At 70.6% G+C, this 214268-nt stretch carries 181 protein-coding genes and 1 pseudogene (1 of these 182 cut by a window edge); 81 read left to right on the top strand and 101 right to left on the bottom strand.

Features of this window, described 5'->3' with window-relative positions:
• Nucleotides 1-627: GntR family transcriptional regulator (locus ACYSUO_RS07210; protein WP_461775163.1), on the top strand; the 627-nt coding region annotated here is incomplete at its 5' end.
• A gap of 60 nt (nucleotides 628-687) precedes the next feature.
• Here the strand turns inward: ACYSUO_RS07210 and ACYSUO_RS07205 are convergent.
• Nucleotides 688-1512, bottom strand: coding sequence for a carbon-nitrogen hydrolase family protein (locus ACYSUO_RS07205; protein ID WP_461775162.1), 825 nt, complete (start codon nucleotides 1510-1512; stop codon nucleotides 688-690).
• A gap of 36 nt (nucleotides 1513-1548) precedes the next feature.
• A complete protein-coding gene (locus tag ACYSUO_RS07200; protein ID WP_461775161.1) occupies nucleotides 1549-2898 on the bottom strand; it encodes an MFS transporter in 1350 nt (449 codons plus the stop codon).
• A gap of 166 nt (nucleotides 2899-3064) precedes the next feature.
• Between ACYSUO_RS07200 and ACYSUO_RS07195 the strand changes: the two genes are divergently transcribed.
• Nucleotides 3065-3751 (top strand): DUF2848 domain-containing protein, encoded by a 687-nt coding sequence (locus ACYSUO_RS07195; protein WP_461775160.1) that lies wholly within the window; start codon nucleotides 3065-3067, stop codon nucleotides 3749-3751.
• Between the two features lie 76 nt (nucleotides 3752-3827).
• Here ACYSUO_RS07195 and ACYSUO_RS07190 read toward each other — a convergent pair whose 3' ends face one another.
• Nucleotides 3828-4916: a glycoside hydrolase family 76 protein gene (locus ACYSUO_RS07190; RefSeq protein ID WP_461775159.1), complete on the bottom strand. Its 1089-nt coding sequence runs from the start codon at nucleotides 4914-4916 to the stop codon at nucleotides 3828-3830.
• A 386-nt stretch (nucleotides 4917-5302) separates the two neighbouring features.
• Between ACYSUO_RS07190 and ACYSUO_RS07185 the strand changes: the two genes are divergently transcribed.
• From ACYSUO_RS07185 to ACYSUO_RS07175, 3 genes are all read left to right on the top strand, one after another.
• Nucleotides 5303-6826: a catalase gene (locus ACYSUO_RS07185; protein ID WP_461775158.1), complete on the top strand. Its 1524-nt coding sequence runs from the start codon at nucleotides 5303-5305 to the stop codon at nucleotides 6824-6826.
• Nucleotides 6827-7023: 197 nt separating this feature from the next.
• A complete protein-coding gene (locus ACYSUO_RS07180; RefSeq protein WP_461775157.1) occupies nucleotides 7024-7665 on the top strand; it encodes a carbonic anhydrase in 642 nt (213 codons plus the stop codon).
• 68 nt (nucleotides 7666-7733) lie between these two features.
• Entirely contained in the window at nucleotides 7734-8711 is a 978-nt protein-coding gene (locus ACYSUO_RS07175; RefSeq protein WP_461775178.1) for an L-threonylcarbamoyladenylate synthase, read from the top strand.
• 35 nt (nucleotides 8712-8746) lie between these two features.
• Here the strand turns inward: ACYSUO_RS07175 and gap are convergent, their stop codons facing one another.
• Both gap and ACYSUO_RS07165 read right to left on the bottom strand, forming a co-directional pair.
• On the bottom strand, nucleotides 8747-9745 hold the full coding sequence (gap, locus tag ACYSUO_RS07170; RefSeq protein WP_461775156.1) for a type I glyceraldehyde-3-phosphate dehydrogenase: 999 nt from the start codon (nucleotides 9743-9745) through the stop codon (nucleotides 8747-8749).
• Nucleotides 9746-9863: 118 nt separating this feature from the next.
• Complete coding sequence (locus ACYSUO_RS07165; protein WP_461775177.1) at nucleotides 9864-10820, bottom strand: GlxA family transcriptional regulator; 957 nt, start codon at nucleotides 10818-10820, stop codon at nucleotides 9864-9866.
• A 320-nt stretch (nucleotides 10821-11140) separates the two neighbouring features.
• On the opposite strand from ACYSUO_RS07165, the gene ACYSUO_RS07160 reads away from it, so the two are divergent.
• Nucleotides 11141-11491, top strand: coding sequence for an STAS domain-containing protein (locus tag ACYSUO_RS07160; protein WP_461775155.1), 351 nt, complete (start codon nucleotides 11141-11143; stop codon nucleotides 11489-11491).
• 14 nt (nucleotides 11492-11505) lie between these two features.
• Here the strand turns inward: ACYSUO_RS07160 and ACYSUO_RS07155 are convergent, their stop codons facing one another.
• Entirely contained in the window at nucleotides 11506-12375 is an 870-nt protein-coding gene (locus ACYSUO_RS07155) for a pentapeptide repeat-containing protein (protein WP_461775154.1), read from the bottom strand.
• Nucleotides 12376-12478: 103 nt separating this feature from the next.
• Nucleotides 12479-13063, bottom strand: a complete 585-nt coding sequence (locus ACYSUO_RS07150; protein ID WP_461775153.1) for a dihydrofolate reductase family protein — start codon at nucleotides 13061-13063, stop codon at nucleotides 12479-12481.
• Nucleotides 13064-13353: 290 nt separating this feature from the next.
• On the opposite strand from ACYSUO_RS07150, the gene ACYSUO_RS07145 reads away from it, so the two are divergent.
• Complete coding sequence (locus ACYSUO_RS07145) at nucleotides 13354-14526, top strand: cytochrome P450 (RefSeq protein WP_461775152.1); 1173 nt, start codon at nucleotides 13354-13356, stop codon at nucleotides 14524-14526.
• A gap of 59 nt (nucleotides 14527-14585) precedes the next feature.
• Here the strand turns inward: ACYSUO_RS07145 and ACYSUO_RS07140 are convergent, their stop codons facing one another.
• From ACYSUO_RS07140 to rpmF, 5 genes are all read right to left on the bottom strand, one after another.
• Nucleotides 14586-15167, bottom strand: coding sequence for a hypothetical protein (locus ACYSUO_RS07140; protein ID WP_461775151.1), 582 nt, complete (start codon nucleotides 15165-15167; stop codon nucleotides 14586-14588).
• A 147-nt stretch (nucleotides 15168-15314) separates the two neighbouring features.
• Nucleotides 15315-16415 carry a serine hydrolase domain-containing protein gene (locus ACYSUO_RS07135; RefSeq protein ID WP_461775150.1) on the bottom strand — a complete coding sequence of 367 codons (1101 nt, stop codon included), beginning with the start codon at nucleotides 16413-16415 and terminating at the stop codon, nucleotides 15315-15317.
• 151 nt (nucleotides 16416-16566) lie between these two features.
• On the bottom strand, nucleotides 16567-17241 hold the full coding sequence (locus ACYSUO_RS07130; protein ID WP_461775149.1) for a PepSY domain-containing protein: 675 nt from the start codon (nucleotides 17239-17241) through the stop codon (nucleotides 16567-16569).
• A gap of 276 nt (nucleotides 17242-17517) precedes the next feature.
• A complete protein-coding gene (locus ACYSUO_RS07125; RefSeq protein ID WP_461775148.1) occupies nucleotides 17518-17955 on the bottom strand; it encodes a VOC family protein in 438 nt (145 codons plus the stop codon).
• An 89-nt stretch (nucleotides 17956-18044) separates the two neighbouring features.
• Complete coding sequence (gene rpmF / locus ACYSUO_RS07120; protein WP_389269350.1) at nucleotides 18045-18215, bottom strand: 50S ribosomal protein L32; 171 nt, start codon at nucleotides 18213-18215, stop codon at nucleotides 18045-18047.
• Nucleotides 18216-18434: 219 nt separating this feature from the next.
• Here rpmF and ACYSUO_RS07115 point away from each other — a divergent pair.
• Nucleotides 18435-18974 (top strand): annotated as a pseudogene (locus ACYSUO_RS07115) (TerD family protein); the annotation flags it as partial.
• 41 nt (nucleotides 18975-19015) lie between these two features.
• Here the strand turns inward: ACYSUO_RS07115 and ACYSUO_RS07110 are convergent.
• The 3 genes from ACYSUO_RS07110 to ACYSUO_RS07100 form a co-directional block, all read right to left on the bottom strand.
• Nucleotides 19016-20608: a flavin-containing monooxygenase gene (locus ACYSUO_RS07110; RefSeq protein ID WP_461775147.1), complete on the bottom strand. Its 1593-nt coding sequence runs from the start codon at nucleotides 20606-20608 to the stop codon at nucleotides 19016-19018.
• A gap of 3 nt (nucleotides 20609-20611) precedes the next feature.
• Complete coding sequence (locus ACYSUO_RS07105) at nucleotides 20612-21556, bottom strand: alpha/beta hydrolase (RefSeq protein ID WP_461775146.1); 945 nt, start codon at nucleotides 21554-21556, stop codon at nucleotides 20612-20614.
• A gap of 70 nt (nucleotides 21557-21626) precedes the next feature.
• Nucleotides 21627-22835, bottom strand: a complete 1209-nt coding sequence (locus tag ACYSUO_RS07100; RefSeq protein WP_461775145.1) for a cytochrome P450 — start codon at nucleotides 22833-22835, stop codon at nucleotides 21627-21629.
• Here ACYSUO_RS07100 and ACYSUO_RS07095 point away from each other — a divergent pair.
• Together ACYSUO_RS07095 and ACYSUO_RS07090 are read left to right on the top strand one after the other, a co-directional pair.
• Nucleotides 22817-23245 carry a dihydrofolate reductase family protein gene (locus tag ACYSUO_RS07095; RefSeq protein ID WP_461775144.1) on the top strand — a complete coding sequence of 143 codons (429 nt, stop codon included), beginning with the start codon at nucleotides 22817-22819 and terminating at the stop codon, nucleotides 23243-23245. The two genes, ACYSUO_RS07100 and ACYSUO_RS07095, sit on opposite strands and share 19 nt — an antisense overlap.
• A 118-nt stretch (nucleotides 23246-23363) precedes the next feature.
• Nucleotides 23364-24680, top strand: a complete 1317-nt coding sequence (locus tag ACYSUO_RS07090) for a glycoside hydrolase family 125 protein (RefSeq protein WP_461775143.1) — start codon at nucleotides 23364-23366, stop codon at nucleotides 24678-24680.
• A 3-nt stretch (nucleotides 24681-24683) separates the two neighbouring features.
• On the opposite strand, the gene ACYSUO_RS07085 is transcribed toward ACYSUO_RS07090, so the two are convergent.
• Nucleotides 24684-25343, bottom strand: a complete 660-nt coding sequence (locus tag ACYSUO_RS07085; protein WP_461775176.1) for an SDR family oxidoreductase — start codon at nucleotides 25341-25343, stop codon at nucleotides 24684-24686.
• 20 nt (nucleotides 25344-25363) lie between these two features.
• On the opposite strand from ACYSUO_RS07085, the gene ACYSUO_RS07080 reads away from it, so the two are divergent.
• A complete protein-coding gene (locus ACYSUO_RS07080) occupies nucleotides 25364-25687 on the top strand; it encodes a MerR family transcriptional regulator (protein WP_461775142.1) in 324 nt (107 codons plus the stop codon).
• A 29-nt stretch (nucleotides 25688-25716) separates the two neighbouring features.
• On the opposite strand, the gene ACYSUO_RS07075 is transcribed toward ACYSUO_RS07080, so the two are convergent.
• Nucleotides 25717-26358: a TetR family transcriptional regulator gene (locus ACYSUO_RS07075; protein WP_461775175.1), complete on the bottom strand. Its 642-nt coding sequence runs from the start codon at nucleotides 26356-26358 to the stop codon at nucleotides 25717-25719.
• Nucleotides 26359-26535: 177 nt separating this feature from the next.
• On the opposite strand from ACYSUO_RS07075, the gene ACYSUO_RS07070 reads away from it, so the two are divergent.
• The 3 genes from ACYSUO_RS07070 (at nucleotide 26536) to ACYSUO_RS07060 (ending at nucleotide 33675) form a co-directional block, all read left to right on the top strand.
• Nucleotides 26536-28134, top strand: coding sequence for a GMC family oxidoreductase N-terminal domain-containing protein (locus ACYSUO_RS07070; RefSeq protein ID WP_461775141.1), 1599 nt, complete (start codon nucleotides 26536-26538; stop codon nucleotides 28132-28134).
• 205 nt (nucleotides 28135-28339) lie between these two features.
• On the top strand, nucleotides 28340-32230 hold the full coding sequence (locus tag ACYSUO_RS07065) for a Pls/PosA family non-ribosomal peptide synthetase (RefSeq protein WP_461775140.1): 3891 nt from the start codon (nucleotides 28340-28342) through the stop codon (nucleotides 32228-32230).
• 83 nt (nucleotides 32231-32313) lie between these two features.
• Nucleotides 32314-33675 (top strand): M1 family metallopeptidase, encoded by a 1362-nt coding sequence (locus tag ACYSUO_RS07060; RefSeq protein WP_461775139.1) that lies wholly within the window; start codon nucleotides 32314-32316, stop codon nucleotides 33673-33675.
• Nucleotides 33676-33678: 3 nt separating this feature from the next.
• Here the strand turns inward: ACYSUO_RS07060 and ACYSUO_RS07055 are convergent, their stop codons facing one another.
• Complete coding sequence (locus tag ACYSUO_RS07055; protein ID WP_461775138.1) at nucleotides 33679-36054, bottom strand: beta-L-arabinofuranosidase domain-containing protein; 2376 nt, start codon at nucleotides 36052-36054, stop codon at nucleotides 33679-33681.
• Between the two features lie 440 nt (nucleotides 36055-36494).
• Between ACYSUO_RS07055 and ACYSUO_RS07050 the strand changes: the two genes are divergently transcribed.
• From ACYSUO_RS07050 to ACYSUO_RS07030, 5 genes are all read left to right on the top strand, one after another.
• Nucleotides 36495-38147, top strand: coding sequence for a glycine/sarcosine N-methyltransferase (locus ACYSUO_RS07050; protein ID WP_461775137.1), 1653 nt, complete (start codon nucleotides 36495-36497; stop codon nucleotides 38145-38147).
• Between the two features lie 202 nt (nucleotides 38148-38349).
• The gene (locus ACYSUO_RS07045) at nucleotides 38350-38991 is read left to right on the top strand and encodes a DUF4232 domain-containing protein (RefSeq protein WP_461775136.1); all 642 of its coding nucleotides are present in this window, start codon (nucleotides 38350-38352) and stop codon (nucleotides 38989-38991) included.
• Between the two features lie 33 nt (nucleotides 38992-39024).
• Nucleotides 39025-39411 (top strand): AAA family ATPase, encoded by a 387-nt coding sequence (locus tag ACYSUO_RS07040; protein ID WP_461775135.1) that lies wholly within the window; start codon nucleotides 39025-39027, stop codon nucleotides 39409-39411.
• A 100-nt stretch (nucleotides 39412-39511) separates the two neighbouring features.
• Nucleotides 39512-40039 (top strand): NUDIX hydrolase family protein, encoded by a 528-nt coding sequence (locus ACYSUO_RS07035; RefSeq protein ID WP_426906700.1) that lies wholly within the window; start codon nucleotides 39512-39514, stop codon nucleotides 40037-40039.
• Nucleotides 40040-40162: 123 nt separating this feature from the next.
• Nucleotides 40163-41509, top strand: a complete 1347-nt coding sequence (locus ACYSUO_RS07030; RefSeq protein WP_461775134.1) for a serine hydrolase domain-containing protein — start codon at nucleotides 40163-40165, stop codon at nucleotides 41507-41509.
• A gap of 25 nt (nucleotides 41510-41534) precedes the next feature.
• On the opposite strand, the gene ACYSUO_RS07025 is transcribed toward ACYSUO_RS07030, so the two are convergent.
• Nucleotides 41535-42170 carry a DUF1345 domain-containing protein gene (locus ACYSUO_RS07025; RefSeq protein WP_461775133.1) on the bottom strand — a complete coding sequence of 212 codons (636 nt, stop codon included), beginning with the start codon at nucleotides 42168-42170 and terminating at the stop codon, nucleotides 41535-41537.
• A 165-nt stretch (nucleotides 42171-42335) separates the two neighbouring features.
• On the opposite strand from ACYSUO_RS07025, the gene ACYSUO_RS07020 reads away from it, so the two are divergent.
• Nucleotides 42336-44834, top strand: coding sequence for an ATP-dependent Clp protease ATP-binding subunit (locus ACYSUO_RS07020; protein WP_461775132.1), 2499 nt, complete (start codon nucleotides 42336-42338; stop codon nucleotides 44832-44834).
• Nucleotides 44831-47152: an FdhF/YdeP family oxidoreductase gene (locus ACYSUO_RS07015; RefSeq protein WP_461775131.1), complete on the top strand. Its 2322-nt coding sequence runs from the start codon at nucleotides 44831-44833 to the stop codon at nucleotides 47150-47152. The genes ACYSUO_RS07020 and ACYSUO_RS07015 overlap by 4 nt, the downstream gene beginning before the upstream one ends.
• A 24-nt stretch (nucleotides 47153-47176) precedes the next feature.
• Here ACYSUO_RS07015 and ACYSUO_RS07010 read toward each other — a convergent pair whose 3' ends face one another.
• From ACYSUO_RS07010 to ACYSUO_RS06980, 7 genes are all read right to left on the bottom strand, one after another.
• Nucleotides 47177-48415 carry a cytochrome P450 family protein gene (locus ACYSUO_RS07010; RefSeq protein ID WP_461775130.1) on the bottom strand — a complete coding sequence of 413 codons (1239 nt, stop codon included), beginning with the start codon at nucleotides 48413-48415 and terminating at the stop codon, nucleotides 47177-47179.
• Complete coding sequence (locus ACYSUO_RS07005; RefSeq protein WP_461775129.1) at nucleotides 48412-49656, bottom strand: cytochrome P450 family protein; 1245 nt, start codon at nucleotides 49654-49656, stop codon at nucleotides 48412-48414. The genes ACYSUO_RS07010 and ACYSUO_RS07005 overlap by 4 nt, the downstream gene beginning before the upstream one ends.
• Nucleotides 49653-50315, bottom strand: coding sequence for a GTP-binding protein (locus ACYSUO_RS07000; protein ID WP_461775128.1), 663 nt, complete (start codon nucleotides 50313-50315; stop codon nucleotides 49653-49655). Before ACYSUO_RS07000 ends, ACYSUO_RS07005 begins: the two co-directional genes overlap by 4 nt.
• Nucleotides 50290-50649 (bottom strand): DUF742 domain-containing protein, encoded by a 360-nt coding sequence (locus ACYSUO_RS06995; protein ID WP_461775127.1) that lies wholly within the window; start codon nucleotides 50647-50649, stop codon nucleotides 50290-50292. The genes ACYSUO_RS07000 and ACYSUO_RS06995 overlap by 26 nt, the downstream gene beginning before the upstream one ends.
• On the bottom strand, nucleotides 50646-51080 hold the full coding sequence (locus ACYSUO_RS06990) for a roadblock/LC7 domain-containing protein (protein WP_461775126.1): 435 nt from the start codon (nucleotides 51078-51080) through the stop codon (nucleotides 50646-50648). The genes ACYSUO_RS06995 and ACYSUO_RS06990 overlap by 4 nt, the downstream gene beginning before the upstream one ends.
• On the bottom strand, nucleotides 51073-52596 hold the full coding sequence (locus ACYSUO_RS06985) for an ATP-binding protein (RefSeq protein ID WP_461775125.1): 1524 nt from the start codon (nucleotides 52594-52596) through the stop codon (nucleotides 51073-51075). The genes ACYSUO_RS06990 and ACYSUO_RS06985 overlap by 8 nt, the downstream gene beginning before the upstream one ends.
• Nucleotides 52597-52799: 203 nt before the next feature.
• Nucleotides 52800-53861 carry a glycosyltransferase family 2 protein gene (locus ACYSUO_RS06980; protein ID WP_461775124.1) on the bottom strand — a complete coding sequence of 354 codons (1062 nt, stop codon included), beginning with the start codon at nucleotides 53859-53861 and terminating at the stop codon, nucleotides 52800-52802.
• A 333-nt stretch (nucleotides 53862-54194) separates the two neighbouring features.
• On the opposite strand from ACYSUO_RS06980, the gene ACYSUO_RS06975 reads away from it, so the two are divergent.
• The gene (locus ACYSUO_RS06975) at nucleotides 54195-56375 is read left to right on the top strand and encodes a TerD family protein (RefSeq protein ID WP_461775123.1); all 2181 of its coding nucleotides are present in this window, start codon (nucleotides 54195-54197) and stop codon (nucleotides 56373-56375) included.
• A gap of 134 nt (nucleotides 56376-56509) precedes the next feature.
• On the opposite strand, the gene ACYSUO_RS06970 is transcribed toward ACYSUO_RS06975, so the two are convergent.
• The 6 genes from ACYSUO_RS06970 to ACYSUO_RS06945 all read right to left on the bottom strand — a co-directional run bounded on the left by ACYSUO_RS06970 (nucleotide 56510) and on the right by ACYSUO_RS06945 (nucleotide 63805).
• Nucleotides 56510-57676, bottom strand: coding sequence for a peptidase C39 family protein (locus ACYSUO_RS06970; protein ID WP_461775122.1), 1167 nt, complete (start codon nucleotides 57674-57676; stop codon nucleotides 56510-56512).
• The gene (locus tag ACYSUO_RS06965) at nucleotides 57673-59796 is read right to left on the bottom strand and encodes an iron ABC transporter permease (RefSeq protein WP_461775121.1); all 2124 of its coding nucleotides are present in this window, start codon (nucleotides 59794-59796) and stop codon (nucleotides 57673-57675) included. The genes ACYSUO_RS06970 and ACYSUO_RS06965 overlap by 4 nt, the downstream gene beginning before the upstream one ends.
• Nucleotides 59797-59846: 50 nt before the next feature.
• On the bottom strand, nucleotides 59847-60917 hold the full coding sequence (locus tag ACYSUO_RS06960; protein WP_461775120.1) for an ABC transporter substrate-binding protein: 1071 nt from the start codon (nucleotides 60915-60917) through the stop codon (nucleotides 59847-59849).
• Nucleotides 60918-60996: 79 nt separating this feature from the next.
• Nucleotides 60997-61863 carry an ABC transporter ATP-binding protein gene (locus ACYSUO_RS06955; protein ID WP_461775119.1) on the bottom strand — a complete coding sequence of 289 codons (867 nt, stop codon included), beginning with the start codon at nucleotides 61861-61863 and terminating at the stop codon, nucleotides 60997-60999.
• A 166-nt stretch (nucleotides 61864-62029) separates the two neighbouring features.
• Nucleotides 62030-62923 carry a helix-turn-helix domain-containing protein gene (locus tag ACYSUO_RS06950; protein WP_461775118.1) on the bottom strand — a complete coding sequence of 298 codons (894 nt, stop codon included), beginning with the start codon at nucleotides 62921-62923 and terminating at the stop codon, nucleotides 62030-62032.
• Nucleotides 62924-62959: 36 nt separating this feature from the next.
• Nucleotides 62960-63805, bottom strand: coding sequence for a prephenate dehydratase (locus ACYSUO_RS06945; RefSeq protein ID WP_461775117.1), 846 nt, complete (start codon nucleotides 63803-63805; stop codon nucleotides 62960-62962).
• Nucleotides 63806-64005: 200 nt separating this feature from the next.
• Between ACYSUO_RS06945 and ACYSUO_RS06940 the strand changes: the two genes are divergently transcribed.
• The 4 genes from ACYSUO_RS06940 to ACYSUO_RS06925 all read left to right on the top strand — a co-directional run bounded on the left by ACYSUO_RS06940 (nucleotide 64006) and on the right by ACYSUO_RS06925 (nucleotide 68262).
• A complete protein-coding gene (locus ACYSUO_RS06940) occupies nucleotides 64006-65037 on the top strand; it encodes a LacI family DNA-binding transcriptional regulator (RefSeq protein WP_461775116.1) in 1032 nt (343 codons plus the stop codon).
• 136 nt (nucleotides 65038-65173) lie between these two features.
• Nucleotides 65174-65992 carry an MBL fold metallo-hydrolase gene (locus tag ACYSUO_RS06935; protein WP_461775115.1) on the top strand — a complete coding sequence of 273 codons (819 nt, stop codon included), beginning with the start codon at nucleotides 65174-65176 and terminating at the stop codon, nucleotides 65990-65992.
• A gap of 138 nt (nucleotides 65993-66130) precedes the next feature.
• On the top strand, nucleotides 66131-67228 hold the full coding sequence (locus ACYSUO_RS06930; protein ID WP_461775114.1) for a DegT/DnrJ/EryC1/StrS family aminotransferase: 1098 nt from the start codon (nucleotides 66131-66133) through the stop codon (nucleotides 67226-67228).
• Nucleotides 67225-68262, top strand: coding sequence for a Gfo/Idh/MocA family oxidoreductase (locus ACYSUO_RS06925; protein ID WP_461775113.1), 1038 nt, complete (start codon nucleotides 67225-67227; stop codon nucleotides 68260-68262). The genes ACYSUO_RS06930 and ACYSUO_RS06925 overlap by 4 nt, the downstream gene beginning before the upstream one ends.
• A gap of 8 nt (nucleotides 68263-68270) precedes the next feature.
• Here ACYSUO_RS06925 and ACYSUO_RS06920 read toward each other — a convergent pair whose 3' ends face one another.
• Nucleotides 68271-68663 (bottom strand): GtrA family protein, encoded by a 393-nt coding sequence (locus ACYSUO_RS06920; RefSeq protein WP_461775112.1) that lies wholly within the window; start codon nucleotides 68661-68663, stop codon nucleotides 68271-68273.
• 98 nt (nucleotides 68664-68761) lie between these two features.
• Between ACYSUO_RS06920 and ACYSUO_RS06915 the strand changes: the two genes are divergently transcribed.
• On the top strand, nucleotides 68762-69793 hold the full coding sequence (locus ACYSUO_RS06915; RefSeq protein WP_461775111.1) for a glycosyltransferase family 2 protein: 1032 nt from the start codon (nucleotides 68762-68764) through the stop codon (nucleotides 69791-69793).
• Between the two features lies 1 nt (nucleotide 69794).
• Here the strand turns inward: ACYSUO_RS06915 and ACYSUO_RS06910 are convergent, their stop codons facing one another.
• The 15 genes from ACYSUO_RS06910 to ACYSUO_RS06840 all read right to left on the bottom strand — a co-directional run bounded on the left by ACYSUO_RS06910 (nucleotide 69795) and on the right by ACYSUO_RS06840 (nucleotide 88658).
• Nucleotides 69795-70418, bottom strand: coding sequence for an acyltransferase (locus tag ACYSUO_RS06910; protein ID WP_461775110.1), 624 nt, complete (start codon nucleotides 70416-70418; stop codon nucleotides 69795-69797).
• A gap of 55 nt (nucleotides 70419-70473) precedes the next feature.
• Nucleotides 70474-70899, bottom strand: coding sequence for a hypothetical protein (locus tag ACYSUO_RS06905; RefSeq protein WP_461775109.1), 426 nt, complete (start codon nucleotides 70897-70899; stop codon nucleotides 70474-70476).
• A gap of 45 nt (nucleotides 70900-70944) precedes the next feature.
• Complete coding sequence (locus ACYSUO_RS06900) at nucleotides 70945-72963, bottom strand: N,N-dimethylformamidase beta subunit family domain-containing protein (protein WP_461775174.1); 2019 nt, start codon at nucleotides 72961-72963, stop codon at nucleotides 70945-70947.
• A 41-nt stretch (nucleotides 72964-73004) separates the two neighbouring features.
• Nucleotides 73005-74522, bottom strand: a complete 1518-nt coding sequence (locus ACYSUO_RS06895) for a hypothetical protein (RefSeq protein WP_461775108.1) — start codon at nucleotides 74520-74522, stop codon at nucleotides 73005-73007.
• A gap of 2 nt (nucleotides 74523-74524) precedes the next feature.
• Nucleotides 74525-76108 (bottom strand): hypothetical protein, encoded by a 1584-nt coding sequence (locus ACYSUO_RS06890; protein WP_461775107.1) that lies wholly within the window; start codon nucleotides 76106-76108, stop codon nucleotides 74525-74527.
• A 13-nt stretch (nucleotides 76109-76121) separates the two neighbouring features.
• Nucleotides 76122-78362 (bottom strand): bifunctional glycosyltransferase/CDP-glycerol:glycerophosphate glycerophosphotransferase, encoded by a 2241-nt coding sequence (locus ACYSUO_RS06885; RefSeq protein WP_461775106.1) that lies wholly within the window; start codon nucleotides 78360-78362, stop codon nucleotides 76122-76124.
• 57 nt (nucleotides 78363-78419) lie between these two features.
• The gene (locus ACYSUO_RS06880; RefSeq protein WP_461775105.1) at nucleotides 78420-80648 is read right to left on the bottom strand and encodes a bifunctional glycosyltransferase/CDP-glycerol:glycerophosphate glycerophosphotransferase; all 2229 of its coding nucleotides are present in this window, start codon (nucleotides 80646-80648) and stop codon (nucleotides 78420-78422) included.
• A 430-nt stretch (nucleotides 80649-81078) separates the two neighbouring features.
• Complete coding sequence (locus ACYSUO_RS06875) at nucleotides 81079-82365, bottom strand: MFS transporter (RefSeq protein ID WP_461775104.1); 1287 nt, start codon at nucleotides 82363-82365, stop codon at nucleotides 81079-81081.
• Complete coding sequence (locus ACYSUO_RS06870) at nucleotides 82362-82901, bottom strand: ArsR/SmtB family transcription factor (protein WP_461775103.1); 540 nt, start codon at nucleotides 82899-82901, stop codon at nucleotides 82362-82364. Before ACYSUO_RS06870 ends, ACYSUO_RS06875 begins: the two co-directional genes overlap by 4 nt.
• 110 nt (nucleotides 82902-83011) lie before the next feature.
• Complete coding sequence (locus tag ACYSUO_RS06865; protein ID WP_461775102.1) at nucleotides 83012-83671, bottom strand: response regulator; 660 nt, start codon at nucleotides 83669-83671, stop codon at nucleotides 83012-83014.
• A complete protein-coding gene (locus tag ACYSUO_RS06860; protein ID WP_461775101.1) occupies nucleotides 83668-84846 on the bottom strand; it encodes a sensor histidine kinase in 1179 nt (392 codons plus the stop codon). Before ACYSUO_RS06860 ends, ACYSUO_RS06865 begins: the two co-directional genes overlap by 4 nt.
• 134 nt (nucleotides 84847-84980) lie before the next feature.
• Nucleotides 84981-85928, bottom strand: coding sequence for an alpha/beta fold hydrolase (locus ACYSUO_RS06855; RefSeq protein WP_461775100.1), 948 nt, complete (start codon nucleotides 85926-85928; stop codon nucleotides 84981-84983).
• A 194-nt stretch (nucleotides 85929-86122) separates the two neighbouring features.
• Nucleotides 86123-87154, bottom strand: coding sequence for an NADPH:quinone reductase (locus ACYSUO_RS06850; RefSeq protein WP_461775099.1), 1032 nt, complete (start codon nucleotides 87152-87154; stop codon nucleotides 86123-86125).
• 62 nt (nucleotides 87155-87216) lie between these two features.
• Nucleotides 87217-87555, bottom strand: coding sequence for a GNAT family N-acetyltransferase (locus ACYSUO_RS06845; protein ID WP_461775098.1), 339 nt, complete (start codon nucleotides 87553-87555; stop codon nucleotides 87217-87219).
• A gap of 113 nt (nucleotides 87556-87668) precedes the next feature.
• Nucleotides 87669-88658 carry a pirin family protein gene (locus ACYSUO_RS06840; protein WP_461775097.1) on the bottom strand — a complete coding sequence of 330 codons (990 nt, stop codon included), beginning with the start codon at nucleotides 88656-88658 and terminating at the stop codon, nucleotides 87669-87671.
• Nucleotides 88659-88805: 147 nt separating this feature from the next.
• Between ACYSUO_RS06840 and ACYSUO_RS06835 the strand changes: the two genes are divergently transcribed.
• A complete protein-coding gene (locus tag ACYSUO_RS06835; RefSeq protein ID WP_461775096.1) occupies nucleotides 88806-89336 on the top strand; it encodes a carboxymuconolactone decarboxylase family protein in 531 nt (176 codons plus the stop codon).
• Nucleotides 89333-89740: a GNAT family N-acetyltransferase gene (locus ACYSUO_RS06830; RefSeq protein WP_461775095.1), complete on the top strand. Its 408-nt coding sequence runs from the start codon at nucleotides 89333-89335 to the stop codon at nucleotides 89738-89740. The genes ACYSUO_RS06835 and ACYSUO_RS06830 overlap by 4 nt, the downstream gene beginning before the upstream one ends.
• 19 nt (nucleotides 89741-89759) lie before the next feature.
• Here ACYSUO_RS06830 and ACYSUO_RS06825 read toward each other — a convergent pair whose 3' ends face one another.
• Genes ACYSUO_RS06825 through ACYSUO_RS06815 form a run of 3 tightly spaced genes read right to left on the bottom strand, consistent with a single transcriptional unit; the run spans nucleotide 89760 to nucleotide 93989 of the window.
• Nucleotides 89760-90920 (bottom strand): pentapeptide repeat-containing protein, encoded by a 1161-nt coding sequence (locus ACYSUO_RS06825; protein ID WP_461775173.1) that lies wholly within the window; start codon nucleotides 90918-90920, stop codon nucleotides 89760-89762.
• A 50-nt stretch (nucleotides 90921-90970) separates the two neighbouring features.
• Nucleotides 90971-91567: a hypothetical protein gene (locus tag ACYSUO_RS06820; protein ID WP_461775094.1), complete on the bottom strand. Its 597-nt coding sequence runs from the start codon at nucleotides 91565-91567 to the stop codon at nucleotides 90971-90973.
• Nucleotides 91554-93989 (bottom strand): DUF3289 family protein, encoded by a 2436-nt coding sequence (locus ACYSUO_RS06815; RefSeq protein WP_461775093.1) that lies wholly within the window; start codon nucleotides 93987-93989, stop codon nucleotides 91554-91556. Before ACYSUO_RS06815 ends, ACYSUO_RS06820 begins: the two co-directional genes overlap by 14 nt.
• Nucleotides 93990-94173: 184 nt before the next feature.
• Between ACYSUO_RS06815 and ACYSUO_RS06810 the strand changes: the two genes are divergently transcribed.
• Entirely contained in the window at nucleotides 94174-94767 is a 594-nt protein-coding gene (locus ACYSUO_RS06810; protein WP_461775092.1) for a hypothetical protein, read from the top strand.
• A gap of 59 nt (nucleotides 94768-94826) precedes the next feature.
• Here the strand turns inward: ACYSUO_RS06810 and ACYSUO_RS06805 are convergent, their stop codons facing one another.
• From ACYSUO_RS06805 to ACYSUO_RS06745, 13 genes are all read right to left on the bottom strand, one after another.
• Nucleotides 94827-95027, bottom strand: coding sequence for a ferredoxin (locus ACYSUO_RS06805; protein ID WP_461775091.1), 201 nt, complete (start codon nucleotides 95025-95027; stop codon nucleotides 94827-94829).
• A 35-nt stretch (nucleotides 95028-95062) separates the two neighbouring features.
• Nucleotides 95063-96322: a cytochrome P450 gene (locus ACYSUO_RS06800; RefSeq protein ID WP_461775090.1), complete on the bottom strand. Its 1260-nt coding sequence runs from the start codon at nucleotides 96320-96322 to the stop codon at nucleotides 95063-95065.
• 187 nt (nucleotides 96323-96509) lie between these two features.
• The gene (locus tag ACYSUO_RS06795) at nucleotides 96510-97373 is read right to left on the bottom strand and encodes an AfsR/SARP family transcriptional regulator (RefSeq protein ID WP_461775089.1); all 864 of its coding nucleotides are present in this window, start codon (nucleotides 97371-97373) and stop codon (nucleotides 96510-96512) included.
• Between the two features lie 179 nt (nucleotides 97374-97552).
• Nucleotides 97553-98254, bottom strand: coding sequence for an HAD family hydrolase (locus ACYSUO_RS06790; RefSeq protein WP_461775088.1), 702 nt, complete (start codon nucleotides 98252-98254; stop codon nucleotides 97553-97555).
• Nucleotides 98251-98748, bottom strand: coding sequence for a cupin domain-containing protein (locus ACYSUO_RS06785; protein ID WP_461775087.1), 498 nt, complete (start codon nucleotides 98746-98748; stop codon nucleotides 98251-98253). Before ACYSUO_RS06785 ends, ACYSUO_RS06790 begins: the two co-directional genes overlap by 4 nt.
• 45 nt (nucleotides 98749-98793) lie before the next feature.
• Nucleotides 98794-100434: a 3-hydroxyacyl-CoA dehydrogenase NAD-binding domain-containing protein gene (locus ACYSUO_RS06780; protein WP_461775086.1), complete on the bottom strand. Its 1641-nt coding sequence runs from the start codon at nucleotides 100432-100434 to the stop codon at nucleotides 98794-98796.
• A gap of 12 nt (nucleotides 100435-100446) precedes the next feature.
• Entirely contained in the window at nucleotides 100447-101424 is a 978-nt protein-coding gene (locus tag ACYSUO_RS06775) for an aldo/keto reductase (RefSeq protein WP_461775085.1), read from the bottom strand.
• 106 nt (nucleotides 101425-101530) lie between these two features.
• Nucleotides 101531-102751 (bottom strand): beta-ketoacyl-[acyl-carrier-protein] synthase family protein, encoded by a 1221-nt coding sequence (locus ACYSUO_RS06770; RefSeq protein WP_461775084.1) that lies wholly within the window; start codon nucleotides 102749-102751, stop codon nucleotides 101531-101533.
• Entirely contained in the window at nucleotides 102748-103008 is a 261-nt protein-coding gene (locus ACYSUO_RS06765; RefSeq protein WP_461775083.1) for an acyl carrier protein, read from the bottom strand. Before ACYSUO_RS06765 ends, ACYSUO_RS06770 begins: the two co-directional genes overlap by 4 nt.
• Entirely contained in the window at nucleotides 103005-104132 is a 1128-nt protein-coding gene (locus tag ACYSUO_RS06760; protein WP_461775082.1) for a beta-ketoacyl-ACP synthase III, read from the bottom strand. Before ACYSUO_RS06760 ends, ACYSUO_RS06765 begins: the two co-directional genes overlap by 4 nt.
• On the bottom strand, nucleotides 104129-105850 hold the full coding sequence (locus ACYSUO_RS06755; protein WP_461775081.1) for an FAD-dependent oxidoreductase: 1722 nt from the start codon (nucleotides 105848-105850) through the stop codon (nucleotides 104129-104131). The genes ACYSUO_RS06760 and ACYSUO_RS06755 overlap by 4 nt, the downstream gene beginning before the upstream one ends.
• 11 nt (nucleotides 105851-105861) lie before the next feature.
• Complete coding sequence (locus tag ACYSUO_RS06750; protein ID WP_461775080.1) at nucleotides 105862-106938, bottom strand: beta-ketoacyl-[acyl-carrier-protein] synthase family protein; 1077 nt, start codon at nucleotides 106936-106938, stop codon at nucleotides 105862-105864.
• Nucleotides 106935-107984, bottom strand: a complete 1050-nt coding sequence (locus tag ACYSUO_RS06745; protein WP_461775079.1) for an AfsA-related hotdog domain-containing protein — start codon at nucleotides 107982-107984, stop codon at nucleotides 106935-106937. Before ACYSUO_RS06745 ends, ACYSUO_RS06750 begins: the two co-directional genes overlap by 4 nt.
• Before the next feature lie 384 nt (nucleotides 107985-108368).
• On the opposite strand from ACYSUO_RS06745, the gene ACYSUO_RS06740 reads away from it, so the two are divergent.
• The 7 genes from ACYSUO_RS06740 to ACYSUO_RS06710 all read left to right on the top strand — a co-directional run bounded on the left by ACYSUO_RS06740 (nucleotide 108369) and on the right by ACYSUO_RS06710 (nucleotide 116024).
• The gene (locus ACYSUO_RS06740; RefSeq protein ID WP_461775078.1) at nucleotides 108369-109310 is read left to right on the top strand and encodes an ACP S-malonyltransferase; all 942 of its coding nucleotides are present in this window, start codon (nucleotides 108369-108371) and stop codon (nucleotides 109308-109310) included.
• Between the two features lie 75 nt (nucleotides 109311-109385).
• Nucleotides 109386-110150 (top strand): SDR family oxidoreductase, encoded by a 765-nt coding sequence (locus tag ACYSUO_RS06735; RefSeq protein WP_461775077.1) that lies wholly within the window; start codon nucleotides 109386-109388, stop codon nucleotides 110148-110150.
• 29 nt (nucleotides 110151-110179) lie between these two features.
• A complete protein-coding gene (locus ACYSUO_RS06730; RefSeq protein ID WP_461775076.1) occupies nucleotides 110180-110632 on the top strand; it encodes an SRPBCC family protein in 453 nt (150 codons plus the stop codon).
• A gap of 2 nt (nucleotides 110633-110634) precedes the next feature.
• Nucleotides 110635-112194 (top strand): MFS transporter, encoded by a 1560-nt coding sequence (locus ACYSUO_RS06725; protein WP_461775075.1) that lies wholly within the window; start codon nucleotides 110635-110637, stop codon nucleotides 112192-112194.
• Nucleotides 112187-113677: an MFS transporter gene (locus ACYSUO_RS06720; protein WP_461775074.1), complete on the top strand. Its 1491-nt coding sequence runs from the start codon at nucleotides 112187-112189 to the stop codon at nucleotides 113675-113677. Before ACYSUO_RS06725 ends, ACYSUO_RS06720 begins: the two co-directional genes overlap by 8 nt.
• A gap of 296 nt (nucleotides 113678-113973) precedes the next feature.
• Nucleotides 113974-114954, top strand: coding sequence for a quinone oxidoreductase family protein (locus ACYSUO_RS06715; protein ID WP_461775073.1), 981 nt, complete (start codon nucleotides 113974-113976; stop codon nucleotides 114952-114954).
• Between the two features lie 44 nt (nucleotides 114955-114998).
• Complete coding sequence (locus ACYSUO_RS06710; protein ID WP_461775072.1) at nucleotides 114999-116024, top strand: aldo/keto reductase; 1026 nt, start codon at nucleotides 114999-115001, stop codon at nucleotides 116022-116024.
• A gap of 102 nt (nucleotides 116025-116126) precedes the next feature.
• On the opposite strand, the gene ACYSUO_RS06705 is transcribed toward ACYSUO_RS06710, so the two are convergent.
• The gene (locus ACYSUO_RS06705) at nucleotides 116127-116831 is read right to left on the bottom strand and encodes an HAD family hydrolase (RefSeq protein WP_461775071.1); all 705 of its coding nucleotides are present in this window, start codon (nucleotides 116829-116831) and stop codon (nucleotides 116127-116129) included.
• Entirely contained in the window at nucleotides 116828-117481 is a 654-nt protein-coding gene (locus tag ACYSUO_RS06700; protein WP_461775070.1) for a ScbR family autoregulator-binding transcription factor, read from the bottom strand. The genes ACYSUO_RS06705 and ACYSUO_RS06700 overlap by 4 nt, the downstream gene beginning before the upstream one ends.
• Nucleotides 117482-117601: 120 nt before the next feature.
• Between ACYSUO_RS06700 and ACYSUO_RS06695 the strand changes: the two genes are divergently transcribed.
• A complete protein-coding gene (locus tag ACYSUO_RS06695) occupies nucleotides 117602-118558 on the top strand; it encodes a ScbA/BarX family gamma-butyrolactone biosynthesis protein (RefSeq protein ID WP_461775069.1) in 957 nt (318 codons plus the stop codon).
• 104 nt (nucleotides 118559-118662) lie between these two features.
• On the opposite strand, the gene ACYSUO_RS06690 is transcribed toward ACYSUO_RS06695, so the two are convergent.
• Entirely contained in the window at nucleotides 118663-119430 is a 768-nt protein-coding gene (locus ACYSUO_RS06690; protein WP_461775068.1) for an SDR family NAD(P)-dependent oxidoreductase, read from the bottom strand.
• Between the two features lie 167 nt (nucleotides 119431-119597).
• Between ACYSUO_RS06690 and ACYSUO_RS06685 the strand changes: the two genes are divergently transcribed.
• Nucleotides 119598-121112, top strand: coding sequence for an amidohydrolase family protein (locus ACYSUO_RS06685; RefSeq protein WP_461775067.1), 1515 nt, complete (start codon nucleotides 119598-119600; stop codon nucleotides 121110-121112).
• A gap of 71 nt (nucleotides 121113-121183) precedes the next feature.
• A complete protein-coding gene (locus tag ACYSUO_RS06680; protein WP_461775066.1) occupies nucleotides 121184-121414 on the top strand; it encodes a DUF7489 domain-containing protein in 231 nt (76 codons plus the stop codon).
• Between the two features lie 38 nt (nucleotides 121415-121452).
• On the opposite strand, the gene ACYSUO_RS06675 is transcribed toward ACYSUO_RS06680, so the two are convergent.
• Nucleotides 121453-121956: a hypothetical protein gene (locus ACYSUO_RS06675; RefSeq protein ID WP_461775065.1), complete on the bottom strand. Its 504-nt coding sequence runs from the start codon at nucleotides 121954-121956 to the stop codon at nucleotides 121453-121455.
• A 230-nt stretch (nucleotides 121957-122186) separates the two neighbouring features.
• On the opposite strand from ACYSUO_RS06675, the gene ACYSUO_RS06670 reads away from it, so the two are divergent.
• From ACYSUO_RS06670 to ACYSUO_RS06640, 7 genes are all read left to right on the top strand, one after another.
• On the top strand, nucleotides 122187-122618 hold the full coding sequence (locus ACYSUO_RS06670; RefSeq protein WP_461775064.1) for a hypothetical protein: 432 nt from the start codon (nucleotides 122187-122189) through the stop codon (nucleotides 122616-122618).
• Nucleotides 122619-122769: 151 nt separating this feature from the next.
• The gene (locus ACYSUO_RS06665) at nucleotides 122770-123240 is read left to right on the top strand and encodes a hypothetical protein (protein WP_461775063.1); all 471 of its coding nucleotides are present in this window, start codon (nucleotides 122770-122772) and stop codon (nucleotides 123238-123240) included.
• A 57-nt stretch (nucleotides 123241-123297) separates the two neighbouring features.
• Nucleotides 123298-123609: a hypothetical protein gene (locus ACYSUO_RS06660; RefSeq protein ID WP_461775062.1), complete on the top strand. Its 312-nt coding sequence runs from the start codon at nucleotides 123298-123300 to the stop codon at nucleotides 123607-123609.
• A 143-nt stretch (nucleotides 123610-123752) separates the two neighbouring features.
• Nucleotides 123753-130817 carry a toxin glutamine deamidase domain-containing protein gene (locus ACYSUO_RS06655; protein ID WP_461775061.1) on the top strand — a complete coding sequence of 2355 codons (7065 nt, stop codon included), beginning with the start codon at nucleotides 123753-123755 and terminating at the stop codon, nucleotides 130815-130817.
• The gene (locus ACYSUO_RS06650) at nucleotides 130814-131089 is read left to right on the top strand and encodes a DUF6406 domain-containing protein (RefSeq protein WP_461775060.1); all 276 of its coding nucleotides are present in this window, start codon (nucleotides 130814-130816) and stop codon (nucleotides 131087-131089) included. The genes ACYSUO_RS06655 and ACYSUO_RS06650 overlap by 4 nt, the downstream gene beginning before the upstream one ends.
• A gap of 122 nt (nucleotides 131090-131211) precedes the next feature.
• Nucleotides 131212-133401 carry an SUKH-4 family immunity protein gene (locus ACYSUO_RS06645; RefSeq protein WP_461775059.1) on the top strand — a complete coding sequence of 730 codons (2190 nt, stop codon included), beginning with the start codon at nucleotides 131212-131214 and terminating at the stop codon, nucleotides 133399-133401.
• A 280-nt stretch (nucleotides 133402-133681) separates the two neighbouring features.
• A complete protein-coding gene (locus ACYSUO_RS06640) occupies nucleotides 133682-134473 on the top strand; it encodes a hypothetical protein (protein WP_461775058.1) in 792 nt (263 codons plus the stop codon).
• A gap of 305 nt (nucleotides 134474-134778) precedes the next feature.
• On the opposite strand, the gene ACYSUO_RS06635 is transcribed toward ACYSUO_RS06640, so the two are convergent.
• Nucleotides 134779-135327 (bottom strand): hypothetical protein, encoded by a 549-nt coding sequence (locus ACYSUO_RS06635; RefSeq protein ID WP_461775057.1) that lies wholly within the window; start codon nucleotides 135325-135327, stop codon nucleotides 134779-134781.
• A 217-nt stretch (nucleotides 135328-135544) separates the two neighbouring features.
• Between ACYSUO_RS06635 and ACYSUO_RS06630 the strand changes: the two genes are divergently transcribed.
• Nucleotides 135545-137575 (top strand): SUKH-4 family immunity protein, encoded by a 2031-nt coding sequence (locus ACYSUO_RS06630; RefSeq protein ID WP_461775056.1) that lies wholly within the window; start codon nucleotides 135545-135547, stop codon nucleotides 137573-137575.
• On the top strand, nucleotides 137482-137778 hold the full coding sequence (locus tag ACYSUO_RS06625) for a hypothetical protein (protein WP_461775055.1): 297 nt from the start codon (nucleotides 137482-137484) through the stop codon (nucleotides 137776-137778). Before ACYSUO_RS06630 ends, ACYSUO_RS06625 begins: the two co-directional genes overlap by 94 nt.
• Nucleotides 137779-137840: 62 nt before the next feature.
• Here the strand turns inward: ACYSUO_RS06625 and ACYSUO_RS06620 are convergent, their stop codons facing one another.
• From ACYSUO_RS06620 to ACYSUO_RS06595, 6 genes are all read right to left on the bottom strand, one after another.
• The gene (locus tag ACYSUO_RS06620) at nucleotides 137841-139976 is read right to left on the bottom strand and encodes a hypothetical protein (RefSeq protein WP_461775054.1); all 2136 of its coding nucleotides are present in this window, start codon (nucleotides 139974-139976) and stop codon (nucleotides 137841-137843) included.
• A gap of 54 nt (nucleotides 139977-140030) precedes the next feature.
• Entirely contained in the window at nucleotides 140031-140303 is a 273-nt protein-coding gene (locus tag ACYSUO_RS06615) for a DUF6406 domain-containing protein (protein WP_461775053.1), read from the bottom strand.
• Between the two features lie 28 nt (nucleotides 140304-140331).
• The gene (locus tag ACYSUO_RS06610; protein WP_461775052.1) at nucleotides 140332-141678 is read right to left on the bottom strand and encodes an SUKH-4 family immunity protein; all 1347 of its coding nucleotides are present in this window, start codon (nucleotides 141676-141678) and stop codon (nucleotides 140332-140334) included.
• 30 nt (nucleotides 141679-141708) lie between these two features.
• Entirely contained in the window at nucleotides 141709-143811 is a 2103-nt protein-coding gene (locus ACYSUO_RS06605; protein ID WP_461775051.1) for a serine/threonine-protein kinase, read from the bottom strand.
• Between the two features lie 150 nt (nucleotides 143812-143961).
• A complete protein-coding gene (locus tag ACYSUO_RS06600) occupies nucleotides 143962-144990 on the bottom strand; it encodes a zinc-binding dehydrogenase (protein WP_461775050.1) in 1029 nt (342 codons plus the stop codon).
• A 51-nt stretch (nucleotides 144991-145041) separates the two neighbouring features.
• Complete coding sequence (locus ACYSUO_RS06595; protein ID WP_461775049.1) at nucleotides 145042-146019, bottom strand: aldo/keto reductase; 978 nt, start codon at nucleotides 146017-146019, stop codon at nucleotides 145042-145044.
• A 212-nt stretch (nucleotides 146020-146231) separates the two neighbouring features.
• On the opposite strand from ACYSUO_RS06595, the gene ACYSUO_RS06590 reads away from it, so the two are divergent.
• Nucleotides 146232-147125 (top strand): helix-turn-helix transcriptional regulator, encoded by an 894-nt coding sequence (locus tag ACYSUO_RS06590; protein WP_461775048.1) that lies wholly within the window; start codon nucleotides 146232-146234, stop codon nucleotides 147123-147125.
• Between the two features lie 76 nt (nucleotides 147126-147201).
• Nucleotides 147202-148155 carry a MerR family transcriptional regulator gene (locus ACYSUO_RS06585; protein ID WP_461775047.1) on the top strand — a complete coding sequence of 318 codons (954 nt, stop codon included), beginning with the start codon at nucleotides 147202-147204 and terminating at the stop codon, nucleotides 148153-148155.
• A 34-nt stretch (nucleotides 148156-148189) separates the two neighbouring features.
• On the opposite strand, the gene ACYSUO_RS06580 is transcribed toward ACYSUO_RS06585, so the two are convergent.
• From ACYSUO_RS06580 to ACYSUO_RS06560, 5 genes are all read right to left on the bottom strand, one after another.
• Nucleotides 148190-150664: a glycoside hydrolase family 3 protein gene (locus tag ACYSUO_RS06580; RefSeq protein ID WP_461775046.1), complete on the bottom strand. Its 2475-nt coding sequence runs from the start codon at nucleotides 150662-150664 to the stop codon at nucleotides 148190-148192.
• Nucleotides 150665-150705: 41 nt separating this feature from the next.
• Nucleotides 150706-153300 (bottom strand): family 78 glycoside hydrolase catalytic domain, encoded by a 2595-nt coding sequence (locus ACYSUO_RS06575; protein WP_461775045.1) that lies wholly within the window; start codon nucleotides 153298-153300, stop codon nucleotides 150706-150708.
• 48 nt (nucleotides 153301-153348) lie between these two features.
• Nucleotides 153349-154185 (bottom strand): carbohydrate ABC transporter permease, encoded by an 837-nt coding sequence (locus ACYSUO_RS06570; RefSeq protein WP_266723681.1) that lies wholly within the window; start codon nucleotides 154183-154185, stop codon nucleotides 153349-153351.
• Between the two features lie 3 nt (nucleotides 154186-154188).
• The gene (locus ACYSUO_RS06565) at nucleotides 154189-155073 is read right to left on the bottom strand and encodes a carbohydrate ABC transporter permease (RefSeq protein ID WP_461775044.1); all 885 of its coding nucleotides are present in this window, start codon (nucleotides 155071-155073) and stop codon (nucleotides 154189-154191) included.
• A gap of 78 nt (nucleotides 155074-155151) precedes the next feature.
• Nucleotides 155152-156468 carry an ABC transporter substrate-binding protein gene (locus tag ACYSUO_RS06560; RefSeq protein WP_461775043.1) on the bottom strand — a complete coding sequence of 439 codons (1317 nt, stop codon included), beginning with the start codon at nucleotides 156466-156468 and terminating at the stop codon, nucleotides 155152-155154.
• A gap of 263 nt (nucleotides 156469-156731) precedes the next feature.
• Here ACYSUO_RS06560 and ACYSUO_RS06555 point away from each other — a divergent pair, with 263 nt between their 5' ends.
• Nucleotides 156732-157781: a LacI family DNA-binding transcriptional regulator gene (locus ACYSUO_RS06555; RefSeq protein WP_461775042.1), complete on the top strand. Its 1050-nt coding sequence runs from the start codon at nucleotides 156732-156734 to the stop codon at nucleotides 157779-157781.
• A gap of 21 nt (nucleotides 157782-157802) precedes the next feature.
• Here ACYSUO_RS06555 and ACYSUO_RS06550 read toward each other — a convergent pair whose 3' ends face one another.
• The 4 genes from ACYSUO_RS06550 to ACYSUO_RS06535 all read right to left on the bottom strand — a co-directional run bounded on the left by ACYSUO_RS06550 (nucleotide 157803) and on the right by ACYSUO_RS06535 (nucleotide 162001).
• Nucleotides 157803-159026, bottom strand: a complete 1224-nt coding sequence (locus ACYSUO_RS06550) for a cytochrome P450 (RefSeq protein ID WP_461775041.1) — start codon at nucleotides 159024-159026, stop codon at nucleotides 157803-157805.
• A 131-nt stretch (nucleotides 159027-159157) separates the two neighbouring features.
• Nucleotides 159158-160141 carry a PDR/VanB family oxidoreductase gene (locus ACYSUO_RS06545; protein ID WP_461775040.1) on the bottom strand — a complete coding sequence of 328 codons (984 nt, stop codon included), beginning with the start codon at nucleotides 160139-160141 and terminating at the stop codon, nucleotides 159158-159160.
• A 122-nt stretch (nucleotides 160142-160263) separates the two neighbouring features.
• Nucleotides 160264-161037 carry an IclR family transcriptional regulator gene (locus ACYSUO_RS06540; RefSeq protein ID WP_404267047.1) on the bottom strand — a complete coding sequence of 258 codons (774 nt, stop codon included), beginning with the start codon at nucleotides 161035-161037 and terminating at the stop codon, nucleotides 160264-160266.
• 25 nt (nucleotides 161038-161062) lie between these two features.
• The gene (locus ACYSUO_RS06535) at nucleotides 161063-162001 is read right to left on the bottom strand and encodes a LysR family transcriptional regulator (protein ID WP_461775039.1); all 939 of its coding nucleotides are present in this window, start codon (nucleotides 161999-162001) and stop codon (nucleotides 161063-161065) included.
• A gap of 148 nt (nucleotides 162002-162149) precedes the next feature.
• Here ACYSUO_RS06535 and ACYSUO_RS06530 point away from each other — a divergent pair, with 148 nt between their 5' ends.
• The 7 genes from ACYSUO_RS06530 (at nucleotide 162150) to ACYSUO_RS06500 (ending at nucleotide 169102) form a co-directional block, all read left to right on the top strand.
• The gene (locus ACYSUO_RS06530; RefSeq protein ID WP_461775038.1) at nucleotides 162150-163151 is read left to right on the top strand and encodes a fumarylacetoacetate hydrolase family protein; all 1002 of its coding nucleotides are present in this window, start codon (nucleotides 162150-162152) and stop codon (nucleotides 163149-163151) included.
• On the top strand, nucleotides 163148-164131 hold the full coding sequence (locus tag ACYSUO_RS06525; RefSeq protein ID WP_461775037.1) for a cyclase family protein: 984 nt from the start codon (nucleotides 163148-163150) through the stop codon (nucleotides 164129-164131). The genes ACYSUO_RS06530 and ACYSUO_RS06525 overlap by 4 nt, the downstream gene beginning before the upstream one ends.
• A gap of 23 nt (nucleotides 164132-164154) precedes the next feature.
• Nucleotides 164155-165297, top strand: a complete 1143-nt coding sequence (locus tag ACYSUO_RS06520; protein ID WP_461775036.1) for an FAD-dependent oxidoreductase — start codon at nucleotides 164155-164157, stop codon at nucleotides 165295-165297.
• Nucleotides 165298-165302: 5 nt separating this feature from the next.
• Complete coding sequence (locus ACYSUO_RS06515; protein WP_461775172.1) at nucleotides 165303-166313, top strand: amidohydrolase family protein; 1011 nt, start codon at nucleotides 165303-165305, stop codon at nucleotides 166311-166313.
• 4 nt (nucleotides 166314-166317) lie between these two features.
• On the top strand, nucleotides 166318-167256 hold the full coding sequence (locus ACYSUO_RS06510; protein ID WP_461775035.1) for a VOC family protein: 939 nt from the start codon (nucleotides 166318-166320) through the stop codon (nucleotides 167254-167256).
• Nucleotides 167257-167339: 83 nt separating this feature from the next.
• Nucleotides 167340-168311 carry a fumarylacetoacetate hydrolase family protein gene (locus ACYSUO_RS06505; protein WP_461775034.1) on the top strand — a complete coding sequence of 324 codons (972 nt, stop codon included), beginning with the start codon at nucleotides 167340-167342 and terminating at the stop codon, nucleotides 168309-168311.
• Nucleotides 168308-169102, top strand: a complete 795-nt coding sequence (locus ACYSUO_RS06500; RefSeq protein ID WP_461775033.1) for an SDR family NAD(P)-dependent oxidoreductase — start codon at nucleotides 168308-168310, stop codon at nucleotides 169100-169102. Before ACYSUO_RS06505 ends, ACYSUO_RS06500 begins: the two co-directional genes overlap by 4 nt.
• On the opposite strand, the gene ACYSUO_RS06495 is transcribed toward ACYSUO_RS06500, so the two are convergent.
• A complete protein-coding gene (locus ACYSUO_RS06495) occupies nucleotides 169054-170505 on the bottom strand; it encodes a sugar porter family MFS transporter (RefSeq protein WP_461775032.1) in 1452 nt (483 codons plus the stop codon). The two genes, ACYSUO_RS06500 and ACYSUO_RS06495, sit on opposite strands and share 49 nt — an antisense overlap.
• Nucleotides 170498-171349 (bottom strand): phytanoyl-CoA dioxygenase family protein, encoded by an 852-nt coding sequence (locus ACYSUO_RS06490; protein WP_461775031.1) that lies wholly within the window; start codon nucleotides 171347-171349, stop codon nucleotides 170498-170500. Before ACYSUO_RS06490 ends, ACYSUO_RS06495 begins: the two co-directional genes overlap by 8 nt.
• A 112-nt stretch (nucleotides 171350-171461) precedes the next feature.
• On the opposite strand from ACYSUO_RS06490, the gene ACYSUO_RS06485 reads away from it, so the two are divergent.
• Nucleotides 171462-172466, top strand: a complete 1005-nt coding sequence (locus ACYSUO_RS06485) for a LacI family DNA-binding transcriptional regulator (protein ID WP_461775030.1) — start codon at nucleotides 171462-171464, stop codon at nucleotides 172464-172466.
• Nucleotides 172467-172482: 16 nt separating this feature from the next.
• Here the strand turns inward: ACYSUO_RS06485 and ACYSUO_RS06480 are convergent, their stop codons facing one another.
• The 3 genes from ACYSUO_RS06480 to ACYSUO_RS06470 all read right to left on the bottom strand — a co-directional run bounded on the left by ACYSUO_RS06480 (nucleotide 172483) and on the right by ACYSUO_RS06470 (nucleotide 176883).
• A complete protein-coding gene (locus tag ACYSUO_RS06480) occupies nucleotides 172483-173739 on the bottom strand; it encodes a family 1 glycosylhydrolase (protein WP_461775029.1) in 1257 nt (418 codons plus the stop codon).
• Nucleotides 173740-173753: 14 nt separating this feature from the next.
• Nucleotides 173754-176036 (bottom strand): family 78 glycoside hydrolase catalytic domain, encoded by a 2283-nt coding sequence (locus ACYSUO_RS06475; protein ID WP_461775028.1) that lies wholly within the window; start codon nucleotides 176034-176036, stop codon nucleotides 173754-173756.
• 223 nt (nucleotides 176037-176259) lie between these two features.
• On the bottom strand, nucleotides 176260-176883 hold the full coding sequence (locus ACYSUO_RS06470; protein ID WP_461775027.1) for a TetR/AcrR family transcriptional regulator: 624 nt from the start codon (nucleotides 176881-176883) through the stop codon (nucleotides 176260-176262).
• Nucleotides 176884-177131: 248 nt separating this feature from the next.
• Between ACYSUO_RS06470 and ACYSUO_RS06465 the strand changes: the two genes are divergently transcribed.
• From ACYSUO_RS06465 to ACYSUO_RS06455, 3 genes are all read left to right on the top strand, one after another.
• Nucleotides 177132-178613 carry an MFS transporter gene (locus ACYSUO_RS06465; RefSeq protein WP_461775026.1) on the top strand — a complete coding sequence of 494 codons (1482 nt, stop codon included), beginning with the start codon at nucleotides 177132-177134 and terminating at the stop codon, nucleotides 178611-178613.
• Nucleotides 178614-178757: 144 nt separating this feature from the next.
• Complete coding sequence (locus ACYSUO_RS06460; protein WP_461775025.1) at nucleotides 178758-179351, top strand: TetR/AcrR family transcriptional regulator; 594 nt, start codon at nucleotides 178758-178760, stop codon at nucleotides 179349-179351.
• A gap of 59 nt (nucleotides 179352-179410) precedes the next feature.
• Nucleotides 179411-180100, top strand: coding sequence for an enoyl-CoA hydratase-related protein (locus ACYSUO_RS06455; protein ID WP_461775024.1), 690 nt, complete (start codon nucleotides 179411-179413; stop codon nucleotides 180098-180100).
• A 7-nt stretch (nucleotides 180101-180107) separates the two neighbouring features.
• On the opposite strand, the gene ACYSUO_RS06450 is transcribed toward ACYSUO_RS06455, so the two are convergent.
• Entirely contained in the window at nucleotides 180108-181523 is a 1416-nt protein-coding gene (locus ACYSUO_RS06450) for a carotenoid oxygenase family protein (RefSeq protein WP_461775023.1), read from the bottom strand.
• A 298-nt stretch (nucleotides 181524-181821) separates the two neighbouring features.
• Here ACYSUO_RS06450 and ACYSUO_RS06445 point away from each other — a divergent pair, with 298 nt between their 5' ends.
• On the top strand, nucleotides 181822-183357 hold the full coding sequence (locus ACYSUO_RS06445; protein ID WP_461775022.1) for a carboxylesterase/lipase family protein: 1536 nt from the start codon (nucleotides 181822-181824) through the stop codon (nucleotides 183355-183357).
• Between the two features lie 60 nt (nucleotides 183358-183417).
• Here the strand turns inward: ACYSUO_RS06445 and ACYSUO_RS06440 are convergent, their stop codons facing one another.
• From ACYSUO_RS06440 to ACYSUO_RS06420, 5 genes are all read right to left on the bottom strand, one after another.
• Nucleotides 183418-184389, bottom strand: coding sequence for a quinone oxidoreductase family protein (locus ACYSUO_RS06440; RefSeq protein WP_461775021.1), 972 nt, complete (start codon nucleotides 184387-184389; stop codon nucleotides 183418-183420).
• Nucleotides 184390-184447: 58 nt separating this feature from the next.
• Nucleotides 184448-185272, bottom strand: a complete 825-nt coding sequence (locus tag ACYSUO_RS06435) for an ABC transporter permease (protein WP_461775020.1) — start codon at nucleotides 185270-185272, stop codon at nucleotides 184448-184450.
• Nucleotides 185269-186111: an ABC transporter ATP-binding protein gene (locus ACYSUO_RS06430; RefSeq protein ID WP_461775019.1), complete on the bottom strand. Its 843-nt coding sequence runs from the start codon at nucleotides 186109-186111 to the stop codon at nucleotides 185269-185271. Before ACYSUO_RS06430 ends, ACYSUO_RS06435 begins: the two co-directional genes overlap by 4 nt.
• The gene (locus ACYSUO_RS06425; protein ID WP_461775018.1) at nucleotides 186108-187115 is read right to left on the bottom strand and encodes an ABC transporter substrate-binding protein; all 1008 of its coding nucleotides are present in this window, start codon (nucleotides 187113-187115) and stop codon (nucleotides 186108-186110) included. The genes ACYSUO_RS06430 and ACYSUO_RS06425 overlap by 4 nt, the downstream gene beginning before the upstream one ends.
• Before the next feature lie 143 nt (nucleotides 187116-187258).
• Nucleotides 187259-188245 (bottom strand): ABC transporter substrate-binding protein, encoded by a 987-nt coding sequence (locus ACYSUO_RS06420; protein ID WP_461775017.1) that lies wholly within the window; start codon nucleotides 188243-188245, stop codon nucleotides 187259-187261.
• A 167-nt stretch (nucleotides 188246-188412) separates the two neighbouring features.
• On the opposite strand from ACYSUO_RS06420, the gene ACYSUO_RS06415 reads away from it, so the two are divergent.
• The 5 genes from ACYSUO_RS06415 (at nucleotide 188413) to ACYSUO_RS06395 (ending at nucleotide 194824) form a co-directional block, all read left to right on the top strand.
• Nucleotides 188413-189765, top strand: coding sequence for an MFS transporter (locus ACYSUO_RS06415; protein ID WP_461775016.1), 1353 nt, complete (start codon nucleotides 188413-188415; stop codon nucleotides 189763-189765).
• Nucleotides 189766-189853: 88 nt separating this feature from the next.
• Nucleotides 189854-190696, top strand: coding sequence for an IclR family transcriptional regulator (locus ACYSUO_RS06410; RefSeq protein WP_461775015.1), 843 nt, complete (start codon nucleotides 189854-189856; stop codon nucleotides 190694-190696).
• Nucleotides 190697-190811: 115 nt separating this feature from the next.
• Nucleotides 190812-193136 carry a CaiB/BaiF CoA-transferase family protein gene (locus tag ACYSUO_RS06405; protein ID WP_461775014.1) on the top strand — a complete coding sequence of 775 codons (2325 nt, stop codon included), beginning with the start codon at nucleotides 190812-190814 and terminating at the stop codon, nucleotides 193134-193136.
• On the top strand, nucleotides 193133-193966 hold the full coding sequence (locus ACYSUO_RS06400; protein ID WP_461775013.1) for an enoyl-CoA hydratase/isomerase family protein: 834 nt from the start codon (nucleotides 193133-193135) through the stop codon (nucleotides 193964-193966). Before ACYSUO_RS06405 ends, ACYSUO_RS06400 begins: the two co-directional genes overlap by 4 nt.
• A 78-nt stretch (nucleotides 193967-194044) precedes the next feature.
• The gene (locus ACYSUO_RS06395) at nucleotides 194045-194824 is read left to right on the top strand and encodes an SDR family NAD(P)-dependent oxidoreductase (RefSeq protein WP_461775012.1); all 780 of its coding nucleotides are present in this window, start codon (nucleotides 194045-194047) and stop codon (nucleotides 194822-194824) included.
• A 42-nt stretch (nucleotides 194825-194866) separates the two neighbouring features.
• Here the strand turns inward: ACYSUO_RS06395 and ACYSUO_RS06390 are convergent, their stop codons facing one another.
• Nucleotides 194867-195598, bottom strand: coding sequence for an SDR family NAD(P)-dependent oxidoreductase (locus ACYSUO_RS06390; protein WP_461775011.1), 732 nt, complete (start codon nucleotides 195596-195598; stop codon nucleotides 194867-194869).
• 89 nt (nucleotides 195599-195687) lie between these two features.
• On the opposite strand from ACYSUO_RS06390, the gene ACYSUO_RS06385 reads away from it, so the two are divergent.
• The 4 genes from ACYSUO_RS06385 (at nucleotide 195688) to ACYSUO_RS06370 (ending at nucleotide 199110) form a co-directional block, all read left to right on the top strand.
• On the top strand, nucleotides 195688-196284 hold the full coding sequence (locus tag ACYSUO_RS06385) for a TetR/AcrR family transcriptional regulator (RefSeq protein ID WP_461775010.1): 597 nt from the start codon (nucleotides 195688-195690) through the stop codon (nucleotides 196282-196284).
• 143 nt (nucleotides 196285-196427) lie between these two features.
• On the top strand, nucleotides 196428-197276 hold the full coding sequence (locus ACYSUO_RS06380) for an alpha/beta fold hydrolase (protein WP_461775009.1): 849 nt from the start codon (nucleotides 196428-196430) through the stop codon (nucleotides 197274-197276).
• A 32-nt stretch (nucleotides 197277-197308) separates the two neighbouring features.
• Nucleotides 197309-198163: an alpha/beta fold hydrolase gene (locus tag ACYSUO_RS06375; protein WP_461775008.1), complete on the top strand. Its 855-nt coding sequence runs from the start codon at nucleotides 197309-197311 to the stop codon at nucleotides 198161-198163.
• Nucleotides 198163-199110 carry a quinone oxidoreductase family protein gene (locus tag ACYSUO_RS06370; RefSeq protein ID WP_461775007.1) on the top strand — a complete coding sequence of 316 codons (948 nt, stop codon included), beginning with the start codon at nucleotides 198163-198165 and terminating at the stop codon, nucleotides 199108-199110. Before ACYSUO_RS06375 ends, ACYSUO_RS06370 begins: the two co-directional genes overlap by 1 nt.
• 108 nt (nucleotides 199111-199218) lie before the next feature.
• On the opposite strand, the gene ACYSUO_RS06365 is transcribed toward ACYSUO_RS06370, so the two are convergent.
• Entirely contained in the window at nucleotides 199219-200148 is a 930-nt protein-coding gene (locus ACYSUO_RS06365; RefSeq protein ID WP_461775006.1) for a calcium-binding protein, read from the bottom strand.
• Between the two features lie 185 nt (nucleotides 200149-200333).
• On the bottom strand, nucleotides 200334-201842 hold the full coding sequence (locus tag ACYSUO_RS06360; RefSeq protein ID WP_461775005.1) for an AMP-binding protein: 1509 nt from the start codon (nucleotides 201840-201842) through the stop codon (nucleotides 200334-200336).
• 161 nt (nucleotides 201843-202003) lie between these two features.
• Here ACYSUO_RS06360 and ACYSUO_RS06355 point away from each other — a divergent pair, with 161 nt between their 5' ends.
• The 7 genes from ACYSUO_RS06355 (at nucleotide 202004) to ACYSUO_RS06325 (ending at nucleotide 208913) form a co-directional block, all read left to right on the top strand.
• The gene (locus ACYSUO_RS06355; RefSeq protein WP_461775004.1) at nucleotides 202004-203272 is read left to right on the top strand and encodes an aromatic ring-hydroxylating oxygenase subunit alpha; all 1269 of its coding nucleotides are present in this window, start codon (nucleotides 202004-202006) and stop codon (nucleotides 203270-203272) included.
• 115 nt (nucleotides 203273-203387) lie between these two features.
• Nucleotides 203388-204743 carry a M20 family metallopeptidase gene (locus tag ACYSUO_RS06350; RefSeq protein WP_461775003.1) on the top strand — a complete coding sequence of 452 codons (1356 nt, stop codon included), beginning with the start codon at nucleotides 203388-203390 and terminating at the stop codon, nucleotides 204741-204743.
• The gene (locus tag ACYSUO_RS06345) at nucleotides 204740-205714 is read left to right on the top strand and encodes a DODA-type extradiol aromatic ring-opening family dioxygenase (RefSeq protein ID WP_461775002.1); all 975 of its coding nucleotides are present in this window, start codon (nucleotides 204740-204742) and stop codon (nucleotides 205712-205714) included. The genes ACYSUO_RS06350 and ACYSUO_RS06345 overlap by 4 nt, the downstream gene beginning before the upstream one ends.
• A complete protein-coding gene (locus ACYSUO_RS06340) occupies nucleotides 205711-206598 on the top strand; it encodes an IclR family transcriptional regulator (RefSeq protein ID WP_461775001.1) in 888 nt (295 codons plus the stop codon). Before ACYSUO_RS06345 ends, ACYSUO_RS06340 begins: the two co-directional genes overlap by 4 nt.
• A gap of 137 nt (nucleotides 206599-206735) precedes the next feature.
• The gene (locus ACYSUO_RS06335; protein ID WP_461775000.1) at nucleotides 206736-207725 is read left to right on the top strand and encodes an NAD(P)/FAD-dependent oxidoreductase; all 990 of its coding nucleotides are present in this window, start codon (nucleotides 206736-206738) and stop codon (nucleotides 207723-207725) included.
• Nucleotides 207726-207732: 7 nt separating this feature from the next.
• Complete coding sequence (fdxA, locus tag ACYSUO_RS06330) at nucleotides 207733-208053, top strand: ferredoxin (protein WP_328630973.1); 321 nt, start codon at nucleotides 207733-207735, stop codon at nucleotides 208051-208053.
• A gap of 17 nt (nucleotides 208054-208070) precedes the next feature.
• The gene (locus ACYSUO_RS06325; RefSeq protein ID WP_461774999.1) at nucleotides 208071-208913 is read left to right on the top strand and encodes an alpha/beta fold hydrolase; all 843 of its coding nucleotides are present in this window, start codon (nucleotides 208071-208073) and stop codon (nucleotides 208911-208913) included.
• Between the two features lie 71 nt (nucleotides 208914-208984).
• Here ACYSUO_RS06325 and ACYSUO_RS06320 read toward each other — a convergent pair whose 3' ends face one another.
• A complete protein-coding gene (locus ACYSUO_RS06320) occupies nucleotides 208985-210418 on the bottom strand; it encodes an endo-1,4-beta-xylanase (RefSeq protein WP_461774998.1) in 1434 nt (477 codons plus the stop codon).
• Between the two features lie 332 nt (nucleotides 210419-210750).
• On the opposite strand from ACYSUO_RS06320, the gene ACYSUO_RS06315 reads away from it, so the two are divergent.
• Nucleotides 210751-212217 (top strand): non-reducing end alpha-L-arabinofuranosidase family hydrolase, encoded by a 1467-nt coding sequence (locus tag ACYSUO_RS06315; RefSeq protein ID WP_461774997.1) that lies wholly within the window; start codon nucleotides 210751-210753, stop codon nucleotides 212215-212217.
• Between the two features lie 17 nt (nucleotides 212218-212234).
• Here the strand turns inward: ACYSUO_RS06315 and ACYSUO_RS06310 are convergent, their stop codons facing one another.
• Entirely contained in the window at nucleotides 212235-213803 is a 1569-nt protein-coding gene (locus ACYSUO_RS06310; RefSeq protein WP_461775171.1) for an AbgT family transporter, read from the bottom strand.
• 8 nt (nucleotides 213804-213811) lie between these two features.
• Nucleotides 213812-214268 carry the 3' end of a metal-dependent hydrolase family protein gene (locus ACYSUO_RS06305; RefSeq protein WP_461774996.1) on the bottom strand. 851 nt of this gene lie beyond the right edge of the window, so 457 of the gene's 1308 nt are visible here — the last part of the coding sequence; its start codon lies beyond the right edge, outside the window; its stop codon occupies nucleotides 213812-213814.

Below are 214268 nucleotides of genomic sequence, written 5' to 3'. Positions count from 1 at the left end.
GCGACGTCCGGTCGGGAGAAGGCGTACGCCTACCTCAAGGGGACGGTGCTCACCGACCCGGAGATGCAGGGCGAGTTCCTCTCCGAGCAGGAGATCGCCGACCGCATCGGCGTCTCCCGCACCCCCATCCGCGAGGCCCTGCTGCTGCTCGCCGCCGAGGATCTGGTCGAGATGGTGCCCCGGCGCGGCGCGCGCGTCTCCCGGCTGACCGGGCGGCAGATCACCGAGCTGATGGAACTGCGCGGCATGGTGGAACGGTACGCGGCGGAGCAGGTCATCAAGGCGGACCGGGTGCCGCTGGAGGAACTGGGCGAACTCCTTGAGCGGCAGCGCGGGTTGAGCGGACCCGACGACGCCAAGGAGTTCATCGCCATCGACCACCGCTTCCACGCGACGATCGTCCAGGCCGTGGGCAACGGCCTGCTGGACCGCCACTACGACGGGCTGCGCAGCCGCCAAGTGCGCGCGGGCGTCGTGGCGTTGTACAACCAGAGCGGACGGCAGAAGTCGGTCATCGACGAGCACAAGACGATCCTGGACGCGCTCGCCGCGGGCGACGCGGACGCGGTGGGCGCGGCGATCGACAGCCACTTGGAGTCGACGCTGAAGGTACTGCTGGCCGGGTGATCCGGGCCGACCCGGGGAGTTCTGGGCCGACCCGGGTGTCCCTGGGCCGGCCCGGCCATGTCACTTCGGGTAGGTGATCACCGCGTCGTCGCGCCCGAGCCTGCGGTTGGCCAGCACGGAGGTCTTCTCGCGCACCCGGTCGACCTCGGCGACGTCCAACTCCGCGACGATCAGGCCCGGTTCGGCGCCCAGGCTGTCCCGCACGGTGCCGTCCGGGCCGACCAGCATGCTGTGCCCGATGCCCGTCGGGGCCGTGCCCTTGACGTCGATGCCGCTCGCCGCCGGGTCCGCCTGGTCCACGGCGGCGACCCAGACCGTGGCGTCCAACGCCCGGGCCCGTACGAGGAGTTCCCACTGCTCGCGCTTGCCGGGGCCCGCGCCCCAGGAAGCGGGGAGCAGCGTGCCGACGGCGCCCGCGTCGGCGTGGGCCCGGAAGAGTTCGGGGAAGCGCACGTCGTAGCAGGTCGCGAGGCCGAGGCGGACGCCGTCGACATCGATGGTGACCACCCGCGTACCGGGCGCGACGTTGCGGGACTCCGCGAAGCCGAAGGCGTCGTAGAGGTGGATCTTGTCGTAGGTCTCCTCGACGCCCGGGCCCGTCGCGAGCAGGGTGTTGGTCACCCGCCCGTCGTCGGCCGGGGTGAACATCCCGGCGACGACGACGATGCCGGCCGCCTCGGCGATGGCCCGCAGCCGGTTCGCCCACGGGCCGTCGAGCGGCTCGGCGAGCGGGGCGAGGGGCGTGCCGAAGCAGGCCATCGCCGCTTCGGGGAGGACGACGACGCGGGCGCCCGCGTCGGCCGCGCGCCGCGCCTGCTCCTCGATGAGGTCGAGGTTCTTGGCCGGATCGGGCCCGGTGGTGAGCTGGCTCAGGGCGATCAGCATGAGGTGTCCCTCCTGGTGTGGCGGTAGGTGTGCGGTTCAGGCGGTCGCCTGCGCGACCAGCTCCGTGTCCTCGTCCGTGGCCGCCTCCGCGTCGCGGCCCAGCAGCAGTCCTGTGACGGTCACGGCCGCGGTGACGGCAACGTAGATCGCGAGCGGCACCCAGCTGTTGAACGAGCCGAGCAGCGCCGTGAACAGCAGTGGAGCGATCGCGCCGCCGATCAGACCGGCCAGCGTATACGCGAGCGAGGAGCCCGTGGAGCGCAGCCGCGGCGAGAACTGTTCGGCGACGAACGCGGCCTGCGGGCCGTACATCAGCGAGTGCAGGATCAGCGCGACGATCACACCGAGGACCAGCAGGCCCCACGAGCCGCCGTCGACCATGCCGAAGAAGACGAACGGCCACACACCGGCGCCGACGGCCGAACAGCCGTAAAGCAGGCGCCTGTTGACGCGGTCGGAGAGCGCGCCCGCGAGCGGGATCAGGACGATCTGCAGCGAGGAGCCGATGAGTACGGCGGTCAGCGCGGACCCCCGCGACATGTCCAGCTCGTCGGTGGCGTACGTCAGCACGAACACGGTGAACAGGGCGTACAGCACGTCCGGGGCGACGCGGGCGAGGATCGCCGCGATCAGGGCGCGCGGCTGCCGGGTGAGCACCTCGCGCACCGGCGCCTCGGGGCGGGTCTGCTCGGCCTCCATCGCCTTGAAGACCGGGGTCTCCTCCAGCTTCGCGCGGATCCACAGGCCGAATCCGACCAGGACGCCGGAGACCAGGAAGGCGACGCGCCAGCCCCAGGAGAGGAACTGGTCCTCGGTCAGCAGGGCGCCGAGCGCCGCCAGGACGCCGTTGGCGAGGAGGTTGCCCGCGGGCGGCCCGACCTGCGCGGCCGAGGCGAAGAAGCCGCGCTTCTTCGGGTCGCCGAACTCGCTGGAGAGCAGCACGGCGCCGCCCCACTCGCCGCCGACGCCCACGCCCTGCGCGAACCGCAGCACGACCAGCGCGATGGGGGCGGCGGCGCCGATGCTGCTGTGGGTGGGCAGCAGGCCGATCAGGAACGTGGCCGCGCCGATCAGTACGAGCGTCGCGATCAGCACCTTCTTGCGGCCGATCACATCGCCGAGTCGCCCGAAGACGATGCCGCCGAGCGGGCGCGAGACGTAGCCGACGGCGTACGTGGAGAAGGCCAGCAGGGTGCCGGTGAGCGGGTCCTCGGAGGGGAAGAACAGGTCGCCGAAGACGAGGGCCGACGCGGCGGAGTAGACCGCGAAGTCGTACCACTCCAGGGCGGTGCCGGTGAGGCTCGCGAAGAAGGCCCGGACGAGACCGGAGCGGTTCGGGGTGACGACCGGTGCGGCGGGCGCGCCGCGTGGGGAGTCTTGCAGCATTTCGGTCCTCGGTTCGGGGAGCTTCGACGGTCTGAGGGGGGACGTCGACGTTCGGGGGGACATCGACCTTCCGGCATACTTCTTGTATACAGGTCGTATGCGCAAGCCCCGAACGGGAAGTTAACCGCTTCGCAACCCTCCTACCTGCTCACCCCTGGAGATTTCCATGACGCTGCTCACGTTCGAACTGCCCGACGGCTCCACCCGCGACGTGGATGTCGTCCAGGTCCTCAACGCCGGATACGCCGGGCGCAGCCAGGACGATGTCGCCGCGCACGTCGCCGAGCTCGCCGAGCTCGGTGTGCCCGCGCCGACCACCACCCCGGCCCTGTACCCGATCTCCCCCTACCTCGCGCAGCAGACCGAGCGGGTCGCGGTGCAGCACGGGCGGACCTCGGGCGAGGCGGAGTGGGCGCTCGTCGTGGCGCGGGACGGCGAGCTGCTGCTCACGGCCGCGTGCGACCACACGGACCGCGAGCTCGAGGTGCACGGCGTGGCCTGGAGCAAGAACGCGAGCCCGGACGTCCTGGCCCGCCGCGCCTGGCGCCTCTCGGACGTCGAGGGCCGCCTGGACGACCTGACGCTGCGCGCCTGGGTCACGGTGCAGGGCGAGGAGTCCCTGATCCAGGACGGCTCCCTCGCGGAGCTGCTCACGCCGTCGTACTGGGCCGACGTGCTGCGCGAGCGCGGTGAGCTGCTCCCCGGCACGGTGCTTATCTCCGGCACCATCCCGATGGCGGAGGGCGTGGACCAGTTCGGCGAGGCCTGGCGGGTGGAGCTGTCCGACCCGTCGACCGGTGACACCATCACGCTGGCCTACGCGGTGACGCCGCTGCCGGTGCCGATCGGCTGAGCGGGCCGCGGAGAACGGGCGTGGGGTGCGACGCCCACGGCGTGCGCACCCGACGACAGAAACAGAAAGAACTCGGTCAGTAGATCGCCGCCGTCAGCGCGTCGAGCGCGCTGTGCTGGCGGGCCGCGTCGGCCTTGTCGAAGGGGCCGTTCCAGTGGAAACCGTAGAAGTCGCCGCTGCGGTCGAGGGTGTTGAGGGCGTCGGCCTGGCGGTCGATGAAGCCGGAGTACGGGTGGTCGGGAAGGGTGCGGTTCAGCGCACCGAGGCCGCGCATGAAGGCGCCCTTGAAGGACGGTCCGTCGGCGCCGCCGTCCGTGTCGTCGTCGTTCGGCTCGGAGAGGATCCCGTCGGGCGCGAGCAGCGGCGAGGCGGCGACCGCGTCCGCGATCTTGCGGCCCTTCGCGAGGACGGCGCTGGAGCCGGTGGCCTTGTGGAGCTCGACGAGGCCGCCCAGGATGACGCCCTGGTTGTACGTCCACGTGGTCGACTCGCCCGTGTTGACGCACGCGTCGTTGAGGCCGTCGTTGATGAGGTTGTCCTTGTTGATGAGCTTCTTCGACTGGAACCAGCCCCAGACGCTCTGCGCCCGCCCCAGGTACGTCGAGTCACCGTCGAGGCGGTTGTGGATGCCCGCGGAGAGGGTGATGAACAGTTCGTTGGTGATGCTGTTCTTGTACTTGTGCTCGTAGTTCCACCACACCCCACCGCCGCAGGTGTTGTCGTGGTGCTTCCACATGTGGTCGGCGTCGGCGATGGCGGTGTCCAGGTAGCGCTTCTCGCCGGTGAGGTCGTACGCCCGCAGCCAGGCCAGGCCCCACCAGCCGGTGTCGTCGAGGTACTCGTTGCGGAACCGGCCGTCCTTGGCGTCGACGTTCTTCTCGTAGATCCGGTCGGCGATCTTCTTGATGTCGTGGCCGCCCGTGTCGCCGGGGGCCTGCCAGAAGTCGAGGAGCGCCTGCAGGTCGTTCGCGTTGTTCCACCAGCCGGTGCTCTCGAAGGCGCCGGTGTCCTCGTTCCACCAGGTCATCAGGCCGTCCACGGCATCCACCGCGTCCTGGTGCCGGTCGGCGCGCGGGGCTGCGCCGGCGGGGCCCGCGGCCAGCAGGCTCAGGCCGAGGGTGGCGGCGGTCAGGAGGAGGGAGAGCCGTCTTGTACGGGTGCGCATCATGCGGTCCCTTCGGAGAGGCGGAGCCGACCGGCGTGCGCGGCCACCACCTCCCCGTATACGTTTGACATCGTTGTCAGAACGCGCCCGGATGGCGCCGCGCCCTGAGAACGAAACCAGGTGCCTTTTTCACCGTCAACCCTCGTGCACCACACGGAACTTGTGGGCAGGTGCAGGGCGCCCACGACGCGTGAGCGGCCGACGTGGGCCACCCGAGGCGGCGCTCTACGAATGGCCGTGTCCGTACGGAGGCCGCAGCATGGTCATGTCGTCGGTTTGCCCGGTGTGCCCTTCGAGAGGCGGCTCCGCCTGAAACGTCCTCCGAGGCCCGCACCCGCAGGGCACCGAGGGCGTTTAGGACCTCCGTCGAAAGGCACGCGTAGCCCATGAGTGACGACACAGCCAAAGCGACGACCACGGATGCCGGCGTTCCGGTCGAAAGCGATGAGCACTCGCTCACGGTCGGCGCCGGCGGACCGATCCTGCTGCAGGACTCGTATCTGATCGAGCAGATGGCGCAGTTCAACCGGGAACGGATCCCGGAGCGGCAGCCCCACGCCAAGGGCAGCGGCGCCTTCGGCCACTTCCAGGTCACCGCCGACGTCAGCCCCTACACGAAGGCCGCGGTGTTCCAGCCCGGTACCCGGACCGAGCTGGTGACCCGGTTCTCCACGGTCGCCGGCGAGCGCGGAAGCCCGGACACGTGGCGCGACCCCCGCGGTTTCGCGGTGAAGTTCTACACCACCGAGGGCAACTACGACATGGTGGGGAACAACACCCCGGTGTTCTTCGTGAAGGACCCGATGAAGTTTCAGCACTTCATCCGGTCCCAGAAGCGCCGCGCGGACAACAACCTCCGCGACCACGACATGCAGTGGGACTTCTGGACCCTCTCGCCCGAGTCCGCGCACCAGGTCACCTGGCTGATGGGCGACCGTGGCATCCCGCGCACCTGGCGCCACATGAACGGCTACACGTCCCACACCTACATGTGGATCAACGCCCAGGGCGAGCGGTTCTGGGTGAAGTACCACTTCAAGACCGACCAGGGCGTCGAGTGCTTCACCCAGCACGAGGCCGACCAGATGGCCGCGGCCGACACGGACTACCACACCCGTGATCTCTTCGAGCACATCCGCGACGGGGAGTACCCCAGCTGGACGCTGTACGTGCAGATCATGCCGTACGACGACGCGCCCACATACCGCTTCAACCCCTTCGACCTGACCAAGGTCTGGCCGCACGCCGACTACCCGCTGGTCGAGGTCGGCAAGATGACGCTCGACCGCAATCCGACGGACAACCACGCGGAGATCGAGCAGGCGGCCTTCCAGCCGAACAACCTGGTCCCGGGCATCGGCCCGAGCCCCGACCGGATGCTGCTGGCGAGGCTCTTCTCCTACGCCGACGCGCACCGTCACCGCATCGGCGGCAACTACCAGCAGCTGCCGGTCAACGCTCCCGTCGCGCCCGTACACACGTACTCCAAGGACGGGGCCATGGCGTACCGCAAGACCACGGACCCGGTCTACGCGCCGAACTCCAAGGGCGGCCCGGCGGCCGACACGGACCGCTACGGCACACCGCCCAGCTGGTACGCGGACGGCGACATCACCCGCGCCGCCTACGTCGACCACGCCGAGGACGACGACTGGGGCCAGCCGGGCACCATGGTGCGCGAGGTCCTCGACGACGCCGCGCGCGACCGCCTCGTGGACAACGTCGTCGGCCACCTGCTCAACGACGTGAGTGAGCCGGTGCTGCACCGTGCGTTCGAGTACTGGTCCAACATCGACCGGACCATCGGCGAACGCATCAAGCAAGGCGTGCAGGCGAAGGCCGGCGAGAAGGACCCCAAGGCGGCGGAGCAGGCCAACCCGGCGCGCAGCAGCATGCAGGACAAGGCCTGAGCGACCGAGGTCCTGACGCCCTGACGTACACCCCGGGCATGCGGGCGGTTCACGGCCACCACGACTACTGACGTGTGGCCGGAGTCCAGCCCTCATGCCCGGGGTGACGTGCGCGACGAGGACGAGGGCGGCTTCCTCCGTCGGGGTTCGATGGACCTGGCTGCGCGGTTGCGGGGAGCGCGTCGTAGCCTGCCGTCGTGACCGAGACGCTGAATCCCACTCCCGACGAAGCCTTCGCGATGCTGCTGGACGGCAACCGACGCTTCGTGACCGGCACCCCCGGACATCCCAACCAGGACGCCGCGCGCCGTACCGAGACCGCCCCCGGGCAGAACCCCTTCGCGGTGCTGTTCGGCTGCTCCGACTCCCGCCTCGCCGCCGAGATCATCTTCGACCAGGGGCTCGGGGACATGTTCGTGGTCCGCACGGCCGGCCACGTCGTCGGTTCGGAGGTGCTGGGCAGCATCGAGTACGGGGTGAGTGTGCTGGGCTGCCCGCTGGTCGTGGTCCTCGGCCATGACTCGTGCGGGGCGATCGCCGCCGCCAAGGACGCCGCCGACGGCGGCAGGGCACCCGCCGGTTTCGTGCGGGACGTCGTCGAGCGCGTGACGCCGAGCGTGCTCGCGGCCCGCGCCGCAGGCCGCGGCGCGGACGAGGAGATCCTGCACGAGCACATCCGGCACACCGTCGACCTGCTGCTCGACCGTTCCCGTGTGCTGTCCGAGCAGGTGGCCGCAGGCCGCCTCGCCGTGGTGGGCCTGTCCTACCGACTGGCCGACGGCACCGCGCAGCTGGTCGCCTCCCACGGCCTGAGCGAAACCGCCGACGCCGCACTCTGACCCCGCCCCATCGAAAGAAGCGCACCACAGTGAAGGACAACGCGCGGGTGCCGGCACCCGCCCGTGACATCGAGATCGACGCCGACACCGCCAAGGCGGTCGGCGTGCTGCGCGCCGGCGGGCTCGTCGCCGTCCCGACGGAGACGGTCTACGGCCTGGGCGCCGACGCCGAGAACCCGGCCGCCGTCGCCCGCATCTTCGAGACCAAGGGCCGCCCGCCCAACCACCCGCTGATCGTCCACATCGGCGGCGCCGAGCACCTGGACGACTGGGCCGAGGACGTGCCCGAGGCGGCTCGCCTGCTCGCGGAGCGCTTCTGGCCGGGGCCGCTCACGCTGGTCCTGCGGCGCAGTGGCCGGGTGCCTCACGAAACCACCGGCGGGCTGGAGACGGTGGGGCTGCGCGTGCCCGACCACCCTGTCGCACTGGAGCTGCTCAAGGCCTTCGGTGGCGGCATCGCGGCTCCGTCAGCCAACCGCTTCGGCTCGGTCAGCCCCACCACGGCCGACCACGTCCGCACCGAGCTCGGTGCCGGTGTCGACTTCGTGCTCGACGGCGGCCCCTGCGAGGTCGGCGTCGAGTCGACCATCGTCGACGCCACGAGCGAGTCGCTGAGCATTCTGCGGCCGGGCGGTGTGACGCGCGAGGCCCTCGAACGGGCGCTGGGGCGTCCCCTCGACGTCCCCGACACCAGCGAGGTGCGTGTGCCGGGCCAGCACCCGTCGCACTACGCGCCGAACGCGCGCGTCGTCCTCGTAGCCCCGGAGGAGCTCCTCGCCGAGACCAACCGCGCGCACGAACTCGGCCACCGGGTGGGCGTGTTCCTGCCGTCGGCCCTCGCGGACGCTCCGGAGCCGGTGAAGGCGCACGCCGTGGCCGCCGTCCCCGCGTCGCTGGACGCCTATGCGCGCGGCCTCTACGGCTACCTGCGCGAACTCGACGAGCAGGGCTGCGACCTCATCCTCGCGTCGCTGCCGGCGCAGGAGGGCCTCGGCCTCGCGATCGCCAACCGTCTGCGCCGGGCGGCCGGGCCCCGGCCCGCGTAACCAGCGGGCGGGGGCCCGAGGGCCCTTCTGACGGATCAGCGGGTGGCGAGGAGCTCCAGCGTGTCGATCACCCGGTTCGAGAAGCCCCATTCGTTGTCGTACCAGGCGACCACCTTGATGTGCCGGCCGTCGACGCGGGTGAGGGCCGAGTCGAAGATCGACGAGGCGGGGTTGCCCACGATGTCGGAGGACACGAGGGCGTCCTCCGAGTACTCGAGGACCCCGGCGAGCGGGCCGTCTGCCGCGGCGCGGTAGGCGGCCAGCACGTCGTCGCGCGTCACGTCGCGGGCGACGGTCGTGTTGAGTTCGACGATCGAGCCCACCGGTACGGGGACGCGGATCGAGTCACCCGACAGCCTGCCGTCGAGGTTCGGGAGGACCAGGCCGATCGCCTTGGCGGCGCCGGTCGTGGTCGGCACGATGTTGACCCCGGCGGCGCGGGCGCGGCGGGCGTCGCGGTGCGGGCCGTCCTGGAGGTTCTGCTCCTGCGTGTAGGCGTGCACCGTCGTCATGAACCCGTGCTCGATACCGGCGAGTTCGTCGAGAACCTTGGCCAGTGGCGCGAGCGCGTTGGTGGTGCACGAAGCGTTCGAGACGATGGTGTGCACGGCCGGGTCGTACGTGTCGGTGTTGACCCCGTACGCGAGGGTGACGTCGGCGCCGTCGGACGGGGCGCTGACGAGTACCTTCTTCGCGCCCGCGTCGAGGTGGGCGCGGGCGGCCTTGGCCGAGGTGAAGCGGCCGGTGGCCTCCAGGACGAGGTCGACGCCGAGTTCGGCCCACGGCAGCTGCGCCGGTTCGCGCTCGGCCGTCACCGTGATCCGCCGGCCGTCGACGACGAGGGTGTTCCCGTCGACGGTGACCGGACGCCCGAGCCGTCCCGCCGTGCTGTCGAAGGCGAGCAGCCGGGCGAGCGTGGCGGGCTCCGTCAGGTCGTTGACGGCGACGACCTCGAGGTCGCTGTCGCGCTCCAGCAGGGCGCGCAGCACATTGCGGCCGATGCGGCCGAATCCGTTGATGGCGATGCGAGTCATGAATGGTGTCCCTTCCGTTCCCCACCAGGCTCGCGCGGGGCTCGCGGCGCGGACAGTGGCGCGATCGCCAGGGTTCAAAAGGATCCCGCCACGCGGCGTCGAGCGGCCCCGGGACGCGTCAGCCGCCCGGCGTGAAGGTCCGCCGGTACTCGCTCGGTGTGGTGCCGAGGATGCGCTGGAAGTGCAGCCGCAGGTTCGCGCCGGTGCCGAGCCCGACGTCGGCGGCGATCTGTTCGACGCTGCGCTGCGAGCGCTCGAGCAGTTCGCGGGCCAGGTCGATACGGGCGCGCATCACCCACTGCATCGGGGTGTATCCGGTCTCGTCGACGAAGCGCCGGGAGAAGGTGCGCGGTGACACCCCGGCCTGCCGCGCCAGTGTGTCGAGGGTGAGCGGCTCGCCGAGCCGGTGCAGCGCCCATTCCCGGGTGGCGGCGAACCGCTCCCCGAGCGGCTCGGGAACGCTGCGCGGCACGTACTGGGCCTGGCCGCCGCTGCGGTAGGGCGCGGCGACCAGGCGGCGGGCGGCGTGGTTGGACGCGGCGACTCCGAGGTCGCCGCGCAGGATGTGCAGGCACAGGTCGATGCCGGAGGCGGCGCCGGCCGAGGTGAGCACCGGGCCCTCGTCGACGAACAGCACGTTCTCGTCGACCTGGATGAGCGGATACCTGGCCGCGAGGGCGCGCGTGTAGTGCCAGTGCGTCGTGGCGCGCCTGCCGTCGAGCAGTCCCGTGGCGGCGAGCGCGAAGGCGCCGGTCGAGATGGCGGCGAGCCGGGCGCCCCGCTCGTGGGCGGCGAGCAGCGCGTCGACGACGGCCCGCGGCGGGTCCTCCCGGTCCGGGAACCGGTAGCCGGGGACGAAGACGATGTCGGCCCAGGCGAGGGCTTCGAGCCCGTGCGCCACGGAGTACGCGAGACCGTCGCCGCCGGTCACGAGCCCGGGCTCGGCCCCGCACACCCGCACCTCGTACGGCATGCTCGCGCGGGTCGTGAACACCTGCGCGGGGATGCCGACATCGAGCGGTTTGGCTCCCTCGAGCACGAGGACGGCGACATGGTGGGGGCGAGAGGCTGACACATCTGACACAGGAGGAGGTTACGCGGGGGTCGACCGCGTACCACCTGAATGCAGGGGCAATTTCACGTGCACGGCATTTCCGGGCGCAGGCCGTCCGGCTGTCATACGCTTTCCCGCACTCGGCCCGGACGCGGCGCCATATGCCACCGTCCGCTCAGGACCGTCTGTTCGCGCCAATAGGCCCGTCCACCATATGCCGTAGGCATGTCCAACAAGCAACCTTGGCCGCCTTCCGCCGGTTCTGATGCCAGGACCGTGCGCTCGGTGCTTCCATGGAACACTCAACGCACCTCAAGCGGGTAGGCCGAGGAGCAACAACCATGAGCACGCCGACCTCACCCCTCTTCGACATCAACGTCGTCGACGCCGGAGATCTTGTCCTGCTCCGCGCGCGCGGGGAACTCGACCTGAATACCGCGCCCGGCCTCGACCGGGTGCTGATCCCGTTGCATCCACGCCGCTGCGAACTCGACTTCGCCGACGTGCCGTTCACCGACTCGACCGGGATCAACCTCCTCGTGCGCCATCAACAGCTGGCCGCGGACGCGGGAGGCAGCCTGCGCCTGATCGCCGTGAGCGGCCCCGTCCGCCGGGTCCTCGACATCTCCGGCACCGCCTGCCTCCTCCTCGCCTCCCCCGAACCACCCCCACAGGAGGCCACCGACTCCTGATCCGGACGACCGAACTACGGTTTCGCCACGGTCGAGTTGCCCGGGGTGGCGCGGCGTACGAATTCGTCGGCTTCCGCCGAGGTGATCTCGACGTGCTCGTCGTCGTTGTGGCCGAGTTCGTGGCGCCGCAGGTACTCCGTCGCCTCCCAGCGCAGGTTCCGGGTGAAGGCCTCGTCGCGCACGACGGCCTCGGCCCGACGGCGGCGTACGACACCTGCCGGGTTGCTGCGCGAAAACCCGTTCCCGACGCGCGCGTAGTACGTCGTCGTGTCCGCAGGGGAGTTCAGCACCTCCACCGTCGCTCCCCGCCCCGCCAGCCACAACTCAAGGGCGAGGCCCGCCAGTTCATGTCGTCCGTCCTGGTCCGCGACGCATGCGGGCCCGTAGATGCTGCCGTGCAGGCCCTCGAGCCGGGTGCGCTCGTCGAGGACCACGCGGAAACTCGTCCGGGACAGGCCGGCCCCTCGCAGGTCGGCACCCTCCAGCAGAGTGCCGCCCAGCAGCGAGGCGCCGTCCAGGCGCGCGCCCGCAAAGCACGCCCGTCGGGCGTCGACCGCGTACAGGTCCGCGGAACCCAGATCGGCCTGCGTCAGGTCCGCATCGCGCAGCACCGTCTCGGTCAGCTCAGCCTTGACCAGACTGGCGCCGGTCAGCACCGCTCCGCTGAAGTCCGACCACCCGAGGTTCGCCCGATACAGGTCTGCTTCCTTCAGTACGACGCCCCGAGCCGTCGCCGGGCAGAACAGCGCGCTGCCGAGGTCGGCGCCGGAAAGGTCTGCTCCCGTCAGGTCCAGGTACGTTGCGTCCAGGGCGACGTCCTGTTCGGCGGCCTCCCACTGGGCAAGGACCGCGGCGGCCTCGGCGTCGGCCGGCGCTGCACGCATGTGCCGCCCGGCGTGGCCAGGTGGCTCGGAAGGGGCCCGTTCAGCATCCGTCACTCCCTGACTGTACAAACGGGCCCCGCCGGTGGGAGCGCCGAGCGGGGCCTCACGCGGTCTCCTCGGAGCGGCGCACCCTGTAGCGCAGGTGCGTGACGTCCCGGTCGTCGAGGCGGCGGGCGAAGTCGAGTTCGATGTGGTCGGCACCGAGGTGGTCGAACAGGCGTCGGCCGTCCCCGAGGAGGACCGGGACCAGGTGGATCTCCATCTCGTCGATGTGGCCGGCCCGCAGGAGCGCCTGGGCCGCGCCCGCCCCGTGGACCATGACCGGCCGGTCCCCGGCGGCCGCGCGCGCCTGCCGGGCGCAGTCCTCGACGTCGGTGACGAATCGCGCGTGGCCGGGCGGCACGTCCCCGTCGTCCACGTGATGGGTGAGGACGAAGATCGGCACCCCGTCGTGGTGGTCGCCCTTCCAGCGTCCGGCGAGTTCGAAGGTACGACGGCCGGAGATCACCGCGCCGGTCGCCAGGGCCTCGCGGTAGACCTGTCCGCTGGGGCCGTCGGATTCCCTGTCGTCGAGCCAGTTGAAGAGGCGTCCGCCGTCGCGGCCGAGCTCCTGGCCCGGTCGATCGTCCGGACCGGCGATGAAGCCGTCGAGCGACATCGACATGTACAGCCGAATCGGGTTGCGCATGACCGCCTCCCTCTCTCTCCTAGATGGCACGGAAGGGCTCCGTTGTCACAGTGGAAGACCCCAGGCAGCGGGCAAACTCATCGACCTGGCGAGGCGTACGTCGAGGTCGGTTCATCCCGGCTCCGGCCAGAAACACCCCTGTGGTCGGGACTGTCACAGAAATGTCTTGTGTTCATGACATACGCCGAAGGGTCGCGGGCCGCATGCCACGATCGCTCGGACCTTCCGTACCCGACGACGAACCGGGCCCACGCCGAACGCCGTTCGGGCCCTCGTCCCAAGGAGCGTGTATGTCCGCGATACCGGTCAGCGACGTCGATCTCTACACGCCCGGTGCGCGGGCCGACCCGTACTCGATCTACAAGGAGTTACGAGCGCTCGGACCGGTGGTGCACCTGTCGCGCTACGACCTCTACGCCCTCCCCCGCTACCAGGACGTGCGCGCGGCGCTCATGGACTGGCGGACGTTCTCCTCGGCCCGCGGGGTGTTCGTCGATCCGGACATGAACGCGCAGCTCGAGGGGATCACGCTGTGCAGCGATCCGCCAGAACACACCGCGATGCGTGCGGTGTTGGGCCGTCCGCTGCGCCAGGACCGGATGCGCAACGTCACCCCCACCATCGAGGCGGAGGCCGAGCGGATCGTCGCGGAGCTGGTCGCGCGGGGCCGGTTCGACGCCGCGACGGAGCTGGCCGAGCATCTGCCCATGGCCGTCGTCTCCGACCTCGTCGGCCTGCCCGACCGGGGGCGCGACAAGATGCTGGAGTGGGCCGCGGCCATGTGGGACATGCAGGGGCCGGCCAACGAGCGCTTCACGAAGGCGGCGCCCGTGGTCGAGGAGTTCATGGACTACGTCGCCCACGAGGCGGTCTCCGGGCGCATCGACCCCGACGGCTGGGCCGCCCACCTCCACCAGGCGGCCGACCGTGGGGAGTTGCCGCGCGAGAAGTGCCCGGCGCTGATGCTCGACTACGTCACGCCGAGCCTCGACACGACGATCCTCGCGATCACGAACGCGATCGCGCTCTTCGCCCAACACCCGGACCAGTGGGACCTGTTGCGGGCCGACCGCTCCCTGATCCCCCACGCCATCAATGAGTCGCTGCGGCTTGAGACCCCGGTCCCCCAGTTCAGCCGCGTCCTCACCGAGGACCACGAGATCGACGGGGTCCCTCTCCCCGCGGGCAGCCGGGTGGCCCTCCTCTACGGCTCCGCGAACCGCGACGAGCGCCACTATCCGGACCCGGAACGCTTCGACATCACCCGCCGCCCCTCGGACCACCTGGCCTTCGGCCGCGGCGAACACGTCTGCGTCGGCATGCACCTGGCCCGCGTGGAGATGGGCACGCTCCTGGACCGCCTTGCCGACCGGGTGCGCCGCTTCGAGACCGTGTCCTCGACGCCGCTGCTCAACAACGGGCTGCGTGGGCTGGAACATCTGGAGGTCACGGTCAGCATCTAACCGGCGGGGGCCCGGACGGGCGGGGCGTGCGACGCTCAACCGCCCGCCCCGGATGCTCTTCACCGGACCGCGGGCTCCCTCACGTCGGACGCCTCCGTACGGAAGCACACCGCGAGGAGCAGCCAGGTCAGTAGTCCGAAGACGAGCGCGCCGCTGGCACCGAAGTTCGGAAACTGCTCGTCGATGTTCGTTGTGATCACGTACGACGTCACGAGCCAGCCGAGCGCCCAGGCAGGCGGGTTCGCAACGGCCCACCAGAACGCCCCAGTGTTGCCGCGTCGCGCAAGCACCAGCGCCTGCGACACCCCTACGCAGAGGCCGGTCACAGCGCCGATGACGACGACATCTCCTCGACCGGTCCCGTAATCGGCCAGGGCCGCTCCGGCGGCCAGGCCCGTGGCCATGCCCGCGCTCGTCGCCGCGATCCAGAGCCACGGGACCCACTGCCGCAAGGCGAACCACTCCGCCGCCCCGATGATCGCCCCCGCGATGAGCCCGGCAACGAGCGCACTCCCCACGGAATCGACTCCGTCGACGACAAGATCTGCGACAAGCCCGCCGATCGGGAAGCCGACCAGAATCGCCACCGGCCAGAGCCATGTTCGACGCGCGGTACCTGCCCAGTCGCCTTGTGTCTCCATGACCGTGCCTCCCCTGCGAGTTGCCGGGGGCCAGGCCGGCCCGAGGCCGGTGGCTGGTCTCCCAGATGGCGCGCTCGGTCACAAGTGGCCAAGCCCCACACTCCTCCTCCAACGGCATGCAGAACGAGGGAGGCCCGCGCATTTCCTCTACGCCAGGGACTCGGATGCCCGGTCCGTGGTGATGTCCGCGAGGCGTTGCGCGGTGTTGAAGTGAGGGGTGAGGCGGGTCTTCGTCATCGCGAAGGAGATGCCGGTGGCCGGGTCGGCGTAGACATAGCTGCCGCCTCCGCCGATCCAGCCGAACGTGGTGGACGCTTCGGCCTGTTGGGCGCCGATGCGGCCGAGCGGGTAGCCCAGGCACAGTCGGGCGGGGTTGCCGAAGACCTGGTCGGTGCCCTCGAAGGCGACGGCCGTCAGCTCCTCCAACTGGTCCGGGCCGATGAGCCGACCGTCGAGCACCGCCGCGTTCATGGCCGCGACGCCCCGCGCGGTGAAGGTGCCGACCGACGGGATGTCCGCGAGCAGGATGTCGTGGCTGTTGCCCATGGCCGCGCTCGGTCGCATTTCCCAGGGCGCGAGAACGGCATCGTCGTCGGGTGCGGCGGCCGGTGGCGGCGTGGCGTCATCGAGTCGCGCCAAGCGGGTCAGGTCGGCGCGGGGCACTCCGAAATACAGCTCGCCGTCGAGGCCCAGGGGCACGGCGATCCACTCGCGCAGGAGCTGCCGCATCGGTTTGCCGGTGGCCCGGCGTGCGACCTCGCCGACCAGGAAGCCGAAGGTGAACGAGTGGTAGCCGGTCCTGGCCCCGGGCCGCCAAAGGGGTTCTGCGTCGGCCAGAGCGCCGCAGACCCGCGGCCAGTCGGCGAGGTCGGCGGGGCCGATGTCGCGTGGCATGGCCGGCACACCGACCGAGTGCGTCAGCACATGCCGAAGCGTCGCGGCCTCCTTGCCGTGGGCACCGAACTCCGGCCACAGGTCGATCAGCGGTGTGTCGTATCCGACCGCTCCGGTCCTGACGAGCAGGTGAGCGATCAGCGACGTCATGACCTTGCCCGCGGAGAAGCTGAAGAACGGGGTCCGCGCGGTCACCCTGCACCCATTCCGGGAGTCGGCGACCCCGGCGACGGCGTCGGCGACGAGCACGCCGTGCCGGAAGACGGCGATCTGAAGGCCGGTCTCGGCTCCCGTCCCGACGAGCTCGTCGACGGCGCTCTGGATCTCTTGCCGCAGCGGGGGCACGGTCGTCATCCCAACAGGACATCTGGTTCGCGGTCCACGATGTTGCGTCCCCCGATCCGGCGCGTTCGGCCTTGGGTACCGTCCTTCATGATGACCCGGGTTCACCGGGAAACTCATCGGTCGGCGCAGCCGGCCGAACGCGTCGCGGGGCCGGGGGAATTCAGTCCTTGTCGACGTGCTCGTTCAGGACCTTGCCGTTGGCCGCGTCGATGTCGAACGACGTCTTGTCCCAGGTGGCAGGCGTGACCACGTCGACCGACCAGACCGTGGACCCGCTGTCGTCGTCATCGAGGGCGACGGAGGTGACCTTGCCCTTCTTCCGGTCGATGGCCGTATCGGCGGCCTTCATTGCCGTGATCTTGGCCGCGGCGAGCTTGTCGGAGTTCTCCTTCTTGTCGTCCGCGTCCTGGTCCTTGTCCGTCGTGGAGCCGCTCACCTTGCCGGTGACGGCGTCGACGCGTACGTCGGTGCTTGTGCCGTCGGACGCGGCGACCTCGGCCTCCCACTCCGGGTTGCCCTGGTTGTCGTCGCCGAGCTCGATGTCCAGGAGCTTGCTGCCGGAGACTTCCTTCTCGGCGGTGCGTGCCGCCTTCTCCCAGTCGACCTTCGTCGCGGAGAGCAGCTTCTTGCGCTCGGCCTGGTCCTCGTTCAGCCGGCCGGTCGGGGTCGCGTCGCTGGCCTGATCCTGCTGGGAGGCGCTCTCGCTCTCCTTGGCGCCCGAGGAGGTGTCGTCCCCGTCGTCCGACGAGCAGGCGCTCAGCAGGGAGAGCGATGCGGCCACGGCGCACACGACGCCGACGGCACGCCCTCGCGCGCTTCGGTTGCTCCGCTTCACGGGTACAGAGTGCATGGCTGGGCCTTTCGTGCCGTGGGCCGGGGAGATCCGCGCCGCTCCCGCGCCCAGGTCACCCCGTGCGCCCGCCGCCCTCACGGCGACTCCGCAAACGGGCACGAAGCGGACGCCCGCCGATCGTCCCAGCACCGCCGGGGCTCGGCATCCCGACGCCCCGCGCACGGCCTCGACCCTGGTAGACGCCGCGGCCCGCCGCACGGCCTCCCGCCCGCCCCGCACGCACACAGGAGCCGAGAGGCCGATTGACCCGATCGGCCGTCAGCCCTTCTTCAGCTCCTCGGCGAACATCACGATGATGCCGCTGGGGCCGCGGACGTAGGTGAGCTTGTAGATGTCCTCATAGGTGCCCACGCCGCGGAGCGGGTGGCACCCGTGCTTGGCGGCCGTCTCGAGGGCCTCGTCGATGTTGTCGACCGAGAAGGCGACACGGTGCATACCGATCTCGTTGGGAAGGGTCGGCTCCGTCTCGATCGCGTCCGGGTGGATGTACTCGAAGAGCTCCAGGCGGCCCTGCCCGTCCGGCGTCTGGAGCATCGCGATCTTGGCGTGATTGCCATCAAGGCCGACGGCGGTATCGGTCCACTCCCCACTGACCGTGTCACGGCCGAGGACCGTGAGGCCGAGGTCGGTGAAGAAGGAGATCGTTGCTTCGAGGTCGCGAACAGCGATGGCGACGTTCTCAAGTTTGATGGCCATGCGCTGCATGCTACGAGCCGGGCCGCCCGCTGGGCGTGCGTTTCGACCTCGTGGTGCTCGTGGTGCTCGTGTTCGCGGGTCGTGTGCGGTCAGCCCTCCGGCCGCAGCAGCCCGCGCTCGTACGCCTTCACCAGCCGCTGCGGCACCAGGTACGGGACGCCGTCGACCGTGACCGGGGCGAGCTGGGGCGTGGTCGCCTTCCACTGGGCGCGGCGGTGGCGGGTGTTGCTGCGGGACATCTTCCGCTTGGGAACGGCCATCGGATCCTCCAGGGGGCGGTGGGCGGGAAGGGGGCGCGGCGAGGCGCGACACGGGGACGCTACATGAAAATGGATCCCATTACCAAGTTGGGGAGGGGGTGTGAGGCCGTCGCGCGCGGGGGCGAATTGCGTTAAGAGGCCATCAAGCCGCTGGTGGCAGGCCATACTTGAGGGCACGGGGGCGGGATGGCCTCTCGGTGACTCGGGGCAGGGAGGCGGCGTCCGGTGAGCAGCGTCACGACGGGATTGCAGAAGATCGAGGTCAGGCTTCGCTGGGACCCGAGCCCCGTCGGGGAGTCACCGCGCCATCTCGACATCGTCGCCGCGACGTATTCCGAGGACGCCATCGACGGAGAACCCGCGTACGTCGTCCACTACGACAGCCGCTCCCCCGACGGCACCATCAACATGATCCGGGACAGCAAGACCGGGATGGGTTTCGGCTTCGTCGAGGTCATGACTCTCGAACTCGACCGACTGGCGTCCTCCTACGCGCGAGTGGTGGTCGGAGTGGTGATCCATCAGGACGTCGACCCGCGCACCTTCTCCGACATCGAGAACGCCGGGGTCGTGGTCGTGGAGAAGTACACGGAGCTTCTGGAGACCGATTTCACGCCGGTCGCCGGGGCCACCGCCGCGACGATCGTCGAATTCCGGCGGAATGACTCCGGGGCGTGGAAACTCCACGAACTGATCCAGGGCTTCGACTGCGACGCGAGCGCGTTCCCGGCCGAAATGGGCAGCGCCCGGCAGGGTTGAGCCGCACCGGGACCGCTCCCCCCCCTCCCGCTCAGCTCAGCTCAGCTCAGTTCGAAGCCGTGGTAGTGGCTCACTGCGATGCCGTCGGTGAGGTCGCGGTAGAGGCCGACGCCTCCGATGAACGGCATGAACACCCGTTGTTTTCCTGGGACGTTGGCGCCCATGTACCAGGACGCGGCCTGTGGCATGAGCGTGAGGTCGGCGAGGTCGTTGGTGGTGTTGACCCAGTTGTCCTCGGCGTCCGGGTCGGGCTCCATGCGGTGCAGTCCGCGCTCGCGCAGGTGCGTGAGGGCGCGGGTGATCCAGTCCACGTGGTGCTCGATCGAGGTCATCATGTTGGAGAGGACGGACGGGCTCTGGGGGCCGGTCACCGTGAAGAGGTTGGGGAAGCCGGCCGACATCAGGCCCAGATACGTGCGCGGGCCGTGGGCCCACTTGTCGCGCAGCGAGCGGCCGTCGGCGCCCCGAATGTCGATGGCGTTCAGGGCGCCCGTCATCGCGTCGAATCCGGTCGCCATGACGATGACGTCGACGTCGTACGCGGCCCCGTCCTCGGTGCGGATCCCGCGCTCGGTCATCCGGTCGATCGGCCGCTCGGCGAGGTCGACCAGGGTGACGTTGTCCTGGTTGAACACCTCGAAGTAGCCGGTGTCGACGCACATCCGCTTGCTGGCGATCGGGTACGTGCGCGGGGTGAGCCGCTCGGCGAGTTCGGGGTTCTTCACCTTCTCGCGGATCCGGGCGCGGACGTACTCGGCGACGGCCTCGTTGGCCTCCGCGTCCCTCAGCAGGTCGCTGAAGCCGCTGCCGAAGCACAGGCCGCCGATGTCCCAACGGCGGTCCAACTCCCCTACGATTTCCTCCTCTTCGGTCTCGACCAGCAGCACCTGCGCCTCTTCGTCACAGTCGAATCCCTTCGATGAGGCGCGGGACACTTCGCGCCGTTCGGGGTAGCGCGCCCGCGCCGCTGCGAGGCGGGCGGCGTTGGGGCCGTTGTGGGCGGGCACCGCGTAGGACGGGGTGCGCTGGAAGACGGTGAGCGAGCCGACCAGCGGGGCGATCGCGGTGATCGTCTGCAGCCCGGAGGATCCGGTGCCGATCACGGCCACCCGCTTGCCGGCCAGGTCGGCGCCCTCGTGCGGCCAGTTGGACGTCCACAGCACCTCGCCGGTGAAGTCCGCGAGGCCCTCGAAGTCGGGCCGGGACGGTACGGACAGGCATCCGGTGGCCGCGATGACGTACCGGGCGGTGCGGGGCGTGCCGTCGGAGGCCCGGACCGTCCAACGCTCCGCCGCGTCGTCCCAATCGAGCGATTCCACGCGGGTGTTGAAGACGACGTCCGTGCGCAGGTCGAAGCGGTCGGCCACGTGGCGGGCGTAGGCGAGGATCTCCGGCTGGGCCGCGTAGCGCTCGCTCCAGTCCCACTCCTGCTCCAGCTCGGCGTCGAAGGAGAAGGAGTACTCGACGGACTCGATGTCGCAGCGGGCGCCCGGGTAGCGGTTCCAGTACCAGGTGCCGCCGACGTCCGCCCCGGCCTCGACCACGCAGGTGTCGAAGCCGAGCGCGCGCAGTCGGTGCAGCTGGTAGAGGCCGGCGAATCCGGCGCCGATGACGATCACGTCGTGGTCGGCCATGGCTCACACCGTCCTTTCGGCGACGAACTTGTTGATGTGCTCCGCCACGAGACGCAGCCCGTCCTCGAAGCCCGGCAGGATGCCCACCATCTGGAAGAAGGCGTGCATCTGGCCCTCGGCCTCTTCCAGGGCCACAGGGACGCCGGCGTCGCGCAGCGCCTGTGCGTAGGCCACACCCTCGTCGTGCAGCGGGTCGTACTCGGCGACGTACACGAGCCCCGGCGGCAGGCCCGCGAGGGTGTCGGCGCGCAGCGGGGAGGCGTCCGGGTGTGTGCGGGCCCGCTCGTCGGGGAGGTAGTGGCCCCAGAACCAGGCCATGGTGTCGCGGGTGAGCATGAGTTGGTTCTGCGGGGCGATGTACGAGGTTCGGTTCAGGTCGTAGTCGGTGACGGGATAGATCAGGGCCTGGTAGTCGACGGCGGGCCCGTCGCGGTCGCGGGCCCAACGGGTCATCACCGCCGCGATGTTGCCGCCCGCACTGTCACCGGCGACGAGCAACGGGACTCCCTGCGGGGCGAGTTCCGACGCATGCTCGGCGGTCCAGGTCAGGGCGGCCCAACTGTCCTCGACGGCTGTGGGGAACGGATACTCGGGCGCTTTGCGGTAGTTGACCATCACCACGGTCGCCTGCGTGGCGTTCGCGAGCCGGCGGCCCACGTGGTCGTACTGCAGGTCGATGTCCCCGATGACCCAGCCGCCGCCGTGGAAGTACACGACGACCGCCTGCGGGGTGCCGGCCGGCCGCAGCACCCGCGTGCGGAATCGCCCGCCGTCACGGCCCTCGATCTTGATGTCCCGTACGGCGCCGACCTCCGGGCCCAGGCCGCTGATACCGGACAGGATCGGGCCGTAGAGCCGGGCGATGGCCGGCGTGGACTCGTGCATCGCCGGGCCGTCGGACTTGGCCAGTTCCGCCAGAAACGCCTGGGTCACCGGTTCCAGTGGCATACGGCCGTCCCCTCGTCGATCCCGCTCGTCTTCTCGGAGGTGATGCTCGTGCGGTGGCTGGGTCCTCGGCTCACCCGCCGCCGGTCGCGAACGGCAGCGTCTCGTACCGACGTACGTAGCAGCCGTCCGCGAAAGTACCGCGGGGTGCGTCGACCGTGAAGTGCGGGAAGCGGGAGATGAGTTCGGTGAGCGCGATCCGTCCCTGGAGGCGGGCCGCCGCGGCGCCCAGGCAGTGGTGCGGGCCGTAGCCGAAGGCCAGGTGCTGTGGGGTCGTACGCCCCAGGTCGACCTCGTCGGCGTGGGGACCGAAGGCGCGTGGGTCGCGGTTGGCGGAGCCGTAGAGCAGCAGCACCTTGGCCCCGGCCGGCGCGGTCCTGCCGTGCAGGCTCAGGTCCTCGGTGAGGGTGCGGGCCAGGCCCTGCACCGGCGACGCAAGGCGCAGCGCCTCCTCGACGAAAGGCCCGACCGACTCCGGGTCCGATGCGATCCGTGCCCGTAAATCGGGTTGCTCGGTGAGGAGTTCGGATGCGGTGGTCAGCAGTCCGATGGTCGTGTCGTTGCCGCCGGCGATCATGGTGAAGGCGAATCCCAGGATCCGGATCACGGCCTGCGGATCGTCGGCCAGGACACGGACGAGGTCGGAGACGGTGTCGTCGGCCGGGTGCACGCGGCGCCGCTCGATCAGTTCCGCGAAGTACGCGAAGAGGTCGGCGACCGCCTCGCGCGCGTCGAGGGCATGGCCCTTGGCGCCCGCCTGCACGATCGACTGTGTCCAGCCCGCGAACTGCCGACGATCGGCCGCGTCGACCCCCAGGTAGTGGGCGACGACGAAACACGGGAGTGGCCGCATCAGTTCGGCGACGATGTCGACCGGGTCCCCCGCCGCTGTCATCTCGGCGATCGCGTCGAGCCGGGTGCGTACGAAGTCGCGTACCGCGTCCGCCACGGATTCCACGCGGCGCGGAGTGAACCCCTTGGTGAGCAGCCCGCGGAACTCCGTGTGCTCCGGCGGGTCGAGCATGACCAGCGGCGGCGCGACCTCCACACCGGCCGCGGCCATGTCGTCGCGGACCACCGTCAGCCCCTGACGTGACGAGAACACCTCGGGGCGGCGCAGCGCGTCCAGGACGTCGTCGTAGCGGGAGAGCACCCAGTGGTCGCCGTCCTCGACGTGGTGCAGCGGATCGTGGTCGCGCAGGGCCGCGTACATCGCGTAGGGGTCGCGCCAGGACTCGGCACCGCGGGGTAGGAATCGGGCGGGTGGCGGGACGATGGTCATGGCGGCACGGTGAGCGACTTCTGACGCACTGTCAATGGACGCTCGGGCAGGCGTCGGTCGACGACAAGCACCCGGCGGGCGCACCGGTCGTCGTGGTCACTCACCGCGCGCCCGAGGACGCCGCCACGAAGTGGCCCACCACGACGTTCGTCGACGGGGTCGAGGCCGCGATCGTCCGGGCCAAGGAGATCGCCGGCGATCAGGACGTCACCGTCGCGAGCGCGGCGATCACCCAGCAGGCGCTCGACCTCGGTCTGGTCGACGAGGTGTGTGTCAGCCTCGTACCCGTACTGTTCGGCGAGGGGATCCCCTACTTCGCGAAGCTGGCGCGCGGCCATCTCCTCCTCGAGGACCCGATCGTCGTCCAGGGGCGCCGCGCCCTCCACCTGCGGTATCCGGTCCGCCGATAGCCGGCCGTCGAGTCCCCGATGTGGCGGGGCGGCGCCTGGGCTCGATGCCCGTCGCGCTCTTCCCCGCCCCACGGTCGTGATCTACGTTTGGCATCGCCCCGCCACCGAAAGGCCGACGATGCCGTTTCCCACCAGCGTCCAGCACAATCCGGTCGTCCAGCAGGCGGTCCGCCGCCTCGACGAGCTCGGCGACCCCCGCTTCGGACAGACGCTGCTGCGCTGCCTGGACGACACGCTGGCCCGCACCATCCGCCCGATGCCCGACGGCACCGCCTTCGTCGTGACGGGCGACATCCCCGCCATGTGGCTGCGCGACTCGACGACGCAGATGATGCCCTACCTGGCGCTGCTCGAGGACGACGAGCACCTGCAGGAGCTTCTCCTCGCCGTGCTGCGCCGCCAGTTCCAGCAGATCGCACACAATCCGTACGCCAACGCGTTCAACGCCGAGCCCTCCGGGCGGGCCCACGACACGGATGATCTGTGCGAGGACCCCTGGGTCTGGGAGGAGAAGTACGAGGTCGACTCCCTCGCCTTCCCGCTCCTGTTCGCCCATCGCTTCTGGCGGGCGACCGGGCGCACCGACCATGTGGCGCAGGCGATGGAGGCGGCGCGTGCCGCGATCTCCGTATGGCGCACGGAGCAGGACCACGAGCACCTCTCCAAGTACCGCTTCGTACGGGCGAACGTCCCGGCGACCGACACCCTCCAGAACGAGGGGCGCGGGACACCCGTCGGCGAGACCGGGATGACCTGGAGCGGGTTCAGGCCCAGCGACGACGCGTGCACCTACGGGTACAACGTGCCCGCCAACCTGTGCGCCGCCGCTGCCCTCGACGGCGTCGCCGAGATGGCGCGGCACGTACAGGACGGCGAACTGGCCGACGGTGCGGCCGAGTTGGTGGGTGAGCTGCGCGCGGCGACCCAGCGGCATGGCACCGTCGACCATCCCGACCACGGCTCCATCTACGCCTACGAGGTCGACGGGCTGGGCAACGCGCTCCTGGCGGACGACGCCAACATGCCCAGCCTGCTGTCCCTGCCGCTGGTCGCCGACGTCTCGCCGAAGGATCCGCTGTACCTGGCGACCCGCGCGTTCGTGCTCTCCCCCGCCAACCCGACCTGGTACAGCGGAACGGCCGCCGAGGGCGTGGGCAGCCCCCACACCCCTGACGGTTACATCTGGCCCATCGCCCTCGCCGTGGAGGGCCTGACCAGCAACGACCCTGAACGGCGGCTGCAGTTGCTGCACACCCTGATCGATACCGACGCCGGGACCGGGACGATGCACGAGTCCTTCCACAAGGACGACCCGGACAGGTTCACCCGCGACTGGTTCTCCTGGGCCAACGCGATGTATGCGGAACTGGCCCTGGATCTGGCCGGGTTCGGCACCCGTTCCCTGTGGGACGCGTCATCGGGAGACTCCGCGTAGGGCTCACGCGGACAGTTGCGGATACAGGAGGGCCGGGTCCTCGCCGAGCCGCGACTTCCACTGGGTCGTCCGCTGGTCGGCCAGCACTTCGAGGGCGCCGGCCTCCAAGCCGTCCAGCGCGGCCTTGGCGATCACATCGGGGTCCGACTTCACGTCCTCGATGCCGGCCATCATGTCGGTGTCGACGCTCGCCATGGCCAGCGCCGTGACCTGGGTGCCCTGTCCTGCGAGTTCGTACCGGATGCCGTTGGTCAGCGCCCAAGCGGCAGCCTTGGACGCGCCGTAGCTGTTGGAGTGCTCGTATGCCATCCACGCCATGACCGACAGCACGTTGAGCACGGCACCGCCGCCGTTGGCGTCCAGGACCGGCGCGAAGGCGCGCACCATGCGCAGGGTGCCGAAGAAGTTGGTCTCCATCTCCAGCCGGATGTCCGACTCCGCACCGTCGGTGAGCCGGGCGAAGGTCGACACCCCGGCGTTGTTGACGAGCAGGGCGACGTCGCCGACCGTGTCCGCGGCCCGGGCCACCGAGGCGTCATCGGTGACGTCCAGCATCAGCGGGACGACGCCCGGCAGCTCGGGCACGGTCTCCGGGCGGCGGGTGGCCGCATAGATCTTCTTGGCTCCCCGACGCCGCAGCTCGGCGACGAAGCTCTGTCCGATACCGCGGTTGGCGCCAGGGCTTGCTCAGTCCGGAGCGCACACCGTCGGGACAGCGCCGCTACGCCGAAGGCACCGTCGAGGTGGTCCGTCTCTTCCAGCAGTACTACGCGGCCGGCCTCAGCAGCCGTTCCATCGCGGCACTGCTGCCCTGCGTGAACAACGGCCGCACCACCGCCCCGCAGCGCCGCTTGCTGCACACCGAGCGCGACCGGCTCTCGGCCAAGGTCGAGGAGATGACGCATACGCTCCGTCGACTCGACCAGCTCATCTCCGCCGCCGACCATCGCGGTGGGACGACTGACAGCCGCTCGTTGACGGATGAGAGCAGTACGGTCGCCTCATAACGTTCTGCAGCCGGAGATCATCCACGGCTTCAGTACGGCAGCCCTTCCGACGCCGCGCGCAGGGCGACCTCCAGGCATGCGGCGAACTCGTCGTACGAGGCCTCGGGCTGGTCCGCGTAGCGGCGGGCGAAGTCCTCCGCGGCCGCGCGCAGGGCGCCGTTGAGGGTCGCGGCATGGACCGTCACGCGCAGGTCGTCGGCTTGGCCGCCGGAGCGTTCCGCGAGCAGGCGGCCGAGGACGGGGAGCGCGTCGTCGTGGGCCTGGAGCCAGACGGCGCGCAGCGCGGGCTCGGTCGAGGTCATGCGGATCAGCGCCAGGATGGTGGGCGTGCCCTGCGGCAGATCGCCCGTTCCGCGCGTCTCGGTGAAGAAGTCCAGCAGGCTCATGTGGGCGGGCCAGTGGCGCAGTTGGGTCACCGCGAAGTCGAGTCCCGCCGCGAGCAGCGGGAGGACGCAGCTCTCCTTCGTCGGGAAGTGCCGCCACAGCGTGCGTGAGGAGACGCCGACGGCCTCCGCTATCTGCGCTCCCGTCGTGGCCGTGACGCCCTGGGACGTGAACAGGCGCACCGCCTCACAGGCGATCTCGAACCGGAGCGCGGCCTTGCGGCGGTCGGCGAGCGAGGGCCGCTCGCCCGTCGGCGTCGACTCCTTCCGCCACTCTTCCCATGGCATCTGTCGCATGCCGCCATCTTGTCACTGAGTGACACGCGACTCTACTCTGCGGTAGCTGACCGGCGAGTAACCACCGTGCTCTCGCCGGGAGTTGGCCGGCGTATGCGTATACCCCTGTGCCCTTTGCCCCTGTGCCCCCTTGTGCCCTCCCTCCCCCACTTGGTCAAGGAGTTGCCCATGCCCTCCCCCACCAGGCGCGCCCTGCTCACCGGCGCCACCGCCCTCGCCGCCACCGCCGCCCTCCCGGCCCCGGTCGCGGCGGCCGCACCCACCCGCGTACGCCTGACCCGCGAGGAACACCGCGTCGTCGTCATCGGATCGGGATTCGGCGGCGGCGTCGCCGCGCTGCGGCTCGCCCGGGCCGGCGTCCCGGTGACCGTCCTCGAACGCGGGCGGCGCTGGCCGACCGGCCCGAACGCGGAGACCTTCCCGCGCATCTCCGGCCTCGACAAGCGGGCACTCTGGTACGGCACCCTGCCCGAAGCCGTCAGGCCGCTGGCCCGTCTGATCGGCACCCCGCTCGGCTTCGCGCCCTACACCGGCCTCCTCGAACCGGTCCTCGGGGAGAACATCCTGAGCGTGTGCGCGGCCGGGGTCGGCGGCGGATCGCTCGTCTACCAGGGCATGACCCTCCAGCCCTCGGAGGCCGTCTTCAACACCTGGCTGCCCGAAGGCCTCGACTACCGGCGCATGGACCGGGTCCACTATCCGCGCGTGGCCCGCATGCTCAAGGCGGACACCGCGCCCGACCAACTGATCGACTCGCCCAACTACTTCGCGTCGCGGATCTTCGGCGAACGGGTCCGCAAGGCCGGGTACGACCTGGAGAAGATCCCCATGCCGATCGACTGGGACTACGCCCTGGCCGAACTGCGCGGCGACATGAAGCCCTCGTACACGAACGGCGACTGCGCGCTCGGCGTCAACAACGGCGGCAAGCACTCCGTGGACGTGACCTACCTGAAGCAGGCCGAGGCGACCGGCAAGGTCACCGTCGCCACCCACCACAACGTCACCTCCGTGGCCCGCGCCGCCGACGGCCGCTGGGAGGTGCACGTCGACCGCACCGACGACTCCGGCACCGTGCTGGAGCAGAAGGTGCTCACCACCCGCGCCCTGATCATGGCGGCCGGCAGCGTCAACACCAGCAAACTCCTGGTCCGCGCCGGCGCGACCGGGGCCGTCCCCGACCTGCCCGACGGCCTCGGCGAGGGCTGGGGCACCAACGGCGACCGCATCTACGCGTGGACCAGCCTCCAGGAGGACTTCGGCAGCGAGCAGGGCGGTCCCGTCGTCTACGGCAGCAAGGACTGGGCCGACCCGGCGACCGCGAACACCGTCATCCAGGCCTCCCTCCCGCCCCTGGGCCTCGACATCCGCACGACCATGCTGGTGGGCTTCGGCGTCAGCCCCGACCGCGGCCGCCTGCGCTACAACGCCGGCACCGACTCCGTGTCCCTGCACTGGCCCGCGGGCGGTGACGACACCAGCTACCGCGCCATCCATCGGCGGGTCACGAGGATCTCCCGGGGCCTCGGCACCCTCATCGACACCAACTCCCTGGTCAACAGCACATGGCACCCGCTGGGCGGCGCCCCGATGGGCACCGTGTGCGACCTGGAGGGGCGTGTCCAGGGCCAGCGCGGTCTCTACGTACTCGATGGCGCGCTCATCCCCGGCACCACCGGCGCCTGCAACCCTTCGATGACCATCGCCGCGGTGGCCGAGCGCGCCATGGACAGCATCACCGCCAAGGATGTCGGAACGGTCATCTGACCGTGCCGAGGCATGACCTCTGGGCCCAACTGAGCGCCAACCCGGTGGAGTTCAAAAGTCCCGATTGACCTGCACGATCCGCGTCCTGCGCCCCGGACGCCGTAACATGTCCCGGTTGTCCGGCTCCGGCCGGACAACTCAGGGCAGTTCGGGGGCACTTGCGTCGCGCAGGCCGGGGCTGTCGTCCTCTCGACGTTGGGACCCGATGGACGCCACTCGCGCACACGACGAGCTCAGCCTGCTCGAAGCGGAGCTGACCGAACGGCTCGACGCTCCGGCGCGCTTCTTCGCGAAGGACGCCACCGCCCCGCGCACCCTGGTCGACATCCTCGACGCGACCGTCCGGGAGCACCCCGACGAGCTCGCCCTCGACGACGGCGTGCGTCGTCTGACGTACCGCGCGCTGGACGCCGAGGTCGACCGGCTGCGCAGCCGTCTGGCCGGGGCCGGGGTGGGGCACGGCGACCGGGTCGGCGTGCGGGTGCCGTCGGGGACGAACGACCTGTACGTCGCGATTCTCGCCGTGCTCTCGGCAGGCGCCGCGTACGTACCCGTGGATGCCGAGGATCCGGACGAGCGGGCCGAACTCGTCTTCGGCGAGGCGGGAGTGCGGACCGTGATCGGGGCGGAGCACGCCTTCACCGTCGCGGAGCCCTCCCCCGTTCCCGCCGAGCGGCCGGGGCCCGGGGACGACGCGTGGATCATCTTCACGTCCGGTTCGACCGGGCGGCCCAAGGGCGTCGCCGTCGGTAACCGCAGCGCCGCGGCGTTCGTGGACGCGGAGGCCGCGCTCTTCCTCGCCGAGGATCCGATCGGGCCCGGCGACCGGGTGATGGCGGGCCTGTCCGTCGCGTTCGACGCGTCCTGCGAGGAGATGTGGCTGGCGTGGCGGCACGGCGCCTGCCTGGTGCCGGTGCCGCGCGCCCAGGTGCGTGGCGGCGCCGACCTCGGGCCCTGGCTGGCCGAGCAGGAGATCACCGTGATCTCCACCGTGCCGACACTGGCCGCCCTGTGGGAGCCGGAGGCCCTCAACGACGTCCGGCTGCTGATCTTCGGCGGCGAGGCGTGTCCGCCCGAGCTCGTCCAGCGTCTGGTCACCGAGGGCCGCGAGGTCTGGAACACGTACGGGCCCACCGAGGCAACCGTCGTCACCTGCGCCTCCCTGATGACCGGCGCCGAGCCGATCCGCATCGGGCTGCCGCTGGACGGCTGGGAACTCGCCGTCGTCGACGAGACCGACCGGCCCGTCCCGATGGGCGCCAGCGGTCAACTCGTCATCAGCGGCGTGGGGTTGGCCCGCTATCTCGACCCGGCCAAGGACGCCGAGAAGTACCCGCCGCTGCCCGCCCTGGGCTGGGAGCGCGCATACCGCAGCGGCGACCTGGTCAAGGCCGACCCCGAGGGCCTGGTCTTCCTCGGGCGCGGCGACGAGCAGATCAAGCTCGGCGGGCGCCGCATCGAACTCGGCGAGGTCGACTCCGCACTGCAGGCGCTGCCCGGTGTCGCGGGCGCGGCCTGCGCCGTGCGCACCGCACGCGGCGGCAACCAGCTGCTCGTCGGCTACATCGTCACCCAGGAGGGCTGGCAGCACGCGGCCGCCGTGGACAAGCTGCGCTCCGAACTGCCCGCCGCGCTCGTGCCGTTGCTCGCGCCCGTCGCCGAGCTACCCACGCGGACCTCCGGCAAGGTCGACCGCGACGCGCTGCCGTGGCCGTTGCCCGATGTGGCGACCGATGCCCCGGCCGAGCAGCTCTACGGCACCGAGGCCTGGCTCGCCGAGCAGTGGAGCGAGGCCCTCGGCGTCCCCGTCACCGACGCGCACGACAACTTCTTCACCATCGGGGGCGGCAGTCTCGCCGCCGCCCAGCTCACCACCCGGCTGCGCACCCGCTACCCGGACGCGGCCGTCATCGACCTCTACGAGCGGCCGGTCCTGCGCAAGCTGGCCCGCCGCCTGGAGAAGTCGGCGCAGGACGACGGCGCGAAGCGGACGATCGCCCCGGTCCCGAACCGCGCCAAGCTCGTCCAACTGCTGCTCCTGATACCGCTGTTCACCCTCAACGGCCTGCGCTGGACGGTCGCGCTCGCCGCGCTGGCCGACGTTCTGCACCGGTTCGGCGGCTACGCGTGGGCCCCGTCCGCCTCCTGGTGGCTGCTCGCGCCCGCGGCGCTTGTGCTGTTCAGCCCGCCGGGCCGGCTCACGCTCGCGGTGGGCGGCGCCCGGCTGCTGCTGCGCGGCGTCGGCCCGGGGACGTATCCGAGAGGCGGCGGCGTCCATCTGCGGCTGTGGACCGCCGAGCGGCTCGCCGAGCACAGCGGCGCCACCTCGCTGACCGGTTCCTGGTTGCAGCGCTACGCCCGCGCGCTCGGCGCCCGGGTCGGCCCCGACGTCGACCTGCACTCGCTGCCGCCGGTCACCGGTCTGCTCAAGCTCGGCCGCGGCTGCGCCGTCGAGAGCGAGGTCGACCTGGCGGGGCACTGGCTCGACGGCGACCGCCTGGAGATCGGTGCCGTGAAGGTCGGCGCGGGCGCCGTGGTCGGCACCCGGAGCGTGCTGTTTCCGGGCGCCCGGGTGGGCAAGCGGGCCGAGATCGCGCCGGGCTCGGCCGTCCAGGGGCACGTCCCGACCGGCCAGCGCTGGGCGGGCTCCCCGGCGGTCAAGCTCGGCAAGGCCAAGCGGGAGTGGCCCGCGCAGCGGCCTCCGCGCACGGTGGGCTGGCGCGCGATGTACGGCGCCGCGGGCCTCGGCCTCACGCTCCTCCCGCTCCTGTCCGCCCTCCCGGCCCTGCTCGTCGCGCGCGCCTTCGTGCCCGCGGGCGCCGGGCTCGGCGAGGCCCTGCGCGGCGGGCTGCTCGCCGCCGCCCCCGCGGCCCTCGCCTACGGACTCACGTACGCCGTGCTGATCCTGGCCGGTGTCCGGGTCGCCGGGCTCGGCCTGACCTCCGGCACGTTCCCGGTGCACAGCCGGGCGGGCTGGCAGTCCTGGACCGTGACCCAGCTGATGGACCTGTCCCGGCAGACGCTGTTCCCTCTGTACGCGGGGCTCGTCACGCCGGTGTGGATGCGGCTGCTCGGGATGCGCGTGGGCCGGGACGCCGAGGTGTCCACGGTGCTCGCGCTGCCCGGCCTCACCACGGTCGGCGACGGCGCGTTCCTCGCCGACGACACGCTGACCGCGCCGTACGAACTCGGGGGCGGCTGGGTGCGGATCGGGCGCGCCCGGATCGGCCGGCGGGCGTTCCTCGGCAACTCGGGCATGACGGCGCCCGGCCGCTCGGTGCCGGACGACGGCCTGGTCGGCGTCCTGTCGGCCACCCCGAAGAAGGCCAAGCAGGGCAGTTCGTACCTGGGTCTGCCGCCGGTCCGGCTGCCCCGCCCGGCCACCGGGGTCGATCCGAGCCGCACCTACACACCGCCGGTCCGGTTGCGCTGGGCTCGCGCCCTGGTCGAACTGGGCCGTCTCGTCCCGGTGTTCTGCTCGGCCGCCCTTATCGTCCTGGTCCTCGGCGCGCTGGCCACCGTCGCGGCGGCGCACGGCCTGTGGGCGGCGGCGCTCGTCAGCGGCCCCGTTCTGCTGGCCGCGGGCGTCCTCGCGTGTGCGGTGTCGATCGTGGCCAAGTGGCTGCTGGTCGGCCGCCACCGCACGGGCGAGCACCCGCTGTGGTGCGGTTTCGTGTGGCGGGACGAGCTGGCCGACACCTTCGTGGAGATGCTCGCGGTGCCGTGGCTCGCCGGATCTGTGCCCGGCACCCCGGTCCTCACCGCCTGGCTGCGCGGGCTCGGCGCGCACATCGGGGCGGGCGTGTGGTGCGAGAGCTACTGGCTGCCGGAGACCGACCTGGTCACCCTGGAGGCCGGGGCGACCGTGAACCGGGGCTGTGTCCTGCAGACGCACCTCTTCCACGACCGGATCTTGCGGACGGATACTGTGACCCTTCGCGAGGGCGCCACGCTGGGTCCGGGCGGAATCGTGCTGCCGGGCAGCGAGGTCGGCGCCCGCAGCACGCTGGGGCCCGCGTCCCTGGTGATGGCCGGCGAGTCGGTGCCGCCGGGCAGCCGGTGGCTCGGCAACCCGATAGAGGCCTGGCGCCCGTGAACCGGTGGGCCCCGAAGGCGCGTTGGCCATGTCGTACGGGTACGAAGACGAGTACGGGCACAGGGACAGGGAGCGGACGAGGCGTGAACGGGCAGCACTACGGTCAGCACCACAGCGGCCGGTACCACGGGCCTGACTCCTACTTCCCGTCCAACGGGGACCCCCGCTACCGGGTGCACCGCTACGAACTCGACCTGGACTACCGGCCCGAGCCCAACCGGTTGGCCGGAACCGCCCGGCTCAGCGCCATCACGGGCCGCGCCGAACTGGACGAATTCCAGCTGAACTTCGCCGACTTCAGGATCGGCCGGATCCGGGTCGACGGCCGTCCCGCGCACTACACGCTGCGCGGCGGCCGGCTGCGGATCCGGCCGGCGAAGCCACTGGCCGCGAGCGCCGCGTTCACCGTCGAGGTGCACTACTCCGGCAACCCGAAGCCGGTGAAGAGCGCCTGGGGCGGCCTGGGTTGGGAGGAGCTGACCGATGGCGCGCTCGTCGCCAGCCAGCCGGTCGGCGCGCCCTCCTGGTACCCGTGCAACGACCGTCCCGCCGACAAAGCCGCGTACCAGATCTCGCTCACCACCCCCTCCGCGTACCAGGTGGTGATCGGCGGCCGGCTCCTCACGCGTACGACCAGGGCCTCGACCACGACCTGGCTGTACGAACAGGCCGCCCCCACCTCCAGCTACCTGGTCGGCCTGGCCATCGGCAGATTCCAGACGGCGCTGCTCGGCGATCCGGGCCTCGACGGGGTCCCGCAGACCGGCCACTTCCCGGCCCATCTGCTCACCGCCTTCTCCCGCGACTTCGCGCGCCAGCCGCAGATGATGGCCCTGTTCCAGGAGCTGTTCGGCCCCTATCCGTTCGGCGAGTACGCGGTGGTGGTGACCGACGAGGAGCTCGACGTGCCCGTGGAGGCGCAGGGCCTGTCGCTGTTCGGCACCAACCACGTGGACGGCGCCCGGAGTTCGGAGCGGCTCATCGCCCACGAGCTGGCCCACCAGTGGTTCGGCAACAGCGTCACCGTCGCCGACTGGCAGCACATCTGGCTCCACGAGGGCCTCGCCAAGTACGCGGAGTGGCTCTGGTGCGAACGCTCGGGCGGCCGCGGAGCCCAGGACCTGGCCGCCGCGGCCCACCGGCTGCTCGCCGACCTCCCCGAGAACCTGTCCCTGGCCGACCCCGGCCGCAAGCACATGTTCGACGACCGCCTCTACGAGCGCGGCGCCCTGGCGATCCACGCCCTGCGCTGCGCACTCGGCGACCAGGCGTTCTTCGAAGCCCTGCGCGCCTGGACGGACCTGCACCGGCACGGCGTCGTCACGACCGAGATGTTCGCGGCGCACATGGAGCGGTTCGCGCGCCGGCCCGTGGACGAGGTGTTCCGGGCGTGGGTCCACGAGACGGCGCTGCCGGAGGTCCCGGTGCTGGTCAGTACGCCGTAGCGCCTACGGGGTCAGTTCCTGCTCCGCCGCGGCCGCGTGCTCGACGACGGTGGCACGCTGCTCCTTCGTGAAGAGGCCGGCGGCGGCCCACTTGTCAGCGGTCCGCTCCACCCGGCGGACGAAGTCGCGGTGCTCGGCGAACGGTGCGCCGTCCCACACCACGTCGAGGAAGGTCAGGCCGTCGTCGCCGGGTGAGGTGACGCCCTCGACCGGCACGTCGTAGTCCGGCAGGTTGTCGTCGCGCTTGCGGTTGGGCACACCGGTGGCGATCGAGCCGAAGACCACCTCGGGTTCGACGCGCTTGAAGTAGGCGGACTGGGGCTGCCGGTCGCCGACGTAGTGCGGGCGCAGGGTGCGGTCGCCGACGGCCAGAGTCTGGCCGCGGCGCGGGGTGATCGCCGACCGGGCGTAGTTCCCGTCGCGCTTGAGGTGCCGGTAGAGCGTCAGTTCCTGGAATTCACCCTTGGCCACCTCGCCGAGCACCGGCATCAACAGCGGTCCCCAGAACACCGATTGGATCTCCGGGCGGTCGATGGCGCGCTCGATGCGGACGGTGAACGGCATCGAGATCTCGACGGTGTCGCCGGGGCGCCAGTCGCGGTCGATCGTGAGGTAGCTGCCCGGCTTCGGGCGCGGGCCGGTGACGCGGCGCCCGTTGACCGAGACCGCGAAGCCGTCCTTGGTGTCGGCCACCCAGCCGGGGACGCGCAGCTTGAGGGCGAGCCGGCCGCGTCCTTCGACCTTCAGGGTGCTGCGCTGTTCGCGCGGGAAGCCGGTCGTCTGGGTGACCGTGAAGCCCCGGTCCCGCCAGCGCAGGGTGGAAGGGACGTACAGGTTGACCCACAGGGTCTTGTCGTCGGCCGAGCGGAAGTACACCGTCTCCTGATACTTGGTGCCGCCTTCGAGGCCGCTGCCGCCGCAGCAGGTTCCGGTGTTGTCGTACTCGCGGGCGGAGCCCGGGGTCAGCGGCTGGAAGTAGGCGAGCTGCGGATCGTCCGTCCGGTCCGTGTCGGCGCGCTGCCCGAGCACCATGTTGACCAGACCGCGCTCGTAGTAGTCCATGTAGGCCGGGTCGGGGTCGAAGCTGAAGAGATTGCGCGCCAGCTTGAGCAGGTTGTACGTGGTGCAGGACTCGGCGCCGTCGCCCGCGATGGCGTGGGCGATGTTGTCGCGGTTCTGGAACGCCTCGGGGTTGGTGTTGCTGCCGGGGACGGTCCCGCTGGTGCCACCGTGCGCGAACATCCGGTGGGGGACGACCATGCCGAAGAAGTTCTCCGCCGCGCGCCGGTAGTCGTCGTCCCGGTTCTGCTCGAAGACCCTTAGGTAGCCGATGAAGTTGGGGACGTGCGTGTTGGCGTGCAGGTGGTTCGGGCGTCTGCGGCCGGGGCGGTTCTCGTCGGTGGTGACAAGGATGTCGCGGTTGTCGACGCAGGCCTCGAAGAGGGACTCGCGGCTGTCGAAGAGCCGGGCGGTCTCCAGGTGGCGCCCGTCGCCGGTGAGCGCGTGGATCTCGGCGAGGACCTCGTTGGCGCCGCCGTACTCCCCCGCGATGTAGGTGTCCCACAGGTAGTTCAGGTCGTCCCGGGTGACGGGCCCCTTGTAGTCGGGGTGTTCGACGTCGCCGAGTGTCAGCGCCAGGTGGGCCCAGTCCGCCATGGACCGGACGATCTCGAAGGCCTGCTCGTTGCCGGTGAGGGTGTACGCGTCGAGGAGGCCCCGCATGATCTTGTGCTGGGTGTACCAGGGCGCCCAGGTGTTGGTGTCCGGGTCGCTGCCGTACACCGCGAAGCGGGGCGGGCCCGCGCGCAGCACGGTGTCCTCGGGCAACGCGCCGAGGTAGCCCGGATGAACTGTTTTGCCCTTCAACGCGTCCTGGCAGGCGCCCAATTCGGACACCATCCGGTCGAGCTTGTCCTTGTAGATCTGTTCGCCCTGGTCGACGTGGGACTGGGCGAGGGCGGTGAGGTAGTGGCCTGCCCAGTGGCCGCTGAGCAGGCCGCCGTCCTCCCAGCCGCCAGGGACCTCGAGGCCGGGCGGGTTGGGCCGGCCCGCGACCTTGTTGAACAGCACGAGGAAGCGCCGCTCGTCGTAGGCGCGGATGAAGGCCTTCACCCGGTCGCGCTTCTCCTGGAACAGGCCCTTGCCCAGAGCCACTTCGTTCAGCCGGAAGGGCCGGACGGGGGCCGTGCTGCCCGCGCCGACGTACGGCGGGAGATCCTTCGCGAGCGAGCGAGCCGCGAGCGCGTGGGCCGCGCCGGTGCCGGGCTCTGCCGCCCGGGCGGCCGTCGGCCAGGAGCCGGCCGCCACGGCGGCGGTGCCGAGGGCCGAAGCGGCCATGAAGTCACGCCGTCTCATCGACCGGCCTCCGGACGTCGTCATGTCCCTCCCCTTTCCCGGGAGTTACGGCTTGGTTCGGGATACCGAACAGCCTCTGACTTATCGAACAGTCCTGAACGGGGCCCAAGATCTCACGCAGGGTGGACAGCACGTCAACACCTCTGCACGCCGGGCGCGATCACCCTGGAGCGGTTTCCGGCCCTGGCCGACTATCGCCGCCGCGGCGGTTCTTCCGTGAATGACCTTTATGCGAGGCGGTTTCACTCTCTCCACCTCAAACAATCTTGGGGCGGAGAGGCGCTGGCCAGGCACGCTCTTTGCGTCAACCCCGGCCCTGTATACGAACTTTGGAGGCATGAGACCGCTCAGTCTTGGACAGCGATGCGCTCAGACCGTGCGGCTCCCGAGTGCTGGAGCTCTGTGCCGTCTTGGGCTGCCGCGTCAGGGCAAGATTCCTCAGAGCTGAAGGGTTCCCCATCATCGTGCAACCGGCCCAAGAGTTCGGCGACAACCCTGTCGAAGTACGCGAAACCGGGCACTACACGGAGGAGTACGTCCCCAGCTTCGTCGAGAAATGGGACTCCCTCATAGATTGGGAGAAGAGGGCGGAGAGCGAAGGCAATTTCTTCATCGACCTGCTGCGGAAGTGGGGGGTGAAGAGCGTGCTCGATGTGGCGACGGGCACGGGATTCCATTCCGTCGCGCTGCTGTCCGCGGGATTCGAGACCGTCAGCGCGGACGGCAGCGCGGAAATGCTGGCGAGGGCCTTCGAGAACGGCCAGAAGCGGGGAGACCACATCCTGCGGGTCGTCCAGGCCGACTGGCGTTGGCTCAACCGGGACGTCCACGGGGAGTACGACGCCATCGTCTGTCTCGGCAACTCCTTCACGCATCTCTTCTCGGAACGCGACCGGCGCAAGGCGCTGGCCGAGTTCTACGCGATGCTCAAGCACGACGGAATTCTCATCCTGGATCAGCGCAATTACGACGCGATCCTGGACGACGGGTACACGAGCAAGCACCGCTACTACTACTGCGGTGAGGACGTCATCGTGGAGCCGGAGTACGTCGACGAGGGGCTGTGCCGCATGCGGTACAGCTTCCCGGACAACTCGATGTACTACCTCAACATGTTTCCGCTGCGGAAGGACTACACGCGGAAGCTGATGACCGACGTCGGTTTCCAGCGCATCGAGACCTACGGCGACTTCCAGCACACCTATCGGCGTGAGCAGCCGGACTTCTTCATCCATGTCGCGGAGAAGGAGTACAGGACGGAGGGAGAGGAGCCGTACAAGGGTGCGGTCGGCACCGCCCGCAGCTACTACAACTCCCCCGACGCCGACACCTTCTACGCCACGGTGTGGGGCGGCGAGGACATCCACATCGGCCTGTACGAGCGCCCCGACGAGCCCATCGCGGACGCCAGCCGACGGACCGTCGAGCAGATGGCGTCGAAGCTCGGGCTGACCCGGGACTCCGTGGTACTGGATCTCGGTTCCGGGTTCGGCGGTTCGGCTCGGTACCTCGCGGAGACGTACGGCTGCCGGGTGCTGGCGCTCAACCTCAGCGAGGTGGAGAACCAGCGCCACAAGGAGCTGAACTCGGCCCGCGGGCTCACCGACAGGATCGAGGTCGTGGACGGGTCCTTCGAGGACATCCCGTACCCGGCCGACCAGGTCGATGTCGTCTGGTCGCAGGACGCCTTCCTGCACAGCGGGAACCGGGGCCAGGTCCTCAAGGAGATCGCCCGGGTGCTGCGGCCCGGCGGGCACCTCATCTTCACCGACCCGATGGCGGCGACGGACGGCGGCAGCACCGACGTGCTGCAGCCGATTCTCGACCGGATCCACCTGGACGACATGGGCTCGCCCGGCTTCTACACGCGCGAGTTGGAGCGGCTCGGGTTCACCGCCGTCGACGGCGGGTTCGAGGAGCACCGCGAGCAGTTGGTGAACCACTACACGCGGGTCCTCGAGGAGACCGAGCGCCTGGAGGCCGAGGGGCTGGCCAGAAGGATCAGCCACGACTACCTCTCCCAGATGAAGACGGGGCTCGGCCACTGGATCAACGGCGGCCGCGAATCCCACCTCACGTGGGGCATCTTCCACTTCCGTCTCGGTGGCGATGCCTGAGCGGTACGGCTGAGCGAGACCCCTGCGCGACCTTCCACCGGTCGGCCCCGAGGTACCTACGGGACCGGCCGGTCGGGCTGTCACCTGCTCTTATGCGGTACGCCTGTGACAGAACGAAGACACCCCGGAGCACTGCCTGTGACTCGGTGCGGGATACAAATACTTCTGACCGCACACACCGCGCAACCCACGGGGGAACCCCATGAAGTACACCCGCATCTCCGCTTTCGCCGCCCTCGGCGTCGCCGCCACCCTCTCGCTCACCGCCTGCGGCGGCGGTGACTCCGACGCCTCCGCCAAAGAGTCCTCGGCCACTTCTTCGTCCTCGTCATCCGACAGCGGCTCGAAGTCGGAGGCCGGCGACGCGAAGGCGGGCTCCGGCAGCGACACCGAGGTCAAGGCCGGCGCCGCGAACAGCGCGACGGAGTCCGGCACCAAGGCCACCTTCTGCAAGACGGAGGACCTGGCCATCGACGCCGTGGACGCCGCGCCCGACGAGACCACCGGCCGGATCAACATCTCCATGGTCAACCGGGGTTCGACCACCTGCTCGGCGACGGGCTTCGCGGGCGTCGACATCAAGGACGCGGACAACACCTCGAACCCCATCGAGCGCGGCCACGCCGAGCCCCGTGTCACCACCCTGAAGCCGGGCGACGCCGCGGTCTTCAACCTCGCCTACGACATCGACAGCTCCGGTGACAGCCTCTCGTCCCCGACCAACATCCTGGTGACGCCCCCGAACGAGACCCACTCCGTGACCCTGGACTGGCCCGCGGGCGCGGGAGACATCAAGGGCGCCTACACCGACGTCCAGGTCTACCCGACGCACACCGCCAAGTAGGGCCGTCGGCGCGTTCGTGCATCTCCTCGACCCGTGCGGCCATCCTTCAGGCATGACCAAGTTGTTCCTGACGGTCGGCCTGCCCGGGGCCGGCAAGACCACGCGGGCGTAGTGGACTTCGGCTGCTGGTCCCGGGACGAGCGATCCGCGATCCGCTCGCTGGTGACATCCGAGGGCGCGTCCTGCCACCTGGTGTACGCGCCGGTGGACCACGACACCCAGCGCGCCCGCATCGCCCATCGCCAGGCGACCACCCCGGAGCAGACCTTCCCCATGAGCGAGGCGGAACTCCTGCGCTGGAGGTCGCAGTTCGAAGAGCCCGACGCGGCGGAACTCGAGGGGCACCGGATCGACGGCCCGCCGCCCGGATGGGCGGAGTGGCGGGAGTGGGCCGCGCACCGGTGGCCGTCGCTCGACTGACTCCCGCGCCCACGAGGTGCGCATTGGTTCAACGAGGCCCGGCCGGAGCCAATTCGGCCACAGACCGGAGCCGCTGAAATATGATCACGCCATGCCCGACATGACAGAGACAACGCCCGGGTGGCTGGCCTCGGACGAGCTGGAGCTGGTCCGTGCCCGCATGCCGATCCTCTACGTCGAAGCCGTGCCGGTGCGCGTCGCGGACAGCGGCGAGGTGACCAGCGTAGGAGTGCTGCTCCGCATCGGCCCCGACGGCAACGTGAGCCGCGCGCTGGTCTCCGGCCGCGTGCTGCATCACGAACGGGTCCGTGACGCCCTCCTGCGCCACCTCGAAAAGGACCTCGGCCCGGTGGCGCTGCCCCGGGTGCCGGCCTCCCTGCAGCCGTTCACCGTCGCCGAGTACTTCCCGACGCAAGGCGTCACGCCGTACCACGACCCGCGCCAGCACGCGGTCTCGCTGGCCTACATCGTTCCGGTCGCCGGGGACTGCCAGCCCCGGCAGGACGCGCTCGACCTGGTCTGGTTCAGCCCCGAGGAAGCACTCTCGCCTGCCGTGCAGAACGAGATGCCCGGCGGCCACGGCGCCCTCCTCAAACAGGCCCTCGCCCACGCGGGCCTCGGCCTCTGACCCCTCCCGCGACCGGCGCCCGGCACCGCCTTGTTCCGAAACGCCGGGCCTGGTAGCACCATTGGCTGACTCACCTGCGCCATCGAGCCTGCGCCCACGAGCACGCGCCACGAGGGAGAAGTCATGTCACGAGCGTCCACCGCCCAGGCCTGGATCACGGAGCATCTGCCCAAGCTGACAGCCGTGCACAAGGTGCCCGGCGCCCAGGTCGCCGTGCTCGTGGACGGCGAGGTGGTGGACGCGGCCGCCGGTGTGGTGAACAAGGCCACCGGGGTGCCCGTCACCCCGGACGCGGTCTTCCAGATCGGGTCGATCACCAAGGTCTGGACGGCGACCCTGATCCAGCAGCTGGCGAACGAGGGCCGGCTCGACCTGGACCGTCCCGTGCGGCAGTACCTGCCGGAGTTCGCCCTGGCCGACGAGCGAGCCGCCGCCACCGTCACCATTCGCCAACTGCTCTGCCACACCTCGGGCGTCGAGGGCGACCGGTTCACCGACACGGGCGCGAACGACGACGCGGTCGAGCGCTATCTGCCCACCCTGGCCGACGCCGAGCAGCTGTACCCGCCGGGCGAACAGTTCTCGTACTGCAACAGCGGCTACGTCGTCCTCGGCCGCCTCATCGAGGTGCTGCGCGAGCAGACCTTCAACGCGGCGCTGCGCGAGCACCTGATCGCGCCCCTCGGTCTCGCCCACGTGGCGACCCATGTCGGCGAGGCCATCCTGGAACTGCCGGCCATCGGCCACCTCGGCCCCGACCCGCAACCCGCGCCGGTCTACGGCCTGCCGCCCTCCACCGCCCCTGCCGGCGCCGCCCTGGCGATGCCGGCACGCAGCCTGCTCGGCTTCGCCCAACTGCACCTGGACGAGAGCGCGTTCGACGTGATGCGCGAGACGCAGGTGACGGCGCCGCCCCTGGGGGCGCTGGGCGACCGCTGGGGTCTCGGCTGGGCGCTGTACGACCAGCCCGAACACTCCATGATCGGCCACGACGGCGGCACGATCGGGCAGTACGCGTTCCTGCGGGTCGTGCCGGAGGCGGGCGTGGCCGTCGCCGTGCTCACCAACGGCGGCGATGCCCCGGCGTTCTTCCAGGACGTCGGCGGTCATCTCCTCGGCGAACTCGCCGGCGCCCGGCTGCCGGCCCTGCCGCGGGTCCCCGAGGAGCCGGCACCCGTCGACGCGCATCGCGCCACCGGCACGTACCGCTCCACGCTGCTCGACTTCGACCTCACCGTCCACGACGACGGCACCACATCACTGACCACCACGCCACGCACCAGCGAGGCCAGGGTGCTGCTCGGTACGGACAGCATCACCCAGCAGTTGGTCGGCCTCGGCCCAGACCGCCTGATCACCGTCGAGGAACGCGCGGGGCGACACGAGGTGTTCGTCCTGGTCGGCAAGGACGCGGACGGCCGGGCGCAGTACCTCCACAACAGCCGGGCGGCGGCACGCTTCACGGGCTGACCTCGCACCGAGCGGCGCCGGTCCGTCAGCCGGTGACCATGCCCGCGACCAGGTTGATGGCGGTGGCCAGGAGGCTGGTGCCGAAGAGGTACGAAAGGAGCGAGTGCCGCAGCACCACCGACCGGATCACCGAACTGGAGACGTCGGTGTCGGACACCTGGTACGTCATTCCGAGGTTGTAGCTGAAATAGAAGAAGTCCCGGTACGCCGGAGGATCCTCGGAATTGAAGTCGATTCCGCCCGCGGAGCCCTGGTAGTAGAGGTAGGCGTAGCGCGCGGCATACATCAGGTGCAGGGCCGCCCACGCCATGAACACACCGCCCAGGGCGACCGCGGCCCCGGCGTGCCGGGCTCCGGAGCCGTCGAGGAGCAGCAGCACCACGATGGCGCCGAGCCCGCACAGTGCCGTGCCGACCACCGCGAACTCCTCGGTGACGGGGGCGAAGTCCTCACGCCGTGCCTCGCGGCGGGTGGCGGTGGCGTCCATCGGCCACATCACCAGCCAGCCCGACACCACGAAGAGGAGTTCCGCGGCGGCGATGCCCGTGAGGATGCCCATGGGCACACCGACCGGAATGCCGACGGCCACCGCGGCCACAAGCCCGACCCCCACGGAGACGGCCAGGCGGGGAACCGCGGACGTCGGCAACCAGGCGCTCATGGCTCGTCACACTAGACGGGTCCGCGCCACATCGCCCCCGGCGGTCGTCGCGACACGGCCCGGGCCCGGCGGGCGCAAGGGACGTTACGTTCTGTGAAGATCAGCTTGCGGGGGATCAAGGGCAGAGGTTGGCTTGGACAAACCCATTGCGCACCTGGAGTCACCATGTCGATGTCGCCGTTCGGGTTCGGTCCCTCGGACCCCTTCAGTGAGATGTTCAATCGGTTCTTCGGTACGTCCCCCGCGAGCTCGCCGCCGGCGGTGCAGCGCGTGCCCATCGGCCGGCTGCTCACCGAGTCGTCCCAGGAGCTGCTCAACCTGGCGGCGCAGAAGGCCCATGACGACGGCACCTCCGATCTGGACACCGAACATCTGCTGTGGGCGACGACGCAGGTGGAGCCGTCCCGCCGGGTGCTTGAGCAGGCCGGTGTCGACCCCGACCGGCTGGCGGAGGAGATCGCCAGGATCCTTCCGCAGGAGGCGGGACAGCCGTCTGCGGAGCCGGGGCTCACTCCGGCGGCCAAGCGGTCGCTGGCCGCCGCCCACGCCCAGTCGCAGGCCTCGGGCGTCTCCTACATCGGGCCCGAGCACATCCTCGGCGCCCTGATCGCCGACCCCGGGACGGGAGCGGCGCGGCTGCTGAGCGCGGGCGGCCTCGATCCGCAGCGGCTGGCGAACGCCACGGAGCAGGCGGCCCGACCGGAAGGCAGCGGCGGCGGCAGCGGGTCGACAGGAGCGTCCACGACGCTCGACGAGTTCGGCCGCGATCTCACGGAGGAGGCCAAGGCCGGCAAGCTCGATCCGGTCGTGGGCCGCGCCGAGGAGATCGAGCAGACCGTGGAGATCCTCTCGCGGCGCTCCAAGAACAACCCCGTGCTGATCGGCGAGCCCGGCGTCGGCAAGACCGCCATCGTCGAGGGGCTCGCTCAGCGCATCGTCGCGGGCGAGGTCCCGGACACCCTCAAGGACAAGCGGGTCGTCTCCCTCGATCTGTCCGCCATGGTGGCGGGGGCGCAGTACCGCGGCCAGTTCGAGGAACGTCTGAAGAAGGTCATCGAGGACGTCCAGAACGCGGGCGGCGACATCATCCTGTTCATCGACGAGCTGCACACCGTCGTCGGCGCGGGCGCTACCGGCGAGGGCTCCATGGACGCGGGCAACATGCTCAAACCGGCCCTGGCGCGCGGTGAGTTGCACGTCGTCGGCGCCACCACCATCGACGAGTACCGCAAGCACATCGAGAAGGACGCCGCGCTGGAGCGCCGCTTCCAGCCCGTGCTCATCCCGGAGCCGACGGTCGAGGAGACCGTGCAGATCCTGGAGGGGCTGCGGGACGCGTACGAGGCGCACCACCAAGTCCGTTTCGCCGACGGCGCGTTGACCGCCGCGGCGGAGCTGTCGGACCGCTACATCAGCGACCGGTTCCTGCCCGACAAGGCCATCGACCTGATGGACCAGGCGGGCGCCCGGGTGCGGCTGCGTACCGCGAGCCGTTCCACCGAGGTCGTCGAGCGCGAGGACCGGATCGCCAAGCTGACCCGTGAGAAGGACCAGGCCGTCGCGTCCGAGGACTTCGAGAAGGCCTCCGAGCTGAAGAAGCAGATCGCCGAGGTGGAGGGCGAGGTCGCCGGGATCGAGGAGCGCCGCGAGGGCGTGGTCTCGGTGACGGCAGGCGACATCGCCGACATCGTCTCGCGCCGCACCGGCATCCCGGTCGCCCAGCTGACGGCCGGCGAGAAGGAGCGGCTGCTGCGCCTCGAGGAGGAGATGCACGCCCGCATCGTCGGACAGGACGAGGCGGTCACCTCGGTCTCCGAGGCGGTGCGCCGCAACCGGGCGGGCATGGGCGACCCGAACCGGCCCGTCGGCTCGTTCCTCTTCCTCGGCCCGACCGGCGTCGGCAAGACCGAACTCGCCAAGACCCTGGCCGAGTTGCTGTTCGGCGACGAGAGTCGCATGGTCCGCTTCGACATGAGCGAGTTCCAGGAGAAGCACACCGTCGCACGGCTCGTCGGCGCCCCTCCCGGTTACGTCGGCTACGACGAGGCGGGGCAGCTCACCGAGAAGGTCCGCCGCCAGCCGTACAGCGTCGTCCTGTTCGACGAGGTCGAGAAGGCGCACCCCGACATCTTCAACACGCTGCTGCAGATCCTCGACGACGGCCGGCTCACCGACTCCCAGGGCCGCACCGTCGACTTCCGGCACTGCGTGATCATCATGACGTCCAACATCGGCGCCCACCGCATCCTCGCCCACCAGGGCGACGCCGCCGAGCTCAAGGACGAGCTGATGGAGGAGCTGCGGGGCCGCTTCCTGCCGGAGTTCCTCAACCGCATCGACGACATCATCGTCTTCCACAGCCTCACCGAGGACGACCTCGGCCGGATCGTCGACCACCTGCTGGACCAGAGCGAGCGCCGGGTGCACGCGCAGGGGCTGAACCTGGAGGTCACCGAGGCGGCCAAGAAGCTGCTGATCGCGCACGGCCACCAGCCGGAGTTCGGCGCCCGCCCGCTGCGCCGCACCATCCAGACCGAGCTCGACAACCGCATCGCGTCCCTGCTGCTCGGCGGCGAGGCCGACCCGGGCGACACGATCGTCGCCGACGTGCAGAACGACACCCTGCACTGCACGATCCGCAGGACCTCCACCGACAAGGAATGAGCCCCGTGAACGCCTCCCAGGACGGACAGGACACACCGGAGTCGCGCGTCGGCCCTGCGCCCGACGAGAAGCCGGACTTCCACCCGTACCACCACCCGGCGGCGGGCTGGGGCGCGGCCAAGAGCGTCACCCGGTTCATGGTGCGCGAGCGCGAACTGCTCGACGGGCCCCGGGCCGTCCTGAAGATGAACCACGAGAACGGCGGCTTCGACTGTCCCGGCTGCGCCTGGCCGGACGACCGCAAGGGCCTGCACCTGGACATCTGCGAGAACGGGATCAAGCACGTCACCTGGGAGATGACGCGCAAGCGGGTCGGGCGCGAGTTCTTCGCCGCGCATTCGGTGAGCGAGCTGTCCGGGTGGAGCGACTTCGCGCTCGAGGACCAGGGCCGGCTGACCGAGCCGATGAGCTACGACCCGGACACCGACCACTACGTCCCGATCAGCTGGAAGGACGCGTTCGAGCTGGTGGGTAGGACGGTGCGGGAGCTGGACAACCCGAACCAGGCCTCGTTCTACACGTCGGGGCGGCTCGGCAACGAGGCCACGTTCCTCTACCAGCTGTGGGCGCGCGAACTGGGCACGAACAACCTGCCCGACTGCTCCAACATGTGCCACGAGGCCAGCGGCCGCGCCCTGCAGGCGTCCCTCGGCACCGGCAAGGGCACCTGCGACCTCGCGGACTGGGAGAGCACGGACGCCCTGTTCATCATGGGTGTCAACGCGGCCTCCAACGCGCCGCGGATGCTCACCGCGCTGGCCGAGGCGTACCAGCGCGGCGCGCAGGTCGTGCACGTCAACCCGCTCGTCGAAGCGGCGGCGACCCGCACGATCATCCCGCACGACTTCAAGGACATGGCGCTGAACAAGGCGACGCGGACCAGCACCCTGAACCTCCAGGTGCGCATCGGCGGCGACATGGCGTTCCTGCGCGGCATCGCCAAGGCGGTCCTGGAACAGTCGGGATCCGATCCGAAGGCGCTCGACAGGGAGTTCATCGACCGCCACACCGAGGGCTTCGACGCGTACCGCGCGCTGTGCGAGGCGACTGGCTGGGACGAGATCGAGCGTCAGTCGGGGCTGGACCGCGACGCCATCCTCAAGGCGGCCCGCGTGTACCGCGACGCGGACCGCAGCATCATCAGTTGGTGTCTGGGCGTGACCCAGCACGAGCACGGCGTCGACACGGTCCGCGAGATCGTCAACGTCCTTCTGCTGCGCGGCAATCTGGGCCGCGAGGGGGCGGGCCCCTCCCCCGTGCGCGGGCACAGCAACGTCCAGGGCAACCGGACCTGCGGCATCGACCACCGGCCCAGCGACGCGTTCCTGGCACGGCTCGCGGAGGCCTGCGACATCGACGCGCCGCGTGCGCACGGGCTCGACACCGTCGGCACGATCGAGGCGATGCGGCGCGGCGATGTGAAGGTGTTCGTCGGCATGGGCGGCAACTTCGCGCTCGCGGCGCCCGACACCCCTTATACGTACGAGGCGTTGCGCACCTGTGAGCTGACGGTGCAGGTGAGTACGAAGCTCAACCGCAGCCATCTGGTGCACGGCCGCAGGGCGTTGATCCTGCCGTGCCTGGGCCGCACCGAGAAGGACGAGCAGCGCGGCGGTCTGCAGGCCACGTCGGTCGAGGACTCGATGAGCATGGTGCACCTGTCCGTCGGCATGAAGCGCCCCGCGTCCAAGCACCTGCTGTCCGAGCCGGCGATCATCGCGGGCATGGCGCGCGCCTCGCTGCCCGACAGCGGTACGCCCTGGGAGTGGTACGTCGAGGACTACGACCGCGTCCGCGACACCATGGCGCAGGTCATCGACGGGTTCGAGGACTGCAACCGCCGGGTGCGCCTCCCGCTCGGCTTCCGTATCAAGCAGCCCGCACGGGAGTTGGTCTTCCTCACCGACTCGGGCCGCGCCGAGTTCTCCGCCGCGCCGCTGCCCGACGTCATCCCGGAGCCCGGCACCCTCGCGCTGGGCACGATGCGCTCCCACGACCAGTGGAACACGACGATCTACTCGGACAACGACCGCTACCGGGGCATCAAGAACCTGCGCACGCTGGTCTTCCTGAACCAGGACGACATGCGCGAGCGCGGCATCGGCGAGTTCGACCCGGTCGACATCACGAGCACCGCCAGGGACGGCAGCCGCCGCAGCCTCGCGGGCTATCTGGCCGTCCCGTACGACATCCCGCGCGGCTGCGCGGCCGGGTACATGCCGGAGATGAACGTGCTGTGCGCGATCGGCGACCACAGCACGCAGAGCGACCAGCCCATCATGAAGCACGTCAAGGTGACGGTGACGCTCTCGGCATGACGGGCCGGCCGGGGCCGGTGCGGCTCAGCCGTGCAGTCGCACCGGGATCTGCTGCCAGCCGTACGCGATGAACGACGGGACCTGGCGCAGTTCTTCCGCCTCGACGGCGAGGCGGAGGTCCGGGTAGCGGTCGAAGAGGGCGGGCAGGGCGGTGCGGGCCTCCAGGCGGGCGAGCGGGGCGCCGATGCAGCGGTGCACGCCGATGCCGAAGGACATGTGGTCGTCGGCGGCGTGGGTCGCGTCGAACTCCGAGGCCGTGGGCCCGTAGTGCTCGGGGTCGTAGCCCGAGGCGGCGTACGTGGTGAGGATGGCGTCGCCCGCCGGGATCGTCACCCCGTCGACGGTCACGTCGGTGACCGCGAAGCGCAGCGGCAGGCTGGCGATGGAGGGGTGCACGCGCAGCGTCTCGTCGATGACGGCGTCCCAGGCGATCTCGCCCGAGCGGACGGCGGCGAGCTGTTCGGGGTGGGTGAGCAGGGCGACGACCGCGTTGCCGATCAGGTTGACGGTCGTCTCGAAGCCGGCGCCGATGACGAGGAGCAGGGTGTAGAGCAGCTCCTCGTCGCTGAGCCGGTCGCCGTCCTCCGCGCGCACCCGCAGCAGCTCGGTAGTCATGTCGTCGCCGGGGTGCTCGGTGCGGTGGGCGATGATCGCCGGCAGCACGGTGGCGATCTGCTCCTGCACGAACGCGCCGTGCTCGGGGCTCGGGTCGGAAGTGTCCATGATGGCCGCGACGAGCCGCTCGACCGGGCCGAGCAAGTGGTCGGGGACGCCGAAGAGTTCGCAGATCAGCTGCATCGGCAGCTGGTTGGCGTACAGCGGGCGCAGATCCACGACCTCGTCGGAAGCCGCCGCGTCCAGGGCCGCGAGGAGCTCCTCGGTGATCTTCTCGACGCGGGGGCGCATCAGCTCGGTGCGGCGGGCGGTGAAGCTCGGCGCGACGAGCTTGCGCAGGCGCGTGTGGTCGGGGCCGTACGTGGAGAGCATGTTGACCACGCCGACCCAGCCGAGCACCCAGCCCCACTCGGGGTGTTCGCCGACCTCGGGCCAGAGCGACCAGTGCTTGCGCGGGTCCTTGCTCACCTGCGGGTCCAGGATCAGCGCCCGGAGGGTGTCGTAGCGGGTCGGTGCCCACGCCGGGATGCCGCCGGGCAGTTCGACGGGGACCACGGACCCCGCCGCGCGCAGTCGGGCGGCCTCGGCCGGCAGGTCGGCGCCGAACGGGTCGATGGCGATACGGGGCGAAGACGCGGTCTCGGTCACTCGGACGCTCCTGACTGGGATGCGGTACGGGGGACGAAGCGGACGGGCAGTTCCGTCAGGGAGCGGTGGAACGGCCCGGTGCGCCAGGTCAGTTGCTCGCGCGGGGTGGTCGGCTCCAGGTCGGGGAGCCACTGGGTGAGGCGTTCGATGGCCTCCGTGGCGATGAGCAGGGTGTGCTGCTTGACCGGACAGGAGTGCTCTCCGGCCGACCACGACAGGTGCGAGGCGTCCTGCGGGTGGCGGGCGGCCGGGGACCGCGTGGCCGCCTCCTCCGCGGTGAGTCCGATGGCCCCGTAGGAGATGACGACGGGGACGGCGGCGCGCACCCACACGCCGTGGAAAGTGAGCGGCTTGCGGGCGAAGTGGATGCCGTAGTTGGCCAGCGGTGTCTCGTGCCGCAGGACCTCGACGACCGCGTCCATGACGGGCCGGGAGCCGCTGGTCAGCGTCGAGTAGTACGCCGGGTTGCCGAGGATCCTTGACAGGGCGTTGGAGACGAGGTTGGCGGTGGGCTCGTGGCCCGCGCCGAGCATGAGGAAGACCTGCCAGGTGACCTCCTCGGGGGTGAGGCCGAGGGGGTGGTCGAGCAGCCAGCTGGTGAGGTCCTGGCCGCGCCGCGCGCTCTTGGCGGCGACGAGGTCCAGGATGTAGCGCCCGAACTCCTCCTCGCCGCGCGCCGCCTGCTCGCCGCCGTCCATCACGCGCGCGATGGCGTCCTGGAGCCGGTCGCTCTCGCTGTCGGGCAGTCCGAAGAGGTCGTTGAAGACCAGCGACATCAGCGGGCGGGCGAACTCGCTCACGAGGTCGGCCCGTCCCCGGGACGCCATCCGGGCGGCCAGCACGTCCACGGCGCGGTGCACGCGCTCGCGCAGGTCGTGCGGCTCCACCAGGTCGAAGGCGTCGGAGAGGGAGGTCCGGTAGCGGACGTGCAACTCGCCGTCGTTGAACAGGGCGTTGGGCCGCCACCGCATCATGCCGAGGATCGGCGCGTCGCCGTCGACGGTCTCCTCCCACGGCCGCGGGTCGTGCGACCAGGCCTCGGCGTCGTGGAGCAGGTCGAGGGCGGCCCGCCGGTCCGTGACGACGTACGCGGGGACGCCGGGGGCGAGTTCGGCGTGGCCGACCGGGCCCTGGGCGCGCAGGGTCTCGTAGTAGCTGTGCGGGTCGGCGGCGAAGCCGTCCTCCCACAGGCGGACCGGGGCGGACAGGTGGAAGTCCTCGGCCTGCGCGGGATACGTCATCGGGGCTCCGGGATGCTGCGGTCGATCAGGTGCTGCACGAGGGCGAGCAGGGCGTCGACGGAGGAGTGCGTGTCACGGGCGTCGCAGATCACCATCGGGGTGTCGTCGTCCAGGTCGAGGGAGATCCGCAGCTGCTCCTCGGTGTAACTCCGGGAGTCGGGGAAGGTGTTGAGGGCGACCGCGTACGGCAGCCCCGACTCCTCGACGAGGCCGAGGACCTCGAAGGACTCGTCGATCCTGCGGGTGTCGACCAGCACGAGGGCGCCGAGGGCGCCGTACGCGATGTCGTCCCACAGCGCACGGAAGCGCTCCTGTCCCGGCGTACCGAACAGGTAGAGGACGGCCCCGCCGTTGAGGCTGATCCGCCCGAAGTCGATGGCGACGGTCGTGGTCGTCTTCTCCCGCACGCCCGCGAGGTCGTCGACCGCGGCCGACGCCTCGGTGAGCTGCTCCTCGGTGTGCAGCGGGCGGATCTCGGAGACGGAGTCGATCAGGGTGGTCTTGCCCACCCCGAAGGGTCCTGTGACCAGGATCTTCACCAACTCCCGTGCGGTGTCCGGGAGATGCACGGCGCTTTTGGCGCCTGCGGGCGCGACGTCTGACGGCGCGGGCCCGGCGCCTGCCGGCGCGGACTTAGCGCTTGAGGGCGCGGAGGCCATCGGCGACTCTCTTCAGCAGATCGGGATCGGGCTGCGCGGCGGGCGGGACCGGCGGGCGGGCACCCACGAGCCCCTGGTCGATCAGTGCGGCGGCGAGCACCCGTACGGCGGAGACCGGCAGTTCGAGCAGGGCGGCGGACTCGACCACCGTGAGCGAGCCGCCGTCCAGGGTGCGCAGCAGGGCGTGCTGCGCTGCGGGCAGTCCTGTGGGCCAGGGCGCGCCGACGCCGGTCAGCACGGACAGCCGCTCCAGGCTGTTGCGGCTGGGCTGCGCGACCCCGCCGGTGGCGAGGTACGCGGGGACCAGCGGCCGGCCGCTCCGGCGGCCCGTCATACCCCAGTGCCGCCGGCGATGCCGCCGTCAGCCCCGCGGGGCGCGGCCGCCATGGCCTTCTCGCCGAGCCTGGCCACCTGCGAGTGGACGCGGTGGCCGAGCAGATCGAGCCGGACCTCGGGGTCACCGAAGGCGGCCACGCAGGTGCCGTGCGCGGTGGGCGCGACGAGGATGTAGCCGTGGTCGGACTCGATGACCACCTGGCGTACGTCCGCGGACTCCTGGTCGGCGAAGGCGGCCGCCGCGGTGCGACAGGCGCCCTGCACGGTGCTGGTGATGGCAGCGACGCGCTCCGCGGAAGCCTGCGTCAACGCCTCGGTGTACCCGGAGACCAGGCCGTCCCTGGTGAGCAGGACGGCGGCCTGGACGTGCGGGATCTCCAGGATCGGATCGAGGACCCAAGCGCTGTCGCCGAGGTCACGGCTACTCATCGGGGGTGTTCCCTTCACTGGTGCCGGGGCGGTCGCCCGCGGTGTCGTGCGGTTGCTGTGCGGCCTCGTCGCCTTCCGACGCGGTGCTCCGCGCCGCGGCGGTGGCCGCCTGCAGGGCGCCGAGCGCGGCGGCCTGCTCCTCGGGGCTGCGGTGCGCGGCGAGCCGCGGCTTGGCGGGTGCCGGGCGCGCGTCGGACTGTGCGTCAGGCTTCGCGCCGGGCTTCGCGTCGGTGCGGACCCGGCGGCGGCGCCGGGGCAGTTCGTCGCCATCGGTGAGCGGGGTGGCGTCCGGCCGAGTGGGTGTCACCACCAGGTCCGAGGCCGGGGCGGACGCGGACGTCACCGGCGCCTCGTCCGCCGCAAGGGCGTGGGTCGCGTCGTGGGAGACGTATGGCGTGGTGTCACGGGTGGACCGCGGAGCCGCGGCGGCCGGCCTGCGCCCCTCTGGGGCGATCCGGCACAGGAGGTGGTCCCGCACGAGCAGGACCGCCCGGACGCCGCCGTACGGCGAGGGCGACGACAGGTCGACGGACAGGTCGAACTGCCGGGTCAGCTGGCCGATCGCCGCGAGTCCCATGCGCGGCGGATCGCCGAGCTCCGACAGGAGGATGGGCTCCTCCCCCGCCACCATCCGCTGGGCATGGGCCCGTTCGTCGGAGCTCATGCCGACACCCGCGTCGTCGACGGTCACGCTGACGCCGTGGTGGACGCGCTCGAGGTGCACGCCCACGGTGGTGTCGGGCGAGGAGTGGCGCAAAGCGTTGTCGAGGAGCTCGGCCACGATGATGGCGACCGGCTCGACGGCGTGCGAGATGAGCCCGGTGCCGTCCTCGAGGTGGTTGTGGACCTCCACCCGCTCGTACCCGGCGAGCCGCGACTGGCCGCCGGTGACGGCCTCCACCAGGTACGACTCCCCGCGGGCGAGCCCGACCCAGGCCCCGCAGACCACGGCGGCGACCTGCGCACGGCGCAGCGACTGCTCGTTCTCGTGGTCGAGCGCGAACAGCGTCTGCGCCAACTCGGGGTCGTCGTAGCGCTCCTGGAGTCCGCGCAGGACGTCCTGCAGCCGGTACAGGCCCGCCTGGATCTCGCGCGTCGCACCACGCATCCCGGCGCGGGCGGCGGCGTCGACCCGCTTGCGCTCCTGGGCGATGGCGGTGCGCAGCCCGTCGAGCACGGCGTCGAGGCCGGCGGCCAGCTCCTTGCCGCCGAGTTCGGGCTGCAGGGGGCCCGGTACCTGGTAGTGCGGGTGGGCGGCGTGGGTGGCCGCGGCCGGCATGCGCGTGCCGGACAGGTGGGCGACCTCGGAGGCGAACGCCGCGGCGAGATCGTCGAGTTCCTCGCGGGCGGCCTCCAGCTCCTCGCGGGAGGCCTCGAGGCGGGAGCGGAGCGCATCGGTCTCGTCGCGCTGTCTGCCGCTGTGTTGACGGGCCTTCAGCAACCCGCCGCCGAGCACGAACGCCGACACGGTCCCGGCGGCCAGGGCACCCGCGGCCAGCTCGGGTATCTCAATCATGGATGCGGACCTCGAGGGGAACAGGGCGTGGGGGCCGACTGCGAGGAGGGGACGGGGTGGGGGTAGGAGGGAAGGCACGGAAGCCCGCCTGCCGCTTGCGACCCTACCTCCCACCACACGTTCGAGTGAAGCCGTCCAGGATCTTGAATCACGTCGTTCCGCGGGCGGGTTGGCGGCATTCGGGCGGATTTCCGCGCCCGGGCTCATATGGCCGTCGGCGCCCGCCCCTTTTCGTACACGACCAGGCCTTTCGACCGGCCCAGCGGCACCAGGACCAGCTCCACCACGACCGCCTTCCAGGCGTAGACGACATTGACGAGCTTGGTCGGATACACACACGGGAGATTCACCAGCACTGATCTCAACGGCACCCGCCGTCGGCGCGCCGCATAGATCAACGGCGGAAGCGTCAGTGCGAGTTCGGACCCGAGCCACCAGCCGAACGTCTCCACGGCCGGGCGTCCGAACCCGAGGGTGAGCACCAGGGGCGCGCCCCACCACAGCGGGGCGAGCAGAATCTCCATCAGCGCGAGGACCACCCACAGCGCGAGCATCGGTTTACGGAGCGCCAACTGCCCCGTGTGCAGCCGCACGTTCTGACAGAAGCCCGCCATCCACCGCCACACCTGCTTGCGCAGATACAGCAGGCTCTCCGGGTCGGCCGCCCTGGCCACCGCGTCACCCACGTACACCGCGCGCCGCCCCGCGATCTGCTCGGACCACGTGAAGTCCATGTCCTCCACGATGGTCCGCTCGGGGAACCCGCGCTCCCCGAGGGCGCTGCGCCGGAACATCGAGCAGCACCCCGAGCACACCATCGGGCTGCCCGCGCCCGCCTGGATCGGCCGCTGCCAGTGGAATCCGTGCAGATACTCCACCGACCGGCCGCGCTCCCACAGCGTCCGGGCGAACCGGGTCTGCACATTGCCCGCCGCGATCGTCACGCGCGGATCGGCGAAGACGGGCGCGACCTTCTCGATGTAGTCGGGCGCGAGCACGGTGTCCGCGTCCACCGCGAGCACGAGTTCCGAAGTGCAGTGCGGCAGCGCGTGGTTCTGCGCCTTCGCCTTGCTGCCGAGATTGCTCGGCGGGCGCAGCACTTCGGCGCCGTACCGTCTCGCGACCTCGCCGGTGGCGTCGACGGACGCGTCGTCCACCACGATCACCCTGCGCGGTGGCACGGTCTGCGCCGCGATCGACTCCAGGGTCGCCGGAAGCCCGGCCTCCTCGTTGTGCGCAGGCACGATCACTGTCACGTCATACATGTCCACGCCCCCGAACGAGCCGCCGCACCGCGGCCCTGAACAGCACGACGGCGCCCACCACCGCGTACACAAGAACACTCACTCCGACAACCGGCAGCCCACTGCCCATACCCGCTCCCCCGTCATCCGACCGGCCACTTCCCCGACCACTTCCTCGCTCCGGCACCTCGCCGTCGCACACCCATGAAGCTAGCCCGCCACGGGCCGAGAACCGCCGGGCCGCCGCAATCTGTGGACGACCCCGCGCCTGTGGACAACTGCGTGACACGAACGAGGAGTCACCCGCCAAAAACCCGAGTGCGCACACCCGCACCCCGCTGTCACCATTCCCCCATGGTTCACCCTCTCGAGCATCTGGTCGTCCGGCACACCCACCGTCTCCCCGCCCCCGAGGGCGCGGCCGGTGAAGGTGCCGTGGCCGCGCGGCAGTTCGATGCCGCGCTGATGTCCGTGGGCTTCAAGTTGTCCGCGCCGCTGCTGGAGCGGCTGGCCGGGCTGTCCGAGGGGGCGGTGGTCGATGTCGCCGTGCGGACGCTGAGCGGTGTGCGTGAGCTGGTCGGTGACCATGTGCGGCACAACACGTACTTCGTCGACTTCCCGGCGCATGTGCCGGACACCCTGGACTTCTGGATGCGGTGCATCCGTGAGGCGCTCGCCGACGACGACGCCCGCGAAGACACCCTCAAGCAGCTGAGCACCGGCGTGGTGAATCTGCTGACGCTGCCGTCCTACGGCCGCTACCAGCACACGTACACCGAAATGCTCGGCCACCACGACGAGTTGATCGCGGCGGCCGGTGACCGGATGACGGTGCTGCATCTCGGGCAGGACGCGTCGGCCGAGGTGCGCGAGCTGTACCTGAAACTCGCGGGCAGCCGCACACCGCTGGGCGAGGACGACCTTCGTGACCTCGACGCGCTGGCGGCGCACTGCGTGGACGGCCCGCAGCCCGAGGAGATCCCCGTGCGGGAGAACCGCGCGGTCATCAACAAGGCTCGCCTGCGGGCGGGTTCGGGGCTGCTTCTCGACACCGTCACCGATGTGCTGCGTCTCGCCTGCGCGTTGGCGGGTCCGGACGGCGACGTGTCCCTCGTCGAGCCCACCAGGTTCGGGAAGCTGTCGCGGCCCACCCGCCGGGCGCTCCTCGCGGGTCTGGACGCGGTGGTCGCCACGGCGCCCGCGAAGCTCGCCGATGTGGCCGCGCACCGGGAGATGTGGAAGCGGCTCGGCGAGCGGCTGCACCCGCACGAGTTCCCCCAGTGGCCGTACGCCGCCCAGGTGTTCGCGGTGGCACGCGGCGAGCAGCGGGTACGCACCTTCGCGAGCCGGACCGAGGAGCTGCTCGACCGGGGCGACCTGGCCGGTGCGGTGGAGCTGCTGAAGTCCGCGCCGGGTGTGCTGCTGCGGTCCGTGGACCGGCTGCTGCGCTCGGCCCGCACGGACGAGGAGTGCACGGCCGTGCTCACCGGCGTCGAGGAGGCCGTCCCGCAGGTTTCCGGACGGGTCCTGCTCTCGGTGCGCCAGCACCTGCTGAACCGCGGCGACCGGCTCGAACGGGCAGGTGCGCACCGGGTGTTCATCAACCGTCTCGGGCGCGCCTGGGTCGCCGAGGACACCCGACCCGCGCTGCCGGGTCCCGTCAAGGAGCGGCTGACCGGGCTGCTCGACGCGGAGATCGCGCGCCGGCTGCCGGAGGCCGACGCAGTGCTCGTCGACCCGGACGTCCTCGATGTCGCGCTGCCGCTCAGCGGCAAGGCGGTCTCGGCCGGGCTCGGTGTGCTGCCGCGCGGTTCGGTGTCTCCGGTCGAGGGTGAGCTGCTGCGGTTCTTCGTGTACTGGAAGCAGCAGAGCCTGACCACCGACTACGACCTGTCCGCGGTGATACTCGACGAGAACTACGAGCAGGTCACCTGGCTCTCGTACACCCAACTGACGGACGTGGAGGGGCGGCACTCCGGGGACATCGTCGAAGCGCCCAAGGGCGCCTCGGAGTTCATCGAGCTGCGGCTCGGGGCGGTGCGCGGCAGCTTCGTCGTTCCGCAGGTCCTGCTGTTCTCCGGGGAGGGCTTCATGGACGTCGAGGAGTCGTTCTTCGGGTTCATGCTGCGGGAGGGCGAGCAGAAGGGGCGGCCGTTCGAACCGCGCACCGTGCGGATGAAGTCGGATCTGCGCGGCCCCGGCCGGGTGGCGCTGCCGCTGGTGTTCCGGCGCGGCGCGGACGGCCAATGGTGCGCGCACTGGCTGCACTTGTACCTCAAGGGCATGCCGGCCGCGAACCGCGTCGAGGAGACCCGGGTGACGGTGGAGGCGCTGGCGCGCGGCATCGTCGAGCGCGAATACCTGACCGTACGCTGGCTGTTGGGCCTGATGGGCGATGCGGAGGTGACCTCGTGGGACGGCGGGAGCGTTCCGGAAGGGCCGGTCACCTACATAGGGATGCAGCGCCCCGAAGGGCTGCACCCCGAGTCGCGGATCCTCACCCCGGAAAATCTGCGCGACGCGATCCCTGAGTGATTGGTAGCGTCAAGCGCGGTGAGGCCATGAAGAGGCTTCCTTCTCAACTCCTTTCAATGAAATTAGCCTCCTCGCTTTCCTCACCGCCGACTTCGAGTCCCCGGCGCCACGCGCTGGGGACTTCGTCGTGTCTCCTACGGAGCGGGTTCCGGCGCGTGGCCAATGTGCACGGCGCCGCGGAAGCGGTCCGCCGAGACGGCGGCCATCTCGTCGAGCGGGGCATCGGCGACGGGCAGCAGATGGGCGTCGACCCAGGTGTCCCCCGCCGCCGCGCTCGCCCACGGGTCCTCGATCACGACGGCTCCGGGGACGACGCCGTGGCAGAGCACCCAGTGCGGCACGTCGAAGCCCTGCATCGCGGCGAGCGAGACCAGGAGCAGGACGTGTTCCTGCCGGCCGAGCGCGGCGCGGATCGCGGCCAGGGAGAAGTGGTGTGCGTCGACGGGGACGCCGAGGTGTGCGGCCTGCGTGCGTGACTCCCGTTGCAGCAGGGCGCGCCACTCCTGTTCGTTGTCCGGGAGATGGTCGAGCAGGACGGGGCGGTCCACGTCGAGATGGACCGTGACGGGCGTCGACGGCCACGCCCGGCGCACGGCGACACCAAGTCCTACGGGCTCGCACGCAAGGAAGTTGGTCGCGTCGCGCCACAGCGTCAGCTCCGCCCGGCGGTCCAGCTCCTCGGGCGGCAGTGTTCCCGCGTGCGCCTGGGCCAGCAGGGCGGTGACGGCGCCGCATGTGAAGTGGGTGGTCTGCCCGTAGTACGGGGGCTCACTCAGCACGCCGTCGTGCAGCCAGCGTACGTATCCGGTGGCGGGCCCTGCCGTGTCACCGGGGGCAGGCCCTGTCGCGTCACCCGTAGCCGGCTCCGTCGCGTCGTCGGCCGGCGTGAGCGGTGCACGCAGCGGGGTGAAGCCGGCAGCCGCGGCGTCCTCCGAACTGGCCGTCCAGCCCTCCCACTTGACCTGCGCGAGGCCCTGGTCGCGTGCGTGGACGACGACGGCCGCGACAGCCGCCTGCACATCACCGACGGCGTCGACGATCTTCAGATAGGCGGTGCCCGGGCGCGCCGACACGAGCGCGGCGCCGATCCAGTCCGCGCCATCACCATCGCCCTCGCCACCCGGGACGGCGACGATGTGCGGGGCATGGGCGGAGCGGTCGACCGCGTGCCAACGCTCCGGCACGTCGAGGTGGGCGAGGCGGCTCAGCAGGGCCGGTGGCGTATCGGACTCGAACGGGACGACGATGATGGGGTGCACGAGGGCTTCCTTGACGGGGGACGTTCTGCGGCGCGGCGTCATGCGCGGGACTTCCGGAGCACCCACACGAAGTACGGGGCGCCGACCAGCGCGATCATGAGGCCCGCCGGCATCTGGGCGGGTGCGACGAGCGTGCGGCCGATGGCGTCGGCCACGCAGACCAGCACCGCGCCGAGCAGCATCGCGACGGGGATGGCCCGACCATGCCGGGCGCCGACCAGCGACCGGGCGAGGTGCGGGGCGACGAGCCCGACGAAGCCGACGACGCCGACGGCGACCACGCTGAGCGCCGCGAGCACGGCGGCGATCGCCAGCGCGGTGAAGCGGGTGCGTTCGACCTTGACGCCGACGATGCGCGGGGTGTCCTCGTCGACGGCGAGCAGGTCGAGCCGCTCACGCATGGCGAGCAGCACGGGCAGCGCGAGCGCCAGGGCCACCGCTACCGGGACGACATCGGGAAACGTGCGGCCGTAGGTCGTACCGGAGAGCCAGGTGAAGATGCGGGGCGTGTTGTACGGGTCGGCGCGCAGGAGGAGGAAGGTGGTGACGGCGCTGAGTCCGTATCCGCAGCCGATGCCGATCAGTACGAACCGGTCGGGCAGGAAGCCCCCGCGCCACGACAGCAGGGCGACCACCGCGAACGTGGCGAGCCCCGCCGCGACCGCCACCACGATGAGCACCGGCCGCCCGCCGGGCAGGCCGGACGTGACGACGCTCGCCGCGCCGAGCCCGGCGCCCGCCGTGATGCCCAGCACCCCGGGCTCCGCCAACGGGTTGCGCACCGCGCCCTGCACGATGCATCCGGCCAGCCCGAGCGCCGCGCCTGCGAACACCGCGGCGGTCACGCGCGGGACCCGGTCGTCGAGCGCCTGCCCGATCAGATCCGGCGCCAGGCCCTGCGCCCAGAGCACGATGTCCCCGGTCCGCAGCCAGAGACTGCCCGCGAGGACCGCCACGACGGCCGCCACGGCCAGCAGCGCCACCGCGCAGGCCACGACGAGGAGGAACGCGCGCCGCGACCGTGCGGCGACCCGCGCATGCGGCGGCCTCGCAGCCTGGCCCGTGTCCCGCAGGCGCAGCGCGAGCACCACGATCACGACGGAGCCGAGCAGCGCGGTCGGCACACCGGTGGGGATGGCGGCCGCACCGTCCGCGCCCTGCACCGCGCGCAGGCCCGCGTCCGCGAGCAGGATGAGCAGCGCGCCGAGCAGCCCGGCCGCGGGCACCGAGTACAGGTGCCGGCGCAGCGCCCGGACCCGCCCGGCGATCAGGCGGACCAGGACGGGTGCGCCGAGGCCGACGAAGCCGATCGGCCCCGCGAGGGTGACCGCCGTACTGGTCAGCAGCACCGCACACAGCACGGCGGTCACACGGGTGGTCCGGATCGGGACGCCGAGGGTGGCCGCGGTGTCGTCGCCGAGGTTCATCACGTCGAGTCGCCGGGACAGCGCGAGACCGAGACACAGCACCACGGCCACGAGTGGCCAGGCGCGCACGGCCGCGTCGATGTTCAGCTGCGCGAGCGAACCGCTCCCCCAGGCGAAGAGGCCGGTCGTGTTCTGGTTGAAGAGGATGAGGAGCGCCCCGGTCGCCGCGTCCAGGGCCAACGCCGTCGCCGATCCGGCGAGGATGAGGCGGGTGCCCGCGGTGCCGGCCGCCCGGCCCGCGAGCAGCAGCACGAGCGCCGCCGCGGTCAGGCCGCCGACGAAGGCAACGACGCCGGACGCCCACAGCGGGACGGCGAGACCGAAGGCCGCGACGAGCGTGAGGGTGAAGTAGGCGCCGGCCGTGACCGCGAGGGTGTCGGGCGAGGCGAGGGCGTTGCGCGTGACGGACTGGAGCAGCGCTCCGGCGGCGCCGAGGGCGAACCCGACCGCCACGCCCGCGAGCAGGCGCGGCAGGCGCGAGCCGGTGAAGATCTCACCGACCGGCGCCCCACCGGTGTGCTCCCGCCCTCCGGCGAGATACCGCACCAGGTCCCCGACACCGACACCCGAAGTGCCCTGCGTCAGATGCCACATACCCACCAGGACGGTCGCGACGAGGAGCACCGCGAGAACGGCGATCCCGGCGGCACCCGGCTCCTTGGGGCGGTGGGGCGCGCCCCCTTCGTGCGACGGGCCCACCCCGTGTGGCGCGCGCACCTCTTGCCGTGTGCCCATCTCAGGCGGTGCGCCCACCTCTTGCGATGTGCTCACTTCGTGCGATGCGCTCACTTCTTGTCGAGTACGTCGACGTACGCGTCGATCGCCTGCTCGGTGGAGCGCGGACCGCCGGCGCCCCACACCCGCGCCGGGAACGAGTGCGCGCGGCCTTCCTTCACGGCCGGGATCGTCTTCCAGATCGGGTTCTTCTTCAGCGCCGCGACGTAGCCCCCCGCGCCTTCGTCGTTGGCGTAGAAGAGGTTGGCGTCGCCCACCGCGGTGAGTCCCTCGACGTCGGTCTGGGCGAGGCCGTACGACTTGTCGACGCCGCCGTCCCCGTGATTCTTGTTGACGGACTTGGTCCACGCCGGGTTCATGCCGAGTTCCTTGCCTATCTCGGTGAACAGGGCGCCGTCGCTGTAGGGCCGGACGGTGAGGTTGCCGCCCTGCAGCCATCCGTCGAAGAACAGGAAGTCCTTCGTGGGCAGATCGGCGTCGGTGACCTTCTTCTTCGCCGTCGCCAGGTGGTCGTCGAACTCCTTGAGCACCTGGTCGGCCCGCTCGGTGCGGCCCGTCGCCTCGCCGATCATGCTGAACACGTTCCGCATGTTGCCGATCGGGTCCTTCGGGTCGGCCCCCTTGGTGACCATCACGGGGACCTTCCGCTTCTCCAGCTTCTTGACGGTCTCGTCGTCGGCGTCGAACGCCTCGACCACGACGAGGTCGGGCTTCGCAGCGTAGAGGGTGTCGAGGTCGGGCTCCTCACGGGTGCCGATGTCGGTCACCCCGCTGGGCAGCTTCTCGGCGCTGACCCAGGTGCTGTACCCCTTCGCGTCGGACACGGCGGTGGGCGTGACGCACAGCGTCAGCGCGTCCTCGACCTGCTGCCACTCCAGGACCGCGATCCGCTTGGCGGGCTTGTCGAGCTTCACGGTGCGGCCGACGCCGTCCTTGAAGGAGACCGGCTTCGTCGAGGTGGCCGTGGTGTCCGAGGCGCAGTCCTTCGACGCGGGCGACGCACTGGCCCCGCCGCCCTCGGCCTTGGCGGCGTTGTCTACGTCGGTCGTGCCGCAGGCCGTCGCGGCGAGGAGGACGAGCCCGGTGGAGGCCGACGCCGTCAGGAGACGGGCACGGTTCATGAAGGGGCCTCTTTCTTGAGATGTGTCGGAGGTACGTACGTGTTCGTGGGGAGGGAAGGCGGATGTTCCGCCCCAGGCCTCAGGCGGCGTGCCGCCCGAGGGGATCGATACGAAGGCGGCCGGTGCGGGCGTCCACGCTGACATCGACCCGGATGTCGTAGACCTCGCCGATGTTCTCGGCGGTGAGGACGTCCGCGGGTGCGCCCGCCGCGTGCACGCGTCCGGAGCGCATCAGGACCAGCGTGTCCGCGACACGGGACGCCTGGTCGAGGTCGTGCAGCACGATCCCGACCGCGATGCCGTGCTCCTCGACGAGATCGCGCACCAGGTCGAGCGTCTCGAACTGGTAGCGCAGGTCCAGGTGGTTGGTCGGTTCGTCGAGCAGGACGACGCCGGTGTCCTGGGCGAGGCAGGCCGCAAGCCAGACACGTTGCATCTCGCCGCCGGACAGTTCCCCGACCGGGCGTCCCGCCATGTCCCGTACGCCGGTGACACCCATGGCACGGTCGATGGCGGCCCGGTCCTCGGCGGTCGGTCCCGCGAAGCCGCGGCGGTAGGGGTGGCGCCCGAAGGCGACGACCTCCGCGACCGTCAGCCCCTGGGGCGCGGGCCTCGACTGGGAGAACAGCGTGACCTCACGGGCGAACTGGCGGGCACTGAGCAGCGCCGCGTCACGCTCGGACGGGCCGTCGGGAGCGCCGAGTGTCACCCGGCCGTCCTCCACCCGGTGCAGCCGGGACAGCGCCCGCAGCAGCGTTGACTTGCCACTGCCGTTGGGCCCCACCAGGGCGGTCGCGCGGCCGGGGGCCAGGTCGATCGAGACACCATGGACGACCGGCTTGCCGTCGTAACGCAGCACCAGGTCATGCCCGTTGAGGGCGGTGCCCTCCTGCGCGTCGGGAGTGACAACCGAACGCTCGGTGGGCCGAGGAGAGCGCGTGAACATCGACGAATCCCGGTGGTCGGAAGGGCAGGGGTCGCGGCACCCTCCGACCGGCCGTCACCGGCCGGGCCGCGAACTCACCCGCGTACGGGCAGCGCCGTGCACGTCGAGCACCAACTAAGGGTTACCTAACTCCGAGCAGGTTATATTCCGGCCGCCGCGTCGACAATCACGCGTTCTGGACACCCGATACGGGATTCCGGACATCACCCGGGGCGCCGTCGGCGTCGTCCTCGCCGTCAGCCGCCGCGAAGAACGCGCCCGGTGTGGTGCCCATGACCCGCCGGAACGCGGCGATGAAGGAGCTGGACCGGGCATAGCCCAATGTCTCGGAGATCGTCAGCACGTCGAAGCCCTCGGAGAGCAGCGTCAGCGCGCGGTGCACCCGCAGCAGCTGCCGCCACTGCGCGAACGAGAGGCCTGTGGCCTGGCGGAACGCGCGGGTGACCGTCCGGTCGCTGATCCCGAGCCGCGCTGCCCACTCCTCCAGCGAGCGGGGGTCGCCGGGGTCGTCAAGCAGGGCTTCGGCGATCGGATCGATCCGGGGGTCGTTGGGCAGCTGGAGGGAGAACTGGCGCTCCGACGGCCGCAGCACGTCGAACACGACCGACTCCGCCCGCGCCCTCGCCGCCTCGTCGAGGTCGGTGCGGGACAGATGGATCAGCAGCGACTCGAGCAGTGGCGTCATCGCGATCGCCTTCGGTTCCCCAACCGCGAACGGCGTGCGGTCCGGGGCGAAGAAGGCGTCGTGGAACTGCGCACCCGCCGTCGACCGGCCCCCGTGCGCCACTCCGGCGGGCATCCACAGACCGTGCCCCTCGGACACGGTGAAGACGCGATCCCCGACGCGGGACGTCAGCGTTCCGCCACGTACCCAGACGAGTTCGTGGAAGGGGTGCGAGTGCGGGGCCCACTCGGTGGGAACGCGGGGAATTCGGAACCCGGCGGTGATGGTGAAAGGAGCCGCGCCTTGCTCCGGGGGTGCCTCGACCGGCCGCACGTCGGCGCCCGCCCCGTGCGGCGACGCCCCGGGGCTCGTCTCACCACGGGACGTTCGGATCATGCGCACGAGTCTATCCGCGGCGCCGGCAGCCACCCCTCACACGTTCCGCTCCTCCAGCCGGTGCGGGTGGGCCGGATAGACGCCGAGTACGCGGACCTCGGACGAGAAGAAGCTCAGCTCGTGCAGGGCGAGCGCGACACGGGGTTCGTCGGGGTGCCCCTCGATCTCGACGTAGAAGCAGCTCGGGTTGAGCCCCGCCCCCATCTGATAGCTCTCGATCTTGGTGAGGTTCACCCCACTGCTGGCGAAGCCCCCGAGCGCCTTGTACAGCGCACTCGGGATGTTCCGCACGGCGAAGAACAGGCTCGTCATGGTCGGCCCGCCCTCCAGGGGCGCGAATTCGGCGTCACGGGACAGGACGACGAACCGCGTGGTGTTGTCCGGGTCGTCCTCGACACCGGCCTGCAACACCTCCAGGCCGTAGTGCCCGGCTGCGGCCGGCGGGGCAAGCGCCGCGTGCCTCGGGTCGCCCAGTTCCGCCACCTCGCGGGCGGCCCCCGCGGTGTCGTCACTGACCCGCGTACGCCACCCGCCCGCGCGCACCACCTTCCGGCACTGCCCCAGCGCGTGCACATGGCTGCGGACGCACTCCACCTGACCGAGCGACGTCCCCGGCACCCCCATGAGGTCGAAGCGGATGGCATGGAAGTACTCGCCGATCACGAACAGGCCCGACTCCGGCAGCAGATGGTGCACATCGGCGACACGGCCGGCCGCGGAATTGTCCACCGGAATCACCGCCAGGTCGGCGGAGCCCAACGTCACCGCGTCCAGCGCCTGCTCGAAGCTGACGCAGGGCAGTTCCGTGCACCCCGGGAACAGCCTCTGGGCGACGGTCGCCGAGTTGGAGGCGTGTTCGCCTTGATACGCGATGCTGGTCACAGGGTTTCACCTTCGGTGCGGAGGCCGTTGCCATCGTTCAGGGGACTCAACAGGAGGTCCAACTCTTTCATCCCGGCGCCTGGAGCCCCCGGCCAGGACGTTACGCCCCCGCCATCCGGCACACTGGAGGCCCATCGCTCCGTCCGCCCGTGCACGTCGTCGCGCCCGGGTGGACGCCCGGCCCCCGAAGGAGCCCCCGCGTGAAGCGCCCCACCGCCCGCGACGTCGCCCAGCTCGCCGGCGTCTCGCGTGCAGCCGTGTCGTTCGTCTTCAGCGGGCGGGCCGAGGGGAATCTGTCGGCCCGGACGCAGCAGCGGATCAAGGAGGCGGCGGACACGCTCGGCTACCGGCCGGACGAGGTGGCGCGGTCCCTGCGCGCGGCGCGTACGGGGGTGATCGGGATGCTCAGCGACTCGATCGCGACGAGCCCCTTCGCCGGACGCATGGTGCTCGGCGCGATGGAAGCGGCGCGTGCGCGCGGGCACCAGGTGCTGCTGATGGAGTCGGGCAGCGACGGCGCGGCGGAGGCCGAGGCGGTCGCCGAACTGCGCGCACGCCGCGTCGACGGGTTCGTCTACGCGGCCATGGAACTCAACGCGACGGACGTCCCCGAGGGCCTGGACCCGGCACGCACGGTGCTCGCCAACTGCCTTCCCCGCAAGACGAGTTCGTACGCCGCCGTGGTGGCGGACGAGCGGGCCGGCGGTCGCGGAGCCGTCGATGTGCTGCTCGCGGCGGGGCACCGGGACATCGCGCTGGTGGGCGGACCCGAAGGGAACATCGCCGCCGACGACCGCGCCCTCGGCTTCGCCGACGGCCTGCGCGCTGCGGGTGTGCCGGTGCGCGCCAAGCGGCGGTTGCGAGTCGGCTGGCAGATCGACGAGGGGTACGCCGCCGCGCTGCGCCTGCTGGACGTGGCGAAGCCACCGACGGCCGTGGTGTGTGCCAACGACCGTGTGGCGACAGGGGTGTTGCTCGCCGCCGCCCGACTGGGAATCTCCGTCCCCGAGCGACTTTCGGTGGTCGGGTACGACGACCAGGACCAGATGGCCGCACACCTGGTCCCGGCCCTCACGACCGTGGCACTGCCGCACCATGCAATGGGCGCGGCAGCCGTGGACACACTGCTCGACGCGGTGGAGTCCGGCGGCCCTGTCCCGGCGGGGCACGTACGCCGCCTGGAGTGCCCGGTCGTCGCACGCGCGTCGGTGGTGGCCCCCACCGACGCCTGAACGTCAAACGCCGTACGGGTAGGGCAAGTTGAGATCCCACCCTTGCCCGAGGACATCCCAAAAGAGGCGAGGCGGGCTAACGTCTCAACAAACGGCGAGCGGCAAGCGGCTGCCGACCACGATCGGGAGGTTCCCCATGCTGAAGCAGGTAGCAGAAGGGGTACTGGTCCACCAGAGCGAGTTGCTCCAGAACAACACCGTTGTGGTGGAGGGCACGGATGGGGTGCTGCTCGTGGACCCCGGGATCACAGGCGACGAAATGCTCTGCCTGGCGAACGACCTCGCCAAGTTCGGCCGACCGGTGACCGCGGGCTTCTCGACGCACCCCGATTGGGATCACGTGCTCTGGCACGCCGAACTTGGCGAAGCACCTCGCTACGGCACGGCCCGCTGCGCGGCAGAAATGGAAGACCTCCTGTCGCACGCGGACTGGAAGACCCGCATCACCGAGGGGCTGCCGCCGGAAATCGCCGCGGAAACACCCCTGGACCTGTTCGGCCTCATCACGCCTCTGCCTGCCGGAACGGTACGGCTCCCCTGGGACGGCCCCGAAGTCCGGATCATCGAACACCCGGGCCACGCCCCTGGCCATGCGGCGCTGCTGATCCCGCACAGCAGCGTTCTCGTCGCGGGCGACATGCTCTCCGACGTCCTCATCCCGATGCTCGACGAGTCCGCCGCCCCGATCGAGGACTACCTGGTGAGCCTGCACCTGCTCGAGGACGCGTCGGCCGACGTCGACGCCCTCATCCCCGGCCACGGATCCACCGCCGACGCAACTCAGACACGCACCCGCATCCACCAGGACCGGGCCTACATCCACGCCCTCCAGGCCGGCCTCACCCCCGACGACCCACGCCTCGGCGCATCATCGCCGCCCGGCTGGGAGTGGGTGAACGACGTGCACGAGGGACAGGCCCAGAGCATCGCGCGGCGAGGTGGGGGCACCCATTGACGAACAACTGCTGTCCTTCCAATGCATTCATCCTACGCATACTGCAAATAGGTTGATAAAGGGCAAGAATAGAAACTCTCAGCAGTGAACCAGAGTTGAACGCAGGCCGACTCCCTCGTTCTTCAATGGAGACTGCTCGTGTCTGGGATCAATCTGTCAATTCCCGCCGCCCGACCTGTCATCGGCGAAGCCGAGATCGGAGCCGCCGTACGTGTGCTGCGAAGCGGCCTTGTCATTCAGGGGCCGGAGGTCGCCGCATTCGAGGAGGAATTCTCGGAGCTGGTCGGGGACCGTACCTGTGTCGCCGTCAACTCCGGCACCTCCGCACTGCAGTTGAGTCTGATGGCGCTCGGTATCGGGCCCGGTGACGAAGTGGTGGTGCCCTCCTTCTCGTTCGCCGCCACGGCCAACGCGGTGCGTCTGGTGGGAGCCGTACCGGTCTTCGCCGACATCACGGCCGACACCTACTGCCTCGACCCGGATGCGGTGTCGGCGGCGATCGGCCCGCGCACCACGGCACTGATCCCCGTACACCTGTACGGGCACCCGGCCGCCATGGACCGGCTGATGCCGCTCGCCGAGCGTCACGGTCTCGCCGTCGTCGAGGACGCCTGCCAGGCGCACGGCGCCGCGCTGCACGGCACCCCCGTCGGATCGTTCGGCCAGGCCGGATGCTTCAGCTTCTATCCGACGAAGAACATGCACGCGCTCGAGGGCGGCATGATCAGCACCCCCGACCAGCAACTGGCGCGTACGCTGCGGCTGCTCAGAAATCAGGGCATGGAGCAGCGGTACGAGAACGAGATCGTCGGCGCCAATCTGCGCATGACCGACGTCGCGGCGGCCGTGGGCCGGGTGCAGCTGGCGCAGCTGCCGGCCTGGACCGAGCAGCGGCGGGCCAACGCGAAGGTGCTCGACTCCCGTATCGAGGGGCTCGCCACGCCCCACGTGGCAGACGGGGCCCGGCACGTCTACCACCAGTACACGGTCGCCGTCCCCGACGGCCGCAGGGATGCCGTGCGGCAGGAACTGGCGGCGGAGGGCATCGGCAGCGCGGTGTACTACCCGACGCCGATCCACCGGCTGACGCCGTTCCGCGACCCGGCCGGGCCGTCGCTGCCGGAGACGGACCGCGCTGCCGCGTCGGTGCTGTCGTTGCCGGTCCATCCCACCCTCGGGCAGGGCGATCTGGAGCGCATCGCCCGGGCCGTGAGCATCGCCGGTGGTGTCCGATGAGCCGGCGGACACTGCGTGCGGGGCTTGTCGGTCTTGGCGCGATGGGGCGCAACCACGCCCGAGTGCTGTCGTCGCTCGACGGCGTCGAACTCGTCGGTGTCATGGACCCGGCGGGAGATCCCACGGGGGCTTCCCGCGGTGCCCCGGTCGTCGCCACGCTGCCCGAACTGCTGGCGCTCGGCCTCGACTACGCCGTCGTCGCCTGCCCCACGGTGCTGCACGAGGAGGTCGGCATCGCCCTGGCCGCGAACGGCGTGTGCGCACTGATCGAGAAGCCGCTCGCCCACTCAGCGGTCGCGGCCCGACGCCTGACCGACGCCTTCGCCGGGGCCCGCTTGACCGCCGGCGTCGGGCACATCGAGCGCTTCAACCCGGCGCTGCAGAGCCTGCGTTCGCGGCTTGAGGCGGGCGAGCTCGGCGAAATGTTCCAGGTGGTCACGCGGCGACAGGGGCCCTTCCCGCCGCGCATCGCGGACGTGGGCGTCGTCAAGGACCTGGCGACCCACGACATCGATCTCACCAGCTGGGTGACGGGATGCCGCTACGCCTCCGTGGCCGCCCGTACCGTGTCCAAGAGCGGCCGCCCGCACGAGGACATGGTCGCGGTCGTCGGTGAACTCACGGACGGCACCATGGTCAGCCATCTCGTGAACTGGCTCAGCCCGCTCAAGGAGCGCTTCACGGCGGTCACCGGCGAGCGCGGCTGCTTCATCGCGGACACCCTCACCGCGGATCTCACCTTCCATGCCAACGGCGCCTTCGCCACGGAGTGGGAAGCACTGAGCGCCTTCCGCGGAGCCACCGAGGGCGACATGATCCGGTACGCGATTCCCAAGCGCGAGCCCCTGGTGGTCGAGCACGAGCGGTTCCGCGACGCCGTCGAAGGCAAGGCCATGGACATCGTCACCCTCGACCAGGGGCTGCAGACGGTGGAGGTCGCCGAGGTGGTCCTGGACTCGGCGCGGCGGAAGGTGTCCCTGCCCCTTCAGAACCCGCAGCCGCGGAATCCGCTGCCGACCGGCCGGCGGTCCTGAGGCACCGGCTACGACTCCCGAACCGGCTCGACCTCGGCCGGGCTCTGGGCCACCGGTGCGGCGGGCTCCTTGAAGACCCACCACCGGAACGCGGCGTAATTCGCCACCGCGTTGATGACGGTCGACGTCGTCTTCGCCGCGACGTACGCCAGGCCCAGAGCGGTCAGCCCGGTGACCGTGGCCACGGTTGCGCAGTAGTTCAGTGCGACGAGCGCGAGATATTTCGCAAAGGCCGGGCCGGCCAGCGCGCCACTCCGGAAGACGAACGATCTGTTCAACCCGAAATTGACCGCCAGTACGGTGACGAACGCCAGGGTGGTGGCCACGGCCAATGGCATATGGAGTACACCGTGGAACAGGACCAGCGTTCCGACATCGATGGTGTAGCACACCCCTCCCACCAGGAGGAATCTCGTCGCACCGGCATCTGAGAGGCGGCGTACCGAATTCCATGTCCTCCGAATGATTTCTGTTACCTTCCTCCGCGCTCGATGCCGTCGTGGCAGACAGGTTCCGGGAAAGAACCGTGAGAGGGTTTTTCCTCGTGTATCAGAACACGAAAATCGCCGTTGTGGTTCCGGCGTACAACGAGGAAAAACTGATCGCCCGAACGATCAGGACCATGCCCGATTTCGTGGACCACATCGTGGTGGTCGACGACGCCAGCAGCGACGAGACGTCCTCCGAGGCGACCGGCGCCGGGGACCCGCGCATGGTTCTCATCCGGCACGAGACCAACACCGGGGTCGGTGGAGCGGTGTGCGACGGGCATCAGGAGGCGCTGCGCCTCGGCTGCGACGTCTCGGTGGTCATGGCCGGTGACGGGCAGATGGATCCGGCCTACCTGCCTGCCCTGCTCGCCCCGATCTGCGACGGGACCGCGCTGTTCACCAAGGCCAACCGCTTCTACTCCCGCGACTCCTACCAGGGCATGCCGAAACACCGGATTCTCGGGAACATCGTTCTCTCGTTCATGACCAAGCTGGCGTCCGGATACTGGCACCTGTTCGACCCTCAGAACGGGTACACCGCGATCCACAGAACAGCACTGGAAAGGCTGAACCTCGACCGCGTGGCCAAGGACTACTCGTTCGAGAACGACCTGCTGATCAACCTGAACATCCTCCGCATCCCGGCCTGCGACGTCCCCATTCCCGCCGTCTACGGGAACGAGGTGTCAACGATGCGCATGCACAAGGTGATTCCCGCGCTGATGACGCAGCTGACGCGTGGCATCGGTCGGCGCGTCGTACTGAAGTACGTCGTCTTCTCCTTCTCGCCGATCGCTCTGCTGCTCCTGGCGGGAATGTCCCTGGTCGCCTTCGGCGGCGTGGCGAGCACCTGGGTGCTGTTCCACACGCTCGGGCCCGCGAGTGCCAGCGCGGGAAGTGTCCTGCTGGCAACTCTGCCGATCCTCACCGGAATTCACTTCCTCATCGGCGCCCTCATGCTCGATATCCAGGAGAGTCCGGACCGTCGGGCCGCCACAGCCGCCACCGCCGCCACCGCCGCAATCGGCAGCCCTGTTTGAATCAGGATTCCGTGAGAACGCCGTCCTTCTCGGTGTGCAGCACGCCGGTGTGCGGGCACTCCCACACGCCGGGCGCATCGGGGAGTTCACGGAGCCGGTGCCCGGCGCGGCCCACCCAGCCGATGCGACGGGCCGGGACGCCGGCGACGAGGGCGAAGTCGGGCACGTCCCGCGTCACCGTGGCGCCGGCGGCGACCATGGCCCAGCGGCCCACACGGACCGGAGCCACGCAGACCGAGCGCGCGCCGAGCGAGGCACCCTCGGCGACCACGACCCCCACGGGCTCCCAGTCGGCGCGCCCCTTGGGCCGCCCCTCGGGATCGACCGAGCGCGGGTTGTGGTCGTTGGTCAGAACGACGGCGGGACCGACGAAGACTCCGTCGCCGAGCTCCGCCGGCTCGTAGACGAGCGCGAGGTTCTGAATCTTGACCCCGTCGCCGATCCGGACGCCGGGGCCGACATAGGCGCCCCGCCCCACCACGCAGTTGTCCCCGAGCACGGCGTGCTCACGGATCTGGGCGAGCTCCCACACGGCAGTGCCGGGGCCCAGTGCGGCCGACGCGTCGACCTGGGCCCCGGCTGCCGTGCGGACCGGTTCGGGTGACAGTTCACTTCGCTGCTTCATGTGTTGTGGAACGACCCGACGGGCGTCCGGGTGCGGGAACGTCCCTCGTCCGCCGCTACCAGATCGTCGGATAGGCGCCGCGGACGGGCCCGAGGACGACGCACTCCGTCTCGGCCTCGTCGCACAGGTGCAGCGTGAACGAGTGCTGGACGGTGCCGTAGAAGTAGCCGACGACCATCCCTCCCGCCTCCACCGTTTCCTTGACCTTGCCGGACTCGGGCCCGCCGGTCACATCCACGTACCAGACCGTGTAGGTCATCTCCTGCTCGCCGCCGTTGGTGATGACGTACTGGAGACCGGTCACGTCCTGCACCTCACGTGCGTTGACGCAGACCCGCGTGGTGCCCAGCTCACCGCACACGCTGCTGGGCGGCGGCTCCTCGCGCGCGGGCTCCGCTTCGGCGGCCGCTGTGGGAAGACCCAGCGCGAGCGTCGACGCCGCCGCGCCGGCGAGCACGGTGCGTCGTGAGATCTGCTTCATGTTCTCTTCTCTCCGTCGGGCGTGGGTCGGGCCGGGTCACGGGGATCAGGCCACCGCTTGCGTGAAGACGTTCTGCAGGATCTTTTGGACCGCGGTGTCGTTCGGGACGCTGCCGGTGAAGGTCAGCGAACCGGCCGAGAACACCCAGCCCTTGGTGCCGAGGGGCGGGACATAGAGCATTTCGGCGCCGCCCGTCTTGTTGAGTCCTTCCGCGACGAGCACGGAACCGGGCACGGCGACCGGCCGGCGGTCGACCTCCCAGCCGCTGGCGGCGATGGCGTCGGAGACGCTGCCGAAGACGTCTCCCTCGCTCAGTCCGGTGCCCTCCGTGAAGGGATTGTTGGCGGTGTCGCGCACCTGGTACGGCGAGAAGCTCATGTACGTCGGCTGGTAGTAGGCCACACCCAGGATCTGTGCCTCGGACTGTCCGGAGTCCGCGTAGACGTCCCGGCTGCCGTTGGCCTTCCGGTAGACGACGGCGTTGCCGTCCGCCGTGTACTGCACCCGTTCGTAGATGCCGTTGCCGCCCAGGTAGATGATGCGTCCGCCGTTGTTCTGGAAGGCGACAAGGTTGTCCCGCGCGGCCTGCGAGAAGTACTCGGGGTGTGTGGTCAGGACCAGCGCCTTGTAGTTGCCGCCCTGGGCGGGCGTCCGCAGCCAGGTGGAGCCCGTCGCGTGCAGGTCGGTGTCGGCGTAGCAGTCGTAGGAGACGTTCTTGGAGGTCATCCAGCGAAGCAGCTTCAGGTCGCTGTGGAGCAGGTGGTCGATGATGCCGGGGGCCGTCCGGTAGACGTTGTCCCACGAGGTGCCCATGTTGGGGCGGCGCATGGAGACGGTGCGCTGGGCACCGGCCTGGCCGCTCGTGTACTGGTTGTGCCCGCCCCAGAAGTTGTAGGCGTTGTACGTGTTGGTGGGCACCAGGACGGCGATCTGCCGCTGCGGGGTCGAGGGCCGCACGACGAACATCACGTTGTGCTCTTTGCCCTGGGGCGATTTCAACTGTGAGGCGTAGACGCCCGAGGGCCAGCTCGCCCCCGTCCCCACGGAGACGGAGAAGGACTGGCTCCACCCGCATCCCGCGCTGTGGTATCCGCTCTGCAGCGGCTGGAACCGCCCGGTCCTGCTTGCGGGTTGGGTGACGACGACGGGGGCGCCCGTGGCCGGGGCGAGGCGCACGGTGGAGGAGGTGTACGACGGGAAGGTCGTCGAGACGTGGACGCCGAGACTCGTGCCCTGCCGCGCGGACACCGAGGCCGGATACCCCTGCAGCGCCGCGCATTCCTCGCGGGTGAAGCCCGAACCGACCACGGTCCCGGACCCGGCGGCCCATTGGACGCCGCTGGTGTTCACGGTCTCGGAGTTGAGCAGGCGGTACCACTGGAGCCGGCTGTCGGGCCCCGGCGGGTTGGCCGTGTTCGTCTGGATCTTGTAGATGGCACCGGAACCGTTGGAGAAGAGTCCCCTCTCGAACGGTCCCAGAATGGTGGTGTCGACGGCCTCGCCACCGTTCGCCCACTTGAAGCTTCCGTCCGTCCCGAGGTAACGGAACCAACTGAGCGCGCTGCCGTGCCGTGTTCCGTAAATCACCCCGTTGGGGTCGGCGAAGAGCTGAGTGTAGGGCTGCCATTGCATACCGATCCTGGCACCGGAATTGGCCGCCCATTTGAAGGAGCCGTTGGTGCCGGTGTATTTGTACCAGCGCAGGTCTCCGTTGCCCTCCTGGGCGTAGAAGACGTTGTTCCAACCGCCGATCACCCGGGGGAAGTTCCACTGGGTGCCGATCCGGGTGCCGCTCGCCGAGTGCCAGCTTCCGGCGCCGGTGGAGCTGTTGGACAGGATGTACCGGTACCAGAGCAGGTCACCGTTGGGCAGGAACGCGAAGAGCTGTCCGTCCGCCGCGGCCAGGACGGAACGGAACTTCTGCCAGCCGCCGTTCCCGATGACGCGGCCGGATCCGGAGTTCGCCCAGGACGCCGGGGTGCCGGTGCTCCAGTTGGTGTGCCGATACCAATAGAGCTTCCCGTCCGCCTGAATCCCATAAATGATTCCGTTGCCGCCGGGCACCAGATTCAAGAACCGTTGTTGCGGGTCGTAGGCCATCTGTTTCAGTGCCTTCCCGGATTCTCTGTTGTGAGCAGGGATGATTGTGCGTCACGTGCCCATGCGCAAGAATCAACACGATCGGGGTGTTCGGCGGGCTTGGGCCGAATGGCGGGGATCAGCGAAAGGCAGAGCACTCCGATGAACATGGGCGCGGCCATGTAGCGAAAGCACGGTGCGGGATTGGCGGCGAGCACGGTGAGCTGCACACCGAGGGGGACGGCGGCGAGGGCGAGCAGGACACGTCGACGGCGTGCCCGGGCGAGCAGCGCGACCAGTACGTAGGTGGCGTAGCACCAGGTGGCGCCGCGCCACAGGAGCCACTCCAGTTGGGGAACGCCGAAGGCGGAGCGGCCAAAGGTCGCTGCCTGGTGGAGAGTTGACGACAGCGGTCGGGCCTTGAGCAGCGAACGGTACGGGCTGTCCTCGATCGGGCCGTAGCCCCATAGGTCGGCAGGGATCGATGTGCCGTACGTCCATGTCCTGGCGTCCTTGCTCTCCGGCCCGGGGAAGACGCCCCAGGCGATGTGGGCCCGGCACACACGTGCGTCGAGGATCTGCTGCGGGGCCTCGCGCAGGGTGCGCCACCACAGCCGCACCAGCGGTTCGCTGAGCCGGTCGGCCTCGGTCCGGTTCCACGCGGCGTTGTAGTAGAGCACGTCGGACGCGTAGCAGTTGGTGCCGGCGGCGCGCCAGGTCGACAGCGGCGCCACCCGGACCATCAGCCGCCGATCCTCCGGGGTGAACCGTGCGGGGGTGCGCGCGTACGTCACGGCGAGGTCGGCGTAGTTCAGGTTGTAGAGGAACGCCTTGTTCGGCTGCTCGATGCCGGCCGCCGGATAGATCACCAGGGCGAGCAGCAGCGTCAGGGTGGTGGTCGCGGCGGCCAGTCCTGCGATCAGGAGCCGGGCCCCGGGCAGTGCCAGGACCAGTGCCAGGGCCGCGATCAGGGCCACCGGGAAGCCGTTGTTGCGGAAGAGGTCGACACCCAGCAGCCCGACGCAGAGCAGTACGAGCTCCGAGCGCCGCGGCCGGCCGGTCCACGTGCCGTGCGCCCGCCGTCCCACCAGCCGTACCGACACGGCGAACACCAGCAGGGCGCAGATCGTGAACGGCACGTCCTTCCACACGAAGACGACGAAGGACCCCAGGGGCGGAGTCGCCGCGCAGGCCACCGCGGCCGGTGCGCTCCACCGCCCCCGTACGCCCAGAGTCCGCAGGCCCACGCAGGTGTGGGCGAGGACGGCGGACATCGCGAGGGTCTGGAACAGCGTCAGGGCCGCAAGGTCGCCCGTGGTCCTGAAGCTCAGCCAGAGCAGGGCGTTGTAGAGCACCGAGTGGTCCGAACGCCAATGGTCGGTGGAGACCTGCCACGTGTGGACCACCGAGTCCACACTCATCAGCCCCGGGTGGAAGGCCGCCCACCAGAACAGGTAGCAGGCCTGGCAGAGCAGGAAGACGGCCAGGGGCAGGCGCAGCGCCGGCGGTACGCGCGGCCGCGGCGCCCGTACCGTCGAGGCCACGGTCACTCCGGATACTCGGCGCGGGCCGCGGAAGGAAGCCGCGCGTCCGACGCGGCGGGGATCACGTCTTTCGGTGGGGCGGCGGCCGGTGTCTCACGGGAGGTCCGGGGCGGAATGACGGGGCCTGCCGCACCGCGCAGCGCCGGGATGAGCGACAGGCACAGCAGGCCGATGAAGATGGGGGCCGCCATGTAGCGGAAGCACGGCGAGGGCGTCGCGACCAGGACGGTGAGCTGCGTGCCGAACGTGACACCGGCGAGCGCGAACAGCGGGCGGCAGCGGCGCGAGCGGGCGAACCGCGCGACGAGGACGTAGGTGGCGTACGACCAGATCGCGCCGCGCCACAGGATCCACTCCAGTTGGGGTGTGTGGGCGGCCTCGTACGCGAAGGTCCCGACGTGGTGGAGGGACGTGGACAGCGGCCGTGGTTGAGCCGCCTCGTTGTACGGGCTCGTCCGCATCTCCTCGTACCACTTGTAGAACACCGGATCCACGCGGTTGAGCTGGTTGTACGTCCTGCCGCCCTGATCCTGCGGGCCGGGGAAGACGGCCCAGGCGATGTGCCCTCGGCACAGCCGCGCGCCGATCACGTCCTGCGGCGCCTTGCGCAGGGTGCGCCACCACAACTGGACGAGCGGTTCGGTGAGTTGGTCGGTGACCTGTCGGTTGAGGCTGCGGTACATCGGGTCGGAGGCGAAGCACGACGCGCCGTTCTCGCGCCAGGACGAGAGCGGCGCGGCCTTGGACATCAGCCGCAGATCGTCCTTGGTGAACAGCTCGGGCGCCTTGGCATACGTCACCGACAGGTCGGCGTAGTGGAGGTTGTAGACGAGCGTCTTGGGCGGCTTCTCGACACCGACCGCCGCGTAGACCACGAACATCAGCGCCAGGGTCACGGCGGTGGTGGCGGCGACCAGCGCGACGAGCAGCCGCCGCGCACCGGGCAGCGCCGCGACCAGACACAGCGCGGCGATCACGGCGACGGGGAAACCGTTGTTGCGGAACAGGCCGATGCCGAGGAAGCCGACGCAGAGCAGCACGATCTCGGAGCGGTGCAGGCGGCCTGCCCAGCTTCCGTGCAGCCTTCGGCCCGTCAGCCGTGCCGTGACGGCGAAGACGAGCACCGCGCAGATCGTGAACGGCACGTCCTTTCCCACGTAGACGGTGAACGAGGCGAGCGGCGGGGCCAGGGCGCACGCCAGCGCCGCCGGCGCGCTCCATCGTCCGCGGACACCCACCGTGCGCAGGCTCGCGCACGTGTAGGCGAGCACGGCGGACATCGCGAGGGTCTGGAACAGCGTCAGGGCCGCGAACCCGCCGGTGGTCTTGAGGCTCAGCCAGAGCAGGGAGTTGTAGAGGACCGAGTGGTTGGAGATCCAGTGGTCGGTGGTGACCTGCCAGGTGTAGGCGAGCGCGTCGTAGTCGATCATTCCTGGGTAGAAGGCCGCCCACCACAGCAGATAGCAGGACTGGCAGGCCAGGAAGACGACCAGCGGCAACCGCAGGTCCTGCGGGACGCGCGTCCACAGGGCCTGGGCCTTCGCGGTCGCGGCCCGGGGCCGGGGACCGTGCGGGGCGTCTGACATGGCGGAGTTCTCCTCAGCGTGTGCCGTCGGGAAGGGCGGGGTGCGCGGCCCCTTGGTGCGGTGGTGTGTCCTGCTGGGGGATGACGGACGGGTGCTCCTGGCCGAGCATGACCAGGGAGACCACCCGGGCGGCCGCGCCTCCGTCGTCGTAGGCGCAGAACCGTCGGCGGAAGTCGGCGCGCAGCGCGGCGGAGCGCGCGTCCCGCCAGGCCCCGGACGCGAACAGTCGCGTCAACTCCCCGACGCTGGTGGTGACATGACCCGGCGGGTCGGCCAGTACGTCGAAGTAGGCGCCGCGGGCCGCCCGGTACGCCTCCCAGTCGTCGCCGTGGATGATGATCGGCCGGTCGGTGTTGGCGTAGTCGAACATCAGGGACGAGTAGTCGGTCAGCAGGGCGTCGGAGACGAGCATCATGTCCACGGCCGAGGGCTCGTCGGTGACGTCGAGGAGCAGTCCGCGCCGCTGGAGGTCGCGCAGTTGCAGTCCGCGGTACGCGGACCGTGCGTCCTTCGGGTGCAGCCGGACGAGCAGGGTGACCGTCGGGCCGAGCCCGCGCACCAGCTGTTCGAGGTCGAGCCGCGGGACGTACGACCTGCGGTGCTCGCGCCGCGTCGGGGCGTAGAGCACCACGGTGTTGCCGTCGGGGACACCGAGCCGCTTGCGCAGGGCGACCGTGCGCAGCGGGTCGCCCCGCACCAGCACGTCGTTGCGCGGGGCTCCGGTCGGCAGTGAGGTGAAGTGACAGGGATAGGCGCGGTCCCAGATCTGCTGCGCGTACGGGCTGGAGACCAGGCTGAAGTCCCAGCGGTCCGCGCGCCTGAGTTCCGCACGGACGTTGACCTGGTGCCGGGCGGCCGGGTGGCCGAGCCGGTCGACGCCCATGTGTCCCAGGGGGGTGCCTTCGTGGGTGTGGACATGGATCTGTCCGGGGCGCTTGACCAGACCGAGAGTCCAACTGACGTTGTTGACGAAGTACGTGGCGCGGCTCGTCACCCGGTGGTAGCGAGGTGTGTCCGGCGTGACGTGGTCGATGCCGCCGGGCAGCTGCGCCACGGCGTCCGGGCGCACCACCCACACCGCGTCGATGTGCGGAGCGAGGAGCCGGGCCGCTTCGTGGATGGCCGCCGGGTCGCCGAGCACCCCGCGGTGCCAACCGGCCGAGTACACGGCGAGGTTGGGGTCCAGGCGGTGGCGGCGCTGGGTGGCGGCGTAGAGGCGCTTGGCCCGTCGGCCGGCCGCGCTGGACAGCTCGCGCTTCTTGCGGAGGGAGGCGCGGCCGATGCGCTCGGCCAGCATGTAGGCCCGGAAGACCGGGTAGGGGGCGGCGGCGATCAGACGCCACTGTGTGCCGTAGGCGTCGTCCGGCGGCGTGAAGCCGTCGGGCTTGTAGCGCCGGTAGAAGTCCACCGTCTCGCGGTGGAACGCGGACCGGTCCTCGGGAAGGACCCGCTCGCTGAGCGGCAGCGTCGCCAGGAAGTGGTTGATCGTCCGCTCGAAGAGGTACGGCCTCGCTTCCCGCAGTTCCGGGTGGCTGTCGAGGAACGCGAAAAGGCCCGCGTACTGGGTGAAGATGTCGAAGTGCCGGCGTCCCGGGGTGCGGGTGATGGCACCACTCCTGCGCTGCAGGTACTCGACGCTCACCCGGTCCAGACATGCGATGCGGCGAGCGCATGCGAGCGCCTGATAGGTGACCGGGGCGTCCTCGTAGAGCCCCTCTTGGTAGGTGAGTCCGTGCCCGGTGAAGAAGTCGCGGCGGTACGCCTTGTTCCAGGCCACCAGGAACAGGTGCAGGTACTGGGGACTGCTCATGATGTCGAAGGTGTCCGTCCCCGCGGACGCGAGCAGGTCCGCCGTCATGCTCCTGCCGCCCCGGCCCCACCAGTGCGTGCGCACATGGTCGAAGACGAGGATGTCCGGGTCGTCGGTGACGGTGAGCCGCTCGTCGATGGCTTGCAGCGCCCCGGGCGTGTAGCTGTCGTCGCTGTCGAGGAAGAGCAGATAGTCACCCGTGGCGTGGGCTACCCCCGCGTTGCGTGCCCGGCCGAGGCCGACGTTCTCCGTCAGATGCACGGCGCGGACCCGCGCGTCGCGGTCCGCGTACTCGTCGATGACCGCGCCGCAGTTGTCGGGCGAGCAGTCGTCGACCGCGATGACCTCGAGGTCGCTGCAGGACTGCGTCAGGATCGAGTCGAGGCACGTGCGCAGGTAACCCTGGACCTTGTGGACGGGGACGATGATGCTGAAACGAGGCACGGGCTCTTCCCTTGTCGTGGGGATGGGGGCGGGCGTCCGCGGCGGACAGGTGGCGGGTCAGAGGAGCGGGACCCGGGCCGCGGCCGGGGCCGGCACACGCTCGCCCAGCGGAACGATCGGCGGCAGCGTCGTCGCCGCCTCGCCGAGCAGCACCCGGCGCACCACGCGCTCCGCGGCGAGGCCGTCGTCGAACTCGCAGAACCGTCGGCGGAACGCCTCGCGCAGTTGGGCCGAGGCCTCGTCCTGCCACCGGCCGCCGCGAAAGATCTCCGTCAGCTCGTCCTGGGTCCGGGCCACCGGACCCGGGGGCCCGGCGAGCAGGTCGAAGTAGACGCCGCGCGTCTCCCGATAGATGTCCCAGTCGTCGGCGTACACCACGATGGGACGGTCGAGGTTGGCGTAGTCGAACATGATCGACGAGTAGTCCGTGACCAGGGCGTCCGCGGCGAGGCACACCTCGTCGGGCGAAGGGTGCTCCGTCACGTCGATCAACTGGCCGGACCGCAGCATCCCTTCGAGGCCCGCGGCCCCCGCGTAGGAATGGTGGGCCCGCATCAGCACGACGAAGTCGTCGCCGAGCGCCCGGCAGAACGCGGCGAGGTCCAGTTGGGGCAGGAAGTCCGTGCGGTAGTCGCGATGGGTCGGCGCGTACAGCACCGCCACCCGGTTGTCCGGGACGCCGAGGCGGCGCCGGATCGCGGTGACGTCGTCGGCCGTCGACGTGTAGAACGCGTCATTGCGCGGATAGCCCACGTCCAGGCTCTCGTACGCGCCCGGGTAGGCCCGCTCCCAGACCTCGGTGGAGTGACGGTTCGAGGAGACGTTGAAGTCCCAGCGGTCCACGCGTTGGAGCAGCTTGCCGAGCGATCCGGCCGCGGCGGCCGCGGCCGGGTACTCCACCAGGTCCACGCCCATGCACTTGAGGGGGGTGCCGTGCTGGGTCTGCACATGGACGGTGCCGGGGCGCTTCTTGACCGCCATCTCGAAGTTGACGTTGTTGAAGGTGTACTTGGCGGTGGCCATGACCTCCCAGTAGCGGGCGCTGCCGATCACGACACGCTCCACGTCGTCGGGAAGGCTTCCCGTGTGGTCCTTGGTCACCAGGAAGACCGGTTTGATGTGCGGGGCCAGGCGCCGTGCGGCCGCGTGGATGGCGGCGGGGTTGCAGGCGTAGCCGCGGCCCCAGTAGGAGGAGAAGACGGCGAGGTTCTCGTCGATGGGCCGCCTGAGGAAGGTCCGGTACGGGTTGCCGATGCGCTTGCGCAGCCGCCTCAACCGGCGTCGGCCGAGCCGGATCCCCTTGCCGGCCAGGCGCTTGGTGCCCCGCAGCGCGCTGAATGCCACGTAGGAGCCGGAAGCCAGCAGGGCATGTTGCAGGCCCACACTGCCCCCGGGCCGTCGGCTGCCCGCCGGACGGTGCCGGCGGTAGAGGCGGGTGGCCTGCCGGAAGTACTGTCGGCGCACCGCCGGGGTCGGCAGCCGACCGGGAGTCGCGGCGGTCTTGAGCACCTTGCCCACCATCTGGTGGAAGACCCTGTCGAGCAGCACCGGGTCGGTCGTCAGCTCGGCCGCCCGGCGCATCACCAGGTCGAACTGGTCGAGCAGGTCCATGTGGTGGAGTCCGGGCAGGTGGTTCCGGCTGCCCTGGCGGCGCAGCAGATGGCGTACGCAGATCCGGTCGAGCACCGCGATCCGCCGGGCCCGGAGCGCGGCGACGACGCTCCACACCGTGTCGGTGAACATGCCGGGTACGAAGGCCAGTTGGTGCCGGGCCACGACGTCGCGCCGGTAGGCCGCGCTCCACGCCGGCACCCATGCGTCGGGCAGCGCGGGGTGCTGTTCCACCGAGAAGGCACCGGTCGGCGCGTCGGGCCACAGCCGCCCCAGCGCCGGTCCGGTGCCGCCGTCGAACCAGTGCACCCGCTCGTGGTCGAAGAGCAGCAGATCGGGTTCGTCGCACTCGGCGAGCCGCGCGTCGAGAATTCCCAGCGCACCCGGCACCAGCGTGTCGTCGCCGTCGAGAAAGAGCAGGAATTCGCCCTCGGCGACCGCGATCCCGGCGTTCCGTGCGCCCGGCAGCCCTTGATCCGGCTCGGAGTGCACCACCTTGAGCCGCGTATCGCGGTCCGCGAATTCGCCCGCGATGGACGCGCACAGCCCTTCCGGTGCTCCGACCACGGCGATCAACTCGAGGTCGGCGAAGGCCTGACCGAGCACCGAATCGAGACAGTCGGGCAGCCGCCCCGGCCCCTCGTGGGCCGGAACAACGACACTGAAGCGGGGCAACACACACTCCTTCGATCGGCTTTCAGGCGGCGCCGGTGGGCAGCGTTGCGCTGGGCCCCGGTTCCTGCCGCGGGCCAGGTGCGGGCGCCGACCGTCGCTCCCCCGACGGCGGTCCCTGGCGGCGTGCGGGGCGCGGATGTCGTTGCGTGGACAGCCGTGAGCGAGTGTGGTGTACCCCCTCAGGCGGACGGCGCCGACCCGCGGGGCGGGGGCCGCGAATTCGTCGACAATCGCTCCACTGGCGTCCGATGAGCCGCCGTCGACCGCGATATGCCCGCACCCGATGGGCGGGGATGATCACACTGAACCGTGGCAATGCGTTTCCATGGGTCGTCATTCGCGTATTGCGTGAAAACGGCCATGTTTTGGGTGGGTTACGCGGGGTGCGGCATATGGGGGAACCGGCTGAGCCAAATGAACGCGGATGAAATTATCGAGGCGGTTGCATTCCCGCGACGTTGGACGCCGGGTGAGCCGGTCCGTCGGCCCGAGCGGCAGCACGCAGCGCCGCCTCGACCCGGTGGTTGCTGGTCATGGACGCCGTGACGGCCGTCATCGTCAGGAGGAGGCCGGCGGCGGCGTAGAGCGGGGTGCGGACGTCGTAGGTGGTGGCCAGCCAGCCGCCGAGGAAGGCCCCGACAGGGGCGGCGCACATGGCCAGCATGCGGGACGTGGAGGCGACCCGGCCCATCAGGTGGGCCGGGACGATGGTCTGGCGGAGGGAGGGCCCGAGCACCATGGTGGCGCCCATGCCGGCCCCGCAGACGGCGAGCGCCAGTCCGGCCACGTACGGGTTCGGGGCGGCGGCCAGGACCAGGATGGCGAACCCTTCGACGGCGGCCGTGCAGGTCAGTGCGGTGCCGGTGCCGAGTCGTCGGCCGAGGCGGGAGGCGATGCCCGCACCGAGCAGACCGCCGGTGGCCTCAGCCGTGAGGAGCAGGCCGAAGCCGTAGGTGTCCATGCCGAGGCGGTCGTGCGCGAAGAGCGCGAGCACGGTCTCCACGGCGAGGAAGGCGACGTTCCCGACCGCCGGGCGGAGCGCGAGCCCGAGCAGCACCCGATCCCGGAAGACGTACGAAGCCCCGGCCCGCGCCTGCCGAAGCAGCGACTCCCGGACCTCGGGCACGGGCCGGGGCATGGCAGGCAGCGACCGTACGAGCAATGCGGAGAGCAGGAACGACACCGCGTCGGCGAGCAGCGGAACCGCCCGTCCGAGCGCGAGCAACGCACTGCCCGCAGGCGGCCCCGCGAAGCCGGACATGGCCGTCTGGGCGCCGCGCAAACGGGAGTTGGCGCGCTCCAGGAGCGCGGGGTCGCGGCCGAGCAGATCCGGCAGATAGGCCGTGGCGGCCGTGTCGAAGAAGAGTCCACCGAGGCCGAGCAGGAAGGCGACGGCCGCGAGCAGCGGAATGCTCAGCACGTCGAACGCCGCCGCTGCCGCCGGTATCGCCAGCAGCGCGGCACGCGCCGCGTCCGTGACCCACATGGTGCGCCGACGGTCCCAGCGGTCGACCAGCGCACCGCCGAGCACCCCGAAGAGCAGCCACGGCAGCGTGCCCGCGGCCGTGACGACGGCGAGCGCCATCGGGTCCCGTGTCAACGTCAGCGCGAGCAGCGGCAGCGCGGCATGTGACACCCCGTCACCGAGGGAGGACACCGTCTGCGCGGTCCACAGCCGCCCGAACCCGGTCGGCAACTTCCCTATACCTGAGGTCATTTGGCGCCCCCCTCGGCCCGCTCGCCCGATGCGGGGTGGAACAGTGCGAAGACGAGCGACGCGTCCGGCAGCGACGGATCGGACAGCTCCCGGTACTCGTCCGCGAGCGCCTCGAGCCGCGCCCCCAGCTCCGCGAACTGCTCGTCGGTGAGCCGCAGATGCGCCATCCGAACGTGCCGCTCGCCATCCGCCGGCGACGCCTCCAGATCCGCCACCGCATGCCGCATCAGCACATCCGGGCCTCCCTGGCCCGGATCCGGCAGCACGATCGACCGCGCGGCCATCGCGTAGTACCGCTCGGTGACCCCTCGTACCTTCCGCGTCCGCACCACCTTGACCAGCCCGGCCCGCTCCAGCAGCCGCACGTGGTAGCTGGAACTTCCCTTCGCGAGGCCGACCCGTTCGGCGATCTGTGTGATCGTCGCAGGCTCGAAGCGGAGCACGGCCATGATCCGGTGCCGCGTGCGATTGGAGACGGCGCGCAGCTGGTCGTCAGTGGTGACGTGGATGGTCTCGGCAGCATCGTCGGCAGGCATGCGAGCAATGGTCAACGTTTCTTGACCATTGGGCAAGGGGTTTGCGCACGGCTTCCGAAATCCGCTGTCCGGCGCGCGGGCCCCGCACCCCCCGCCTCCGCGCCGTCGTCTCAGGTCACCAGTCCCCGGCGGTAGGCATGGACGACCGCCTGGACGCGGTCGCGGAGACCGAGTTTGGCGAGGATGCGGGAGACGAAGGTCTTGACGGTCTCCTGGCTCAGCAGGAGGGCCGCGGCGATCTCGCTGTTGGACAGGCCGTCCGCGATGAGGAGCAGGACCTCAAGTTCGCGCGGTGTCAGCGGGGTGTCGGGCGTGGCGTCCTCGGCGGGCCGGATCCTGGCGGCGTATCTGCCCACGAGCCGACGTGTCACCTCGGGGTCGAGGAGGGCCGCGCCGGTGGCCACGGTCCTTATCCCCAGGAGCAGTTGGGCCGGCGGCGCGTCCTTGAGGAGGAAGCCGCTCGCCCCGGCGCGCAGCGCCTCGTAGACGTATTCGTCCAGGTTGAACGTGGTGACGACGAGCACCCTGACGGGATGCCGCACACCGGAACCGGCGAGTCGCCGGGTCGCCTCGATGCCGTCGAGCACCGGCATGCGTACGTCCATCAACACGACGTCGGGACGCAGTCGTTCGGCGAGGTCGACGGCCGTCTTGCCGTCTCCGCACTCGCCCACCACCTCCAGGTCGGGCTGGGCGTCGATGATGGTCACCAGGCCGGTGCGGACCAGTACTTGGTCATCGCAGACCAGTACGCGGAGGGGCTCGGTCACGAGGCGCTCCCGCCGGGTATCCGGGCCCGTACGACGAAGCCGCCGCCCGACTGCGGGTGCGCGCTGAACTCTCCGCCCAGGACGTCGACCCGCTCGCGGAGCCCGGCCAGACCGCGGCCGCCCCTTCCCGGGGATGCGTTCGACGATCCACGACCGTCCGTGCCGACCTCCACGGTGATGGCCCTTCCCCCGTGCTTCACCTGGACCCAAGTACGCCTGCCGTGAGCGTACTTGAGCGCGTTCGTCAGGGCCTCCTGCACGATCCGGTAGGCGACGAGGTCGGCGCTGCCGGTCGATTCGGCGGGCGTGCCCTCCTCGGTGAACTCCACCGGCTGCCCGGCCCTGCGGGTCTGCTCGACGAGGGTGAGGAGCCTGCCGACGGTCGGCGTCCTGGGCTCGGCGCCCGCGCCGCCGTCGGTCTCGGTGCCGTGGTCGGGATTGAGCAGGTCGAGCAGGTGCCGCAGATCGGTGATGGCCCGCCGGCCGGTGTCACTGACGGCGGCCAGGGTCTGGTCGAGACGCTCGGGGGCGGCGGTCAGATAGCGCGCGGCCTCCGCCTGCACGACCATCGCCGTCACATGATGGGTGACCACGTCGTGGAGTTCACGGGCGATACGGGTCCGTTCGGCGAGCAGGGTCTCCTCGGCGACACGGCGACGGCGTTCGACCTCCGCGAGCCGGCCGGCGCGCATCCACACACCAATCCCCCACGCGAGGACCAGTGCCAGATAGAACAGCACGAACTCGACGAGCGGATCGCCCGGCCCCCGCCGGTGGATGGCGACCGACAGCAGGACGAACGCCGCGGAGCAGCAGACCACGGTGACGCGACGGCGACTGTCCAGCCGGGACGCGACGGTCAGCAGGGCGATGGGCAGCGCGCTGCCCGCAAAGGTGTGGTAGCCGCGGAGTTGGTCGACGGCGAAGCCGAGTGACACCACGGCGAGGCAGGTCACCGGCCACCGTCGGCACACCAGCAGCGGCAGGGCCTGAAGGGCGATCGCCACGACGGCCAGCGCGTCGAACGGCCGGTTCGGCACACTGCCGAGCACCGTCCCCTGGCTGTGCAGCTCCGGCACGAACGACGCCGCCAGGAACAGCACACCGAGCACGGGATACCAGACCGCGGGCCCGACCCGGCGCCACTGCTCCGGGACCCACCGAGGAGTGCTCACCGGGAGAGTGTAGGCGCGGGGTCCGCGCGCACCTGGGCGCCGTTGAACGCGACGGTGATGACCGCCGTCAGTTGCCGGACAAGCCTCATGTCCACTCCTCCGAGGCCGAGTTGCCTACAGGTGCGCACAGGCGCCTATTGGTGAGCCGCGGCCTGCGCGGTGACACGCTGGACGGCCTTGACGGCGAGGTCAGGTCGGTCGACGTGGATGTAGTGGCCGCTTCCGGCGGCGGTGCTGATGCTGCTGCGCGGGGAGAGCGCGAGCCACTCGCGTTGGCCGCCGGCCCACATCCGCTCCAGGGCGGGACCGTACTCGGGGACCTCGGAGTACTGGGACTCGTGCTTGACGATCCGCACCGGAATGCTGCCCGCGGAGCGCACCTCGCCATCGTCGATCACGAACTTCTCCGGGTTCTGCCCCATGTTCACCGCGATGGTCTGGTCACGCAGTTCGGCTGCGGCGCCGGTGGCCGAGGCGGGGATCGCCTTGTTGATGCCGGCGGTCAGAGCCGGGATCGTGGCGTCCAACAGGACCAGCCCCTTGACCCGGTCCCGGTGATCAGGGGCGTACCGGGCCGCGATGAACCCGCCCATGGAGTGACCGGCGAGGACGACCGGGCCGTCCCCGACGACCCGGTCGAGCACGCCCGTCAGAATCTTGCCGGTGTCGTCGATGGTCTGGGTGCCCTTCGGCTTGTCACTCTTGCCCTCGCCGAGCCGGTCGTAGGAGCAGACCCGAGCCTTCTTGCTCAAGGTCTTCTGCAGACCGGCCATCGTGTCCAGCCCGTCTCCCCCGCCGGCCATCAGCATCACGATGGGCGTACGCCCCGTGGCACGCCCGGAACACGAGACGTTGACCGAATGACCGTTGACACGGACCTTTTTGGTACCCAGGAACGAGTCCTTGCCACTGGACTCCCCCTTGCCCTGGCCTTCCTCGCCCTGCACCGCATCCGTAATGGACGCCGACAACGACTGCGCCTCGGCGCCGACGCTCCCGTACCCGACGATGCCCCCACCGGCCACGGCACCGGCCGCGCAGAACATGACGGCAGCGGCAGCCACCTTGATCGAACGGTTCACGGGGGCCTCCAGGATGGCGAGCGAAAGTGTGGGAGAGATCCGGCGTTGATGTCACGCCGACCGCACGAACGCTACGGAGCCGACGGCCCTCGATCGTCACCCCACGGAGCCCACTTGGTTGTAGCTCTCGCGGGGGACGGCGCCCACCTCTGGGGGCGCCGTCCCTCACTCAATCGCACCCGCAGGTTCCGCCCCTACTCGCCCGCCCTGACGTCGATGAGGACCTTCCCCACCGCGCCGCCCTCGACGGCCTCGTGTGCCTGCGCCGTCTGGTCCAACGGGAAGCGGACGAGCGGCAGGCCGGACGCCTCACCGGCCCGCAGCGCACCCGCGGCGACGGCCTCGGACACGGCGGCCACGCCGTCGCGCATCGATTCGGCCGGGACCGTGTAGAGGGACAGGCCGTGCCAGTCCAGGTTCCGGCCGAAGGTCGCGCGGAGCGGCAGTCGGAGTTCGTCGCCGCCGTTGTTGGCGTAGAAGGCGATCGTCGCGTTGTTCCTGGTGACCGCCAGGTTCAGTTCGGCGTTGACCGCCGGGGCGACTTCGGCGACGAGGTCGACCCCGTCCGGTGCCAGGTCGAGGATGACCTTGGCTGCGTCCTGCGTACGGTAGTTGACGATGTGGTGGGCGCCCGCGGACTTCGCCAGGTCGGCCTTCTCCGGGGAGCTGATGGTCGTGACGACCGTCGCCCCGGCCCAGCGGGCCAGCTGGATCGCCGCGTTGCCGACCGCGCCCGCTCCCCCGGCGATCAGCACCGTCCACCCGGCAAGGGCGCCGGGCGCCAACCGGTTCGGGCCGTCGGCGGCGAGGGTCAGGGCGCGGTGGGCGGTGAGCGCCGGGACGCCGAGCGCCGCGCCCAGGTCGTAGCCCGCGTTGTCCGGGAGCGTCACCGCCCGCTCGGCCGGGATCGTCAGGTACTCCTGGGCCGTGCCGCCGTCGGGGCGCCCGGCCGCGGACAGATACAGCCACACCCGCTCACCGATCCGCGCGGGGTCGACTCCCGCGCCGACCGCGTCGATCCGGCCCGCACCGTCCTGGTTGGGCACCTGACTCTCGCCGTCCCCGAGCTGGCCGGACACCCCTGCCCGGACCTTCCAGTCCGTGGGGTTGACCCCCGACACATGGACCTCGACCCGGACCTCGCCGGGCCCCGGTTCGGGGACAGGGCGCTCCTCCACCTTCAGAACCTCGGAGTCGCCGTTGCTGCTGTACACGATGGCCTTCATGTTCTGGCCAATCACTACTGGACTTGTCGTATTCCCGGTGGGCGGGAAGGGACCGTCCCCGTTCAGCCGATCCGGCTTGGCAGCCACGCGAGGATCTCCGGGGTCACCGGGTCGACGACGTCGGCCGTCTCCTGCTCGCGCTTCTTGACGTACTTGGCCCAGTAGGGGCAGACCGGGACCACGCGCTTGCCGGCGGCGCGGACGTCGGCCAGGGCCTCGGTCACCAGCGTCGAGGCGAGGCCCTGGCCGGCGAAGCGGTCGTCGACCTCGGTGTGGAAGAAGACCCGCTGCTCGTCGCGGTCGCGGTACTCGGTGAGACCGGCCTGTTCGCCGTCGACCGTGATGACGTAGCGCTGCTCGTCGGGGCGGTGTTCGACGACCGGAGTGGTGGCGGATGTCATGGCTCTTGTCTCCTTGTGTCGTGGTGTCGTGGTGTCGTGCGGGATGGCCTGGCGCCCTGGACCTTGGGCCTTGGGGTGTCGGCGCTTTGGTGTGTTGGTGTGTTTCGACGCCGTCAGTGCGGTGAGCGGTTGCCGCGTGACTTCAGCCTGCTGTTGGGCAGTTCGGGGGCCGACAGGCGGTTGCCGGGGTAGCCGGAGACCGTGCCGAAGCGTTCCGCGGCGGCCTCCCACTCCGCCCGGGCCGCGACGACGTCCTCGTGGCTCCGGCCGATGAAGTTCCACCACATCACGATCTCTTCGCCGAACGGTGTACCGCCCAGCAGCAGAAGCCGCGTCGGGCCGCTCGTCTCGTTGGTGAGGGTGATCGTGTCTCTGCCCGGGGCCAGGTAGCCCAGCTCCGCGTACGGTACGAGGGTGTCCTCGACCCGGACGGCCCCTTCGTCGACCAGGACGCCGTGTTCGAAGGCCGGGTCCACCGCGAGGGTGGTGTGCGCGCCCGGTTCGAGCACGAGTTCCGCGCCGAGCAGCGGGGAGTACGTGGGGACCGGGGAGGTGACTCCGGCCAGTGTGCCGAGGAAGACCCTGGCCTCCGCGCCGTCCAGGGCGATGGTGGCGGGTGCGTGGTGCCGGAAGGCGGGCGCGACGTCGCGGTGCTCGTCCGGGAGCGCGATCCAGAGCTGGATGCCGCGCAGGACGGTGGTGTCCGGGGTGGAGACCTCGGAGTGGCTGATGCCGCGCCCGGCGGTCATCAGGTTCAGCTCGCCGGGTCGCACCATGGCGTGCGTGCCCAGGCTGTCGCGGTGCTCGATCTCGCCGTCGAACAGCCAACTCGCCGTCTGCAGGCCGATGTGCGGATGCGGCGCGACATCCATTCCGCCGGTGGCGGAGACGGCATCGGGCCCGTAGTGGTCGGCGAAGCACCACGCGCCGATCAGGCTCCGCTCCCTCTGCGGAAGGGTGCGCCGTACGGTCATCGCCCGCGGACCGCCGAGCGGCACCTCGCGAGCCCCCAGTAGCTCAACCTGCCCGGTCTCGGCTGTGTTTTGATGTGGCGTCACGGGCGCGCGGCGGGTCTCGTCCGGCGTCTGCTCGTATGCGGCCATGGTGCTCCTCCCCCTTTGTCGATGTTCCCTGTCGCGTTGTCGATCTTCCCTGTCGATCTCCCCCGGCGCAGGGTGATTGAACAGTAAACTATATTGGCGTGGGCCGCCACTGCCGACCGGCGGCCACGAACGAGGGAGGGCTCCACAGTGAGCACCACAGCAGTGAGCAGCACGGCAGCACCCACCACGGGCACGCAGGACCGGCGCCGGGTCTTCATCGACAAGCAGTCGCCGGACTCGTACGGGGCCTTCCGCCACGCCGCCGAGGCGGTTCGCGCCGAAGCCGCCGCGGCCGGTCTGGAGCCCACCCTGCTGGAGTTGGTCAACATTCGCGTCTCGCAGATCAACGGGTGCGCCTTCTGTCTCAACACGCACACCCGTGCCGCCCTGCACGCCGGTGAGTCCCCGCTGCGCCTCGGGGTGCTGCCGGGATGGCGGGACACGGAGGTGTTCACCGACCGGGAGCGGGCGGCACTCGCCCTCGCCGAGGCCGTCACGCACCCGGACGACGCCGCCGCCCAGGAGTCGGCGTACGCCGCGGCCCGGGAGGTGTTCGACGACGCCGAGATCTCCGCCGCGATCTGGGCGTCGATCTCCATCAACGCCTTCAACCGGGTCTCCATCCTCAGCAAGCACCCCGTACGCCGGGCCGCCATGCCGAACCCGGCGGTCCAGTGACCCGACCGACCCCACTGCGCCAAACTACGCACACAACCCACACAGCAGTCGGCAGCACGTGCAGCGCGTCCGGCAGCAGGACATGGAGGCCCACGATGGCCATCGAGATCACCGACTCCCCCGACGACAACCGCTACGAGGCCCGAATCGACGGGCGGCGTGCGGGAATCGCCGAGTACATGCGCACCAAGGAGAGCGGGCTCGTCGTCTTCACCCACACCGAGGTGGACCCGGAGTACAACGGGCAGGGTGTCGGTTCGGCGCTGGCGCGCGCGGCCCTGGATGCCGCGCGGGCGGACGGGCTCAGGGTCCTCGCCGTGTGCCCGTTCATCACCGGTTGGATGGCCCGGCACCCCGACTACCAGGACCTCGCCTACCAGAGCCGCAGCAAGGTCGAGGACTGACCGACCGGGGGCGCTCCGGTCAGGTAGTGGACCGCAGCGGCGGCGCCTGCCATGTCATGCCGGGCGGCTGGAGCAGGGGCGAGGGCTCCGGCCCCGGGTCGTCGGTGTCGACCACTCCGGCGGCCGCGCGGTCGAAGTCGGCGGGCCAGCGAGTGCGTTCACTGGCCAGGGCGCCGGTCAGCCGAGCGTCGACCAGGTGGGCGGTACTCAGGTCGGCGCCGCGCAGGTCTGCCATGCGCAGGTCGGCGCGGTGGAAGACCGCGCCGCGTGCGTCGGCCTTGCGCAGGTTCGCCTCGCGCAGGTCCGTCTCGGTGAAGTCGGCGTCCCGCAGGTCGGTCTCGACCATCTTCGCGGCCCGCAGGTCGGACAGCACGCAGCGGGCCCGGCTGAGGACCGCGGTCGTGAGGTCGGTGTGCCGCAGATTGACCGAGACCAGGGACGCCTGGGCCAGGTTGGCGCGGTACAGGCCCGCCGCCTCCATGCAGGCGCGGTCGAAGTTGACCTCGGGGAACCACAGTCCGTCGCAGTCGGCCCGGCGCAGGTCGGTGAGGCTGAGATTGACCCAGGACTGCTCCCGGTGCTGACACAGGACGCCCAGCGCGGTCAGCGCCACCTGGGCGTCCGCGGCGCGCGTCTCCAGGGGCGCGATGTCGTTGATGGGCGCGTCCACCGGGGGTGACTGCGGCCCGGCGGGCGGCCAGGGCAGATGGGTGCGCAGATACGCGGCCTGGATGGAGATGATGGCCTCCCGGTCGCGGGCGGACTGCTCCGCGATCCGCCACAGCGCGTGCAGCCCGCCGATGCGCACGTCCAGCTTGTCGCTGCCCAGTTGGTCGACGGCCCGGCTGAAACGGTCGGTGACGTAACCCTCCTGGGTGGCGCGCAACCCGTCCTGGCTCACCCGCAGTTGGCGCCAGGTCGCGTACGCGCCGAAGAGCACGACGAGGCCGCCGACCACCTGCAGAAGTGTCGTACGGACATCGTTGACCGCCTTCAGCCGGTCCTTCGCGGCGACGCTCGCCCCGGCGAGATCGTGGTCGACCACCACGCTCGGCAGCAAGACGAACACGGCGCCCAGCACGGCCAGTCCCGCGGCGGCCAGCAGTCCCGCGCCCACACGGCGCGCGACCGGACTGTCGCGGCATGCCCGTCGCCGACGGTCCGGCTCCCCCATACCCACAAGCATGGGAGCCTAGGCGCCGCCTGACGGGTGATCAAGAGCCCATCTACTTACTGCCATTGGGCATCCTCCCGGTCCAGATCCTCGATCGGTCCGAGGATCGTCCACCCCGGCTTCAGCGATCGCGTGCTGCGGAACCCGTGGTCCTCCGCGTACGACTCCGCGTCCGTGCCCTCCGAGGCGTGCATGATCGTGTAGCGCGGCGGGTCGTTGCCGTAGAAGCGGAAGAACGTGCGCCCCTTGTCCTTCGACTGGTGGACGATCACGTCGACGCCCCACAGCGCCCCGTACGCCGCCCGGTCCTGCCGGGTCGTCGGGCGGCAGGCTTCGGGGCGGCCCGTGTCGCGTACGCAGATCACCTCCGGGATCCAGGTGATCCGTTCGGCCCGCGGGTGGGCGGCCACCAGCGCCCTCATCCGGGCGTCGGCCTTGGCGAAGGCCGCCTCCCTGCGGTCGAACTCCGTCTCCAGTTTGTCGAACCGCCGGTCGTCGAAACCGCTGCCGAAGTGTGCCTCGAGTACGCCGATGACGACGACCCGCCAGGCCAGGAACAGCGCCGCCACGACGATCAGCGTGACGAGCAGGACCCGGCCCGGCGAGCGCCGCCGTCGGCGACGCTCCAACTCGAGGGCGTCAGAACGAGCCACTGATGGGAACTTCGACGTCCGCCACCGCGATCGGCGGGGCGTACTTCCCATCGAACCGGTCATAGTGCTGCAGCGTAAACCAGTCGATGAAGCCGTACTCGGTGACCTCGTCGTCCGGGTCGAGGCCGAAGTGGTCGTAGGAGTGGAACAGCAGCTTCCCGGAGAACGTGTTGCCGCTGACCTCGTAGTCCTTCAGCTCGATGGTGTGCCCGTGGAACTGGTGGATGGCGATGGACAGCGCCCGCTGGTTGGCGTCCCAGAGGGAGAAGTCGTACACCGGGTACTGCAGGCCTTCCCGGGCGAACTGCTGGTACAGCAGGTTCTTGTTCAGGTCGTCCTGGAGCTGGAACTGCGCCGTCCCGCCCTTGTTGTCCTTGATGGACCGGACGATGAGCTCCTTGGCCTTGTCGGTGTACGTCTTCTCCTGCGGCGATGCCTCGACCGCCCGGGACAGCGCGCTGCCGGAGCCGATCTTCTGGAACCGGGCGGGGTCGTAGTTGTCGTCCACGGTGACGGAGCCCGCGCTCTCCCCGTTGTGGCCGAAGCGGAAGGCGTTGCGCAGGTCGTCCACCGTCTGCTGGTTGTCGCTGTCCGCGCCGGCCTTGCCGAAGTTCATGATGTCGTTGAACTCGCCCCACATCAGGAACTCGGGTGTGATCGAGGCGTTCCAGAACGACCAGCTGAGGTCGGTCAGTTCGTCCCAGTCGTAGTCGTTGAACGTCAGGTCGTCCGCGACGAGTTGGCTCGGCGGCACCTGGAAGTGCTCGGGGTCGGGCTCCTTGCGCCGGCCCTCCCGGTTCGCCGACTGGTGGATCAGCATGTCCGACTGGTCGGCGACCAGGGGGTTGCGGTCGGCCCGGTCCCGGGAGCCGTCGCCGTCGGTGTCCGCCTTCATCGGGTTCGAGGTCAGCTTGGCGTAGGTCAGCTGCTTGGTCCCCTCCTGCGTGCCGGACGCCTTGCCCGTGACGACCTGGACCTCCTTGCCGTCCTTGACCGAGTCACCGTCCGAGTCCGGGTTCTTGGGGTCCATCGTGCCCACCGGCACACCATTGCCCTGGACGAGGTTCCCGGCGCGCATCGCCTTCTCGTCGTCGTCGCTGATGCCGTCGTTGTCGGTGTCCTTCGACGAGCCCCGTTCCTGGGCGGAATCCTTGCGGACGGTTTGGTCGGTGTGCTCCCACACCTTGTCGAAGGCCCGGCTGTTGAGCACCGTGTACTTGGTGAAGTCGCTGGTGGTGGCCATGATCGTGTCGCCGTCGAGCCGCTGGTCCGCGAGCTTGACCAGGCGCTGGGACTTCTCGTCGTAGCCGTAGACGGCCGGCTCGAAGTCCGATCCGGCCCGCTTCGGGTCGACCTTGAAGGAGATCTTCGCCGCGTCGAACTCGCCGTCGACCGCGAACTCGTAGCCGTTGCCCACGTACCCCGGAGTGGACTTCGGGAACTGCTGCTGGTCGGCCGGGAGCTTGGTGACCGCGAACGTGGACACCTGCTTGGAGCGCAGCCCCTTGATCGTGGCCGAGGCCGTGGTGGCGCCGCCGTCCGCCGACCGTGTCACGTCGAACGTGGACTCCTTGACGCGCGGGTCGGAGCCGATCCGTGTCTCCTGGCCGTCCTCCACGCCGTCGCCGTCGGTGTCGGGCTCGGCCGGGCTCGTGTGCCGGTCCAGTTCCTTGCCGTCGTCCAGTCCGTCGCCGTCGGTGTCCGCGTGCACGGGTGAGGTCTTGAGCCGTATCTCGCGCTCACTCACCACGTGGTCGCCGTCCGGGTCCTCCTTGCCGTCGCGGACCTTGTCGCCGTCGCTGTCCGCCTTCAACGGGTCGCTGCGGTAGCCGAGTTCGGCGAAATCGGTGAGGCCGTCGTGGTCCGTGTCCTGCTTCTTCGGGTCGAGCTTGGCGCGCTGCTCCATGTCGTCCGGGAGCCCGTCGCCGTCGGTGTCCTTCGTCGGCCGCGCCCCGTCCTTCGCGAAGCTCGTCCAGGCGGGGGTGTGTGCCGTGTCGCCGGCCTTCGCGCGGTACCAAAGGGTCGAGGTGGTACCCGGCTCGATCACCTTGTTCGCCGCGACGTTCTGGATCGTCGTGCGCTCGCCCTGCTGGGCGTCATCCAGCTTCGCCGACCCGGTCGCCGTGATTCTGTCCGGCAGTTCGAACGTCAGGGACCAGTCGGTGATGTCACGCTTGGAGACGTTCTTGATCTGGAGCTCCGCGATGTAGGAGCCCTCGGTCGACTTGTCGCGCAGCTCCTTCGGGACCTTGCCCCACTGCGGATCGTCCGCCGCGAGCTGCCGGTAGGAGACGTCGACCGCGTTGTCCCGGTAGATGGTCTTCCCGGAAGGTGTGTCCTCGTCGTTGCCCGCGACCGCGGGTGCCGCGGTTCCGAGCAGGAGTAATAAGGCGCTGAGTGGCATGGTGACGCGTCTGCGCATGGTCTTCCCCCAAGTGTCCATACTTACCAGGCGTCGCGAAGTAGCCCCCGTTTCACGGCACTTCGCCAGTCGAACGCAGAAGCTAGCAGGGGTCGGTGACGGAACCTTGGCTTCCTTGAGGGGGAGTTGAGGACGCTGGGTGGATCGTTAAGTTCCGTTCCTGGTGATTTGGTGGTGGCGCCTGTTGAGCGAGAGGCCGATACTGACCAAGGGCCTGGAGACCAAGGCCGCCGCGGGTTCGGTCCACGAGGTCATGTCGCGGTCGGACGCCAAGTCCGACCTCCGGCTCTCCGCCACGGAGTGCACCGGCACGGTCGACCTGAAGGACATGGGCACCTTCGAAGTCATCCGCAAGGGCAACGACGTCTGGGTCAAGGTCGACTCCAAGTTCGCCTCCTGGGCCAAGAAGGACGGCGCCGCCACCATCAAGGCCGCCCAGTGGATGCACGGCTCGCCGACCGCCTCGCTCACGAAGGCGCTCGTCAGCTACTGCCACGTCGAGCAGTTCGGCCGGCAGGAGAAGAGCACGCTCAAGCTGACGAAGGGTGACACCGCGGAGGTGGCGGGACAGCCCGTCGCCACGGTCGTCGCCAAGGGCACGGACCCGAGCAAGAAGGCGACGTACAGCATCGCGACCACGGGCAAGCCCTACCTGCTGCAGCAGGAGATGCCGTACAGCAACGGGACCGGCATGCAGACCATCACGTGGTCCGACTTCGGCACGTCCGTCGGCGCGAAGGCCCCGACCGGCAAGATCGTGACCGCTCCGAACATCTGATCCTGGCGGCAGGCCCGGGCGGTCCAACCGCCCGGGCCTGTTCCATGGCCTCGTGACGCTCAGCCGGATTCGCTCACACCGATCGCCGCGGTGGGACACATCGCCGCCGCCTCGCGCACGGCAGCGTGGTGTTCGGGGCCGGGTTCGGGGGTCAGGAGGGTCACGATGCCGTCCTCGTCCCGTTGGTCGAAGACCTCCGGCGCGGACAGGACGCAGGCGCCGGCGCCGCAGCACTTGTCCTGGTCGACGGTGAGGTTCATGGTCCGTCTCCTCTACGGGGCTGTGGGGTTGCGGGTCACCAGCTGACCGGGACTTCGCTCAGGCCACCCACGAGGAGGCCCTCAGTCTTGCGGAGTTCGGCGGCGGGGACGGCGAGGCGCAGGGTGGGGACGCGGGACAGCAGGACCTCCAGGACGACCTGGAGTTCGGTGCGGGCCAGTGCCTGGCCGAGGCAGGAGTGCGGTCCCACGCCGAAGGTGAGGTGGGGGTTCGGGGTCCGGGCGAGGTCCATGCCGTCGGCGCCGGTGAAGGCGCGCTCGTCGCGGTTGGCGGCCGGCATGCTGCACACGACCGTGCTGCCAGCCGGGACGACCTGTCCGCCGACCTCGGCATCCTCGCCGAGGTAACGGCGCAGCCCGAAGCCGAGGTTGCTGTCGAAGCGCAGGGACTCCTCGACGGCGGTGCGCACCAGGGACGGATCGGCCAGCAGGCTCTCCCAGCGGCTGCGGTCGTCGAGCAGCAGCGAGACCATCTTGCCGATCGAGTTGGCGGTGGTCTCGTGGCCGGCGACGAGCAGTCCCATGCCGGTGGACACGAGTTCGTCGTCGCTCAGGCCGCCGCCTTCGCTCTCGCTCCCCGCGCCGCCCGCTTCTTCGCTCTGCGTGATGAGGACGCTGAGGAGGTCGTCGGCGGGTTCGGCGCGCTTGGTGGCGATGTGCGCGGACATGTAGGCGACGAACTCCGCCTGGGCGGTGCGGATTTCGTCGGCGCTGTAGCGGGTGACGCTGAGAAAGCTGTCGGACCAGCCGGAGAAGCGGTCCCGGTCCTCCGCGGGGACGCCGAGGAGGTCGCAGATGACGTAGACGGGGAACGGGAAGCCGAGGCTCGCCCGCAGGTCGGCGGGGGCGCCGGCGGCGAGCATGGTGTCCACGAGGCCCTCGGCGAGGCGGATCATGGCGGGGCGCAGGGCGGTCATCCGCTTGGCGGTGAAGTATCGGCCCACCTGGCGGCGCCAACGCTGGTGCGGTTCGCCGCGGTTGGGGGTCGCGATGGCGGAGCTGCCGGTGGCGGCGGCTCCCCCGGCGCCTTCGGGTGCCATGCGGGCGGCGTTGTCCTGCTCGGTGGGGCGGACGAACCGGGGGTCGGAGAGCAGGCCCCGGACGTCGTCGTACCGGGTCAGATAGACGGCCGTGTCACCGCTGGGCAGCGTGGCGCGGGCGACGGGGCACCGCGCGCGCAGCTCCTCCCATACGGCGGGCGGCTCGAGCGGGGTGTCGCCCGACAGCGGCAGGCTGACGGGCGGTTGGGCGTAGGCGTGTTCGGCCTGGTCGGTCATGGTGCGTCTCCTCGTGGGGTGGAGGCACGGCAGCGGTCCACGGTGGCGAGAGGACCTGCACAATGCACCATTCAACAAAAGTGCATCATGCACCGTCTGTGCATGATGCACTCTCTATGTATGACGCACAACCGTCCCACTCCCGGGCGCCTCCGCGCCGTGGCCGCGTCGCGCCGGCCCCGAGGAATCAGGCGCCGCTGACCGGTGCGAGGCGCAGGAACGCGGTGTCGGGGGCGTCCTGGAGCAGGGCGTGGTGGAGGGTGCGGGTCTCCGGTGAGGGCACGGTGCCGAGTTCGTCGGCGAGGCGGGCGTCGAGCTCGCGGTAGGCCTTGAGCGCGTCATTGCGCCGGCCGGCGGCGTACAGGGATCGCATCAACTGGGCGTGCAGCCCCTCGTGGTAGGGGTTGCGGTCGGCCAGGGTGGTGGCACGGCACACGGCCTGGTTCTTCTTGCCGGTGCGCAGGAAGGTGTCGACCAGGATCTCCTCGCCGTGCAGCCTCGCCTCGTCCAGGAAGCGGGCCAGCGGGCGCAGTTGAGGGCCCTTCAGGACATCTTCGAGGATGTCCCCCTGGCACATCGACAGGGCCCGCGTGAGCGTGACCTCGGCCTCCTCGTGGTCTCCGCGCGCGGCGGCACCCTCGCCCTGCTCAAGGAGGGCCCGGAACTCGGCTCCGTCCCAGCAGGATGCGGGGAGGTGCAGGGTGTAGCTCCCGGCGTCGGTGGTGAGCAGGGACGCGGCGACGGTCTCGGCAGACAGGCCGAGTTCCTTGGCGAAGAGCCGCCGCAGGGCGCTGATGTAGGTCTGCAGGGCGGTCTTCGCCGTGCGCGGCACCTCGTTGGGCCACAGTTCGGACGTCAGCGCGGTGGTGGTCACCCTCCGGCCGACGTTCATCAGGAGCAGGCAGAGGACCTGGCGCTGCTTCGCCGCGGTCGGTGCGGCCTCACGGCCGTGCACGGTCATCGAGAGCGGGCCCAGAACGCGGAAGCGCAGGGCCTCGGTGTCGACGATCGGTCTGGTATCGGAAGCGTGGTGCTCAGTCACTGCGGTCACTGCAGTCCCCCTCAGGAGCCGTACCGGGCAGCGCTCCGCCCTCGGAGACAGAGCGCTGCCCGGATGCCTTTTGTGCACACGGTGGCGGCGTGTGCACAGAAAACATAATAGCCGTTCTCATGTTGTACGCCGAGTGAGTACCCCCTCACACGAGCCACTGTTTACGACTCCTTGACGATTCAGCCGTTCATGCCGGGGAGCAGGATTCCGTCACGGTCGCGAACGTGCGCCACGAGAGCGGGATCGTCGCCCACACAGCCCGGCAGCCCGGCCGCCGCCAGCATCGGCAGATCGGAAGCGTGGTCCCCGTAGGCGGCGGCCTGTTCGGCGGGGACGTCGAGTTCGGCGAGCAACCGCTGCACGGCCCGCCCCTTCTCCTCCGCGATCAGGGGCCTGGCAAGGCGGCCGGTGTACTTTCCCCGGCTCACTTCGGGCGTGCTGCAGATCAACCGGTCCGCACCGAGCAGACGCGCGGCCGGCTCGAGTGCGGGGGCGAACGAACCGGAGACGAGGACGATGCGTGCGCCGTGCCCCTGGTGCGTTTGCAATTGCGTGACTCCGGGAGCGTGCAGGACCCCGCGCTCCAACTCCTCGGCGAACCAGGCGCGCCCCTGGGCGAAGACGTCCGTGAGGGACTGCCCGGCGTAGAGCCGGTAGTACTCGCGGTTCGTCTGCGCCCGGGGGACTCCGGCGGCCGAGCGCCGGCGCAGGGTCTGGGCGGCCTCGTCGTAGGCCGTGTCCGGCAGGCCGCGGGCGCGCAGGTGGAACCTCAGGAACCGGAACATGCTCTTGACGGTCAGCAGGGTCTCGTCGACGTCGAAGAAGGCGACCCGGATGTGGCCGACGTCCCGGGTCCGTGCGGTGTCCGTGGGCGCGGTCACTTGGCGTTCTCGCAGCCGGGGTCCTCCGCGGGCTCGGAGAAGTCGGCGCCCTCCGGCAGGACATCGGTGATGTACAGGACCACGGGCTCGCTGCCGCGGTTGGTCCCGAAGTGCACCTCGTCGGGGCCGGTGGGCTCCACGAGCGCGTCGCCCGGTCCGAGGCTGCGCTCCGAGCAGTCGCTGCCGTTGATGCGCACCATGGTGCCGGAGTGGATGACGGCGATCTCCTCGCCGGTGTGGAAATGCCAACCGGTGCCGGCGCCCGGCGGGATGACGGCCTTGCGGTAGACGAGGTGCCGGGCGCCGTCCGCCTTGATGGTGAAGGGCTGTCCGGTGTCACCTTCGGAGAGTGTCTCGCTGGTGACGGGGTCACCCGCGGCGGTGGTCTGCGCGTACGCCACGCTGCCGGCGGTCACCAGCAGGGCTCCGGCAGCGGCGGCGACAAGCGCCTTGCGACCGCGGCGGATCGAGGGGAACGAGCGGTACGAGTACATGAGGGAAACTCCTGAGGCTGGGCGGGTGTTGGGGATTCGGGGGCTTCACGCCACTGCGGGGAACTGCACCCGGTCGAGGAACGCCCGGACGCTCCGCCCCGGGCTCTTGCGGCCCAAGTGCCCTGCGGCGACCGCGTCTTGGAGCAGCGCGGAGGGAGCGGGGCGCGCGTCGTCCGCCGAGCTCAACTGGTCGAGTACGGCCAGGGCGACATCGGCACCGACCGTCTCCAGGAGGCGTACGGGTCCCAGGGGCAGGCCCGTGACGCTCTTGGCCAGGGCGTCCAGCTGGGCCGGGTCGGAGCCGAAGCACCGCACCTGTTCGAGGACGTCGTCGAGGTAGGGGAAGAGGAGCGCGTTCACCAGGAAGCCGGGGCGGTCCGCGCAGCGCACGGGGACCTTGCCGATTCTCTCAACGAGGCGCCGGGCGCGGTCGGTCGTCCGGTCCGATGTGGTGTCGGCGGGGACGAGTTCGACCAGGTTCATGTGGCGTACCGGGTTGAAGAAGTGCAGTCCCACAACGTGCTCGGGACGGCCGGAAGCGGCGGCGAGTTCGTGGACGGACAGGCTGGACGTGGTGGTGGCCAGAAGCGTTCCGGCGGGGCAGATCCCTCCGATGCGGGCGAAGAGTTCACTCTTGGCCGTCGGGTCCTCGACCACCGCCTCGATGACGACCCGCGCGTCCGCGAGTACGTTCTCCTCGCAGCCGGCTCCGAGAAGCGCGGCCGCGGTGGCGAGTTCGTCGCCCGCGAGGGTCTGCTCCAGGGCGAATGTCACGCTCTCCTGGGCCCGTTGGGCGGAGCTCCTGGAGCGTGCCAACAGGTCGATGGGGTGTCCGGAGCGGACCAGGGCCTCGGCGATGCCGCACGCCATGGTTCCCGAGCCGACGACCACGACGCGTTCGCGGTCGGTGCCGACCTCCGCGCTGTGCGCGGCCGTCCGCGTCGCGGGGGCGGCGCCCGGCAGTCGCGCTGCGGGCAGTGTGGAGGCAGGGGCCCAGCGGGGCCCGCGCGTCTGCGCCACGGCGGCCAGTGCCTGACGCGCCGTCTGGGGCCCCAGCTCGGCGACCAGTTGAAGCGGGCCCGTGCGCCAACCGCAGCCGAGGCGCATCGCGGTGTCGATGGATTCGGCGTCGGCTCGGCCCTCCTGCAGTAGCTGCATGGCGCGGTCGAGCAGGCGCAGGAACGGGGCCGTGCTGTGCCCGCCCGCGGTGTCCGTCACGAGGTGCGGGGTGATGCCCGCGGCCCGCAGGGTCTCGGTAAGAAGACCCCGGGACGCCTGTGCGGTGTGCGGTGAGGCGGTCAGTTCCGCGGCCTTCATCAGGTCGGGGCGGGGCACGCGCAGAATCATCAGGTCCTCGGCGCCCGGAACGTTCAGGTCCCCGAGCGCAGGGCCCAGGCAGGCGACGGCGAGCACGGAACCGGCGGCCCGGTGGGCGGCGACTCGAGCCAACAGCTGGCGCAGGGCGGCCGGTTGCTCGCCTGCGGCCAGGATGACGACGTCGGCCCGTGCCAGGTCGTCGAGGTTCCCGCTGCGGCGCGGTGATCCGTTGTCGTGCCGCGTCCGCGGTGGGGTGTCCGCGTCGGGCGTGACCAGGGTCGTGTGCGCTCCGCCGGTGTGCAGGGCGTGGGCGAGGGCTGCGGCTGTCGCGGTGGTGCCGACGACGGCGGCACGGCGTGCGGTGGGCATGGGCCGGCCTCCTCAGTAGCGGCTGCCGACGGCGGCGGGCACCGCGTCGAGCAGGGCGAGGTCGTCGCTGTCCAGTGCCAGGTCACCGGCTTCGAGGTTCTCCTTCAGATAGCCGGGGTTCTTGGTGCCCGGCACGGGGATGACGTGCGGCCCCTGGGCAAGCGTCCAGGCCAGGGCCACCTGGGCGGGCGTGGCGCCGTTGCGGCCTGCGACCTGGCGCGTGGCCTCGACGATGCGCAGGTTGGCCTCGTGGGCCAGTCCCGCGAAGCGGGGGCTGGTGGCCCTGAAGTCACCCTGCTCGTACGAGTCGGGGGTGTAGGCGCCGGTGAGGAAACCGCGGCCGAGCGGGGCGTAGGGCACGAAGGCGGCCCCGTGGTCGGCGCACCAGCGCAGCGTTCCGGTGTGCGGGTCGAGGGGGTCGCGGGTCCACAGGGACAGCTCCGACTGGACGGCCGCCACCGGGTGGACGGCGTGCGCGCGGCCGGCCTCGGCGGCGGTGACCTCGCTCAGGCCGAGGGCGCGCAGCTTCCCCTCGGCGACGAGCAGGGAGAGTTCGCCCCAGCTGTCCTCCAGGGGCACCGCGGTGTCGATGCGGTGGAGGTAGTACAGGTCGATCGCCTCCACCCCCAGCCGTGTCAGGGACGCCTCGACGGCGGCCCGCAGGTGGGCGGGGCTGCCGTCGCGGTGCATGTCACGGCGGGCCAGATCGTCCACGACCAGGCCGCCCTTGGTGGCCAGGACGGTGCCATCGCCGCGGCCGCGCAGGGCGGCGCCGACGAGCCGTTCGTTGTGGCCGTCGCCGTACACGTCGGCGGTGTCGATCAGGCGCACCCCGGCGTCCAGGGCGGCGTGGATGACCTGGGTGGAGCGCAGGTCGTCGCGCTGGGACTCGGCGTAGCCCCAGCTCATTCCCATACAGCCGAGGCCGATGTCGGTGGTGCGGCGGCCCGCGGCGTCGAGGAGGGGGTGTGCGGTCGGTGTGGTGCCCATGGTGGTTTCGCTTCCGTGTGGGGGTGTGGTTCGTGGGACGGGTGCGGCGGGAACCGCTCGGACGGTCCCCGCCGCGATGCGCTCGGGCGGCCAGACGGTCAGGCAGTCAGGCGGCCTTGAGTACGAGGGCGGCGTTGTGGCCCCCGAAGCCGAGCGAGGTGCTCATCGCGAGTTCCATGCGGGCCGGGCGGGCCTGCCCGGTGACCACGTCGATGTCCACCTCGGGGTCGAGCCGCTCCACGTTCGCCGTGGGCGGCACGGTCTGGTGGTGCAGCGCGAGGGCGGTGTAGGCGGCTTCGATGGCGCCCGCGGCGGCCAGGGTGTGTCCGGTGACGCCCTTGGTGGAGGCGACGGCGGGGCCGGTGCCGAAGATCTTGCGCAGCGCGCGGGCCTCGGTGCTGTCGTTGAGCGGGGTGGACGTGCCGTGCGCGTTGACGTGCCCGATCTCGTCGGGCAGCGCGCCGGCGTCGCGCAGGGCGTCCTGTGCGGCACGGATGAGGCCCTGTCCCTCGGGGTGGGGCTGGGTGGCGTGGTGGGCGTCGCTGGAGGCGCCGAAGCCGACCAGGTCCGCGTAGGCGGACGCGCCTCGGGCGCGGGCGTGGCCGGGTCCTTCGAGCACCAGGACGGCGGCGCCTTCGCCGGGTACGAATCCGTCGCGGTGGGCGCAGAAGGGGCGCGAGGCCCGCTGCGGGTCCTCGCGGCGTTCGGAGAGCGCGCCCATGCGGGACAGGCCCGTCACGGTGGCGGGCGTGAGCGCGGCCTCGGTGCCACCGGCGAGCACGATGTCGCACTGGCCCGAGGCGAGCAGGGAACGGCCCACACCAAGGGCCGTGGCACCGGAGGCGCAGGCGGTCGCGGTGACCAGGCTCGGGCCGAGGATGCCGAGGTCCATCGCCACGTATCCGGCGACCATGTTGACCATGGACTTCGGCACGGTGAGCGCGGAGACGTCGTCGGGCCCGTCGTCGTAGAAACGACGGGTCTGTTCTTCCATGGTGTGCGTGCCGCCCAAGGAGTTGCCCAGGACGATGCCGACCCTGGCCCCGTCCCAGGTACGGGTGTCCAGGCCGGCGTCCTTGACGGCCTGGCGGGCGGCGACCATGGCGAACCTGGTGAAGGGGTCGAGCCGCCAGGCGGTGCGCCGGCCCAGGAGGGCATCGGCGTCGAAGCCGGGGACCCGGCAGGAGAAGTCGGTGGTCAGTCCGGCCAGTTGCGGGTCGTGGGCCGCGGCGGAGCGGCCGGCGGCGACGGCCGACCAGTTGTCCTCGAGGCCGATACCGGCCGGGGTGACCAGGCCTATGCCGGTGATGGAGGCCGCGGCGCTCACGCGGCCTCCTTGGACGCGATGACTTCGACGGCCGTCTCGAGGGTGTGGCTGGGCTTCAACTCGCCCTCCAGGAGCACGATCCCCATGTCCTTGCGCAGGATCAGACCGAGCTCGACCAGGACGAGGGAGTCGATGTCCAACTCGTCGAAGGTGACGCCGGAACGCAGCTCCTCCTCGGGCAGGCCGAAGTGCTCGGCGATCAGGGAGGCGACGCGGTCGGTGAGGGCGGCGGTGGTGTTGGCGGTGGTGGCGGTCATGACAGGTTCTCCTTGTCGTCGGTTCTGTCGGTTCTTTCGGTGAAGTGCGCGCCTTCTTCGGTGAAGTGCGCGCCCTCGGGTTCAGGCACGTCGGCCGCGAGGTCGAGGCGGGGCCAGGTCAAGGTGGCGGAGCCCCAGGTGACTCCCCCGCCGAAGCCGGTCAGGGCCACCCGGTGGCCCGGTCGCAGGTCCCCGTCGGCGGCGGCGTCGGCCAGGGCGAGCGGGATGGAGGCCGCCACGGTGTTGCCGACCTCGTCGAGGTTGGTGACGACCTGCCGCTCCTCCAGGTCGAGTTGGCTGCCCACGGCACGCAGGATCCGCAGGTTTGCCTGGTGGGCGACGAGCCGGTCGAGTTCTGCGCTCTCCCAGCCGGTGCGGTCGAGGACGGTGCGCACCGAGTCGCTCATGTGCACGACGGCCTCGGTGAACACGGCGCGGCCCTGCATGGTGAAGTACCGGTTCCAGTCCGCCTCGTTGCCGGTACGCGTGGAGCGTTCGCGCGCGCCTCCGCCGGGGACGGTGATCAGCTCGTGTCCCGCGCCGTCGCTGTGCAGGTCGAAGGCGAGCAGGGCGCCGGGTTCGGTGTCCTCGCCTGCGCGCAGCACCACGGCGCCCGCGCCGTCGCCGAAGATGGCGCGGGTGGTGCGGTCGGCCGGGTCGAGGATGGTCGAGAAGGTGTCCGCCCCGATCACGAGGGCGCTGCGCGCGCAGCCGGCGACGATCATCGAAGCGGCCGTGGCCAGTGCGTAGATGAAGCCGGTGCACACGGCGGCCACGTCGAAGGCGGCGACGGTGCCGAGCCCGAGCCGGTGGGCGACCTGGGGTGCGGTGGCCGGGCACGGTTGGTCGGGCGTGCTGGTGGCCAGGACCACCAGGTCGACCTGCGGGCCGGGGGCGCCGGTGTCCGCGGCGGTCCGTCGTGCCGACTCCAGGGCCCTGCGGCCGGCTTCGGCGGCGAGGTCCGACGTGGCGAGGCCCGGTCCCGCGATACGGCGCCGGGCGATGCCGGTGCGGGTGCGGATCCACTCGTCCGAGGTGTCCAGGTCCCGCGCGAGCTGGTCGTTGTCCACGACCGTGGGCGGCACCCACGCGCTGAGGCCGCACAGGACCGCAGCCCTGCTCACTGGATGTCTCCTTCGATGTCTCCTCGGGTGTCTCCATGTGACGCGGCGGCCGCGACGCCCATTTCGGTGACGCTCTCGGTGCCCGCCCTGCCGCTGTCCGGACGCGGCCCGATGACGGCGCGGGTCTCGCGCAGGGCGGTGCGTACGGCGACGGGTTCGGCTTCGGTCAGGGCCGCGATGTGTCCGTCCGGGCGGACCACGGCCGCCAGGGGCCGGTTGCCGAGCAGGGGCGCGAAGCCGGGGCGGGCGGAGATGTCCTGCACCGGAACGGTGGGCGGCAGCCCGGCGCGTACGGCGTCGGCCTGCCGTATCCAGGCGCCGTCCTGGCGCGTTCCAGCCCACAGCAGGACGGAAGGGCGGGCCGCGTCGACGACCGGCCAACCGCCGCGCTCGGTGGCGGGCGCCGGTGTCTCCCGGCCGCGCGGGTGCCGGCTGAAGACGGGCAGCCGGTCTCCGGCGCGCACCTTGCGGGTCACTCCCGGCAGGGTGTCGCGCAGGGATTCGGCGGGCCGGTAGGTGACGTCGTGCTGCGCCATCAGCGGCGCCCCGAAGCGCTGCAGCAGGCCGGAGCGCTGGGCGAGGCGCACGGCGCCGTCGCGGACGGCGATCTGACGCCTGCGGCGGAAGAGGCCCCAGCTGGTCTGCTTGGCGGTGGTGAGGACGACGCGCTCCGCGGCCAGCCGGCGTTCGGTGTCGTAGGTGTCGAGGATGCCCGGCTCCAGGGTGCCGTCGATGACTCCGGCCAGCTTCCAGCCGAGGTTCACGGCGTCCTGAATGCCGGTGTTCATGCCCTGGGCACCGGCGGCGCTGAAGATGTGCCCGGCGTCGCCCGCGAGGAAGACGCGGCCCTCGCGCAGGGTCTCGGCCACCCGGCGCCGGGCGCGGAAGATGGTGGTCCAGTCGAGCGTGCCGATGACGCCGGGGCGTGGGGCCCGCTCGTCCATCACCTGCTGGAACAGGGCCCGCGGCGGGGCGTCCTGGCGGTTCCAGCCGGGGACGCTGACGGCGAGGCGGAAGCGGCCTTCGCCGAAGGGCGCGAGGCCCAGGGCGCCGCTGCGGGTGTAGCAGTACAGCAGCTCGTTGTGGTGCAGGTCGCCGTCGATGGGGCCGTCGCCGATGGCGAAGAGCACGTCCTCGCCGGAGCCGAGGAACTCGATGCCGGCGAGGCGGCGCACGGTGCTGTGGGCGCCGTCGGCGCCGATCACCCAGGAGGCCTCGATGTGTTCGCTGCCCGAGGCGTCGGGCCACTCGACCTCGACGACGGGGCGGCGGTGGATGTTCTGGACCGCGGTGACGCGGCCCTGCTCGACCTTTCCGCCCAGCGCCTCCACCCGGGCGCGCACGACGTCCTCGGTACGGCTCTGCGGGATCACGGCGCCAAAGGGGAAGGGGGTCTCGGCCAGCCTGCTCATCTCGATGGAGCCGAGCAGGCGGCGCTGGGAGAAGTAGGTGACCGCGTCGAGGCGGTTGGCGGCCTCGGCGAGGGGTTCGGCGGCGCCGATCCGGTCGAGGAGTTCGAGGCTGCGCGGCCACACCACGATGGCGCGCGAGTGCAGCGAGGAGCCGGGCGGGGTGCCGTCGATGATGCGTACCGGGACGTCGCGGCTGAGGAGTTCGGCGGCGAGCACGAGCCCCACGGGGCCGGCTCCGACGATGACGACGGGCGCGCCGGGCGGGGCCTGTTCCAGCAGGCTGTCGGACGGGGTGGGTGCGGACATGAAGTGGCCTTTCACGACGGGTCGGTCTGTTCGGTGGGGCGCTGCACGACGAGCGCGCTCCAGGTGAAGCCGGCTCCGGCGCTGAGCACGACGGCGTACTCGCCCGGGAGGAGCCCTTGCGGGTGGGTGGGGTCGGACAGGGCAGCCAGGTTCGACAGGGCGTCCCCGGCGCCGAGGTGTCCGGTGCCCGCGCCCAGGTCCACGGCCGGGGCGCCGGTCACTTCGGCGACGGCCTTGCCGTAGATGTCGCGTGCCGTGGCCGCGCCCAGGCGGGGCAGCAGGACGCAGCGCGGGCCGCTGTCGGTGCACGCCCCCGGCCGGTCGGCGGCCTGGGCGAGGGCGGCGGCGAGCACGTCGGTGGTGCAGCGCCGCAGCCGGGCCACGAAGGCGTCCCGGCCCGTGCCGCTCAGGTAGGCCTTCTTGGTGCGGCGTACGTCGACGGGCCCGAGTTCGCCCGCGGCGGCATGGAAGCGGTCGCGGCCGCGGTGCACGACTTCCAGGTCGGGCTGGGCGCGGGTGACCAGGGCGCGCAGTTGCAGGGACCGTTCCGGTGGGCCCGTTCCGGCGGCGCGGCCCAGGACGGCGGCGGTGGCGCCGTCGCCGTACCAGACCCCGTAGTCGCCCGCCCAGCGGTCGAAGCCAGGGGCGACGAAGCGGTCCGCGGTGGTGACCAGGGCGCAGGCGGATGGTGCGGTGACGGCGAGGCGGGCGACGGCCGCTTCGAGGGCGGCCGCGCCCCCGTTGCACATCTGCTGGATGCCGACGGGGACGGCGTGCCGGGCGCCCAGGCGCGTGGCGACGTAGTGGGCCGGGGACCAGAAGTCGTGGCCCTGGTAGTAGGTCCAGGCGTGGTGGACGGAGCCCAGCCGCGCGGGATCCACCTGGGCGCGCTCCAGGGCCGCGAGTCCGGCTTCGGCCGCCATCTGCGGTGCGGACAGGTCCTCCGAGCACGGCAGGTAGGAGTACCCCATGGCCGCGATCTCCTCGGCGGTGACCTGCCCCAGGCGCAGCGCGTCCTGGGGGGTCCGGGAGGTGGCCGGGAGCCACTCGGCGGCGGCGATCCAGGTGCCGCGAGGGATGTCGATCACGGCTGCCTCCTCTGGGGTGCGGCGCGGGCGGTGGTGGTGTGCAGCACGCCGCGGGCGCACAGGGCTCCGTCCTGGAGGAACTCGACGTGGTGCGTGGTCAGTCGGGGCAGTGCGGAAACCGCCAGGGCGTCGTCCCCGGCGTAGGGGCCGCTGTGCCGCACATGGGCGCTCAGCGGCGCGTCCAGCTCTGCGTAGCGGCTGAAGGAGAAGTCGAAGCCGGCCACGGTGGTGTGGGCCGCGGATGTGCCGTGCAGCTCGGCCCCGGTGAACAGGCACAGTTGCCGGGCGGCCTCCATCAGGACCATGCCGGGCACGTGGTCCTGGGCGTGGTCGAACATGCTGCGGTTGTCCAGCGGGGCGCACACGCGCGCCGAAGTGCCCTGCCCGTCCACGGTGATGTCGTCGAGGACGACGTTGTGGCGGTCGGTGCGCCCGACCCAGTGCGGGGCAAGGGAGCTGGTGGTGCGGGGCAGCGCGTCGAAGTCGGGCAGGGGCCTGCCCCGGCCGCTCTCGCGCACGGCGGCGTACACGTCGGAGGGGATGTAGCCGACCTCGATGCGGACCTGTCCTACGTGGTGGTCCCACACCCCCACGTCGGCGGCGAAGGTGAGACGGCGCGGGGAGCCCGCGGGGCCCTGGGCGCCGGATGTCGTCACCGCCACCGAGACCTCCGCGGGACGTTGGGTGTCGGGGGCGGTCAGCAGGCCCGGCAGCGCCATGGTCCAGCGGCGCAGCAGGAATTGGCGGTCCTCGCCCACGCCGGCGACCGCGTGCCCGCCCCAGGTCTCGGCCTGCCGCACGCACTCGAGGAGGAGCAGCGGGTCGGGGCAGTCGAGGCGGGTGAGGTGGTCGCCGTAGTACGGGTGTTTCCAGGGCAGTTGGGCCGCGGCGCGGTAGCCGCCGTCGTCGGTGTGGTGCACATCGGTGAGGAAGACCTCGGACAGCGCCCAGCGGTGCAGGATACGGCGGTCGACGGTGCGGGTGAAGGACAGCTCCGCCTGTTCGCCTCGGTGCGGGGCCGACGGTGCGGACAGGGTCGGGGGCACGGGATTTCCTTTCGTCGGTACGGGCGGTCAGGCGGACCGGGGCAGCGGGGAACGCCAGGGGCGCGGTTGCGGTGGTCCGGAGAAAGTCCGCGGTGTTTCGAATTCCTCGGAGAGCCCCATCGACGCCCGAATTCTCGCGGCGTGGGAATTCCTCAACCCGGCCCGCGCCACCCGTTCCGTGTGATTCATGTGTCCCTCCCGATGGGGCCGAGTCCGTTGCTCGGCCGGCACCAGGAGTCTCACTGGGGCGCACCAAAGAATCACTAAAGCCGCCGAATACGGGGCGGGACGAAAATGCGCTTTAGCGATCCTTGAGCACTGCTTTAGAAAGCGCTCGTGAACATGTTAGGGCGACCGCCGAACGAAGGAGCAGGGAAAAAGAAGATGGCTGCAAATGAAGCGTCTCCGGCAGCGCGCACGGCCGCGCTGTTTCCGGGGCAGGGGGTGCAGCGTCCGGGCCTGGGCGCCCCCTGGTCCACCGGCCGCGCCTGGGAGTTGGTCGAGGAGGTCTCGCAGGCGGCGGAGCTGGACGTGGCACGGCTGCTGCTGGAGGCCGACGCGGCCCACCTGGCCCGCACGGACCGGGCCCAACTCGCCGTATTCACCGCCTCGTTGCTCTCGTGGCGGGCCCTGGAGGACGTCACGGACTTCGCTCCGGGCTCGTATGTTCACGCCGGGCACAGCCTGGGCGAGTACACGGCCCTCGTCGCGGCGGGCGCCCTGAGCGTGTACGACGGCGCCCGACTCGTGGCGGCGAGGGGCCGGGCCATGGCGCGGGCCGCAGGGTCGGAGCCGGGTGCCATGGCGGCCGTGACTGCCGGGCAGGAGGCGACGGAGGCGCTGGTCGCCGAGGTGCGGGTGGATCACCCGGCGCTGTGGCTCGCCAACTTCAACGGCCCACGGCAGACCGTGGTGGCCGGGGCGCCCGACGCGGTGGAGGCGCTGCGGCGGCGCGCCGAGGACCTCGGTGGAGCCTGTACCCGGCTCGCCGTCTCCGCGGCCTGCCACACCCCCTTGATGGGTGCGGCCGCCGAGGAGCTCGCCCAGGCCCTGGAGTCGGTCGAGTTCGCCCCGGTGCACGCGCCGGTGGTGGCCAACGTGGACGCGGCCGTGCACACGCGGGGCGCCGACTGGCCGGCCCTGTGTCTCGCGCAGTTGACCGGCCCGGTGCACTGGCACGGCGTGCTCGGCACGCTGCGCGACGCCGCCGGGTGCACGCAACTCCTCGACGTCGGCCCCGGCCGCACGATGGCCGGCCTCGCACGGCGCGCCGTCCCCGAACTCGCCGTCCAGCGCGCGGACCAACTGCTCCCCTCCCCCGTCTGACCCGGCGCGCGACCACGCCTTTCCCGTACCCGCGCAAGCACGCAATCCCCTTACAAACATGAGGAGTTACCCACCATGCATGTGCACACCTCCCGCTTCGCCGACAAGACCGTCCTGATCACCGGCGGCGGTTCCGGCATGGGCCTGGCCGCGGCCCGCCGCTTCCTCGACGAAGGGGCGCGGGTCGCCCTGGTCGGCCGCAACGCCGAGCGCCTGGAGAAGGCGGCGGTCGAACTGGACGCCGGGCAGCGGGTGTTGACCGTGTCCGCCGACATCTCCACGGCCTCCGGCGCCGATGCGGTGGCCGATGCCGTCCGCGAGCGCTTCGGCACCTTGGACGCGGTCTTCGCCAACGCCGGCGTCGGCGTCTTCAAGCGCCTGGGCGACTTCACCGAACAGGACGTCGAGGACGTGCTTTCCGCCAACGTCAAGGGCGTCTTCTTCACCGTTCAGCGCGCTCTGCCGCTGCTCAACGAGGGCGCCGCGGTGGTCATCAACGCTTCGTGGACCCACCACCGCGGACTGGCCATCGGCTCGCTGTACGCCGCTTCCAAGGCCGCCGCGGGCAACCTCGCCAAGACCTTGGCCGCCGACCTGGCGCCGCACGGTGTCCGCGTCAACGCCATCAGCCCCGGCTACATCGACACGGACATGTACCGCGAGTCGGTGCCCACTGAAGAGGGCCGTGAGGCGGCGCGCCGCGACGTGGTGTGCGGCCGCATCGGCACACCGGAGGAAGTGGCCTCCGTGGTCGCCTTCCTGGCCTCCTCCGACGCCGCCTACGTCAACGGGGTCGACCTGCTGGTCGACGGCGGCCTGTCCATGTCCATCCCGGCCTGAACCGGACCTCGAACCCCTTGGAGACGATCGTGCGTACACGACGCAGCATCGACACCCACGTCGATATCGACGCGCCGGCCCAGGCCGTGTGGGAAGCCGTCACCGACCTGGACCGCTACCGCGACTGGAACCCCTTCATCATCGACGCAAGCGGGCGCATCGAGGCCGGGGCCCGGCTCCACCTGCGCATGCAGCGGCCCATGAAGGCCGAGGAGGAGACCCACACTCCCATCGTGACCGCCCTGCACGAGGGCCGGCTGCTGCAGTGGTCGGGGATCATCAAGCACCCCGCGTTCTTCCGCGCCCGCCACTCCTTCGTCCTGGAGGAGCGCGACGGGGGTGTCCGGCTGCGCCAGCTCGAGGAGTTCGGCGGGCTGAGCATGCCGCTGGCCGGCGCGATGGTGTGGCGTATCGAGCAGGGCTTCATGCTGATGAACGCCGCCCTCAAGCTGCGCGCCGAGTCCCTGGTGGCCGCCTCGTGAGCATGGGACGTTCCCGCGCCGCGTGGGTGCTCGTCGCGGTCCTGCTGGCGCTGTTGGTGCTGCCGACCTCGGTGACGGGCTCCGGAGTCGCCCTGCCGCACATCGCCCGCGACACCGACGCCTCGCTGGCCAGCCTGCAGTGGGTCGTGCACTCCTACAACCTCACCTTCTCCAGCTTCATGCTGGCCTGCGGTTCCCTCGCCGACGCCTGGGGGCGCCGGCGCCTGTTCACCGCCGGGGCGGTGCTCTTCACCGCCTCCAGCGCCCTGAGCGCGCTGGTCAGCGACATCACCGTCCTCAACGCGTCCCGTGCGCTGGCAGGCATCGGCGCCGCCGCCCTGCTCACCAGCGGCAGCGCGATCCTCTCGGCCACCTTCACCGGCGCCGCCCGTACGCGCGCCTTCGCCGCGGTCGGGATCGTGACCGGTGCGGGGCTCGCGCTGGGCGCCATGGCCGCGGGAGTGCTGGCGGACTCGCTGGGCTGGCGGTCCTTCTTCGGCATGCACGCGATCCTGATGGCACTGGTGGCCTGCGCGATCCCTGCGATGAGCGGGGCGCGGCCCCAACAGGGCACGCGGGTCGACTGGTTGGGCACTGTGCTGTTCGTGACCGCCCTGTTCGCGCTGATGATGGGTGTGGCCGAGGGCCCGCAGTGGGGCTGGTCGAGCCCCGCCGTGCTCTCCCTGCTGGTCGGCAGCGTCGTGCTGTTCGCCGTCTTCGGCGCCGTCGAGAAGCGGGTGAGCGCACCGATGCTGGACCTGGCGCTGCTGCGCAACGCCCGCTTCATGGGCCTGTGTCTGGTCCCGGTCGCGGCGACCTTCGCCTTCGTGATCCTGCTGCCCCTGCTGCCGAACTATCTGGTCGTGGCCGACGGGATCTCCAGCCAGGCGGCGGGCACGCTCATGCTGCTGATGACTCTGCCCATCCTGCCCACCCCGATGCTGGCCGCCCGGCTGCAGCGCTGGGGCATGTCGACCCGGGCCGTCCTCGGGCTGAGCGTGCTGCTGCTCACGGCCGGTGTGGCCTGGCTGGCCCTCGCCCTGCACCCGGGTGCCGGAGCCGCGGACCTCGCCGCACCGCTGATCATCCTCGGTGTGGGCCTCGGACTGAACTTCGGCCTGGTCGACGGCGCCGTCCTCGACGTCGTCGAACCCCAATCGGTGGGCACCGCCGCCGGGTTCCTCAACACCCTGCGCCTGGGCAGCGAGGCCGTGGCCATCGCCGCAGCCGGCGCCGCCCTCGTCGGACTGCTCACCGGGCGCCTCGCCGACGACAGCCGGACCGCCGGGTCCGCCGCGTCCGCCGGGGAGATCGCCAACACCGCCGCGGCGGGCGAGCGCGAGGGGCTGGCGCGCCTGGCCCCGTCCGGCACCGGTGAGAGCTTCCAGCAGCTGGTGGCCCAGGAGCTGACCGGTGCCTGGCAGACCGTCCTGCTCGTCAGCGCCGCGCTGTGCGCCGTCATCGGCGTGGCGGTGTGGAAGCTGCTCGCGCCGCGACGGCCGGACAGCGCGGAGGTTCCTGCGGAGCAGACAGCGCGGGTGAAGGAGGCCGAGCATGCCTGAGACACCTCAGCGGGGCGTGCCTGAGACACCTCGGCCGGGCGTGCCCGGGGCACCTCGGCCGGGCGTGTCCGGGTCAACTCCGCGGCGCTCCGGGGCCGTTCTGGCCACCACGTTGGTCGCCCTGTTCCTGGTGCCCTTCACCCTGACCGGTGCCTCGGTGGCGCTGAGCGACATCGCCCGGCAGCTCGACGTCGGCTTGTCGGACACCCAGTGGGTGGTGAACGCCTACAGTGCCACCTTCGCGGCGTTCATGCTGGTCACCGGCGCTTGGGCGGACCGCTTCGGCGCCCGGCGCGTCTTCGCCGCGGGTGTGGCGCTCTTCGCGGCCTGCGGCCTGCTGGCCGCAACTGCCGGGAACATCTGGCTCCTTGACGCGGCCCGACTGCTCGCCGGCATCGGCGCCGCCGCCACCACGACCGGTGCGAGCGCGGTGCTGGCGGGGGCGTTCACCGGCCGCTCACGGGCCCGCGTCTTCGGCCTGTTCGGCACCACCATCGGCGTCGGACTCGCCTTCGGTCCGACGGTCGCCTCCCAGCTCGTCGACGGCTTCGGCTGGCGGGCGGCCTTCGCCCTGCCGGGCCTGGTCGGCGCGGTGTGCCTGCTGGGCGTCCCGCTGCTGCCGCGCCCCGCCGCGCCGCAGGGCACGGCCCGGCAGGGCGAACCGGCCGGCGCAACCTGCTTCACCGTGGGACTGTTGGCGCTGGTCTTCACGCTCGTGGAGGGCCCGCTGCTCGGCTGGACGTCCCCGCTGGTGTGGGCGTCCGCGGCGATCACCACCGCGGCGCTGGCACTCTTCGTACGGTGCGAGCGGACGGCCGCGCACCCCCTGCTGGACCTGCGGCACGTGGGCACCGGCCGGTTCGCGGCGCTGTGCCTGGCGGTGGCCGCGGTGGTCGGGCTCTTCGCCCCGCTGCTCACCTACTTGCCGACCTACTTCACGCGCGCCGTGGGCATGACCCCCGCCACGGCCGGTTGGGCGATGCTGGCGCTGACCGCCCCGCTGCTCGTACTGCCGCTGTTGTGCGGCTACTTGGTGCGCTGGATCCCGGCCCGGGTGCAGGTGGTGGCCTCGCTGGTGCTGGTGGCGGCGGGCGCGGCATGGATGGCGACCGGCGCGTCCCTGCTGCCCGCCCTGCTGGTCGCCGGGTGCGGTGTGGCCATCGCCCAGGGGCTGCTCGACGGCCAGGCCGTGGACGCCGTACCGGTCGAGCACGCGGGCGCGGCGTCCGGCGCCTTCAACACCGCCAAGCTCACCGCCGAAACGGTGGGGATCGCCGCGGTCGGCGCCGTTCTCGCGCAGACCACGCGGGGCACGCTCACCGGCCCCGGTCTGGCCGACGGCCTGCACTCCGTGCTCTGGTGCTTCGCCGCACTGTGCCTGGCCTCCGCCGCGGCGATCGCGGCGCTCCTGCGACGGCCGCGGGCGAACACCACGGACGTGCCGTCCGATCGGAGCCGGGAGGCCGTGCACGAGCCGGCGTGACCCGCGCGGGGGAGGTCGCGCACGAACGGCCTGACCAGCGCCGGGGAGGTCGTACACGAGCCGACCTGCCCCGCCCCGGAAGGTCACGCACGAACCGGCCCGACCCGCGCCGCAAGGTCACACACGAACCGGCCCGACCCGCCCCGGGGAGACCGCGCACGAACCGGCCCGACCCGCACCGGGAGGTCGTGCACAACCCGGCCTCACCCGCCCCGCCCCCGCCTTACCTGCCAGTTCCGTACGAGTTCCGTACGCACCATCACCGCCCCCAGACCAGACCTCGCGAGGTACAACGCATGCGCGCCATCACCATCCCCCGCTTCGGCGGCCCGGAAGTCCTCACCCTCACCGACGCCCCGCAGCCCACCCCCGGCCCCAGGGACGTCTCCATCGACGTCGCCTGGACCGGCGTCAACTACGCCGAGATCCTCTTCCGTTCCGGCGTCGTCGACCTCGAACTGCCCTACGTTCCGGGCATCGAGGTGGCCGGCACCGTCCGGGCCGTGGGCGCGGACGTCACCGGCCTGCGCCCCGGCCAGCAGGTGGCCGCGCTGACCATGCTGCGCGGCGGGGGCTACGGTCAGGTCGCCGTCACCGACGCCCGCCTGGTCTGCCCGCTGCCCGCAGGCGCCGACCTCAAGCTGGCGGCCGCCACCCCCTCCAACACCACCACCGCCTTCCTGGTCCTGGAGCGCACGGCCCGGCTCCAGAAGGGCGAGTCCGTCCTGGTGCACGCCGCCGCCGGCGGTGTCGGCAGCCAGCTCGGGCAGGTCGCCCGCCTGCTCGGCGCCTCTCAGGTGGTCGGCACTGTCGGGAGCCCCGAGAAGATCGAGCACGCCAAGGCCCTGGGCTACGACCATGTGCTGCTGCGCGACGAACTGCCCGCGGCGGCCGCGGACATCACCGAAGGGCGCGGCTTCGACATCGCCGTCGACCCGGTCGGCGGGGTCGCGCGCACCCAGAGCATGCAGGCCCTCGGCATCGGCGGCCGGCTCGTGGCAATGGGCAACGCGTCGGGTGCCGACGACGTGCCCTTCGGCGCCAACGACCTGTGGATGAGCGGCAAGGCCGTCCTCGGCTTCAACCTCGCCGCCCTGGCCGCCGAGGCACCTCAGGAGATCACCGGCGCGCTGCGGCGCGCGCTCAATGCCGTACTCGACGGCAGCGTCACGGTGCCCATCAGCCGCACCTTCGCCCACGACGAGGCGGCCGAGGCACACCGGCACATCGCCTCCGGCCTCAGCACCGGCAAGACCGTCCTCGCCATCGGCGCCTGAGCTTCCCGACCTCCCCGACCTCCCCCGGCAAGGAGACACCCACAGTGCGCACCACCACGCTCGGCCGCACCGGAATCACGGTCAGCCGCCTGGCCCTCGGCACGATGATGCTGGGCTCATGGGGCAACCCCGACCACGACGAGGCCACCCGGCTCGTGCACGCCGCCCTCGACGCGGGCATCAACCTCATCGACACCGCGGACATGTACTCCAACGGTGAGGCCGAGACCATCCTCGGCCACGCCCTCAAGGGTTGTCGCGACCACGTCGTGCTCGCGACCAAGGCGCACTTCCCGATGGGCGATGACCCCAACCAGCGCGGAAACTCCCGCCGTTGGATCCGCCAGGCCGTCGAGGGCAGCCTGCGCCGCCTGCGGACCGACCGTATCGACCTCTACCAGATCCACCGGCCCGACCCGCACACCGACATCGACGAGACCCTCTCGGTCCTGTCCGATCTGGTCCGGGAGGGCAAGGTGATGGCCATCGGCAGCTCCGACTTCCCCGCCGAGCAGCTGGTGGAGGCGCGCTGGACCGCCGAGCGCCGCGGCCACATCCCCTTCCGCACCGAGCAGCCGCCGTACTCGATCTTCCTTCGGGGTGCCGAGCGCGCCGTGCTGCCCACCGCCCAGCGGCACGGGCTCGGTGTCCTGACATGGTCCCCGCTCAACAGCGGGTGGCTCACGGGGCGTTTCCGCGCCGGTGAGGAGCTGAGCCTGTCGGGCTTCCGCCAGGACATGATCCGGTACAAGTTCGACCAGGAGTCACCCGGCAACCGCCGCAAACTCGAGCTGGTCGAGGACCTGCTCAAGCTGGCCGGGGAGGCGGGGGTGCCGCTGGCGCACCTCGCCCTGGCCTTCGCCCTGTCCCACCCCGCCGTGGACAGCGCCATCATCGGCCCGCGCACCCTGGCCCAGTTGGAGGACCTGTTGGGCGCGGCCGAACTCGACCTGCCCGACGACGTGCTCGACCGCATCGACGAGCTGGTCCCGCCGGGCACCGACCTCAACCCCGCCGACGCCGACTACGTACCGCCGCAGCTGTCCGACGCACGCCTTCGGCGCCGCTGACGGCCGCACCGAACGCCCGCCCCCCGTCCGGCCGTTGTCCGTCCCTCGTCAGGTCGTTACCCGCCCCCCCGTCAGGTACGGGCAACGACCGGACGTACGAGGTCAGTTGGCCGGCACCGTCGCCCACAGCCGTCCCGCGGCGACGGCCTCGTCGATCCCGCTCAGCAGCGCCTCGTCGACTCCGTCCAGGTGCGACACCAGGTACTCGACGCCGGCCTCGCGCATCAACTGCGCCTGGTGGCTGTGCGGGAAGGTGCTGGGGTAGCCCACGAAGGGTGCCCCTTCCGCCCGGGCCACCTCGCCCACCTTGGCCACGTCGTCGATGAAGACCACCTCGCCCTGCGTCAGGCCGAGGATGCCCGGTATCTCCGCCACACCGGGACGGAAGTCATTGGTGCAGATGTAGCCGGGGTCGTCGAACAGCTCGGCGTCGGCACCGAGCGAGGCGCGGAAGTGGTCGGCCCCGAGCCCGCCGTAGCACACCGTCCGCAGCCCAAGCGACCGCAGCCTGCTGACCAGTTCGGGCGCTCCAGGGCTCAACTCGACCGGGTTCTGCGCCAGATACTCGTCCCGCTCGCGGAAGTACGTCTCCAGCGCCTCGGGCCCCGTCATCTCCTGCGGGACCGAGCGGGCCATGGCCCAACCCGCCTCCGCCCGCCGCTGGGAGAAGATCGAGCGCTCGGTCTCCGCCGTGTACTCGCCTCCCCTTGAGGTGATGAAGCGGTGGATGACCGGACTGAAGGTGTCCGTCAGCATGACGCCGTCGATGTTGACGGCCACCGCCTTCAGCCTCTGGAACGTGCTCACGGTTTCGGTTCCTCTCGTGGGGTGCGCAGGGCGGGGTCGACCCGCTCCACGCTGACTTCGAGGCGCTTGATGGCTTCGGTGGACGCGATTCCGGGCAGGGTGAGCCGCCACATGTCGAGGACCCGCTCGGGCAGATCCGCGCGGCCCGTCTCGACCTGGGCGTAGGTCTGCAGCCCGGTACACGCGCCGACCAGGAACTTCGCCACCGCCTCCGGCTCCGCCCCCGCTCGCAGTTCGCCGGCTCCGCGCGCCTCCTCCAGGCACTCCTGCATGATGGTGCGCCACGTCGAATAGGGCGTCACATCGCGCATGCCGAAGGTCGCCTGCTCGTCCGTCAGCCGGACACCGGCACGCAGCAGTGGGTCACGCTGGAGTTGGAACGACCAGGTCAGCAGCAGGTCGACCAGCTTCTGCAGCCCTTTGGCGTCGTCCGGGATGACCAGCGCCTCCGGCTGCGCGTTCATCACCGCCTGCGCCAGGCCCTGCTTGGAGCCGAAGTGGAAGTACAGGGCGCCCGCCGTGAGATCCGTCCGCTGGAGGATCTTGGCGATCCCGGCGCCCGTGTACCCGTACTCGTCGAACACCTCTGCCGCCGCTAGCAGCAGAATCCTGCGCGTCGCGAGCGCCCGCTCCTGCTGACCCTTTGCCATCTTCAGCCCCTTTGCCGGTTGACAAAAAATAATACACGCTATGTTCTACGGTCAGACATCCGATGGGCCGCCGCACCGGCTTGGATGCGAACTCCGCCCATCCCGAGATGAAGGCCGTTGATGAGCACCGTCACCACGAACGTCGACTCAGCAAGACAGCCCCAGCCGGCCAGGCCGGTCCCCAAGGAGCTGGTCCACAAGCACCATGCTTGTCAGGTCCTGCTCAAAGATTGGCGGAGGAACGCGGACGGAACGTTCTCGATACCCGTCGACTGGCAGCGCGCCACCGACTCGTTCGCGCCCCTCTTCGGACACATCAGCCCTGCCTTACTGGTGGAGACCGTCCGCCAGAGCTTCCCGCTGCTCGCCCACGTGGGCCACGAAGTGCCGCTCGGTCACCACCTGTTGTGGGACGAGTTCCGCTACACGTGCACACCGTCCGCCCTGCGCGCCGTCACGCAGCGTGCACCTCAGGACGTCGAGTTGCACGTGACCTGCACGGAGGCGCAGTACCGGGGCAAGCGCGCCTCCTTCCTGGCCTTCGACATCGACGTACTGGCCGACGGGGTCCCGCTGGCCCGTGCCCACTCGCGCTTCCCCGTGCTGGCACCGGCCATCTACCGACGGATCCGCCCCGACGCGGGTGACGGCCGACAGGCCATGGCCCGGGCCGTCCCACTGCCCCCGCCGCTCCCCCATCAGCCGCTGGGCGTCGCGGAGTTCCACGACGTGGCCCTCTCCCCCACCGACCGGCCCCAGGAGTGGCTGCTGCGCGTCGACGTGCACCACCCGTTCTACTTCGACCACCCCGTGGACCACGCCCCCGGCACCCTGCTGCTGGAAGCCGCGCGCCAGGCCGCGCAGGAGCTCCACCCCGGTCTCACGGTGATCCCGGCGGGCCAGCAGGCCCTCTTCTCGCGCTACGTGGAGCTCGACGAGCCGTGCGTCGTGACGGCCGAGACCGCCGGCGAGGACGACGCCGGCCGCCCCGTGACGCACGTGCGCATGATGCAGAGCGGCCAGGAGTGCTTCCGTTCCTCGCTCACCCTCGCCCTCGCCGGCGCACAGCAGCGCTGAACCGCCGCGAACGGCCCTGCACCCTCGTCCCGGAACTTCCCGAACTTCCCGGAACTTCCTGGTACTTCCCGGAGAAGGCGCGCAGGGCCATGTCAGCGATCACATCAGATCGCGAGCGTCCCGCCCTCCACGGGCATGGTCGCACCGGTGACGAAGGTGGAGCGGTCGCTCAGGAGCCAGGCGGCCGCCTGCCCGATCTCGTCGGGGGAAGCCATGCGCTGCTGGATGGCGCGGGCGAAGAAGGTCTTCTCGATCCCGGGCGAGCCGGCGATGGCGCCTTCCATCATTTCGGTCAAAGTGGAGCCGACCGCAAGGGCGTTGACGCGGATGCCGCGCTCTCCGTACTCGTGGGCGGCGGCCTTGGTGAGGCCGATGACGGCGTGCTTGGCAGCCACGTAGGGCGCGCCGACACCGGTGGACACCAGGCCGGCGACGCTCGAGGTGTTGACGATGGAGCCGCCGCCGGAGGCGAGCATGGCGCGGATCTCGTGCTGCAGGCAGTTCCAGGTGCCCCGCACGTTGGCGTCCATCACCAGGTCGTAATCGTCCATGGACATCTCGTGCAGCTCGGTCCCGACGGTGGCGGTGCCTGCGTTGTTGAACGCGCCGTCGAGACGGCCGAACTCCTCGACCACGCCCCGTACCGCCCGCTCGACGTCCCCGGGGACGGTGACATCGCCGGCTATCGGCACGGCGGTGCCGCCCTCGGCGCGGATGTCCGCGGCGAGGTCCTCAAGATTCTGCTGCCGCCTGGCCAGCAGTCCCACCCTGGCACCTTCACGGGCGAACAGCCGCGCCGCGGCGGCACCGATGCCGCTGGAGGCACCGGCGACCAGGATGTTCTTCTCAGCGAGCAAACCGTGTGTTGACATGCGGGAAGTCAAGCAGACGGCGATCGGCCGGAGTCAGGCCGGGCAGGATCTTCCCTCGCCCCCGGCGACCTCAGAACTTCCTTATGCAGCCGCCGAGTTGTGAAACGTTTCGTACGACACGTACCGGGCGCCACGTGCCCGAGTAGAACTGAGCAGGTCATTGCAGGTTGCAGCGGGTCGTTCAGAAGGAGACGAGTATGACGAGTGTGCGGACCCTGTTCCGGGGCGGTCGCGTCATCGATCCGGCCGTCGGATTCGACGGGGCGGCCGACGTGCTCGTGACCGACGGGAAGGTCGCCGCCGTCGGCCCCGACCTCACACCACCGCCGGACACGGAATTGATCGACGCCACCGGGCTCGTCATCGGCCCCGGCTTCGTCGACCTGCACAGCCACGTCCACTCCATCGCCGGGCACCGGTTGCAGGCCATGGACGGTGTGACGACCGCGCTGGACCTGGAGGCGGGCCTGATGCCGGTGGAGCGGGCCTACGCCGAGGCCGCGGCCGCGGGCCGCCCGCTCCACTTCGGCTTCTCCGCCTCCTGGGGCGGCGCGCGGGCCCAGGTCCTCGCCGGCATCACCCCCGACGCCCGGATCGCGTCCAGTCTGGCGGTGCTGGGCGACCCGCGCTGGCAACGTTCCTCGTCACCGCGCGAGTTGACGGCGTGGCTGTCCCTGCTGGAGGACGAGCTGGCGGCAGGCGCGCTCGGGATCGGCATCCTGATGGGCTACGCGCCCGCCACCGAGCCCGCCGAATTCCAGGCCGTGGCCCGGCTCGCGGCGAAGGCCGGCGCGCCCACGTTCACACACGTACGGGAACTGGTCGAAATGGATCCGGCCACCCCCGTCGACGGCTCCATGGAAATCGCGATCGCGGCGGCCGAGACCGGCGCGGCAATGCACCACTGCCACGTCAACAGCACCTCGGGCCGGCACGTCGACCGCGTCCTCAACACCCTTGAGGAATCACGCCAGTCGGGCTCACGGGTCACGGTGGAGGCCTACCCGTACGGGGCGGGCAGCACAGCCGTCGGGGCGGCCTTCATCGCTCCGGAGCGGCTGCGCCTGAAGGGCCTGGGCCCCAGCAGCGTCATCATGGTCGAAACCGGGGAACGGATCGCGGACGCCGCCCGCCTGGAACAACTGCGCGCGCAAGACCCGGGCGCTCCCTGCCTCCTGGAGTTCCTCGACGAGGACAACCCCCGCGACCTGGCCCTGCTGCGACAGGCACTCGCCTTCCCCGACGCCGTCGTCGCCAGCGACGCGATGCCCGTCTTCTGGCCCGACGGCAGCCACGACAGCACCCGGTGGCCTCTGCCACCCGGCGGCACGACACACCCTCGTACGGCCGGAACCTTCGCCAAGACACTCCGCCTGATGGTGCGCGAAACCGGGGCCTGGACCTGGCTGGAGGCCTTCCGCCGCTGCTCCTACCTCCCGGCCCGCATCCTCGACGACGTGGCACCCGGCGCCCGCACCAAGGGCCACCTCAGCGTGGGCGCGGACGCGGACCTCGTGGTCCTGGACCCGGCGACGGTGACCGACGCGGCCACGTACGCGGATCCCACGCGGCCGTCGCGCGGGGTGCGGCATTTGTACGTGGCGGGGGTGCCGGTGGTGTCGGACGGCGCGTTGCAGGCGGACGCACTTCCCGGGCGACCGCTGCGGGGCGAACCGCGGTAGAGGCACTGGAGATTGGCGGGCTGCCGAGATGGCCGACCCAGCCGAGGTGGGCAGCCCGCTACAGTGGCGAAATGTTCAAATCCCGCAAAGTACGCAAAGAAGACGCCTGGAACGGCATCGTCATCGACAAGACCCGCCGGGCGACCGACGGCTCCAACCTCTACCACTACGTCGAGGTACGCCTCCAGGACGATTCGACGCTCAAGGTCCGCGTGGACAACCCCCTGTGGGAGTCACTGACCATCGGCGACCGCCTCCTCAAGGAAGCGGGGACCTCGGAACCGGCCAAGGCGCCTCGATAGACACCCGTCGGCCCCGTGGCCGACCAGCCCGGGGTGCGCTACCGGAAGACGAGGCCCACCGAAGAGGTCCAGAAGGTCACCGTCGGCCCGTAGGAACCGTCCTCCTCGTCGCTGACCTCGACGGTGATCCCACGATCCGGGTAGCGCGTGGACAGGACTCCCTGCCAGCACTCCCCCAGAGCCGAGGCCAACTGAGGCAGCTCCTCCCCGAGCCGGTCGTCATCCGTCAACGGCGTGTTGTTGAACGTGTCCCACAACTCCACGTGGTTCACGACGGATTCGATTCGCTCCCGGTCGTCCCCCAGCTTCGAGAACCAGTCATCGACCGTGTTCTGGTGGAATCGGTCCTTGAGGAATACGCACCCGCGGTACTCCACCGTTTCCGGGCAGAACATCCAGGCGGCGGCCAGAACGAACCGCAGGCCGCCCTCGAAGTCGAGGTAGTTGTCCGGACCGAGGTCCTCGTTCCTCCACTCTGTACGCCACTGCCTGAAGAACGCCGGCAGCTCTCGCTCGGACCACGACGGTTTGATGCGACCCACGGGACCTCCTCCTTCTCGGTCTTGTCTACCTTGAACCATGCGGGGAAGAGGCCGGGTTGACGGTCCGAACGGTCCGCTGGATAAGCTCGTCAGCAGGTGCAACAGCTGCAACGGATGCAATAGGCGCCACAGGCTGCGGTGACTGCGAAAGCCGCTTTCTGCGTGCGTGAATGTGCCTGAATCGGTGTGCGTGAAGGTGAAGGGCCCGCTGGGCTCGAAGGGGGTTCCTCATGACCAACAGGCCGGGAAGCGGACCGGGATCGGGTGATCGGGAGATCGACGACTCGGAGCTGATGGACGTCGCGCAGGACCCGGAGCAGGCCGAGAGCCTCCACAAGGCGCTGCGCACTCTGGCCAACAACCCCAACGTGAACGGCCCGCTCCAGGAGATGGCCCAGGGCATCCTGTCGGGACGTATGGGCATGACCGACGCCATCAAGAACGAGCGCTACATGGACGCGCTGGGCGACCGCATGACCGAGATCCGGCACGCCGCGGAGTCTCAGACCATGGAGGACCGCGAGGCCGAGCGCGGGAAGCGCGAGGAGTGGGCGCGCAAGCGGGAAGAGGAAGAGCAGAAGGAGCGCGACGAGCGCGACGGTCCTTCGACCAACCTGTTCACGGGGTCGAAGAAGCGTGGACAGGGTGGACACCGGGGTTGATCCCGGGCCCAATCCCCCGCCGGTCTCGGAACAGCACTGTGACACCCGGAGGTTGAGCGCTTGTCAGCGCCTCTGGGTACGCTGTCGTAGACATGAGACGGACGCGAACCGGCGGCAGTATGGCGCCGGTTGGTGAAACGGGGGCGTAGTCATGGGTGACGGTTTCAGGAGCAGTCCGGAGACGCTGAGGGCCGAGGGGCAGAACTTCTCCGACATCGGCAGGGAGTTCTACCAGGCAACCGCCAGGCTGAAGAACGGCCTGGCGGCGCAGGGCGACGGCGGAGGCGGCGGAGGCGAGGCGCCGAAGGACACGTCGTTCGCGAGCGTCGCCCAGGACGCCTGGAAAGGCATGACGACCTTCAGCGACAAGGCCGGCACCCCGCCCTGGGGCGACGACGAGCTCGGCGAGAAATTCGGCGTGGTCTACGAGGGCCTGCGCGACGGCATGACGGACTCGATGGAGCACCTGGCCACGAAGCTCAACGAGATCGGCAAGGCGTTGGAGCGGATGGCGAAGAACCACGAGGAGAACGAGGACTTCAACGAGGCTCTGGTCAAGGAGCAGACGCCGGAGAACCAGTTCGGCGGCGAGGTCCACGTTCTGAAGTCCGTGAGCAAGTAGCGCGGCCCACACCGGCGCCTGACTTGCAGTCATCCGACCGCCCATAGGAGAGAGTTCGTGTCTCAGCCCGGCGCGCCCGAAGCGGTGCAGCCCGTCCCGACCACCCCCGACGAGGCCCTGGCCGCCGCTCGGTCCCGATTCGAAGTGCTGGACTCCGAAGGGAACCCGGCGCCGCTGCACGTGGTGGAGTTCGACATCGGCTTCCTCGTCCACGCCGTCATGCCCCCGCCGCCGCCCGGCACCCAGGCACCGTTGGGTGGCAGCCACATGGTGATCTCCAAGACCGACGGAGCCGTCACCTACATCCCCAACTTCCCGCCGGACTCCGCGATCGACCTCTACCGCAGCATGCGCCGCACCAACGGCTGAGACCGGCGATGTCTGCAACAGCACTGTGACAAGGGATGGTTGAGGGTTCCGAAGGGCCTTTGGGTACTCTCTGGCATGAGCATGGCGCTGCGTCGGCGCTAGCCGGTTGAGCCGGCCCACAAGGCCGGTACAACACGAACTACATGGCGACAACGGGGGTCTTCGTCGTGGCTTTGATGCTGCCCAACGGGCTTGAGTGGCTTCTCGAGATGTGCGGCTTCGACTGGCCCACAGGCGACGAAGACAAAATGATGGAGTGCGCCAACACCTGGCGCCAGTTCGCCGCCGACGTGACGGACCTCCAGTCCCGCGGCTTAACCGCTGCCGGCAACGTCCTCGCGGAGAACGCCGGGGACTCCATCGACGGCTTCAACAAGACCTGGGAGAAGTTCGCCGGCGGCTCCGGCTACTTCGACGACGCCCGCCAGGGCGCCGAGCTGATCGCCATCTGCATGGACGCCGCGGCGATGCTCATCATCGGGCTGAAGATCGCGGTGATCGCCCAGTTGGTCATCCTGGCGCTCGAGATCGCCGCGGCCCAGGCCGCCGCTCCCTTCACCCTGGGCCTGTCCGAGATCGGCGCGATGGGCGCGGCCGCCGCCACGCGGATGATCCTGCGCAAGCTCCTCAAGGAGATCGCCCAACAGATCTTGCAAGCGGTGCTGGAGACCGCCAAGGAACCGTTCGTCTCCGCTCTCGAAGCCATGATCTCCGACGTGGTCGCCCAGACCGTCGAGCAGAACTTCGGCAAGCAGTCGGGGTACGACCTGGGCCGCACCGCCAAGACGGGTTACGAAGAGGGCAAGAGCGCGCTTGAGAACTCCGGTTCCACGTTCGGCGAGTCCCTGCGCGACGGCGCGGGCTCCCGGGCGGGGCACGGCGCCCGCCATGGTCTGAGTGGCGACGGAGGAGACGGGGGAGACGGCGGCGACAGTTCGTCGAGCTCCGGCAGTGACAGCTCGTCCAACTCGTCCAGCTCCAGCGACTCGTCCTCCGGCGGTTCGTCGTCGAGCAGCAACTCGTCGTCCAGTGACGGCAGTTCGTCCAGCAGCTCCACCGGCTCCAGCGGTTCGCCGAGCTCGTCCAACACGCCGTCGAGCGGCGGCAGTTCGTCGGGCGACTCGTCCGGTTCCAGTACTTCGCCGAGTTCGAGCGGCGGCGACTCCGGGCGCAGGGCGCCGGACATCGGCGGCCCTTCGTCCTCCTCCCCGTCGGGCGGTTCGGACACCTCTTCGCCGAGTACGCCGTCGAGCAGCGGCACGGACGGTCCCGGCGGCACGGCCTCACCGGACACCTCGTCGTCCTCGTCCTCGCCCGCGCCGAGCCGTGGCTCCGACCCGCCCAGCCCGTTCGACGTGGGCACCCAGGCGTACCACGACAGCATCAGTCAGCCGTCGGGCGGCGACTCCTCCACGCCGGACTCCTCGAGCCCCAGCTCCTCCACCCCGGATTCGTCGAGCCCCGACTCGTCCGCCCCCGGCGCGTCCCCGGACTCGTCCACACCGTCTTCCTTGACGCCGGACGTCGAGGGCGGACCGGCCCCCGACACCACCCCTGACTCCGCCCGCCCGGACAGCACCCCGGACGCCCCGACGAACACGCCGCCGGGCACCGAGCCGTCCATGCCCTCCGATCCCTCGCCCAACGAGAGCACGGGCACCACGCCGGACGTCAGCACCTCCCCGACGCCGGACACCACGCCGGAGGGCGCTGCCCCGAGCCGCCCGGAGGGCACCGACACACCCAGCCCGGGCCAGGGTGCGTCGATCCCGGACCAGCACAATCCCGAGCCCACGCCGTCCACCCCGCCCGAGGCCGCGCCCACCCCGGCGCCGGACAACTCCAGCCCCGACCCCGCTGCGCACCAGGTCGACCGCGACTCGGTCAGCACCATGCCCGCGCACGCCCAGGGCCCCACTCCGGGCGACTCCGGCGACGGCACCAACAACGACAACCAGAGCCAGGGCACCGGCAGCGGCCGCATGCCGAGCGGCGCCATGCCCGGCAACGCGCCGACCTCCCACGCCGGCCCCGGCCAGGGCCACGCGCCGACACATTCGACCCCGACACCGCACGACCCGAGCGACCCGGACATGGACCTCATGGGCGGCGTCGCCACGGCGGCACCCCCGGCCCCCAGTGCGCAGTCCGGTGACACGGGCGTCCCGCAGCAGGCGGCCCAGTCCGCCGCGCCACCCTCGACGCCGCCCCCCGGCGCCATGCCGCCGCCGACGGCCGGCCCCATCCCGACGCAGGCACCGGCAGCGGGCGGCCCCACGACAACACCGCGGTCCACCACGCCCAGCGCTACAACACCGCGTACGGATCAGCCGAACGCCCGGCCCACGACACCGTCCCGGGACACCCGGCAGAACGGCCCCGTATCGCCGCCGCGCACCAGCACGCCGCGCGCCGAGACACCGAGCCGCCCGACCACCCCGCCCCGCGGCGACCGCCCGACGAACCGCCCGCCGGACAACCGTCCTTCGGACCACCAGCCCTCGCCCCAGTCCCCCACGTCCACGCCGAACGACCAGGGGATGCCGGCCCAGAACAACCACCAGCCGACCACCCCACAGCCGGACACCACCAACCAAACGCCCGACCAGAACCAGCACGAGCAACAGCAACAGCAACAGCAACAACCCACGGCACCTCCGCCCCCATCCCAGGCGGACAACCTCTCGGACATCCGCAACGACCTGAACATCCCGCACGAGGGCCTGACCACACCCGATCCCGTCCACCAGCAGGACCTGGAGAACGCCCACCCGAGGAACCCCGACGGCACCCCGCAGGTGTTCGCGGACCCGCGGCAAGGGAACTGGGCCGGCCTGCAGAACGACGGTGGCCCCGGAGTGCCCGGCCGGTCCAACAACTGCGCCGACTGCACCCGTTCGTTCCTCGAGACATGGTTCGGCCGCCCGACGGTGTCCGCCCCGCGCACCCTGGACCAGAACCCGGACGGCAGCCTGAACCGCTTCTCCGCGGAGCGCGACTCGGTCGACAACCAGGCACGTTGGGCCGGCGCCCCCAGCACGTACGCGGGCAAGGACCACCCCAACCCGTACGCGCGAATAGCCCATGAGCTGTCGCAGGCCGGGCACGGCTCGGCAGCCGTGATCGGCGTCAACTGGCCCGGCGGTGGCGGCCACGCCTTCGCGGCGGTCAACCACAACGGCCAGGTCCTGTTCGTCGACCCGCAGACGGGTGTCGTCAGCGAGAACCCGATCCACCTGGGCGCCGCAGAGGTCTTCTACACCCCGCTCGACGCCAACAGGAATCCGATCACCCCGTACTTCTTGACGCCGTCGACGCCGCAGCCGTCCACGGAGAACACCACCCCGGACACAACGAACAACACCTCGGGCGAGGACTCGTCGACGAACCAGTCCACGCCCGACCCCCAGTCGTCCGACACCGCACAGGAACCGGCCCCGGCCTCCGAGACCACCACGCCGGACACCGATGCCACCCCGGATCGGGACTCGGACACCACTCAGGCCCCGGAGTCGACGAACCAGGAAGACCCGCAGTCCGAAACGGACCAGGACGCGCAGGACAGCCAGGACAACCAGGACTCCGAATCCCCACAGGATCCCGGGGATTCTCAGGACACCGACACGACCGACTCCACCGACTCCACGCACAATCCGGACGACGGCACCGACCAGCACCACGACTCAGCCGACTCAACGGAACCGACCCCGTCCACGGCAACGCGCCCCTCCGGCCCCCCGGACGGCTACGACGACCCGACCGGCGCCGACAACCGCGCGCAGCAAGAACGATTCCCACGCAACGAGGACGGCTCGTTCCAGCAGGCCCCCGACCCGCGCGAGGGCTCGTGGCTGGGCGACATCCGCGGCCAGAACCCCGACGACTCGGGCCGCGACGTCAACTGCCCCGACGGCGCACTCGCGTTCGCCGACTCGTACGCCGGCAACCCCACGGTCGCCGCCCGCCGCAGTCCGAACGAAGACGGCACCCCCGCGGACACCCCGGAGCCGGGCGGCCGCGACCGTATCGAGAACACTCTGGGCGCCGAGTTCGACGACTTCGGCGACGGCCGCGACGCGTACGACAACCTGGAGACCACCCTCCTCAACGAGGGCCACGGCTCACAGGCCGTCATCATCACGCAGAACGCCGACGGCCGCGCCCACGCCTGGAACGTCGTCAACCACAACGGCCAGATCGTCTACGCCGACCCCCAGACGGGCCAGAGCTCCACCACCCCGCTCCACAACGGCAACAACGGCGTCTTCGCCATCCCCCTGGACGCCAACCGCCGCCCCATCGACACCACCAACCAGCCTGCCGCGCAGAACCAGAGTCAGACTGCGCCGGCCACAGCTGAACGCCCGTCGCCGCAGCGCCCGTCCGGCTCCCCTGACCAGTCCGACAGCCACCGCAGCGCCGAAGCAACTCGCCAGCGGCGAAACCAGACTCTCCCCGACCCGGAGGCCACGGACCAGATACATGCGAATGTCCCTCCGGACGAATCACAACAGGAACTCCGGGAGGAGGAGCACCACCAGGTACGACGGATTGATCTGGATCCGGTCCAGCAGCAGATGCGGGTCTGGGCCCAGGCCACGCCACCCGATCCTTCCCGCTTGGGCGGTCTGCTTCAGGAGTCCCTGAACAATCGGCAAAGGTACGTGGAGGCGACGCGGGACGTCCGCAACACCAAGCGGGCCCTGGACGACGCTCGCAAGCAGGTCAGAGAGGCCATCACAGAACGCAAGAGGGCGATCCAGGAAGCAAAGGACGCCACTACCGACGCCGAGAAGCAAGCCGCTCAGGAGCGGAGGGACGCTGCCGATCAGAGGCTGGCGGCAGCCAGAGCCGCTGTTCCCGCAGCCACGACGGCGCACCAGGAAGCGCAACAGGCCCACCGGGCCGTTCAGGTTCCAAAGACCAACTTCACGGACAGCGACCTGCGCCGTCACCTCGACCCTGAGTGGTCGAACATGAATGACGGTGATCGCTACGCGGCCCTGGCGACGCTCGGCCGTATGAGCCACTCGTTTCACGCGAACAACGCGGTCGGTAGGGCACCTGGGCCGGAGAAGGACAACTCCCCCTATGCGGATGCGCCGCCCAAGCGGGGCAACAAGCCCGACCCGGCGGCCGAGCACCCTGAGTCCGTGGCTGCCTGGCGGCGCGAGGCCTCGGCGCGTCCGAAGGACGTGGGCCTGCAGGACCCGGAAAACCTGCGCGAGCTACTCGAGGAAATAGAACGCAACTCTCCCGACTTGTCGGACAAGAACTACGCGGTTGTCGAGATCGTCGACGACAAGGGCGAAAGCCACTACATCATCGACTCGTCGGTTCCTGCCGCCGGAGACGCGGTGCGTCCCCGCCATTCCGAGGGCCACATCCTGGAATGGATCGAAAGCCTGAACAAAGACCGGGTCGCCGAAGGAAAGCCCAAGTACACCGTAGCGGGCCTGTACACGGAACGTGAGCCCTGCGGTTCTCGGAAGGGTAACTCGGGACACGCGGACTGCTCCATGACGATCCGCGACTCCGAGGCGATGCATGGCGTCCCGGTGTATTACAGCACCACCTACCGGGTCGACCCTGAGCGTGACAAGTTGAAGGAGCAGGAGCGCCAACGGCTGACGGAGGAAGGGACGAACTCCCCGGCCGAAATCGAGAAGAAGGTCAAGGCGTACCGCACACCGAATCAACAGATCATGAGCGAGGAAATCCAGCAACACGTGGATTTCGTGCGGGATTTGGCACAGACGCTGGCAGGCCCGGCCAACAACGCTCCGTCCGCTCCAGCGACCGACCAGAACACACCCCCCGCCCAATCCCCTTCGTCGGGCCCGTCCCACTCCACAGACTCCAACCGCACGCCCCCCTCGGCCCCCGCCGACACAGACCGCCGTCCGCCCAACGATCCCGCAGGCGCACCCACCGCCAAAACGCCTGATGACGAACGCCCGTCTCCGACAGGGCAGGAGAGCGCCAACTCACCTGCAGACGACGGAGCCCCACGGACCGGGCCCATGGACAACGGGCCCTCCCTACCGGGGGATTCGCAGCATTCAGGCCCCGAAGTTTCCCAGCCTGAGACCGAACCCGCGAGCGCAGGGCAAACCTCACGCCCCGCCAACACCGCCGTCGCCACCGGTGAGCAGGCTGGCGCTCCGAACCCATCCGCCGACGATCCCCGCGAGGGCTCCCCCGCTTCAGACAGCCAGGAGAAGAAGTCAGGCCGGCTCAAGCAGGTCTGGCAGTCCTTGACCCACACAGGTCCGGCCGATCCAACCGAGGTCACCACTGATGTGGACCAGCCGCGCTTCGGCAACCACCAGAAACCTGCGGAGATCCAGCCCGATCGTTACGGCACGCCACTGGACCGCCCTGACGGAACACGTACGCCACTGTTCGACGGAACTCCATCACGTGAGGAGACCAAACAGGGAGCCATCGGCGACTGCGGCATCATCGCCACCATGGGCGCCGTCGCAAGCAGGTACCCGGACGTCCTCCAGGACATGATTCGCGAAACCGAGGACGGCAACTACGAAGTCCGCTTCCACGAGGTCGCACGCAACAACCTCGGCAACATGGCGCCGACCGGGCGCATCCTGACCGTGCGCGTCACTCCCGAAGTACCTGTGTACAGCGACTTCCCGGGGACCACCGTCTACGCCAACGCCAACGACGTCGGTGTTGCCTGGCCGGCGATCATGGAGAAGGCCATCGCGGGTCTGGACCAGTTCTGGGACGACAAAAGACGCGAGAGCATGTCACAGATCGCAAAGAACAAGGATTTCGACGGCAACCTACTGACGGGGTACTCCCGCATCACCCAAGGATCCAACTCTGGTGACCGTGCGGAGCTGCTTGCCCAGATGACAGGGCGCACAGCGGAGAACCACGAAGTTCCGACGCAGTACAACATGCAGGGCCACAGTCCACAGAAGCAGCTCCTGGATCACCTGCGGCAGCTCACAGAAAGCGGCAGGCCGGTCATTGTCGGCACTCAAGCGAAAGGCACGGGTGTGGAGAACAAGATGGAGAAGAACCTCCTGAGTTCACACGCCTATGAGGTCGTCTCGGTCGACGAAAAGGGTCTGATTCAGTTGCGCAACCCGCACAACTCCAGGCATCCCGAGCCGCTGACCATCAAGGAGTTCATGAAATACTGCAGCAACCAGTACACCACCCTGGAGGACGAGAAGTGAGCAGTGCCGACACGATTGCCCTCTGGCACGGGATCCAGCGGAACACCGGGATCGCGAGCTTCGCGGTGATGGACATCTACCGGGAGTCCGACGCCTCGGTCAGGGTTCGACTCGGGATCGTCGCCGCCGCCGAGGAGCAGTATCACACCCTCCGTGTTGGTGAGGCCTTCTCTGTAGGCGACGAAACGTGGCAGCTCGCCGAATTGACAGGTTGGCCGAGCGAGGACGACTGGATCGTCAAGCTGCGCCGCGTCTCGGCCACTTCGGCATAGGCCCCCTCGCTGGCGAGTCGGCCCAGAGAGCGCCGGTCTCAGATACACGTCAGCACGTCATACGGCGACCGAAGCCCGTAATACCGTGACGGGGGACGCGAGAACCAACGTCAAGGAGTGACATGCCCGAGCCGACAGCGCCCACCTCTTCGGGGGGAATCGTCGACGACGTCATCGAGTGGTGGCACGAAGGCCGGCGGGAGGGCGGTGTCGGTGTCGCCCATGTCGTCTCTGCTCACGGGACCGATGGCGCCTCGGTCATACGTCGGGTGCACGAACGCCTCGCGGGTAGTGTGCTCGTCGATGCCACGGGACTCACCGCGGAACAGGTCCTGCAACAGGCCCTCAGCGCGTTCGGAGTCGACCTGTCTGCGGACAAGCAGCGCAGTTGGTCGATCGCACGCGGCGAGTGGCCCGAGCAGCGTCTGCTGCTCATCGCCAACGCCCATCGCGCCGGGCCCACCAGGCGATCGCACGAGCCGGAGCGGCTGATCACCTACGCTCTTCGATCGCTGGCATGCGCCAAGTTGGCGGTGCTGACCGACGCGCTCCCCGAACTACTTCTCAGCAGTACGAGCCCCAAGGCCGTCTTCAACTTGCCCACGTCGGACTCCGTCGCGCCGACGCCGGACTCGTCCACACTGCGCGCCTTGGCCCTCGCGGAGCCACGTGTGGTCCCCGTGGCGGTGTGGGCCCAGCTCGTAGCCGCCTTGACCGGCACAGCCCCCACCCAGGACGAACTCACCTCGTTCGCCCGGGAGCACAGTGATCTCGTGCGGTCGGGCCCCTTGGGCGTTTCCTTCGTCGACGAGGGGGTGGCCGAAGCTCTCCGCCCGGAGATCGCTTCCGACGAACTGCAGCGTGCCAACAGGCACTTGGCGCAATGGCTGCTGCAGTCGGTGTCCACCTTCCGCCACCCTGAGGGATGGGCCAGAAGCGGCGCTCTCGGACTGTACGCCGCAGCCGGTATTGCCATGCACGCCGTGCAGGCAGGGACGTACGAAGAGCTGCTGCGAAACAGCAAGGCGATCGCGAACATCCCGCAGAGTGTGTTGATGGACTCCGGTGCCACGGCACTGCGCTATTACGCCCCGGGAGACAGTCCGGCCGCCGACGCAATGCATCTGTGGGCGTGGGGAGTCATCCCGGACAGCCAGGGGTCGTGGGCCTCCTGGCTGCATCTGATGGCCCGCGCGCGGGGCGATCACGAGGCTGCGGATGTCATCGCTGCTTCGGGTGTGTCCTTGCCGTGGCAGGCGAAGTGGACGAACTGGCGCCCGCCGGGCGGCTTTCACCCCGCCTATCTGCAATCCGGGAAGATCCATGCGCTGGCGGAAGTGCGCTGGCGAGGACGGCCGGCTGTCGCAAGCAGACATCGCTCGTTCATGGTCGCATCGCACACCGAGTACACCTCCGTCTGGGATGCGGAAACCGGCGATCGCCTCGCCGGTCCTTGGGAAGGTGACGAGATCCCAGCGAAGCACCGTGAAAACCTCACTCGGCCGACCGAGGAGAACAGTTCGAGCCCTTCCACCGCTCAGGAGCTGTTTGCCGCGGCTCCCGCTCGCCGCAGCGCCAATTCCTTTCTGCTGCCCTGCGGCCCGCTCACCGTCGGCAACGTCACCATCCTCGGCAGCGACTCGGGGCTCCTCGCCGTCGAGTCCGCGGACTCAATGGACTTCACCATCTTCGGCTCCCTTGACCGGTCCTTGGGCGGCGGCTACTCAGACGCCGGCGCGAGCATGCCGGTTGATGCCTCGACGCCTGGTCAAACCGACCACACAGTGCTGGCCCTATTGTTCAACGACATCTTTCCGGTCGAACCCGAAGAACTTCCTGACGAACTCGCCCACGAGCCGACTCGTGAGCTCCTCCTCGAGTTCGGCCTCCCCGACATGCACGACGAAGGTGGGATGACGATCCTGCCTGCCGGCGACTGGGACGTCGAGATTCTCGAAATGATGCCTTCCTGGCCGGATGACATCGACCCCGTCGAAGAGACTGGGCCGTTCTTCCAGATCGGCAAGTGGATGGGGGCCGAGATCGTCATCGACGGTCCGACAGGGCATGTATTGCGTGTTCCGACGGAGCAGGACGAGGAAGAACTCGCCGCCCTGCCCGCAGCACACAGCCTGGAGGCTTTTCTGACCATGGTGGCCTGGTGGGTGACGGGGCTGCGCACCCGGGACACCCTCCCCCTCCCCCATGTCGAGAAGCCAACGATCTTCGGCAAGGTTGCCGGCGCACTGTCCGAGATCGAAGAAAAGGGCAGCGAAGCACTCGCCTGGAAATACATCTTCGTCAACGAGTGAGCCTGCTCATCCACTTGATGAGGCCCCTCCCGCCCTAGGCGCCGGTAGTGGGGTGGACCCGTCCCATGGGAATTTCTCCGAATCCTGACATCTCGGCCCTTTAGTCCATCCGGGCCGAGGACGGCTCTTGTCACGCTGAGCTCACGAAGGGAATCAATCTACTGTTGCAGGACGGTCGGCAATGTGAATAGCGCGATGGATCAACGCCATGGCACCGCGCACCGGCAGCAGGGCCCCGAACCACCGCCACAGAACTTCAAGCGATGGACGTGAACCTTCGATGACCGGAAGCCCGTCGAGCCGACAGATACTCGCCCGGCTCCAGGCCGTCAACTGGGACGACTGGACGGAAGCCTTGGCACACACACGGTCGCGCGCTCTCCTGATGCGCGAGTATCTGCGCAGGTCCGCCCAGTGGGCCCGGCACTACGGAGCCGAGAGCGCCTGGCCGTTCTTCGACATCGTTGAACACGTCGACGCTTCCGTGCAATTGGCCCCCGATGTCGCGAGCGACCTCGAGACGTTCCTGCGTAGCGGCGTCGGTCCGTACTCGGTCGAGCGGACCGTGACGGGCGCCGTCCGCTGGGCTGAGTTGCGCCGTCAGGAGCGTACGGATCTGCCCGAACTCCCGGACCCGTACGAGCCCTTGCTCCTCATGTACGAGCGTGGGGGCGGCTTCTACGTCGATCAGGCCATCCACCTCAACGGCGTGAGCCTGCCCCGCTGGGGCCTCGACACAGCCATCGCCGCTCCGCCCTTCCCGACCGTGACCACGGCGACGCTCGACGCCCTGGACTTCGAGGCGAAGGGGAGGATCACCTACTTCGCGGTGGTCGCCGAGGGATTCCCGAGGGAACGCCCCCTCGGAGTGATGCGCCGCCGGACGGTCGGACGGGAGCCCGTCACCCGCGATGAGGCCTTCGGCCGGAACCTGTGCTGGGAGCCCACCGACTATTTCGACCTGTACGCGCTGGGACACAATGACACCGACCACGTGGAGATCTCGGAGATCGAAGCGGCGGTCGTCATCGACCGGGTGATCCAGAGGATCGGACCGTCCCGTTCCACCTGAGTCCAGGGAACCGACACGAACCAGGGAGGGGCACAGTGCCCGAGCCGACCACCGACACCCCCGGAATCCCCGAGGACGAAGTCGCCGGTCACGTCGGCGCGTGGTGGCGTGAGGGCGGGCACGGCGGGCGTGTCGCTTTCCTCGTACTGGAGGAGGGCCACGACGCCTCCGCGGTCGTGCGCCGGACGCACGAGCATGTACCCGGCAGCGTCGTCGTCGACGCCACCGGACTCACCGCCGAGCAGGTCATGCGGCAGGCCCTCACGGCGCTCGGAGTCGAGCCGAGCGGCTGCTGCTGCTGGTCGTCAACGCCCACAGGGCCGGTCCGACCCGGTGCTCGTGGAGCATCGGAGCAGGCGGAAGCGGAGCGCGTCTCCGTCACGTGTGACGGGGGTCAGATGGATGCCGCTTCGACGTGCCGTCCCCGGTTTGGTGGACTCCGTCAGGGACTGGAAGGTGTGCTCCGCACGGATACGGTCGAACTCGTCGGAGTCAAGCCCGAAGAAGCGTCGATAGTACACACCAAGGCCGCCGTGTACGCGGAAGGGGACCTCACCGAGTTCGACCATGGGCCATGGCGCGTCGGCGTGCTCCGGGTAACCATGTGAATGGCCGCGGATCACGAACACGCGCGCGGCGTCCCGCAGTCCGCGGTCGCTGATCCCGGAGGTGTCGCCGCACAGATAGACGGTCTTCCGTGCGAGGTCGCGCGGTGTCGATACGGCGAGATCGTCGGGCGTGATGGTCGTCCCGAAGAAGGCCCTCGCCCATTCCTGGCCCTGCATCGCCGTCGGCGCGACCAGGATGTTGCTCGACTCGTCAACGCGGGCTTCTGCGAGCTCTGTTGTGTCCATTCAGCGGTACCTGCCATCCATGCTCTTGAACAATCCCCCAGCGAGGAGCACGGAGAAGGCAGCCCGTCCGTGTCCTCGGCGTATCGAACGCTAACAGCCCGGCCGGGAGCGCGTCGTACGGTTTCCCGGGTGCACGCAGGCGCCCGACGGCCGGACGACAGCGCCTCGGGGGCAGGTTCGCGTCGCCTTCCCATTACCGTGATGGAGTTCGGAAGCCGTGGCGACGAGAGGTGACACGACGGTGACATCGGAGGGCATGCCCGCGGAAGACGTGGCCGACCAGGTGGGTGCTTGGTGGCGCGCCGGCGGGCGGGGTGGCAGCGCCGCCCATGTCGTCGCTCCGGACGGTGTCGACGCCGGGGCCGTCCTGCGGCGGGTGCACGAGGATGTGCCGGGGAGTGTGCTGGTCGACGTCGCCGGGCTCAGTGCCGAGCAGATCATGCACCAGGCCCTCACCACGCTGGGAGTCGACCTCTCCCCCACCGAGCGGCGATTCTGGCCGCAGGCGCTCGATGCGTGGAGCGAGGAGCGGTTGCTGGTGCTCGTCAACACGCGTCGCGCCGGGCACACGCGCCGATCGCACGAGCCGCGGCGGCTGCTGCGCAGCACCGTTGGACGGCTGGATACAGGGAAGTTGGCCGTCCTGACCGATGCCGACGCCGGGCTCCTCCCGCTGGGCCTGCAGCCCGGGAACCTCTTCCATCTGGCCGGGCCCGCCGCTGGGGCATCGGCTCCCGATGTTCCGGCGGCCCTGTGCGCACTCGCCCTCGCTGAGCCGCGTGTCGTGCCCGTGTCCGTGTGGGGGCAGCTCGTTGCCGCCCTGACCGGCGAGTCCATGACTGCGGACGAACTCGTCGGGCTGGCCCGGGAGCGTTCGGACGTTCTCGTGACGGGGCCGCTCGGGGTTTCCTTCGCCGATGAGGGCGTGGGCGAAGCGCTGCGACGCCAAGCCGATGCCGAGCAACTCGTGCGCGTCAACCGGCACTTGGTCGACTGGCTGCTGCGTACGTCCGACGATCTCCGCCATCCCGAGGGGTGGGCCAAGTCCGGCCCCGTCGGGCTGTACGCCGCTGCCGGCCTTGCCATGCACGCCGTGCAGGCCGGGTCGTACGAGGAACTTCTGCACGATGGGCGTACGGTGGCCCATCTGCCGCAGACCGCACTCATCGACGCGGCACGAAGCCACAGCAGCATCATCCCCGGCAGCACCCCAGCTGCCGACGCAATTCGCCTGTGGGGACGGGGAGTTGTGCCGGGCCACCAGCGCGAGTGGGCTTCCTGGCTGCATTTGATGGCCTGGTCGCGCGGTGACTTCGAGTTCGCGCAGTCCGTCGCCTCGTCCGGTGTCTCACTTCCCTGGCGTACGAAGTGGGCCCGCTGGCAGCCGCCGGGCGGGTGTCACGCACGTTTCCTCGAGGCGGGCAGGTTCTCCAGGCTGGCGGAAGTACGCTGGCAGGGACGGCCCGCCATTGCCGGGCTGCAGAAGCGCATGGTCGGCAGGTCGCCGGAGCCGTACGTGTCCGTCCGGGACACCGAGACGGGCCGACTCCTCGCCGGTCCTTGGGACCGAGAAGAGGTTCCGCAGGAACACCGTGCGGACCTGTCCTTGTCCCCCGCCGCGACGACACCGGCCTCGTCCGCCGCGCAGGCCGGAGAGCCCACGCGCCTCGTCGACCTGTTCGCCTCGTCGTCTCCCCGGCGCAGCGAGTACCGCTTCTTGATGCCCTGCGCGCCAATGACCGTGGGCGACGCCGTCGTGTTCGGGGGCGAGCTCGGGCTGATCGCCCTCCAGTCGGCGGGCGGCGTGGACACCTTGGACACCTTCGGCCTCCGGCAGAATCCCCTGTCCGGGGACTACCCGGCCCCTGACCCGACCAGCCCCGTCGGCGCCGCTCCGCCGAGCCACAGGGACCTGGTCGCCCTGTTCGGCGAAGACGAGATCTTCGAGGCCGAACCTGAGGAACTTCCCGAGGAGTTGACCCACCAGCCGACCCGCGAACTTCTCACCGAATTCGGGCTGCCGGACATGACGGAGGGCGCCATGGCGCTTCTGCCGTACGGGGACGCGGACATCGACCTGTTCGACGAGGTGAACTGGCCGGATGATGTCGAGCCCGCGGCGGAGCGCGGTCCCTTTTCCAGATCGGAAGGTGGATGGGGGGCGAGCTCGTCATCGACGGGCCCACCGGCCGCGTGCTGCGCGTCCCGACCGGCCCGGACCCGGCCGGCCCCGACGAGGAGCATCTGACCGCGCTCCCCGCCGCGCGCGACCTGGAGAGCTTCCTGACCATGGTCGCGCTGTACCTCACCGGACTACGTACGCGAGACCTTGCGCCTCCGCGCGGTTCCGAGCGGGAGCAGGTCACCCATTGGCTCCCGGAAGCACTGGCCGAGGTCGACGAGACGGGCGGCAGACAGCCCGCATGGGCGTACCTCCTTGAGAACACGTGACGCGACACGACATGTGACGCGACATGCGACGCGAGAAGTGACGCCAGAGCGTCGCGGCGCCATCAGGTCGAGAGGCGGCCGACGAGGCGTCTCAGGCCCTCCTGGCAGTTGACCCCCGTCTGGAGGACCTCCCAGGCCTGTGCGACCTGCGCGTCGGACAGGCCGGGCAAGGTGGCGTCGATACGGGTGCGCAGGGCCGGTGTGGGCCAGCGGATCAGGTTCTCGGGACGCATCGTGGACATCAGGGCTTCGACCGCCGGGCAGTCGGCCTCCGTCGGGAGGTCGGTCAGGACCAGCGCCACCACGTCCACGGCCGCGAACTCGCGCGCGGCCGCCTCGTCCTTGAGCAGTTCGTCGACGGCTCCGCCGATGTGTACGAAGGGTGCGATCACGCGCACGAGGCCGTTCAGGTCGAGTCCGGTGCGCAGGCGTTCGCGTTGGCGGTCCAGCCAGGCGGCCAGCGCCTCGCGGCCGACGTCCGTGCGGCAGACGCCGGGGGTGTATCGCCAGCTGCCCTGTTCCGCGGCTTGGTGCGGGCGGTACTGGTGGCGGTACGGGACGCCTCCGTCCCGGAGTGCGACCCCTTCCAGTTCGCTGTCGAGTGCGTTGCGCAGTTCGCGCGCGAAGCGCGGGTCGGCGAGCAGGTGGGTCAGATGCGGGCGCCGGTCGACGAGCATGTGGCCGGCGCCGGGGCTGCCCAGTTTCGGTGGCGGGTCCGCCAACGGGACGCCGTGTTCCAGGAGTTCGTCCACCAGGTCGAGCGGCAGAGGCGCCCACCAGCCGGGCGCGGGATCGCGATAGGGCAGGCGCACCGGAACGGCGTCGGCTGCCAGGCGCGGGGCGAGGGCCACCGCCACGTCGCACAGCTCCTCGGTGCGTGCCTGCCCGAGCGGTTCGCTCGCCAGCCAGTCGTGCAGCAGGCGGGCGGTCTCGCCGGTGGCAAGCCCTGGTCGTTCTCCCGTGAGCAGAGCCAGGGCCCCGCTGCGCTGGAGCAGCGACTGCCACGCCTGCGCACTGCTCGCGTCGCCGGGGGCCAGCCGCAGTACGTCGTGCACCGTTTCCGGGCGTTGCTCGACCAGCAGCTCCAGTGCCTTCCCCTTCAGTGCGTCGGCCCAGAATTTGTGCACGTCGCCCGCGCACAGTCCGGTCCTCGGCACGATGTCCCCGAGCAGTGCGGCCACTTCGGACTCGGGGTTCGCCTTCGCCGCGCGGGCCACCTTGCGCAGGTCCGCTGCCATGCCCGGATACAGGTCCTGGGGCGTGTGGACGCGTCGCACCAGTACGTCGCGGAAACGTCGCAGCTGGTCCGGTGACACCGCCGCACCCTTGGGGGCGAGTTCCTTGGCACGCGCGCGTACCGCTTCGGCGGCCAGCGCTCCGTGGTCCGCTGAGGTGGCGTAGCGGGCGTCGAGCCATCGTTCGTCGGGCTTGGTGTGCTGCTCCCGTTCGGCGGTCCGTGCGCGTGTGAGGTATGCGGTGGCGTACGCCTTGTGCTGTCCGCCCTCCTTCAGGCACATGTCGGCGAGTTCGTCGAGGAAGGCGGGGAGGAACTTGGGGGCCGTCGCGGCCAGGTCCTCCAAGTGGCTGTCCAGGAGGCGCTTGTGGAGGGGCGGGCTGCTCCAGAGGCTCCACCCGAAAGCGTGGGCCGCTTCCAGGGCTTCCTGTTCCTGGCCGGGGTACGCCTCCATCAGTCGTTCGGAGAAGGGGAGTTCGGCTTCAGCCCAGGGCGCCGGGATGCCAGTGGCGAATGTGTCCGTCAGCTCCCATTCCTCCCGCGACGCCAGCAGCGCGTCCCAGTGACGTGCGAATGCCGTGTTCAGGAGGAGCGTCATGGTGTGGCCGTCGGGGTGGACGTACGTACGCGCGATCTGCGTCGTCTCGCCGGCTTCTGGCGCGGGCAGGTCTGCCACCGGCTCCACTCCGGCGTCGTCGAGTGCCTCGCGCCACACGATGTCGGACTCAGCGAGCGCCCTGGGCACGGGCGTGCCCGCGGCGGCCCAGGATTCGGCCAGCACACGCGCCTGCTCGCGGTGTGCTTTCAGCGCGCGCCGCAGCCGGTACAGGCGGCGCGTGCTCTCGCTGTCCGCGAGCCATTCGGGTACCTGCTGAAGCCTCTTCCCGCGTGGGTTGCGATGGACGACTTGGAAGTCGTCGTCCAACTCGACGGTGTAACCGTCCACTTCGTAGCGTCGGCCCATACTCCGGTGCCGCCTCCCCGTCCGTACTGACTCGTTGGCCTCGTGTGCTGCCTCTCAGGCCGCGGACGCCTCGATGCGGCGCAGCGTCACGAGCCAGTCGTCCTCGCTCGGCCACCCCGTCAATTCGGCGAGCTGCCACGTCTCGTCGCCCACGGGGAAGGATTCGCCGACCCGGAGGACATGCCGCTGCTCTTCGGCGGCGACGCTCACGAGTCGGACCCTGACCGAGGCGTCGGGCTCTCTGTAGATGTCGTTCACCGAGAAGCGCGCGTGCTCGGACTTTCGTTGGATTCCGTGCCAGAGATGGATCGTGTCGGCGCTGCTCACTTCGCATCCCCCATGCGGTGGCGGTGGGTCAGAACAACCCGTGCCACATCTGCTCGACGATCACCGACCACCAGTTCCGGGGGTCGTCCAGGGACGACGCGTCGATGGCGACGAGTTGCTCCTGGAAGTCGGCGACGGCGCTGCCTGCCATGACCGGGTCGAGCGCGATCATTTCCTCGCGCGTGGTGTGCAGGAGGGCGAGGGAGCGGGCGAAGGCGGAGACCGAGGCGTTGACGCGGCGGCCCGCGCCGTTGTCCGGGGTGACGGCCCAGACCTGGCCGACCGGCTCGCTGTCCAGGTCGGAACCCGTGCACTGGACGGTGATCAGCGCGACGCCGTCGGTGCCGATTCGGACGTGGTCCTCCAGGAACGCGAGGGCGTCGGCGCCGGCTTGTGAGCCGACCGCGCGCAGGTGCGCGGCCGCGTTGCCGAACAGGCCGCCCGGGAGCCCCGCTTCCGGGTTGTCGGCCGTGAAGAAGAACGGGATGTCGGCCGGGAGCCCGGCCCACGTCAGCGTGGCCTTGGCGGCCTCGGGCAGCGGGGTGCCGGCCACATCGTCGGCGTCGTAACGGCGTACGTCATCGGCGCCGAAGGCCTCCGTCAGCTCGCGACCAAGGGCGACATCGCGCAGCGGCTCGGCCGGTTCGACGTCGGTCGGCACCGGCGCCCGGTGCGGTCGGGGCGGCGGCTGCTGACCCGCGATCCGGTGCATCTGCTCGACGTGCTCGATCAGGCCCGCGACCGCCTCGGCGCGCGCCTCGCCCCGCAGGCCGTACTCCTGCGTGCAGGTGAACTTGGCGTTGGTGAAGCGGCGGCCGAGCAGCAGGCCCGGGTAGCCGCCGGGGAGCGGGCTGGAGCTGAGGTCGGTGTGGATCGCGATCACGTTCTGCGCGGGGACGCCGAGGCGGTCCAGTTCCACCATGACCTGGTACTCGGAGTGCGGCTCACCGGGGGCGGAGTTCTTGACGAGGCTCGTCTCCTCGCCGGTGCCCGGGTCGACGTAGGTGAAGACCGCGGTGTTGCCGGGTCCGGTGACCGGCGGCTGCGCGGGCGGCGCCGTCTCCTCGCCGCCTCCGTGCGGCTCGGTGTCCTGGCCGCCGCCGTGCTTCTGCTGGTACATACGCACGACTTCCTCGACCGGCACGGACGGCCAGGTGCTCAGCTCGCCGGTGCGGCGGTCGACGACACCGCAGGAGTGGCCGATCGTGGCCGGCGGCCGGCGCTTGCCCGTGACCGGGTCGCGCTCGAGAGGCGGGGCCGCGGCCCACACCACCCAGCCCAGGTCGAACTCCTGGATCCGCACCTCACGGCGCTGCTGCCCCTCGGGGTTGAGCCACCCCTCGGCGGTCGCGAGCGCCTGCTCCTGGCTGATCACGGGAACTCCCTTCGAGTCTTCGGGCGGGTGTCAGGCGCCGGGGTGGGCGTCCGGTCCGGGGGCTTGGGGAGCCTGCGCGGGCTCGGGCTCCGGCTCCGCTGCCCGGGGAGCAGGTACGTCGGGCGTAACCGGCTTCGCCGGGCGGATCTGCAACGCCTTCACACCACGTTCCGTGGCAACAAGGAGGATGCCATCGGCGGAGATGTCGGTTCCCGTGAAGGGAGTGGCGGAGATGAGAGCCGTGACGAGTTCCTCGTCGCCCTTCTGCGCGCCGCGTCGCCAGACGCGGACGTAGTCGGCGCCGCGGCTGAATCCGAGCGGGCTCGCGGCGCGCTCGTCCTCCGAGGGGCGCCGGATCAGGGCCGGGTCGGCCTCGACGACGGAGCCGGTGGCGAGGTCGTGCACCAGCAGGGCGGGGGCCTCAGGGCCGTCGGCCTTCAACGGGCGTGCACCCGGGGTGCCTTGAGGCACCACACTCACCGCGACCGCGAGCGGCCCCACCTCTGCGCCATCCGACGCGGCACCGTCCGACACAGCCGCATCCGGGTCCAGCTTGCCGACCGTCACACCATCGACCCGGGCGACCGACACACTCCACAAGGTGTGCCACGCAAGCTCCGGCAGCGCCCCGCGCAACACCGCCGCGTACTCCGGCAGCCCGTCCTCGACGAACGCCGTCTCCAGCAGCGCCGCCCGCAGCATGGCGGGCGCCTCGGTGCGGGTGAGCAGCGGGGCCGTACGCAGATACGTGCGCGCCGGGGCGTCCAACTGCTCGTAGGGCAGGGCCTCCACCGCGGCGCGCAGCAGCACCGGGTCGGCCTGGGCGAAGAGGTTCGGGTCGGTGAGGAGCCGGGGAAGCAGTCCGGCCTCCAGGGTGTGTCCCGCGATGCGATCGCGTACGTACTCCCCCGCCTTCGCCCAGTCCTGATCGGGGACGGCCTCCAGCAACTCCATGGCGATACGCGCCTGAGCGCCGGGTACATCCGGGATGCCCGCCCGAACGGCCTCCCCGATGCCCGGGTGTTGCAACGCGACGAGTGTCCGCTCGTCCTCGGGGACGTCGTCGCCGGACCTCTCGACGGGACGGATGAAGGGGGCGGCGAGCAGCATGCCGCGCGCCATGTCCTCGCTCATGTCCCGTTCGGCGACGGCGGAGGCGAGCGGGGTCAGCAGGTGCACGGGCAGGCCGTCGCCCTCGGCGAGGGCGAGGGGCGCGAGGATCTGCCGCAGGGTGCGGGGGTGGGCGTCGAGTCGCTGGGCGTGCAGATCGAGCACTTCGCCCACGCTGCCCGGCAGTTGGCTCGGATCCGCCGGGTCGAAGCCCTCCGGGTGCGTCAGGATCGACTGCACGGCGAGGTGCACGGTCAGGCGGCTGCCCGCGCCGTCGCCCGCCTGTCGGGCGATCGCCTCGGCGAGCGCGCGGCGAGCGGTGGGGTCGGTCGTGAACGGCAGTTCCGGGGCGCCGAATTGGGGATTGAGCAGCGCCTCGGCCTGCAGCACGAGCCCTTCGGGGTCGGCCCACTCGGGTGCGTCGAGGTCGATGATGCGGGCCTCGCCCGACGGCAGGCTCTCGGCGAGTTCGGCGGCGAACTCCCGGGGCACCTCGGCGAGAAGACGTATGGAGTCGACGGCGGCGAGGGGCTTCAGCACGTCGCGCACCACGCGCGCGGGCTCCCCCGCACCCCGCACCGGTCCTGCCCGGTCCACATCCGGCACCACGATCGTCACCGGCCGTCCGGACGACGGGAGTTGACCGAGTTCGGGGAAGATGTCGGCGGTGCGGGTCGCGGACAGCTCGTAGTGGTCGGCGAGCAGCCACAGGGTCTGGGCCGCCGTCAGCCCTGCGACGCTCGGCACGGCGGGCGCGGGCAGGTCCGGCGGCACGGTCGCCGGATCGAACGCGTCCAGCTCGAGCCTCTTGCGGTACTCCGGGTCGCAGAGCATCAGGAACCCGGTGAGCAGCCGCGAACACCCGGTGCCCGCGCTCCCGGTGAGGATGACGACCCGGGGCGCGCCCGGCCACTCCATCCGCCACGCGGCGAGCGCGCGCAGCGCGGCGTTGCGCCCGCCGATGTAGGGGTGGGGCTCATAGGTGGCCTGGGCCTGCCCTGGGGCCTGGGTCGGGCTGGTCATCGTTCCCCCGTTGTCCTGTCCGTCCGGCACCGTCACGTCATGTTGACCGTACGGCGTTCATCCTATGGGGGTCGCACGGGACGAATCACGCCCCGTCCGCCGCTTGTTACCCAGGTGTGGCATGCACCGGGCACCCACGCGCCGCGCGGGTCAGGGGCGGATGAGTGCCTTGAGTACCTTGCGGTCCGCCATGGCCCGGTAGGCGTCCGGTGTCTCGTCGAGGGCGAAGGTGCGGTCGAAGACGCGGCCGGGGGCGATGGTGCCGTCCAGGACATCGGGCAGCAGTTGCTCGATGTAGGCGCGGGCGGGGCTGGCGCCGCCGGTCAGCGTGATGTTCCGCATGAACCCGGCCGGGCCGATCGGCCCCTCCTCGTACTGCGGGACGCCGAGTCGGCTGATGGTGCCGCCGTCCCGGACCGCGCCGAGTGCGGTGTCCAGCGCCTGGCGGGTGCCGACGGCCTCGATCACCTTGTCCACGCCGCCGGTCAGTTCGCGGATGCGGGCGACGCCCTCCTCGCCGCGCGCGGCGACGACGTCGGTGGCACCGAAGTGGCGCCCCAGCTCGGTACGCGCCTCGTGGCGGCCGGCGAGCACGATCCGCTCGGCGCCGAGCCGGTTCGCGGCGATCACCCCGCACAGGCCGACCGCACCGTCCCCGACCACGAGCACCGTGTCGCCGCGGCCCACACCGGCGGTGACCGCCCCGTGGTGGCCGGTGGTCATCACGTCCGACAGCGCGAGGAGCGACGGCAGCTGCGCGGAGTCCGCGGCCACCGGCAGCTTGACCAGGGTGCCGTCCGCGTACGGCACGCGGACGGCCTCGCCCTGCCCGCCGTCGACACCGTCGAACCCGTACCGGCCGCCGTTGCGGCACGAGATCTGCAGGCCCTTGGCGCAGTAGTCGCAGGTGTTGTCGCTGTACGTGAACGGGGCGACGACCAGGTCCCCCGCCTTCAGGCCGGTCACCTCCGCGCCGGTCTCCTCGACCACGCCGAGGAACTCGTGCCCCATGGGGCGGCCCTCCTCGGCGGCGGGCATGGCCCCGTACGGCCACAGGTCGCTGCCACACACGCACGCGGCCAGCGTGCGCACCACGGCATCGGTCGGCTGGACGATCTTCGGGTCGGGCCGGTCCTCGACGCGGACGTCGCCGGCTCCGTACATCAGGGCTGCGCGCATGAGAGGCGTACTCCAAACGGGTGTGGCGTCAGGTGGTGGGTACGTAGGTGATCAGCGTTCGAGCATCCGCGCCTGGGCCTCGGTGTGGGTGTCACCGGCGGCGGGCGGCAGGCTGCTGAGCTGGGCGAGCTGCTCGCTGGTGAGCGTGAGGTCGTCGGCGGCGGTGTTCTCCTCGACGCGGGCCACGCGCTTGGTGCCGGGGATCGGGGCGATGTCGTCGCCCTGCGCGAGCAGCCACGCGATGGCCACCTGCGCGGGGGTGGCGTCCGCTTCGGCGGCGATGGCCTGGACCTCGTCGGCGAGCGCCAGATTGCGCCGGAAGTTCTCGCCGGTGAAGCGCGGGTTGCCGTGCCGGAAGTCGCCGGGCTCGAAGTCGCCCTCGGAGCGGACGGTGCCGGTGAGGAAGCCGTGACCGAGCGGGGAGAACGGCACCAGGCCGATGCCCAGCTCGCGCAGGACCGGCAGGATGCGGTCCTCGATGCCGCGCGTCCACAGCGAGTACTCGGACTGCACGGCGGTGACGGGCTGGACGGCGTGCGCGCGCCGGATCGTGTCCGGGCCGGCCTCCGAGAGTCCGAAGGCGCGCACCTTGCCCTCGGTGATCAGCTCGGCCACCGCGCCCGCGGTCTCCTCGATCGGCGTGTTCGGGTCGACCCGGTGCTGGTAGTACAGGTCGATGTGGTCGGTGCCGAGCCGCTTCAGGGAACCCTCGACCGCGGTGCGGATGTTGGCGGGGCTCGAGTCCAGGTTCCACGCGCCGTCGCCGGCGTGGGAGACCATGCCGAACTTCGTGGCCAGCACCACCTGGTCCCGGCGCCCCTTCAGCGCCCGGCTCAGCAGCTCCTCATTCACGTACGGCCCGTAGATCTCCGCCGTGTCGATGAATGTGACACCCAGCTCCAGCGCCCGGTGCACGGTCCTGATCGACTCGGCGTCGTCGGTGCCGGAGCCGGTGTAGCCGTGGGACATCCCCATCGCGCCCAGGCCGATCCGCGAAACCTCCAGGTCACGCAGGTTGATGTACCGCATCTCGCCCTCTTTCGATCCATGGCGTACCCGGCACCCTCACTCTCGCCCGCCCCGGCAGGTCGCGCCTGTGGTGGCGGGGACCGGGGTGCCGGTGTCTTGCTCCTTCACCTTCGCCGGGATCGCACCCATGCGGCAGGGCGGGCTCTTCGGGGGTAACGACAGGGCCCCCCTCGGCCCTGCGGGGCGGGTGCCCGGCGGGTGAGACTGGAGCCATGGCATCGACAAGCGCGCACAGCGAGGGCGCCGAGCTGGGCCGTTATCTGCGCGCCCGTCGCACTCAGACGAGCCCCGAGCACGTCGGCCTCACCGTCGGCGCCGGCATCCGCCGCACCCCCGGCCTGCGCCGCGAGGAACTGGCCACCCTCGCCGGGATCAGCATCGACTATTACGTTCGCCTGGAGCGCGGCAAGGAGACCCGCCCCAGCCCGGCGGTCCTCGACTCCCTGGCCCGCGCCCTGCGCATGGACGATCAGGAGCACCAGCACCTGCGCGAGCTCGCCGCCCGCGCCGCCCGCTACGTCTCCGAGCCACCGCCCGCGCCCAGCCGCACGGTGCGCCCCCACCTCAAACTGCTCCTCGAATCGCTGCGCCCGAACCCCGCGTACGTCATCAGCCGGAGCATGGACGTGCTCGCCTGGAACCCCGGCGGCCTCGCCCTGTACGCGGGCCTCGACGACTGGCCCGTCAAGCAGCGCAACCTCGCCCGCTACCTGTTCCTGCACCCCGCGGCCCGCGATCTCTTCACGGACTGGGACCGGCAGATCACGGCCTGCGTCGCGCGCCTGCGCGCCATCGCCGGCACCGCGCCCGACGCCCCCGACCTCACCCACCTCGTCGGCGAACTCCTCCTCAAGAGCCCGGACTTCGCGGGCCTGTGGGAACGCTACGAGGTGACCGGGCGCAAGCCGGCGCACAAGACGTTCCAGCACCCCCAGGTCGGAACCGTCACCCTCACCTCGCAGTCCCTGCACATCGAAGGCACCCCGGGCCAACGCATCGGGGTCTACACCGCGGAACCCGGCACCCCCGACCACGACGCCCTGCTCCTGCTCGACATGACTGCGCCGGCCGCCTCGACGCCCAGATCGTCACCCCACACGAATTGACACCGCCTCGGCCGCCGGCCTCGCCGCGCGAAGATGTACTTGAGTCTCCCGCAAGGGGAGACACGAGGGTGGGGGCATGGAAGGCGACGGACTCTTCACGATCGGGGCGCTGGCCCGCAGGACCGGACTGACGGTCAAGACCATTCGCTTCTACTCCGACAGCGGGATCGTGCCGTCGACCGACCGCAGCCCGGCAGGCTACCGGCTCTACGACATCCACGCGCTCACGCGGCTGGATCTGGTGCGCACCCTTCGCGACCTGGGCCTCGAACTCGCCGCCATCCGGCGGGTTCTGGACCGGGAGATCTCGGTGCCCGAGATCGCGGCGACCCACGCCGACGCACTGGACGTGCAGATCCGCACCCTTCGTTTGCGGCGCGCGGTGCTTCGGGCGGTGGCCCGACGGGGCTCTACTCCCAAGGAGATGGACCTCATGCACAAGCTCGCGAAACTCTCGGAAGACGAGCGCAGACGCCTCGTCACCGACTTCATCGATGACACCTTCGGCGGCCTCGAAGCCAATCCCGAGTTCGTGGCCATGATGCGCTCGGCCATGCCCGAGCTGCCGGACGACCCTGAACCCGAGCAGGTCGAGGCCTGGGCGGAACTCGCCGAGCTCACCCAGGACCCCGACTTCCGTGCCGCCGTGCGGCGGATGGCCGAGTATCAGGCGAGTGAACGTGCCCAGGGCGACACCACGGGCCTGCACCACGACCTGACCGAAGCCGTCCGCGACCGGGCCGGCCAGGCTCTCGCCTCCGGCATCGACCCGGCCTCCCCCGAAGCCGCGCCCATCGTCGACGATCTGACCGCCCGCTACGCCGAGACCTTCGGCCGCGCGGACGACGCGGACCTGCGGACCTGGTTGCTGACGCGCCTGGAGACGGCCGGCGACCCCCGCGCGGAGCGCTACTGGCACCTCCTGTCCGTGATCAACGCCTGGCCCGTCCCGCCGAGCCTGGCACCGGTGTTCACCTGGTTCGGCGAGGCCTTGCGTGCCGGCACGGGAAGCAGGTCCATCGACACGTAGCCCGTTGCCCGTTGGTCGGCCAGGCGTCCCCGCGTCAGCCGACCGTCACCGTCCGCTGCGCGGTGACGTCCCGCGAAGAACGCGCCACGGCGAACGTGCAGGAGCCGGGGACGAGAGTCCACTGCCCGGACTTCCACACCTGCAACTCGCTTACGGGTACAGAGAGTTCGAGTCGCGTGGACTTCTTGGCGGCCAGGGACACCTTGTGGAAGCCGACGAGGCGGCGCGGTTCGGCGGCCGCCGCGGCCGGCAGTGTCACGTAGAGCTGGACGACGTCCGTGCCCGCGCGGGTACCGGTGTTGGTGACGGTGACGGAGACGGTCACCTTCTTCGCTGCGGCATCGTAGGCCGCTTCGAGGGAGCCGTGGGCGAAGGTGGTGTACGACAGGCCGTGGCCGAAGGGGAAGCGGGGGCGCTGCCCCTTGCTGTCGTAGTAGCGGTAGCCGACGTTGACGCCTTCGTCGTAGGTGACCGTGCCGTTCGTTCCGGGGTAGGTGGCGGTCGTGGTGCCGGGGCCCTGTCCCGCGTCGGCCGGGAAGGTGACGGGGAGGCGGCCGCCCGGGTCGGTGTCGCCGAAGAGGACCGAGGCGAGCGCGGTGCCCATGCCACGGCCTCCGTACCAGGCCTGGACGACGGCCCCGACGTCGTTCTGCCAGGGCATGGCGACCGGGCCGTCGGTGTTGAGGACGACGACGGTACGCGGGTTCGCCGCGGCGACGGCCGTGATGAGCTCGTCCTGGTCGCCGGGCAGGCCGAACTCCAGGTGGTCCATGTCCTCGCCGGCGACGCGGTTGACGAACACGACCGCGGCGTCGGCGGCGCGGGCCGCCTCGACCGCCGCCGGGATCTGCGACTCGGGTTGCCAGCCGAGCGTGAGGCCACATGTACCGGTGTCGGCACCGGAGTTGGTGTAGCGCAGCTCCACGGTGACCGGGCGGCCCGCGGTCAGCTCGGCGGTGCCCTGCAGCGGATAGTCGTAGGGGCCGAGGAAGAAGCGGCGGCTGTGGCGGGTGCCGGAGACGACGGTGGTGCCGTTGAGCTTCAGCGATGCGGTTCCCGCGGGCAGGAGTGAGAAGCGGTGCAGGCCGGTGGCGGTCGGCACGAGTGTTCCGGTCCAGGTCGCGGACCATACGTCGGGCAGTCCGTCCACGGGTGCGGTCGTGAAGTCGACCGTTGGGTCCGTGCGGGTGGTGAGCGGGGTACCCGTGGCGTCGCCGCCCTTGTAGTAGGTGCCGGTCAGGCCGGGCGCGCCTGATGCGGTGCGCAGTACCGTCGACGGGACCGTGGTCAGCGGCACGTCACCCTTGGTGCCTTGGGCGTGTGTCACCTTCACCGTGGCGCCGGCGCGTGCGCGGATCGCCTCCAGTGGGGTGGCCCATGTGCCGGGGTCCACGTACGTCGAGCCGGACACACCCGTGAAGGTGTCGGTGCCTGCCGGGCCGATCACCGCCAGGGACTTCACCGTTGAGGGCAGGGGAAGTGTGGTGGAGCGGTTGGTCAGGAGCACGGTGGAGGCGATCGCCGTCTCGTGGGCGAGGTCCTGGTGTGCGTCGGTGCTCACGTCGTCCGCCGGCTCGGGCAGCGGGTGGTCGAAGAGGCCCGTGGCGTACATCGTGAGCAGGATGCGGCGCGCCGCGTCGGTCAGCCTGTCGGCGGGGATCGCTCCGCCGGTGAGGTCGCCGGCCTTGAGCTTCACGCCGTCGCCGCCGAGACCGGCGAGGTCCATACCCGCCCGGGCGGCGGCCACTTGGTCGTCCCCGGCCCAGAAGTCCGGGACGGTGTGCCCCTGGAGGCCGATGCCCTTCTTCAGGTCGTCGAAGAGGGCCGGGCTCTGCGTCGCGAAGACGCCGTTGATCTTGGGGTAGGCCATCATGACCGAGGTGGCCGGGGCGGCCGCGACGATGCGCCGGAACGGTGCCTGGTAGATCTCGTGCAACGCCCGGCCGGAGACCTTGGTGTCGGTGAAGAAGCGGTTGACCTCCTGGGTGTAGGCGGCGAAGTGCTTCACGGTGGCCGCCACGTTCCGGCTCTGCATGCCGACGGTGACGGCCGCGCCCAGCTCGCCCGCGAGCAGCGGGTCCTCGCCCATGCTCTCGGCCTGTCGGCCGAAGTGCCAGGTCCGGCTGATGTCGACGGTGGGGCCGAGGAGGTTGTTGTAGCCCTTGGCGCGCCCCTCCGTACCGATGGCGGCGCCGAGTCGGCCCGCCAACTCCTTGTCGAACGTGGCGGCTTGGGCCAGCGGTACGGGAAAGGCCGTGACACCCTTCTCGCCGCGCAGGCCTGCCGACGCGTCGACCATGGTGAGGGCCGGTATGCCCAGGTGGGCGAGGGCGGCGAAGTCGCAGCGTACGAGCGACTCCTTCTCGGCCGCCGTCATCCGGGCGACCATCGCGTCGGCGCGCTGCGCCGGGGTGGTCCCGTCTGCGGCGAACGCGTCGGTCAGGACCGGGGCGAGGCCCGCGGACAGGGCGGTGAGTGTTGCGGCGCCGAGGAACGTTCGTCTGTTCATAGCGGCTCTCCGAACGGGTTGGGCGGTCGCGAGCAGGTGTGTCACGCCGCGGTGGAGATGAGTGCGGTGGTGTCGAGCGTGTGCTCCCCCGGGCCGAGCGCGACGGGGGCGCATCCGGGGAGTTCTGCGGTGGCGGTGCAGCCTTCGGGCACGGTGATGTGCGCCGTCATGCCGCCCTCGGTCGCCTCCCAGTCCAGCGACGCCGTCCCGTACGGCGTCTCGTGGCGGGTGCGGGCCCAGGTGATGCCGCCGCCGGGGCGCGGCCTGAACACCAACTCCCGGTAGCCTGGAGCCGCTTGGGCGATGCCGCCGACGACCCGCTGCAGCCAGTCGGCGACGGCCCCGAGGGCGTAGTGGTTGAAGGAGGTCATGCCGCCGGGGTTGAGGGTGCCGTCGGGACGGAGGCTGTCCCAGCGTTCCCAGACGGTGGTGGCTCCCATGGTGACGGGGTACAGCCAGGAGGGGCATTCGGTCTGGGTCAGCAGGCGGTAGGCGACGTCGACATGGCCGGTGTCGGTGAGGGCGTCGCAGATCAGTGGGGTGCCGACGAAGCCGGTGGCGATGCGTCCCTCGTCGGCGAGGACGAGTGCGGCGAGGTGGTCTCCTGCGGGGCCGCGCCAGTCCGGGGCCAGCAGGTCGAAGGCGAGGGCGACGGCGTAGGCGGTGGGGGTGTCGCTGGTCATGCGGCCGGTGGGCAGGACGTAGCGGCGGCGGAAGGCGGCGATCACCTCGTCGGCGAGCGCCGCGTACCGTGCGGCGTCCTGCTCGTATCCCAACTCGGCTGCTGTTCGCGCGAGTTGTCGCGCGGAGTGGGCGAAGTGGGCGGTGGCGACGAGGTAGCGGTTGGTGCGCGAGGCCGCCGGGTCGTCCGGTGGTGCGGCGGGGTCGAGCCAGTCCCCCAGCTGGAAGCCGCTGTTCCACAGCCGGTCGGGCCCGGCGAGGCGTTCCATCAGGTCGACCCATGCCTTGCCCGTCGGGTAGTGCCGGCGCAGCAGTTCGCGGTCGCCGAAGCGCTGGTAGAGCACCCAGGGGGTGAGGGTGGCGACGTCGCCCCAGGCGGCGCCGGGCCGGATCGGGGTCCACATCGGGCCGCCGGGGATGACCGGCACGTACCAGGGGACGGTGCCGTCGGGGAGTTGCTCGAGGCCGACGTCGGTGAGCCAGGAGTCGAGCATGCCCACGCAGTCGTAGAGGTAGCTCGCGGTGGGGGCGAAGACCTGGATGTCGCCGGTCCAGCCGAGGCGTTCGTCGCGTTGCGGGCAGTCGGTGGGCAGGTCGACGAAGTTGCCGCGCATGCTCCACACGACGTTCTCGTGGAGCCGGTTGACCAGCGGGTCGCTGCACTCGAACCAGCCGGTGCGCCGCATGTCGGTGTGGTGGACGCGGGCGGTGACCATGTCGGGGGTCAACTCGCCGGGCCAGCCGGTGATTTCGGCGTAGCGGAAGCCGTGCAGAGTGAAGCGGGGTTCCCAGGTGAGCGGGCCGTCGCCGGACAGGATCAGGGTGTCGGTGGAGTGCGCCTCGCGCAGGGGGCGGGTCGCCAGTTCGCCGTCCTGGAGGATCTCGGCGTGCCGGAGCGTGATCGTTGTCCCGGGCGGGCCGTCGGCCGTCACGCGGAGGCGGCCGACCATGTTCTGTCCGAAGTCGAGGAGGTGGCGGCCGTCGGGGGTCGTGGTGACGGTGACCGGGGCGAGCTCCTCGGTGCAGGTGACCGGGGGGCCGAGGGGCGCGACGAGGGAACGGGGGTCGCGTTCGCCGGTGCGTACTGGTGCCCAGGTGCCGGCGTGTACGCCTGCCGGGGTGGACCAACTCGCGTGGTACAGGCGGGCGTCGAAGGTCTCCCCTTCGTACAGGCCGCTGGTGAGGATGGGGCCAGTATCCGCGCGCCATGTTTCGTCGGTGGCGATGACGGTCGTGGTGCCGTCGTCGTACGTGACCTCCAGTTGGGCGATGAGCGACTGGTCGGTGCCGTAGATGTTGCGGGTGCCGCCGTCGAAGCCGTACTTGCCGCGGTACCAGCCGTCGCCGAGCCAGGCGCCGATGACGTTGGCGCCTTCGGTGAGGTGGTCGGTGACGTCGTGGGTGCGGTAGCGCAGGCGGTGCGGGTAGACGGTCCAGCCGGGGGCGAGTGCCTCGTCGCCGACGCGGCACCCGTTGATCTCCGCCTCGTACAGGCCGTGCGCGGTGACGTAGAGGCGGGCGCGGGCGATGGGGCGGTCGAGGGTGAAGTCCCTCCGGACCAGCGCTGGTTGGCGGTCGGACTCCGGGTCCTCGGACCATGCGGCGGCGACCGGTACGGCCCGCCAGTCCGTGGGGTCGAGCAGGCCGGCCTCCACGGGGCGTTCCTCGCTCCAGGCCGAGGGGCCGTCATGGCCGGAGGTCCAGACCCGGACCCGTACGGCGACGCGTTCGCGTGAGACAAGCGGCGCGCCCGGCCAGGCCACGAGGACCTGCTCGTCGCTGTCGATGCGGCCGGTACTCAACTCCGCTAGACCGCGCGAGAGTTGGAGTTCGTAGGCGGTCTGGCGGTTCGAGCCGGGGGCCAGGGTCCAGGAGAGGCGGGGCGTGGCGGTGCCGATGCCGAGGCCGTCCGGGAGGTGTTCGAAGGACACCGGTGAGGGCGGGGAGGGCAGCAAGGGAGGAACCTTTCGTTCACGTGCGCGGGAGCAACGGGCCTGCGGGGGTCAGCCCTTGAGTGCTCCCGAGGTGAGGCCCTTCATGACCTTCTGGTTGAGGAAGAGGTAGATCAGGAGGGTGCCGAAGACGTTGATGCAGATCGCGGCGAAGAGCGGGCCGTACTGGGTGGCGCCGAAGTCGCCGGTGAAGTTCAGCAGGCCGACCTGGATGGTGCGCAGGTCCTGGTTGTTGGTGAATGTCAGCGCGATCAGCAGGTCGTTCCAGATGAAGAAGAACTGCACGAGGCCGACGGTGAGCAGGGCGTTGCGCACCATGGGCACGCTGATCGTCCAGAAGGCGCGGAGGATGCCGGCGCCGTCGATGGTGGCTGCCTCGAAGAGTTCGCGCGGGACGGTGCGGTAGTAGGTGGCCATCATGAAGACGGTCAGCGGCAGGCCCGTCCCGGTGTACGTGAGGATCAGCGGCCAGAGTGTGCCGGACAGGCCGGTCTGGAAGTACACGGTGAACAGGGGCAGCAGGATCATCTGCGGTGGCACCATCATGCCCGCGAGGAAGACCAGGAGGGTCAGGCTGCGACCCTTCCACACCATGACCTGCAGGGCGAAGCCGGCGGCCGTGCCGAGGAGCAGGATCAGGGCCAGGGCGGGCAGGACGGCGAGCAGGCTGTTCTGGACGTACAGTCCGATGTTCCCGGTAGTCCATGCCTCGGTGTAGTTGCCCCACTCCCAGGTGGTGGGCAGGCTCCAGGTGGAGTTGTTCAGGTAGTCGCTGTTGGACTTCAGGGATGTCAGGAACATCCAGATGAGCGGGTAGATCTCCACGACGAGCAGTACGCCGATGACGAGCTTCACCCACCAGCGGCGGGCGGGATTGCGGACAGCCATGGCTCAGCCCTCCGTGAGGTCGCGCCGCGAGACGCGGTAGACGACCAGGCTCACCAGCAGACACACCACGGTCAGCAGCAGGGCGATGGTGCTGCCGTAGCCGTACTCGCTGTAGGTGAACGACGTCTGGAACATGTACAGGGTCAGCGGGGTGGTGCCGTCGCCGGGCCCGCCGTTGGTCAGGGCGACGATGGAGTCGAAGACCTTGAGCGTGCCGTTGATGCTGAAGATCAGCGAGGACATCAGCACCGGCAGGGACAGCGGCAGCACGATGTGCCGCACCAGGCGCAGGCCGGTGGCGCCGTCGAGTCGTGCGGACTCCAGGGTCTCCTCGGGGATGTCGACGAGGCCGGCGAAGAGGAGGACCGCGTAGAAGCCCATGGAACGCCAGATGTCCATCACGATCAGGACCCAGAAGGCGCTGCCGGAGCTGCCGAAGAAGTCGATCGAGTCCAACCCCACCGCGTTCAGTAGGGAGTTGACCGGGCCGGGGGTCGGGGCGACCTGGAAGAAGTTCTTGAACAGCAGGCCGACGGCGACGGTGGGCAGCACCACGGGGAAGAAGACGAGGGTGCGGATCAGGGCCGAGGCGCGCTTGAGGAAGAAGACGTAGAGCAGGGCCAGCAGATAGCCCGCCACGACTTGGCCGACGGTGACGACGGCGGCGTACTTCAGGGTGAACCACAGGGCGTGATGGACGGCCGGGTCGTCGAGGAGGCGGGAGAAGTTGGCGACGCCGTTGCCGGTGAAGCCGTCGATGCTGTTGCCCTTGGTGAAGGAGTACCCGAGCGACCATGCCATCGGGACCAGCATGATCAGTGTGTAGACGAGGAGGGCGGGACCGAGCAGGATCGCGACGGCCCTGCGGTCACCGAGTACGCGGTGCATGGATGGAGTCCACTTCGATTCCGTTGAAGCTTCAGCTGGAGCTTCCGTTGAGGCTTCCGTTGCGGTGTGCCGGGCCGGTCACTTCGCGGTGAGCGCGTCCTGGACGGTCTGCATGAACTGCTTCGGGCTCATGCTTCCGGTGGCGAGGCGTGCCGCGTTGGTCTGGCTGACGGTGGTCGCCTTGGTGCTGAACAGGGCCTCGAACCACAGCACGTTCTGCTTCGAGGAGCCGATGGTGTCGCGGACCTGCGTGGTGACCTCGTTGGCGTCCTTCACCTCCTTGTTGACCTTGAAGCCGGAGATGGTGCCGTGGTCCTTGAGCGCGGTGCTGCCGTAGTTCTTGGCGATGCAGGAGACCCAGTCCCCGGTCTTCTTGTCGAAGGACTTCGCGTTGAGGGCGATACCGAGTCCTACGTTGGAGGGGTACTGGTCGATCGAGCCCTTGCCGCCGGAGACGGCGGGGAACGGCAGGAAGCCGACGTTCTCGGCGCCGACCTTGTTCTGCTTGGGGTCGGAGATGGCGGCCAGGGCCCAGCTGCCCATGTAGAACATGCCGGCCTTGCCGGCCAGGAACTGGTTCATCGCGGTGTCGTAGTCGATGGAGCCGACACCCTTGCCGAAGTAGCCCTTCTTGCCGAGGTCCGCGACCTCCTGGGCCGCCTTCACGTAGGCGGGGTCGGTCAGCTTCGCCTTGCCGTCGGCGACCTTCCGCAGCGCGTCGGGGCCGAGGCTGCGGTAGAGGTAGCCGCTGATGAGGCGGGTCAGCGGCCAGCCCTGCTGCCCGGAGGCGGCGAACGGCTGGATGCCCTTGGCCTCCAACTTGGCTGCGGCCGAGCGCAGTTCGTCCCAGGTACCGGGTGTCTCGATGCCGTTCGCCTTGAAGACCTTCTTGTTGTAGAAGATCCCCTCGATGTTGTACTCGTACGGCAGGACGTCCAGCTTGTCGCCGTACAGCGCCTTGATGGTGGAGACGGCGGCCGGCTCCAACTGGTCGAGGACACCGAGCTTCTTCAGCTCGACCTCCAGGTCGGCGACCTTGCCGGACTTCGCCAACTGCTGCGTGAGCGCCGGGGCGTTGCCCGCGGCGAACTGGACGGGAAGCGCGTTCTGCCCGGCCAGCAGCTGCAGCTTCTGGTCGAGGCTGCTCTGCGGCACCGTCTCCACCTTCAGCGGCAGCGCCTGCTGGGCGGACCTGCACGATCCCTTGGACAGGGACTTCAGAGCGGTCTTGACGGTGGTGTTCTCGGTGACGCTCAGGTAGTTGAACTCCTTCGGCGCAGCCGAGGAGCCGCCACCGCTGCCGCCGCAGGCGGTCGCGAGCAGGGACATCGAGGCGACACCGGCGGTGAGCAGGCCCAGGCGCATGCGGCGGGCAACGGGGGTACGGGAAGACACGGTTCACTCCCAGAAGTCGGTGAATCAGCGAAGCGGAGAGGTGAGCTCGGGCACGGCACGACGCATGGAGCGGAAGCCGTCCGGCCGCGGCGGGGAGTGTGAAACGTTCCCCATGGGCGAGTGGGCATCACCTTGCACGCAACTCCGGTGTCAGTCAAGACATTCAGCCGTAACGTCGATGTCTCAGGAGGGAGACGTGGGGACGCAGGTGTGGCATTCTGTGAATCGTTACCCTTCACGCCGCGAGATCCGGAGTACTGACGATGAGCGGGGCCGCGACACCCAGGCCGAACAAGCGCGTGACGATCAACGACGTCGCCCGGCACGCCGGGGTGTCCACCACGGCCGTGTCCAAGGTGCTCAACAACGCCTACGGCGTGAGCCCGGGGATGCGGGAGAAGGTGGGCGCGGCGATCGCGGAGCTCGGCTACCGGCCACACGCTGCGGCCCGTGGCATGCGCGGGCGGACGTACACGATCGGCGTGCTCCTCGACAACGTACGCAACGCCTTCTTCGCCGACATCCTCGACGGCATCCGCGAGGAGCTCGGCCGCACCGACTACACGGTGCTGATCGGTGCGGCGGGCTTCGAACCGGACGAACAGGCCCGCGTCATCCGCTCCATGACGGACCGCCAGATGGACGGCCTGATCCTCATCGCGCCCGGCACACCACGCCCCGAGGTCCTCGCCACGGCCGCCGCGACGCCGACGGTCGTCATCGGCCACCACGACGGCGCGGACAGCCACGACACGGTGGCCGACGCCGACGACCTCGGCGCCGGCCTCGTGGTCGACCATCTCGTCGGGCTCGGCCACCGGGACATCGCGCTGGTCTCGGCACCGGGCAACAAGGCCGCGCAGTGGCGGCGCACCCCCGAGATCGCACTGACCGACGGGTACGGGGAGGCCATGCGGCGGCATGGCCTGGAGCGGCACATCCAGGTCCACCACGCCGCCTACTCCGACGAAGGCGGCTTCAAGGCCGGCCTCACGCTGCTGACGGGCGAGCACCGGCCGACCGCCGTCATGGCGGGCGCCGACGTGGCGGCCCTGGGCCTCTACCGCGCCGCCCATGAACTCGGCCTGCGCATCCCGGACGACCTCTCCCTGGTCGGCTACAACAACACGGCCCTCGCCGCCCTGGCGCCCGTCCAGCTGACCAGCGTCGACCAGGCCGGGCAGGAGATGGGAGCGGCCGCCGCGCGGATGCTGATCGAGCGCGTGGAGGGGCGCCGGGACCGGGCGCTGCGCACCACGATGACGCCCCGCCTGGTCCTGCGCGCCAGCACGGCTTCGCCGCAGGGGCGGTAGGCCGGGCCGCAGTAGGACGTGTCATGTCGCGCGGCGGATGCGCACCGGGAGGGAGGCCCAGGAGCGCAGGGTGTTGTTGAGGTGGCGGCGTGGCGGCGCCGCGAGTTCCAGGTGTGTCACGCGGTGGGCCAGGGCGGTCAGCAGGCACTCGGCCTCCAGGCGGGCCACATGCTGGCCGACGCACTGGTGCAGGCCCATGCCGAAGCCGACGTGGCCGGAGGGGTCGCGGGTGAGGTCGAAGCGGTCGGGGTCGGTCCAGCGGCGCGGGTCGCGGTTGGCGGCGCCGAGGAACATGAGGATCTTTCCACCCTCCGGGACGGTGGCCCCGGCGATCTCGACGTCGGTGGTCGCGGTGCGGAAGAAGGTCTGCACGGGCGACTCCCAGCGCACCGCCTCGTCGAACGCGACGCGCGCCAACTGCGGCCGCTCGCGCAGTCGTTGCCACTCGTCGGGGTGCGTGGCGAAGGCGTACAGGGAGGCGGCCAGGCCGTGCACCGTCGTGTCGACGCCCGCCGTGAGCAGGGAGCGCACCACCAGAGGTGCTTGCGCAGGGGTGAGGTCACCACGGTCGGCGGCCGCCCAGATGCGGGCGCCGAAGCCGTCCTCGCTCAACGCCTCGCGGGCGCACTGGTCGTTCACCCAGGCAGAGAGACCGGCCATCCGGTCCGCGTCGGCGCGCACGAGCTCGTTGCGCGGGCCGAAGGCGTTGAACGCCATGTTGCCGTAGGGCAGCAGGTTCTCCCTGCCGTCGGGACCCAGGCCCACGGCGTCCGGGAAGACCCGCAGCGGGAAGGCCGTGGCCAGCGCCTCGAAGGCGTCGAACTCCGTTCCCTGGGTGGCCAGTACGGTGTCGACGAGGTCGTCGGCGACGCTCTGCCAGGACTCGCGCAGCCGGCGCAGGGCGAGCGGGGAGAGGATCTCGCTCAGCACGCGGCGCGGGGCGTCGTGGTGGGGCGGGTCTGCTTCCAGGAGGAGGCTCGGCGGCCGCCAGGGCTTCTCGTGGCGGAAGTTGGCGAGGCCCACGCCGGCGCCGGACTGGAAGGTCTGCCAGTCGACGAGGGCGGTGTGCACCTCTTCGTAGCGGGCCAGGGCGTGTACGTCGTAGCGGGCCAAGTGGACGACAGGGCCCGCGGCACGTAGGTCCCGGTGCAGGGGGCCGGGGTCGGCGAGGTGCTCGGCGGCGAAGGGGTCGACGTCGGTGGTCGGCACGGGCACGGGCACGGGGGCGGCGGCTGTTGCGGACATGGCGGCTCCATGAATGCGATTCGGTCGGTCAGCCCGGGTGATGTTCAGAGGTCCGGAGGTCCGGAAGTCTCAGAGGTCCGGTGGTCTCAGAGATCGCAGAAGTCTGAGAGGTCTGAGAGGTCTCAGAGATCTCAGAGGTCGAGGACGAGCCGGTCGGAGCGCGAGCGGGACACGCAGGGCAACAGGCAGTCCCCCGCCGCGCGTTCGTGCTCGGCGAGGACCGCGTCCCGGTGGTCGGGCGTTCCCGTGAGCACCGGCACCAGGCAGGTGCCGCAGGTGCCCTGCTCGCAGGAGGACAGCACCTCGACTCCCGCGCGGCGTACGGCATGCAGCACGGAGAGGTCCGGTGGGACGGTGATCGTGCGGCCGGTGCGGCGCAGTTCCACATCGAAGGGGGTCTGGCGGACGGGCTCGGCCGGGGCGGCCGCGGTGAAGCGTTCCGTGCGCAGGCTGTGCGGCGGCCAGTCGGCGCAGGCGGACTCGACGGCGGCCAGGAGCGGGGCCGGCCCGCAGCAGTACACCTTCGTGCCGGGTTCCGGCCGGCTCAGCCAGGCGTCCAGGTCGAGCAGCCCGTACTCATCCTGCGGGCACAGGTGCACGCGCTCGCCGTACGCGTCCACGAGGTGGTCGCGGAACGCCATCGACGCCCGGGTGCGACCCCCGTACAGCAACTGCCATTCGATGCCCATCAGTTGAGCCTGGTGGATCATCGGCAGCAGCGGGGTGATGCCGATGCCGCCCGCGATGAAGAGGTAGCGGTCGGCGGGTGCCAGCGGGAAGTGGTTGTGCGGGCCGCCGACGCCGACCGGGTCACCGGCCGCCAGGCGGTCGTGCACATACGCCGATCCCCCGCGCCCGGCGGTCTCGCGCAGCACGGCGACGCGGTAGGTGTACGGGTCCCAGCGGTCGCCGCACAGGGAGTACTGGCGGGTCGTCCCGTCCGCGAGCACCAGGTCGATATGGGCCCCGGGGGTCCAGTCCGGGAGCCGGGTGCCGTCCGGGCGCTCCAGCGTGAGGGACACGACGCCGTCCGCGACGGTGTCCTTGGCGCGTACCCGCAGGGTCAGGGCCGGGGTGGGGCGGGCAATCTCAGGCAGCAGGTGGTGTGCGACCACGTCGTCGCCTCCCGTCTGTGGATTGCAGGCAGGATGCGCGTGGCGGCGGTCACACCGCGACGGCCTTCTCATCCAGTGAGAGACGGATTTCGTGCCGCTGTCACCCGACCTTCGTACGTCCGTCACGCATCAGGTGTACCGGGTGCGGCGGCGGCCGCTTCGAGCGCGCGCGACACACCACGGGCGGCCGTACGGACGACGGGCACGACCGCCTGTGCGCTCTGGTCGTTGGGGACGATGACCGACAGCGCGGCCGCCACCGTGCCGTCGGCGCCGCGCACCGGGGCGGCGATCCCGAGGGCGTCCTCGTGGACGTAGCCGGGGCAGTAGGCGTAGCCCTGCCGACGCACCTCGGCCAGGACGGCCCGCAGTAGGGCGGGGGTGGCCGGGGTGGCGGCGGTGTAGGCGGCGAGTTCGCCGGCGAGCACGCGGTCCTTGAGGGCGGCCGGTCCGTGGGCGAGCAGCACCAGGCCGCTGGAGGAGGCGTGCAGCGGGAGCCGTCCGGCGATGCGGGTGTAGTTGATGACCGAGCGCGGGGCCGAGAGGCGTTCGAGGAACAGCACTTCTTCGCTGTCCAGGACGGCGAGTTGGACGTGGTGGCCGACTACGTCGTGCACGCCCTCCATGAACGGCATCGCCGCGTCGCGCAGGGACAGTGTGGGCGAGGCGCGGACGACGAGCTCCCAGAGCCGGACCCCGATCCGTACGCGGCGGTCCTCGTCGCGGCTCAGGAATCCGTGTCCGACCAGCTCGCCCACGAGGCGGGAGGCGGTGGCGACGTGCAGGCCGGTGCGGCGGGCGATCTCGGAGACGGTCAGCGCCGGTTCGTCCTGGCTGAAGGCCCCCAGGATGCGTGCGGCACGGGAGAGGACGGACTCGCGGTGGGGCGGCTTCATCGGGTGGCTCCTCCCAACTCCCGGTTCATTTCGTGCCGTTGAGCGGCGGACCGTCCTGTGACCGGGGCAGCCCGGCCCCGACCCGCGCGGCGGTCTCCCGCAGCCAGATGTGGGCGGCGTCGTGCGTGTGCACGGGATGCCACCACAGGGCCTCCTGCAGGGAGACCGCCTCGTAGGGAGGTTCCATGACCCGGACCGGGGCGATCGGCGCGAGCAGGCGGGCGAGCCGGGCCTGGACGAGGGCGATGCGCCGGGTGCCGGCCACAAGGAGCGGCAGCAGTTGGAAGCTGTCGACGGAGACCTCGACGTGCGGCTCGACGCCGAGCATGCCGAGCTGGCGCACTGCCGGGGCGTCGTAGGTGCGCTGATAGGTGACCCAGGGCAGGTCCGCGAGGTCCTGCCGGGTGATCCGGTCCCCCACAGTCGGATGGTCGTCGGCGACCAGGAAGACCCACCGGTCGTCGTAGAGGTCCGTGGCGGGGAAGTCGCTGATGACACCGTGCGGCATGAGCAGTCCGTCGACGGTGCTGAGCAGCGTCGCCGTGTCCTCGACGACGGTGGACGGGGTCTGCGTGAAGCGCAGCCGGATACCGGGGGCCTCCTCGTGGAGGTGGCGGGCGAGGGCGGTGCCGAACACGGAGACGGCGTAGTCGGAGGCGACGAGCGTGAACTCGCGGTCCTCCTGCGTGGGGTCGAAGGTGGCCTGGCTGGCGAAGAGGCGCTCCAGCACGTCGTAGGCGGTGGAGGTGCGGTCGAGCAGCACCTGGCCGAGCGCGGTCAGCTCGTAGTGGCCCCCGACCCGGGCCAGCAGGTCGTCGTCGAAGTGGCGGCGCAGCCGGGAGAGCGCGGCGCTCATCGCGGGCTGGCTCAGCCCGACGCGGTGTCCGGCGCGCGTGACGTTGCGCTCTTCCAGCAAAGCCCGCAGGGCGACGACGAGGTTGAGGTCCAGGCGGGCCAGATTCACGGGCTTTCCCTTGCTGTACGGCGTCGGGGTCGGGGTCGGACGGCGCTGACCAGGGAGAATCTACCCGGCGGATAGTTCTTATCCACAGAATCTATTTCCCTGATCACCGGTGGCGGGTCCAGATTAGTACCACCGCAATCAGGAGGACATGTTCGTGAAACCCGCTCCCGCATCCGCACCGTTCGCCGGCCCCTTCGCGCTCGCGACCATCTCGCCTGCCGGCGGACCGGAGTTCCCCGCCCTGGTCACCCCCGACGAGCTGGTCGTTGACCTGCGTATCGCCCTGGACGACGACCGGCTGACGACCCGTCGGCTGCTGGAGGACTGGGCCGCGGTGCTGCCGCGACTGCGCTTCCTGGCCGAAGACAGCACCGTCGCGCGGAAGCCGCTCGCGGACTTCTCGGTGCACGCGCCGGTCGAGCCGCGCCAGGTGTTCCAGTCCGGCGCCAACTACCGCCAGCACGTGATCGATCTGCACGTCGCGCACAAGGCGCCGGGCGACGACCGGCCGGAGGACGTGCGGCGCGCCGAGGCGGCGGAGATCATGGACCGGCGCGCCACGGAGGACCTGCCGTACGTCTTCATCGGGCTGCCGAGCGCGATCACCGGTCCTTACGACGATGTGGTGCTGCCGTCCTGGGCCGGGAAGCCGGACTGGGAGCTGGAGTTGGCGGCCGTGATCGGCAGGCCTGCCCACGGCGTCTCCGTCGAGGAGGCGCTGGAGTACGTCGCCGGATACACGATCGCCAACGACCTCACCGACCGTGCCACCGTCTTCCGCCGGGACATGCCGCAGATCGGCACCGACTGGCTGCGCAGCAAGAACGCGCCCGGTTTCACCCCGCTCGGCCCGTGGATCGTGCCCACCGAATCGGTCACGGACCCGGGTGATCTGCAGCTCACGCTGAAGCTCAACGGCGAGACCATGCAGGACGAGTCCACCAAGGACATGATCTTCAACGTGGCCCGCATGGTGTCGTACGCCTCGCAGAGCGCCCAACTTCTGCCCGGTGACCTGGTGTTGACCGGCTCCCCCGCCGGTAACGGTATGCACTGGGGCCGGCTGCTGCGCGACGGCGACGTCATGGACGGCTCCATCACCGGGCTCGGCGCGCAGCGCACCCGTTGTGTGGCGGAGGTGACCGAGTGAGCCCCGAGCAGACGCCGGCGTCCTTGGACCGCACCGACCCGGAGGGTGCGGTGGCCCGCGCCGCCAAGGCGTACTCGAACTGGGGCCGTTGGGGCGAGGACGACCGGCTCGGCACGCTGAACTTCCTGGACGAGGCCAAGCGCCGCGAGGGTGCCGCGCTCGTGCGACGGGGTGTCAGCTTCTCGCTCGCCCAGAGCTTCGACATGAACGGCCCGCAAAAGGGCTGGCGGCGCCGCACCAACCCGGTACACACCATGCTCGACACCGGCACCGACGCGGCCCTCGCCAACCAGGGCTTCCCGCACGGCATGGGCGGCGCCGACGACGTGATCGCCATGCCGCTCCAGTGCTCCACGCAGTGGGACGGCCTGGGCCACATCTTCGACCACGGCAAGGCGTGGAACGGCCGCGCCGCCGAGAAGGTCGTCACCTCCGACGGCGACCTGTTCACCGGCATCGAGCACATGGCCCCGTACGTGGCCGGGCGCGGCGTCCTGCTCGACGTCGGCCGGGTCATTGGCACCGACGGCGAACTGCCCGACGCGTTCGCGATCACCGAGGAGCACCTGGCGGCGACCGCCGAGGCCCACGGCGTGAACGTCGGCCGCGGCGACATCGTCGTCGTGCGCACCGGGCAGCTGGCCCGCGCCCGCCGCGAGGGCTGGGGCGACTACGCGGGCGGCCCGGCCCCCGGCCTGTCCTTCACCTCGGCCGGCTGGCTGCACCGCACCGAGATCGCCGCGATCGCCACCGACACCTGGGGCTTCGAGGTGCGGCCCAACGAGTTCGAGCACGCCTTCCAGCCGCTGCACCAGGTCGCCATCCCCAACATGGGCCTGCTGATCGGCGAGATGTGGGACCCGGACGCGCTCGCCGCGGACTGCGCGGCGGACGGCACCTACGAGTTCTGGCTCACCGCCGCTCCCCTGCCCATCACCGGCGCCGTCGGCTCCCCGGTCAACCCCGTAGCCGTCAAGTAGCCGACGGAACACAGGAGTTATCCATGAGCAGTACCCCCAGCAGCCCCCGCTCGGTCCTCGTCGTCGGCGGCGGCGCGGCCGGCAACGCCGCGACGATCCTGCTGCGCCGCGCCGGGATCGCGGTCGATCTGATCGAGGCCAAGGACGACTGGAACGCCACCGCGGGATCCGGCATCACCCTCCAGGGCAACGCGCTGCGCGTGCTGCGCGAACTCGGTGTGTGGGAGCAGGTGGAGCGGTCCGGCTACGGCTTCGACGCGGTCGGTATCACCGCCCCCGACGGCACCGTCCTGCACGTCAGCGAGGACCTGCGCACCGGCGGCGACGAGCTGCCCGCCACCGTCGGCATGCAGCGCCCGCAGCTCCAGCGGATCCTGATCGACGCGGTCCGCGCCAGCGGCGCCACCGTCCGGCTCGGCGTCCGCGCCGAGTCCCTCGACCAGGACGACACCGGTGTCTCCGTGCGCTTCAGCGACGGCACCCACGGCCGCTACGACCTGGTGATCGCCGCCGACGGCATGGGTTCCGCCACCCGCGCCGCGATCGGCATCACCGACCGGCCCGAGCCCACCGGCATGGCCATCTGGCGCGTCGCCACCCCGCGCCCGTCCGGCCTGACCCGCACCGACCTCGCCTACGGCGGCCCCGCCTACATCGCCGGCTACTGCCCGACCAGCGAGTCCACCATCTACGCGTACGTCGTCGAGGCCAACCGCGACCGGGGCACCATCCCGGCGGACTCCTACGCCGACGAGATGCGCTCGCTCGCGAAGCACTACGGCGGCCACTGGCCGGAGATCACCGGACACATCACCGACCCGGCACAGGTCAACTACACGTGGTTCGACCGGATGCTGGTCGAGGGCTCCTGGCACCGCGGCCGGGTCGTCCTGGTCGGCGACGCCGCGCACTGCTGTCCGCCCACCCTCGCGCAGGGCGCCGCCCTGTCGATGGAGGACGCCTGGGTGCTCACCCAGATGCTCACCGCTGCCGACACCTGGGACGACGCGCTGTTCCAGGCGTACTACGAGCGGCGCATCACCCGTGTGCGCCCGGTCGTGGAGGCGTCCGTCCAGCTCGGCCAGTGGCAGCTGGACGGGGTCCGCGACGCGGATGTGCCCGGACTGATGGGACGCACGATGACGATGCTGCGGGAGCTGCCGTGACCGACGTGACCACCACCCCCACGCCGACCGTGGACGTGCACGCCCACGTCCTCCTGCCCGAGATCGAGGCACTGGTGGACGGCCTGCCCGGCCACGCCGAGGCGAAGGCCCTGGACGCCCGGCGCAACGGTCCCGACGCCCTCAAGGTCAGCGGCCGGATGATCGGTGAGCGGTTCGCCCGGCTCACCGATGTGTCCGCCCGGCTGGCCGCGATGGACACCCAGGGCGTGGACGTCCAGCTGGTCAGCCCGTCCCCGTCGCACTACCACTACTGGGCCGACGAGGCGACCGCGGAGAAGGTGTACCGGCTCGCCAACGAGGCGACGGCCGCGCACTGTTCGGCCGCGCCGGACCGGCTGCGTGGTCTCGGCCTCGTACCACTCCAGCACCCCGATCTGGCGGTGCGCGCGCTCGACCACGCCCTCGAACAGGGGCTGCTCGGCGTCGAGATCTCCAGCCACGCGCCGGGCCGCGAGCTGTCCGACCCGGCGTACGAACCGCTGTGGGCACGGGCCGAGGAGACGGGCGCGCTCGTCTTTCTGCACCCCTTCGGCTGCACGCTCGACGAGCGCCTCGACCAGTGGTACCTGTCCAACTCCGTGGGCCAGCCCACCGAGAACGCCGTCGCGCTCTCGCACCTGATCTTCTCCGGTGTCCTCGACCGCCATCCCGGCCTGCGGATCATCGCGGCGCACGGCGGCGGCTATCTCCCCACCCACATCGGCCGCGCCGACCACGCGTGGCGGGCGCGCGCCGACGCCCAGGAGTGCGCGCAGGAACCGAGCACGTACCTGCGCCGCCTGTACTTCGACTCGCTCGTCCACGACCCGTACGTACTGCGGGAGTTGGTGCGCGTCGCGGGCGCGGACCGGGTGCTGCTCGGCTCCGACTTCCCCTTCGACATGGGCGCCGACGACCCGGTCGGCGCGCTGCGCGCGGCGGACCTGTCCGACGCCGATCTCCGTGCCGTACGCGGCGGCACCGCGGCCGCCCTCCTCCGTCTCTGGAAGGACTGACCCCATGAGCAACCGTCTGCTCACCCACCTGCGGCACGTCGACCTCGCCGTGCCCGACTACGACAAGCAGCTCGACTTCTACTCCGGTGTCTGGGGCCTGTCCAAGGTCGCCGAGGACTCCGGCATCTCCTTCCTGGCCGCCGAGGGCTCCCCCGAGCAGTACGTGGTGCGCCTGCGCGAGGCCGAGGAGAAGCGCCTCGACCTCGTCTCCTACGGAGCCGCCAGCCCGGCGGACGTGGACACGCTCGCCGAGCAACTCCTCGCCGGTGGCGTGCAGTTGATCTCGCAGCCGGGCAAGGTCGACACCCCCGGCGGCGGCTACGGCTTCCGCTTCTTCGACGTCGACGGGCGCACCATCGAGGTCTCCGCCGACGTCGAGGCCCGGCAGCACCGCAAGATCGAGGAGAAGGAGGCCATCCCGGTCAAGCTCTCCCACGTCGTCCTCAACTCCCCGGACCTGAACAAGACCCGGGAGTGGTACGAGCGCCACCTCGGCTTCGCGCTCTCCGACACCCTGTCCTCGCCGCACATGGGCGAGGTCATGCACTTCATGCGGATCTCCAACCAGCACCATTCGATGGCGATCGCGCAGGGCCCGCACACCGCGCTGCACCACGTCTCCTTCGAGATGCGCGGCCTGGACGAGTACATGCGCGGATCGGGGCGTGTGATGCGCGCCGGGTTCAAGAAGATCTGGGGTCCCGGCCGGCACATGGCGGGTGACAACACGTTCACCTACTTCCTCGACCCGCACGGCAACACCGTCGAGTACACGACGGAGTTGGAGGAGCTCGACGAGGACACCTGGCACCCGCACGTCTACGACTTCTCGAAGCCCGAGGTCACCGACCAGTGGGGCACCGCGAACGCGATGAACGAGCTGATCGCCAAGGAGTCGTTCAACGACCCCGACCGCGGCGTGTTCGTCGCCCCGCCGGTCTGATCCCACCCGTTTTCCGGGGGCGCGGCGGCGCCCTGTCCATGCCCTGACACGCCCGCCGCGCCCCCGGTCCGCCAGGAGCTCACATGCGATTCGCCACCTACGAACACCAACAGCGCACCGGCGTCGCCGTCGTCACGGAGGACGACACCCTGTATCCGGTGCCCGGCGTGACCTCCCTCGCCGACCTGATCCACTCCTCGGGCGGCCTGCCGGTCCTCCTCAACGCCGGTACCGCCGCGCTCGCCGGAGCGCCCGGCCCGCAGGTCTCCGAGGTGCGGCTCCTTCCGCCTCTCCAGCCTTCCTCCGTACGGGACTTCGTGGCCTTCGAGGAACACGTCGAAGGTGTGCGCAAGGCCGTGGACGGTGTCGCCGGCGTACCCGAGCAGTGGTACGCGGCGCCGACCTTCTACTTCACCAACCCGTACGCCGTGTACGGGCCGGGCGAGGACATCCCGATGCCGCCCGGCTCGACCGTCCTCGACTACGAGCTCGAGGTCGCCGCCGTCGTCGGCCGCGAGGGACGTGACCTCACCCCCGAAGAGGCCCGCGAGCACATCATCGGCTACACGGTCTTCAACGACTGGTCGGCCCGCGACCTCCAGTCCGCCGAGATGAAGGTCGGCCTCGGCCCCTGCAAGGGCAAGGACACCGCGACCACGCTCGGCCCGTATCTGGTCACCGCCGACGAGCTGGAGCCGTACCGGGACGCGGACGGTCTGCTGCGCCTGGCGCTGACGGCCGAGGTCAACGGCGAGACGATCGGCAAGGACCTGCTCTCCAACATGAGTTGGACCTTCGAGGAGATGGTCGCCTACGCCTCGCGCGGCACGGTCGTCCGCCCCGGCGACATCCTCGGCTCCGGCACCTGCGGCAACGGCGGCTGCCTCGCCGAACTGTGGGGCCGTCGCGGCGAACAGACCCCGCCGCCGCTGAAGCCCGGCGACACCGTCACCCTCACGGTCGAGGCCGTCGGCGCCCTCACCAACACCGTCGTCGAGGGCGCGGCCCCGGTGCCGCTCCCGGCCGGCCGCCGCCGCACGCGGGAACGCCCGTGACCACGGAGCGCCTGGCGGGCAGGGTCGTGGTCGTCACCGGCGCGGCCCGCGGCCAGGGCGCCGCCGAGGCCACGGCCCTCGCCCGCGAGGGCGCCCACGTCATCGCCACCGACGTCACCGAAGGGCCGGGGATCCGCCCGCTCGACGTCACCGACGAGACGCAGTGGGCCCAACTCGCCGCGGAACTACGGGAGTCGTACGGTCACATCCACGGCCTGGTCAACAACGCGGGCATCACCTGGCGTGCCCGCCTCGACGAGGTGCGCGCCGAGGACTTCGCCCGCGTGCACGCCGTGAACGTCACCGGGCCGCTCCTCGGCATCCAGCACCTCACGCCGCTGATGCCGCCCGGTGCCTCGATCGTCAACGTCGGCTCGTCCGCCGCGCTGACCGCCCACTACCCGGTCGCGTACACGGCCAGCAAGTGGGCGCTGCGCGGCCTGTCACAGACGGCGGCGCTCGAACTCGGCCCGCGCGGCATCCGCGTCAACACGGTCCACCCGGGCTTCATCGAGACGGAGATGACCGCGTCGGCCGCGCCCGCCTTCCGCGAGAGCAACCTGCGCGAGACCCCGCTGGGTCGCACGGGCACGGTCGACGAGATCACCCCGCTCGTGACGTTCCTGCTGTCGGACGACGCGTCGTTCATCACCGGAGCCGAGATCCCCGTGGACGGTGGATACACCGCCCACGGCGGCGCCAAGTCCATCTCCGACGCGCTGCGAGCGGGGACACCGGACGCTCACACCGTCGCGCCGGCGCGGCTGTCCGAGGCCTCGGGCAGCCCCTGACCGTCGTCGTCCAGTGCCCGGCGGAAGGGCAGCGGGCTGTGCAGCGCCTGCTCGATGCGCTCCAGGCTGCGGCCCTTCGTCTCCGGGACCTTCAGTACGACGAAGACGATGCAGGCCACGTTCATCAGCGCGTAGAACAGGAAGGTTCCGGAGCGGCCGACGGTGTTGATGGCCGTCAGCGCGGTCATGGCGATGAGGAGGTCGAAGCCCCACACCGACAGGGTGGCCGGGCCGCGCACGCTCAGCGGCAGGATCTCCGGGCCGATGAGCCAGACGACGGCCTGCATGCCCACCCCGTTGAACAGGATGTATGCGAACAGGGAGATGATCACGGTCCAGCGCTGCGCGGCCGATCCGGAGGAGGTCGCGAAGGCCGCCGCGAGCACCACCATGGCGAGCGCGGAGCCCGGCAGGAACCACAGCATCGTGCGGCGCCGTCCGGCCTTGTCGACCGCGATGGCACCGACGATGCCCGCCACGACGAGCATCGCGCCGATGCCGATGCCGGTGAGCAGCGCCACCGAGTCACCGAAGCCCGCGTCGTCCAGGATGGTCGGGGCGTAGTAGACGATGGCGTTGATCCCGGTGAGCTGGGAGAAGGCCGCGATGCCGAGGGCGATCAGGAGGGCCGGGCGCAGCCACCGCTGCCGCAGCTGTCGCCAACTGCCGCCGCCCGCAGGGGCGTTGTTCGACACCGCGGCGATCTCGGCCGCTTCCGCGACCACGTCCGCGCCCGCGGGCCGCAGTCGTCGCAGGGTGCGTTCCGCGTCGTCGGTCCTGCCCTGCTCGATGAGCCAGCGCGGGCTCTCCGGCAGTGGCAGCATGCCGACGGCCAGTGCCAGTGCGGGGATGACGGCGAGGGCGAACATGACCCGCCAGCCGCCGCTGCCCGCCAGGGCCCAGCCGCACAGGTACGCGATGAGCTGTCCGATGGCGACCATCAGCTGGAACAGCACCATGAGCCGGCCGCGTACGGCCGCCGGCGCCAGTTCGGCGATGTAGACGGGCACCATGTTGGACGCGCCGCCCACCGCGAGCCCGAGCACGAAGCGCGCGGCGATCAGCGTCGACACATCGGGGGCGAGCGCGGCGGCGACGGCTCCGACGGCGAAGATCACCGCGACCGTCGCCACCACCTTGCGCCGGCCGTGCCGTACCGCCGCGCGCCCCGAGATCAGGGCGCCGACCATCGCACCGAGCAGGATCACGCTGACGACGATCTCCTGCTCGCGGGAGGAGAGGTCGAGGTCCTCGCGGAGGTGGAGCAGGGCGCCGGAGATGATGCCGGTGTCGTAGCCGAAGAGCAGGCCGCCCAGTGCCGAGACGGCGGCGACGGCGTAGACCAGCACCGGGGTGCGTCCGCCACCCGCGGGGCGGTCGGCCTCCGTGGCCGCCTCAGGCATCGCCCATGACCAGACCCTCGATGGTGTGCTTCTGGGTGACGGGCGTCAGCTCGTCGACGACCGGGCAGTCCAGGTGGCGGCGCACCCGCTCGGGCAGCGAGTCCCAGAAGGTGCGGGTGACGGCGGTGTCGTGCCGGTCGCCGTTGTTCGCCTCCGGGCCGTCGAGGCCGAGGATCAGGACGGGCCGCGCCTTGGCCGACTCGTTCTTGGTGCCGCGGTGGATGGTCAGTGCGGTACGGGCCGAGATGTCGCCGCGCTGCGGGTACTTGCGCACCGCGCGCTCCTCGTAGCGGCCGTAGCGCTCGCGGGGCGGGAACATGCCGTGCTCGAAGTCGGGTTCGTCGTCCCACTGGGTGCCGGGCGCGATCTCGAAGGGGCCCATGTCCTCTGCGGTGTCGACGGCGGTGACGTTGAAGGCGAGCGAGGTCAGCCGACGCTCGTTCCGCGTCTCGTCGGGGATGGGGAAGTCGCGGTGCCAGGGCTGGTTCACGGCGCCTTCGAGCGGTACGTCGAAGCCGAGTTCGACGATGCGGTAGTCCGGGCCGAGGACCGCGGTGGCCACCGACCGCACCCACGGGTGGTCGACGAGGTCGACGAAGCCGCGCAGCTGCTCGGGGTGGATCTCCACGTAGTAGCGGTTCGGGCCGCGGCCCACGGCGCCGCCCGGCCGGGAGCGCGCCTCCTCGTACGCGGCCTCGATGTCCTCGCGCATCCGGTCGGCCCACTCGGTGGTGAAGGCGCCCTTCCGCGCCGTGATGCCGTCCCCGTACAGGTTCGCCACGTCCCGCGTCACGTCGACGTCCTGATCGGCGGGGCTGACGCCGGGGAATGCGGACACAGTCATCCTTGCCTCCTTGCAAGCGGAAGTTCCGCCACTAGATTGCATCGATGAATGCAACGTTGCAATACCCTCGGGGCAGCAGTTTTCCGGGGGCGCCGCATGAAAGGATGACCGGGTGAGCAGTCGTCTGAAGGACGTGGCCGCCCGGGCGGGCGTCTCCACGCGCACCGTGTCCAATGTGGTCAGTGGATCCGCCTCGGTGGCGGCGGAGACCCGACGGCGCGTCCAGGAGGCGATCGACGAGCTCGGCTACCGGCCCAACCTCGCCGCCCGCAGTCTGCGCGCCGGCCGCACCGGGATCATCGGCCTGGCCATCCCCGAGCTGCACTCGCCCTACTTCGGCGAACTGGCGGGCCTCCTGGTGGACGAGGCCCAGCGCCGCTCCTGGACCGTGGTCATAGACCAGACCCGGGGCGACGCCGACGCGGAGCGCCGCCTGCTCACCCAGGGCGGCGGGCGCGCCGTCGACGGCCTCATCATCAGCCCCTGGGCGCTCGACCCGGCCGAACTCGCGGCCACCGCACCGTCCGTCCCGCTCGTCCTGCTCGGCGAGCGCAGCCCGCAGGGCGCGGCCGACCGCGTCGCCGTCGACAACGTCACGGCCGCCGACGAGGCCACCACACACCTGATCGGCCTCGGCCGGCGCCGGATCGCCGCCATCGGCCTGCAGCCGCACCTGCACAACGGGACGGCCCTGCTGCGCGCCGAGGGCTACGGCCGGGCCCTGGAGCGGGCCGGCCTCCCCCAACTCCCGGACGCGCAGCGCCCCGTGACCGCGCTGCACCGGGCGGACGGCGCCCGCGCCATGACCGAACTGCTCGACGGGCCGACCGCCCCCGACGCCGTGTTCGCCTTCAGCGACGAACTCGCCCTGGGCGCCCTGCACGTGGCGCACGAACGCGGCCTGAGCGTCCCCGAGGACATCGCGATCGTCGGCTTCGACGACATCGAGGACGGCCGCTACAGCCATCCGCCCCTGACCACGATCGCCCCGGACAAGCAGCAGATCGCGGAGCGTTCCTTGCAGTGCCTGGCGGACCGCATCTACAGCCCCAGCAACGAGGTTCCGCCTCAGGAACTGATCGTGCCGCACCGGCTGGTGAGGCGCGGTACGGCCTGAGCCCGGCCGACCGGCGTCAGTTCCGGGTGGCTCCGAGCGCTCCCCGGTGGCTGCGCACGACCTCCGCGTAGGCCTTCGCGCTCGGCTTCGGGCGCCGCTGGAAGGTGTCACGGTCGACCTCGTGGAGGCCGAGTTGGGCGCCGTAGCCGAAGATCCACTCGAAGTTGTCCATCAGCGTCCAGTGGCAGTAGCCGAGGACGGGCGTACCGGCCCGCACCTCAGCCGCGAGCGCGTCGATGGCGGCGGGGACGAAGGCGGCGCGCTGGGTGTCGTCGGGGGTCTGGATGCCGTGCTCCGTGACGAGGACCGGGACACCGGACGCCTCGTGGGCGTAGCGCACGGCGCCGGCGAGCGATTCGGGGGCGATGACGGTGCCCATGCCGTTGACCTCCCCCTCGCCGCGGACCTCGCCGTCGGGGCCGTGGACGATGCGCTCATAGTTCTGCACACCGATGAAGTCGTCGTCGCATGCCTCGCGCAGCCAGTGGTCGTACACGGCGGCACGCTTGGCGTCCCGGCGTGCCTCGCCTCCGGGGGCGGCCACTTCGTCGGCGATGGCGATGGACACACCGACGGGCAGGTCGCCGCGGCGCGCCTTGATGGCTTCGCGGGCGGCGCGGTGCGCGCGGGTGAACGCCTCCTGGAACTCGTCCTGCCGGTCGGCGGGGATGACGTTCGCGCTGGCGTACGTGCCGGTGCCGGATGCTCGCGCCGCGGCCGCAAGCATCCGCTGCTTGAGCTGCTCCGCCTCGGCCGGGAGCTTCCCGCCGGCCTGCAACAGCTGCTCCAGGTTGGGTTCGTTGAGGGTGACGGCGTACGCGATCCGGTCGCCGAAGCGGGCCATCACGCGGTCGCACTGCTCGGCGAAGCGGGCCGGGGCGTCGGCCCCGGTCCAGGAGCCGGACGCCGCGAACCAGTGCGGTCCGGTGAAGTGGTTGAACGTGACGAGGGGTGCGAGGCCGCGTTCGAGACACCCGTCGACCTTGCGCTCGTAGTGGTCGAGGGCCTCGGCGGAGACGACACCCCGCTCGGGTTCGACGCGGGCCCATTCGACGGAGAACCGGAAGGCGTTGAGCCCGAGTCCCGCGGCGAGGTCGAGGTCCGAGGCCCACTGCTCGTATCCCCGGCACGCCGGTCCACTCGGCTCCCGGAACAGGGAGGGTGTCGTGTGTTCCAGGAACCAGGTGTCGCTCGCGGTGTTGTCGCCCTCGTTCTGGTGTCCCGCGGTGGCGACGCCCCACAGGAAGTCGTCGGGCAGGCCGGTGTGAGTCATGAGTGCTCCTTGCGTTACGGGAGTTGGGGCGCGGGCCACGGCGTGTGGAAGGCGTGCCGTCCGGGGCCGACCTCCACGTCCGCCATGCCCGGCAGGTCGACGACCGCGGTGACCTGCGGGGGTACGAGGACGTCGACGCTCAGGGTGGCGCCGGTGACCTCCCATCCGGTCTCGGCCCGGCCGTACGGTGTGTCGTGCTCGGCGCGCGCCCAGGTGAGGCCGCCGCCGGGGCGGGGCCGGATCAGGAGGCGGCGGTAGCCCGGCGCGGCGGGCGCCAGGCCCGCGACGGTGCGGTGGATCCAGTCGGCGACCGCGCCCAGCGCGTAGTGGTTGAAGGAGGTCATCTCGCCGGGATTGATGCCCCCGTCCGGGAGCATGCTGTCCCAGCGTTCCCACACGGTGGTGGCACCCATGTCGACCTGGTACAGCCACGACGGGCACGCCCGCTGCGTCAACAAGCCGTACGCGGCGTCCAGTTGACCGGTATCGGTGAGCGCGTCGCACACGAGGGGTGTGCCGAGGAAGCCGGTGCCGACGCGGTGTCCGCGCGCGGCGACGAGGTCCGCGAGGCGCTGTCCGGCGGCCGCGCGCTCGGAGTCGTCGTCGAGCAGGCGGAAACACAGGGCGAGGGCGTAGGCGGTCTGGGTCTCGTCCGTCAGACGCCCGCCACCGGCGTGGAAGCGGTCGAGGAAGGCGGCGCGGACGGCGTCGGCCAGCTCGTGGTACCGCGCGGCATCCCCCTTCTCCCCCAGGACCTCGGCAGTCCTGGCCAGCAGCCTCGCCGAGTGCGCGAAGTACGCGGTGGCGACGAGGACGGACGAGGTCATGGCCCGGCCGGGGTCGTCGGCCGGGGCGGTCGGGTCCAGCCAGTCGCCGAACTGGAAGCCCTCGCCCCAGACGTGGCCGGGCCCGGCGATGCGGTCGACGGCGTCGACCCAGGCACGCATGGAGGCGTACTGGGCGCGCAGCACGTCGGTGTCCCCGTGCCGCTCGTACAGCACCCAGGGGACGATGACGGCCGCGTCGCACCAGCCGGCCATCGGCGGGTTGCCGGGCGGGACCGGTACGGGGATGCGCACCGGGATGTCGGGGCTGAACACGGGCGGGACGCCGCGTTCGTCGTCGCCCTGGTCGGCGGCCAGGTCGCGCAGCCAGGAGCGCAGGAAGTCGCGGACGTCGTAGAGGAAGGCGGCCGTGGGGGCGAAGACCTGGACGTCGCCGGTCCAGCCGAGCCGTTCGTCGCGCTGCGGGCAGTCGGTGGGCACGTCGACGAAGTTGCCGCGCATGCCCCAAGTGACGTTCTCGTGCAGGCGGTTGAGGGACTCTTCGGAGCAGGAGAACCAGCCTGTACGACGCAGGTCGCTGTGCAGCACCACGGCGGTGATGTCATCGGGGTCGAGGGCGCCGGGCAGGCCGTCCACCTCGGCGTAGCGGAAACCGTGGAAGGTGAAGCGGGGTTCCCACTCCTCCCCCGCCGGGTCGCCGCGCAGGGTGTAGCGGTCGGTGGCGGTGGCGTGCCGCAGCGGGCGCGTGCACAACTCGCCTTGCTGGTCGAGGACTTCGGCGTGCCGGAGGGTGAGGGTGCGTCCCGCCTCGCCCCGGACGCGGAGGCGCAGCCGGCCGACGAGGTTCTGGCCGAAGTCGAGGATCGTCCGGCCGCTGGGTGAAGTGGTGACCGCGACGGGCGCGAGGAGTTGGGTGCGGCGCACCGGCGGGCTGTCGGCCGGGAAGAGGACGGAGGTGTCGAAGTCCAGGACGTCGACCGGCTGCCAGCCCGTGGCGTCGAAGTCGGGCTCGCTGAAGCCGACTTGCTCGCGGCGGGCGTCGTACTCCTCACCCTCGTACAGTCCGGCGGCGAGGACGGGTCCTGGGCTCCAGCGCCAGTCGTCCCCGGTGGTGACGGTGTCGGTCGATCCGTCGGCGTACTCGATGTGCAGTTCGGCGAGGAGGCCGGTGCGTTCGCCGTAGATGTCACGGGTGCCGCCGTTGAACCCGAGCAGGCCCCGGTACCAGCCGTCGGCGAGGTGCGCGCCCCAGGCGTTGCGGCCCTCGCGGATCAGTCCGGTGACATCGAAGGTCTGGTAGCGGTGGCGGCGCCGGTAGCTCGTCCATCCGGGCGCCAGGACGTGGTCGCCCACCACGGCGCCGTTGACCTCCAGTTCGTAGACACCGAGGGCGGTGACCAGGAGCCGGGCCGACCGCACGGAGGCACGTGCGGCGAACTCGCCCCGCAGCAGGGCGGCGGGAGCGGCGGGGTGGGGACTGACGACCTGTGCGGTCCAGTGGTGCTGCTGCATGGCGATGGCGGCCTTCCTCAGCGCCGGGGATGAGCAGCATCGATCATGCGGCGAACACTTAGTGATTACTAGGTGTTCGAGAGGGTGACCTGCGACACACCCGGGCGCCCGCCATCGCGAACCGAGTCGTGAGTCATGGCGCGTCCATGACAAGTCAAACGGGGCGCACACCCCGACACCTCCGCCCGCGTCGACCACGGGCGACGGCGACGCAATCCGCCCTCTACAACCCCCGCCCATCAGCGGAGATGCCCCGCATCAGCCGATCGAGATGCCCCCGCATCACGGCCACGAGATCGAACTCCCGCCCACCGGCCAGCCACTGCTGCATCAACCCCACGTCCATGGCGGCACATTCGCGCGCGATGCCCTCGTGGTCCAGGTCGTCACGGAGCTCACCCTGCCGACTGCCGTCTCGAAGCCGGTCGGCGAGTTCCCTCACGCCCTTCTCCTGCCAGTCGGTGAAGTGGTCATGGGCGGGGTGGTCGGGCGCCGTGGCCTCGGCGGTGAGGACGACGGCCAGCTCGATCATGCCGGGCATGGCGAGCCGCTCCGCAGTGTCCTCGAGGTGGCAACGGAAGGCGTCCCGCACGGAGTCCGAGACTCGCTCCCACTGCACGTCCATGCGCTCGTGCCAGTACTCGACGACCGCCATCAGCAACTGCTGCTTGTCGCGGAAGTGGTGCAGCAGTCCGGCATCGGTGATCTCGGCGTCACGGGCGACGCGCGCGAGGGAGGTCTTGCGGTAGCCGTCCCTGCCGAAGCGCAGGAGCGCCGCTTCCAGAATCTGCGTACGCCGCGCCCGGCCTGCCGTGTAGTGGCCGCGCGGCCCCCTGGGTGTCGCCATGGGAGAACGGTACCGGCGGCCTGCCCGACACCGTCCGGCGGCGAACACACCATCCACCCGCCGTGATGTGGGTCACACCCCCGATACCTAGCGAGTACTAGGCATTGGGACCATCATCAACGTCACGCGACGACGGACGGACGCGCCGCCACGCCTTCCGACGGCGGCCCGGCGCGCCGGGCCGACCCTCCGCGGCACCCCCACGCCACCTCCCATCTCCTCGGCACCTCCGTGAAAGGAGGGCTGGCATGACGCCGATGTCATCAAGCCCCTCGGTCGACCGCGCGCCCCGCGCCGACACGGACGGACGGTGGACTCCCCGCCTCGTCCTGCTGCTCATCGCCCTCGCCTGGCCGACCCAACTGCTCGCCGCGGGCGGCATTCTCGGCGCCAATGCCACGGCAGGGGTCGCGCAGGCGTTCCACACCACGCAGGTCGCCTGGTTCGGCCTGACGCTCACTCTGGTGTCCACGCTGCTCACCCCGTTCGTCATCAAGTTCGGCGATCTGTACGGCAAGAAGCGCGTCATGCTCGCGATGACCGCCCTGGGCGCTCTCGGCGAGGCGCTTGCCGCGCTGGCCGGCAGCTTCTGGCTCGTCCTCGTGGGCCGGGCGATCGCCGGGTTCTACGGGCCGTTCGGCGCGCTGTCGTTCGCCGCGATACGGGACGTCTTCCCGCCCCGGCTCGTCAAGCAGGCCAGCGGGCTCATGGGCAGCAGCGTCGGCCTGGTGGGGCTCGGCTCCCCGTTCCTCGCGGGCTGGCTGGTCGACAACTGGGGCTACCGGGGAGCCCTTTGGTTCCTCGCCGCCGCGACCGCCGTCGCCTTCGCCCTCGTCGCGCTGCTGGTTCCGGAGACACCGCGGCACGCCTTCGAGTCCGGCTTCGACTGGCTGGGCGGGCTCACGCTCGGCGGCGGCCTGACGGCCGTGGTGTACGCCGTCGGCCAGGGGCAGAGCTGGGGCTGGTCCGATCCGCGGACCCTCGGCTGGTTGGGTGCGGGCGTCGCCGCGCTGATCGGCTTCGTGTTCGTGGAGCGCGCCAGCGCCCACCCGATCCTCGACCTGGGGGTGCTGCGCCGCCGCCCTGTGGCTCTGGCGCTCACCGCGGGCGGCCTCGCCCAGACGGTCGCCTTCACCATGCCGAGCATCGCCATCCTGCTCGCCCTCTACCCCCATATCCCCGGCGTCTCCGCGGGACTCGGCTGGACGGCCCACCACAACGCGGTCGTCAGCGTGAGCTGGAACCTGGTCATGTTCGGCACGGGGCTGCTCATCAGCCGTGCGCTGCGCAGCTTCGACGTCCGGAGAGTGTGGTGCGCGGGCCTGGCCGTGATGGCGATCGGCTACACCCTGGTCGGCTTCCACCACGGCAACGAACTGGAACTCATCCTCACGTCCTGCGTCGCCAACGTCGGCGCCGGCGTCGTGGTGGCCGGAGCACCCGCGCTGGTGGTCGGCGTCGTCTCCCGTGAGGAACAGGGCCTGGGCAGCGGCATGCTCAACATGCTGATCAGCCTGTTCGGCACCATCCTCACCGCCGGCGCCTACGCCGTCCTCGCCTCGGACAGCACCGTCGTCAAGGGCACTGCCTTCTACCAGGACACCGGCTACTCCTGGATCTTCTGGCTCGGCGCCCTGGTCACCCTGGCGGCCCTCCTGCTGTCCCTGTTCATCCCGCCGCTGCGCGATCCGGAGAACGAAGAGCCACTGCCCGCCGGACAGTTGGCCTGACGGCGCGCTCCCTCAGCACAACTCGACGCCCCCTCCCCTCTTGCCTGTTCTATGTCATACACCTTAAGTTACTGACAGGTAGCCAAGGCAGCCCACCGCCGGACGGTGGGGCCCGTCGTCGTCAGAGGTGGGGTGGGTGGACTGGTGAGCCCTCGCAAGAGTGACAGTCGGGACCGGATGGTCCTCAGTGCCGCCGCGCTGCTGCGCGAGTACGGGGCGAGCGCGACCAGCGTCGACAGGGTCCTCGCCCACAGCGGGGCGCCGCGCGGCTCGGTGTACTACCACTTCCCCGGCGGGCGGGCGCAGCTCATCGACGAGGCGGTGGCCCTGGCCGGGGACTTCATCGCCGGGCTCATCGACTCGGCGATGCAGGCCGATGACCCCGTGGAGGCCGTCGACGCGTTCTTCGTGCTGTGGCGCGAGCGGCTCGTGGAGAGCGGCTTCCGGGCCGGCTGTCCGATCGTCGCGGTGGCCGTCGAGACGAATGACGACGCGCCGCAGCTCGCCCGCTCCGCCGCCGCCGTCTTCGCCCGCTGGCAGGAGGCCCTCGCGGGACTTCTCGTCCGGCACGGCCTGACCGAGGAACGCAGCCGCAGGCTGGGCGCCTTCATCATCGCCGCGGTCGAGGGCGCGGTCATCATGTGCCGGGCCGAGCAGAGCACCGCCCCGATCGAGGCGGCCGCTGCCGAGATCCACGATCTCCTCCTGTACGCCCTGCGCGAGCGCCCCGGCACCTGACCCTCGTAACCCTCCAGCCGCATCCCTTGCACACCTCTGCACACCTCGAAGGAGTCGCCATGACCGCCACGCCCGCCACACCCACGCTCGACCGCCACGACAACGTCTTCGTCCTCGACCTCGGAGACGGCGAGAACCGCTTCCACCCCGACTGGCTCACCGCCGTCGGCGCCGCGCTCGACGAGGTGGAGAAGGCGGAGGGCCCGCGCGCCCTGGTCACGACCGCCACCGGCAAGTTCTACTCCAACGGGCTCGACCTGGAATGGGTGTTGGCCCACGCCGACCAGCACGAGAACTACGTCGTCACCGTCCACGAGCTGTTCGCGCGGATGTTGTCGCTGCCGGTCATCACGGTGGCCGCGCTACAGGGACACACCTTCGCCGCCGGCGCCATGTTCTCCCTCGCGCACGACTTCCGCGTGATGCGCGCCGACCGCGGCTTCTGGTGTCTGCCCGAGGCGGACATCAACATCCCCTTCACGCCCGGCATGGCCGCCCTGATCCAGTCCCGCCTCGCCCCGCAGGCCGCGCACGAGGCGATGCTCACCGCCCGCCGCTACGGCGGCACCGACGCCGCGGCCGCCGGCATCGTCGACCAGGCGGTCGCCGAGGACGCCGTGCGCTCCACCGCGATCGAACTCGCCCAGGCACAGGTGGCCAAGGCCGGCGACACCCTCGGCACCATCAAGGCCCGCATGTACGCCCCGGCCCTGGCCACCCTGCACGACACCACCAACCCGCTCGGCTGACCTGGTCTCAACTCTCCTCGTCCGCCACCCAGTTCCCGTGGAACCCCACCGGAACCCGCACCGGCAGATGCACCCGTGCGACGGGCCCGCCGCTCAGGTCCTGGGCGGCGAGGACCACCAGGTCCGTGGCGCCCCGCTCGGGGTCGAAGACGTACGACAGGATCCACCCGTCGTCCTCCGCGTCGCTGTCCGCCGACGGCACGAACACGCCCTCGCCGACGTCCCCGCCCTGGTGGAAGCGGTGCACCTCGGTGCCGCCCCGCTCCAGATCGAACTTGACGAGCCCGACGCCGACTTGGGAGAGCTCGGGCGCCGGTGAGGTGGGAGACAGGAGGTGCCGGCGGGCCCGGTCCGCCGCATATCCGTCGACGGGTTCGAGGACCCCGTAGCCGTACCGGTGCACTCCGGTCTCGCGCCGCGGGTCGACCCGCGGGAACTCCACGGCCCGCTCGTCGATGCCGTCCTCGCGCACCGTTCCGGCGGCGAGGTCGACGGTCCACCGGACGAGTCGCGGCGGCGTCTCGTCGGGCCCGCGGCTGTCCCGCCCCGCGAACAGCCGGTCGTAGCGCACCAGATGGACGGTGATGAGCCCGTCCCCGTCCTCGTACGCGTTCATGGGGTGGAAGACGAAGCACGGCTCGACCTCCAGCCAGCGCACGTCCTCGGCGCGCCCCTCGCGCGGCAGCACGCCGAGGCGCGGCTTGCGCTCCGGGTCCCAGATGTAGGGCAGGGACGAGGGCGACGTGGCCACGTCCGGGTTGAAGACGACGGGCAGGTCGTACAGCAGCACATACGAGGCGGTGAGCGAGAAGTCGTGCATCATCGGCCGCCCGTCGACGGGGATGTCGACCCTGCGCCGCACCCGCCCGTCGGTCCCGACCACCAGGTACTGCACATACGGATACGCCCAGCAGTACGCCACCGCGTGCAGCTCGCCGCTGACCGGGTCGACCGTGGTGTGCGCGGCGAGCCCGCCCGGCAGCGTGCCCTGGAAGTCGTACGGGCCAAGGGTGTTGAGGTCGCCGTCCAGCTCGTACGGCAGCGCGCCACCCTCGACGGTGGCGAGGTAGCGGCCGGCGAAGTTCAGGATGTGCGTGTTCGGCGCGAGGTCCATGTCGAGGTGGCGCGGCCCGTGCACCGGCTTGTCCCCGAGCGTCGCGGCCATGGCGTCGTTGCGCACCCACCGGTTCCGGTACCACTCGGCCCGCCCGCCGCGCAGCCGCACCCCGTGCACCATGCCGGGCCCGGTGAACCAGTGGTACGCCGCCGGGTCGTCGACGTTCAGCGGATTGGGCCCGTTGCGCAGATACCTCCCGTCGAGCCCCTCGGGGATCCGCCCGCTCACCGGCAGGTCATAGGCGGTGACCTCCTCGCGCACCGGCGCGAACAGCCCTTGCAGATACGGATTTCCCTGATCGGCCATGACGGCCTCCTCGACGGGTCCGGCAGGGGGTGGCCCAGGACTCCACCCTCCACCGAAAACCGGCCCGGGTCGACCCCCGGCGGGGACGGGCAACTGGGCTGCACGGCAGGTCCGTTGAGCAGACCGGAAGTGTCGCGGGCCCGTCGCCCGCTGCGGAGCATGGCCTCCCCATCGCTCCGACCTCCTGGGAGGCTGTTCCGTGCATTCCTTTGCCCGAAGAGGACTTGCGGGCCTTGCGAGCCTGTTCGTCCTGCTGACCCTCGCATCCGCCGTGCCCGCCTCCGCGGCCCCTCGCTCCTTGACCGTCCCCACCGACAAGGGCCGGGTCGCGGGAGCCACGAAGGACGGGGTCGACCGGTTCCTCGGCATCCCGTACGCGGCTCCGCCCGTCGGCTCCAAGCGCTGGCAGCCGCCCGCGCCCGCGTCCTCGTGGAAGGGGACGCGTTCGGCGACGGCCCCCGGCCCGCGCTGCATGCAGTTCGGCGGTGACACCGGCCGCGGGATGAGCGAGGACTGCCTGTCGCTCAACGTCTACACCCCCTCGAAGCGCACGGACCGTCCGCTGCCGGTGATGTTCTGGATCCACGGCGGCGGATTCTCCCGCGGGTCGGGCGGCGACGAGGACGGCTCGCAGATCGCCGAGGCCAACAACGTCGTGGTCGTCACCGTCAACTACCGCCTTGGTGCGTTCGGTTGGCTCGATCTGCCGGGTCTGAGCAAGCAGGGCGGCGGCAACTACGGCCTGCTCGATCAGGAGGCTGCGTTGCGCTGGACGCAGCGCAACGTCGGCGCCTTCGGCGGCGACGCGAGCCGGGTGACCATCGGCGGCCAGTCGGCCGGCGGTCATTCCGTCTGCGCACTCCTTGCCTCACCTCCGGCCCGCGGCCTGTTCTCCGGCGCGATCATCCAGAGCGGCGGCTGCCCCAGCCTCACGGCCCAGCAGGCCGTCGCGCGAGGGAAGAAGTACGAGACGGCGGCCGGCTGTGCGAACGCGGCGGACAGCGCGACCTGCCTGCGGTCCAAGTCGGCCGATCAACTGCTGGCCTCTGGAGGGGAGTTCGCCGGAGGCGTACTGAGCGGACCACTGCCCGTGTCCGGCGGCCCCGAACTTCCCGTTCCGCCGAGCGAGGCCGTCCGCACGGGCAAGGCCGCGAACGTCCCCCTGCTCATCGGTCACACCCGCGACGAAGTGCGGACCTGGGCGCTGCCGTTCGCGAAGGCGACGAAGGAGCAGTACGAGAAGGCCGTCCGCATCGAGTTCGGCGACCAGGCCGACGCCGTCCTCGCGCACTACCCGTTCAGCAAGTACGGCGACTCGTACACCGGGACGTACGCCTTCGCTGATCTGTGGGGCGACAGCAGCTCGTTCTACGGGCTCGGAGGCTGCCAGTACCACGACCTCGCGGGTCAGGCGGCGAGCCGTCAACCGCGCACGTACTTCTACGAGTTCGACGACCCGCACCCGCCCGTCAAGGGCGGTCTGCCGGCGGGCTTCGACCCGGGTGCCTCGCACGGCGCCGAGATGCCGTACCTGATGCCCGAGGCGGCCTCGAAGCAGCTGTCACCCGGGCAGCAGCAGCTGTCCGACGAGATGGTGCGCTACTGGGGCTCGTTCGTGAAGCACGGAAACCCCGCGGCTCCGGGACAGGCCACCTGGCCTTCGTACCGGGCCGGGAAGTACATGTCGCTGCTGCCCGGTGGTGAGAGCAAGGCCCTCACGTCCGGAGCGTACGCGGCCCAGCACCAGTGTTCCTTCTGGAACTCCATCGACTACGACTGGCTGCCCGTCGATCCGGGCCAACTGGCCGCGCAGGCAGGCGTTTCGCAGTCCTGACCAAGGCAGACGCAACGGGCCCCCTCCGATCGGAGGGGGCCCGTTCCCGTACGTCAGGTACTACTTTCCGGAGCCCTCCAGGTCGAGCACGATCTTCCCGACCGCCGCGCCCGTGCGCAGCCGCTCCACCGCCTCGCCGAGCGCGTCCATCCCGTACCGCTCGTACGGCAGCGACAGCGCGCCCGAGGACAGGTCCGGCAGCAGTCGCAGCACCTCGGGGGCGACCTCCTCGCCGCGCGAGATCATGTTGACGGGCAGCAGGGAGACATCCGCGAGGAAGAAGTCCGCGAGGTCCAGCTTCAGCTCGCGGCCGGCCGTGTAGCCGAGGAGCGCGGCCCGGCCGCGTCCGCGGACCAGGGTGAGGGCGCTCCGCAGGATCTCGCCGCCGACCGTGTCGATCAGCACGTCGACCTTGCCGCCGATCACTTCCTCGGAGAGGTCCGAGGCGAGCAGTGCCTTGGCCACGCCGGGCACGTGCGGGAGCTTCGCCGGGCGGCCGACCGCGCCGATCACCTCGGCGCCGGCGCGCGCGGCGAGCTGCACGGCCATGGCACCGACCGCGCCGGACGCGCCGGTGACCAGCACCCGCTCCCCCGGCCGCACCTGCGCGATGGCGTGGACGGTCGCCCAGGCGGTGCCGACCGGCGAGAAGTAGATGCAGGCGAGGGCGGGGTCGGTGCCCTCGGGCATGGGCTCAAGGGCGGCGTCCGGGACGAGCGCGTGCTCGGCCCAGGCGCCGTCGCGGCTGAGTCCGAGGCCTTCGCCGCGCAGCCGGACCAGGGCGCCCTCGGGGTGCGTGTCCGAGGCGACGACGTGGCCGCTGCCCTGGGTGCCCGGGATGAACGGCAGCTCGGGCAGGATGCCGAACTGTCCGTCGAGGATGTTCATGTCGAGGTGGGCGACGGTGGCCGCCGCCATCCGTACGAGGGTGTGTCCGGGGCGCGGCTCGGGCACGGCCCGCTCCGTGAGGCGCGGCAGGGTGCCGAACTCCTCCAGGAGCAGGGCTCGCGATGTCGTTGCGGTGGTGCTCACGTGCTGTGTTCTCCGTTCGTGTCCCCGTTGATGACCGCGTCCCGCCCCGTTCCCCCACTCACACCTTAGCTCCGTACTTGTGCAGTACACGCACCGCGATCACGCGCAGCACCCGGTCGTAGACGAGCCCCAGCACACCAAGGGTGATGATGCCGACGAAGACCCAGTCGATGCGGCCGTAGTTGCGGGACGTCCAGATCAGGGAGCCGAGGCCCACCTGGGAGGCGACGATCTCCGCGGAGACGATCGTCAGGAAGCTGTTGCCCATGGCCAGGCGGGCGCCCGTGAGGATGTACGGGACGGTGGACGGCAGCACGATCCGCTGGAGGACCTGCCGACGGCTCGCGCCGAGGCTGGCCGCCGCCCGCAGTTTGTTCTCGTTGACGGCCATCACGCCCGCGCTGGTGTTGAGGGTGACGATGAAGACGGCCGTGTAGAAGATCAGGACGATCTTCGAGGATTCGCCGATGCCCAGCCACACCACCGCCAGGGTCACGAAAGCGACCGGCGGGATGAAACGGAAGAACTCGATGTAGGGCTCCAGGAGCTGGCGGACGATCCTGATCTGCCCGATCAGCAGGCCGATCGGGGCGCCCACCAGTACGCCGAGTCCCCAGCCGATCAGGATGCGGCGGCTGGAGGCGATGACCGAGTTGCCGAGGGTGCCGTCGGACGCCAGCTCGCCGGCGGCCGACAGGGTCTGGCTCGGCGAGGCGACAAGCGAGGGGCCGTACTTCATGGCGACGAGCTGCCAGACCCCCAGGCCGACGACGACGGCGAGGACGTACAGGCCGAAGGTGCGCAGTCCTTGTCCGCCCGCCGGGCTGCTGCGGCGCGGGCGGGTACGTGTCGGGGCCGCGGCCTCCGTCGTGGTGATCGTCATGCGCCTTTCGCCTCTCCGTCGAGCTGGTCGTCGAGTCCTTGGTCGCGCATGGCCTTGCGGACCTCTTCTCCGATGTCGTCGCGCAGCTTGTGGCGCAGGCGTACGGCGGCGGGGTCGGACTCGTCGCGGGGGCGCGGCAGGTCGACCGGGTACAGGGACTTGATCGAGGCCGCCGGGCCCGCCGTCATCACGGCGATCCGGTCGGCGAGCAGGATCGCCTCGTCGATGTCGTGCGTGACGAAGACGACGGTGCAGCCGGACGCCCGCCAGATGCGGGCCGTCTCCTGTTGCAGCACCTGCCGGGTCTGCGCGTCGAGCGCGCCGAAGGGTTCGTCCATGAGGACGACGCCGGGTTCGTTGGCGAGCACCCGCGCGATCTGGACGCGCTGGCGCATGCCGCCGCTGAGCTGACCGGGATAGCGGTCGGCGCAGTGGCGCAGGCCGACCAGGCCGAGGAATTCGTCGGCCACCTTGTCCTGTTCGGCGCGGGAACGGCCACGCATACGGGGCCCGAAGGTGACGTTCTGCTTCACCGTCAGCCAGTCGAAGAGGGCCTCGCTGCTCTGGAACACCATGCCGAGTTCGGGGTCGGGCCCGCCGATGGGGGCGCCGTCGGCGGTCAGTGTGCCCTCGCTGACCTGGATGAATCCGGCCATCGCCGACAGCAGCGTGGACTTGCCGCAGCCGCTCGGGCCGAGCAGACAGAGGAATTCACCGGCCGGGATGTCGAGGTCGATGTTCCGCACGGCCTGGAAGTCGCCGAAGGAGATCCCGGCGCCTTCGGCGCGCAGGGCCGCGCCCGTGGACGTGGACGTGGACTTCTCGATCACCTTGGTCATCGGGATTCCTTCGTGTTGTCGGGGAGCCAGCCGCGCTGGACGGCGCCGCGCACGTCGGGGCGGGCCTTGAGCTTGCCGGTGTCGAGGTAGAAGGAGGCCGTGTCGTCGTAGCCCTTCAGGTCCTTCGTGGTGAAGTCGCGGACGGCGAAGTCGATCTCCTTCACCGCGTTCAGGGTCTGGGCGGTGGGGATCTTCGCGGCGTCCTTGGTGGCCTTCGCCGCGGCGTCCGGGTCGCTCTCCGTCTTCTTGGCCGCGTCCGCGAGGGCCGCGGCGACCTTGGCGGCGGTGCCCTTGTGGTCCTTCAGCCAGGGCGAGGTCGACAACAGCCAGTGCTGGTAGCTGAGGCCGTAGTCGCCGGTGGTCTCCAGGATCCGCTCGCCCAGTTCCTTGCCCTTGGCCGGCCAGGGCTCCCACAGGACGTATGCGTCGACGTCGCCCTTCTTGGTGAGGGCCGGGATCTCGGCGGGATCGGAGGTGACGAGGTCGACCGAGCCGGGCTTGATGCCCTTGGATTCGAGGAACCGGGTCGCGGCCAGCTCGGACAGGCCCGGCACCACGGCCATCTTCCGGATCTTGTCGGGCGACTTCACGTGGTCGCCCAGGACGACCTTGAGGTACCGCCCCGAGTTCTCGTACACGAGGAGCGATCTCAGGTCCGGGTTCTGGCCGAGCAGGCCGATGGTGGTGGCGTCGGAGTTCCCGGCCATCTGCACCTGTCCCGCGGAGAGGGCGTCGACGCCTTCCCCGCCCTTGGCGAACTGGACGAGGTCGACGTTGACTCCGTGCTTGGCCCACAGCCCCTCGGCGTCGGCCACGAAGAACGGAGCGTACGAGGCGTCGACACCGACCGCGATACGTATCCGGGGGCCGGCCGCCTTGTCGCCGGAGCCCGCTGCTGCCCCGGTGTCGGTGGTGCCCGCTCCGCACGCGGTCACCGCCAACAGTGCGGCGGTGAGGACTGCGGAACCGGTGATGCGCTGAATCGGGCGGGACACTGTCTGCATGGTCACCTCGGGGTGGACGCTTTTCGGCAGGTCATCGGGGGTGCTGGCTCGCGAGTTGGCGCACGTTACTGTGCGGCGGCGGGCCGGGGCATGCGCGGCGGTCCGCTCAGCGGGACGGCCGGGGAATGGTGTGTCGGCACAGGTCACCGGGCGTACCGGTCGTACCAGCCGCGCAACAGCACCGAGTTGAGGTCGGGTGCGCTCTTGATGAGGTTCTGCTGCCGCAGGAAGTCCGCGATCTTCCGCGAGGAATCGACATCCTTCGAGTTCAGGGCACGGGCCTTGAAGGAGATCTCACCGATCGCCTTCTCCGTTGCCGCCACCGGCAGTTGGGCCTGCTCGTGCGCCGCGAGGGCGCCCGCATGCGGGTCCTTCGTCACCAGCCGGTCGGCCTCGGCGACCACCTTGAAGATCTTTCCGGCGAGCTTCTGGTTCTCCTTCAGCCACTTCTCGTCCGCGAGCAGCCACTGCACGTAGGTGACACCGAAGTCGCCGATGGTGCCTGCGAGATGGCCGCCCGCCGCGACACCCTTGCTCACCCAGGGGTCGAAGAGGATGTAGCCGTCGACGTCACCGCGCTGCAGCATGGTGGGCATCTCCTGCGGTGCGCCCTGCTGGATCTTCACCGAGTCCGGGTCGATGTCGTGGTGGCGCAGGTACTCGTGGGTGGCGTACAGGCCGATGCCCTGGATCGAGGCCATCGTCTTGATCTGTCGCGGCGAGGTGATGCCCTTGCGCAGCACGACCTTCAGGTAGCGGCCCGAGGACTGGAAGGCGCCCAGGGCGCGCAGTCGCGGATTGCTCACCATCTGCGGGAGCGCGGTGGAGTCCGCGTTGGCGGAGATCTGCGCGGTGCCGGCCGTGACCGCCTGCGCTGCGGCGGGGCCGCCCTCCACCTTCGTCAGCCGGACGTCGAGGCCCGCCTTCGCGAACATGCCGCGCTGCGCGGCGAGATACAGCGGGGCGTACGAGGCGTCGACACCGAGGGCGATCCGTACGGTCGGGCTGCTGCCGCCCGCGGTGCCCGCCGAGTCGGTGGTGCCCGCGCCGCAAGCGGTGGCGAGGAGGAGCGCGAGCAAGGTGAGGAGGGCTGCCGCCGGGCGCCCTGCAGTGCGGTGGTTCCGGGACATCGGATACGACCTCCGGGGTCGAAGTGCTGTCGAGGTGGCGGCACGCTGGCAGCCCGCAGGTCCGGCGGAAAGCGCGGTGTCCCGCCTGGCGGACCGACCCGATTGAGGCGGCTCCGGGCCGTTCGTACGCTCCACCGATCTTCAGGGTCGAACGGCAAGGAGCACATATGACCCGCAAGAGCACGACCGAGGACCCGTCCGCGACGCGGCGCGTGGTCATCGCGTCCGTCGCCGGCAACATGATGGAGTGGTACGACTTCTTCCTCTACACCACCGCCGCCGCGCTGGTCCTCGGGCAGGTCTTCTTCCCCTCGGGCGGGCATCCGCTGCTCGGCACCATCGCGGCCCTGGCGGGACACGCGGTGGGGTTCGCCGCCCGGCCCGTCGGGGGCCTGATCTTCGGGCACATCGGTGACCGGCGCGGGCGCAAGGCCGCCCTCATGGGGACGCTCTCGCTGATGGGCGGTGCCACCTTCTGCATGGGGCTGCTGCCCGCGTACTCCACGGCCGGTCTGCTCTCCCCGCTGCTCCTCGTGCTGCTCCGGCTGCTGCAGGGCATGGCGGCCGGCGGCGAGTGGGGCGGCGGCGTGCTCATCATCACCGAGAACGTGCCGGCCGAACGCCGTGGCTTCCTCGCTTCGTTCAGCTCCTGCGGGATGGGCCTGGGCTTCGTCCTGTCGGCGCTGGCACTGTGGATCGCCCAGCAGGTGTCAGGAGACGGCTTCCTCGCCTGGGGCTGGCGACTCCCGTTCCTGGCCAGCGCGGTCATCTTCGTGGTGGGCATCTACATCCGCCGCAACCTCGGCGAGACGGACAGCTTCGAGGCAGACACCACGGACGCGAGGAACACACCTCACTCGCCGCTGCGCGAGGTGCTGCGGCGCCACCCGCGCCAGGTGCTGTTCGCGATGGCACTGCGCTTCGCCGACAGCGGCGCCAGCTACATCTTCATGTCCTTCTCCCTCGTGTACGGGGCACACGTGGGGATCTCGTCGACCGTCCTGCTGTGGGCCGGGATCATCGGGATGCTGGTGGACTCGGCGATGATGGTCGTCTTCGGCCGGCTCTCCGACAAGGTGGGCAGGCGGCCCGTCTATCTGGGCGGGGCCATCGGCATGCTGCTGTGGGCGGCGCCCTTCTTCCTGCTCATGGACACGGGCCAACCGGCCGCGGTGTGGGCGGCGTTCATCGTCGGGCACATCGCCATCGCCGCGATGATCGGGGTGCAGCCCTCGTACTTCTCCGAGCTGTTCAGCACCAGCACCCGCTACTCCGGGATGGCGCTCGGTCACGAGCTGTCGTCGGCGATCGCCGGCGGTCTGTCGCCGGTGGTGGCCACGGCGCTGCTGGCCGCCACGGGACACTTCCTGCCGGTGGCACTGCTCACCATGGGGATGGCCGTCGTCACGTTGGTGGCACTGGTCTTCTTCGCGCACGTGCCCAAGGCGCAGGGTGCCGCGGAGTCCGACGGGCGGGACACCGACCGGGCCGAGGAGGGCGTCGGCACACCTGTTGCCTGATGTTTACACCCCATTCCCTCTATGCAACATGGCGTTGTTGCACTTCAAATGGCTTGTACCGCCATGTGAGGACGTAAGGGGTCTGCTGATGGGGTCGTACGCCGAAGAGGATGTCCTGCTGCCCAATTCCGTACTGGGCAAGGCGCAGCTGCTGCTCGCCGCGTTCGAGTCGGGGGCGGACCGGCTGCGGCTGAGCGAGCTCAGCCGTCGGTCCGGTGTCCCCAAGGCGTCGGCGTACCGCCTCGCCCAGGAGCTGGTGCAGTGGGGGCTCCTCGACCGGCACGGCGAGACGTACGAGCTCGGCATCCGGCTCTTCCACCTGGGGCAGCGGGTGCCCGCCTCCTCGACGCTGCGCTCCGTCGCCCGCCCGCTGATGGCGGACCTGTTCACCCGCAGCCACGCCGCCGTGCACCTCGCGGTCCTGGACGGGACCCATGTCCTGTTCCTGGAGAAGATCGCGGGTGAGGCCAATGTGCTCACCCACTCGCAGGTCGGCGGCCGGCTGCCCGCCTCCTGCACGGCGACCGGTCACCTGCTGCTCGCCCTGGCGCCCGACGGGCCCGAGCAGGTGGCGGCGCTCGCCCGCGGCGGTCTTCCCGTGATGACTCCGCGCACCGTGACGGACCCGAAGGTGCTGATGCGGCGCCTGTCCATGGTGTCCCGTCAGGGGTACGCCCTGGAGGTCGAGGGCGTCAGGACCGGGTACGCCAGCCTGGCGGTGCCGGTGGCGGTGCCCGGGTCTGCGCACGCGGCGCTCTCGATCACGGCGCCGGTGGCGCAGGTGTCGGTGGACCGGCATCTCGCGACGCTGCGGGCCACGGCCGCGAGCATCGAAGGCGGTGTGGCGCGGAAGTCGTCGTACGACATGGACCGCCCGGCGGTCGTACCGAGGCCTGCCGGCGTGCGTACCGCCCGCGCCGCCGTGAGCTGAACACTCGCCGCGGGGCTCCGGTCCGGTCAGTAGAACACCCCGGTGGCCCGCCTCCCCGCCCCCGGTGATCGTGAAGTTCCGCAAAGGCTGCGGACACGTATGGGGAGGAGCCGTGGTGCGAACAGACACGGACCCGACAGCGCTGCGCGTGCTCGACCTGACCGATGAACTCGCCTTCCAGGGCGCCCGGTTGCTCGTAGGGATCGGCGCCGACGTCGTACGGATCGAGCCGGGCACCGACCTCGACCCGGCGGCCCGTACGCACTGGCACGCGGGCAAGCGCTGGACGCCGGTGCGCGGCGCGGCGGAACTCGACGCGCTGGCGGCGGAACTCGACGCGCTGGCGGCGGACGCCGATGTCGTTCTGGAGAGCGGGCCCGTGGCGCGGCTGCGCGGCCTGCGCGAGGACGGTTCCTCGCGGTGGCCGCACGCCGTGCATGTCGTGGTGACACCCTTCGGTCTCACCGGGCCGCGCCGCGACTGGGTCGGCGACGATCTGGTGCTGGCTTCGGCGGGAGGCATGACATGGCTCGGCGGGCGTCCCGACGGCCAGCCCAAGCCACCACCGCGCGAGCAGGCACTGCAGACCGCGGGCGCCCACGCTGCGATCGGGGCGCTGCTCGCCGTCGTGTCAGGCACCCCGCAACTCGTCGATGTCTCCGTGCAGGAGGCCGTCGCGGCCACGCTGGAGACCGGCGCCCTCGCATGGATCCACGCCGGACGTCTCCCCGTACGCAACGGAGGGGTGTACGAGCACGTCGCGCACCGGATCTTCGAGGCGGCGGACGGGTACGTGGCCGGGGGCTACTCCGGCAGCAACCGGATGTGGACGGACCTGCTGGCATGGATGGCGGAGCGGGGCGAGGCCGGTGACCTCGTCGACGAACGCTGGCAGGACGCCGCGTACCGGTGGGAACAGCGCGCGCATGTCGACGAGCTCGTGCAACGGTTCGCGGCCCGTCGGCCGGCCGCCGAACTCGCCGCCGAGGCCCGGGAGCGGGCCCTGCCGTGGGCGGAGGTCGTCCCGGCCGGGCGGCTGCCGGACCACCCGCAACTGCGGGCCCGCGAGTCCCTGGTCACGGTGACCGGCGAGGGCCTGCCGGAGGGCGGCGTCGAGGACGTCGGCTTTCCGTGGGCGGCGCTCCCCCGGCCGGTCGCTCTGCCCGCGCTCCACGAGGTGGGTGATCCGCTGTGGCACCGTGACACGCCCGTCCCGGTACGTGGCCGCGTACGGCCCAAGTCCCGGGCCCTGGAAGGGATTCGCGTCCTCGATCTGACCTGGGTGCTGGCCGGTCCGTACGTGACCAAGCAGTTCGGGGAGCACGGCGCCGACATCGTCAAGGTCGAGTCGCGGCACCGCCAGGACCCCACGCGCTTCGCGCCCTCGATGCACCTGCGGCCCGGCTCCGACCCGGATGACAGCGGCTACTTCCTCAACTTCAACCGCAACAAGCGCAGCGTCGCCCTGAACCTGCGGACCGACGAGGGCCGGCGGCTGCTGCGCGAGATGGTGCCGCACTGCGATGTCGTCGTGGAGAACTTCAGCCCGGGCGTTCTCGCGCGCTGGGGCATGGACTACGCGTCGCTGCGCGAGCTGAACCCGGACGTGATCCTCGTGTCGATGGCGGGGGTCGGACAGACCGGGCCCTGGCGCAACGCCGTGACGTTCGCCGACACGCTCGCCGCGATGTCGGGCCTGTCCAGCGAGACACGTGACCCGGACGGCCCGCCGCAGGGACTGACCTTCGGCCTCGGCGACATGATCGCGGCCAACTCCGCGGTGCTCGCCGCGCTCGACCTCCTGGCACGTGGGCGGGGTGGGCATGTCGACCTGTCCCAACTGGAGGCGATGGCCGCGACGATGGGGCCGGCCGCCCTGGAAGGCGTCCTGGGTGACGATGTGCCGGACCCGCGGACCGCCGAGTTCCCGAACCGGTCACCGCGCGCCGTGCCGCACGGGGTGTATCCGGCGGCGGGGGACGACCGGTGGGTGGCAGTGTCGGTGACGGACGAAGCGCAGTGGCAGGCTCTTACGCGGGTCGTCGAACTCCCCTGCGCAGAGGGTGACTTGACGACCCGCAGGCGGAACGAGGACGAGATCGACGCCGCCCTCGCCGCCTGGACGCGTACGCAGGACGCGCACAAACTGGCCGAGCTGCTCCAGGCCGAGGGCGTCGCGGCGGCGGTCGTGGCGACCGGTCAGGATCTCGTCGAGGCCGACGAGCAGCTCGCCGCGCGCGGCTTCTACCCCGTGCTCGACCATCCGCTGACCGGACCGGTCCCGCACGAGGGGATCGTGCCCCGACTGGCCGCGACACCCGGCGAACTGAACCGGCCCGCACCCCTGCTCGGCCAGCACACCCACGAGGTACTGCGAGAGCTGCTGCACCTGACCGACGAACAACTGGCGGCGCTGACCGCCGAGGGAGTGACCGAATGAGCGAGGCCGAGACGACTGCGCAGACAACTGCCGAGCCGGCCCAGGAGAACGTCACCGCCCCGCCCTCCGTACTCCACGTGACACGCGACGGCGCCGTCGCCACGATCCGCGTCGACCGACCCAAGGCGAACGCCGTGAACCCGGCGATGATCGAGGAGTTCCTCACGGTCCTGGAGCCGCTCGCCGCCGCCCCGGAGGTGCGCTGCATCGTCATCACCGGTACCGGGCGGTTCTTCATCGCGGGCGCCGACATCGCCGTCATGCGGGACCTGTCGGCCGACAACCAGGCGAAGATGCGCCGCTGGATCGATGTGCAGCGGCTGATCGAGCGGGCGCCCAAGCCGGTCGTCGCGGCGATGAACGGCCACGCGCTGGGCGGCGGAGCCGAGTTGTCGCTCGCCTGCGATCTGCGGATCCTGTCGGCCGGGGCCACGTTCGGCTTCCCGGAGATGCGGCTCGGCCTCTTCCCGGGGGCCGGTGGCAGCCAGCGGCTCCCCCGGCTCGTCGGCCCCCACCTGGCGAAGCGGCTGATGATCGAGGCGGAGGGGCTGACGCCGCAACGGGCGCTGGAGCTCGGGCTCGTCGATGTCGTGGTGGAACAGGCGGAGTTCGACGCGGTGGTCGCCGAGCGGGCCCGCCGCCTCGCCGCGCAGCCCACGGCCGCCATCGCCCTGCTCAAGCGGGTCGTCGACGAGGGACACGGGCTGCCCGTAGAGGAGGCCTTGCGGCACGAGGAGAAGGGCGTCGCCGTCCTGACCGGGACCGCCGACGCGGCGGAGGGGTTGCAGGCGTTCCTCGAGAAGCGGGACCCGGTGTTCACGGGCCGGTGACGAACACACCGACGCGGGCGGTCCGTTCACCGGACTGCCCGTGTTGGTGTGTCCCGGACCGTTCCGCATCCTCGGCGGATGACCTCCACGCAACACACCAAGGAAGCACCACAGGACGGGCCCGTGCTCGTCACCGGCGGAACCAGCGGGATCGGCCTCGCGGTCGCCGAGGCGGTGGCCCGCACCGGGCGCCCTGTAGTGGTCACGGGCCGTTCCGCGGAACGCTGCCACGCGGCGGCCGACCAACTTCAACGCCATTCTGGCGCGAGGCAGTTGGCGCTCCAGGCGGACACCACGAACGCCGACGAGCTCGCCGGTGCCGTACGCCATGCAGAGGACCGATGGGGCCCGGTCACCGGCCTCGTGACCGCCGCCGGCCGCCTCGCCCGGGGCTCGCTGCTCACCCTCACACCCGACGACTTCCGCGCCGCCCTCGACACCAACGTGCTCGGCACCTGGCTGGCGATCCGTGCCGTGCTGCCCGGCATGCTCGACGCGGGCTTCGGGCGCATCGTCACCATCGGCTCCGTGCTCGGCTCGACCGGCGCCCCCGAGCGGTCCGGCTACGCCGCCACCAAGGGCGCCGTCGCCGCGCTCACCAGGTCGGCGGCCCTGGAACTCGCCGGCAGCGGCGTGACCGCGAACTGCGTCGCCCCCGGCCCCGTCCCCACCCCCATGAACGAGGACGACGCCCGGACCGACGCCGCTGCGCAGGCCGCCTTCACCTCCAAAGTGCCGCTCGGCCGCTGGGGCCGGCCCGAGGAGGTCGCGCACGCGGTGCTGCCACTGCTGGCGGCCGGCTCGTCCTTCACCACGGGCGCCGTGCTGCACGTCGATGGCGGCTACACCGCCCAGTGACTCCCCGGAGGGGCGTGCTCATACCTGCGCTGACCCTCCGTCTCAGACCTGCGCCTGCCCTCCGTCGACGAACCAGTCGGCGCCGTTGACGAAGCTGGAGGCGTCGGAGGCCAGGAACGTCGCGACCGAGGCGATCTCGTCCGGGCGGCCGATCCTGCCGAGCGGCACCCCCGAGGCGAGCTGGTGGTCCGGTCCCACCGCGCCGATCAGGCCCGGGGTCTCGGTCGGGCCGGGGCTCAGCGCGTTCACCCGGAACTTCCGTTCCTGCGCGCTGAGCGCCCAGCTGCGCACCAGGTTGCGCACCGCCGCCTTCGACGCGCCGTAGACCTCCAGGCCCGTCTCGGGGCGGACGGTGCTGCTCGATCCCGTCACCACGATCGAGGCGCCTTCCGACAGCAGGGGCAACGCCTTCTGCACGGTGAAGATCGTGCCCTTCACGTTCGTGCCGAAGGTGGCGTCGATGGCTTCCTCCGTGATCTCGCCGAGTCGCTCGGGGACGGCGCCGCCTGCGTTGGCGACGAGCACGTCGATACGGCCCGCCTTCTCGCGCACGACCGAGTAGAGCTCATCGAGGTCCGCCTGTATCGAGACGTCCGCCCGCACACCGGTGGCCGCGGGACCGATCTCGGCGACGGCCGCGTCGAGCGGCTCCTGACGACGGCCGGCCAGGAACACGCGTGCCCCCTCCGCGGCGAACCGCTTGGCGATGGCAAGCCCGATGCCGCTGTTGGCCCCGGTGACCACCGCCACCTTGCCTGCGAGTACTTCAGTCATCACACACACCCACCCATCAGTTCTTGACTGGTTCGTCCAGAACGCTAGCCGTTATGGACGACCCGGTCAAGAATGGCTAGTCTGTACCCATGGCACGACCCAGGAAGTTCGACGAGCAGCAGGTACTGGACGCCGCCCGGGAGCGGTTCTGGTCGGGCGGGTACGCCGCCACACGCATGGAGGACATCGCGGAGGCGACCGGGCTCGGCAAGGGCAGCCTGTACGGCGCGTTCGGCGGAAAGCAGGAACTGTTCCACCGCGTGTTCGACGACTACTGCGGCTCCGTCGTCGAGTCCGTGAGCCGGCAGCTGAGCGGCGACGACGCGGACGCCTACGCGCGGCTTTCCGCCCACGTGTACGCGGTGGCGGCGTCGACCGCCGCGGACACCGCCCACCGCGGCTGCCTGTTGGCCAAGGGCGCCGCCGAACTGGCCGAGCACGACCAGAAGGTGGCCGAGCGGGCCCGCGCGGCCATAGAGGCGCTGCGAGCGCTGCTCCAGGACGACATCGCCGCCTGTCAGCGCCATGGTGACATCGCCGCGGACGCAGATCCGGGAGAGCTGGCCGCGCTCGTGCTGGCCGTACTGCGCGGCATCGAAGCGCTGGGCAAGGCCGGAGCGAGCGAGGAGACACTGACCAGCGTGGCCCGGACGGCCCTCGCCGTACTGCCCCGGCCCGCTCCCTGAGATTCCCCGCTGCTTGTACGTGCTTGCGTACCCGTGCGTCGCCCAGCGGGAGGGGTTCGCTGAGCGGACCGTGACGCTGGGCCAACGCCCTGCACGGTGATGGGCTCGACTCCGTACCCCCGCATTCGTACGGAAGGACTCGCATGTCACCAGCACCGGAGAGCCACTACGCGGACGGCGCGGGAATCCGCTACCACTACCACGACCTGGGTTCCGGGCCCGACACCGTGTTCCTGCACGGCGGCGGCCCGGGCTGCACCGCGTGGAGCGACTTCGGGCCCGTGGCGCCCCTGTTCGCGGCCGACCGGCGCTGTCTGCTCGTCGACATCCACCAGTACGGCAAGTCGGAGAAGTCCCGTATCGAGGGCCCGATGTGGGACCACCACGCGGCGAAGACGGTCGGCCTGCTCGACACGCTCGGCGTGGACCGCGCCGACTTCGTGTGCAACTCGTGGGGCGGCACCATCGCGCTCAACCTCGCCGCCAAGTACCCCGACCGCGTACGGTCGTTGGTCATCACCGGCAGCATGCCCGTGTTCTACGGGCCGCTCGCCCCGCTCCCCGAGAACGGTCACCGGGGCCGAACGGCCCGCGACGTCTACTACGGCGGCGAGGGCCCGACCCGCGAGAAGATGCGGCAGCTCATCACGAAGCTGGAGTGGTACGACGGCGCGAAGCTCCCCGAGGAGACGCTGACGCTGCGCTACGAGCAGAGCCTCGACCAGGAGGAGCGCGCGCTCGCCGCGATGTCGGACTCGCCGCGCGGCGACTGGCAGGACCTCACCGAGGAGCTGGGCCGGGTGCAGGCCCCGGCGCTGTTCATGTGGGGCATGCAGGACGCGTTCCTCACCCCGGACTACCCGCTGATGCTGGCCCGCATGGTGCCGAACGGGAACCTCCACGTGATGGACCACGCCTCCCACCACCTCCAGGAGGAGCGGCCCGAGGCGTACCACTCGGTGGTCGGCGGCTTCCTCGACTCCCTCAACTGACTTACCCTCAACTTCCTTACGGAGTACCGAACATGTCCATCTGGACCGAGATCAGCCCTACCCCCTTCCGCGTCGAGTACGTCGACGCCGCCGGAGTCCCCACCCGCACCCTGCGCGCCGGCGACCCGAACGCCCAGGCCGTCATCTTCCTGCACGGCACCAGCGGCCACCTCGAGGCCTTCGCGCGCAACATCACCGCGCACGCCGCCTACGACCTGCACGCCATCGACATGCTCGGCCACGGCTACACCGGCAAGCCCGACAGGCCGTACGAGATCGCCGACTACGTGACCCACCTGATCGACTACCTGGACGCCGTCGGCGTCGACAGCGTCCACATCGTCGGCGAGTCCCTCGGAGGCTGGGTCGGCGCCCGCGCCGCCATCGAGTACCCCGAGCGGGTGCGCAGCCTCCAACTCCTGTGCTCCGGCGGCACGGTGGCCAACCCGGAGGTCATGGAGCGGCTGAAGACCAGCACCAGGAACGCCGTCACCTCCGACGACATCGAGCCGACCCGCAAGCGGATGCAGCTGCTCATGGCCGACGACGCCTCGGCCACCGAGGAACTCGTCGAGGTGCGGCACGCGATCTACCACACGCCGGAGTTCGTCGCCGGCGTCGGAAACCTCCTCAACCTCCAGGAGATGGAGGTCCGCCTGCGCAACCTGCTGACCCCCGAGCAGCAGGCGCGGATCACTCAGCCGACGCTGGTGGTGTGGGGCCGCAAGAACCCGTTCGGCGACGTGCCCGAGGCGAAGGCGCTGCACGAGGGCATCCCCGGTTCGCGGCTTGAGCTGTTCGAGGACTGCGGGCACTGGCCGCAGCACGAGAAGGCCGAGCTCTACAACGCCCTCAGCCTCGAGTTCATCGGCAAGGCGGCCGGCTGATGAGGGCCGTCCGGTTCCACGAGTGGGGCGCGGCTCCGGTCCTCGACGAGGTGCCCGAGCCGGTCCGCGCGCCGGGAGAGGTCCTCGTCGAGGTGACGGCGGGCGGTGTCTCGCACCTCGACGCGACGGTCGCCTCCGGCGATTTCGAGCTGAAGCCGTCCCTGCCGTACATCGGCGGGGTCGAGGGCGCGGGCACGGTCCTGGAGGCAGACGCCGACTCCGACCTCACGCCGGGCGACCAGGTCGTGCTGCGCGGCGGCGGCCTCGGCCTGCTCCGCGACGGCACATGGACCGAGCGGGTCAGCGTCAAGCGCAAGGCGGTCACGCCGCTCGCGGCCCCGCTCGACCCGGGGGTGGCGGCGAGCTTCTTCATCCCCGCGACGACGGCGTATGTGGCGCTGCACGACGTCGGCCGGATCGAGAAGGGCGAGGACGTCGTCGTGGTGGGTGCCGCGGGCGCGGTCGGCGCGATGGTGGCGCAGCAGGCGCTGGCCGCGGGCGCGACGGTGACCGGCGTGGTCGGCCGCGAGGACCAGCTGGCCGACGTGCCGAAGGGCGTGGCGGCCGTGACGCTGGGGGACGCCGAAGCCCTCGCCGAGGACCGCTCGGCCTCCCTGCTCGTCGACACACTCGGCGGGGCGGGCCTGGTGGGACGCAGCCGGTGGGTGCGGCAGGGCGGACGCGCGGTGGTCATCGGCTACGTGGCCGGGCCGCACGTCGAACTCGACCTGCCGAGCTGGCTCCTCGACGAGGTCGCCCTGCTCCCGGTCAACATGATCCGCCAGGAACGCCGAGCTCGCGAGGTCTCCGCCGACCTGGCCCGGCGACTGTCGGAGGATGAACTGACGCTGGCGGTGGAGGAGTTCGGCCTGGCGGACGCTCCAGCGGCCCTGGACGCGCTGCGGGCCGGCCGGGTCCGCGGCAGGGCGGTACTGCTACCCGGCTGAGGGCGCTCCCCCGCGTCCCTGAAGGCGTGTGGCTTCGTCGCTGCCTTCAGGGACGCGGAGCTGTGTCCATGTGCGGCTCCGCCGCGTGGACGCGCCCGGTCAGCGGGCTCAGCGCACGTCCACGCAGTCACCGGTGGCGGTGACCGGCGGCGTGGTGGAGGTGCCCTCGAACTTGTAGCGGTAGCAGCGGTCGGTGGTGGCGGTGCGCGTCTGCTTCTCGACACCCGCCAGGCTGCCGGTGCCGGTGCTGTGACTGCTGGTGGTGGCGTACGAGCCGGTCAGCGAACGCTCCTGGAGGCGGACGGTCTGCTGGGTGTAGCCCGCGTACTTGTGGGTGTCCCAGTTGGCGCGCTCCAGCTTGCCCGTGATCGTGATCGTCTTGCCCTTGGCGACGGGCTCGGGGGCCGCGTTGTTGCTCAGCCGGGACCAGCGCTTGAGGTACCAGGTCTTGGCGTTCTCGGTGCTCACGTCGGTGGTCGCCTCGGTGATCGCATGGAGCTCGATCTTCCAGGCTCCGGCATCCGCGTTCGTCAGGACGCGCTGAGGGTCGATCTTGAAGGTGGCCGTGCAGTTGAACGTGCCGGCGCCGGACGCGACGCAGGGGTCGGTGTCCGCCTCGAACTGCTCGGAGAGAATGAACTGCTTCAGTCCGCTGTCCTGGTCGGTGCCACGCCAGATCGACGCGTTGCTGCCGTAGAGCGTCGACCCGCCGGTGACCTTCCACTTCACGGTGATCGTCTGCGTGTTCGTCGTCCCCACGCGGGCGCTGTTGCCGCCGTCGACGGTGACACCGGAGACGACGGTGGCGTCGGCGGTGCCATCGGCCAGGGTCCTTGCCTTGGGCGCGGCGGCCTTCGCCGCCGACGCGTCGGCAATCGCGGCCTTGTTCTGCTCCAGCGCCTCGGCCGCGCCGCTCCCGCCCGCCGTCGCGGACGGTGTGACGAGCAGGCCGACGGCGACACCGGAGGCGGCCAGGGCGCCGACGCCCAGGATCACCTTCTTGCCGGACGTCAGCTTCTTGCGGGAGTGCTGGGACATGAGAAGGGCTCCGTTATCGACAATCGAGGGGCGGATCCAGGTCGTGGACGGACGGACCCACATCACGCACGACCACAGCGGCCGCACAGTCTTGATCGTCGAGGACGCGAAAGGGTTGTACTCGCGCGACAGTTGAGGCCTGTGAGGCGCATCACCCGGCGCTGTCGTGTCGCCCAGGGGTTGTGTCACGGGGCATGGGGTCCACCGAACCGATCCCACGTCCCACCAGTGACACCCCGCTCCCGCAACACGGACTTCCGCACCTTCCCCGTCTCCGTGAGCGGCAACTCCCCCACCACGTCGACGTACCGCGGCACCGCGAACCCGGGCAGCTCCGCCGCACAGTGCCGCGCGACCTCCGCCGGGTCGAGCGAGCGCCCCGCGCCCGGCACCACCGCCACCATCACCTCGTCCTCCGCGAGATCGGACGGAACCGGAAACGCGGCGGCCTCCGCGATATCGGGATGGGCGCACAACGCGGTCTCCACCTCGTACGAGGAGATGTTCTCGCCGCGCCGCCGGATGCAGTCCTTGACGCGGTCGACGAAACGGAACCAGCCGTCAGCCTCGCGCACCACCCGGTCCCCTGTCCGCCGCCAGCCGCCCGGCTCGGGCGCCGCCTCCCCCAAGTACCCCGTGGCGAAGGCGTGTTCGCAATCGGTACGGACCACGAGCTCACCGGCGGAGCCGTCCGGCACGCACGACAGATCCACATCCACGACCCGCGCCTCGAACCCCTCCCGCACCGTGCCCATGTACCCGGGCCGGCAGTCCTCGGGGCCGGAGCCGATGACGAGGTTGGTCTCGGTGGAGCCGAACCCGTCGACGAGCGCCACACCGAACCGTTCACGGAACACCTCCCACAGCGCACCGGGCGTGCCGGGCCCGAGCCCGCGCCACGCCCGGTGCGCACGGTCGTCGGGCCCCGGCGGCTGGGCGAGCAGCATCGGCACCATGGCGCCGAGCACGTACACACACGTGGCACCGGTCTCGGTGGCCCGCCGCCAGTGGCGCGAGGCGGAGAACCTGCGGTCGACCACCATCGAGGCACCCACGGTCATCGCGTGCGCCAGCGCGTTGAGGGCGTTGGTGTGGAACAGGGGAAGGCACGTGTAGAGGGTGTCGTCGGCGGTCAGGCGCAACGAGTCGGCGACGTTCCGACCCCACCAGACGAACTGGGCATGCGGAGAACGCACACCGCGCGAGGGGCCCGTGGTACCGGAGGTGAACATGACGGCCGCCGTGTCACCGGGGCGCGACGGATACGGGTCGAGCGGCCGCGCGACGCCGGGCACGGGGGCCCGCACCGAACCGGTCACCCACACCTCACCCGCGTGACCCACCTCCTCGACACGTCCGACCAACTCCGGCTCCACGTAGAGGAATTGCGGCTTCGCCTCGTCCAGCGCATGCCGGAGCAGCCGTCCGTGCAGCGCGGTGTTGAGCGGGACGACGACGGCGCCGAGCCAGGCGCAGCCGAGGACCAGGTCGATCAGTTCGACCCGGTTGGACAGCAGCGCGGCGACCCGGTCGCCGGGCCGGCAGCCGCGGGCCGCGAGCGCGCCGGCCATGGTGGCCGCGGCCGTACGTGTCTCGGCATAGGTGCGCCGGGTCCCGTCGACGGTGAGGAAGGTCCGGGCTCCGTGGCGTTCGGCCGCCGCGTCGACGAGGCCGGGGATCGTCATGCGGTTCATGACCGGATGCTGTCCGCCCGCTGTCGAGTGCTCAAGGCCCACGGTTCGCTGACCGGTCCACCGGGGGCCGCGGTCCGTTCACCGGAACAGGTTCATAGGCGGGCGTCGCGCCACGCCGGATGCTCGTGCCGCACACCCACTGAGCAGGAGGCCACGACGACATGACGTCGAGCGAACGATCCCCCGCCGTCCCGAAGACCGCCGCGAAGGACGACGCCGCGAAGGAGCCCGCCAAGGGCGCGGCCAGGGCGCGCCGCGGCGCCGCCGCCGAGAAGATCGGCCGGCAGGACTGGTCGTCCTGGCCCCACTACGACAAGGCGGCGTCCGGCTTCCGCGGCTACTGGTACCCGGTCACCTGGTCGAGCCACATCACCGACGACCCGAAACCGTTCACGCTCTGCGGCGAGAAGATCACGCTGATCCGCGACAGCGGGAAGGTGTACGCGCTGCACAACCGCTGCCCGCACCGCGGCGTGCCGCTGTCCGAGGGCAACCAGCAGTTCCCCGGCACGGTCAGCTGCCCGTACCACGGCTGGACCTTCGACCTGCCGACCGGAAAGCTGTCGGCGGTCATCACCGACGGGCCCGGCTGCCGTCTCACCGGCAAGCTCGGCGTGCGCACGTACGCCGTCGAGGAGCGCCTCGGCATGGTCTGGGTGTACGTCCCGGTCGCCGAGGAGGAGCCGCACCCGATCGACGAGCAACTCCCCGAGGAGCTGGTGTCGAACGCCTTCGTGATGGGCGGCCGCATCGAGCCGCGCGGCGGCAACTGGCGCTTCGCCTGCGAGAACGGTTTCGACGAGGGCCACGCCAAGTACCTTCACCGCACGGCCCTTTGGCGTCTCTTCAAGCCGATGCCGACCTGGAACATCACCCGTATCGTGCCGCAGGGCCGCTGGATCTACCGCGTACAGGACGAGGTGTACTGGGAGGCCGACTTCCCGGGCGTGGGCCGTTGGTCCAACAAGCGGTGGTGGAAGAAGCAGCCGCCGAAGGAGACCTTCAACCTCGGCAACACCGGCAAGACCGACGACGTCGACCCGGTCATCGAGGCCCAGGAGTTCCCCGGCTTCGCGTCCCTGTCGATGCCCGGCGTGCTGCGGATCGCGTACCCGAAGTTCATCCACTACGAGTTCTACGTCCCGGTCGACGAGGACAACCACCGCTACGTCGGTGTGATGGTCAACTTCAAGCAGGGCTGGGAGACGCTCCACTTCTACGCCAAGTACCTCGGCGCCGTCCGCTGGCTGTTCCACGGCGAGTTCTCCGGCCAGGACGCCTGGATGGTCGACGTCACCGACGCGCCCCCGGAGAAGCTCTACCGCCCCGATGTGTCACTGACCTCCTGGCGCAACCTCAGCGAGGACGAGTACGGCAAGAAGCTCGCTGCCGCCGGTGTCACCGAAACCACTACGGAAGAGGAGGCCTGATCATGGCCCGCACCCTGTTCAAGATCCTGCTCGGCGTCGCCGTCGCGGTGGCACTCCCCCGCGCGAAGAAGCGGTTCGCGCAGACCACGATGACCCAGGTCCACCGGGTCAACCAGTGAGCGGCGACGGACTGGCCGGCCTCGACCCGCAGCGTCAGGGCTGGGTGGCGGAGGCGTGGAAGCATGTCACCGAGGAGCGGCTGCGCGAGCTGATCGTGGGCCTGGTCGGTGTCCCGAGCCCGACCGGTGACGAGCGGCCGCTCGCCGAGCACATCGCGGGGACGCTGGAATCGGTCGGTCTGCGCTCGGTGTGTCAGCCGCTCGACGCGCGGCAGGCCAACGCCTGGGCGCGCCTCGAAGGCGACGGCACCGGACCCGACCTGATGCTGTACGCGCCCATCGACACCTTCACCGTGGGTGACGAGAGCGAGGACGTGCCGTGGATCGGGCCGAAGCTGCGCGAGGACATGCGCCCCGAGGCCACCGTCTACGACGACCTGGTGACAGGGCTCGGCGCCTCCAACCCCAAGGGCCACGCGGCCTGCGTGATGATGGCCGCCGAGGCCATCGCGCTGGCCGGTGTGCCGCTGACCGGTGACCTGGTCGCCGCGTTCGGCGCGGGCGGCATGCCCACCAATGCCCGTCCCGGCAGCGACCGGCTCAACACCGGTCAGGGCGTGGGCTGTTCGTTCCTCCTGGAACAAGGCGTGTGGACGGACTACGCGGTCATCGCCAAGCCGGGGTGGACGGTCTCGTGGGACGAGGTCGGCCTGGTGTGGTTCGAGGTGACGGTGCACGGCACCCACACCTACGTGGGTTCCCGCCACCGGCTCCCGTACGACAACGCGATCAGCCGCGCCGGCGATGTCGTACGGCACCTGGAGGAGTGGTTCACCGAGTACGCGAAGCGGCACACCGGCGGCACCGTCGCACCGCAGGGCGTCGTCTCGTCGGTGCGCGGCGGCTGGCCCCGCCTGGCCGCGGCGACCCCCGCGGCCTGCACCCTCCGCGTCGACCTGCGGGTCGCACCGGAGACCACGCCGATGCAGGCGAAGCGTGAATTCACCGCCGCGCTGCAGGAATTGAAGGACTCGATGCCGGGGCTCGACGCCACGGTGGAGATGATCCTGGCCATCCCGGGGACGTCCACCAGCCGGGAGAGCTGGGTGTTCCGCAGCGCCGTCGCCGGGTGGGAGGCCCTTGAGGGGCGCCCGCACGAGGTCGTGACCGGGAACAGTGGTGCAACCGACGCGAACATCCTGCGCGGGCGCGGCATCCCGACGGTCCGTGTCGGCATGCCGAAGGTGTCCGAGGCACCCTTCGACATCGACTTCACGCGCGGCATGAACACCGTCTCCGTACAGGAGATGCAGAGACTGACCCGCCATCTGATCCGCACGGCGGTCGACACCGTCACCCGTTCCCGCGAGGAATGCGACTCCCCCACGGCACTGGAAGGAGCAACGGCATGAGCGAGATCGTGCTCGGCGTGGGTGCCTCCCACAGCACGCTGATGAACACGCACTGGGAGGAGACCATCCACAAGGACCGGGCCGAACGGTTCCGCGACGCGCTCGGCGCGGCCCGCGACGAACTGGCCAGGACCCGGCCCGACACCGTCGTCCTGATCGGCTCGAACCACTTCCGCGGGTTCTGGCTCGACTTGATCCCGCCGTTCACGCTCGGCGTCGGGGAGTGCATCGCGAGCGGCGAGTCCGGGACACCGAAGGGCCCGCAGCCGGTGGATGTGCCGCTCGCGCAGCACATCGCCGAATCGCTGGTGGAAAGCGGGCGCTTCGACCCCGCGTTCTCCGCCCGCCTCCAGATCGACCACGGTCAGTCCCACGCGATCCAGTACCTGCTCGACGGCTTGGACGTGGAGATCGTGCCGCTGGTGGTGAACGTGTTCGCGCACCCGCTGCCGACGCTGGAGCGGTGCGAGGAGCTGGGGCACGCCATCCGCGAGGCCGTGCTCGCCTTCCCCGGTGACCGGCGGGTCGCGGTGGTCGGCTCGGGCGGGCTCTCGCACCGGCTGCCGTGGCCGGACTGGCGCGAGCCGCACGGCGACGACGAGGAGTTCATGGTCGGTGCGTGGCTCGACGGCCGCAACAACTGGCAGGACTACGACGCCCGGCGCCGCGAGATCATCCGGGCCGCGGAGGCCTCCCTCACGCCGGAGTTCGACGACGAGTTCCTGACCATGCTGGAACGCGGCGAGGCCCACCGCCTCACCGAGTACACGACCGAGGAACTGGAGAAGGCGGCGGGCAACGGCGCGCAGGAGCTGCGCACTTGGCTGCTGATGGCGGCCGCCCTGGACCATGCGCCCGCTCGGCGTCTGGCGTACGAGCCGATGCCCGAGTGGCTCACCGGCATGGGGGTCGCGGTCATCGACCCGGCAGCCGCGGACGCGGGGCGGTCGACAGCGGGGCAGTCGGCATGAGCGCGGCGGCCGGAGCACTGCCGGCCGATCGCCGGCCGACCGCGACACCACCTGCCGGATTCGTCCTCTCGTCCGTGCGCTCCGACAGCGAGCCGGAGCCCGAGGCCGGAATGGACGGAGCCTCCACCGAAGGGGCCGAGGCCGCCGGGGCCGACCCCATGAACTCCGTTCTGGGGAAGGTCCGTCCGATCCTGGAGGCCTTTACCTCCGACGACTCCGCCCTCTCCCTGGCCGAGCTGGTGCGCCGGTCGGGGGCGGCGAAGGCCACGGTGCACCGGCTGGCCCAAGAGCTCGTCACCTGGGGGCTGTTGGAGCGTGAGGGGTGCGACTACCGGCTCGGGCTGCGGCTGTTCGAGCTGGGGCAGCGGGTGCACCGGCAGCGCATCCTGCGCGAGGCGGTGCAGCCGTACATGGAGGACCTGCTCCTGATCACCCGGGAGACCATCCACTTCGCCATCCACGACAGCCTGGACGTCGTCTACCTGGACAAGATCTTCCCGCACCGGGGCCTGAACGCCGAGTCCCGGATCGCGGGCCGGCTCCCGCTGTACTGCACGGGCACCGGCAAGGCGATCCTCGCGCACTCGCCGCCCTCGCTCTTCGTCGACGTGGTGCGCAACGGCCTCAAGCCGATCACCCGGCACACGGTGGTGTCACCGGGCCGGCTGCGCACCCAGCTCGACCGGATCCGGGACGAGGGCATCGCCCTGGAGTCCGAGGAGATCAGACTCGGTTACGCGAGCCTGGCCGTGCCGGTGTTCGCCGGGCGCACCACACTGGTGGGCGCGCTGTCCATCACGGCACCCACGTACCGGATGGACGCGGCAGGGCACGCAACTGCCTTGCGGACAGCGGCACTTGGCATCGGTCGGTCACTGGCCTAGCAGCGACACACCACGAGTACGAAAGGGCCCGCCGAAACGGCGGGCCCTTCGCCATTCCCCACCTGGGCCGAGTACCGTCCCGGTCACCGGAACGACTCCATAGGGAGAACCACCCCCTCGTTCCTACGCTCATCACCATGAGCCAACTCACCGACGACACCGACGTCCTGATCATCGGCGCCGGTCCGGCGGGCCTGTACGGCGCGTACTACGCCGGGTTCCGCGGTCTGACCGTCACCGTCATGGACGTACTGCCGCAGCTCGGGGGGCAGATCAGCGCGATGTACCCCGAGAAGCCGATCTTCGACATCGCCGGCTTCCTCTCCGTACGCGGACGCGACCTGGTGGACGGTCTCGTCGCACAGGCCGAGCCGTACTCCCCGCGCTATCTCCTCGGCCACCGGGCGGAAGGGCTGACGCACGACGCCGACGGGCTGCCCGTCGTGACCAGCGACCGGGGGGCGACGGTGCGGGCCAGGGCCGTCGTCGTCACGGGCGGCGTGGGGACGTTCACGCCGCGCCCGCTGCCCGCCGGGGAGGAGTTCCTCGGGCGGGGCCTGGAGTATTTCGTGCCGGACCCGTCCGTGCACGCGGACCGGGACACGGTCGTCGTCGGCGGCGGTGACAGCGCCTTCGACTGGGCGGCCCTGTTCGCCCCGATCGCCCGCTCGGTCACCCTCGTGCACCGCACCGCCCGCTTCCGCGCCCACGCGGCGTCCGTCGAGAAGGTCCGCGACCTCGGCGTGGAGATCGTCACCGACAGCGAGGTGAGCCGGCTCATCGGCGCCGACCGGGTCGAGCAGGCCGAGATCCGGCACCGCACGACCAAGGAGACCCGCCTCGTCCCAGCCGGCACCGTCGTCGCCGCGCTCGGCTTCCTCGCCGACCTGGGCCCGTTGCAGCACTGGGGGCTCGACCTCCAGGCGCGGAAGATCACCGTCGACACCCACATGGCCACCAACCTGCCGCGCGTGTTCGCCGCCGGTGACATCACCGACTACCCCGGCAAGGTCCGTCTGATCTCGGTCGGCTTCGGCGAGGCCGCCACCGCCGTCAACAACGCGGCCACCGTCATCGACCCGGAGGCTGCCCTGTTCCCCGGGCACTCCACCGAGAAGGAGCACTGAACACACCATGGCGTACGTCATCGGCTCGTCCTGCGTCGACATCATGGACCGGTCCTGCATGGAGGAGTGCCCGGTCGACTGCATCTACGAGGGTGAGCGCAAACTGTACATCAACCCCATGGAGTGCATCGACTGCGGGGCCTGCGAAGTGGCCTGCCCGGAGCAGGCGATCACCGTCGACCGCAAGGCCGATCCCGACTTCCGCGAGGACAACAAGCGCTTCTTCGTGGAGATACTGCCGGGCCGCGACGCCGCGCTCGGCTCCCCCGGCGGTGCGACACCCCTCGGCCCGGTGGGCGTCGACACGGAGCTGGTGAGCGCCCGTTGAGCGCCGCCGCCCCACGAATGACGGACACGACGTACGCGAACACGGGCACGGACACGGACACGGACGACACGGACACACTGCGGAAAGGCTATGTCCCCAGTCGTTTCGGCCAGTTGCACTACGTGGAGTCCGGCAGCGGCGAGCCCGTGCTGCTGCTCCACCAGACACCCCGCTCCTGGACGGAGTACCTCGACGTACTCCCCCTGGTCGGCGCCCGGTACCGGGCGATCGCCATGGACACCCTCGGCTACGGGGCGTCCGCCAAGCCCGAAGGTCCGCACACCATCGACCGGTTCGCGGACGCTGTGTGCGAGCTCGTCGAGCAACTCGGCCTCGAACGGCTGCACTTGGTCGGGCACCACACGGGCGGGGTGATCGCGGTCGAGGTGGCGGCGCGCCTGCAAGACCGGGTGGCGAGCCTGTTGCTGTCCGGGACGTCGTTCGTCGACGACGAGAAGCGGCGCGCCTCGGCCGCGGGGCACCGGGTCGACCATGTCGACCCGAAACCCGACGGCTCGCACCTGCAAGAGCTGTGGGACCGGCGCAGCGGCTTCTACCGGCCGGGAGAGGAGGCGTCCCTCACCCGCTACGTCATCGACGCGCTGACCGTCCTCGACCGTGTCGAGGAGGGCCATCGGGCCATCCCCGGCTACGACATGGAGGGGCGACTGCCCCTCGTCACCGCCCGCACCCTCGCCGTCTGCGCGCCGGACGACCACTACTCGCGGCCCTCCCTAGCGAAGTTCGCCGCCGCGCTGGGCTGCGAGACACGGGTGCTGTCCGGCGGTCATGTGGCGGCGCCGGAGCAGGTGCCGCAGGAGTTCGCCGACACCGTCGTGGACTGGGCCGGCCGCGGCTGACGCTCCGGGGTCGCTGCCACCATGGCGGCGACCCCGGAGCGGTGTGGCAGACCGTACTCAGCTACAGGAGATCAGGTGCGGGTCCAGCGTTGGTTGCTGCCGTTCGAGCAGGAGTAGAGCTGGATCTGGGTGCCGTTGGCGGTGCCGGCCCCGACGGCGTCGAGACAGCGGCCGGACTGGACTCCGACGATGGAACCGTCGGAGTTGAGGCGCCATTTCTGGTTGTCGGCGCCCGAGCATCCGTAGATCTGGACCTTGGCGCCGTTGGCGGTGCCGGCGGCGTCCAGGCACTTGTTGCCGTAGACCTTGAGCTCACCGGAGGCGGTGGCGGTCCACTGCTGGTTGGTGCCACCCGAGCAGTCCCACAGTTGGACCTGGGTGCCGTCGGTGGTGCTGGAGTTCGGCACGTCCAGGCAGCGGCCCGAGGCGACCCCCTTGATCTGTCCGCCGTCCGTGGGCGGCGTGGTGGTGGAGCCGCCGTTGAGTGCGTTGAGGACGGCGGTGTACGCGGGCTTCTTGCTGCCGTCGCCGTTGAAGAGCAGCGGCGTGTCCGACGCCCGCCAGGAGTCGGTGTCGCGCACACCCCAGACGGTGATGCCGAGGCAGCGCGGGACGGCCAGGCAGTCGTTGGTCACGTTGGCGAAGGTCGTGGACGAGGCACCCTGGATGTCGAGTTCGGTGACGGCCACGTCGACGCCGAGGGCGGCGAAGTTCTGCAGGGTGGTGCGGAAGTTGCTGTTGTAGGGGCTGCCGCTGTTGAAGTGCGACTGGAAGCCGACGCAGTCGATGGGCACACCGCGCTGCTTGAAGTCCTTGACCATGTTGTACATGGCCTGGGTCTTCGCCCAGGTCCAGTTCTCGACGTTGTAGTCGTTGTAGCAGAGCTTGGCGGACGGGTCGGCGGCGCGCGCGGTGCGGAAGGCGTCCTCGATCCAGTCGTTGCCGGTGCGCTGGAGGTTGGAGTCGCGGCGGGCACCCGAACTGCCGTCCGCGAAGGCCTCGTTCACGACGTCCCACTGGGCGATCTTGCCCTTGTAGTGGGCCATCACGCCCTTGATGTGGTCGTTCATCGCTTGGCGCAGCGCGCTGCCGCTGAGGCTCTGCATCCAGCTGGGCTGCTGGGAGTACCAGGCCAAGGTGTGGCCGCGCACCTGCTTGCCGTTCTGCACGGCCCAGTTGAAGACGCGGTCGGCGGCGGTGAAGTTGAACTGGCCGCGCTGCGGTTCGGTGGCGTCGATCTTCATCTCGTTCTCGGCCGTCACCGAGTTGAACTCGCGGTTCGCGATCGACGTGTACGCCGAGTCGCCCAGCTTGCCGGAGGCGATGGCGGTGCCGAAGTAGCGGCCGCTCTGCGCCGCGGCGGCGCCGAGCGTGCTCTCGGCGGCGTGTGCGGCCGGCGGCGCGACCAGTGCGGCGGCCGCGCTGAGGGCGATGACGACCAGCGATAACAGCAGGCCGCGGAGCCTTCGATGGACGACGGGTCTGGAAACGACGTACGGGCCCATGCGGGTGCCTCCTAGGGGGAAATCACGGAAGGACTGACGTGTGGTTCGCGATCTCGAACAATGCCCGGGGCTTCAGACACGGATGATTGAGGTGTTGCCGGTGCATCGTCAATACGCAACACAGAAGAAGTTTCCGTTCCACGCCTGAAAGCTTCCGGAAACGCAACGAGCCGCTGTTTGTGGACAGTTCGGCTCCAGGCCTTGACCGGGGAGCCACGCATTCCTAGCTTGTGGCGTCACGGATTCCGGGAATACTCCGAAAACTTTTCGGAACTCCTGACCCTCAAACCGGACGTGTCCTCACCCTCGATCCCCCTCAAGGAGTCCCTCTGATGTGGTTCCGCCAACCGTCCCCGGTCCGCCTGAGACGCTTACTCGCGGTCCTCGCGCCCCTCCTCCTCGTGGCCGGCTTCCTCGGCGCCCAGCCCGCCGCCGCGGCGACCGTCGACCCCAACGCCTCGTACGTGCTGGTGAACCGCAACAGCGGCAAAGCCCTGGACGTCTACAACATGGCGACCAGCGACGGCGCCCGCATCACCCAGTGGGCCAGAAACGATCAGAGCCAGCAGCAGTGGCAGTTCGTCGATTCCGGGGACGGCTACTACCGCGTCAAGTCCCGCCTCTCGGGCAAGGTGCTGGACATCCACAACTGGTCCACCGCGAACGGCGGTTCGGTCGTCCAGTGGACCGACCTGAACGCCACGAATCAGCAGTGGCGGCTGGCCGACAGCTCGGACGGCTACGTGCGGCTCATCTCGCGCCACAGCAACAAGGCCCTCGAAGTGCAAGGCGCCTCCACCGCCGACGGCGCGAACATCGTCCAGTACGACGACTGGGGCGGCACCAACCAGCAGTGGAAGCTCGTGAAGACCGGCGGCGACACCCCCGGCGCCTGCGATCTCCCGGCGGCGTACAACTGGACGTCCACCGGCGCGCTGGCGCAGCCCAAGTCGGGTTGGGCCTCGCTCAAGGACTTCACCGTCGCCCCGTACAACGGCAAGCAGCTCGTCTACGCGACGACGCACGACACGGGGACGAAGTGGGGGTCGATGAACTTCAGCCCGTTCACCAACTGGTCGGACATGGCCTCGGCCGGCCAGAACGCCATGTCCTCCGCCACCGTCGCACCCTCGCTGTTCTACTTCGCGCCGAAGAACATCTGGGTGCTCACCTACCAGTGGGGCGGGAGCGCCTTCTCGTACCGGACGTCGAGCGACCCCACCAACCCGAACGGCTGGTCGTCCGAGCACGTGCTCTTCTCCGGAAGCATCACCGGCTCCGGGACAGGACCCATCGACCAGACGATCATCGGCGACGGGACGAACATGTACCTGTTCTTCGCCGGTGACAACGGCAAGATCTACCGGGCCAGCATGCCGATCGGGAACTTCCCGGGCAGCTTCGGCTCGTCGTACACAACGGTCATGAGCGACACGACGAACAACCTGTTCGAGGCCCCGCAGGTCTACAAGCTCCAGGGCCAGAACCGCTACCTCATGATGGTCGAGGCGATCGGCTCCCAGGGCCGCTACTTCCGCTCGTTCACCGCCACCAGCCTCAACGGCTCGTGGACACCGCAGGCCGCGACCGAGAGCAACCCCTTCGCGGGCAAGGCCAACAGCGGCGCCACCTGGACCAACGACATCAGCCACGGCGAACTGCTCCGCACGAGCGCCGATCAGACCATGACCGTCGATCCCTGCAATCTGCAGTTGCTCTACCAGGGGCGCAGCCCCAACTCCGGTGGCGACTACGGCCTCCTGCCCTACCGTCCGGGGCTGCTGACACTGCGGCGCTGACGGCACGGCGGGTCCGGCTACTTGAGACCGACGCCCACTCCAGGACCGAGCGGCAGGTCGAACCCGTAGAAGATCGCGAGGATCGCCAGCCACGCCACTATGAACGGCAGCACGAAGATGGCCAGCCGTGAGATGAGGGTGCCGAGCCGGGCCTCGGGTTCGTAGCGCTGGAGCAGGGCCAGGAGCAGGAACACGTACGGGTTCATCGGTGTGATGACCGCGGTCGCCGAGTCCCCGATGCGGAACGCCGCCTGGCTCAGCGCGGGGTTCATCCCAAGCAGCATGAACGCGGGGACGAAGACCGGCCCGATCAGGGACCACAGCGCCGAGCCGGAGATGACCACCAGATTGAGACACGAGACGAGGAGGACGAAGGCCACCAGGGCGCCGAAGCCGGTCAGTCCGATGGACTCCAGGAGGGCCGCGGCCTTCACGGCGAGCAGGACGCCCAGGTTCGACCAGTTGAACACCGCGATGACCTGCGCGGCGACGAACATCATGACGACGTAGCCCGCCATGTTCTTCACCGAGTCGGTCATCGCGGTGATGACACCTTCCGAGCCGGTCAGTGTCTTCACCGTGAAGCCGTAGACCGTGCCCGCGAGCAGGAACGCGCCGAACAACACCGGGACGATTCCACTGAGCAGCGGCGACGGCACCAGCGCCCCGCCTTCGCCGCGCAGTGGCGCGCCGCCAGGCAGCCACAGGGACAGCACCACGGCCGCATACGCGAGGACGGCCAGCGCGCTGAGCAGGAGGCCGCGGCGCTGGGCCGGGGTCAGTCGGATGTCGTCGTCCTCCGGGGCTTCGTCACCCAACTCGTAGGCGGGCAGGCGCGGTTCGAGGACCCGACTGATCAGGAAGCCGCCGAGCAGGCCGAGGACGAGGCTGCTGGAGGCGGTGAAGAAGTAGTTGGCGAGGATGTTGACATCGACGTGGTGCGAGTCGGGCAGGACGCCGACGGCCTGCTGGGTGATGCCCGTGTAGAGGGCGTCGAGCGAACCGATCGTGAACCCGGCCGCGTATCCCGCGGTGACACAGGCGAAGCCACCGATCAGGCCCGCCGCCGGATGCCGGCCCGCGCTCTTGAAGACGACGGCGGCCAGCGGCGGCAGCACGATGGCCGCCACGTCGCTCATCATGTGCGCCTGGCAGGCGACCAGCGCCACCAGGTACGGCAGGAAGGCGCGCGGGGCGCGGGCCAGGGTGGCGCGCATCGCGGTCTCCAGCAGGCCCGCCCTCTCCGCGACACCCACCGCCATGATCATGAGGAGCACGGCGGCGATCGGCGGGAACGCGGCGAAGTTGGTGACAAGGTTCTCCACCAGCCAGCGCACACCTTCGCCGGTGAGCAGGCCGGTGATGTGCTTGGTGTCGTCCGTGCCCGGCACGGTGACGGACACGTCGCGGAGGGCGAGCGCGGTGGACACCACGGCCACCACCGCGAACAGCGCGGTGAACAGGACGACGGGGTGGGGCAGGGCGTTTCCGGCCCGCTCGATCAAGGACAGCACCCGGTCGACGCCACGCGGCTTGTCCTTCCCGGACCCTGTCCCCTGCCCTCCGGAAGCTGACAACTCAGCCACTGGAGACTTCATGGCCGCCTCCCACCCGCACACGCGGTGCCGTCGACGAGACTCAGCAGGTCCTTGCGGACGATGCCGTCCTGCACGACGCAGACGACGTTGCCGGGGTCACCCAGCACACCGATGTCGGCGAGCGGGTCGCCGTCGCACAGCACCAGATCGGCGAGACGCCCCGCCGTCACGCTGCCCAACTGGTCATCCACGCCCAGCAGTTCGGCCGATGTCCGCGTACCGGCGACGATCGCGTCCATCGGAGCCATGCCGAGGTCGACCAGATAGCTCAGCTCCATCAGGTTCACACCGTGCGGGCCGACGGCGGCGTCCGTGCCGAGCGCGATCCGCGAGCCGCGCTCGATGGCGTGGGCGATGTTCTCCTTGGTCAGCCCGGACCAGCGGGTCTTCTTCTGGTAGTGGTAGTCCGGCATCGTGTCCTTGTTGATGCCCGCGTACACGGTGGACAGCGTC

It is taken from the genome of Streptomyces sp. UC4497 (assembly GCF_054871485.1).
The sequence above is the reverse complement of the archived record's forward strand: the minus strand, read 5'-3'. Positions and strand labels throughout refer to the sequence as shown.

What these genes read in the sequence shown, in the direction of transcription:
- ACYSUO_RS06785 (WP_461775087.1), bottom strand. Translation starts at nt 98,748, where the DNA reads ATGTACTCGTACCGCTCGTTCCCCTCGATCCGCCGCGGTCGCAAGGCG.
- ACYSUO_RS06555 (WP_461775042.1), top strand. Translation starts at nt 156,732, where the DNA reads ATGAGCGGGGCCGCGACACCCAGGCCGAACAAGCGCGTGACGATCAAC.
- ACYSUO_RS06765 (WP_461775083.1), bottom strand. Translation starts at nt 103,008, where the DNA reads ATGACCGCCACCACCGCCAACACCACCGCCGCCCTCACCGACCGCGTC.
- ACYSUO_RS07205 (WP_461775162.1), bottom strand. Translation starts at nt 1,512, where the DNA reads ATGCTGATCGCCCTGAGCCAGCTCACCACCGGGCCCGATCCGGCCAAG.
- ACYSUO_RS06480 (WP_461775029.1), bottom strand. Translation starts at nt 173,739, where the DNA reads ATGACTCACACCGGCCTGCCCGACGACTTCCTGTGGGGCGTCGCCACC.
- ACYSUO_RS06700 (WP_461775070.1), bottom strand. Translation starts at nt 117,481, where the DNA reads ATGGCAAAGGGTCAGCAGGAGCGGGCGCTCGCGACGCGCAGGATTCTG.
- ACYSUO_RS06905 (WP_461775109.1), bottom strand. Translation starts at nt 70,899, where the DNA reads ATGAAGCAGATCTCACGACGCACCGTGCTCGCCGGCGCGGCGGCGTCG.
- ACYSUO_RS06980 (WP_461775124.1), bottom strand. Translation starts at nt 53,861, where the DNA reads ATGTATGACGTGACAGTGATCGTGCCTGCGCACAACGAGGAGGCCGGG.
- ACYSUO_RS06390 (WP_461775011.1), bottom strand. Translation starts at nt 195,598, where the DNA reads ATGACTGAAGTACTCGCAGGCAAGGTGGCGGTGGTCACCGGGGCCAAC.
- ACYSUO_RS06530 (WP_461775038.1), top strand. Translation starts at nt 162,150, where the DNA reads ATGTTCGTGAAACCCGCTCCCGCATCCGCACCGTTCGCCGGCCCCTTC.
- ACYSUO_RS07055 (WP_461775138.1), bottom strand. Translation starts at nt 36,054, where the DNA reads ATGACGACGTCCGGAGGCCGGTCGATGAGACGGCGTGACTTCATGGCC.
- ACYSUO_RS06965 (WP_461775121.1), bottom strand. Translation starts at nt 59,796, where the DNA reads ATGGGCACACGGCAAGAGGTGCGCGCGCCACACGGGGTGGGCCCGTCG.
- ACYSUO_RS07100 (WP_461775145.1), bottom strand. Translation starts at nt 22,835, where the DNA reads ATGACCATCGTCCCGCCACCCGCCCGATTCCTACCCCGCGGTGCCGAG.
- ACYSUO_RS06505 (WP_461775034.1), top strand. Translation starts at nt 167,340, where the DNA reads ATGCGATTCGCCACCTACGAACACCAACAGCGCACCGGCGTCGCCGTC.
- ACYSUO_RS07195 (WP_461775160.1), top strand. Translation starts at nt 3,065, where the DNA reads ATGACGCTGCTCACGTTCGAACTGCCCGACGGCTCCACCCGCGACGTG.
- ACYSUO_RS06620 (WP_461775054.1), bottom strand. Translation starts at nt 139,976, where the DNA reads ATGGGCCGACGCTACGAAGTGGACGGTTACACCGTCGAGTTGGACGAC.
- ACYSUO_RS06380 (WP_461775009.1), top strand. Translation starts at nt 196,428, where the DNA reads ATGTCACCAGCACCGGAGAGCCACTACGCGGACGGCGCGGGAATCCGC.
- ACYSUO_RS07025 (WP_461775133.1), bottom strand. Translation starts at nt 42,170, where the DNA reads ATGAGCGCCTGGTTGCCGACGTCCGCGGTTCCCCGCCTGGCCGTCTCC.
- ACYSUO_RS06670 (WP_461775064.1), top strand. Translation starts at nt 122,187, where the DNA reads ATGACCAACAGGCCGGGAAGCGGACCGGGATCGGGTGATCGGGAGATC.
- ACYSUO_RS07070 (WP_461775141.1), top strand. Translation starts at nt 26,536, where the DNA reads ATGCCCTCCCCCACCAGGCGCGCCCTGCTCACCGGCGCCACCGCCCTC.
- ACYSUO_RS06510 (WP_461775035.1), top strand. Translation starts at nt 166,318, where the DNA reads ATGAGCAACCGTCTGCTCACCCACCTGCGGCACGTCGACCTCGCCGTG.
- ACYSUO_RS07200 (WP_461775161.1), bottom strand. Translation starts at nt 2,898, where the DNA reads ATGCTGCAAGACTCCCCACGCGGCGCGCCCGCCGCACCGGTCGTCACC.
- ACYSUO_RS07185 (WP_461775158.1), top strand. Translation starts at nt 5,303, where the DNA reads ATGAGTGACGACACAGCCAAAGCGACGACCACGGATGCCGGCGTTCCG.
- ACYSUO_RS06455 (WP_461775024.1), top strand. Translation starts at nt 179,411, where the DNA reads ATGACCGCCACGCCCGCCACACCCACGCTCGACCGCCACGACAACGTC.
- ACYSUO_RS06360 (WP_461775005.1), bottom strand. Translation starts at nt 201,842, where the DNA reads ATGAACCGCATGACGATCCCCGGCCTCGTCGACGCGGCGGCCGAACGC.
- ACYSUO_RS06960 (WP_461775120.1), bottom strand. Translation starts at nt 60,917, where the DNA reads ATGAACCGTGCCCGTCTCCTGACGGCGTCGGCCTCCACCGGGCTCGTC.
- ACYSUO_RS06585 (WP_461775047.1), top strand. Translation starts at nt 147,202, where the DNA reads ATGGAAGGCGACGGACTCTTCACGATCGGGGCGCTGGCCCGCAGGACC.
- ACYSUO_RS07110 (WP_461775147.1), bottom strand. Translation starts at nt 20,608, where the DNA reads ATGGCCGACCACGACGTGATCGTCATCGGCGCCGGATTCGCCGGCCTC.
- ACYSUO_RS07065 (WP_461775140.1), top strand. Translation starts at nt 28,340, where the DNA reads ATGGACGCCACTCGCGCACACGACGAGCTCAGCCTGCTCGAAGCGGAG.
- ACYSUO_RS06375 (WP_461775008.1), top strand. Translation starts at nt 197,309, where the DNA reads ATGTCCATCTGGACCGAGATCAGCCCTACCCCCTTCCGCGTCGAGTAC.
- ACYSUO_RS06345 (WP_461775002.1), top strand. Translation starts at nt 204,740, where the DNA reads ATGAGCGAGATCGTGCTCGGCGTGGGTGCCTCCCACAGCACGCTGATG.
- ACYSUO_RS06715 (WP_461775073.1), top strand. Translation starts at nt 113,974, where the DNA reads ATGCGCGCCATCACCATCCCCCGCTTCGGCGGCCCGGAAGTCCTCACC.
- ACYSUO_RS07035 (WP_426906700.1), top strand. Translation starts at nt 39,512, where the DNA reads ATGACAGAGACAACGCCCGGGTGGCTGGCCTCGGACGAGCTGGAGCTG.
- fdxA (WP_328630973.1), top strand. Translation starts at nt 207,733, where the DNA reads ATGGCGTACGTCATCGGCTCGTCCTGCGTCGACATCATGGACCGGTCC.
- ACYSUO_RS06340 (WP_461775001.1), top strand. Translation starts at nt 205,711, where the DNA reads ATGAGCGCGGCGGCCGGAGCACTGCCGGCCGATCGCCGGCCGACCGCG.
- ACYSUO_RS06605 (WP_461775051.1), bottom strand. Translation starts at nt 143,811, where the DNA reads ATGACCAGCCCGACCCAGGCCCCAGGGCAGGCCCAGGCCACCTATGAG.
- ACYSUO_RS06435 (WP_461775020.1), bottom strand. Translation starts at nt 185,272, where the DNA reads ATGACGATCACCACGACGGAGGCCGCGGCCCCGACACGTACCCGCCCG.
- ACYSUO_RS06430 (WP_461775019.1), bottom strand. Translation starts at nt 186,111, where the DNA reads ATGACCAAGGTGATCGAGAAGTCCACGTCCACGTCCACGGGCGCGGCC.
- ACYSUO_RS06335 (WP_461775000.1), top strand. Translation starts at nt 206,736, where the DNA reads ATGAGCCAACTCACCGACGACACCGACGTCCTGATCATCGGCGCCGGT.
- ACYSUO_RS06720 (WP_461775074.1), top strand. Translation starts at nt 112,187, where the DNA reads ATGCCTGAGACACCTCAGCGGGGCGTGCCTGAGACACCTCGGCCGGGC.
- ACYSUO_RS07160 (WP_461775155.1), top strand. Translation starts at nt 11,141, where the DNA reads ATGAGCACGCCGACCTCACCCCTCTTCGACATCAACGTCGTCGACGCC.
- ACYSUO_RS06590 (WP_461775048.1), top strand. Translation starts at nt 146,232, where the DNA reads ATGGCATCGACAAGCGCGCACAGCGAGGGCGCCGAGCTGGGCCGTTAT.
- ACYSUO_RS07155 (WP_461775154.1), bottom strand. Translation starts at nt 12,375, where the DNA reads ATGCGTGCAGCGCCGGCCGACGCCGAGGCCGCCGCGGTCCTTGCCCAG.
- ACYSUO_RS06400 (WP_461775013.1), top strand. Translation starts at nt 193,133, where the DNA reads ATGAGCGAGGCCGAGACGACTGCGCAGACAACTGCCGAGCCGGCCCAG.
- ACYSUO_RS06325 (WP_461774999.1), top strand. Translation starts at nt 208,071, where the DNA reads ATGACGGACACGACGTACGCGAACACGGGCACGGACACGGACACGGAC.
- ACYSUO_RS06725 (WP_461775075.1), top strand. Translation starts at nt 110,635, where the DNA reads ATGGGACGTTCCCGCGCCGCGTGGGTGCTCGTCGCGGTCCTGCTGGCG.
- ACYSUO_RS06800 (WP_461775090.1), bottom strand. Translation starts at nt 96,322, where the DNA reads ATGACCGACCAGGCCGAACACGCCTACGCCCAACCGCCCGTCAGCCTG.
- ACYSUO_RS06415 (WP_461775016.1), top strand. Translation starts at nt 188,413, where the DNA reads ATGACCCGCAAGAGCACGACCGAGGACCCGTCCGCGACGCGGCGCGTG.
- ACYSUO_RS06755 (WP_461775081.1), bottom strand. Translation starts at nt 105,850, where the DNA reads ATGTCCGCACCCACCCCGTCCGACAGCCTGCTGGAACAGGCCCCGCCC.
- ACYSUO_RS06595 (WP_461775049.1), bottom strand. Translation starts at nt 146,019, where the DNA reads ATGCGGTACATCAACCTGCGTGACCTGGAGGTTTCGCGGATCGGCCTG.
- ACYSUO_RS06490 (WP_461775031.1), bottom strand. Translation starts at nt 171,349, where the DNA reads ATGACTGTGTCCGCATTCCCCGGCGTCAGCCCCGCCGATCAGGACGTC.
- ACYSUO_RS06420 (WP_461775017.1), bottom strand. Translation starts at nt 188,245, where the DNA reads ATGTCCCGGAACCACCGCACTGCAGGGCGCCCGGCGGCAGCCCTCCTC.
- ACYSUO_RS06875 (WP_461775104.1), bottom strand. Translation starts at nt 82,365, where the DNA reads ATGACCTCAGGTATAGGGAAGTTGCCGACCGGGTTCGGGCGGCTGTGG.
- ACYSUO_RS06950 (WP_461775118.1), bottom strand. Translation starts at nt 62,923, where the DNA reads ATGATCCGAACGTCCCGTGGTGAGACGAGCCCCGGGGCGTCGCCGCAC.
- ACYSUO_RS06775 (WP_461775085.1), bottom strand. Translation starts at nt 101,424, where the DNA reads ATGGGCACCACACCGACCGCACACCCCCTCCTCGACGCCGCGGGCCGC.
- ACYSUO_RS06315 (WP_461774997.1), top strand. Translation starts at nt 210,751, where the DNA reads ATGTGGTTCCGCCAACCGTCCCCGGTCCGCCTGAGACGCTTACTCGCG.
- ACYSUO_RS06815 (WP_461775093.1), bottom strand. Translation starts at nt 93,989, where the DNA reads ATGCGCAGACGCGTCACCATGCCACTCAGCGCCTTATTACTCCTGCTC.
- ACYSUO_RS06565 (WP_461775044.1), bottom strand. Translation starts at nt 155,073, where the DNA reads ATGCACCGCGTACTCGGTGACCGCAGGGCCGTCGCGATCCTGCTCGGT.
- ACYSUO_RS06395 (WP_461775012.1), top strand. Translation starts at nt 194,045, where the DNA reads ATGACCTCCACGCAACACACCAAGGAAGCACCACAGGACGGGCCCGTG.
- ACYSUO_RS06625 (WP_461775055.1), top strand. Translation starts at nt 137,482, where the DNA reads ATGGGGGGCGAGCTCGTCATCGACGGGCCCACCGGCCGCGTGCTGCGC.
- ACYSUO_RS06780 (WP_461775086.1), bottom strand. Translation starts at nt 100,434, where the DNA reads ATGCCCACCGCACGCCGTGCCGCCGTCGTCGGCACCACCGCGACAGCC.
- ACYSUO_RS06975 (WP_461775123.1), top strand. Translation starts at nt 54,195, where the DNA reads ATGGTTCACCCTCTCGAGCATCTGGTCGTCCGGCACACCCACCGTCTC.
- ACYSUO_RS06540 (WP_404267047.1), bottom strand. Translation starts at nt 161,037, where the DNA reads ATGAAGCCGCCCCACCGCGAGTCCGTCCTCTCCCGTGCCGCACGCATC.
- ACYSUO_RS06365 (WP_461775006.1), bottom strand. Translation starts at nt 200,148, where the DNA reads ATGTCCCAGCACTCCCGCAAGAAGCTGACGTCCGGCAAGAAGGTGATC.
- ACYSUO_RS06890 (WP_461775107.1), bottom strand. Translation starts at nt 76,108, where the DNA reads ATGTCAGACGCCCCGCACGGTCCCCGGCCCCGGGCCGCGACCGCGAAG.
- ACYSUO_RS06970 (WP_461775122.1), bottom strand. Translation starts at nt 57,676, where the DNA reads ATGACGCCGCGCCGCAGAACGTCCCCCGTCAAGGAAGCCCTCGTGCAC.
- ACYSUO_RS06955 (WP_461775119.1), bottom strand. Translation starts at nt 61,863, where the DNA reads ATGTTCACGCGCTCTCCTCGGCCCACCGAGCGTTCGGTTGTCACTCCC.
- ACYSUO_RS07125 (WP_461775148.1), bottom strand. Translation starts at nt 17,955, where the DNA reads ATGGCCATCAAACTTGAGAACGTCGCCATCGCTGTTCGCGACCTCGAA.
- ACYSUO_RS06695 (WP_461775069.1), top strand. Translation starts at nt 117,602, where the DNA reads ATGAGCACCGTCACCACGAACGTCGACTCAGCAAGACAGCCCCAGCCG.
- ACYSUO_RS06475 (WP_461775028.1), bottom strand. Translation starts at nt 176,036, where the DNA reads ATGCAGCAGCACCACTGGACCGCACAGGTCGTCAGTCCCCACCCCGCC.
- ACYSUO_RS06385 (WP_461775010.1), top strand. Translation starts at nt 195,688, where the DNA reads ATGGCACGACCCAGGAAGTTCGACGAGCAGCAGGTACTGGACGCCGCC.
- ACYSUO_RS06845 (WP_461775098.1), bottom strand. Translation starts at nt 87,555, where the DNA reads ATGACATCCGCCACCACTCCGGTCGTCGAACACCGCCCCGACGAGCAG.
- ACYSUO_RS06355 (WP_461775004.1), top strand. Translation starts at nt 202,004, where the DNA reads ATGACGTCGAGCGAACGATCCCCCGCCGTCCCGAAGACCGCCGCGAAG.
- ACYSUO_RS06465 (WP_461775026.1), top strand. Translation starts at nt 177,132, where the DNA reads ATGACGCCGATGTCATCAAGCCCCTCGGTCGACCGCGCGCCCCGCGCC.
- ACYSUO_RS06680 (WP_461775066.1), top strand. Translation starts at nt 121,184, where the DNA reads ATGTTCAAATCCCGCAAAGTACGCAAAGAAGACGCCTGGAACGGCATC.
- ACYSUO_RS07190 (WP_461775159.1), bottom strand. Translation starts at nt 4,916, where the DNA reads ATGCGCACCCGTACAAGACGGCTCTCCCTCCTCCTGACCGCCGCCACC.
- ACYSUO_RS06805 (WP_461775091.1), bottom strand. Translation starts at nt 95,027, where the DNA reads ATGAACCTCACCGTCGACCAGGACAAGTGCTGCGGCGCCGGCGCCTGC.
- ACYSUO_RS06570 (WP_266723681.1), bottom strand. Translation starts at nt 154,185, where the DNA reads ATGGCTGTCCGCAATCCCGCCCGCCGCTGGTGGGTGAAGCTCGTCATC.
- ACYSUO_RS06580 (WP_461775046.1), bottom strand. Translation starts at nt 150,664, where the DNA reads ATGAACAGACGAACGTTCCTCGGCGCCGCAACACTCACCGCCCTGTCC.
- ACYSUO_RS06520 (WP_461775036.1), top strand. Translation starts at nt 164,155, where the DNA reads ATGAGCAGTACCCCCAGCAGCCCCCGCTCGGTCCTCGTCGTCGGCGGC.
- ACYSUO_RS06925 (WP_461775113.1), top strand. Translation starts at nt 67,225, where the DNA reads ATGAGCCGGCGGACACTGCGTGCGGGGCTTGTCGGTCTTGGCGCGATG.
- ACYSUO_RS07150 (WP_461775153.1), bottom strand. Translation starts at nt 13,063, where the DNA reads ATGCGCAACCCGATTCGGCTGTACATGTCGATGTCGCTCGACGGCTTC.
- ACYSUO_RS06910 (WP_461775110.1), bottom strand. Translation starts at nt 70,418, where the DNA reads ATGAAGCAGCGAAGTGAACTGTCACCCGAACCGGTCCGCACGGCAGCC.
- ACYSUO_RS06645 (WP_461775059.1), top strand. Translation starts at nt 131,212, where the DNA reads ATGCCCGAGCCGACAGCGCCCACCTCTTCGGGGGGAATCGTCGACGAC.
- ACYSUO_RS06985 (WP_461775125.1), bottom strand. Translation starts at nt 52,596, where the DNA reads ATGATTGAGATACCCGAGCTGGCCGCGGGTGCCCTGGCCGCCGGGACC.
- ACYSUO_RS06470 (WP_461775027.1), bottom strand. Translation starts at nt 176,883, where the DNA reads ATGGCGACACCCAGGGGGCCGCGCGGCCACTACACGGCAGGCCGGGCG.
- ACYSUO_RS06735 (WP_461775077.1), top strand. Translation starts at nt 109,386, where the DNA reads ATGCATGTGCACACCTCCCGCTTCGCCGACAAGACCGTCCTGATCACC.
- ACYSUO_RS06450 (WP_461775023.1), bottom strand. Translation starts at nt 181,523, where the DNA reads ATGGCCGATCAGGGAAATCCGTATCTGCAAGGGCTGTTCGCGCCGGTG.
- ACYSUO_RS06840 (WP_461775097.1), bottom strand. Translation starts at nt 88,658, where the DNA reads ATGGCCGCATACGAGCAGACGCCGGACGAGACCCGCCGCGCGCCCGTG.
- ACYSUO_RS07140 (WP_461775151.1), bottom strand. Translation starts at nt 15,167, where the DNA reads ATGGAGACACAAGGCGACTGGGCAGGTACCGCGCGTCGAACATGGCTC.
- ACYSUO_RS06935 (WP_461775115.1), top strand. Translation starts at nt 65,174, where the DNA reads ATGCTGAAGCAGGTAGCAGAAGGGGTACTGGTCCACCAGAGCGAGTTG.
- ACYSUO_RS06410 (WP_461775015.1), top strand. Translation starts at nt 189,854, where the DNA reads ATGGGGTCGTACGCCGAAGAGGATGTCCTGCTGCCCAATTCCGTACTG.
- ACYSUO_RS06635 (WP_461775057.1), bottom strand. Translation starts at nt 135,327, where the DNA reads ATGGACACAACAGAGCTCGCAGAAGCCCGCGTTGACGAGTCGAGCAAC.
- ACYSUO_RS07075 (WP_461775175.1), bottom strand. Translation starts at nt 26,358, where the DNA reads ATGCCATGGGAAGAGTGGCGGAAGGAGTCGACGCCGACGGGCGAGCGG.
- ACYSUO_RS07105 (WP_461775146.1), bottom strand. Translation starts at nt 21,556, where the DNA reads ATGCCACTGGAACCGGTGACCCAGGCGTTTCTGGCGGAACTGGCCAAG.
- rpmF (WP_389269350.1), bottom strand. Translation starts at nt 18,215, where the DNA reads ATGGCCGTTCCCAAGCGGAAGATGTCCCGCAGCAACACCCGCCACCGC.
- ACYSUO_RS07135 (WP_461775150.1), bottom strand. Translation starts at nt 16,415, where the DNA reads ATGACGACCGTGCCCCCGCTGCGGCAAGAGATCCAGAGCGCCGTCGAC.
- ACYSUO_RS07045 (WP_461775136.1), top strand. Translation starts at nt 38,350, where the DNA reads ATGAAGTACACCCGCATCTCCGCTTTCGCCGCCCTCGGCGTCGCCGCC.
- ACYSUO_RS07030 (WP_461775134.1), top strand. Translation starts at nt 40,163, where the DNA reads ATGTCACGAGCGTCCACCGCCCAGGCCTGGATCACGGAGCATCTGCCC.
- ACYSUO_RS06990 (WP_461775126.1), bottom strand. Translation starts at nt 51,080, where the DNA reads ATGAGTAGCCGTGACCTCGGCGACAGCGCTTGGGTCCTCGATCCGATC.
- ACYSUO_RS06740 (WP_461775078.1), top strand. Translation starts at nt 108,369, where the DNA reads ATGGCTGCAAATGAAGCGTCTCCGGCAGCGCGCACGGCCGCGCTGTTT.
- ACYSUO_RS06370 (WP_461775007.1), top strand. Translation starts at nt 198,163, where the DNA reads ATGAGGGCCGTCCGGTTCCACGAGTGGGGCGCGGCTCCGGTCCTCGAC.
- ACYSUO_RS07015 (WP_461775131.1), top strand. Translation starts at nt 44,831, where the DNA reads ATGAGCCCCGTGAACGCCTCCCAGGACGGACAGGACACACCGGAGTCG.
- ACYSUO_RS07005 (WP_461775129.1), bottom strand. Translation starts at nt 49,656, where the DNA reads ATGACGTATCCCGCGCAGGCCGAGGACTTCCACCTGTCCGCCCCGGTC.
- ACYSUO_RS06320 (WP_461774998.1), bottom strand. Translation starts at nt 210,418, where the DNA reads ATGGGCCCGTACGTCGTTTCCAGACCCGTCGTCCATCGAAGGCTCCGC.
- ACYSUO_RS06665 (WP_461775063.1), top strand. Translation starts at nt 122,770, where the DNA reads ATGGGTGACGGTTTCAGGAGCAGTCCGGAGACGCTGAGGGCCGAGGGG.
- ACYSUO_RS06850 (WP_461775099.1), bottom strand. Translation starts at nt 87,154, where the DNA reads ATGAAGGCCATCGTGTACAGCAGCAACGGCGACTCCGAGGTTCTGAAG.
- ACYSUO_RS07000 (WP_461775128.1), bottom strand. Translation starts at nt 50,315, where the DNA reads ATGGCCTCCGCGCCCTCAAGCGCTAAGTCCGCGCCGGCAGGCGCCGGG.
- ACYSUO_RS06425 (WP_461775018.1), bottom strand. Translation starts at nt 187,115, where the DNA reads ATGCAGACAGTGTCCCGCCCGATTCAGCGCATCACCGGTTCCGCAGTC.
- ACYSUO_RS06600 (WP_461775050.1), bottom strand. Translation starts at nt 144,990, where the DNA reads ATGCGCGCAGCCCTGATGTACGGAGCCGGCGACGTCCGCGTCGAGGAC.
- ACYSUO_RS06550 (WP_461775041.1), bottom strand. Translation starts at nt 159,026, where the DNA reads ATGTCCGCAACAGCCGCCGCCCCCGTGCCCGTGCCCGTGCCGACCACC.
- ACYSUO_RS07090 (WP_461775143.1), top strand. Translation starts at nt 23,364, where the DNA reads ATGCCGTTTCCCACCAGCGTCCAGCACAATCCGGTCGTCCAGCAGGCG.
- ACYSUO_RS06995 (WP_461775127.1), bottom strand. Translation starts at nt 50,649, where the DNA reads ATGACGGGCCGCCGGAGCGGCCGGCCGCTGGTCCCCGCGTACCTCGCC.
- ACYSUO_RS06690 (WP_461775068.1), bottom strand. Translation starts at nt 119,430, where the DNA reads ATGTCAACACACGGTTTGCTCGCTGAGAAGAACATCCTGGTCGCCGGT.
- ACYSUO_RS07145 (WP_461775152.1), top strand. Translation starts at nt 13,354, where the DNA reads ATGTCCGCGATACCGGTCAGCGACGTCGATCTCTACACGCCCGGTGCG.
- ACYSUO_RS06655 (WP_461775061.1), top strand. Translation starts at nt 123,753, where the DNA reads ATGGCGACAACGGGGGTCTTCGTCGTGGCTTTGATGCTGCCCAACGGG.
- ACYSUO_RS06640 (WP_461775058.1), top strand. Translation starts at nt 133,682, where the DNA reads ATGACCGGAAGCCCGTCGAGCCGACAGATACTCGCCCGGCTCCAGGCC.
- ACYSUO_RS06870 (WP_461775103.1), bottom strand. Translation starts at nt 82,901, where the DNA reads ATGCCTGCCGACGATGCTGCCGAGACCATCCACGTCACCACTGACGAC.
- ACYSUO_RS07020 (WP_461775132.1), top strand. Translation starts at nt 42,336, where the DNA reads ATGTCGATGTCGCCGTTCGGGTTCGGTCCCTCGGACCCCTTCAGTGAG.
- ACYSUO_RS06495 (WP_461775032.1), bottom strand. Translation starts at nt 170,505, where the DNA reads ATGCCTGAGGCGGCCACGGAGGCCGACCGCCCCGCGGGTGGCGGACGC.
- gap (WP_461775156.1), bottom strand. Translation starts at nt 9,745, where the DNA reads ATGACTCGCATCGCCATCAACGGATTCGGCCGCATCGGCCGCAATGTG.